Raw genomic sequence first — 228384 nt, 5'->3', positions numbered from 1 at the left:
GTGGAGGCGATCGCCGCCGGGCCGGCGATCCACCGGCACTACCAGCGATTGGCCGGCAACCCGAAGGTGCGCGACACCCAGGCGGTCACCGCGCTGGCCGGAGCCGGCGACGCCTTGGCCTATCGGGCAGTGCATACCGGAGGCCTGGCCGCAGGCGCCGCCGCCGGATCGCTGGCCAACGTGCTGGACCCGCAGAAAATCGTCATTGCCGGCGGGATGGCCGGGGCGGGGAGAATCTGGTGGGAGGGTGTGCGCGAGGGCTTCGCCTCCAGCGCCATCGACCTGGTGCGCGGCACCGCGCTGGAACCTGCCCGTTTGGGAACCGATGCCGCCCTGATCGGGGCGGCCAGCCTATTCTGGCCACAAGACTAAGAGGAGAAAGACATGTTGCTTTCGGCAGCAGCACTTCAAGCCCTGCGCGGACGGCTGATCGTTTCGGCGCAAGCCTATCCGGGGGAGCCGATGCGCCACCCGCAGACCATGGCGCAGGTGGCGGCCTCGGCGGTGATCGGCGGCGCCGGCGCCGTGCGCGTGCAGGGCATCGCGGATATCCAATTCACCCGTTCGGCCGTCGAGGTGCCGGTCATCGGGCTGTTCAAGGACGGCCATGAGGGCGTGTTCATCACCCCCACCATCCACCACGCCTTGGCGGTGGCCAACGCCGGGGCGCACATCGTGGCCCTGGACGGCACCCGCCGCGAACGGCCCGACGGCAAGAGCCTGGAACAAACCATTAACGCGGTCCACGAACGGTCTGCCGCCTTGGTGATGGCCGACTGCGGGTCGCTGGACGACGCGCTGGCTGCCGCGCAGGCCGGGGCCGATCTGATCGGCACCACGCTGGCCGGCTACACCGGGGAACGGGACAAGACCGAGGGACCTGACCTGGAGCTGCTGGAGCAGATCGCAGCAGCGGGCCTGGAGCCGCCATTGATTGCCGAGGGCCGGATCCACACCCCGGCGCAGGCCAAAGCCGCGCTGGATGCCGGCGCGTTCGCCGTGGTGGTGGGCACCGCGATCACCCATCCGGCGAGCATTACCGGATGGTTCGACGCCGCCCTGCGAGGCTAGGCGTTTTCTTCGTGGCTGGTAACTGGCCTACGCTTAAGCGCAGAACCTAATTCCTGCAGAATCGGAGAATCACCCCGTGGACGTCTTTATCAAGGGCCCTTCCAAGCGCGATGTAGCCGGCATGAAAGCGGCCTTCGGCGAGGTGGAAGCCGGAGACGTGATCTCGGTGCTCTACAAGACCGCCCGCTTCGGCAACTTCCTGATCACCGGCGCCGCGCACGCCACGGTGCTCGACGACGTCATGGTCGGCGGGCTGAACGCGGCCGCTGCCAAGAAGAAAGCCAAAGACGCCGACGGCGGCGAAACCATGGCCCGCCAGCCTGATAAGGACGTGCGCGCCTTCCCCGCAGTCTTCGAAGGCGAGTTCGCCCCGGAAGACGTCGAAGTTTCCGAGCTGTCCCACGGCGATTTGGTTGCCGCATCCTTCAGCCAGGAACCCTACGGTGATTTCGTGATTACCGGCGTGGTCACCGAAGCCGAAAATGATCGCGGCTACCTGATGGTCGGTCCGTGGATCCTGCAAACCGCCGACGGGGCGCCGCCGCGGTTGCTGTCGGTTCAGCGCGTGGCGGCCAACGGCACGCACGTGGCCCCGGTGCCTACGCGCCGCGGCCTGGTCGAGGTAGACGGACTGTAGCCAGCAAAGAGTTCAACAGGCCCCGGTGGATGAAATTATTTTTCATTCACCGGGGCCTTCTTTCTACTTCCGGAAAGGAGGCGGGTTCTCACGGTCGTTGCAACACCTTGATCAAACAGGAGTTGCAACGACCGTCAGAACCCGCCTTGTACGACTTGGTCCGGCATTTATCACTCCACGCGTGCACGACTAGGAGAAGGGCAGCACTATCGATGGTGTTTCAGGTCGTATCTGTGGCTCCCATGGTACTGGGGTCAATTTGCCTTGGCGGCGGTATGCCGTCTCAAGCGGGATTCTTATAGACCCAGGCACCGCTAGAACTTACTATGTTAGATAACATCTTCCGGAAGATATAACCGACACAGGTGGGTTGAGATATGAGTACATCTCCCCACCTGCCAAATGTGAAAGTGTACCTTGCGATCAAAACCCATAATTCTGGTGCTCGCGTTTGCCGGATTGTTGCTGTTGTTGGATCTAGCGATGCTGTCTTATCGCGCCATACAGGCTGCCACCCTACAGGAGGCAAACTCACTATATACGAACAGAGCTATCGAGTTGAGCGGTGATCCATCGACAGCAATCGATTACGCTCGGGGCGATGGGTTGGATGTAACCATCTTCCAACCGCTCGCTGACGATGATCATATTCGTGCCGTATTTTCGACAACGGACGTGTCTGGATCTTTACCACTGCACGATATCCGTTGGAATGTATCCGATAGTCGTCCGGGGGCATTAGTAGGGGCCAACCTCCAAGCTGTGGGCGCCGAGATCGTAATACTGGGAAAAGAATATGAAGTTGCTGGTTTATTAGGGGCACGGGACAAGAGCCTGTTAGCCGACGAAATCGTTATTTACGATCCACAGTTGTTTGAGGAGCCAGGTGAGCGTCGATTCGTCGTTGACGGACCAGACGCCGATCGGATTACTGAACGTTTCGAGAATACGCGTGCGATTGAATCAGGTCTCTCCAGGCGAACTAATATTGATTTCATTTCTCCCATCATGAATATGCTTACTGTGGTTTTGCTAATCACTGGGACAGGTATTTTAGGGTATCTAACGCATACCTGGGGTGCAGCGCGTGATTCGGTAGATCGTCTGTGGGGACGCACCCGCGCATTTTTGTTGTCACGACATATTCTCTCGTACACGACAGTCTGGATCGCGGCGGCAATAGTACCGACGCTAATTCTATTTAGTGCGGGTCGAGCTAGCTTATTGTTTCAAGATTTTCTCTACTCGCATGTGCTTCTGACATCTATGTTCATTCTCTCTTTCACGACGTCGTTTGTGGTTAGGAACGGAGGAATGAAATGAACGAGTTCATTTTTGATCTACGTCGAAACTGGCTTGCTATTGCAACAAAAGCTGTTATCGTAGTGCTGTTTTTAACGGGTTTATACAGCACTATCAGTTTCTCAGCGTCAACGCAGAACGCGATTATCAAAAGCTTTAGTGATGGAAACAATCAAGATCTCTACCGTGTGACAGATACTTTTATCGATGCCAATGAGTTCACAGAAATTCGTCAAAGCCCAGAAAAACTAGATCAAATTGGAGAGTTTTACGAGAAACTCAATGAGAGCAAGCTCGTGAACTTATTGTCGTCTTTTAATCAACCTATACCGATTGCTGATTTTAAAGGCAGTGAGTCTTTCGATGCTTGGGCTGGGGGAGACTATGTTAATGGCGGCGTTTACGTCGATCAGCTGACAGGGCGCGAGACACTGGAGGTTCGGTCAATGCAGATGAGTAAGGAAGCGTTTGAATTTTCGCATTTGACGGTCGACGAGGGGCAACTTCCTGATTGGGAGAATATTGACTACAGTTCTGGCCAGATCCCAGTGTTGCTTGGTGCGGACTACAGGGGTATTTACAGTGTCAATGACACACTTGACGGCATGTTCTACATGGAACCGTTCTCACTCAAAGTTGTTGGATTCCTTGAGCCGCACTCTTCGATGTTCTACCAAGACGATATAGACCACTTCCTTGATGACACCATTGTCATCCCGTATCCAAAAACACTACGTGGGATAGCGAAGACGAATCTAGATTTTGGTGGGATATTGTCCTTCGCAATGATCAACAGCGATTTTACTGCGTCGAAAGAAATGTCCAGTAACGATATCCTCAAGCATCTTGACCAGATCGGGCGGGAAACTGGATTCACGAACTATGCACTTATAGGTGTGCCTCAATATTTAACTCAATATTCCCTGATGCGAACAATGCTATTTGATAATGTATGGCTAGTCGCCTTCCTTCAAGTTGCTTTAGGAATAGTTGGCGGACTCGTGTTGTGCGCGCTGAGTTCATTCAATTTCCGTCGTCGGCGTACTGTCCTCAATTTACGGTGGATAATTGGAACTTCTTGTTTGGAGTTGCAGAAGTGGATGGGGATGATTGTGCTCATCGAATGGGCCGCAATCGGACTGTTGTTCCTCACTGTTTATCAAGTTTTACCCAATGAGGGTTCATCAGCCGTCGGCTGGATTATTCTAATTTTTGCCGTTGCTGCTTGTGTTGATATTGCTGCTGCTACCAGGTCGACCAAACTGTACTTTCAAAGAAAGATTGCATAGAGACATGACAAGAATCGAACTTCGAGGCCTATCCAAAGGGTTTCGTGAGGCTAACGGCACACCCCATACACTGTTCCAGAACACGAACTTTGAAGCAGATGAGAACGATGCTTCAATTGCCGTCCTCGGACGCAGTGGTTCGGGAAAAAGTACCTTACTTAAAATTTTGGCCGGTCTTGATACTCATTATATGGGGGAATTTCGCTTTAACGAAGAAATTCTCCAGCATAAGGAATCGAGGATGGCGGCCTTTCGCAAGGCGAATGTCGGCGTAATTACGCAACGCTATGATCTGCTACCTGAGCGGACCGCCTTGCAAAATGTCATGTTGGGACTAGGCGGGAATAAGAACGCCTTCCGCGACCCGGCAGCAGACGCACTCGGTCATGTAGGTCTTAGTAAGTACGAAAATCATAGAGTCGGCAGACTCTCAGGTGGCGAAGCTCAGCGTGTGGCGATTGCCCGCGCAATCGTTAAATCTCCAGCAATTCTAATTGCGGATGAGCCAACCGGGGCGCTCGATGAGCAGACGGAAAATGAAGTGTTGGATCTATTCGACATTCTTCGCGCTCGTGGAAGTTTGCTCGTTATTGCAACCCATAGTGAACGAGTAGCTCAACGTTGCGCCAGGCAGGTAGTTATCACAGGTAAGAAATTAGTTGAAGTCTAGTGTCGATTCTAATCGATAATCCTAGGCTAAAGAACTATTCTGATTAAAAAATTCCTAAAACATCACGGCATTATTCCGATGCATAAAACTAGATTGGTTTATTTGAGATTTCCGTACCTGATTTCTCGCGGTTGAGTCTCTTCTCTGGGCTTATTTCTTGTCAGAGAATTTATCTTCTTGCATCGAAACAAATGCTTTCAGTTCATATTGTGTTATTTTCAAGCTAATTGACGGCTGGAATATTCATATATAACCAGAAATGCAACACTTATGTATCAATCTGAATGCTGCAACGGTGGCGAATGCCTTGCAGGACTTGTCGCTTTGATGATCGCTGGAGCCCTATAGGCACCCCACGGCCCTCGCACAGCCCTACGAAGACCAGGTATGTTGGTTAGCCCTTCGCATTGGACCTAGGCGCGCAGCACCTGGCCGATGATCTCGACGCCCTGGTTGAAGGCTCCAGGGTTCGGGCCGGCAAAGTTCAACCGCAGAAAGCGTCCGGTCGGTTCCGCGGGGAACCAGCTGTCTCCGGCCGAGATGGCCACGCCGCGCATTTCGCAGTCGCGGACCAGCTGCACCAGATTAGTGGCATCCGGCAACCTTGCCCAGAGGTTCAGCCCGCCCAGCGGGACCTGCTCGACATGTGCTTCGGGCAGATGCTGCGCCAGGGCGTCGAGCACCAGATCCCTGCGCGTTGCCAGCTGCTGGCGCACCGAGCGCAAGTGGGTGCGCCACCCGGGCTGGGTGACCACGTCAAGCGCGACGGATTGCAGCGCACCACTGACATACATGGATTGGGCCTGGTTATCGGCCAAGATCCGTTCCCGTGCTGGCCCTCTGGCAATGACGCCGGCAACACGGACCGCCGGGACACGCTTTTGGTCAGGGAGCGCAGATACACCACATGGCCGCTGTCATCTCTGGCGGCCATCGGTGAAGACTCGGCATTGATCCCCAAATCCTTCGCCCAGTCATCTTCCACCAGGAAAGCGCCACGATTCTTCAGGATTTCCAGCACCCGCTGGGAAACTTCGGGCGACCACTGGGCCCCGGAAGGGTTGGCAAAATTCGGGTGGGCGTAGAAGGCGCGGGCCCCGGTTTGCTCGAAAGCGCGATCCAACTGCCCGGTGTCCGGGCCGTGGGGACCGGCGGGAACGGGGACGAGCTGCACGCCGACTTGCGCGGCCGCGAGGATAGCACCCCAGTAGGTGGGCGATTCGATGAGCATCGGCTTGCCGGCCCCAACCAGTGAGCGGAAGATCGAGCCCAGCCCGCTTTGGCTGCCGGGCAGGACGACGACGTCGCTGGCCGCCGGCGCGCTCAGCCCAGGGGCGGTGATGGCGCCGAGCTCGGATGCGAACCAGCTCTGCAGATCAGGCAGCCCCGCGGCCGGGGTGCGCTGGAGCACCGCATCGCTGCGCGCGACCCGCGAGAAGGCGCTGCGCACCAGTCGTTCTGGCAGCAAGTCTCGATCCGGATAGCCCGACTGCAGGGATATGACGTCATTGGGCGTAGCGCGCTGGGCGGAGGCGAGTTCAGGCAGGGGCCGTTGCACAACGCCCAAGGCCGCGGTTTGCCAGGCATGGTCGTGCGCCCTGGCCACCGGGTGGCTGCGAACGAAGGTGCCGATACCCGGACGCGATTCAATGATGCCCTGGCCGGTGAGGATCCGCAGCGCTTTCTGCACGGTGACCGGGCTGACTTCATAATCCGCCACCAGAGTACGGGTGGAGGGCAGCTGGCTCCCGGCGGGGGCTGTCGCAATCCATTCGCGCAGTACCGCAACCAGGCGCTCACTGCTACTGTTAAACATGAAACTAGATAGTACCGCTACTCTCATTTCGCGGCAACCGCTATCCTCGGGCGTTACCGGGCTGATCTGGGGCTTGCTGGGAGTGCTCGCCTTCTCCTTCACCGTGCCCTTCACCCGCATCGCCGTGGAAAGCGGCCATCTGCAACCGCTGTTCGTCGGCGCCGGGCGATCCGTTATCGCCGCAATGCTGGCTGTTGCCGTGCTATGGAGCACCGGCCAGAAACTTCCGACACGGTCGCAATGGTGGCGTCTGCTGGTCGTCGCCGGGGGAGTCATCGCAGGTTTCCCCCTGCTGACATCCTTTGCGATGACCACGGCTCCGGCCAGCCATGGCGCGGTAGTGATCGCCATCCTGCCTGCAGTGACGGCCGCAGCCGCTGTTCTGCGAACCAGGGAACGACCCAGTGCCAGATTCTGGATCGCGGCTGGTTCTGGGGCATTGGCAGCCTTGGCGTTTGCCGCTTTGCAAGGAGGCGGGCTGGGCAGCTTGCACGGGGCCGACTGGTTGCTCTTCGGGGCGGTGCTCGCTTGCGCTATCGGCTACGCCGAAGGCGGACTGCTCTCGCGGGAGCTCGGTTCATGGCAAACGATCTCATGGGCGCTGGTCCTGGCCTCACCGGTAATGATCACCCTCACGACCGTCTCGGCGCTCCAGCAACCGCCCACGGCAACATTCAGCGAGTGGGCGGCATTCGCCTATCTTGGCGTCGTGAGCATGTTCCTCGGCTTCATTGCGTGGTATCGCGGATTGGCCATCGGCCCGATGGCGCAAGTGAGCCAGGTGCAGCTGGCGCAGCCGGTGATGACGATCTGCTGGGCCGGGATGCTGCTGCACGAACAAATCGGTTGGCCCACCGTGGTTGGCGGCTGCGCGGTCATCGCCTGCGCGCTGCTGGCCGTAAGATCGAGGAACCAGCACATGAGACAGGATGGCGCATCATGAAATCATCAACGAAAACTGGCGCAGTGCCAGTCACCGCTTTGACCGGGCTCAGCGCCTTCCCGCTGACCCCAATGAATGATGACCAACTCGATGAACCTGCATTCATCGGATTGGTGCAGCGACTGGTTGCGGCCGGGGTGGATTCAATTACCGTCCTGGGCTCGACCGGTTCGTACATGTACCTGGACCGCGCGGAGCGCGAACGCGTCATCGGGTTGGCGGTGCAGCATGCAACGGGGATCCCGGTGCTGGCTGGAGTCGGCGCCATGCGCACGGCCCACGTCCTGGCGCATATTGACGACGCCAAGGCCGCCGGTGCGGCCGGCGTTCTGCTCGCCCCGGTGGGCTACCAGCGGCTGGACGATGATGAAGTCTTCGCACTGTTCAGGGCGGCGACCGAACGCAGCGACTTACCGGTCGTTGTCTATGACAACCCTGGGACAACGCATTTCACCTTCAGCAACGGGCTTTATGCGCGCATCGCGCAGTTGCCGGGGATCATTTCCATCAAGATTCCGGGGGTTCCGGCCGATCCGGTGGATGCGCTGGCGCATGTCGCGGCGATTCGGGCGGTGCTTCCCGATCACGTAGGCATCGGGGTATCGGGCGATGCGTTCGGGGCAGCCGGACTCATCGCAGGATGCGACGCGTGGTTTACCGCGGTGGGCGGAACGATCCCGGCCCCGATGCTTGGAATTACGCGTGCGGTGCAGGCCGGAGACCATCAGAAGGCGCTAGCGGTTTCCGAGGATCTGCGGCCGTTGTGGGACCTGATGGCGCAATGCGGCGGCAGCTTGCGCGTCAGTGCCGCCATTGCCGAGCACCTGGGCCTGGCAGCACCCAATTGCCTGCCCTTGCCGGTCCAGGGACTTAACCGGGAGCAGCGGGCAAGGGTGGCGCTGGTGCTCGATGGACTGGGGCAGGCAAGTCTCTAGCTGGGTGGCCAGCGGCCCTGTTCGGCCAGTGCGAGGCTTCGATTTCGATTCATGATCGTGAAGCCGGCAGATTCGAAACTGGCCAAGATGCCGGAAAATAGGCCCTCTCTGCCCTTGTAGGTGATTCCGGTATCGGTGGGGCGGGCATGCTCGACCGCGGCAGCAGGCAACTGCCCTGAAATGATCCGCCCGCGGAATGCGGGGCGGATCACGAGACAAATCAGCACCCAGGCGGATTCCGCCCCGCGGTTCCATTCTTCATCCTTGAAGTACTGGCATTGGCACCACTAGGGATCGCACTGCTGGCCGGATTCCAAGTTCCATGGAGTCTTCTTCGCGGGCTGGTTCCGGGCGCGCGGTGGGCGTACCCTGTGGCTAACCAGCGAACTTGGCCATCTTTGCCTGGCCATCTAGGAGCGAAAGGGTGCCTACCACCATGCCGCGAATCATCCGTTTTGACCATATCGGCGTCACCGTTGCAGACCTTGAGCTGGTGACTGGCTTCTTCATCGGCTTGGGCTTGAGTGTCGAGGGCAGGGTCGACGGGATGGAAGGGGAGTTCCTGGAAACCGTGTGCGGGGTCAAGGGCTCGCGCACGAATGTCGTCATGCTCAAGTCCGCGGATTCGGAGGTCGGCATCGAGCTGGCCAGCTTCGAGAAGCCTGCCCATGAACCGGGCAACCCGCACGCCATGGCCAACGAACTGGGACTGCGCTCGATCGCCTTCGAGGTAGATGACCTCCAGGGGATGGTCGCCGGCCTTGAAACCCGGGGCTATGGACTGATCGGCGGCGTCGGGGAATACGAAGGCGCCTGGAAAATGGCTTATGTGCGGGGCCCCGAAGGGCTGACGGTAGCCCTGGCCCAGCGGCTGGGAAACTAGGCGAAGCAGTCGTTAACCAGCAGGTGCCCGGGCCCGGGGGAAATCCCCCTGGTCCGGGCACCTGCTCGTTGGCTCTAGCGCTTGGCCTTCTGCAAGGACTTCTCGCTGATTGGCGCATTGTCGCTGGCGCGCAGCTTGCGGAAGTACTCCATGGCCTCATCCTGGCGCTCGGCTTCGCCGCCCGAGGAGATATCGGCACGCAGGTGGTCCTGGGTGTAGCCGAAGGCTTCCACCAAGTCCTGGGCATGCGGGCGCAGGCGGGCAAGCAGGCGGTTGATGTAGCCGGACAGGGTGCGGGCACGCTGCATCGAGAGCAGGCCGTTGGCCAGGTACCAGCCCAGGTCATCCTCGATCAGGGTTAGCGCGAAGACATCGCGCAACCAGGTCAGCACCTCCTTGGTGGTCGGATCCCCGGTCTTCTCCAATGCCGCGGTGAATGCTTCCCAGCGCAGCAGCTGGCCGTGGTCGCGTGCCGCGGAGATCAGCAGGTCCTGGTTCTCGTTGAATGCGGCGGCAGCCTTGGCCTTGTTCTTCCCGGCACCGCGCAGGGCGTTGGCCACCTCGGCGACCTTGGCGTTGATGCGGTCGGTGAACAGAGCGCGCTGGTTCTCCGGGTCCTTGAAGAAATTGGCGCTCTTGCGCTCATCGGAGATATCCGCGAACGCCTGGCCGACGCTGCGCAGGCCCGAGCGGTGCAGGGCAGTGGTGCCCACCTGCTTGGCCACGTACAGGGCCATGGCCCCGGTATCGAGCTTGCGGAATTCGGCGGCATAGTCGGTGAGCAGGCGCTTGCCCACCAGCTGCAGCAGCACATTGTTGTCTCCCTCGAAGGTCACGTAGACATCGAGGTCTGCATAGAGCTGGGTGAAGCGGTTCTTGGCGATGAACCCGGCTCCGCCGCAGGCTTCGCGGCATTCCTGCAGGGTGTCCAGCGCGTCCCAGGTGCTCAGCGGCTTGAGCGCCGCGGCGAGGGTTTCCAGATCCTGGCGGTCCGTGTCGCTGTCCTCGCGCCCGGAGAAGACCGCGTCGAACTTCTCCAGCAGCCCATCGTGGGCGAAGGAGGCAGCGTAGGTGCGGGCCAGGCGGGTGATCAACCGGCGCTGGTGGCGCTGGTAGTCCAGCAAGGTGGTTTCCTCGGTGTCCGAGGTGGAGTTGAACTGGCGGCGCTGGTTGCCGTAGGTGATCGCGATCTGCAGGGCGATCTTCGAGGCGTTGGTGGCGGCGCCATCAAGCGATACGCGGCCCTGGACCAGGGTGCCGAGCATGGTGAAGAAGCGGCGTCCCGGGGAGGGAATCGGCGAGGAATAGGTGCCGGTTTCATCCACGTTGCCGTAGCGGTTGAGCAGGTTGGTGCGCGGCACGCGGACGTTGGTGAAGTGCAGACGGCCGTTATCGATGCCGTTCAGCCCGCCCTTGAGCCCGTCGTCCTCTCCGCCGATGCCCTCCAGGAAGTTGCCCTGCTCATCGCGGATCGGCACGTAGAAGCAGTGCACGCCGTGGTTGACGCCCTTGGTGACCAGCTGCGCGAAGACGGTGGCGGCCTTGCCGTGCAGGGCGGCGTTGCCCAGGAATTCCTTCCAGGCGGCCTTGAACGGAGTATGGATGACGAACTCATCGGTGGCTTCGTCGTAGGTAGCGGTGGTGGCAACTGCGGCCACATCGGAGCCGTGGCCGATTTCGGTCATGGCGAAGGCGCCGGGGGTGTCCAGGTTCATCGCCCCGGGCAGCCATGCCTTGTGGTGCTCTTCGGTGCCCAGGTGCAGGATCGCCCCGGCAAACAGGCCCCACTGCACGCCGGCCTTGATCTGCAGCGACGGGTCCGCGGCGACCAGTTCCTCGAAGGCGGCGATGGATCCGCCGTGGTCGTTCTTGCCGCCGAATTCGGTGGGGAAGGCGCGCTGGACGGCTTCCTGCTGCACCAGGATGCCCAGCTGGCCCAGAACGCGTTCGCGGTGCTCATCCATGCCCAGCAGCGGGTCGCGCTGCAGCTGCGGGTCCGCGGCGCGGGCGCGAGAGGCCTTGCGGATTTCGGCATAGGGGCCGAAGAGCTGTTCGGACAGGGCGTTGACGTTGATGCGGTTCTCGCTCATGACGTGTCTTTCTATTCGGTGGTGAGTCGGGTTGGGAGTGCACCTGGGTGCTTCAGTTGGTTTTCGGGGTCCGGGTGGAGGCGATGCCATAGGCCAGCCAATTGGTCAGTTCCGCGGCCAGCGACGGCAATGCCGGCTTGTTGGCGGAATCCGGTTGGCGCAGCCACTGTTCGCCGGCCGCGCGGACCATGCCCAGCGCCGCGCGCGGCCACAACTCCAGGGTCGCGGAAGTGGCGCGCTGGTCATAGAGCTTGAGCAGGCGTTCGCTCATCAAGCTGGATGCCTCTTCGAAGAAGGTGCTCAGGGCGCCAGCGGATTCATCGTCGGCGCAGCGCGGGGCCGATGTCACGAAGAAGTACAGGTTCGGGCTGTTGGCTGCCAGCTCCAGGTAGGAGGAAACCATGGCGTGCAGGGCGCTGATTTCGTCTTCCTTGGCCAGGCCTGCGGCGATGACGCGTTCGCGGAAGTCGTTGATGACCATGGCGCTCAGTGCCTGGCGCAGGCCCTCCTTGTCGCCGAAGTACCGGTAGTACACCGGTTTGGAAGTTTTCGCGTGATTGGCGATGTCTTCCATGGAGACCTGCGGGCCGAGCTTGTGCACGGCCTTGCGCGCCAGCTTGAGCAGTTCTTCGTGGCGCGCGGTGCGATGCGCTTGCCAGCGAGCTGCCCGGCCGTCGGTCTCGCGGTCGATTTCCCCAGTGATCTTGTTCACGTAACTCACAGTATCATGTACTCTTGGTTGCAGTAATACTTGTCACACCAGAATATTTGTAGGAGTTCAACGAACATGAGCCAGCCCTCTGTGCGCAATGCCGTGATCATCGGTGGCAACCGCATTCCCTTCGCCCGTTCCAATACCGCCTACGTCAATGCGTCCAACCAGGACATGTTCACTGCAGCACTCGAGGGCCTGGTCGCCCGCTTCGGCCTGCAGGGACAGCGCATCGGCGCCGTCGCCGGCGGCGCGGTGCTCAAGCATTCCAAGAACTTCAACCTGATCCGCGAATCGGTGCTCGGCTCCTCGCTGGATCACGCCACCCCGGCCTATGACGTGCAGATGGCTTGCGCCACCGGCATGGAAGCCATCGGCTCGCTGGCCAACAAGATCAAGCTGGGCCAGCTCGATTCCGCCATCGGCGGCGGCGTGGACACCACCTCCGACGCGCCGATCGCCGTCTCGGATGCGCTGCGCGGCATCCTGATGGAGCTTTCCCGCGCCCGCAGCACCAAGGCCAAGCTCGCCGCGCTGGCCAAGCTGCGCCCAGGCCATCTGGCCCCCGCAGCCCCCGGCACCGGCGAACCGCGCACCGGCCTGTCCATGGGCGACCACCAGGCAATCACCACCAAGAAGTGGGGCATCACCCGCGAGGCCCAGGATGAACTGGCCCTGGCCAGCCACCAGAACTTGGCGGCCGCCTACGACCGCGGCTTCTTCAATGACCTGGTCACCCCGTTCAACGGCCTGTCCAAGGACAACAACCTGCGCGCCGATTCCACCATGGAAAAGCTGGGCAAGCTCAAGCCCGCCTTCGGCAGGAACCTGGGCGATGCGGCGACCATGACCGCCGGAAACTCCACCCCGCTGACCGACGGCGCCTCGGCCGTGCTGCTGGGCAGCGAAGAGTACGCGCAAGCCAACGACCTGCCGATGCTGGCCAATTTCGTGGACTTCGAAGCGGCAGCAGTGGACTTCGTGCACGGTGCCGAGGGCCTGCTGATGGCTCCGGCCTACGCCACCGCCCGGATGCTGGAGCGCAACAACCTCACCTTGCAGGACTTCGATTTCTACGAGATCCACGAGGCCTTCGCAGGCACCGTGCTCTCGACGCTCAAGGCGTGGGAGGACGAGGAATTCTGCCGCGAGAAGCTGGGGCTGGATGCCCCGCTGGGCGCCATCGACCGGTCGAAGCTGAACGTGAACGGCTCCTCGCTGGCCGCAGGGCACCCCTTCGCCGCCACCGGCGGGCGCATCATCGCCAGTACCGCGAAAATGCTGCATGAAAAGGGCTCGGGTCGCGCGCTGATTTCGGTCTGCGCCGCAGGTGGCCAGGGCGTCGTCGCAATTCTGGAGGCTCGCAGCTAATGGCGGACAAGTACATGGAACTGGTTAATTCCGGGATCACCAAGAAGCTGGCCACCCTGCTGGGCTTGCCGCGTCCTCCGCGCTTGCGCCGCTACAGCCCCGATGCGCCACTGCTGCCCGGCCCGGTGCTGGTGCTCGGTGCCTCGTCCAAGGCCCAGGACCTGAGCGACACCCTGGTCGCCTGGGGGCTGGATGTGCGCCGGCACGACGCCGGCGATGCCAAGCTCGGCGGCCTGGTGCTGCTGCTCGATGAACTCGAGCACCCCACCGAGCTGTCGCCGCTGATGCTGGCGGCCGGCCAGGCGTTGCGCAAGCTGCTGCCAGGTGGCCGCGTGGTGGCCTTCTCCCGTCCCGCCAGCGATGACGATGCGCCGGAGCTTTCCGCCGTGTGCCAGGGCATCGACGGCATCGTGCGCTCGATGGGCCGCGAAATGCGCGGTGGAGCCACCGCCAACGGCATCGTGCTTGCCCAAGGCACCAGCGTTGCCAGCCCTAGTGCGCTGGCCGCGCTGCGCTTCTTCTTCTCCGGGCGCAGCGCCTACGTGGACGGCCAGTTCCTTTCTGTGCGCACCAATGATGGCGTGCTGCCTGCCGACTTCGCCAAGCCGCTGGCCGGCAAGGTCGCGGTGGTGACCGGTGCCGCTCGCGGCATCGGCGCGGCCATCGCCAAGACGCTGTCCCGCGACGGCGCGCAGGTGGTTGTGGTGGATATGCCTGCTGCCGGCGAATCGCTAGCCAAGGTCGCCAACTCCATCGGCGCCACCGCCTTGCAGCTGGATGTCACCGCCCAGGATGCCGCCCAGCAGATCATGGACCATGCGATCGGCCGCCATGGCTCGCTGGATCTGGTGATCCACAATGCCGGTATCACCCGGGACAAGCTGCTGGCCAATATGGATGCCGGCCGCTGGGACTCGGTGATTGCCGTGAACATCGCTTCGCAGCTGCGCATGAATGAGGCCTTCCTGGCAGCCAAGCTGCCCGGTTTGCGCATCGTTTCGCTGGCTTCCACCTCCGGCATTGCCGGGAACCGCGGCCAGACCAACTATGCAGCCTCCAAGGGCGGGGTGATCGGCATGGTGCACGCCAGCGCCAAGCTGTTTGCAGAAAATGGCGGCTCCATCGCCGCTGTGGCTCCGGGGTTCATCGAGACCGAGATGACCGCGAAGATCCCGCTGGGTACCCGCACCGTTGCCCGCATGGTTCTGCCTTCGCTGATGCAAGGCGGTCTGCCGGTAGACGTTGCCGAGGCGATTAGCTTCCTCGGGTCCGATGCCGCAGCCGGGTTGAACGGCCAGGTGCTGCGGGTCTGCGGCCAATCGCTGGTAGGTGCCTAGATGGGTGCGCAGATCGTCACCTCGATTCCCTCGATGGCCTCGGTCTATGCCAAGGCCGTGAAGACCCTGAAGCGGAAGCCGAAGAACCCGGTGCTGCCAGAAACCGTCCTGGTCTTCCAGGGTGCCAAGGCCGATCCGGTGAAACTCGCCGAGTTCCGCCAGGCCGTAGGCGCGCCGATGAACGGCGTGCTGCCCAGCCTCTACTTGCACTCGCTGGCTTTCCCGCTGGCTATGTCCTTGATGGTGCAAGATGATTTCCCCTTGCCGCTGCTGGGCATGATCCACCTGTCCAACCAGGTCGATGTGGTTGCGCCGCTGGCTGAGGATGAGGCTTTTGACATCGAGGTGCACAGCGAGAACCTATCGGCCCATCCCCATGGGGCGACCTCCGACTTGGTGATGCGCCTCGTCGTGGACGGGCAGGACCGGGTGCTGCTGCGCAGCACGTTCTTGGCCAAAGGCGTGCGGCTCGAGGGTCGTACACCGGAGAAGAGCGCGCATCCGGCCTTTGCTGCACCGCAGCGTACCGCGAGCTGGAAACTGGATCAGGGAACGGGACGTCGTTGGGCCGCAGTAGCCGGCGACTACAACCCGATTCACCTGTCCGCGCTCAGCGCCAAGGCGTTGGGCATGCCAGCGGCTATTGCCCACGGCATCTACCTGGCAGCCCGGGCATTGGCGGGGATCGAACCAGCCAACGGAACGTACCACTGGAGCATCGAGTTCAAGTCCCCGGTAGTGCTTCCGGCATCGGTTGACCTGGCCTTCCAGCCGCAAGCCGATGGGTACAAGGTCCACGCGTGGAATGCACGCAAGTCCAAGCCCCACTTCGAGCTGGATCTGGTGCGCAGCTAGGCTCCACCGCTAGTGCCTTGGCCTTCAATGGAATTGCCTTGAAGGCCAAGGCACTATTGCGTTCAACGTACTTGGCGCTCGGACTGGGCGACACGGTAGCTGGCCAGGGTGGCCACGGCCGCGCGTTCCCAGGTGAAGAGGGCCGAATGTTCCAGCGCCCCATGTCCGGCAGCGGTAATCTGTTCAGGATCCCGGGCCAGTTCAAGCAGCTTGGCGGCCCAAAGCTGGGCATCAGGCTCGGTCATGAGCCAACCGGATTCGCCGTCATTGACGGCGTAGGCCAACCCTCCCACCGCATTGGCCAACACCGGCGTGCCACAGGCCTGCGCTTCGGCGGCCACCAATCCGAAAGTCTCGGAGAGCGAGGGCACCGCGACGACATCGGCATTGGCGAAGACGAGCGCCAGCTTCTCGGGGGAGAGCGGATCGAAGAACCGGACGACGTCCTCCAAGCCGTGGTGTTGGACTTGCGCTGGCAGGTCGTAGTCCGTTGCCCCGGACAGCGCACCGAACAGCGATGCGGTAATGCGCAGGGCTGGATCCTCGCGACGCGCGATGCCCATGGCTTCGAGCAGAAGATGGGCTCCCTTCAGCGGTTGCATGCGCCCGGCGTAGACCAGGTGCAAGTCATCGTCTCCCAGAGGCCGGCGCAGCTTGTCCTGATCCGGGTGGAAGATGCGGTGGTTGACGCCCGGCAGGACGATGTCGAGCTTGTTCGAGTCCACGGCGTAGAAGCGCTGCAGCTGTTTCGCCTCGACGGGCGTGTTCGCGATGATGCGCGCGCAGTCGGCGAGCAGCTGCTTCTCTGCTTCCTTTCGCTTCCCAGGCTCGGGGAGACCTGATTCGTGTTCCTTGGCCGCGGCCGAGGTGTGCATCGAGACCAGCAAGGGAGCGGACCAGCGCTGCGCCAGTTGCAGCCCCACCATTCCGGAGAGCCAATAGTGCCCGTGGACGACATCGAACTTCATGCCGTGCAAGTGCGTTGCGATTTCCTCCGCGGCCTCGTCGATGATCGCCGGGAGCTGTTCCTTGGCAAGGTTCCGATGGGCAGCGATCTGCACCTGATGCATCCACACGCCCTCGCTGACCTGGAGCGACTCGGATTCGTTGGCGGTGCGCGTGAGCATGTGGACTTCGTGGCCCAGGGCGCCCAGCGCATAGGAAAGGTTCTGGATGTACACGTTCATGCCACCTGCATCGCCGGAGCCCGGCTGCTGCATCGGTGAGGTATGCAGGGAAAGCATGGCTATGCGCATGTTCAGTACTCCAGTAGTGCTGTGCTAGTGACGGAATTTTTCGTTCAAAACTCCGCCTCTGATGCTATCAAGAAGCCAGGTCCAGCATGTTCGCGTTCGCCGACGTCCAGTGATCGACCATCTCCGCTCCGCCGTGGCCATCGGTCTCGCAGATAACCAGTGAGGAAGCTGGCCAGAGCTGGTGAAGTTTCCATGCCGTCATTGACGGTCCGGAAACATCGGCTCGTCCGTGGATCAAAACGGCCGGCAGGTGCCGGATCCCAGCCATATTCTCGATGATCGGCGGCTGGCAGAAACCATCATGGGCCCAGAAATGAGTGGTCAGCCGTGCCATCGAATGCCGGAAGCGGCGGTCATGCCAGCGCGGATCGCGGATTACCTGCTCCGATCCGAGGGAAATGTGGGTATCCTCCCATAGCGCCCATTCGCGGGACGCCGCATCGCGAAGTTCCAGATCGGTGGAGCCGAGCAGTTGCGCGTAGGCCTCGACCAGTCGCAGTTCACCCGCCGCGTAGGCCGGAATGTGGCTGCTGGCGAATCGCGAGAAGCGGTCCCATGCTTCCGGGAAGAGCGCTCCAACAGTTTCGGTGATCCATTGGACTTCTTCACGGCTCGTTGTCGTGACGGCGAAAAGCACCATGCCGACGACGCGTTCGGGATGGGCCTGTGCGTAGGCGAGAGCCAAGGTCGAGCCCCAGGACACGCCATTGATAATCCATTTCTCGATACCCAGCCCGACACGCAGCGTTTCGATATCGGCTATCAGCCGCTGGGTAGTGAATTCTCCGATGTCCGTATCCGCAGCGGCTGCCGAGGGGAGAGAACGTCCGCAACCGCGCTGTTCAAAACCAATGAGGCGAGTACGGGACAGATCCCAGCGGTTCCGGTAGCCGCTCGCGCCGAGTGTTCCTCCTGGTCCACCGTGCAGGTGCAGTGCCGGGATTCCCCCGGGACTGCCGAACTCTTCCCAGTACAGCTGGTGGCCGTCATCAGTTGGCATGAGCCCCTGCTGGGCGGGGACGTTGCCCGGGGAAGAATCAGTCATATAAGCACTTTACGACAGCGCACGTGCAAGCGCGGCGGAGGCATGCGCCGCATCCTCAATCGAGGGCGGGGAGTCGTTCGGATTAAATAAAGAAATCCCCGGTTGACCGAAGTCAACCGGGGATTCTACCTGTGCGCGAAAGGGGACTTGAACCCCTACCCTCTTGCGAGGACTAGCACCTCAAGCTAGCGCGTCTACCTATTCCGCCACCCGCGCAGGTTGTCTGTTGTTCGCGTTGTTATCGCTGGCAACGAAGTAAAACTTTACCACCCCCAGCAGGGGATTTCCAATCGGGAAACTCCTCGCAACTGGAGGGTGAAAACCCCGGAATTCCGCGGGAAAACCGGGATTGAGTAGAGGTTTAAGGCAAAAAATCAGAAAATCAGTGTCGAGCGTCACAGGAATATGATGCGATTTGCCTAGTGAAACGCGGGTTTAGCGGCTCTACTGCGAAGATGGGCCGAGCCTGGCGGACAGCGTTGCCGCATCGAGAACTTCGTTGAAGATCGCGCCACCGGGTTCCAAGCCGCGGCCCGCGGCCAAGTTGGGCAGGAGGACCGGAGAGAAACCCAGGGCGACGGTAAGTTCCGAAACCGTCTGGGCATCCTGCTTGTTATCCGAGGCGACGCCCAAGGCGCGTTGCGCGGATTGCTTGGTTGCCTGATCCGCGTCCATGTCCCAATGGCTGATGTGATTGAGGGCTTTGACCACGCGAGAGCTCTTGAAATGGGTTGCAATGCCTTCGGAGCTGGACAAGCCAGCGTCAAGTGATGTTTCCAGCCAGTCGGGAAGCGGCTCGTCTTCCCAGCGATTGGTCGCATCCACCAGCAAGATGCCAGCCAGGGATGGGACATCAATGTCGTCGAGTTCCTCTTGGGGCACCATGAGCACCACCAAATCGGCATCCTCGGCAATGTCTTCGGCCAGTACGGCGGTGGCATGCGATGCGTACTGTGCCAGGTGGTACTTCATCATCCGTGGCGGCCTGGAACCTGCGATGCGTACGTCGATTCTGGCCGATGCTGCTGCGCGGGCGAGGGCTGTACCGGCTCGTCCCGCTCCGAGGATTCCAATCCGCTTGATGCTCATAACCTCCAGCCTAAACGCGAAAGCCATGGTGGCATGCAATTCATTGCATGCCACCATGGCTTCTGGACCTAGTGAAAGGCCATCAGCTCCAGAGCGGAGCCAGGGACTTGTACAGCTGCTGTACACCCAAGATGATGAACAGTACTGCGGTAATCGCCAACGCGGTGTTGGTATGCCAGCGGTTGGCCCATTCCTTGGGGATGCGCTTGCCATTGAGCAGGCCCAGGAGGGTGACCGCCAGGAATGGCATGAACAGCGCACCGAGGACGCCATAGGCCAGGATCAGGGCAATTGGCTTGTCCAGCAAGAAGAGCACCATTGGCGGGAAGGTCAGCCACAGCACATAGAACTTGAAGTACTTGCCACCGGTCAGCGTATCCGGGTGGTTTGCCGGCTTCTTGCGCATATGGCCCCAGAAGTCGGCGAACATCAGCGAAACGCCATTCCATACGCCGATGATCGACGAGAAGGACGCGGCCCAGAAGCCAATGAGGAAGCCGTTGCCTACGACATCGCCGTATTCGGCTTTCAGCACGTCGCCCAGTTCCAGCAGGCCCTTGTCGCCACCGGAGATGGTCACGCCGGCGGCGCGAACAACTTCCGCGCCAACGATCAGCATGGCCAACACGAAGATGCCGGTCATGACGTAAGCCATGGAGTTGTCGATGCGCATGACCCGCATCCACTTAGGGGTGTACCAGCCTTTCTCGCGCAGCCAGTAGCCGTAAGCGGCCAAGGTGATGGTACCGCCGACGCCGCCAGCCAACGCCAGGGTGTAGACCACGCCGCCTTCCGGGATCATCGGGATCAGGCCCTTGAGCATTTCCGGAATATTTGGCACAGCGATGAAAGCCAAGCCCACCACGGTCACGAACATGATGCCCACCAGTACAGCGGTGATCTTCTCGAAGAAGCTGTACTTTCCGAACCAGACCATCACGAAGCCCAGCAGGCCCATGAGCACTGCCCAGATCTTCAGATCCACTGCCGGCATCAAGGCGGCCAGCGGCAATGCAGCGGAACTCATCGCCGTAGCGCCGTAAACGAAGCCCCAGATGATGATGTAGGGACCGAAGTACCAGGTGGTCCACTTGCCCAGGGTCTTCCAGCCCTCGAAAATGGTTTTGCCAGTTGCCAGGGTGTAGCGGCCGGCGCCTTCAACCAGAACAATCTTCAGGATCACGCCGACAATCACTGCCCAGAGCAGCGCATAGCCGTACTGGCTGCCTGCTACTAGTGTGGCAACCATGTCAGCTGCGCCAACGCCGGTCGCCGCAACGACCAGTCCCGGGCCAATGACTTTCCAGCGCGGCGGGCCGCCACCGTCTAGGTCGGCGCGTTGCGCCTGGATGTTCTCGCTCATTTGATTTTCCTTTTGACACAGTGCGATGCCGCCGCAGAGTCGCATCGGCAGTGACGCGGACCACGGGGGTGTGAGATCGTATTCAATCTTGGTAGTGATCTTTCTTACTGGCAAACTCTCAGTCAAGTACTAACACTTTCTTAGGAATGCAGTGACGTGGAGAACACTGCGTGTTCCGAATTGCTAGAATTGATCAGTTACCCATGGGCGCCGAGCCCGGATCTGAACGTCGAGGATGATGCCGTGCAGCTGTTGATCGCCGAAGACGACCACGCCGTCGCCCGCGCCCTGATCGATGCCGTGAGCGCCGCAGGCCATCAGGCCGAGCATGTCAGCCGCGGTGCTGACGCGCTATTGAAGCACCACAATGCACAGATGATCCTGCTGGATCTGGGCCTGCCGGATATGGATGGACTGGAAGTCCTGCGCAAACTGCGCCAAATCAGTGAAGTCCCCGTGGTCATCCTCTCGGCGCGCAATGACGAGCGGAGCGTTGTCCGGGGACTGCGCCAGGGCGCCGACGATTTCCTGGTCAAGCCCATCGGGCTGGCGGTCCTTCTGGCCCGCATCGATGCGGTGGCCCGCCGCGCCAAGGTCCAATCCAATGACAATGGCGGTGTGCTCATCGCCGGCGGACTGCGTGTGGACACCGGGAAGCACGAAGCAATTCTGAATGGACGGCACCTCCAACTGACCGCCAAGGAATTCGAGCTGCTGGCATTGCTGGCCCAGCATGACGGAGCGGTGGTAACCCGGGAGCAGATTCTTGATCGCTTGTGGGGCGACGCGTTCGTGGCGGTGTCGCGCTCCTTGGATGTGCACCTCACCGGTTTGCGCTCCAAGCTTGCTGCGCCCGGGATGATCGTGAACGTTCGCGGAGTCGGCTACCGGCTAGAGACGCCAAGCCCGTGAGGCTGCGCGTACTGGGGATCCTGGGCACGCTGCTGCTTGCAATCGTCGCCATCGTCAGCGCGATGCTGTTGCAGAGCGTCAGCCGTGATGCCACCGCTGAAGTCCAGTTGAACCGGTTATCGGCATTGAACCGCTTTGTCCAGCTTGCCGCCCATGCTGATCTGGCAAATGACATGTCGCTGCTCCAGCTGGAGATGGACACCTATAGCGACCTCTATGGCGAAGGGCTGCTGATCAATCTGGGCCAGCGGCAACTGGTCTCGGGCAGTATCGATCCTGCGGATCCCGAGGTCGCTGGCACCGTGCGCAATTCAGAGCTGAATCTGGGACTGGTCCAGATCCCGCCGATCGATCCTCTCTCGGATGCCACCGCCTTCCTCTCGCAGCCGTTCGGCAATTCTGCTCAAGTGCTCGGCTCTGTCACGATGCAAGTGAACTTGGAAACTGCACGCGCCAAGGTGCTGGAAAAGTCCAGCCTGCTGTGGCTTGTTGTCATTTCCATTGGCGCTGGACTCCTGCTCTTGGCCGACCGCCTGACCTTCTGGGTGCTCCGTCCGGTGCACCGGCTCAATGATGCCGTCAATGACATTGCGCGGCATCAGGCACCAGTTCTCCTCGAAGAGCAAGGCCCACCGGAACTGCGCCGACTATCGCGGTCGCTGGGCAGCATGGCCCGAACTATGGCCGAGAGCCTGAAGCAGCAGCAGGAGCTCATTGCTGAAACATCCCATCAGCTTCGGAACCCCGTTGCCGCCTTGCGGTTGCGCGTGGATCTTTTGAAGATGCGCATGGGCGACCAAGCGGATCCCGTCGGAGTGCACGCGGTGGAAAACGAACTGCATCGGGTGGAAACCCTGCTGGACGGCGTCATGCGCTTGGCCAGCGCCGAGCATCGGCTAGCCGAGCAAAATGCGGGGGAGTCCTTGCCCGAGACAGCCGTGCACGGCCAACAAGTCGACGTCGGGCAGATGCTCGCCGAGGAAGTCGAACGCCAATCCGAGGTTGCCCGGCAACGGAGAAACCAGCTGGTGCTCGATGGCAGCGCCACCTCGGGGCAGACCGCCATGGTGTGGTGCAACGGATTCGATTTGCAGCAGATGCTCGCGGAACTACTGGAAAACGCCTTCAAGTACGCCCCTGGCAGCAAGATCGTCCTGGGCCTGCGGCTCAACCCGGGAACTGCCAGCATCCAAATACAGGATCACGGAGCCGGCATGAACGCTGCTGAACTCGCGAATGCAGGCGAGCGGTTCTGGCGTGCAGAACGTGTGCGGCACAGTCCGGGAACAGGTTTGGGACTGGCTATCGTGGATCGCTTGGCGCGCGCGAATGCCGGTGAGCTCACGCTTGAATCGGCTCCGGGCGAAGGGCTCAAAGCAACGATCAGCCTGCCCCTGCATGGCAGCAAGCCCGAGGTGCCCGATGAATCCTGAGCCCATGCCGTCCCGGCGGAACTTGCTTCGATATCTCCTGGCAGCCCCAGTCGCCGCCGGACTGCCAGCACTGAATTCCTGCAGCTCGTTGCCCACTGCGCATCGATTGGATATCGCCTCCGGTGAAGACGGGGGCATGTACTTCCAATTTGCCTCCTTGCTCTCCAACGCCTTGGTGGACCACGGCGTCGCCGAGCATTCAGCAGCCCTCAATACCCAGGCCAGCGCCCAGAATCTGGCGATGCTCGCAGAAAACAAGGCCGGGCTGGCTCTTGCCCTGGCCGATACGGTGGACCAGTACCGGAAGGACAGCGCTCCACAAGCGCAGCCGCTGGCCCTGGGCCGCGTGTACCAGAACTATTTCCATTGCATCATCCGCACAGCAGCCGGGATTAGCTCGCTGCAGGATCTGGCAGGACGCACCATCGGCACCGGTGCGCCAGGGTCAGGTACGTGGGTGACCGGCCAGCGCATATTGCGGGCAGCGAAGCTGAAGAATCGCGGGATCGCGCCCAAGGAGCTGCAGTACGGGTACGCGGCAGGGCTGGAGGCGCTGGGCAAGGGAAGCATTGACGCGCTATTCCTTTTCGGCGGCCTGCCTGTTGCTTCGCTGAGCCGGCTCGCTTCAACCATGGACTTGGGCCTGCTCGATGTATCAGCGGTGCTGCCGCAGCTGCGCGAGCGGTACCCGGATCTCTACGACGGGGTAGTCATCCCGGAGGGAACCTACCGCGGAATCAAGGCCGTGGAGACGATCGGGGTTGGCAACCTGTTGATGGCGCGCGCGGACATGCCCGAGGAGCTGGCCGGAGCCGTCGTCAAGCTCCTGGTCGCCCACGCTGATCGGCTGGTGCCAGAATCCAGCGCCGGCATCCAGTTCTTGACCCCCGAAACCTTGGTCAGCACCGGAGGCCAGCCCCTGCACCCGGGCGCGAGGAAGGCCTACCAGGAACTTCACGGCTAGAAATTGCGCACGTGCGCACACGACGGTGAGGGCTTTGCCCACTAGTGTGTATTGCAAAGCACTGCTACGAGAGGATCATTGGCGATGTCCACTGCTGGCGACATTCCACTCATGGAAAATGAAGCCGTAGAGATCTGCAGGAAACTGATTCAGATCGACACGACGAACTATGGAGGCAACAAGGGCGCGGGGGAGCTTGACGCCGCCCGCTATGTCGCTGGGCTGCTCGAGGACGTCGGCCTGGAAGCCACGATCTATGAATCCGCTCCCGGGCGGGCCAACGTGGTCACCCGCATCCCGGGGGCCGATCCGTCATTGCCGGCCCTGGTCGTGCACGGCCACCTGGATGTCGTGCCGGCCATCGCCGAAGACTGGAGCGTGGATCCTTTCGGGGCCCAGATCATCGATGGGATGATCTGGGGACGCGGAGCGGTGGACATGAAGAACATGGACGCGATGATTATCGCCGCCATCCGCCACCTGCAACGCGAGAACATCACCCCGCGGCGCGATCTGGTCATCGCCTTCTTCGCCGATGAGGAAGCTGGCGGGGACTATGGTTCCGGCTGGATGGTGCAGAACCATCCCGAACTCTTCGCCGGGGCGGCCGAGGCCATTAGCGAAGTCGGCGGGTTCTCGGTCGAAATCAACGGCCGCCGGGCCTACATGCTGCAGACTGCGGAAAAGGGCATCGCCTGGCTGAAGCTGGAATCCAAGGGCATGGCCGGCCACGGCTCGCAGCTCAACACCGATAATGCGGTCACCCATCTGGCAGGAGCCGTCCATCGCATCGGTGAGCATCAATGGCCGCTGTCCTACACCAAAACCACTCGCGCATTGCTTGAGCAGGTGGCCGAGCTGTCCGGACTGGACTTCGATGAAGCCGATCCGGCCCCGCTGCTCTCGGCCATGGGCAATGTCTCGCGCTTCGTCGGGGCTACCTTGCAGAACACCGCGAATCCCTCCGCCCTGGAGGCAGGCTACAAGCACAACGTCATTCCCGGGCAGGCCCAAGCGCTGATCGACTGCCGCACCCTGCCCGAGCAGCACGAAGCCACCTTGGAGACCCTGCGTGAACTGGCCGGGGAACACGTTGAGCTGTCCATGGTGCATGAGCAGGAATCCCTGGAGGTGCCCTTCGCCGGTGCGCTGGTGGATTCCATGATCGCGTCGTTGCTGGCTGAAGACCCGGATGCCGTGGTTCTGCCCTATATGCTTTCTGGCGGAACCGATAACAAATGGCTGGCCAAACTGGGGATCACCGGCTACGGATTCGCGCCGCTGCAACTTCCTGCCGAGCTGGATTTCACCGGAATGTTCCATGGCGTCGACGAACGCGTGCCGGTGGACTCCATCAAGTTCGGCGTGCGGGTGCTGCAAAACCTCTTGCAGGAATACTAGAACCAGCGTTGGCCCAGCCAGCACAACAGAATCCAGGAGCAGAATCCTTGACCATCGAATCCATACTGAGCGACGAGCTGCTTGAGCGTTTCCGGGACCGGGCCGCCGGCTATGACGAGTCGAACTCGTTCGCCATCGAAGACTTCAACGAACTGGTGGAACTGGGCTACCTCAAGGCGCTGGTGCCGGCAGAGCGCGGGGGACTGGGGTGGAACTTCGAGACCCTGGCCCTGGCCCAGCGCCGCCTGGCCACCGCGGCACCCGGCACGGCCCTGGCGATCAACATGCACCAGGTATGGGCGGGCGTCGCGTATTTGCTGCAGGCCCGCGGGGACCGGCGCCTGGATATGGTGGCCGATTGGATTGCCGAGGGCGAAGTGATGGCGTTCGGGATTTCGGAGCCCGGCAACGACGCGGTGCTCTTCGACTCGAAGACCAGGGCGAGAACTGCTGCCGATGGCTCGGTGGAGTTCAATGGCGTGAAGATCTTCACCTCGCTGGCGCCGGCGTTCACCCGATTGGGGGTGTTCGGCAAGGATGAGGAATCCGGGGAACTGGTTCACGGCTTCGTCGCCAGGGGCGAGGGCGTGCATTCCATGAACGACTGGAACACCCTGGGCATGCGGGCCAGCCAGTCGCACACCACGAAGCTGGAAAATGCGGTGGCCCCGCGCGAATGGGTGCATAGCCGGCTGCCGGCCGGTCCTAACCAGGACCCGCTGGTCTTCGGCATCTTCGCATCCTTCCTGACCCTGACCGCAAGCGTCTACGTGGGCATCGCAGATCGTGCGGTGACCCTGGCCCAGGAGGCCCTGGGCCAGCGGGTGCACCAGGACGGGACCCGGTATGCGCAGGATGTGCGTGCCCGCGGGCTCTTGGCCGAAGCGGCGATGCGCCTGCTGGCCCTGGATGCCCTGCAACGCTCGGTGGCCGGTGACCTGGAGGCCAAGGCGGATCACCAGAGCGCGTGGTTCCCCAAGCTGGTGACGCTGCGCACCTTGGCCGGGGGCACTGCACGGGAGAACATCCAGGTTGCCGGACAGCTGCTGGGCGGTGGCGGATATTTCCGGGGATCGGAGTTCGAACGGCTCTACCGCGACGTGCAGGCCAGCTGGTACCACCCGTCCAATGCCGCCTCGGCAGCCAATACGGTGGCCTCGTGGCTGGTAGGCCCGCTCGACAGCTGAGGCAAGGACCCGCGATTGCCGTGAGGGCCAATCGCGGGCACGGAGCCATGTGCCCAGTTGCCGGTTCAGGGAGCCAGGGTGCTGCGAATGCGCATCACCCGGCGGCGCAGCCAGTATTTTTGGGCGCCGCCTTCATAGCGGCAGGTGCGCATGAGCTCCCATTTGCCGTTATCGGCGTGCTCCCGCAGGGCGGCGCGGGCGACATGCTTTGGTTCGCCCGGGAAAGAAGTTATGACCAGGTATTCAAAGCGCTGGTCATCGGGATGATGCAGCGGTGGCTTAATTCTTTCTTCGAGCATCCTGCCCCCTATCTAAAGAACGCCGTGCGTTGTAGCCTCATGCTATGAGTACTGAACCGAGTTTTGCACTGCAAGCATTTATTGCACGCCTGGAGCAGCACCTGGCAATTGTGTCGCAGAGCCGCGGTGCTGGCGAGGCATCCGTCGACGCGGCTTTTGGCGCGCTGGCCGATGCCTTCGAAGACTATGAAGACGCCCTCTACGATCAGTATTCCGAGTTATTGCCCTTCACCATACCCTCGGATGATGCGTGAGTACGACCACGGAGTGAATTTTTCCTATTCCGTGTTTCTGAGTCCAGATAGTCGCAATCGGTGAAGTAATGTCGAGGGGTGAATTGGTTTGAAGCAGCTTTCCTAGGATTGATCCAGGGCCTGACCGAGTTCCTCCCGATCTCGTCCTCAGCCCACTTGCGTATCGTTGGCGAACTCCTGCCCAACGCCCAAGACCCCGGAGCGGCATTTACCGCCATTACCCAGCTGGGTACCGAAACCGCAGTGATCGTCTTCTTCTGGCGTGACATCGTGCGGATCATCGGCGCCTGGTGCAAGGCGCTGGCCGGCAAGATCCCGCATTCGGATCCGGATGCCAAGATGGGCTGGCTGATCATTATCGGCTCCCTGCCGATCGCGATCCTGGGCCTGTTGCTGGAAGACTACATCGATACGAACTTCCGTTCGCTGTGGATTGTTGCGACCACACTGGTGGTCTTCGGCCTGATCCTGGCCATCGCCGACCACTACGGCAAGCAGCAGCGCACCTTGGACAAGCTGACCGTCAAGCACGGCATCTTCTACGGTTTCGCCCAGGCCATGGCCTTGATTCCGGGCGTCTCGCGTTCGGGCGGCACCATCACCGCGGGTTTGCTCATGGGGTACACCCGTGAAGCCGCAGCCCGCTACTCGTTCCTGCTGGCGATCCCGGCGGTGTTCGCCTCGGGCCTGTACAAGCTGGTCAAGTCCTTCGACGAACCAGGTGTCTACACCCTGGCGCAGACCGGTGTCGCTACCGTCGTGGCCTTCGTCGTCGGCTTCCTGATTGTGGGCTGGTTCCTGAAGTTCGTTTCCACCCACTCCTACCGCTTCTTCGTCTGGTACCGCATCCTGCTGGGCCTGGCGCTGTTCGTCGCTCTGGGATTGGGCTGGATGGCCGCCTGATCCAGGTTTTCCAAGATGTCCGTGGACTGCTTCACGGGCATCTTGCAGTTAACGGGAATAAACCTCGCCTTGCTTCACTTGGAGTTAAAGGAAGAAATACGTCGCATCTGCGAAAGGATGTCCATAAGTGCACGCGTGGAATAACCCTGAGGTACCTCAGGTGGCTGGTTCAGCACCAACACTGGAACTTTTCAATACCGCCACCGGAGCCCGACAGGCCACTGCGCCAGCGGATGAAGCTATTGCGCCGGCCAGCATGTACGTTTGCGGTATCACCCCCTATGACGCCACCCATATGGGCCACGCCGCCACATATGTCACCTTCGACCTGGTGCAGCGCACCTGGCGCGATGCCGGTCGATCCGTGGCCTACACCCAGAACATCACCGACGTGGACGACCCGCTGCTCGAGCGCGCCGCAGCAACCAACGTCGATTGGCGCGAACTGGCCGAGTCGCAGATCCAGCTCTTCCGCGACGACATGGAAGCCCTGAACGTCATTCCGCCGCAGAACTACATCGGCGCGGTGGAATCCATCCACTGGCTGGTCCCGGTCGTCGAGCAGCTGCTCGATGCGGATCTGGCCTACCGTGTGCCGGCTGGTGCCGATGGGGTGGAAGGCGACGTGTACTTCGACACCCTGGCCGCCCAGAACGATGCCTGGAAACTGGGCGCCGTTTCGAACTACGACCGCGAGACCATGCTCGGCTTCTTCGCCGAACGCGGCGGGGATCCGGATCGTGCCGGCAAGCGCGATGCGCTGGACCCGCTGCTGTGGCGTGCCGCCCGCGAGGGCGAGCCGTCATGGGATGGCGGCAAGCTCGGTTCCGGCCGCCCGGGCTGGCACATCGAATGCTCGGTGATTGCCCGCAAGACCCTGCCGGCCCCCTTCACTGTCCAGGGTGGCGGCTCGGACCTGATCTTCCCGCACCACGAATTCTCCGCGGCCCACGCAGCTGCTGGCGATAACGCGGAACTCGCGCAGACCTACGTGCACACCGGCATGGTGGGCCTGGACGGCGAAAAGATGAGCAAGTCCCTGGGCAACCTGGTGCTGGTTTCCAAACTGCGCGAAGCCGGCGTCGAGCCGGTAGCGATCCGCGCCGTACTGCTCTCCCAGCACTACCGCAGCGACTGGTTCTGGACCGAGCAATTGCTGGCCGCAGCCCAGCAGCGGGTGGCTGCCTGGCGCCAGGCCTTGGCCACCACCAGCAACGAGGACGCAGCCAAGGTAGTGGAAAGCATCCGCAAGCACATGGCCGATGACATCGATGCGCCCTCCGCGCTGGAGGCACTCGACCGGTGGGCGGCGCAGCCGGCCGGCTCGAATGGCGACGGCGCCGAAGCGTTGCGCCACGGCATCGACGCGCTGCTGGGGCTCAAGCTCTAGGCAGCACCGCGCCAAGCATCCCGGGGTCCGGCTTCAGATATCGAAGTCGGACCCCGGGCCGTCTTTGCGGTACTTTCCCCGGCGGCGCAGATAGCGCTCGAATTCCCGGGCAATGGACTCGCCGCTGGCCTCGGGAAGCTCGCTGGTGTCCGTTGCCTGCTCCAGCTGTTCAACGTACTTGGCCACATCCGGATCCGCTGCCGCGAGCTCATCGACCCCGTGCTTCCAGGCCAGCGCATCCTCGCGCAGTTTCTGGTCCGGCACGGAGACCGGGATGACTTCCTCCAGCAGCTCGATGATGGCCAGTTGCACCCGCGGGCTGGGGGACTGCGCAACATAGTGGGAGAGCTGAGCCCACAGCGACAGGCTCGGGATCCCGTACCGTTCGAACTCCACGCCGAGCACCGAGGGGATTCCGGTGGGCCCCTCGTAGGTGGAGGCGCTGATCCTCAGGTGCTCCTGGAACCGCGGATCGTCGCTGGCCAGCGAGGTCGGCACCGGCCGGGTATGCGGCACATCAGCCAGCAAGGCGCCCAGGGTGAGCACGGCATGGGCATTGTGGGATTGGGCCACCTTGATGATCCGCGAGCAGAAGGTCTGCCATTTGAACGTCGGCTCGACACCCAGCACCACCAGCAGGTCGGCGGCCGCCTGGGGCAAATGGATCTTGAAGATCTCGGTGCACGGCCAGTCCACTACGCGCCCGGTCCCGGTGCGCCGGGTCTTGGGCCGGGTGAACTGGTAGTCGTAGAAATCGTCCTCGCCCACGGTGGCCACATGCTCATGGGCGTTGGACTCGAGCAGCAGGCGGACGGCGTCCGTGGCCGCCGAACCGGCGTCGTTCCACCCCTCGAAGGCAGCCAAGACGATGGTGGGGCGAATCTCATGCTGGGTCTTGGCAATATAGCTATTCAGCGTCGGGGCGTGGTATTCCTCGTTCATTGAAGACTCCTTGGCAGCACTCGATGCTCTCGGCGTGGCTCGCCGAAGCGGCTTAGCCCCACTCTTCCATCTAGAATGGACTCATGCCAAGCACCAGTTTTGACTTTGCCGCCGGAACCGAGCCCGCAACCCCGCAAGCTGTCCTGTGGGATATGGACGGTACGCTGATCGACACCGAACCCTATTGGCTGGCTGCCGAAGCTGAGCTGGTGGCTTCCCATGGCGGCTCATGGAGCCATGAACAAGGCCTGGCCCTGGTCGGCAACGCCTTGCCAGATGGCGCCCGGGCCCTGCAGCAGGCCGGGGTCAAGCTGGAGATCCGCGAGATCATCGACTGGCTCTCTGCCCGGGTGGTTGCCGGCATCCGCCGCGAGATCCCCTGGCGGCCAGGAGCCCGCGAATTGCTCGCGGCGTGCAAGCAGGCTGGCATCCCGCAGGCCCTGGTGACCATGTCCGAGCGCAGCATCGTCGATGAACTGATGATCAGCATCCCCGAAGGCACCTTCCAGGCCAGCGTTACCGGTGAAGAGGTCGCCAACGGCAAGCCGCACCCGGAACCTTATCTGGCTGGACTGCAGCTGCTGGGACAGTGCACCGGGAAAGAACTGGAAGCAGCCAGGTGCATTGGTTTCGAGGATTCCGTGCCGGGCATCGCCTCGGCGTCCGCGGCCGGGCTGCATGCGGTGCTGGTCCCCAACGCCACCGACCCGGGAGAAGGCAATTGGCGCCGGATCGACAGCTTGGCATCCGTGGATGTACATGAAATGACTCGATGGTTGGTGCAGGTTAGCGCGTGAGCGACACTCAGGAAAAGTCCCCTGGAATCAAGCTGGGGCGTATCGGGGGCGTCCCGGTCTACCTCTCCAGCTCGTGGTTCATCATCACCGCGGTCATCACCTTCAGCGTTGGCATCCAGCTTTCGCGCGGCGGAATCATCCCGCCGCTGAACGCCTACCTGATGGGCCTGGCCTGCGCGGTGGCTATTGCCGTGGCCGTGCTGATCCATGAGGTCGCGCACGCGATGACCGCGCGCGCCTTCAAGTGGCCCGATGCGCACATCGTGTTGACGCTGATGGGCGGGCACACCCAGTTCGGTTCCTTCAAGGCCAAGCCCGGCGCCTCGCTCTGGGTGGCACTCTCCGGACCGCTGTCGAACTTCCTGCTGGCCGGAATCGGCTGGCTGGTGATCGAGAACGCGGCCATGGGCGTGTACCCGAACCTGCTGCTGGACTTCTTCGTCTATGCCAACCTGCTGCTCGGCGCCTTCAACGCGCTGCCCGGGCTTCCGCTCGATGGCGGGCGGCTGGTCGAATCGATCGTCTGGAAGGCCACCGGATCCCAGTTCAAGGGCACCATCGCCTCGAGCTGGGTGGGCCGGGCAATCGCCGTGGGCCTGGTCTTCTACTTCGTGATCTATCCTCTGGTACGCGGCGAGCAGCCCCAGATCATCACGGTGGTGGTCGGCATCATGGTGGCGATGTTCATGTGGCAAGCCACCACGCAGCTGATTGCGCACTCCAAGATGATGCTGAACCTGCCCACCGTGATCGCCACCGACTTGATGCGCCCGGCTTCGGCCATGGTTTCGCACGCAACCGTAGCCGACGTGCTCTCCCGCCAGAACGCTCGCGGGGGAGAGATCATCCTAGTCGACCCGAAAGGGATGCCGGTCGGGGTCATCGATGCGCAGGCACTGTCCCGGGTGGGCCCGAACCAGGCGGCCCAGGTTCCGGCCTTGGCCGTGTCCCGTGCCCTGGGCCAGGGCGCGATCGTGGCCGAGGATTCCGATGGCCGCGCACTGATCGACTACCTGGCCAGCGTGGACAGCGCCGAATACGCGGTGATCAGCGCCACCGGGCAGGTGGTGGGCCTGCTGCACCAGCGGCAGATCGTCAACGCCGTCACCGGACGCCGCAAGTAAACTCTATACAGACTGAAAAGCACCAAGAAAAGGATCACATCAGTGAGCGAAGCTAAGAGCCAGGCGCCGCACGGCGCGGCAGCCCGTCGCGGCCTCTTCCGTGTCGGCGACCGCGTGCAGCTGACCGACGAGAAACGCCGGATCAACACCATCACCCTGCAGCACGGTGGAGAGTTCCACACGCACAAGGGCGTGCTGCCGCACGAGGCCATCATCGGCCTGCCCGAAGGCTCGGTCATCGAGAATATCGACGGCTTCCGCTACCAGGCCCTGCGCCCGCTGGCCAAGGATTTCGTGCTCTCCATGCCGCGCGGCGCCACCGTGGTCTACCCGAAGGATGCCGCGCAGATCGTGCAGTTCGGCGACATCTTCCCGGGCGCACGCGTCGTCGAAGCCGGCGTCGGTTCCGGCGCGCTGTCCATCTCGCTGCTGCGCGCGGTCGGCGATGAGGGCTTCCTGCACTCCTTCGAGCGACGCGAGGAATTCGCCGATATCGCCCGCGGCAACATCTCCACCGTCTTCGGTGGCGAGCACCCCTCGTGGCAGATCTCCATCGGCGACTTCCAGGACAGGGTCGTCGAGCTGGAAGCACCGGGCAGCATCGACCGCGTGGTCCTGGACATGCTCAGCCCCTGGGAATGCCTGGATGCGGTAGCTACCGTGCTGGCGCCGGGCGGCGTGTGGACCAACTACGTGTCCTCGGTGACCCAGATGTCCCGCGTGGTCGAGGCAATCCGTGCTTCGGGCCAGTTCACCGAGCCAGAGTGCTTCGAAACCCTGGTGCGCGGCTGGCACGTCGACGGCCTGGCTGTCCGCCCGGATCACCGGATGGTGGCGCACACCGCATTCCTGATCACCTGCCGCCGTCTGGCCGATTCCGCCGATGGCATCCCGAAGGCCAAGCGCATCAAGGAGCACTCGTACTCCGATGAGGACCTGAGCGCATGGACGCGCGATCACGCCGAGGGCGAGTGGACCGCTGAAGCACTGGGCGAGCGCGGCTTGTCTGATAAGAAGCTGCGCCGGGCCGCCCGCGATGCCAACCAGTCCGTGCGCGTGCGTGCCGCTGAAGAAGGCGCCGAAGGCGCTGGCGGCGAAGCCTGAGCTGCAACCATATATTGAGACATTGCGTCTCATTATGTGACATTGGGCCCCGAGTGTTCTGCACTCGGGGCCTTCAGTTCCTAGGATGGAAGCAAGACGGTGCGCCAAGCACCGGAAAAAACCTCATCAGGGCGCACGAACCGCCCCGGTGACGTTGGATGTTGGAGGTTGGAACGTGAACGATAATCGCGAGGCAGAACAATTGGCCGAGCGGCTGCAGATGACCGAACGCCAGGTCAACGTGCTGCGCGACAAGAATCGCAACCTCGACAAGCAACTCGCCGGGATCAGCGGCAATAACAAGCGCCTGGTGGCCCTGCTGGAAACCACCCGCGAGCAGATCATCAACCTGAAGTCGGCGCTGGAAAAGGACGGGGACACTCCCTTCAGCCACGGCACCATCGTGGCCAAGCACCCGCGCAAGCACCCCGAACCCGGGCTCGGCATCGAATCCACCGGCGCCCAGTCCGCAGATGTCATCTACTCCGGGCGCAAGATGCGCGTGGCCGTCAGCCCGCTGATGGATTTCGACAAGCTGGTCATCGGCCAGCAGGTGCTGCTCAATGAAGCACTGGTGATCGTCGCGGCCCTGGGATTCGAGGAGACCGGTGAACTGGTCACGGTCAAGGAACTGCTGGAAAATCACCACGCCGTAGTCATGGCCCGTGCCGATGACCAGCGCGTCGTTGAACTCGCTGGCCCGCTGCGCGAGATGCACCTGCGCGTGGGCGACCAGCTGGCCATCGATTCGCGTTCGGGCATGGCGGTATCCCGCGTCCAGCTCACCGACATGCAGTCCCTGGTGCTCGAGGAAGTCCCGGACATTGCCTACTCGGACATTGGCGGGCTGAACTCGCAGATCGAAGCCATCAAGGACTCGGTGGAGCTGCCCTTCACCCACCCTGAGCTGTACCGCGAACACGGGTTGAGCGCGCCAAAGGGGATCCTGCTCTACGGTCCTCCGGGCTGCGGCAAGACCCTGATCGCCAAGGCGGTGGCGCACTCCCTGGCCCAGCGCGTCGTCGAGCGCAAGGAAGGGGCCAGCAACCGCAGCTACTTCCTGAACATCAAGGGTCCGGAGCTGCTGGACAAGTACGTGGGCGAAACCGAGCGGCACATCCGCCTGATCTTCGCCCGCGCCCGGGAGAAGGCGCTGCATGGAGATCCGGTGGTGGTGTTCTTCGACGAGATGGAAGCGCTGTTCCGTACCCGCGGCACCGGTGTCTCCTCGGATGTGGAAACCACCATCGTGCCGCAGCTGCTGGCCGAAATTGACGGCGTCGAGCGCCTGGATAACGTGATTGTCATCGGCGCGTCCAACCGCGAGGACATGATCGACCCGGCGATCCTGCGTCCGGGACGCCTGGATGTCAAGATCAAGATCCGCCGTCCCGATGCCGAGGGCGCCACAGAAATCTTCAGCAAGTACCTGACGACCGAACTGCCGCTGCACGCCGATGAGCTCGATGCCGATGCCGGGGATGCCGGCGCCACCATAGCGCGCATGATCCGCGGAGCCGTCCAGGCAATGTACTCCACCGAGCGGATCAACGAATTCCTCGAAGTCACCTATGTTACCGGTGCCACCGAAGTGCTCTACTTCAAGGACTTCGCCTCGGGCGCGGTCATCCACAACATCGTGGACCGCGCCAAGAAGCATGCCATCAAGGCGCTGATTACGCAGAACGAACGCGGACTGAAAATGGAGTACCTGCTGCGTGCGGTGCGCGAAGAGTTCGCCGAGCACGAAGACATGCCCAACACCACCAACCCCGATGATTGGGCCCGAATTTCCGGCCGCAAGGGCGAGCGGATCAGCAACATCCGTTCCCTGGTCCAGCAGCAGGCCGGCAAATGAGCGCACGTCGGCTGGTCGGCCTGGAAACCGAATACGGAATTATCCGCCCGAACATGCCCAAGGCCAACGCCACGGTGCTTTCGGCGCAGATCGTTGACGCCTACGCGCAATTGGTCGCCGAGCAGGATTCGGCGGCCAAGGCAGCACGCTGGGACTACAGCGACGAATCCCCGCTGCAAGATGCGCGCGGATTCGCCATGGACCGGGCCCAAGCGCATCCGAGCCAGCTGACCGACCTGGAGCCGGGGCTGGACGACGAGGGCATCTGGACCGCCGAATCCATTGCGCTGGATGGCAACGACGCGCATCTGGGTTCAACGCTCTACCAGGAGAAGGAATCCACGGATGTCGTGATGAACATGGTCCTGGGCAACGGCGCACGCCTGTACGTCGACCACGCCCACCCGGAATACTCCAGCCCCGAATCGATGACCCCGCGTGATGCGGTGCTCTGGGACCAAGCCGGCGATGAAGTGATGCGCCGCGCCGCGGCCGCCGCCCAGCGCATGGGCAGCGGGGAACTGCTGCTGTACAAGAACAACACCGATAACAAGTCGGTCTCCTACGGCTCGCATGAGAACTACCTGATGCCGCGCGGCATCGAGTTCTCTTCGATTGTCCGCGGGCTCACCCCGTTCTTTGCCAGCAGGCAGATCTTCTGCGGTGCCGGCCGGGTGGGCCAGGGCATGCTCAACGAGCGCGCCGCCTTCCAGGTCTCCCAGCGTGCCGACTTCTTCGAGGCGGAAGTGGGCCTGGAAACCACGATCAACCGCCCGATCATCAACACCCGCGATGAACCGCACGCGAACTGGGACAAGTACCGCCGCCTGCACGTGATCATCGGGGATGCGAACCTCGGGCAGATCTCCACCCTGCTGCGCGTGGGCACCACCAACTTGGTACTCTCGCTGATCGAAGCGGGGATGGCCCCGCAGCTGGAACTGGTCGAGCCGGTCCTGGCCTTGCAGCAAATCAGCCACGACCCCACCCTGAAGGCCAAGGTGCGGTTGCGCGGCGGGGTCCAGCTCACCGCCATTGAAATCCAGCGCCATTACCTGCATGCGGCAGAAAACTACTGTGCGGCACGCGGCATTGATGATCCGGACACCACCGAGATCCTCAGCCGTTGGGCGCAGATCCTGGAGTTGCTCGAGCGCGACCCGATGGACGCGGCAGACCAGATTGACTGGATCGCCAAATACCAGCTGGTCAACGGCTTCGCCCAGCGCCACCAGCTTGAGCTGTCCGATCCACGCGTGGCGATGCTGGACCTGCAATGGGCTGATTTGCGGACCGACAAGGGCTTGTACTACCGCATGGCCGAACGCGGGGCCATCCAGAGGATCTTCAGCCAGCAGGAGATCAACCAAGCCGTGGCCAGCCCGCCGGAAGATACCCGGGCCTACCTGCGCGGCATGACCCTGCAGCGCTATGCGCCCTACGTGGTCGCAGCGAACTGGGATGCGTTGTCCTTCGCCGTCCCCGGGGCGCGCAAGATCAGCCGCTTCCACATGCCCGAACCGCTGGGCGGAACCCGTGCGCAGGTTGGCGAGCTGTTCGACACGCAGCTGGAGATTGCGGAATTTATCGACGAATTGGCCAGGCGTCGCTAATCGGCGCAGAATAGGTATGAGTCTCGGCGCGTAATTCCGGGATTCACGACGACTTAGGAGAAAACGATGACTCAGGAAAGCTTCTCGGCCCGCCGCAGCACCCAGAACCAGCAGGCCGAAACGGAACAGGTCCAGGTGAACACCACCGGCCAGTCCGCCGGCGTGGATGACCTGCTGGACGAGATCGACTCGGTGCTGGAATCCAACGCTGAAGAGTTCGTCCGCGGATTCGTGCAAAAGGGCGGCCAGTAAGCCCCAACGGGCACACAGCTTTGGAAGTCGTGTTCTGGCCAATGTGGCGGAACCGCAGTTGAGGGGAAGTAGCTTCGCGTGGATCGCAGAATCTTTGGTCTGGAAACCGAATTCGGGCTGAATTATGTCCCGTCGGATGGGCGCCGGCTCACCCCGGAGGATGCCGCACGGCACCTGTTCAAGCCGGTAGTCAGCTGGGGGCGCAGTTCGAATGTGTTCCTGGAGAACGGCTCGCGCCTCTACCTGGATGTGGGCTCGCACCCGGAGTACGCCACCGCGGAATGCGACCAGCTCAAGCAGCTGATCGCCCACGACCGCGCAGGGGAGGCGTTCATGCTGGACCTCGTTGACCAGGCAGAGGACCAGCTGGCCGAGGAAGGCCACGAAGGCCGGATCTACATGTTCAAGAACAATGTGGACTCCGCCGGGAACTCCTATGGCTGCCACGAGAACTACCTGATTCCACGCAAAATCGAGTTCAAGCGCCTCGCTGACATGCTCATCCCTTTCCTCGTCACCCGCCAGCTATTGTGCGGTGCCGGGCATCTGATCACCGATGAAGAGCAGACCAAGTACGTCTTCTCCCAGCGCGCCGATCACATGTGGGAGGGGGTCTCCTCGGCCACAACGCGCTCGCGTCCGATCATCAATACCCGCGATGAGCCGCACGCCGATGCCGAGTACCACCGCCGGCTGCATGTCATAGTGGGCGACTCGTCGATGAGCGAAACCACCCAGCTGCTGAAGATCGGCGCCACCGACCTGGTGCTGCGCCTGATCGAATCCGGCGAAATCTACCACGATCTGCGACTGGAAAACCCGATTCGCTCCATCCGCCAGATCTCCCACGATTTCACTGGCCAGACCGTGGTGCGGCTCATGGGCGGCGACGAACCGACCGCACTGCAGATCCAGTGGATCCTCTTCGAATCCGTCAAGGAATTCATCGCCCGCCACGGCGCGCACCACGACCAGGTGGATACCGTCCTGGAATTGTGGGAACGCACGCTGAACGCAGTGGAAAGCCAGGACTTCTCGCTGATCGACCGGGACATCGACTGGGCGATCAAGCACAAGCTGCTCACGGGCTATGCCCAGAAGAACTCCCTGGAGCTCTCGGCGCCACGGATCGCGCAGCTGAACCTGACTTACCATGACATCGACCCGCAGCGCGGCCTGTTCCACCTGCTCAAGCGCCGCGGCCTGGCCAGCGCAGTCGTCTCCGACGCTGAAATCAATCAGGCTGTGAACAACCCGCCAGCCACGACACGCGCGGCACTGCGAAGCAAATTCATTCGCGCCGCCCGCGCCAATGGGCGACGCTATAGCGCCGATTGGGTCCACATGAAGTATGAGGATGGCCCGGGCGGAATTGTGCTGTGCAAGGACCCGTTCGCAACCACCAATTCACAGATTGACGAGCTCATTGAGCTGATGGGCCAGCAGCTTTAGCTAGCTGGAAACAAGTATTTACACAGCAAAAACCTCTAAGCTGGACGCAGATCATTACGGGCCTTGCCCTGTGCAAGCCCGCAATGCATGACCAGCTAGTCCAACCGGAAAGAAGATTCGTGCGAAAAGTTTTGGCAGTATGCGCCACCGCGTCCATCCTTGCCCTGGCGTCCTGCGGTTCGGGTTCGTCATCCCTGAGCGGCATCGACGTCAAGCCAGCAGAAGATAGCAAGTCCGCACCTGAGGTCAAATTCGATGCGCCGCTCCTGACCGAAAAGTCAGAAGCAGTCACCGTGGTGGAGGGCGAGGGTTCCGACATCAAGGAAGGCGACACCATCCAGATCCAGTCGGGCCTGTACAAGACCATCGACGGCCTGCTGACCAATGAGAACTTCACTGCTGATCCGGCTCCCATGAAGGTTGACGAGACGCTCAAGGAGCAGATGCCCGAGCTCTACGAAACCCTGCTGAAGTCCCAGATTGGCGACTGGATCGCTTACGCAGCCATCGAAGGCGTTCAGCAGCCGGACGGGTCCATCGCCGAACCGGCCGAAGGCTCGCGTGCCGAACGGCTGATCGTGATCAAGATTGCGGACTCCAAGAGCCCTAGCCAGACGATGGGCAAGGAAGAAGTCCAGCAGCTCAAGGACGACGGCAAGCTCCCCACCGTGAAGACCGGCAAGGGCGATCCGCAGATCACCATCCCCAAGGACACCGAAGCCCCGGCAGGCCTGGCAGTGGACGTCCTTGAAGAAGGCGACGGCCCAGCGGTTGGCCAAACGTCCAAGGTCACTGCCCACTACCACGGCGTGCGCTGGGAAGATGGCAAGAAGTTCGACGGCAACTTCGGCAACGAAGAAGGCTTCGAAGCCGATATGGCCGGCGGAGTCATCCAGGGCTGGCTGCAGGGCTTCCAGGGTCTGAAGGAAGGCAGCAAGGTCTTGCTGACTGTCCCAACGGACTTGGCCTACGGCGAAACAGCTGAAGCCCAGGGGCGTCCTGCAGGACCACTGGTCTTCTACGTAGAATTAGACAAGGTAAGCGAAAGCAAGTAACAGAAAGGCCGTGACTATGTCGTTCGGAGAACGCAACTACGACCGCACCAAGCCGGAGATCGATTTCCCGGGCACCGACGCTCCTGAAGAACTGGTCATCACCGACCTGGTCGAGGGAACCGGCGCCGAGGTCACCCCAGGCACCACCGTTGAAGCGCACTATGTAGGCGTTGCCTGGTCCACCGGCGAAGAGTTCGACTCTTCCTGGGGCCGCGGGCAGACCCTCGACTTCCCAGTGGGTGTCGGAATGGTTATCCAGGGCTGGGACCAGGGCCTGCTGGGCATGAAGGTCGGCGGCCGTCGCCGACTGGATATCCCATCGCACCTGGCCTACGGCGAGCGTGGCGCCCCAGGCGCCATTGCGCCTAACGAAGCACTGATTTTCGTTGTGGATCTGATGGGCACCAAGTAATTCCAAGTGCTGGCAATGGCCTCGATTAAATAATCGGGGCCATTGCTGTCCCAGAAGTCATCCTTATCGGCGAAAGTTGGTTAGTCTAGGCACGTGAGCACAAAGCAATCCCCGGGACCCAGCAAGGCAGAACGCCTGACCAGCCTCATCTATGCGCTGGCAACTAAATCACGGAAGTTCAACGCCGACCGCATTGGATCCTATTTGGTGCCAGGCGGTACCAAGGAGACCCGAGAGAAGGCGCTGGATCGCCTCAAGGACGATATCCGCAATGACTTCGGGTTGCAGCTGGACAAAGAAGTAATCGACGATGTTACGTACTACAGCATCGACACGACCGAGTGGTTCTTGCCGCCGGTGGAATTCAGCCCCGCAGAAGCCGGCCTGGTCGCATTGGCCGCGAGCCTTTGGAAAGACACCAAGCTCCAGTCATTGGGGCTCAATGCCGCGGCCCGAGTCACCGGCCATGATGGCGTGGCCTCGCCGGTCGCTCCGTTGGCCGGCTCATTGGTACCACGCCTTTCCATGGATGAACCGAACTTCCGCGAATGCGCCCTGGCGGTCTTCAACCGCAACACGCTCAAGTTCGCCTATACGTCCTCTGGCGGCGCACAGAGCGAACGAATTGTTGATGTGTGGGGGATCGGGCAGCGCTACGGCAACTGGTACTTCACCGGCTATGACCACACGCGGAAAGATACCCGTGTCTTCCGCCTCTCGCGGGTTCAGGGCAAGTTCACGAATTACCGGCATGGCGGCGCTAACGCCGACGGGCAGTACCACGCCCGCCCCCAGGATTTCGACATGACCCAGGTCTTGCAGGATTTCGACCTGCAGAATCCGGGACTGGTGGCAACGGTGCGGCTCTTGGGCGATGAAGCAATCCCGCTGCGCGCCCAGGCAGTAAATGGCCGCAGCGATCAGGATGAGCTGCAGATCGGCTATGCGGATCCGCATTCATTTGCCCAGCAGCTGGCAGCTTATGGTCCGGCCGTGAAAGTCCTGGAACCCTCCGAACTGGTGGCCCAGGTGCGCCGGATTCTGCGCGACGCGCGCAGCTCCCAGACCAGCCAGGGCAACCAGGATGCCTACGCAGAGGTGAAGTTCCGTCCGCATCGCGCCACCGGCCGTGGCACCACCACAACTCAGGTCATGCGAAATATCGACATGATCCAGTATGTGCACGCCCATGGTGCCGTAGAAATCGAAGCGCTGGCAGAACGCTACTCCATGAGCGTTGCCAAGGTTCGTGAAGAGCTGGCCATGATCATGATGTGCGGTGTCCCGTACGGCCAGCATGACGAACTGATCAACGTCAATGACGGCGACGTTGAATCCGATACCGTTACGATCTCCAATGCAGCCCTGCTGGCCGAGCCGCAGAAGCTGGCGCCGCTGGAAGCAGTAGCCGTGCTCGGCGGGCTCAACGCCCTGGCAAGCATTCCCGAGTTCGAGCACCAGCAGGTGCTCGACGCGGCACTGGCCAAGGTGAATTCCGCGGTGGCCCGTTTTGACGGCTGGAGCGGGGCGCTGGGCTTCGCACTGTCCAAGGCGCGCGAGAACGATATTCCGCAGCAGCTGATTCAGGCGATTCGTTCCCAAGACGTCGTGCGCATCGATTATTACTCGGCCCGTTCGCGAACTCACCAGGTTCGCGATGTGGAACCGATCCGGCTCATTGAAGACGGAGCGGTGCAGTACCTGCGGGCTTGGTGCCGAAAGCGCCAGAGCCTATTAACTTTCCGGGTGGACCGGATGTTAAGTGTGGAAACTGCCGGTGAACAATTCGAGCTGGCGGCTCGGCATGAAGACCAGCAAGATGTCCAGATCCGGTATGCCTCCAACGACGATGACTTAGAGGTCATGGTCTATGTAGACGCCGAGATCTTACCGGTTATCGAAGCTTTCCATCCTCTTTCCTGGTCCACGGGAAAGGTCGGTACGGGGTATCTGGCCAACGTCCGGTTCTCGGATCACCAGGTAGCTGCGCCGCTCGTGGCTCGCCATAGCGGTAAACTGACTGTGGTCTCTCCTGACGCTACGCGCGAACAGGTAGTGAACTGGTTGGACGAGGCTATCGCAATGTATGAGGATTAATAGATGCTTCCTTGGTGGTTTTGGGTACTTTTGTGGACTGTGCTCGTTTTGGCGACAATACTTGTTGCGGCACTTGCCGGCTTCCGTTTGTTCAAACGGGGAATGGCGGTCGTCGAGGGCCTGGGCGACGCTGCGGATCACATCAGCGCCGGTTTAAGCCAGGAGGGCACCGTCGTCGAGTACGCTGCGAACCCTCGTCGCTACCCGCACGGAACCGATGCCACGCACGCGGATCCGGAGAAGATCAAAAAGCTTCGCGATAAGGGCAAAGCTGAAAGAATCGAGGCGCGTCGAGTTCGCCGCGTCGCACGTCGCGCACAGCGCGGCCAAGCTCAGAACATGCGCGATCTTGGCTTGTTCTGACGTAGACTTTAGATAGAGAGAAGGGAATCCACATGGGTGGCTTACAGGGATGGCATTTGGTCATCATTATCGTGCTTGCACTGCTGCTTTTCGGCGCTCCAAAGCTTCCAGGCTTGGCTCGCTCGATGGGCCAGTCGCTGCGCATTTTCAAGTCCGAGGTTCGCCAGATGAAGGATGATGATCCTAAATCTGAAACCGTTGATGGCACCATCAATGATCCGAACCCCAACGAAAAGAACAACTCGTAGACCTCTTCAGTGGCAACAAATAAAGACAAGAACCCGCGCAGCAAGAAGAAGCGGGCCAAGGACGCAGAAGGTCGGATGGCTCTCAAAGAGCATCTGATTGAAGCACGGAACCGGTTATTCAAGTCGCTCATCGCGCTGACCTTGGGCACGGTAGCCGGTTTCTTCGTATACGACTGGCTGCTTGCCTTGCTGATCGCGCCTGTGAAAGCTGCCGGCGGCTCGGTAGTGTTCACCGCGGTGATGTCACCCTTCGACATCATGATCAAGGTGGCGCTGTTCGTCGGCCTGATCGTTTCCTCGCCGGTGTGGCTCTACCAGCTGTGGGCATTCATCGTGCCGGGACTGAAAAAGAACGAGCGCCGATTGAGCTACAGCTTCGTAGCAGCCGCGGTTCCGCTGTTCCTTGGCGGCGTGGCGATGGCCTACTTCGTTCTTCCGTTTGCGCTGGAATTCTTCATTAGCCTGTCGCCGGAGAACTCGGATAACCTGCTGAACATTTCCGAGTACCTGCCGTTTATCTTCCGCCTGCTCCTGGCATTCGGCTTGGCCATGCTGGTACCGGTACTGATGGTTGGCCTGAACATGGTTGGCGTCCTGCCAGCCAAGCTCATCTTGAAGAACTGGCGTATCACCGTCTTCCTCATCGCCCTGGTTGCCGCTATGGCAGCACCAGGCGGCGATGCAATCACCATGTTCGCGTTGGCTGGACCGTTGTTCCTCACCTTCGCCGTTGCCACCTTGATCTGCCACTTCAACGACAAGAAGCGCGCAAAGAAGCTGGCGGCACGGGAAGCCGAGAATGAACGCCTAGCAGCTGGTGAAACTTCTGGCATTGAAACCCCTAGCTCGATTGACGAACCTAAATCCCAGCTCTGAACCAGGGCAAGAAAGTGAACGACCACAAGTGACTTCACCCGCGGAACGCTACGCGAATTCCAAGGCACGGCAGGTCGAAAACGGCACTGCACTTCCTGGATTCCGGGCAAGCATCTCCTTCGACCTGGATCCATTCCAGGCCGAAGCTTGCCAGAAGGTCGCAGAAGGGCACAGCGTACTGGTCGCTGCGCCCACCGGCGCCGGAAAAACTGTTGTTGGCGAATACGCCATCTACCAGGCTCTAGGCGAGAACCGCAAGGCTTTCTACACCACGCCCATCAAGGCGCTGAGCAACCAGAAGTATTCGGAACTGGTCAATCGCTATGGAGCGCAGAAGGTCGGGTTGCTGACCGGCGACACCTCCATCAACTCCGAAGCGCAGATCGTCGTCATGACCACCGAAGTGCTGCGCAATATGCTGTACGCGGATTCCCAAACCCTCGACGGCTTGGGCTACGTGATCATGGATGAGGTCCACTACCTCGCCGATAAATTCCGTGGTGCCGTATGGGAAGAAGTCATCATCCATCTGCCGTCCAACGTGCAGATCATTTCACTCTCGGCAACCGTGTCCAACGCCGAGGAATTCGGTGGCTGGCTGGATACCGTCCGGGGCCAGACCGATGTCATCGTCTCCGAGCATCGCCCGGTGCCGCTCTTCCAGCACGTCATGGTCGGCCCTAACGTGGTCGACCTGTTTGCCGAAGACGTAGCCTTCGACAAGGTGGCTGAAGACGATTCAAAGGCCTCGGTCAACCCCGAACTGCGAAAACTCGTACGCTCCCACAGCCCTGGCGGCCGAGTGCAGCGCGGCCGGGGTCGCGGCGGCCGCGGCCCCCAGCGCAGTTCAGGCATGGGGCACCGCATCAACCGTCCAGCGGTTATCGGGAAGCTTGACCGGGCTGCTCTGCTGCCAGCTATCTTCTTCATTTTCTCCCGCAAGGGCTGCGATATGGCCGTGCAGCAGTGCGCCATGGCTGACCTGCGCCTGACGACCAATGAAGAAGCCGCCGAGATCGCGCAAGCGCTGGATGAAGTCGCCTACCGGATCCCCAGCGAAGACCTGGACGTACTGGAATTCTGGTCCTGGCGCGATGGTCTGGTTCGCGGCTTCGCTTCCCACCACGCCGGCCTGCTCCCGATCTTCAAGGAAATCGTTGAAGACCTCTTTGCACGCAACCTGATCAAGGTGGTGTTCGCAACCGAGACCCTGGCACTGGGCGTGAACATGCCAGCACGCTCGGTCGTGCTGGAAAAACTGGTCAAATTCAACGGCGAATCCCACGTGCAGATCTCTTCGGGGGAGTACACCCAGCTCACCGGCCGTGCCGGGCGCCGCGGCATTGACGTCGAAGGCCATTCAATTGTTGTCTGGAACCCCGACCTGGAACCGGAATCCTTGGCAGGACTCGCTTCGAAGCGAACCTATCCGCTGAATTCCTCGTTCCGTCCGACCTACAACATGTCCACCAACTTGCTGGCGCAGTTTGGCCGTGAACAGACTCGTCAAATCCTCGAAACCTCCTTTGCCCAGTACCAGGCGGACCGTTCCGTGGTGGGCATGGCGCGCCAGGTGCGTTCCAAGGAAGAATCCCTGGCCGGCTACGCCAAGTCGATGGAATGCCATCTCGGAGATTTCACCGAGTACCTGAAACTCCAACGAAACCTGGCCCAGGTCGAGAAGAACGCTGCGAAGGACCGCCGCCACGAGCGCCGTTCGGCAGCTGAGCAGTCCCTGCAGGCCGTGATCCGCGGCGACGTGGTGGACCTGCCAGGTGGCCGCCGCTTCGGCCGCGCCGTGGTTGTCGAGCTTGATAAGGCCATGTACAACCCGCGACACACCGTGCTGACCGAAGAAGCGCAGCTTCGCCGGCTCTCGGTGGAAGACCTCAACGGACCAGTGCAGATCATTTCGCGGATCAAGATTCCCAAGGGGTTCAACGGGCGCACACCGAAGGAGCGCCGGGACCTTGCTTCATCCTTGCGCAACGCGATCTACGAGTCGCGTCCTCCACGCCAGGACGCCCAGAGCTTCGATTTCGAAGGCTCGGATTCCTTCGAGCGTGAAATCAACGCACTGCGCCTGGAGCTCAAGGACCATCCTTGCCACGCCTGCTCGGAGAAGGACCAGCACATGCGCTGGGCCGACAGGTACTGGAAGCTGAAGAAGGACACGGACAAGGCTCGTCGCGCCATCCGCGGGCGAACCAATACCATTGCCACGCAGTTCGACAAGGTCTGCAAAGTGCTCGAGCAGTTCGAATACCTCGTGCCTTCCGAGGGCGGCGAAGATTTCGCGCTGACCGACTCGGGCCGCCGCCTGCGCCGCATCTATGGCGACCGAGATCTGCTCACCAGCCAAATCCTGGAGACCGGCAAGCTCACGCAGCTCAATGCGGAAGAACTCTGCGCGGTTGTCGCCAGCCTGGTCTACCAGGCACGCCGCGACGGGGACCGTGCCGATCCGAAAATGCCAACGGGCAAGATCGATGACATCTGGAATAGCACCATCAGGATTTGGGGCGAGCTATCGGACGCTGAAGAGGCCTTGGGCCTTGACCCGACCGCTCCACCGGAATCCGGTTTGATCTGGCCAATGTACAAGTGGGCCCGCGGTTCGAGCCTGAACAGCGCGCTGCGCGGTACCGATCTGGCACCGGGTGACTTCGTGCGCTGGGCCAAGCAGGTCATCGACACATTGGACCAGTTCGCAAAGAATAGCGACCTTCCGCCATTGCTGGTTCGCAATGCCTACAAGGCAGTAGACCAGATCAAGCGCGGTGTAGTGGCCTACTCGAACGTGCTGGACTAGCCAGCAGGTCCAGCCGAAAAACTTATTAGCCAGTGCACGAGAAAAGGGAGACGCTGATGGCAAAAACACTCTACCGAAACGGGTCCATCTACTCAGCGGCCGATCCATTTGCTACCGCAATGGTGGTGGACGGCGACACCATTTCATGGTTGGGCGGCGAGGACGCAGCCGAGCGCCACGCGTCTGCCGTCGACGAAGTGGTCGACCTCAATGGTGGTTTGATTACCCCGGCGTTCGTCGAATCCCACACGCACCTTGCCGCCTTGGGCCGCACCCTTTCGGGAGCCGATTTGGGTGCAGCAACCTCGGCTTCTTCGCTGCTTTCGCTCGTCGCCGAGCAGGCGCAGAAGTCGACCAAGCTGGTCCTGGCTCAGGGGTGGGACAACTCGAACTGGGCTGACCAGCAGCTGCCCGCGGAAACCGACCTGACCAGTGCCGCGGAAGGCCGCGGCTATTACCTGGCGCGTCGCGATGTGCACAGTGCCCTGGTCAATCGGGAACTGCTGGATCTGCTGGACCTGGGCCACCTCGCCGCTGGCATCATTTCTGGTGCGGATCACGACGCCGTGCGTGAAGCACTCACCAATACGCAGAAGGCCGAACAGGAATACCAGCGCCTGGCACTGGAGCACTACGCCTCGCGTGGTTTCGCCAGCGTTGTGGAGATGGCGGCCCCGCATATTGAGGGCCGAGAGGCGCTGGAGCAGTTGCTGGCCATCGACAACCCTGAACTGCCGCAAGTCCATGCCTACTGGGGCGAACTGGTTAGCGATGCAGACATCGCCCAGGAGCTGGTCGCATCCTTCCCAACGGGAAAGGTGCTGGGCTTGGGTGGCGATCTTCGCGTGGATGGTTCGCTAGGCAGCCACACGGCGTACCTGCGCGAAGACTACAGCGATCAGCCGGGCGAACGCGGCACCCTGTATCTGAAGCGTGACGAAATTGCGGCCCACCTGGTCGCTTGCAGTTCCCGGGAGATCCAGGCCTCGTTCCATGTGATCGGAGACGGCGCCCTGGACGAGGTGTTGGCAGGTTTTGACCTGGCTGCTGAGCAGATTGGGGCAGCTAAGCTGCAGATGTGCCGGCACCGTCTGGAGCATGTCGAGATGGTTGATGAAGACTCGCGGGCCCGTTTGCTGCAGTACGCCATCATGGTTTCGATGCAGCCGGTCTTCGACCAGGCGTGGGGCGGCTCGAACGGCATGTACGCGCAGCGCCTGGGGGTGCGCGCAGCATCGATGAACAACCTCTCCGCTATGCTTTCGGCTGGTGTGCCAATGGTGCTTGGCTCTGATGCTCCGGTAACGGAGGTTGATGGCTGGCAGGTTGTTCGCGCCGGCATGAACATGACGAATGCTGAGGCTCGCATTTCGGCTCGTGCGGCCTTCTTGGCTCAAACCCGATCCACCTACCGCGCCATGGGCGAGATGAACCCGTTCGCCGGGCAGCTCGTGATCGGCGCGCCGGCGACTTTTGCAGTGTGGACTGCCTCTGAACTTGCTGTGCAAACTCCGGACGTCCGAATCAGTTCTTGGAGTACCGATGCACGAGCTGGAACTCCGATGCTTCCGGTCGTTGATGAGGAAATTCCGCAGTGCCTGCGTACAGTACGCGCTGGAATCACGCTTTTCAATACCCTTGAGCCAAGCGAATCGGCTTAAAGCGAAACAGATGCTCAATAAGCAGAATGAATTCGCAAAATTTGCCCTGACTAGTGGTGTCTAGGTAAAGAGTGAAGTCATTTGATGGTTGACAGCCTAGGTGGGGTACCCACTAGGCTGGTCTAAGCGCCTCTTCGAGATGCACATGCATTGCGTTGGAAACTACGCAATTTAAACAACGATCCTCAGTGACCTTAGATAACATTCTCTGTGCCTTTCGGCGTGGAGAATAGGGCCGAAGTCACTGAGGATCGTTCGTTAATGCGGTGTCTCCAGCGCGCTGATTGGCAAATGATGACTATACTTTGAGTTTGGATTAACTCTTTTCGACCCGGTGTCCTGCATAAGCCATGCAGTCGACGCCGAGCAGGCAAGAGGCTTTGTGTTGTATACCCAGAAAGGTGCCGCCGCGTGCGCGTCATTACAATCATTCCGACTTACAACGAACTGGAGTCGCTCCCGCTGACCGTAGGACGCTTGCGTACCGCAGTTCCTGACTCGGATGTATTGATCGTTGATGATAACTCGCCTGACGGCACCGGAGAACTTGCAGACAAGATGGCTGCTGAGGACTCGAATATCCACGTATTGCACCGTACCGGCAAGGATGGCCTGGGAGCCGCCTACATTGCAGGTTTCGAATGGGCGTTGGCTCGCGACTACGACGTACTGGTAGAGATGGATGCCGATGGCTCGCATATGCCAGAGCAGCTTCCACGCCTTTTGGAAGCCAGTGCCGCGGGCGCAGATCTCGTAATCGGTTCGCGTTGGGTCAAGGGCGGCGAAGTCGTGAACTGGCCAATGCTGCGCAAGATCATCTCGCGCGGCGGCAGCTTCTACTCGCGCACCATGCTGGGCTTGCCTCTGCGCGACATCACCGCAGGCTACCGCGCCTTCAAGCGCGAAACCCTGGAAGCAATCGATTTTGACGCCGTTGAGTCGCGCGGCTACGGCTTCCAGGTGGACATGACCTTCCGCGTGGCCATGCTGCGCAAGACGATCGTTGAAGTTCCCGTGACCTTCGTAGAGCGCGAACTGGGCGCGTCGAAGATGAGCGGCAACATTGTGTTCGAAGCAATGTGGAATGTCACCCGCTGGGGCTTGGGCGCCCGGTGGAAGAAGCTGACTTCCAAGAAGTAATACCCGTGGTTAAGCGAACTGGCGTGCAACGATGGATCGTTGCACGCCAGTTCGCTTAACCAGGAATCATCATCAGGTCTCGGGCAGGCAGTGAAATACAAACCAGCCCACCGCCCCAAAGGCGGACTGTGCAGGATGAAGATAGCTTCTACGAAGCTGCTTAGGCCGGCGGCGCTGGCCGCGCAATTTCATGCAGGCTCTTTGACGCAGTTGAAAATACTGGGCGTGGTCTTTGAGCCCCATAGCAGACAGGCAAAAGAGTGAGGGCTGGGTTTGATAACCATCGGTCATCAAACCCAGCCCTCAACCAAGCCCCTACGGCCATGCTAAGGCAGCATGGAACCGTGCGTGGGGGAGATTAGGCAGTTTCCCCGCGAGCAGCGCGCAGCTGCTGGAGGCGGTCTGCCAGAGTCTTTTCCAGTTCTTCTTCGGAACGGCGCTCAAGAAGCATGTCCCAGTGGGTACGGACAGGCTTTTCATTGCCCGGTTCTTCGGCCTTGGCTTCGCCGTGGACGAGCTTGGCTTCCTTACCGGTCTTGGTGTGCCAGGTTGCTGGAATTTCAGCTTCGGCAGCAAAGACGACGAAGACGGTCTCGCCCTCTTCGGTACGGTATTCCACACGCTGACGGGCAGCCGGCTCCACACCTGCCTCAGATTCCATGCTCTGTGCACCCAGGCGCATGCCTCGTAGGCTGCGATCGCTCATGTTTTCCCTCCGCGATGATTGAAGAATTCGCTACACGTACCAACGTTTGGCACTCGGAAATAATTCCCTCCGACTAGAGGTGAAGATAATTCTTGGTGCCAAAACATCCATTATACGCGTCTGCGGCGAGGTGCATTGTATGCACCTCGCCGCAGACGGCTAATCGGTTCTAAACCAGCTGTTGCTACAGGTTGCTACCTGGGGCCGATGGCGATTCCGGAGTGGCAGGCTTGCTGCCCGATCCGTTGCCGCCCAGCGCTCCGCCGATGCCCTTGAGTGCTTCGGTCAGTTCGCTTGGAATCACCCACAGGGTATTCGAAGTGCCTTCGGCAAGCTTCGGCAGAGTCTGCAGGTACTGGTAGGCGAGCAACTCATGGTCCGGCTTGCCGGCGTGAATTGCATCGAAGACCTTCTGGATGGCCTGGGACTCGCCGTCAGCGCGCAAGATTGCGGCCTGTGCATCGCCCTCGGCTTCGAGGATGGAAGCCTGGCGTGCGCCTTCGGCAGTAAGGATGGAGGACTGCTTGGTGCCCTCAGCGGTCAGGATGGCAGCACGGCGGTCACGCTCGGCGCGCATCTGCTTCTCCATCGAGTCCTGGATGGACAGCGGTGGATCGATAGCCTTCAGCTCGACACGGGAAACACGGATGCCCCACTTGCCGGTTGCCTCGTCAAGGACACCACGCAGCTGGCCGTTGATCTGGTCGCGGCTAGTCAGGGCCTCTTCCAGATTCAGGCCACCGACGACATTACGAAGCGTAGTGGTGGTCAGCTGTTCTACGGCCTGGATGTAGTTAGCGATTTCATACGTCGCGGCACGCGGCTCGGTGATCTGGAAGTAGACCACGGTATCAATCGAAACTACCAAGTTGTCCTCGGTAATAACTGGCTGCGGCGGGAAGGAAACAACTTGTTCACGCAGGTCCAGCAGCGGCAGCAAGCGATCCACAAAGGGGATCAGGATTGTCAGACCGGGATTTAGGGTTCGGTTGTACTTGCCGAGGCGCTCAACGATGCCAGCACGTGCCTGCGGCACGATGCGCACGCTGCGCAGTAGGACGACAATCACGAAGATTGCCAGAACGACAAGCACAATAGTCAAGCCAAAGCCATCTGAATTCATGGTTCGTACTCTCTTTCCTTGTGCAGTAGTGATGAATTTGGGGGCGTCAGGCTAGCTAGCCGTTAGCAGGGTCAGGGGACTTCGCGGTGAGGTATGCAGTTGCCCCGTCGATACGTGAAACCACGGCATAGGTGCCGGGATTCATGGTCGGAACGCTGGATTCAGCACGGGCGGTCCAGATCTCTCCACGGATCTTGGCCGAACCCGACATGCGCGAGGTCGGCTCGAGAATAAGTGCATCCGCACCGATTAATCGCTCGATATTGGTGCGGAAGCCCTCGGGTGATTTCCGTAAATGTTTGACGGCAATAGGTCGAACCAGGAAGATCATCAACAATGAAATGACGCAGAATACAAGGACCTGCAACCACATGGGTCCACTGAGCAGTGCGACCGCTACACCACCAAGGGCACCTACGCCGAGCATGATGAAGTAGAGATCAAGAGAAAGCATCTCGATGATCGCCAGCAGCAAGAACAGTGCCAGCCAGATCACCCAAGCGTTGCTGATGATCCATTCGGCTGTTGTCATGGCATTCACCTAAATTCTGTTAGGACATTGACCAGTCGTAACTGGTCTTTCCTACATTCTGCCGTAGAAGGCAGATAAAAGGTGTAGTCATTTTGGGGTATCTTCTAGCCCTGCGTGACGAATGCGTGTACTCCAAAGGAAGCTGTTACAGGCTGGGAACCCAACGCCAGCGTCTGCTGATGAAGAATTTCAGGGGAGAGGTGGTGCCCGGACGGACCCATGAATGCAAGGTTATAGAGATCGTCCGCATTCAGGTTCATCCGATATGTCAGATTCTTGGATCCGCGATGATTAAGGCCTTCAGCCGCAAATTTTTCCACCAAGGCGGCTTGCTTGCCCTGTCCTACGGTGAGCATGCCCAGCGGGTCGACGACTTCGTTGAGATGATCTGGTTCGCCGGTCACGACAATGCATAATCCACCAGTACGCAGTACACGTTGGAACTCTGCCGGGTTATGCGGTGCGAAGCAGTTGATCACCACATCGCGTGATCGGTCGGCAGTAGGCAATTTGCGCCAGACATCCCAGACCACAGCGAGCGTGCTTGGAACCTTCGCGGCACGACGCATGGCAAAGCGGGAGATGTCCAGAGCCAAAGCATCAAGTTCAGCAGCAGGAGAGTTCTCTAGAATCTTCCCCAGGTAGTAGCCGGTACCTGCGCCCGCATCCAGCACGTCAAGCGAATGTCCGTCGTGATGATCATTGATCAGCTCGGACAGCGCGCGCGCCAGAGGCTCATAATGTCCCTTTGACTGGAAAGCATCGCGGGCTTGGACCATGGCCGAGGTGTCTTCGAGGAAGTTCGTTCCTTTGCCAGTAAGGAAGTTGAAGTAACCCTGTTTGGCAGCATCAAAACGATGCCCGGCTTCGCAACTCAGGGTTCTATCCCGAGATTCCTCGAAGCCAAGGGGTTGCTCGCAGACCGGGCAAGTAACGTTCGTGGTGCCGGAGAACATTAGAATTTCAGAACCTCTTGTGCCGTTGCAACGTCCATGCTTTCATGGCGCCACAGTTCGGATTCGTTAATCAAGGAGCGGGTAAGTGCTTTGTCGATATAGACAGTGCCCGACAGATGATCAGTTTCGTGCTGGACAATGCGGGCCTGCCAACCGGAGAAGCTTCGAGTTATTTCCTGGCCGTCCCGATCTTTATAAGTGGCGGTGATATCGGCGGCCCGGCTCACTACGCCTTGGAATCCTTCGAAAGACAGGCAACCTTCGTAGAAGACTGCCGCGCGCTCTGTTGATGCCCTATATACGGGGTTGAAGATCTCGAAGTACTCCAGCGGCTCACGCTCTCTGTGCGAGGCAGCTTCCTCCGGAATGGGATAGAGATCTTCGAGCACGGCAATCTGCAGGGGGATACCCACCTGAGGAGCGGCGAGTCCTACGCCAGGGGCGTCGTACATGGTCTGGCGCATTGCTTCAAGGAGTTCTTCGAGCAGTTCCTGCGGAAGCTGCTGCTCGTAGGCCACCGCCTGCTGGCGGAGAACGGGATGTCCCAGCTGGACAATAGGCAGTATGAGGTTCTCATCTGCAGTCTCCAGGACTTCTCGAACGATATTCTCGATGTCCTGTGCGGTGTACTCGGTGTTCATCGGCAAGCGCTAGTCCGTTCGTATTCGTTGAGCTGAAGTTGAGCCAGGCGCGAGGTGAGTCGGGCCTTTTCAGTGTCATGCAGCATGTGTCCAAGATTGCCCAGATTGTCTGCGGCGTACAGATGGACTTCCACGTTCTTGTCGTAGAAGATATCGATAAGATTCGCCAGTCGGCGTTCCTCATCCATTGGCATGGTGGCACTAGCTGGGATGCAGGTTACATGCCAGCGCGAATACCGGCTTGCCAAATCCAGATAGTCGGCAGTGTTGCGGCGAGTTCGGCAGATCTGATCGAAGCTGATCCAGATCTCATCCGCATTCACGTGGACTGGCCCGATTTCGTCGTAGCCGATCTGGATCATCGTATCGTGGACCGGCAGTTCTCCTGGTGCTTCGAAGAGATTTAGCGTGCCTCTCCGATACCCGTCCAAGACCTGCTCGGGATCGGCGGCGAGCTGTCGGTAGTCCACCGAATGATCCAGTGAGAATACAGTGAAGTCCCGTTGGATCCGGTCAATAATTGGCTGAACCAGGTGATGGAAAGTGTCATCGTCAAGCAGCTTCTCCGGCCCGTAGTTCGACGTAGTGACCAGCTGGATCTCGTGTTCCGTGCAATGCCGAATGAGCTTGGCCATGAACATCGCGTCGCCAGGTTCGGTGCAATGGAACTCATCGAAGACCAGCAACTGCAGTCCAGCGAGCTCGCGCTCAAGCCCTTGCGAGAAAATCGCGCCCAGCGGCTGGCCCGGGACACGGTTGACCGGGGAATTTACGCGCTGGAAGAACTCGTGGAAATGGAAGCGCGCTGTCGTGGTTTCAGGCAGCACCGAGACCAAGGTATTGATGATGAGGGTTTTGCCTCGACCAGGAGGGCCATAAATGTAGACGCCAGGGTGCTTTGCCGTCATCGTCGTACGCAAAGTACGTCCTAGAAGGTCGATCAGATCACTCTGAACCGGGTCAACTTCGATACCTTGCAGCTTGAGAGCTTCGCGGATCTGAAGAGCGTACTTATTCCCGTGGGGAATGCGTAGCAACGGATTAGCCATATCTAAATTTTGCCACTGAGCGCAGACGCGGCCAATCTTCTGTGATGCAATCGCCACCATTCCAGCTTGCAGGGATGCCTTGCGGTGCCGAGGCGACGTTAAAGTGCCTAGTCAAGAAGCCTTCGATTTATTTCGAAACGGATGATTTAAATAGGGGAGTGCTCCCAAAGATGGCTACGAGCCTGTTTAGTCTTGTGAATTTTGAGCATACCTATCGCTTTATCTTGATCCGTGGCCATAATGGACACACCCACAGAGCTGGGTTGAAGCAGTTGAATCGAAGCAGGGCGGGCGAAATGCGGAGAGGGAGCGCGTGAGATGACCAGCGAATTCATTGTCCCAACGGCTGAAGACGAGATCGTCTCCAGCGATCTTTTGGACATGTCGGCAACGGTACTCAAAACCTTGTCGGATCCGGCAAGGCTCCAGATGCTCTGGGCGCTGTCCATGGACGATCTTTCCCTGTCCGATTTGGCTCAGTTGATCGGCGTTAGTCCAACGGTTGCCGGCCAATTGCTATCCAAGCTGCGAGCAGCCGGTGTATTGCAAACGAGGAAGTCCGGCCGCCATGTCATCTACTCGATGCATGATGAGCGATCGCGCGAGTTCATTCGGCAGACCCTGGACTTCGCGAGGCACCGGCTGGATTTGCAGGATCAGCGTCAACAAGCTGAGCAGTAAGCGGCCTTCGAAATCCGAGGCGTAAATGGACGAATAAGGCTACTTCCAGCGACATTGCGAATAAGCCGATAATCTACATTATGTAAAGTAATGGAAATCCACGACTCCCCACGCAGGGTCTCACTGCAGCCATTTGTGCTGGCTGCCCCGTCTATCGAAGCAGGCTCCTTTCATGCCCATCATTCGAAAGTTCGCGGACGCTTCGGCGGGATCTGTGGATCTCAGGTGGTCCTTCGGCGTATCGACCGACAGGCTTTGGCACGCAATGATTGATCGTCAGGCATTGCCACTCTGGCTGGGAACTCACGTCGCTGGAAGCCTTGGCGTGGGTTCTACTGTGCAGATCGAGCATGCGGAAAACTACATCTGCGAAAGCCGGATTGAACAGGTCGAGCCAGCATCCGCCCTCGTGATGTCCTGGAAGTTTCCGGAAGAATCTGTGTCGGAGGTTAGTTTGACTCTGCAGTCGAGCCTCTTCGGAGCTGAACTTGCGCTGAGCCACTCCAAACTCAGCGTTGGCGTCTCGAATTACTTGGCGGGATGGGAAACGCATCTCATGTATCTGGAGGCCGTCCTGCTTGGGGCTCCGCGCTCGATGGATCAATTCTGGGACGTTTATCAGGAGGTATTCGAGAACTAGGGCGCTTTCCTCTTGCCACTCCCTTCGATGTTATTCCAAACGATGATCGATCCGGCTAGAGTACACCGCGCCGGGTCAATGCCGACCTCAAATCCGCAGCGGAAGCAAAGTGATGTGTGTGGATCCCGAGATCGGTCGCCCCGACAAGTTTCCCGGCGGAATCGTCGGTAAAGAGGATCTGGTTTGCACACAGGTGCAGAGCATTGATTACGTGCAGAAATGCTCGTCGGTCTGGCTTCGGATAACCGATTTTTGCTGAATTGAATACTCGGGCGACGTGGGTGGCGATTCCTTGCCGCTTAAGTTCGATGTCAATGGTGTCGCTGCCGTTCGTGAGAATGGCGGTGGTGATACCTGCACGTTGTAGATCGTCGAGTAGCTGCAGCACATCGCGACCTACAACGGGCTCTATGCGACCCCATGCGTTGGCGGCTTCCGTGGATCCAATGCTCTTCCCAATCTCCTTGATCCATGTCAAACGAGATATTTTACCTGTAGTGAGTCCTTCCAGGCGAGCAGGGTCGAAAGCCGCCGCGTTCAAAGTGCCCGATGGCAACCCATATTCCATTTCAACGTCAGCAGTGGCGGCCTCGGGAAAGTTGCGGATCACTCCGTCCAAATCGAAAACTACTGCGTGGATCATGGGGCAATCCTGCCAGATGCAGGCGCATTGGGGCATCTGGGGCCAAGTGCATGCGGTGCCTTTCCTGCAGCGAAGGCCTGCCTAGAAATCTAGCAGGTGCTGCGTCAACCGGGAACTCCATGTCCCAGGGCAGGATGTCGGCGGTATCCCGGGAGCCAGATAGGCTAGTACTTGACCGAGTTCCCGGACTACTCCCCTATCTACCTTCAAGGACAGAAAACACCCTATGTCTCCAAGCGCCCTGTACCGTCTAGTTGCCCGCGCTGAAGCTGTCACATGGACGATGCTGATCATCGCATTGATTTTGAAGTACGTCGTCAAGGTTGGTGATTGGCCTGTATCCATTGCCGGCTTCATCCACGGCTTTGTCTTCCTGACTTATGCAACGATGGCTGTGCTCATTGGCATGAATCAGCGCTGGAGGAAGTCGCTGATCATTGGAGCTGCCGCGACCGCCGTCGTCCCATATCTGACCATTCCTTACGACAAGTGGCTGGAACGCAAGGGAAAGCTGGAAGGTACCTGGCGTACCGAAGCAACCGATCATCCAGATGATCGCAAGTGGACCGACGCGACGATGCGTTGGCTTGTTGCCCGCCCGGCGCTGACCACGGTCCTGCTATTCGTCGTTATTGCCGGTATCTTCTCGGCCATGCTTTTCATTGGCCCTCCAGGTGGCGAGCACTAATCATGGATTCTATGAGGAGCAGGCTGCTTTCGCCTGGGCATCACTGAATGCACTTGCTCCTCAATCCAATTTGCCTGGCCCGGTCACTTCCATGTGTTCTTGGCCAGGCAAATTCTGTCTAATCCGGACATAGCAGGGTAAGGCTCGAACTACTTGGTGGTGCGTTGCTTCGGTGCGTAGTGAACCATCACCAACATTCCAATTAGCTCTACCAAGGTCTGGCTAACGACCACGGCAGAAGCTAATTCCAGCTCCGCGGGCAAAGCCAGGGCCAGGGGAAGCACCACCAGAGAATTGCGTGTGACGCCGCTGAAAGTAACTGCCCGCCGCGAGGCGGTGGGCAGCTTGAAGAGTTTCCCCGCGGAGTATCCAAGGACATTCATGATGCAGATAAACAGGGCGAAAACCATAATGGCCAGCCCTAATTGACCCAGGCTTGCGCTCACCGTGAAGATCTGCGAGCCCACCACGCTAAATAGCGTTCCCATCATCAACGGAACCATTAGATAGTCGGCCCAATCCCCGATGGGCTCTGCCCAGGTAAATCGTTTGGCGAGTGCCTGGGTGAGTGCTGCTGCCAGCAGTGGGAGCACGATCAGTCCCAGCAGTGCCCCCAGGAAAGGAGCTGGCACGATCACGTCGATCGCCGAGGGTCCAGCAAATATATAGAGGTATGCCGGCACGAGCAGCATCTGCAAGATCAACAAGAGCGGTGTGGCCGCCAGCAACCGTTGGCTGTCTCCCCCGGCTAAGCCGGTAAAGACGATAACGTAGTCGATGCAGGGCGCTAGCAAGACCAGCAGCACGCCGAAGAGCAGTGCCTGGTCCCCCGCCACTATTCGCGATAGCCCGAAGGCCACGAGCGGCACCACGGCAAAGTTGACCGCGCACAGTGCACCCATGAAGCGAGTGTCCCGGAAGGCCTCCGGAAAACGGGTCAGCGGCATGCCCAGGAAAGTAGCGTAGAGCAGCAATCCAAGGAACGGGTTAACCGAGTTCTCGAGACCCTTGCTTGCGGCAGGCAAGGCCAGGCCGAGAACGCAACCGGCAGTGATCGCGGATAAATAGAGGGCGATCTGTTGCGTTTGCATCCATGCATTGCCAGGCCAGATCTTCATAGGACTAATGCTAGAACAATAGCTGCGGCCACCATGGCCGTGAGCTCATTCGGGCGAGCCTCGACGGCGACGTTCTGTGTCTGAACCGACAACGATCCAGCCAACGCCGAATTACTCACGGACACCGGGGTAAACCTATGATGAGTACATGAAGGATTCTATTCGTAAGTGGCCGCTGTGGATGGCTGTCGACGTTGTTCTCATTGTTCTATTCGCCCTGCTCGGTCGACGTGAACACGAGCATGCCTTGAGCATTGGCGGCATCCTGATGACCGCCCTGCCGTTCTTGGTTGCCTACGTCGTCGTGACCTTGCTGTCCAAGCCTTGGACCACGATCAACAAGCTCTTCCCTGTTGGCGTACTGGTCTGGGTGGTGACCGTAGCAGCGGGCCTTGCGCTTCGCGTTGGCATGGATTCCACTGCGGCACTCCCCTTCATCATTGTCGCGACATTGGTTCTGGGCGCATTCTTGATGGGGCGTCGGCTGGTTACCTCAATGGTGGCTAAGCGGCTAGGTAAATAGCAGGCCGAGCCCGTAGGAACCGGCAGCGACGAGACCGCTGGCGAAAGTCCCCAGAATAAACTGTTCGGCGGCGCGATGGTTTTTCAGTTCAGAGAACCGGCCAAGACCCTTGACCGCCAAGACGACGGCAATGCCTTCTGGCCAACCGGCCCAGAGGCTGCCAACGATGGCCGTGCGCTCCAGGAGTCCGATCCACAGCCCGCCTCGAAGCGGTGAAGGGTCGGACTCCTCCTTTTGGAGCTCGACATCATTCTTCGCAGCAAGCCGGAAAACAAGTTCCGTAAACGGACCGCCGAAACTAATGGCAAAGATGGAACTCAGGACGATCGCGTACACCGGCGAAAGCCCGTTCTGCTCCAACGAAGTTTGAGAAGCAACTGCCAGCAGGGCCGAGAGAATGGCGAACAGGGCAGAGCCCACAACTAGCCAGTCGCGGACACGAGCTCGTTTGCCCATGGCATAGCCAAGGTAGGCAGCTATGCAAGAGACAAACGCCGCCAGGCTCAGACTCCCCCAAGCGATCCAAAGCATTTACTGCTCCTTTAGCATCTTCAGCTGTCGGTTCAGCGATTTGGCAGCTTCATCCATCATTCGGTTCGCCTCAAACCATAGCGCGGCCGACAGACGAGAAGAGACAGCCTGCTGGGTGATTCCTAATTCTTGGGCAATCTGCTGCTGGGTCAGGCCTTCGTCGGCCAGAGTGCCCGCTTCCCATGCCGTGACCCGTCGCTTCGAAACTATGCAGGCAGTCAGCTGGAGCTCGGCTTCCAGACGGGTGGCTTCATGCGACGGTCCATGAACAGCTAGATGCGCATTGGTGTTCTTTGCCCGCTCAACTGCGACACGAGCATATTCAAAGGCAGGCCCCCGGCCGGCACGGGTTTCTTCGGGCAGTGGCGTTTCGACTTGCCCAAAGCCAATGCCGACACTCCAGTCCCCTGAAGCTGCCATCATCACTGCCAAGCGAATTGCTTCGTTGGCGTTATCCAGGACAGCTTGGACTTCATCGCCGGCGGTTCGCTGGAAGGGGCGGACCACTGGAACGGTAGCATTAGCTTGCTTGACTAGAGCCTCCACCTTATCTTCGGTGGAACGGGAACGCCGCTGGTCAATGGTCAACACAATCATGGAACAATTGTAAAACTTTGTATTCGAATCTACAAATTAAAATCATTGTACTATGCGAAGCGGATTGATGGGCCCATGCCTCTCATTCGCTGCTTTTCGACTAGAGTTGATTCCAGATCAGCCGCCTCCTGGCAGGCGATAAGTTAGAACCGAAAGGCACAGTGATGGTCACCGCATTCGTCATGATCCAGACTGCAACGGACAGTATCCCTGAATGCGCTAAGCAGATCTCCGCAATCTCGGGCATCAGCGAAGTCTATTCCGTAGCAGGCGACTGGGACTTGATTGCAATTGCACGAGTCAACAAGCACGAGGACCTTGCCGAAGTCATTGCCAATAAGCTTTCCAAGATTCCAGGCATCCGCGGCACCCAGACCCACATTGCATTCCGCGCATATTCGGAACATGATCTTGAAGCAGCTTTTTCCCTAGGCCTAGGCGACTAAGGACTTTTCAAGAACAAAGCCGGCCTTCGGTTCAGCGATTGTAAAATCGCGAACCAAAGACCGGCTTTGTTGGCATCTGACGGTGCTACGCGCCTACGATCGCCTGGGTCGTTGAGGACCAGGCTTCCAAGGTCGCCTTCGCCGCACCGGAATCGATGGAATGCGCTGCTTTCCCAATCGCCGCCCGCATGCGGTCTTCGAAACTGCCTTCAGCAGTATCGCTGTAAGCCACCATTCCGGCAGCCGCGTTCAGGAGGACCGCATCTCGAACGGGTCCGGGAGTCCCCGAGATGACATCTCGTACAACCCCTGCGTTATGTAGTGCATCTCCACCGCGCAGATCATTAAGCGTCGCACGGGCAAATCCCACGTCCCGGGCATCGAACGTGAACTCGGAGACCGTGCCGTTGCGCACTTCCCAGACGCGGTTAGCTGCAGTGGTGGTTAGTTCATCCAGTCCGTCATCCCCGCGGAAGACCAGCCCACGCACGCCACGGCTTGCAAGAACGCCCGCCATGATTGGTGCCATGACCATGTCGGAGCAGCCGATGGCGGATGCGCTGGGCAATGCGGGATTGGTCAAGGGGCCCATGAAGTTGAAAGCGGTTGGTATGCGCAATTGACGGCGTGCTCCGGCAACGTGGCGCATCGAGGGATGGAAGACGTTGGCGAAGCAGAACGCAATCCCAACCTTGTCGTACACCTCTACAAGGCGCTCGATTGGTACCTCCAGGCGGACGCCCAATGCTTCAAGCACGTCGGCGGAACCCGAGGACGAAGAGGATGCGCGGTTGCCGTGTTTAACTATGCTCACGCCCGCGCCAGCGCACACCAGTGTGGCCATCGTTGAGATGTTGACGGTGTTCTGGCGATCGCCACCGGTCCCAACAATGTCCAAAGTTTGTGCATCGATGGTCAAGGGGCGCGCATTAGCGACCATGGAGTCCACCAAGCCGGTCAATTCGGCCACGGTTTCACCCTTGGATCGCAGTGCAACCAGGAACCCGGCAATCTGAACGTCGCTCGCCTCGCCGGACATGATCTCATTCATTGCCCAAGCGGCCTGTTCGCGGCTGAGATCGCCACCGTTGATCAGGGTGGCCAATAGATCTGGCCACGTCGGGAACTTTTCGTTTACAAGGCTCGTTGACACATGGGAAAGCCTATCCAGACACCGGGGCGCTACCCAATTCATGTCGTTAGATGATGTGGCTCAGGTCGCTAAAAATGCCTAGTTTCTGGGGTTAAATACGAAACACTTTCGTTGCATAAATGATTGTTTCGTGAGACTCGCCGGACGAAGCTCTACGAATTGTAGAAAGAGTTTTCTCTGTACTTCCGCATGTTTCCGCGGATGTTGCCAAGATGTGGCGCAACAAACCTCTGCCAACCCGCTTTTGCATTGGTATCTGAGGGGCATTTAGAGACATAATGTCAGTGTGACAACTGCGACTCATGCCCCAAATACGACGGCGCCACATGCGCCGAACCGCCCAAACATGGTGTCGGTGGGAACGATGGTGTGGCTCTCCAGCGAGCTCATGTTCTTCGCCGCCCTCTTCGCCATGTACTTCAGCCTCCGGGCTGCCGCGCCCGAACTATGGGCGACTGAAACTGCCAAGCTCAACGTACCGTTCGCGCTGGTTAACACCATCATCCTGGTGTCCAGCTCGTTCTCGTGCCAGCTAGGCGTGTTCCGTGCCGAAGAATTCAAGCCTCGCCGTTCCGGTGGGCTTTTCAACTTCAAGGAATGGGGAATGATTGAATGGTTCATTCTTACCTTCATCCTTGGCGCGATCTTCGTTTCGGTTCAGGCCTACGAATACGCTGTCCTCGTTAGCGAGGGCGTGGCATTCGACTCGAACTCCTACGCTTCGGCCTTCTACATTACGACCGGCTTCCACGGCATTCACGTCGCTGGTGGTCTGATTGCATTCTTGCTGATCATTGGTCGTGCGATGCTGGCTAAGAAGTTTGGTCACTTCGAAGCAACCGGCTCCATCGTCGTGTCCTACTACTGGCACTTCGTTGACGTTGTTTGGATCGCCCTGTTCGCGATCATCTACTTCTTGAAGTAGCAACTTAAATTCATTAGTTGCCTCAACAAGAAGTACGGCAACACCACACCAAAGAAACTAAGTGAGGAACCAGCAAGTGAAGGCTCTTTCGAAAAAGCGCCGCCACCCGCTCGCCGCTGTGGCCCTGCTTCTGTTCGGATTGCTGATTACCGGCAGTCTTTACACTGCAGCCGGTAACATCAGCGAAGCGAAGGCAGCTGAGACCACTTCTGCATCGCAGGCCGATGTAGAAGAAGGTCAGAAGCTTTTCGTCGCCAACTGCGCTACTTGCCACGGCATGAATGCCGAAGGCTCAGACTCCGGTCCATCGCTGATCGGCGTTGGCGCGGCTTCTGTTGACTTCCAGGTCGGCACCGGCCGTATGCCGATGCAGATGCAGGGCCCGCAGGCCCAGGTCAAGCCAGTACAGTTCGACGACGAGCAGATCTCCCAGCTGGCAGCGTATGTTGCAAGCCTGGGTGCAGGCCCAGCGATCCCTGATGAGGAATACTTGGATACCACCCAGGGCGACGCCGCCCACGGTGGCACCGTCTTCCGTGTGAACTGCGCAATGTGCCACAACGCGGCTGCTGCCGGTGGCGCGTTGACCCGCGGCAAGTTCGCACCAACCCTGACCGGTGTATCCGAGAAGCACATCTACGAAGCGATGGCTACCGGCCCACAGAACATGCCAGTGTTCAACGACTCGAACATCACCCCAGAAGAGAAGCGTGACGTTATCACCTTCCTGAAGACCATTGAAGCAAATGGTTCCGCTGGCGGTGCAGCCCTGGGCTCCCTGGGTCCAGTTGCTGAAGGCCTGTTCACCTGGACCGCAGGTCTGGGTATCATCATTGCCTTCACCATTTGGTTGACCTCGCGTCCTTCCTAAGGCAAACCCGCGGCCTCGGCCGTAACCATCACTACGTACATAAATTCCTAACAGAAGGATGAGAGAGAAACATGGGCGACCATAGTCACGGCAGTCCCGAAAACTCGGGCACCGTTGCTAAGGCTGACGATGTAGCTCAGGATCGATTCCCAGATCCGGGCTTACCACCCCATCGTCCGCGTCTCGCAGACCGCGATCCGCGCGCAGCCAAGCGACATGAGCGTCAAGTAGCGCTCCTATTTACCATCTCCATCATCGGCACGCTCTTCTTCTTCGTGGCCTACTTCGTCCTGGGCCACCTGGGCGAGATGACCTTCGCTGAACTGCGTGTGCAGAACGCTGCACTGGGACTGGGCACCGCTTTCGCGATGCTCGGTATCGGTGTGGGTATTGTTCACTGGGCCAAGACCCTGATGCCGGATCACGAGCTCATGGAAATGCGCCACGAGATCCGCTCGGAAGAAGATCGCCAGGATGCCGTCGAAATCATCGATACCGTGCTCGAAGAGTCCGGCATCAAGCGTCGTCCGCTGATCCGCAATACCCTGATCGGTGCCATCGCCTTGGCGCCAATCCCAGCAATCTTCATGTTCCGCGACCTGGATCGCACCGGTAACACCGCGAACGAGATGATCGATTCCCTGCGCCACACCATGTGGGACAAGGGCATCCGTCTGACCCGCGACCCATCTGGTACCCCGATCAAGGCTTCGGATGTGCAGATCGGTTCCGCATTCCACGTGATCCCAGAAGGCCTCAACGAGACCGAGCACCCGCTGAACGAAAAGGCCAAGGCCGTCGTTCTGCTGATGCGCATGGATCCAGCAGAAATGCAGATCTCCGAGGGACGCGAAACCTGGAACGTCGACGGCATCGTCGCATACTCCAAGATTTGCACCCACGTGGGTTGCCCGATTGCTCTGTACGAGCAGCACACCCACCACTTGCTGTGCCCTTGCCACCAGTCGACCTTCGACCTGACGCAGGAATGCAAGGTCATCTTCGGCCCAGCTGGCCACGCACTGCCACAGCTGCCAATTACCGTGGACTCCGAGGGCTACCTGGTAGCTCAGAGTGACTTCCACGAACCAGTTGGCCCGTCCTACTGGGAGCGTGGTTAATCATGACGACGACTAACGAATACCAGGCATCGACCGCTACCGGTCGCATCGCCAACTTCGTGGATTCCCGCGTCGGCGCTTCGGGCATGGTCAAGGAATTCGGTCGCAAGATCTTCCCGGACCACTGGTCGTTCATGTTCGGCGAAGTGGCAATGTACACCTTCGTACTGCTGCTGCTCTCGGGCACCTTCCTGACCTTCTTCTTCGATCCGTCCATGGCTCACGTCGTCTACGACGGCTCGTACGTACCGATGAAGGGTATCGGCATGTCGACGGCTATGGCCTCGACCATGGATATCTCCTTCGACGTGCGCGGCGGCCTGTTCATGCGACAGGTACACCACTGGTCGGCATTGCTGTTCGTCGCTTCCCTGTCCGTGCACATGCTGCGCGTATTCTTCACCGGCGCATTCCGTCGCCCACGTGAACTGAACTGGGTTGTCGGCGGCGTGCTGCTGATCATGGGTCTTGCTGCCGGCTTCACCGGCTACTCCCTGCCAGATGATCTGCTGTCCGGTAACGGCCTGCGCATTATCGATGGCGTCATGAAGGCACTGCCGATCGTCGGCACCTACCTGTCGATGTTCTTCTTCGGCGGCGAGTTCCCTGGCGATACCGTGATTCCGCGACTGTACTCGTTGCACATCATGATTGTTCCTGCGGTCATCATCTTGCTGATCGTTGTGCACCTGTTCATGGTCGTGACCCACAAGCACACCCAGTACCCTGGCCCAGGCCGCACCAACGACAACGTTGTTGGCTTCCCGGTTGGTCCGGTATACGCAGCCAAGGCCGGTGGATTCTTCTTCATCGTCTTCGGCATCGTGGCATTCATTGCTGGCCTGTTCCAGATCAACCCGGTATGGAACTACGGTCCATATGACCCATCCCCTGTTTCGGCTGGTACCCAGCCGGACTGGTACATCGGTTTCGTCGATGGCGCGCTGCGCTTGATGCCAGGTTACCTGGGCAACTTCAGCTTCGAATGGATCATTCCATTCCCATGGGGCGATAACACCCTGGTGATGTCGGTACTGCTGCCAGCACTGGTTCCTGCAGGCGCACTGTTCGCCGTGATGTTCGCATGGCCGTGGATCGAACGCTGGATCACCAAGGACAACCGCGAGCACCACCTGCTCGACCGTCCACGCAACGCTCCATTCCGAACCGCAGTGGGCGCTGCCGGCGTAGTCTTCTACTGCGTCATGTGGGCTGCTGCTTCCTCGGACTTGATCGCGACCCACTTCCACGTGTCGCTGAACGATGTCACCTACTGGCTGCGTACGCTGTTCTTCCTGGGCCCAATCTTCGCCTTCTGGTTGACTCGCCGTATCTGCCTGTCGCTGCAGCGCAAGGATCGCGAGATCGTCCTGCACGGCCGCGAAGCTGGCATCATCCAGATGTCGCCTGAGGGCGGCTTCTCGGAGAAGCACGAGGAAGTCGACGTCTACAAGCGTTACCTGCTGACCAACTACGTTGATCGCCAGTACATCCCGGCTCAGCCTGACGCAGCAGGACACGTCTCCGGTTCGGAGAAGCGTCGTGCAGCAATCTCGAAGTTCTTCTTCGAAGATCGCGTCGCCCCGGTAACCCCATCGGAGCTGGAAGCTGCTCATGCAGCCCACGGCCACCATGAGGTTGAGGGTGACACGCAGGACTCGATCGCCAAGTAATAGCGACCTGAGTTAGTCACAAAAGGAGGGACACACCGCAAGGTGTGTCCCTCCTTTCGTTAACCCGGCTTTCCCAGGGGTCCCAGTGAGCCTAGCGCCGGTGAGCGCTCCGAAGACGCATGGTGGACGCCCATCGAAATTCCAGTGGCTTAGAACGCCATCTGGCACTGCCGGGTGCTCAGGGTGGAAAGTCCGTTCCTGCTCCCCTAGCCGCGTATCGAGCTGCGCTCCCCAGTGCGGAGAAGAATTGGCCATCCTGTTTGGCACTTCAGTCAGAAATGCCGTTCGGGGCTGAGTGCTACTGCCGGCCTGCAGTGCAGCCATTCTGGATTGGCTGGAATCGAATGCTGCACGCCAATGCCAGTTGCGACTGGCGCAGCTGCCCGGTGTCGTCCCGGGCCGAACCGGAGCGGAGAGCTGCTCAGTGCATTCGTCTTTCCAGCGAAGGCGCTCAAGACTGGGGACGAGCTCAGTTCCGCAATCACGTTCGCCAAGACTTCGAATGCAGCAGTTCAGACTCCCGTTTTGGCGCTCGGCATGGCCGAGCCGATATCCAGAGCGCTCTTCCAAAGGCTGCTCCCCTGCCAGAAAGAATGCCCGGCAGGCACCATGACCTCCAGTCCTGCTTCAGAATCGTTTGAATTGGATGACGGAATAACTCTGGACGCATCGACCGGATGGCAGAATCACGCTGCAAACAAGACTGTGTGATCTAGGGATATATTGGATCTTCGCTACGGCCTATCGCACCAGTGTGGCTGGTTTCCCACTGGACAGGGCGGCTGGAGTGTCCACTTTTCAACTTCCGTCGACATTCCATGTCCTGCTGCCTTGAAGCGGCTTTGAGCTTGCGCCGCGATCTTCTTCCGTGTGCGGGAGACCTGCTTGCTCCTGCTATAGCTCCATACCGGCGGACCAGGCTGCGGGAGTGCTTATTCAGTAGTTGATGCCCGGAACCATTTTGAACGGCAGATATGGCATCCTTGGGCATGGTTGACGGGTTTGCCTGGTACTTGCCCGTTGAAATCGAAGCAGCCGGCCGCCTGGCCAGGCCTAGAAAGTATCGGTGTAGCGAGGCGTGCGTGTGCCCACTCGCTGCAACGGCACGAAGAGCTTGTAGCGGTCTGAGCGGTAGAGCGAAACCGAGTAGTCGGCTAGCCGATCGCCGATGTAGGCATACCGGGTGATCTGCAGGAGCGGGAAGCCTGGTTCTACGCCCAGGAGCACGGCTTGCCGCTTGCTCGCAGCAGTGCTTTCCACCTGGTCCTCACCCCATTCGAGCAAGATGCCATAGCGCTCGTGCAATGCCTGATAGAGCTTTGACGGCGGCTCGCCATCCACAAAGCCAGGCACGAGATCGGCAGGCATATAGTTCTCGTCCAGGCTCATGGGGGTGCCATCGGCCAGCAGCAGGCGCTTGAACTGGACTACGGCAGTACCCTCCTCCACCATCAGCTGCGAAGCCAAGGTGGCGCTGGCTTTGATCTCCGCGAATTCGAGTACATGGGCATCGGGAACCATGCCGCGGCGCATCATATCTTCGGAGTAGGAATGCAGGCGGACACGAAGGTCCAATTTTTCGGGCACGACGAACGTGCCGATTCCCACCACGCGTTTGAGCACTTGTTCATCCACCAAGGCATCGATGGCTTGGCGGATGGTCTTGCGGGCCACGCCGAAGTGCTCTGCCAGCACGCGTTCGGGCGGAAGCTTGTAGCCGGGTTTGCAGGCCTCGCGCGCATGGGTCTTGAGAATCTCTCGGATTTGCCGGTACTTGCTTTGCCGGCTGGCCGGATCAAGGTGCGCCTGGACATGTGGCTGCGGTGCGTGGCGCATGCTGCTTCTCCTTGATCCAAATATCCTGACGGCCTATCGCCATCGAGGAACCCCTATTAAAAGACTAACGGGACGACAAGCAAAATTGCTTGTCGTCCCGTTAGGGTTACTGCCTAGTGAGCGTGATCGCCACGGCTGTATTCGTAAACCCAGCCGGTCACGCCAACGACGGCCAAACCGGCGCCGATGAAGAAGACCCACCAGCCCACAGCGAGGCCAAGGAAGCCAATCGCTGCAGCCGAAGCCAGGACCAGTGGCCACCAGCTCCATGGGGAGAACATTCCGATATCGCCGGCGTTCTCGTGGATTTCGCCATCCACGCGGTCCTCGGGCCTGTTGCCAACGCGCTTAGCGGTGAATAGCAAGTAGCCACCTACCATCGCGGACAACGCGACCAGCATCAGCAATGCCAGGAATCCGACCCATTCGCTCCAGTTGGTCATGTAACCGTAGACAATCGCTACTGGGGTGAAGAAGAAGACGCCACCCAGGAAAATCCAGGATTCAACTTTCATCGTTACACGTCCTTCTGGTCAGCCGAGCCGAAGATCTTCGCAACCGGAGTTTCGGGGGTTACCCGTCCACTCAGTTCCGGGTGGTGCAGATCCAGTGCCGGACGCTCGGAACGGATGCGAGGGATCGAGTGGAAGTTGTGGCGTGGTGGAGGGCAAGAAGTTGCCCATTCCAGCGATGCGCCGAAGCCCCATGGATCATCTACTTCGACCTTCTTGGCGTTTCGGTGGGTTACCCACACGTTCCAGAAGAATGGAATCATCGACGCACCCAGAATGAATGCGAAGACGGTCGAAACCTGGTTCATGGTGGTGAAGCCATCTTCAGGCATGTAGTCGGCGTAGCGACGTGGCATGCCCATAACGCCCAGCCAGTGCTGGATCAGGAAGGTGCCGTGGAAGCCGATGAACAGCAACCAGAAGTGGATCTTGCCAAGACGCTCGTTGAGCATCTTGCCGGTCCACTTCGGCCACCAGAAGTAGAAGCCAGCGAACATCGCGAACACAACGGTACCGAAGACTACGTAGTGGAAGTGAGCCACAACGAAGTAAGTATCCGATACGTGGAAGTCCAGCGACGGAGCCGACAGGATAATACCGGTCAGACCGCCGAACAGGAAGGTGATCATGAAGCCCATGCTCCAGAGCATTGGGGTTTCGAAGGTGATCGAGCCGCGCCACAGGGTTCCGATCCAGTTGAAGAACTTCACACCGGTTGGAACTGCGATCAGCATGGTCATGAAGCCGAAGAACGGCAGCATTACCGAGCCAGTGACGTACATGTGGTGTGCCCACACGGAAACCGACAGTGCAGCAATCGAGATGGTCGCGAAGACCAGGCCCTTGTAGCCGAAGATCGGCTTGCGGGAGAACACTGGGAAGATCTCGGAGACGATGCCGAAGAACGGCAAAGCAATGATGTAGACCTCAGGGTGCCCGAAGAACCAGAACAGGTGCTGCCATAGTACGGCACCGCCATTCTCTGGGTCGAAGATGTGGGCACCGAAGCGGCGGTCTGCACCCAGTGCGAACAGCGCAGCTGCCAGTGGCGGGAAAGCCATCAGGACCAGCAACGAGGTGATCAAGGTGTTCCACGAGAAGATCGACATGCGCCACATGGTCATGCCAGGTGCACGCAGGCAGATGATCGTGGTGATGAAGTTGACGGCGCCAAGGATGGTACCGAAGCCCGACAGTGCAAGGCCGAAGACCCAGAGGTCTCCGCCGATTCCTGGCGAGAAGGTGGTGTTCGACAGCGGAGCGTAAGCGAACCAACCGAAGCTAGCTGCACCCTGGGGGGTGAGGTAGCCGGCCAGAGCGATCAGCGAGCCCAGCGAGAAGAACCAGAAAGCCAATGCATTCAGACGTGGGAAAGCCACATCCGGGGAACCGATCTGCAGGGGCATCATGACGTTGGCGAAACCTGCGAACAGCGGGGTTGCGAACATCAAGAGCATGACAGTGCCGTGCATGGTGAACAGCTGGTTGTACTGTTCCTTGGTCTGCAGGATCTGCATGCCTGGTTCGAACAGCTCTGCACGAATCAGCAGCGCCATAACGCCACCGACACAGAACAGGATGAACGAGCTGATCAGGTACATGTACCCGATCTTCTTGTGGTCGGTCGAAGTAATGTAGTCGACGAACAGACGACCCTTGGACTTCGGCACTACGGCTGGAGCAATCGACTTCACGTCGTCAGTTGCATATTCAAACGTTGTCATGATTACTCTCCTTCCCCGTGCTCTACTACGACGCCGTTAACAACATCTGGCTTACGGTCGTACTCTTCACCAATGTGTCCATCTTCCATCTTTGCCAGCTGAGCCTTGAACTCGGACTCATTGACAACCTCGACGTTGAAGAGCATCTCGGAGTGGTACTCGCCGCAAAGCTCGGCGCACTTTCCGTCGTAGCTGCCTTCAACCTGTGGAGTCAGGTAGATGTAGTTGGTCTTGCCTGGGATCATGTCCAGCTTCTGCAAGAAGGCTGGTACCCAGAAGGAGTGGATGACATCGCGGCTATTCAGCTCAAGGGTTACCGACTTGCCCGCTGGCAGGTACAAGGTTGGCAGTTCTTCGCGAACGCCTTCCGAGCCATCGGTGTTCAGGTGAGCCTGTTCGCCGGCGTAATACTTCTCGGTGCCCTGGTAGCTGTAGTTGAAGTCCCACGACCATTGCTTGGCTCGGACGTCGACTACGACCTCAGAATCAACAGGGGCGTTGATCTGCTTTTCCAGGGTGTTGTTGAAGCTAAAGAAGACTAGAACAAGGACCAAAGGAATGGCCGTGTAGAAGATCTCCAATGGCAGGTTGTAGCTCAGCTGACGCGGGTAACCCGTATCGTTCTTGCGGCGGCGGTAGGCGATGACGCACCAGAGCATCAATCCCCAGGTCAATACGCCGACGACAATAACAGCGATCCACGAGTTAACCCAGAAATCCTGGATTGCCCCGGTGTGGTTGGTGGTGTCGCGCTCCACGTTTGGGAGCCAACCGCGTTTTGCCTCCGCTGTACATCCCGTCAACAGCAATGCGCCAGTGCCGACTAAAGCCAGTACTTTGGCTTTAGCGGACCCGCGACTGCCGGTTCGGTCTTGCGAACTCACAGACGGCCCTTCCTCTTTGTTGGTGCAGAATGTGGTCTTCATAAGTCACCTCGTGGTTTAAACGAGTTGCACGGTGAGGTGGCTCACGAAGGGAAACATAGTTTTACTACTTAATGTAGAGCTTACCCTCTTTGGGGTCAGAATGCCGAAAAACGCCGCTGTGCTAACGAGAAATTTCTTCAACGTTTGAACAGCGGCGTTTGTTCCCTACGGCCTAGTGGAAGGAATCTCCACAGGCGCAGGAACCCGATGCGGCCGGGTTGTCGATGGTGAAGCCCTGCTTCGAGATGGTGTCCTCGAAATCAATGGACGCGCCAGCGAGGTACGGGACGCTCATCTTGTCAACGATGACCTCAACGCCATCGAAGTTGCGTACCGCGTCGCCGTCGAGCATGCGCTCATCGAAGTAAAGCTGGTAGATAAGGCCCGAGCAGCCACCTGGCTGCACGGCGATGCGGAGACGAAGATCATCCCGGCCTTCCTGTTCCAGAAGCGAGCGAACCTTGTCCGCCGCCACGTCGGAAATCTCTACCTCATGGGTTGGCACCTCAGTTGGATCGCCCTTGGTCTGGTCAACAGATGCAGTCATGATTTTCCTCCCATACTGCTCGATGCGGCACCAAGCTCCAGATTTGTTACTGGAACCGGCACCTCTGTTCTTGCTTCTATCCTACGTCGCTACGCTGAAGAATTCTTCCCCTGCGTCTCTCCGTATGACACGGTTCATAGTCCCTTCGCGTTGATCCTCGCCAGCATGAGGGCTTCAGCCTCAATTGCGTGCTGGAAGTCGCCTAGATGCAGCGACTCGTTGGCCGAGTGCGCACGCGAATCGGGATCCTCGACACCGGTCACCAGGATCTGCGCCTTCGGGAAAACTTCCAGCAAATCTGCGATGAATGGAATTGATCCACCCAGGCCCATATTCACTGGTACAACGCCCCAAGCTTGTTCAAGCGCCCAGCGCGCAGTGTCATTTGCCGAAGCGTCCAGGTTCGCCTTGTAGGCGTTGCCTGCTTCGGTGGCGACAAATTCAACCTCGGCGCCGCGAAGGTCAACGCTTTTGACGTGTGCCTCAAGGGCCTTGAGCGCATCTGCAGGATTCTGCCCTGGGGCCAGGCGCATCGATACCTTGAAACGCGTTGCCGGCAGCAAGGTATTCGACGAGTGGTCGACACTCGGGATATCCATTCCAATCACGCTCAGTGCTGGTTTATTCCACAAGCGGTCGGTGATCTTGCCGGTGCCGGCAAGCTGGAAGGATTCCAGAACGCCGGAGTCCCTGCGGAATTCGGCTTCGTCGAAGTCGACTTCAGCGATGTCGTTGGCAACCAGGCCGGCAACGGCAACAGAACCGTCTTCGTTGTGGAAGCTGGAGATCAACTTGGCGGCGAGGATCGGGCCATCGAGAACTGGTCCGCCAAACATGCCCGAGTGAACTGCATGGTTCAACGAGCGAACGGTGATCTCCGCTGCGCACATGCCGCGCAGCGAGCTGGTCAGTGCTGGGGTTCCAACCGACCAGTTGGACGAGTCGGCAACTACGATCACATCTGCTGCCAACTTGCCCTGATGGGCTTCGAGGAAGTTGCGGAATGATGGGGATCCTGCTTCTTCCTCCCCCTCGAAGAAGTAGGTTACGCCGACGCCGAAATCGCCAATGAGGTCCAGCACGGCGCGCATCGCCGCGATGTGGACCATGATGCCGGCCTTGTCGTCAGCGGCACCGCGGCCGAACAGCCGGTCCCCTACCTTCGTGGCTTCGAATACCGGGGTGTTCCAGTCCGCCGCGTTGCCAGGAGGCTGGACGTCGTGGTGTGCGTACAGGAGCACGGTTGGCTTTCCGGGTGCCGCCTTGCGCTGGGCTACCACGGCAGGCGCGCCCATAGCGCCGTTCTGCGCAGGCTCGCGCAGGATTTCCACGGTCTCCATCCCGGCCGACTTGGCCAATTCGGCCACTGCCGCAGCCGATTTTTCCAGGTTCTGCGGGTCGAAGGATTCCCATGCGATGCTCGGGATCGCGACCAGGGAAGTGAGCTCTTCGAGGATCTTCTCGAAGTTCGTGTCGATGTGGCTTTTTAGCGCGGCAATATCGACGCCGCTTGCAACAGCGTCGAAGGTAGTATTTTCGGTCATGCCTTCAGCCTAGCAATTCCTCGCGTATCGAATGTCACGCCGCTAACTATTTCCGGCTAGAATAGAGGGGTGTTTGGACGTAAGAAGGATGAACCTCAATCCCCCGTAAATGTGGAGTCTGCCCAGCAGGCCCCGGAAACAACCGACGGCCGCAAGACTGGTCCAACGCCCAAGCGCAATGCGCAGCAGGCGAACCGTCAGCGCCCGTTGGTTCCTACCGATCGCAAGGCCGCTAAGGAAGCCCAGCGTCAACAGCGTGTAGAAGCGCAGAATCGTTTGCGCTTAGCCAACGAAACTGGCGATGAACGCTACCTGATGCCACGCGACAAGGGTGAGCAGAAGCGCTACACCCGTAACTTCATTGACTCTCGCTGGATGTTCGGCGAGTTCATGATGTTCATCATCCTGGCCTTCTTGGTTGTCTCGCTGGTGTTCCAGCGCAACCTGCAGATCCAGATGTTTGTGCAGGCAGCCCTCTGGGTTGTTATCGCACTGATCATCATCGAAGCAATTGTGACGACCATCCTCTTGAAGAAGCGCCTGGTCGCCAAGTTCGGCCACATGGAAAAGGGCGTACGCATGTACGCGGCAATGCGTGGAATGCAGTTCCGCAAATTGCGCCTGCCAAAGCCACAGGTCAAGCGCGGCGCAAATATCGACTAGTCGATACCGCTAGACCGCAAAGGGGCAAGCTCGCTGAGCTTGCCCCTTTCTAGTTAATTGCTTGGTTGAATAACAATGTTCAAAATTTGTGGAGCCAACTACAAGGTGATGCAAATTCTGCGATAGGAATATCGTTGCCGCGACGCATTTCTGCCAATCCTGTCCGTGCTCGCAGCATGCGGCCTTGTTGGCTCCGATACAAGGATTCATCCCGGTCGGCAACCGTTATTGCCACCTTCTCCCCTAGCGCGGCTGCCCTTGCCTAGTCTCCTGATCCAAGTTGCGTTCAAAGCTGTTGCAGGCAGGACGTACGCAGAAGATGGGCCCGGTTAACGCGGAATGGCTCCGATTCTTCGAGAATCGGAGCCATTCCGGAGCATTTGGGAAATTCCACTCCAAAGAACTAGAGCATGTGCTCCAGGTCCTTATTGATCGAACGTGCCCAGAACGGACCCTCGTAGAGGAATGCGGTGTAACCCTGTACCAGGTCCGCGCCTGCGTCCAGGCGTTCCTTCACATCCGCGGCATTTTCCACGCCGCCGACGGCGATCAGAGCCATCTCGGCCGGAACAAGTGCACGCAACTGGCGAAGAACTTCAAGCGATCGCTGCTTGAGCGGAGCGCCAGATAGCCCGCCGGCGCCAATCTTTTCAACCTTGGACGCATCGATGGTCAAGTTCTCGCGACCGATGGTCGTATTGGTGGCAATAATGCCGTCGAGTTCAAGTTCCATGGCCAAGCGTGCAACGTCAGCGACATCCTCATCGCTAAGATCGGGAGCAATCTTGACCAGCAAGGGAATATGGCGGCCGGCAACCTTGTCAGCCAACTGGCCGACTTCCGAAAGCAGCGGACGAAGAGAGTCAACGCTCTGGAGCAGGCGCAGACCCGGGGTGTTGGGGCTCGAAACATTGACGACCAGGTAATCTGCGTGGATCGCCAGCTGGCGGGTGGACGCCAGGTAATCCCCTACCGCGTCTTCCAGCTCTACAACCTTGGTCTTGCCGATATTCACGCCGATGACCGGGCGGGTTCCAGCGTAACCAGTCTTGAGCTCTTGGCGAGAACTGGCGACACGGGCAGCGACAGTTTCGGCGCCTTCGTTGTTGAAGCCCATCCGGTTGATTACCGCGCGGTCCTCAACCAAGCGGAAGAGCCGCGGTTGCGGGTTGCCGGACTGGGCCTGTCCGGTGACGGTTCCGATTTCAACATGGCCGAAACCGATATCGCTCAACGCCAGGATTCCGGTGGCGCCCTTGTCGAAGCCAGCAGCCAATCCGAATGGGGATGGGAAGTCGATGCCCATAACGGTGCGCTTCAGCTTGGGTGCCGGAGCGAAGAACTTGCGAGCTGCCTTAGTGAGCCCTGCGCGTTGCGCAATCTTGATCGCGTTGAATGCAAAATGGTGAGCCTGTTCAGGATCCATCTTGGTGAACACGTGCTTGAAGACCAGTGGGTATATGCGCATGGAACCATTTTCCCGTGAAGAACCCGAAACAGACAACTTGAGATGGGTAGTATTCAAGATATGAAGCACTTCGTTGTTCCAGAAAGCAGCAGTTGGCCAGACTTTATGTCTTCAACTAGGCCGGGGCAATGGGTCGAAGATCCCCTCGGGCCTGATTTTGAGCACCAAACCTTGGATTTCGGCGTCGATGCGGAAGGACCGGCCGTCGCGACCTTGGTCCGCTATTGCCCGGCTGGATTCAGGAATCGGCTCGGACGACGAGCCCAGGGAATTGTTCTGAGCGTGCATGGCTGGAGCGATTATTTTTACAACCGCGAACTGGCAGCTTTCTGGCATCACCATGGATACCACTTCTACGCACTTGATCTACGCAGGCATGGACGCAGTCTGAGAGCCGAACATGCTTTGCCTGGTTATGTCGATGACTTGGCGGACTTCGATGAGGAGCTCAATGCGAGCTTGGAACTGCTGCGTAATGAGCATCCTCAATTACCGGTGGTTGCCCAAGGGCACTCGACGGGCGGCTTGATCCTCAGCTTGTGGCTTGCGCGCCAAGCGCCGGGCATTAAAGCTCTGGTCCTGAATGCTCCATGGCTTGAGTTTCAGGGAACGGCCTTCCTGCGCATTCCTTTTCACGGCCTAATGGAAGCGATCACTCGCACGAATCCGCGCAGGAAGCTCAACGGACCAGAATTCGATCATTACTGGCAATCGCTAAGTACTGATAGCCATGGCCAGTGGGACGTTCATCGGCTATGGCGACCACGGATCGCTTTTCCGAACACCGCGGGATGGCTGAAAACGATATTCGATGGCCATGCCCTAGTTGCGAAGGGGCTGAAACTTCAACAGCCGATCTTCGTCCTCACCTCGGATCGCACCCATATCGGCACGAGCTACTCCCCTGACATGCAGCACTGCGATTCGGTACTCGACGTTCAGCAAACGCGCCTGCGGGCGTTGAAACTAGGCAGTTTCGTTACTTTGTCCGAAATTCCGGGCGCAATGCACGATGTGTTCACCTCCGCTGAGCCCGCCAGATCCGCAGCATATCGAGACCTAAGCCTCTGGTTGCGATTGGTGGGAACAGCGCTGAAAACGTCCTAGGCCTGTGGCTTGTCGATAGCTCCGCCGTAACGGCGATCGCGTTTGGCATATTCTTCTACGGCGGTAAAGAGCGTTCGCCGGTCGACATCCGGCCAAAGCTGGTCGAGGAAGACCATCTCTGCGTATGCCGACTGCCACAGCAGGAAGTTGCTTGTGCGTTGCTCGCCACTGGTTCGGAGGAAAAGATCCACATCAGGCAGTTCCGGAGCATGTAGGTATTTGGCGATAGTCTTTTCGCCAACCGAGCTAGCGCGAAGCCTGCCGGCTGCAACATCCTGGGCAATCGCGCTGACAGCGTCGCCTAGTTCTGCGCGCCCGCCGTAGTTCACGCACATGGTCAGCTGGCAACCCAAGTTGTCTTTGGTGAGTTCTTCGGCTTCCTTGAGTTCATTGATAACCGATTTCCAGAGCTTGGGTTCTCGACCCGACCAGCGTATGCGGACGCCCCATGAGTTCAACGTATCGCGTTGGCGGCGCAGAACATCACGTGAGAAGCCCATCAGGAAGCGCACTTCCTCAGGGCTGCGCTTCCAGTTCTCGGTTGAGAACGCGTAGACAGAGACGTACTTGACGCCCAGCTCCACGGCTCCGGCCACCACATCAAGCAAAGCTGCTTCGCCTGCACGGTGCCCCTCGGTACGAGGCAATCCCCGCTGGTTCGCCCAACGTCCATTGCCATCCATGACGATAGCTACGTGTTCAGGGATGAGTTCCTGCGGAATGGCGGGCATCTGCGGATGATCCGGATGCGCATAAGGAGCAACTGGGCCTCGGCGGCCGGTGATCTTAGGAAGCTTCTTCAATTTCTCTCCACAAGACGTAGGGAATTCACGGCACGCTCAAGGTGCCACTGCAAGTAGTTGGCCACGATATCTGCAGCTTGATTGCGCGCTCGAGGTCCTGCTTCTGCCACGGTGGACCAGTCCCCTTCCAGCAGCGCCTGCAGATATTCAATGGTGACGGGATGCGGCGATAACGATCCAGAGGGACGGCATTCGGGGCAGACGACGCCGCCAAGCTGGACGTGGAGCGCTTGATGCGGGCCAGGCTTGCCGCAGCGCACGCAGTCGGTAAAGGACGGCGCCCAACCAGCAACCGAGAGGGCCCGCAAGATGTAGGAGTCCAGCACGGCTCCGGAATCGACTCGCTGCTTGGATAACAGGGCGATCGCACCGTGGAAGAGCTGATATTGCTGGAGGGCCGAATCGCTTTCTGTTTCCAGCAGTTTTTCAGCGATCTCCGACATGGCGTTGGCCACCGTGTAGCTCGGGTAATCCATGACCAGCAATTGGCCGTATGGATTTCGAAGCTGTGCCTGCGAGACGATATCGAGATTGCGGCCCATCACCAGAAGCGCGTCGACTTCCATGAACGGTTCCAGCGTGGCGCCCATCCGCGACGACGTCCGGCGTACGCCCTTAGCCACCGCACGGACAATCCCATTGGGTGTCAGCAGGGTGATGATGCGATCGGCTTCTCCCAGCTTGTGGGTACGCAAAACCAAACCACGGGTGTGGTAGCTCTTGGAAGCGAAACCTGATCTGGACACGGACAATATTCTCCCACTTCAACTCCCAAAGTTCTGAATCCAACGATTCCTATGGGTGTCGATTCGTCCCTGGGCGCGGTAGCTGCAGGAGCAACCCGGCATCTACCGGGCCCGAGGAAAAGGGGTTCAAGGTGTCTCTCGACTTGAATTGAGCGGGAACACCGACAGCGACGCAGTTATCAGGCAGGTCAGTAGCGACCACGGCATTCGCTCCTATATTGCACCGGCTACCTACTTGCACGCCACGCAATACCGTGGCACCGGATCCAATCATGCAGTCGCTGCCGATGACGGTCGTAGCTGGACCGGCAGACCCGGCTGCCGCGATAGTGGCCCCCTGGTAAATCAATGTTCTGGATCCAATTACCGTATTAGGCCCGATAACGACACCAGTGCCGTGATCGATGAGAACGGGACTGCCAATAACAGCAGAGGGATGGATGTCGATTTGCGTCAATGATCGGGCAATGAGCCTGATGATTTTCGACAGACCCCTGGTTGTCTTGCGCTGCCACAGCTGGTGAGTAACCCGATGCATCCAGATCGCGTGCAAGCCCGTTGAAGTAGTTGCCGTGGCCAATAGTCCTTGTGCTGCCGGATCGCCCGCAATGACCGCGCGGATTTCATCCATGAAGCGGGGCAAAGCTCTTCCCTTTCCTCGTCGGCGCTTGCTTGCCAGCCGCCCTGGCAGTATATGGAAGGCAAAACGCCACGGCCAGCGTGGTGAGGCTGGCCGTGGCGTTGAGCTAGCAACAAGGTGGTGCCGCAGACCTACTTGCTGTCGCGGATCGCGCGGTTGACGGCCGAAACTACGGCCTTCAGTGCTGCAATGTTGGTATTGGTGTCCAGGCCAATGCCCCACAGGATGCGATCGCCCACGGCGCATTCGACGAATGCGGCTGCACGGGCGTTGCCACCTTCGCTCATGGCGTGCTCGGAGTAGTCCAGCACGCGCAGATCCACGCCATCATCGTTGAGCAGCTTGACCAGCGCGGAGACCGGACCGTTACCCTGGGCGCTGCGCTCATGGGCCACGCCGTCGATGATCAGCTTGGTATCCAGGCGGAAGCTTCCGTCCTCCGCCGAAGCCGCGGTCGCCGAAGCAATCTGGTAGTAGCCCCAGGGGTTCATGCCCGAATCTTCGCTGACCGGCAGGTACTCATCCTGGAAAACGTCCCAGATGCGCTGCGAGGAGATCTCGCCGCCCTCGGTATCGGTCTTGCGCTGGATGACCCCGGAGAACTCGATCTGCGCGCGGCGCGGCAGGTCCAAGTTGTAGTCGTTCTTCAGCAGGTAAGCAACCCCGCCCTTGCCGGACTGCGAGTTCACGCGGATCACGGCCTCGTAGGAACGGCCGATGTCCTTCGGGTCGATCGGCAGGTAAGGAACAGCCCAGACCAGGTCGTTGATGTCCTTGCCTTCAGCCGAAGCCTTGGCTTCCATCGCTTCCAGGCCCTTCTTGATTGCGTCCTGGTGCGAACCGGAGAAGGCAGTGAAGACCAGATCTCCGCCGTACGGGCTGCGTTCAGCCACTGGCAGCTGGTTGCAGTACTCGACGGTGCGGCGGATGTGGTCCATGTCCGAGAAATCGATCTGCGGGTCGATGCCCTGGCCGAACATGTTCATGCCCAAGGTCACCAGGTCGACGTTGCCGGTGCGTTCGCCGTTGCCGAACAGGCAGCCTTCGATGCGGTCGGCGCCGGCCAGGTAGCCCAGTTCTGCCGCGGCCACTCCGGTGCCGCGGTCGTTGTGCGGGTGCAGCGAGAGAATGATCGAGTCGCGGTTGGCCAGGTTGCGGTGCATCCACTCGATGGAGTCGGCGTACACGTTCGGGGTAGCCATTTCCACCGTGGCCGGCAGGTTCAGGATCATCTTGTTTTCCGGGGTCGCTTCCAGCACCTCGGCTACGGCGTCGGAAATGCGCTTGGCGAAGGCCAGCTCGGTCCCGGTGTAGGACTCTGGCGAGTACTCGTAGGTGATCTTGGTGCCGGTCAGCTGCTCTTCGTACTTCTTGCACAACCGGGCGCCCTGGACGGCGATGTCCACGATGCCGTCTTCGTCCTGGCGGAAGACGACTTCGCGCTGCAGGATCGAGGTGGAGTTGTACAGGTGGACAATGGCCTGCTTGGCGCCTTCCAGCGCTTCGTAGGTGCGCTCGATCAGGTGCTCGCGGGACTGAGTGAGCACCTGGATGGTCACGTCATCGGGAATGCCGCGCTCGATCAGCTGGCGGACAAAGTCGAAGTCGGTCTGCGAAGCCGACGGGAAGCCGACCTCGATTTCCTTGAAGCCCATTTCGACCAGCAGGTCGAACATCTTGTGCTTGCGCTCCGGGCTCATCGGATCGATCAGCGCCTGGTTGCCATCTCGCAGGTCCACCGCGCACCAGCGCGGGGCCTTGGTGATGTACTTGTCGGGCCAGGTGCGATCGGGCAGATTGACCTCGATCTGATCCTGGAATGGAACATACTTGTGGATTGGCATGTTCGAAGATTTCTGCATGTTCTGCATTTCTGTGGGTCCCCTAGACAAAATTAGTGCTTAGTTTGTGGGGCCAGACAAGAGCTACTCCGCGACGAGGGGTCGGCCTGTAGACCACTAGCGGTCCTTTGGATCCTCGCAGCGGCTAAGTAGTAGTAGAAGCTCGAAATGCACGAAATGAGCATAGCACCGCGCTTTGGAGGCAAGTGAAACTTATGTCACTTGCGTGTCACATAGTGGACGTTCGCCTTGCGCAAGGCGGCGGACAGGATGCCCAAGCAGGCGAACAATGGGGCTCATGGAGCTAAGCACCAGGGAGGTCCATGGATGGAGACGATCAGCATCGGCGCTGGAATCCATGGGCTGCGTACCGGTGCTTCTCCCGTGGAAAGGCTGGCCCGGGAGATCCAGAGTGCGGGCCAAGCAGCCGATTAACCAGCTCGTCCCCCAAAACGGGTCTGGTCTTGAGGGACGAGCTACGCATTTTCCAGCGCTGGGGTGCGCAGCCTAGAAGCCGAGGCGTCCAAGCTGCTTCGGGTCGCGCTGCCAATCCTTGGCAACCTTCACGTGCAGGTCCAGGTAGACCTTGGTGCCCAGCAGCTTCTCGATGCCCTGGCGGGCGTTGGTGCCGACCTCGCGCAGGCGCGAACCGCCACGGCCAATGATGATGGCCTTCTGGCTGGAGCGCTCAACGAAGAGCGAGACGTGGATGTCGATCAGCGGATTGCTTTCGCTGCGTCCTTCGCGGGGAACCATCTCTTCGACGACGACGGCCAGCGAGTGCGGCAGTTCGTCGCGCACGCCTTCAAGGGCGGCTTCGCGAATCAGCTCGGAAACCATCTTGGCTTCCGGCTCGTCGGTCAGCTCGCCGTCCGGGTACAGCGGCGGGCCCACTGGCAGGTGCTCTGCCAGCACGTTGGCCACCTCTTCGACCTGGAATTCCTTGACAGCCGAGACCGGAACGATTGCGGCGAAGCCGTTCTCGCCGAAGTTCTGGGTACCCATTTCGGCCACCGCAACCAGCTGCTGCGCGAGCTGTTCGCGGTCCACCAGGTCAGCCTTGGTGACCAGGGCGATGATCGGCTTGCGCTGCAGCTGAGCCAGCTGCGTGGCGATGTAGCGGTCGCCCGGGCCGATCTTCTCATTGGCCGGGATGCAGAAGCCGATCGCGTCCACCTCGGAGAGGGTGTCGGCGACCAGGTCATTCAGGCGCTGGCCGAGCAAGGTGCGCGGACGGTGCAGGCCCGGGGTATCGACCAGGATCAACTGCGCATCCTCGCGGTGCACGATACCGCGGATAGTGTGGCGGGTAGTCTGCGGCTTGGCCGAGGTGATGGCCACCTTCTGGCCCACCAGCGCATTGGTCAGGGTCGACTTGCCGGCATTCGGGCGGCCTACGAAAGAGGTGAAGCCGGAGCGGAAGCCCTCAGGCCATCCGCTGGATGCAAGCAGGTTGTGGTTTTCACTCATGTGAGGAATCCTCGTCGTTCTCAATATGGTCGGATGCATCTGTTTCCAGACGCTCTACATGGATTTTGCCGATACGGTTGCGGCGGCCCGCGAGGGCTACCACGGTCAGGCGCAGGCCGTGCACTTCAGCGGTGGAACCGAGTACCGGCACCGATTCCAAGGCCTTGGAGAGCAGGCCGCCGACGGTGTCGACGTCCTCTTCCTCGATGTGCATGTCGAAGTGGTCGGCAATATCGTCAATGGATGCCGCCGCCACGGCGAAAATCGACCCGTCAGGGTTCTGGATCAATTCGGCCCTCGAACGATCATACTCGTCATCGATTTCGCCAACGATTTCCTCAAGCAGGTCCTCCAGGGTCACCAGGCCCGCGGTGCCGCCGTACTCGTCGATGACGATGGCCAGGTGGATGGATTCCTGCTGCAGTTCCTGCATCAGCTCTGCTGCCGACTTCGATTCGGGAACAAAGCGGACCTTTCGCGCCAATTCGGCCAGGGTCCGGGCCTGCTGCAGACCGTGGATCTCGCGGATCAGGTCCTTGAGGTAGATGATGCCCTGGATATCATCGGTGTCCTCGCCGATCAGCGGGATGCGGGAGAAGCCCGAGGCGATGAACAGGTCCATGGCGCTGTGGAAGGAATGATCCGCATCCAGCACCACCATGTCGGTGCGCGGCACCATCACCGAACGAACGCTGGTCTCCTCCAAGTCGATCACCGAGGAGATCAGTTCGGCCGATTCCTCATCCAGGTCCTCGCCTTCGGAGGCGCGATCCACCAGATCACGCAGTCGTTCCTTGCCCAGGTAGCCGTCGCCATCCACGCCGCCGGGGCTCAGCGCCTTGGCGATGGATGCCAACCACGTGGTGATGGGTCCGAGCACCAGGCGCAGGAAGCGGACCAGGGTGGCGGTGGACTGCACGACGTTCTGGGCGTTGGAACGCCCGTAGCGACGTGGCGACACGCTGACCAGGACGAATCCCAAGGCGGCCATCGCAATAGTGGAGATCATGCCGATCAGCCACACATTCTCGATCCACTGCGAAACGAGCAGGGCTACAGCGACAGCGGAAGCGGTCTCGAACCAGATCCGCCAGAACTTCACTGCCTGGGCGTGGGTTTCTGTTTCATCCAGAATTGCGGACAGCGATTTGGAATTGGACTCGGCGCGCAGGCGTTCAGCAGCGTGCCGGGATAATGCGTAGAAGGCTGAGTCTGCGGCAGTCAGCACGGCCGAGAAGGCCATGAAAACAAGGGCGAGAATCAGCAAAATTATTTCCACGGGGTTATTCCACCGTTTCCTTTGGCGCGGGGCGGCCGGTGTAGCTCTCTAGGAGCTGGCGCTGCAGCGCAAACATCTCTTCCTTTTCTGCTGGCTCCATGTGGTCGAAACCCATGAGGTGCAGCAGGCCGTGGGTGGTCAGCAACAGGATTTCATCGTGGGTGCTGTGGCCCCCGGCCTTGGCCTGCGCTTCGGCGACGGCAGGGCAGATGACGATGTCGCCAAGGATGCCGCTCTCCCCCGGCGCACCGGCAGTTCCTGGGCGCAGCTCATCCATCGGGAAGCTCATCACATCGGTGGGGCCTTCGAGGTCCATCCACTCGACGTGCAGGGCGCTCATGGCATCCTCGTCGATGAAAACGATCGATACTTCGGTTTCCGGATGCAGGAACATTGCCCGCATCACCGATTCTGCCAAGGCGTTGACATCCTTGAGATCGACGTCGTATTCGGTTTCGTTATTTACTTCAATGCTCATTTGCTGCGGCGTCCCCGGTTGTGGTCTTTGCGTCGGGTGTCATCCCAACGGTCGTAAGCAGTAACGATGTCGGCAATCAGACGGTGGCGAACCACATCCGAAGAGTCGAGTCGGCAGATGCTGATGTCGTCGATGCCTTCAAGGACATCGCTGGCCATGCGCAACCCGGAGGTCGCATTGTTGGGCAGATCCACCTGGGTGACATCCCCCGTCACTACCATCTTGGAACCGAATCCCAGGCGGGTCAGGAACATCTTCATCTGTTCACTGGTGGTGTTCTGCGCTTCATCCAGGATCACGAAGGCGTCATTGAGGGTGCGTCCACGCATATAGGCCAGCGGAGCGACCTCAATGGTTCCGGCTTCGAGCAATTGCGGAATGGTTTCCGGATTGATCATGTCGTGCAAGGCATCGTAGAGCGGGCGCAGGTACGGGTCGATCTTCTCGGTCAACGAGCCCGGCAGGAAGCCCAGCTTCTCCCCTGCCTCAACGGCAGGCCGGGTCAGGATGATGCGGTTGACCTGCTTGTCCTGCAAGGCGGCGACGGCCATGGCCATGGCCAGGAAGGTCTTGCCGGTACCGGCTGGGCCAATGCCGAAAGTAATTGTCGAATCCTCTATGGCGTCGACATAGCTCTTCTGGTTCACGGTCTTGGGGCGGATGGAACGTCCGCGCCCCGAGAGGATCTTCAGGCCCAGGACGTCGGTGGGTGCATCCGGATTGCCGGCGCTGAGCATCTTGATGATCTGCTCGATCGTTTCGGCGCTCATGCGCGAGCCGCGAGTGGCCAGCGAACGGGCTTCTTCGGTGACGCGCTGGGCCTTGCGGACTTGCTGCGGTTCACCTACCAGAGCCAGGGATTGGCCGTTGGGGCGGAAGCTCACCTGCGGGTAGGCGCCGGAGAGAATACGCAAGAGCTCGTCATTGGGACCGAGGGTGGCAATCATGAGCTCAGCTGTATCGAAACTGATGGTGAGCGATGCGGATCCGTTCTCCGCTGTCGCCTTATTCTGTTCAACCTGCATGCAGTGCGCGGCGCCCCTTTGCGAGCTTGGTGGTAATCGTGATTTGTCCTGCTTGCCATTCTATCGAGTCGCAGGCCAATCCGGAGAAAATTCAGGTCTCAGCGTAAGCAGTAGAACCTGAAAGTAGTCTTGAATGATGCTAATCGGGGCAAGTGGCGAACATATAGATTTGGTTACGGATTAGTAAGTTGGGCCATTTTTCTGCAGTTAGCCGCTTCTGATATGGCAAGCTTGAGAGCGGTTCCAATACGGCCAGGAGCCACAACAGCTAAAATCACCACGGATTGGTACGCAGTGCAATCAAGGATCTTGCGGAAGATTCCACGCCGATTCGGCGTTTTGGGAATCACTGCCGCTCTCGTCGTCGCCGCAGGATGCGGTCTGACGAATCGCGAGAGCTCCTATGAGATGCCATCGACCGCCGTGGCTGAATCGCTGAACCTGCCGAACGCCACCGACGCTGGCGAGGATGTCGGCATCGCGGCTAGCCTGCCCATCTACTGGCTGGAAAACACCGATACCGGCGTGTTCCTGTACCGCGAGTACATCGAGGACACCCGCCATCAGGAACCCATCGGCGATGCGATCTGGACGCTGCTCTCAGCCGACCCGATGAAGCCGAAACGCTATACCCATTTGAAGCCCACCGATGAAATCGGGGTTTCAATCAATAATGCGAATGTCATCACCTTGGATCTGCCGGCCAAGGTCTTCAGCGCCAATCTCGACCAGGGCCTGTCGGAGCGCGCCATCCAGCAATTGGTCTTCACCGCTACGGCAGCTGCCGCCAGCGCTGGACTGGTCGTGGGCGAGCTTCCCGCAACGGTCCGCATCCTGGTTGACGGCCAGGCAAATGCCACAGTCTTCGACGGTTTCCGGCTCAAGGATGTCTACGAGCGCGATGCGGCGTTCATTGCACCGATCTGGATCATCGATCCGCAGTTCAACAAGACCTTGGCGGATGGCTCGATCAAGATTAACGGCCGAACCACCCAGTTCGACATCGGCACCTTCTACTCCTTGCAGCGCAAGGACGCGGACGGCAAGCTCACGGTGATGACCGCTCAGAAGCAGGTCAACCCCGGGCAGATCAATGCCGACGGCTCATTCACCCTGACCACCGATCTGCGTGCCGGCTCATACCGCCTGACTTTCTGGGGCGTTGAGACCGAATCGGACCATCTGGTCGGCAAGGTCACCAGCGACTTCCGCGTCGAGTAACGCAGCATCCAGCGCTGCAGCCCCCGCCGGAAGCCCTGGACATGAACCTGGGCGCCCGTTGTCCGGGCCAGCTCCTGAACTGGTGGCGGCAGAGCATTCTTGGCCTGCTGGCAGGATTTCCAGTGCCGTTGCCTTCGACAGCGTCCTTATCCGATCGGCTGCCGGATTCGCGTATCCGGCCCGCAGCGACTTCGCGTTCCCCTTCCCGAGGCCTTTTCTCGGCTCGAACCCGTTGCGCCGGCCGGAGACGAAATTGCTCCGCAGATCCCGGCAGGCACATGCCTGCCGGGATCTGCGGAGCAATTCACCTGCTAACCGGAATTCTGGAACCTAGATTTCGCCGATCAAATGGCGGATCAAGACCAGGGCCGCGGGGCCCGCGGTCGAGGCACGCAGCACATGCTGGCCCAGCAGGGCTGGTTGGGCGCCGGCATCGACGAAGGACTGCAGCTCCGTTTCGGAGATGCCTCCTTCTGGCCCGACGATCATGATGATCTCCTGGCCGGTCCGCGCATCGGCGAGCCACGACTGCACACGCCGGGCCACCGATTCCGCGGCCTGCTCGTGCAGAACCAGAACCAGTGCGCCATTTGCGGTATCGGCCGCGATGGCCTTGGCCAGTTCCTTGGAACCCAGCGGGTCCAGCACCTCTGGCTCATAGGCGCGGCGCGACTGCTTCTGCGCCGAGCGCACCTGGGCGCGCCACTTGGCCATGGCCTTGTCGACCTTGGCCGCGTTCCAGCGCACGATCGAGCGGTCAGCCTGCCAGGGGCGTACCGACAGCACGCCCAGTTCCACGCCGGACTCGACAGCTTGCAGGTCGCGATCCCCCTTGGACAGCGCCTGGACCAGGGTGACCGGGTGATCGCTGACCGCTTCCTCGGCACGGCGCAGGACCTTCACGCTCAGCAGGTCCTTGGCGGTGCCGATGACCTCCACAGTCAGGCGCAGCCCCTTGCCATCCAGCAGGTCCAGGTGCTCGCCCGCGGAGACCCGTTTAACGGTGACCGCGTGGTGCGCTTCGGAGCCATCCAGTTCAAGAATGTCCCCGACCGTTGCGTCCCGGCCCTGCTGGGCGTCGATGACGAAGCTGTGGTTGCTCATGCCTAGCGCTGGTTCAGCTTGTCGCGCAGGCGGGAGAACATGCCGCCGCTGTGCTCCACACGGCCGGCCGAGAGTTCTTCGCCACGCAGCTTGGCCAGCTGCTCGAGCAGATCGCGCTGGGCAGCGTCGAGCTTGGTCGGCGTCTCCACCTGCAGGTGCACGATGATGTCCCCGCGCTTGCCTCCGCGCAGGCGCGGCACACCGAGGCCCGGCAGGGTGACGGTGTCGCCATCCTGGGCGCCTGGCTCCACATTGATGGACTGGCCGCCGTCGAAGGTTTCCAGCTTCAGCTCGCAACCCAGTGCGGCGGCGGTCATTGGCAGGCTCATCTTGGCGTGCAGGTCGGTGCCGGCGCGCTCGAAGACCTTATGGCGGCGCACGTCGATCTCGACGAACAGGTTGCCGTTAGGCCCGCCGCCCGGGCCGGCTTCGCCCTGTCCGCGCAGCTGGATGCGGGTGCCGGAGTCGACACCTGCAGGAACGTTCAGCGACTTGGACACATGCTCGCGCACCCGGCCTTCGCCGTTGCACTCCAGGCAGGGGTCCGGGATGGTGGTGCCGAAACCGCGGCAGGCCGCACAGGTTTCCACGGTCATCATCTGGCCCAGGAATGAACGCACTGGACGCTGCACCTGGCCTGCGCCATGGCAGATGTCGCAGGTGACCGGGCTGGTGCCTTCGCGCGTGCACGAACCGTTGCACGTCTTGCAGGTGACAGCGGTTTCCATCTCCAGCGGGTAGACCGTGCCCTTGACCGCGTCTTCCAGGTCGATGGTGATGGTGATCAGCGCGTCGCGGCCCGGCTGGGTGCGTGATGCCGGGCCCTGGGCCTGGCCGCCACCGAAGAACTGCTCGAAGATGTCGCCGAAGCCGCCAAAGCCCTGGCCGCCACCGCCGAAGCCCGGGTGGCCGTTGCCGTTCTCATCGCCGGTGGCGTCGTAGTTGGAGCGCTTGGTCTGGTCGGAAAGGACTTCGTAGGCTCGGGTGACCAGCTTGAACTGTTCTGCAGCGTCATCGCTAGGGTTTACATCCGGGTGCAGCTTACGCGCCAACTTGCGGTAGGCACTCTTGATTTCCTGCGGGGTCGCGTCCTTGGCGACGCCTAGGGTCTCGTAATGCGAGCTCACGTTATTCGCCGTGTCCTTTCCTGAGAATCTTGAAATTCGGTAGTGCCGGGCGGTGCCCAGCGAGGCTAGTTAGCCAAAATCTTCGACAGGTACCGTGCCACCGCACGAACCGAGGCCATGGAGGTTGGATAGTTCATCCGGGTGGGGCCCAGGACCCCGAGCTTGTTGCGCACATCGGTGCCGTAGGTGGTGGCGACCACGGCGGCTTCCGACAGCTGCCCGTAGTGGTGCTCGGTGCCGATGGCCACGGCCACGCCGCGCGAATCGGCTTCCAGCTCGGAGAAGAGCTTGAGCAGCACTACCTGCTCCTCGAGCGCCTCGAGCACCGGGGTTATGCTCAGCGGGAAGTCCCCTTCCACGCGGGCGAGGTTCGCGGTGCCTGCCATGATGATGCGTTGCGCGTTGGCCGCCTGGGCCATTTCTTCCAGCGCACCGATCACCTGGTCCACCAGGGGGTCGGCCTGCTGCGTCGAACTGCGCTCGATGCGGGTGAGCCGGCCGGCAAGTTCGGCAAGCTTCACTCCCCCGAAATTGTTGAGCAGCCACAGCTTCAGGTCGTCCAGCTCATCATCGCTGTAGGAACGCTGGACCGGCATCATGCGCTGATCCACCGCGCCATTGGAAGCGATCATCACCATCAGCACCTGGGCCGAGCCCAGTCCGACCAGATCGAGGTTCTTCAACGAAGCGGTGTCGTAGTGCGGCACCTGGATCATTGCTACCTGGTTGGTCAACCGCGCCAGGAGGCGAACGGTGCTTTTGAGCATCTCGTCCAGGTCCGTGGAGCTGTCCAGGATCTTGTTGATGGCGTCGCGTTCAGCCCGCGACAGCGGCTTGAGCTCGCCGATCTCATCGACGAAGCGGCGGTATCCCTTTTCGGTGGGGATCCGTCCGGAGGAAGTATGCGGAGCGACTATGAGCCCCTCTTCTTCCAGCATAGCCATGTCATTGCGGATCGTCGCGGCGCTGACACCGAGGTTGTGCCGGTCCAGGAGCGCTTTGGAACCCACTGGCTCACGGGATTGGACGTAGTCCTCCACGATGGCACGCAGAACGTCTAGGCGTCGCGGCTCTGTCACAACAGCACCTCCTTGGATTCCCTGTGCCCGGCTTTGGCACTCTAACCTGTCAAGTGCCAAGTCTAATACGTTCAGCAGTTGCTAGCATTGGATTTCGAGCGTATTCGATCACAGCGAAAGGCAGTACGTGACTAATTACTCCTGGGGACCACGGGATCTGAGTGCACCGGCACCGAAAAAACTCCGCCAGGTCCCTGTTGAACGTGGCATGATTCTGGAAGATGCCACCTCAGGATGGGTAGGAGAAGTCATCCGTACCGAGAAATCCGGTGGCATGCGCGTGATCGTGCTCGAGGACCGACACGGCAAGACCCGCTCCTTCCAGGCGGGCTTCGGGTTCTTCCTCGAAGGCGAAGCGGTGCAGATCATTGATCCCGTTGCCAAGGCCGCACCGCCCCAGAAGCTGGTCTCGGCTTCGGGTTCGCGTGCCGTTGCCGGACTGAAGGCCCGGGAAGCCAGGGCAAGCCGCATCTGGGTAGAAGGCAAGCACGACGCTGAGCTGGTTGAAAAAGTTTGGGGCCACGACCTGCGTGTTGAAGGCATCGTCGTTGAACCGCTGCATGGCGTGGACGATCTTGCCGGGGCTATCCGCGACTTCGCCCCCTCCGCGCAGCGCCGCCTGGGAATCCTGGTTGACCACCTGGTTGCCGGAAGCAAGGAATCGCGCATCGTTGCCGAGGCGATGAAGGTCCCCGGTGCAGCGCAAAACGTGCTGATCCTCGGCCACCCGTACGTGGATGTATGGCAGGCGATCAAGCCTGCGACACTGGGCATCAAGGCTTGGCCGGTGATCCCCAAGGGCACCGATTGGAAAACCGGTGTGCTCCGGGCCTTTGGCTGGCCGCACTCCACCGCGGAAGACATCGGCATCGGATGGCAGCGGCTCTTGTCCACGGTGCAGCATTACGGGCAGCTTGAACCACAGCTCTTGGGCCGGATTGAAGAATTGATCGATTTTCTCACGACCGAAGATTACGGTTTCCTAACGATTGACTAATAGTTGGAGATTAGTCTGCGAATCTCCCCGTGCGCCCAGCCGCGGTCGCTATGATAAGAGGAACCACACGTAGCAAGACAAGGAAAAATAGTGACATCACGCCAGACGAAGCCATCGGAGAATTCCCGCTTCGAAGGTTCCAGGACCTCTGCGCTGCCGCTGACTCCTTCAGAAGATCGCCAGTGGGCAATGATGGCCCACTTCGGTGCCATCTTGGGTTGCGTTCCTTCGGCAATCGTCTTTGCCGTATTCCGGGACCGTGGCCCGTTCACTGCACAGGAATCGAAGGAAGCGTTCAATTTCACGTTCCCGCTGACCATTCTCGCCATCGTATTCAATGTGCTCATGGTCTTGCCGGTGATCGGCTGGCTTTTCGCAGTACTCGCCGTGGCCCTCTGGGTCTTCATGACGGTCTCGGGCGCCCTTGCTGCCATCCAGGCCAACAAGGGACGCCCTTACCGCTACCAATTCAATCTGCGGCTGATGAAGTAGCAGCGGTTTCCCAGTCTTAGAAATCGAGCAGTTCACGCACCACGAGGTCGGCCAGGAGCCGGCCTCGCTGCGTTAACACCAATGTGCCGGCGAACGCGGCCTTGGCATCAATCAGCTCGTCGGCGATCAAGCCGACGACTTTCTTGCGTCCGGTTTCATCGAGCTCGTTAATCTTCATGCCCGAACCCAGCCGGGTCAACAGCATCGTGCGCTCAAGCTGCACGGCCTCGGCATCCGGGTATTCGCGGCCGTGGCCCGGCGAGATTCCAGCATCGATCCGTTGCTGATACGCGGCTGGATGCTTCACATTCCACCAGCGCAGCCCGCCAACATGGGAATGCGCGCCGGGGCCTGCGCCCCACCAGTCGCCGCCCTGCCAGTAAGCGATGTTGTGCTGGCAGGCATTCGCCGGGGTCTTCGCCCAGTTGCTGACCTCGTACCAGGAGAAACCGGCCGCGGCAAACATGTCGTCGGCCAACTGGTACTTTTCGGCATGGTCGTCATCATCGATGTTCGGTACCTCGCCACGGCGAATCTGGGCCGCCAGCTTGGTGCCTTCCTCGATGATCAGCGCATACGCCGAAATGTGATCAGGTTCGTAGCTCAACGCGGCTTCGATGCTGGTGCGCCAGTCTGCCAGGCTCTCCCCCGGAGTGCCATAAATCAGATCGACACTGACATCCAGGCCGGCCTCGCGCGCCCACGCAACGGCTTGCGGAACGCGCTTCGGATCATGGGTGCGCTCAAGCACCTTGAGCACGTGGGGCACCGCGGACTGCATGCCGAAGGACACGCGGGTGAACCCGCCGTCGGCCAGCTCCTGCAGGCTTTCGCGGGTCACCGAATCCGGGTTGGCCTCCGTGGTGATTTCCGCACCCGGCTTCAGGCCGAAGTCGTCGCGGATCCGGCCGAGCACCGAGACCAGGTCTCCGGCGGGCAGCAGCGTGGGAGTTCCGCCGCCGAAGAAGACAGTTTCAATTTCGCGGTGCGGTTGGCCCGAACGGTCCATCACCTCGCGGGCGAAGCTGATTTCCTTGCTGACGGTGGCAGCGTAGGTTGCTTGGCTGGAACCGGAGCCCAGCTCCGTGGCGGTGTACGTGTTGAAATCGCAGTAGCCGCAACGGACGGTGCAGAACGGAATATGCACATAAAAGGACATGGTCCGCCCCTGTGCCTCATGCGCGCATGAGGCAGGGAGCAGACCATCGGCCGGAGCCGGATCGCCGTCAGGCAGTACTGAAGGCATTTACTTCTTTTTCGGCTCGTCGGTGGACAGTGCGGCAATGAAGGCTTCCTGCGGAACCTCCACGCGGCCGACCATCTTCATGCGCTTCTTGCCTTCCTTCTGCTTTTCCAGCAGCTTGCGCTTGCGGCTGATATCGCCGCCGTAGCACTTGGCAAGAACGTCCTTGCGGATTGCGCGGATGTTCTCGCGGGCAATGATGCGCGAACCGATCGCGGCCTGGATTGGAACTTCGAACTGCTGGCGAGGAATCAGCTCACGCAGCTTCGAGGTCATCATGGTCCCGTAGTTGTAGGCCTTGTCGCGGTGCGTAATGGCGCTGAAGGCATCCACTTGCTCGCCCTGGAGCAGGATGTCGACCTTGACCAGATCTGCAACCTGCTCGCCGTCGGCCTTCCAGTCCAGCGAAGCATAGCCGCGGGTCTTGGACTTGAGGTGGTCGAAGAAGTCGAACACGATCTCAGCCAGCGGAAGGTGGTAGCGCATTTCGACACGGTCCTCGGAGAGGTAGTCCATGCCGCGCATGGTGCCGCGGCGGGTCTGGCACAGTTCCATGACCGAGCCGATGAATTCGCTCGGCGCCAGGATGGTGGCGGCAACCATTGGCTCGTGGACTTCCAGGATCTTGCCATCCGGGAATTCCGAGGGGTTGGTGACCGTAATCATTTGCTTGTCTTCGCCCATGACCTCGTACACCACGTTCGGCGCCGTGGAAATCAGGTCCAGATTGAATTCGGATTCCAGTCGCTGGCGGGTGATTTCCAGGTGCAGCAGGCCCAGGAAGCCCACGCGGAAGCCGAAGCCCAGGGCCACGGAGGTTTCCGGTTCGTAGGTCAGCGCAGCATCGTTGAGCTGCAGCTTATCCAGCGCATCACGCAGTACCGGGTAGTCGGTGCCGTCCATCGGGTACAGGCCGGAGAAGACCATTGGCTTGGCCTCTTCGTACCCGCCCAGGGACTCGGTGGCCGGCTTGTGGAAGTTGGTGACGGTATCGCCGACCTTGGACTGGCGCACGTCCTTGACACCGGTGATCAGGTAGCCCACTTCGCCAACGCCCAGGCCCTTGGTGGGCTCGGGGTTCGGCGAGGATACGCCGATTTCCAGCAGTTCGTGGGTGGTGCCGGTGGACATCATCTGGATCTTCTCGCGAGGAGACAGATTGCCATCGACAACTCGAACGTAGGTCACCACGCCACGGTAGGTGTCGTATACGGAGTCGAAGATCATTGCGCGAGCCGGAGCCTTGGCATCGCCGACAGGCGGCGGGAGCTGCTTGATGACCTCATCGAGCAGTGCTTCAACACCTTCACCGGTCTTGCCCGAAACCTTCAGCACGTCTTCTGGCTCGCAACCGATCAGGTTGGCCAGCTCGGCAGCGTACTTTTCCGGCTGCGCGTTGGGCAGGTCGATCTTATTGAGCACAGGGATGATCGTCAGATCGCCCTCGATAGCCAAATAGAGGTTGGCCAGGGTCTGCGCCTCGATGCCCTGGGCGGCGTCAACTAGCAGGATCGCGCCTTCGCAGGCGGCCAGCGAACGCGAGACTTCGTAGGTGAAGTCGACGTGCCCGGGGGTATCGATCATGTTCAGTGCATAGGGGGTGCCATCTTCGGCTCCCCACGGCATGCGCACAGCCTGGGACTTGATGGTGATGCCGCGTTCGCGCTCGATGTCCATGCGGTCGAGGTACTGTGCCTTCATGTCGCGGGCAGCGACAACGCCGGTCAGTTGCAACATCCGGTCGGCCAGGGTCGACTTACCGTGGTCGATATGGGCAATGATGCAGAAGTTACGGATGAGCGACGGATCGGTCGCGGCAGGCACCGGAGCGGTGCGGGCCAATGGAGACACCTAAACAGACCTCACTAGCTGACTAAAAGACATAGTTGGATTAGCTTCCATTCTGTCATGATTTCCGCGTCTTCTCATATTTCGACAGCCTGAAACTGATAGTTTGTCGTCCATGGCACTGAATCCAGAGAAGATATTTAGCATCGTCATGCGCGCGCTGAAGGAAATCAGCAAGGTCCGCGCAAATTCGGCAAGCAAGCGCCCGGCCAGCAACCGCGGGGCCAGCGGGTCCCCGAGCACTGCCGGAAGCCGCTCTCGTGCCAACTCCATGCAGGATTCTCCAGCGGGTGCTGGCTACCCGGGTGATTACCGTGGCAAGATTCACTACGAGTACAACCCGGCGAAGGACGGCAACGCCGATCCGGGAGAAATTGTCTGGACTTGGGTTCCCTATGAAGAGGATTATTCGCAGGGCAAGGATCGCCCGGTGCTGATCGTCGGCCGTGATAGTGGCTGGCTGCTGGGGTTGATGCTCACCAGCAAGGACAAGAACAACTCGGATCACCGCGACCGCAACTACATGGACATCGGTACCGGGGACTGGGACCGCGAGCGGCGTCCGAGCGAGGTCAAGCTCGATCGCATTATCCGAGTCGGCGAGCAAGCCGTCCGCCGCGAAGGCGCCATCCTGGATCGCGAACGCTTCTCAAATGTGGTGAACGCCCTAAACGAACGCGCATAAGCACTCGTTGTCAGGCTCCCTATCTGATAAAGTTAATCTTTGTGTGTTGCGCAGGTTGGGCAACACGCCCCCTTCGGGTCGCCATAGGTGCCCCACACCGCTCAGTCGATGGCCTGAAGGATGAACCCTCTACCGACCGTATAAAACGATAAACGAGAGAGTTTATTAAAGTGGCTAACATCAAGTCCCAGAAGAAGCGTATCCTGACCAACGAGAAGGCACGTCTGCGTAACGTAGCTGTCCGTTCCGAGGTCAAGACCGTGATCCGTAACGTCAACGAGGCAGTAGTCTCCGGTGACAAGGAAAAGGCAACCGAGGCACTGCGCCTGGCTGGCAAGAAGATCGACAAGGCTGTAAGCAAGGGTGTTCTGCACAAGAACAACGCTGCTAACCGCAAGTCGGCTATCGCCAAGAAGGTTAACGCCCTCTAAGCCGAGCTTAGACTTCATCAACTCCCCCGCACTCATCGAGTGCGGGGGTTTTGTTTTGCCCGGAACTGCTCATCGAAGCTTCCAGGCAGACACGCGCTGATGGCTAGCCTTCATTAAAGAGCAGTGGGAGCGCGCACGAGTGCATCGTGCCCGCCCCCACCTGGAACCTCAGCGGCTAGCGTCCCGGAGCCTTGCCTGCAATGAACATGATGGCGTGTTCCAGCGCGTAGCCCGGTGAACGGCTGCCGCCCTTGACCATGCGGTCGGTATTCGCTATTTCTTCGACGCACAGGGCAAGATCGCTGCGTTTCCAGCCGCGAGCCTGCTGCTGCGCCTGCTGAACTTGCCACGGCGCCATCCCCAACTCGGATGCCAATGAAGCTGCGGGTTCATTCACGCCGGCGACCTTGGCGATCTGGCGGACCCTCATCGCCAAGGTGGCCACAATGGGAATCGGGTCGGTTCCAGTACCCAGCGCATGGCGCAAAGTGCGAAGCGCCATCTGGGCGTTGCCGGAAATTGCGGCATCGGCCACCTTGAACGCAGTTGCTTCAACCCGGCCGCCGTAGTACCTGTCGACCGTATCCTGGTCAATGGTTCCCGTGGTGTCGGCAATCAGCTGGGAGCAGCTCGATCCAAGCTCTGCCAGCGAGTTGCCTACCGCCGCTACGAGGGCTTTGACCGCGTCATTGGTAATCCGGCGCTTGGCGGCCTTGAATTCGGACTGGACGAAGTCGATCTTCTCGGAGTCCTTTTTCACCGGTTGGCAATTGACGATCAGGGCACCGGCAGCTTTGATTGCGTCAATCAGCTTCTTGCCGCGCGTACCACCCGAGTAATGCATGATGAGCACATTCTCGGGAGCCTGGTCTTTCAGGTAGGCCAGGGCGTCCTTGAGGAAGTACTCGTTCATGTGGGCCAGTTCGTGGACCTCGACCAGATTGGCGCTGGAAAACAGCGAAGAGCTGGTGGCCATGAGTAGCTCTCCAGGCTCGTACTTTGCCGCGTCAAGACGCGTGTGCTGGATATCGTCCCGCTGGGATGCCTGGGAACGCAGCAATTCGAAGGCGCGCGAAGCGAGGTAATCCTCTGAACCGGTCAACAGGATCAGTGGTTGCGGGCGCAGTTCCCGCCATGAGATACCCGGATTTGCTTGGGCGCGTGCCATCGAACTCCTTAGTGCATCGGTCGATATAACGATCCTACCGAACTGGCGTACCCAGGGCGGTACCCAGAACGCCCTGGCTGGTAAATGTGAGCAGTACGGTACCCGATTGGTCGGTGCGAATCACCGTCGCGCCGACCTGCTGCGCCATCTCCAGGGTTTCGGGGTGCGGATGGCCATAGGAATTATCCTTCCCCGCGGAGACCAGCAGGATCTGCGGACGGATCTGCTCGATGATTTCGGTACCGCCGTTGCGTGCCCCATGGTGCGAGGCTTTCAGGATCGCTGCATGCTCTTGCGGATGCAGGCGCAGCAGGCGATCCATGGCTTCGGTTTCCATGTCCCCGGCTGTGAAGAGATCGATGGTTCCGGCCCCGGTGGAAAAGCTGAACCGGATGACCAGCGACGTATCGTTGGGTTCGGCGTATTTCGCGAAGCGCGCCTCGGGGCCCACGACTTCGAAGCCCACCTCCCCTGCAGCCTGTCGCGTACCGGGCTCCAAGGCGCGTGCACCGGGCCATAGTTCAAGGTCGAACCCGGTCGAGACCAGGCGTTCACCAATCTTTACGTGCGAATTCTCCAGCTCGCCCACGGCCCCGAAATGGTCGCTGTGGGTGTGCGTGATGAAGACCTTGCTCAAGGTGCTGATGCCCAGCCGCTCCAGGCACAGCAACAACCCGCTCTCCGGTGGTCCGGTATCGATCAGCCAGCCCTCTGAATCCCCCAGATTGATGACGAAGGCGTCGCCCTGGCCCACATCGCACATGGCAATGCTCCAATGCGGCGCGATATCTTCCCGGTAGAACAGCGTCGCAGGCAGAACGAGCGCTACGGCGAATACCAGGATCGCTCCCAGCACGCTTAGGGACACCTGCCTGACCCGGAGCCTCTCGGTTTCCCGGCCCAGCACCAGCAGGGTGCAAAGCACCAGGGAGAGCATCACTGCCAAGACGATTCCGGGTAGGCCTTCGGGCCACGGCCGGGCGGCACCGGGGAGCCCGGAAACGAAATGGGCCACCTGGCCAATGGCTTCTGCCGGCAGCCCCGGAACCCAGATCAGCACCGATTCCAGCGCTGGCCACGGCGTGCACAGCAGCAGGCAGGCCATGCCGAGCGCAGTAATCAAGGGCAGCAACGGCGCGACCACGAGGTTCGCGGGCAGCGAGTACAGGCTGAAATCCGAATTCAACGCGATGACCACCGGCAGGCAGGTGAACTGTGCCGCGCAGCAAATGGCCGACAGCTGCGCGAACCAGGCCGGGAATATGTGGAGAAGAATTTCGGTCAGGGCCGGGGCGAGCATGATGATTCCCAGGGTCGCCAGCATCGACAGGGCGAAGGCCGGTTCGGCACCCAGCGAGCGATCGATAGCCAGCAAGGCGGTTCCGCTCAGGCACAGTATTCCCAGAGAGCCTTGGCCACGACCCAGCAGCACCGAGATGACCGCAATGCTGCCCATCAGGCTGGCGCGCAGGACACTGGGATCCGGCCCGGCAAACCAGGCGAAGAGCCCGACCACGCCAATCATCAAGATCGCGCTGGGTGCCCGTGGCACCGAAAACAGCCGGAGCAGCACCAGCACAATGGCCCCGATCAGGGCAATGTTCGATCCGCTCACCGCGGTCAGGTGGCTCAACCCGCTGGATCTCATCGCCTCGCTCAACGCTTCGTCCTGTCCGGAACGATCGCCATAGAGCATGCCAGGCAGCAGCGCCTGGGCATTGTCCGGCAGGCCGCGCAGGCCCTGGGTGAACCGTTCCTTGAGGTAATCCGCGGCGGTAGGCTCAACCCAGGAACTCACCTGCGGTTCACTGGCGGCATGCGCCCACCAATCGAAGGCGCCGGCAGCTGCTGCTTCCAAGTCGAGGATGGTCTCGAACTCGCCCGCAGTGGCAGGCACCCCGAAATCAATGGTGAGGAAGACCGGCACCCGGCATGGCACCCATTGGCCGTTGGCCCAGTACCGCTGGATTTCCGCCCGGCCGGCGGCAGCCCCCTGGCCCTGCGCGGTGGCCGGGTCCTCGAAGCGGACCACGGCACGGCGCTGTTGCTCGCCGGCGCCCGGCAGCTGGCACTGGGGGTCGGTGAAGGCCAGGCTGCTGACGGCCACCACCCCCAGGAGCAGGATAATGGGACCGGTAAACCATGGCGCCGCGTAGGCGCGGTCGTGCCGGGGCCGCAATAGCAGGAACAGCAGGATAGCCATCAGCGCGGAAAGTACCCAGAGCAACCAGACTGGGAGGGTGAAGTAGGCGGCGGTCCACGCGCCGCCCAGCAGCCACAGGCCGCGGAAATCGGTGTTCACGGGATCACCAGTTCGCTCAGCTGGCCCAGCAGCGCCGGACCGATGCCCGGTACCGCATCCAGCTCTTCCACGGAGCTGAACGGGCCGTTCTCGGTGCGGAAGTCGATGATCCGGGCTGCCAATGCCGGCCCGATCCCCGGAAGCTCCTGCAGGGTCTGGGAATCGGCACTGTTGAGCGAAATCTTCCCGCCCGCCGTCGCACTCGGTGCCGCGGCTAGTTCCGTGGCCGTCTCGGCGCCCGGAAGGACCACCTGCTGGCCGTCGACCAGCTTGGCCGCCAGGTTCACCATCTGCGCACGTGCGCCTTTGGCCAGCCCGCCGGCGGCGTCCACCGCGTCGGCAATCCGCGAATCCACGGGCAGCTGGTAGACGCCGGGCTTCTTCACCGCGCCGACCACGTGGACCGTGACCTCGGGTGCGGCCAGGCTCGGGGACTGGCGGTCCTCCGGCGCCGAAGCGGACGGGTCGGATACCAGCGGAACTGTTTCAAGCTCCTGGGCGACCGGCGGTGGCGCGAGCAGGATGGAGATCGCAATCCAGGCGAGCACCACGATGACCAGCACCAGCACGGCCACGCGCGAGATCGCGAATCTCAGGCGACCGGGACGTGGCGCGTACTTGCTGAAGAAGTCGTGGCGGCCCATGGGCCACAGTCTGGGCTATGGCGCCGGCGGCCGATCCAGGATGGACTCCGACTGTGGATAGCTGGGGGCGACGCACACGGCGATCACGCCCAGGCCGGTATGCGCGGCCAGCACCGCCGGAAGGGACTCGACCACGACCAGCATGGCGCTGAACGGTGCCAGTTCGGTGGCGATTTCCTCGGCCAGTTCCTCGGCGCCGAAATGCATCACCCCCAGCCGCACCTCGCCACTGGCGTCGCGGGCGTCGCGCAAGGCCAGGGCGACCAGCCGTGCGGTGGCGCGCGCGAAGGAGCGGGGCTTTTCCAGGGCGACGATCGAGCCCTCGGCAATCCCGAGGATCGGCTTGAAATTCAGCAAGCTGCCGACCACGGAGGACAGCGCGCTGATCCGGCCGCCGCGGCGCAGCTGCTCAAGGCTTGGCACCGCGAAGTACACGGTGTTGGCGGTGGCCGTGCCGGCGATCTGCTCGAGCATCTCCAGCGGGGCGCCGGCGGCGCGGGCAGCCAGCACATCGGCCACGGCAAATCCCTGGGGCAGGCACACGGTGCGCGAATCGACCACGGTGATTGGTGCGTCAAAGCTGCGGGCCGCCAAGCGGGCCGCCTCCACGGTGCCCGACAGCGCCCCGGACATGTGGATCGAGATGATCGACTCGCAGCCGGCGTCGAGCAGCTGCCGGTAGGCGCGTTCGAACTCGCCTGGCGCCGGGCGCGAGGTTTTCACCGCCTTGCCCATGGCCAGGCCCATCATCAGCGCCTGCAGGTCTTCGCCGTGCACATGGTTGTCCACGATGATCGGGATCGGCACTTCGATGAAGTCCGGATGCGGCCCGAAATGCCCGGGCAGGCAGGACGCCGAATCGGAGACGACCCCGATGCGGGTACGCGAAAGCCCGCGCGGGGCCAGCCACTTGGGCAGCCAGCCCGCGCGCGAGCTTTTCTGGCGTTCAGTCATGAGCCGAGCTTACGGGGCGGGAACCACGTTCACGAGCTTCGGCGCACGCACGATGACCTTCAGCGGCTCCTTGCCATCGAGCATCCGGATCACCGACTCGTGGGCCAGGGCCTGGGCGCGCAGCTGCTCCTCGGTGATGTCCACCGGAACCTCCAGGCGGGCACGGACCTTGCCCTTGATCTGCACGACCGCGGTGATGGTGTCATCGACCAGCAGCGACTCGTCCACTTCAGGCCAGGCGCTGGTGACCACGGAGGGCGCATAGCCCAGCGCTTCCCACATGTCCTCTGCGGTGTACGGGGCGAACATGCTCAGCAGCTGGGCGGTCACCGTGGCGGCCTCGCGCACTGCCGGGTCCGCTGCCCCGGCACCGGAGTCGATGGTCTTGCGGGTCGCGTTGACCAGCTCCATGGTCTTGGCGATGACCACGTTGAACTTGCCCGAATCCAGCAGCGCGGCGGATTCATGCACGGTGCGGTGGGTGACCTGGCGCAGCGCCTTGTCCCCTGCCGCATAGTCCATGCCGGCCTCGCTGGTGGTGTCCTGGGCGATGCGCCAGGCGCGGGCCAGGAACTTCTGCGAACCCGATGGGGAGACATCGGCCCAGTCCACGTCGTCCTCCGGCGGGGAGGCGAAGACCATGGTCAGGCGTACCGCGTCGACGCCGAACTTGTCCAGCTGCTCGCCCAAATCCACGCCGTTGCCCAGCGACTTGCTCATCGCCTTGCCGCCGTTCAGGACCTGGCCCTGGTTCAGCAGCGCGGAGAACGGCTCGGTCGCGTCGATCAGGCCCAGGTCGTGGATGACCTTGGTGAAGAAGCGCGAGTACAGCAGGTGCAGGATCGCGTGCTCGACCCCGCCGACGTACTGGCCTACCGGCATCCAGTCGCGCACGGCCTTCGGGTCGAAAGGGCCCTGCGTGTACTGCGGGGAGACGAAGCGCAGGAAGTACCAGGAGGAATCCACGAAGGTGTCCATGGTGTCGGTGTCGCGCTTGGCGGCGCCGCCGCACTGCGGGCAGGCCACGTTGACCCATTCCTCGGCGGCGGCCAGCGGGGAGGTGCCCTTCGGGGCCAGTTGCTCGCCGCGCAGGTTATCGGGCAGGCGCACCGGCAGCTGGTCGTCGGGAACCGGGACCTCGCCGCAATCGGCGCAGTGGATGATCGGGATCGGGGTGCCCCAGAAGCGCTGGCGGGACAGCAGCCAGTCGCGCAGGCGGAAGTTGATGGTGTGCTTGCCGGTGCCGGCAGCTTCCACGATCTCAATGGCCTTGGCGATCGCCTCGGTCTTCTCCAAACCGGACAGCTGCCCCGAATTGACCAGCTGGCCTTCGCCCGCGGTGGCGGTGCCGGTTTCGTTCGGGTCTTCCAGACCGGTTTCGACGACCACGCGTACTGGCAGGTCAAAGGCCTTGGCGAAGTCCAGGTCGCGCTGGTCGTGTGCAGGCACGGCCATGATGGCTCCGGTGCCGTAGTCGGCCAGCACGTAGTCCGCCGCCCAGACCGGCACCTTCTCCCCGGAGAGCGGGTTGATCGCGTAGCGGCCGGTGAATACGCCGGTCTTCTCGCGTTCGCTGGACTGGCGCTCGATCTCGGACAGGGCCTTGACCTGCTCCTGGTATTCCTCCAAGGCGGCGCGGTGCTCATCGGTGACCAGTTCGCCAGCCAGCTGCGCGTCGGCGGCGACCACCATGAAGGTAGCACCGTACAAGGTGTCCGGGCGGGTGGTGAAGACCGGGATCTGCAGCGCAGGCTTGTCCTCGTGCGCTTCGATCCCGAAGGTGACCTCGGCCCCTTCGGAACGGCCGATCCAGTTCTTCTGCATCAGCAGCACGCGCTCAGGCCAATGGCCCTTGAGCTGCTCCATGTCCTCAAGCAGGCGGTCAGCGTATTCGGTGATCTTGAAGTACCACTGGTTCAGCGACTTCTTGGTCACCGCAGTGCCGCAACGCTCGCAAGCGCCATTGACGACCTGCTCGTTGGCCAGCACGGTCTGGTCCTTCGGGCACCAGTTCACCGGGTGGTCCTTGCGGTAGGCCAGGCCCTTCTCGTAGAACTTGTTGAACAGCCACTGGGTCCAGCGGTAGTACTCCGGATCCGAGGTGTGCAAGCGGCGATCCCAATCGGCGGAGATCGCGTAGCGCTTGAAGCTGGCGGCCTGGGTATCGATGTTCTTGTAAGTCCACTCGGCAGGGTGGGCATTGCGCTTGATCGCGGCATTCTCTGCGGGCAGGCCGAAGGAGTCCCAGCCGATCGGGTGCATCACGTCATAGCCGCGCAAGCGCCAGTAGCGCGCGACCACATCGCCCATGGCGAAGGCCTCGGCGTGGCCCATGTGCAGATCGCCCGATGGGTAGGGGAACATGTCCAGCACATAGCGGCGTTCGCGGCTGCCATCATCGGCGGGCTTGAACACCTGTAGTTCGTCCCACACCGGAAGCCACTTGGACTCGATGTCCTTGAAGTCGTAGGTCCTGGGTTCGTTCGTCGATGATGTCACGCTGCTCTTCTCACACGCTTTGCGGAAAATTTCCGATAGGAAAAACTTATTCTTGGTTCCAGACACAACAAAAGCCCCCAAATTTCCACTCGGGGGTACGGCCAACGGGCCGTGCTCAGGCTAGGTTGCGCTTCGGATTCATATCGCGATTCTATCGCATATCCCCTGCCCACGCGCGCATCGATGAAGCGCAGGATTGCACACAGCGGCAAACGCGGCGCCACCGCAGTTATCCACATCCCGCAGCTGCCCGCAGGGGCAGGAGCTTCCAGCGCCCGATCATGGAGCCATGAACGCGCCAGCCCTGATCGCCACATTGCGCACCGCATGCCAGGCCCCGATGCACCTCGGACCGGCCTTGTCCGGTGCCATGGTGCTGCGCCTTGGCTACCTGTGCCTGGCCCTGTATGCCGCGCTGGGCAAGCTGGTGCGCGATGCGGGCGACCCGCGCCTGGTCCTGGCGCATCTGCAGCTCACCGAAAGGTTCGCCCAGCAAATCCATTGCGAGCAACACGCCGGCGCACTGCATGCCGAGGCCACCGGCGCACGGGCGCTGGCACTGGACAGCTACGCGGCCCTGCGTTTGCCTGCGGATGACCCCGACGCCATCACCGACGGGCTCTTTGCCGGGGAACCGGACCTTGCCCCGGGGCGCTGCTGCTACAAGGACACCGCCCAGCTGCTGGCCGCATGGCTGGGCATCAGCTACTTCGAAGCCCAACGGCGCATTGCCGACGCGCACCTGCTCATTGGCCGGCGCACCCCCGATGGCGGCATCTGCGCGCCGCGTTTCAAGCATCTGGCCGAACTCTACGGGCAGGGCGCAGCCAACCGCCGGGCCATCGCTTCCGCCGCGCGGCGCCTTGAACGGCTCGAACCGCAGGACACCATCTTTGACGGCGTGCCCGTGCCGCTGCTGGCGCATGGCACCGATGGCCGCAGCCTGGACCAAGCCGCGGCCCACTCCCTGCGGGAGCTGGGCCCCGCCGCCGCGCAGAAGCAGATCAGCACCTCAATCAGGACCTACAAAGAACTGCACGGCAAGCAGCTGCCTCCCAAGCTCGGCATGTTCATCGGCCCGGTGAAAAACGGCGTGCATTTCTTCTCGCTGCGCACCGATGCCACCGACGCGCAACTGGTTCATTCGGTACTCACGCAGGCCGGCAACCCACGAACCAAGGCCGGCCGGGCCGATCGCGATCCCCAGCAGCAGCGCCCGGCGGGTTCGGGATCCAGCGCCAGCGGCGGCCCGCGAGAGGGCCAGGACTCCCAAGCGGACCAGGAGTCCACGGCAGGCCAGAACGCTGGCAACGGAAGTGGAGCCGCACCCGAGCCGCCGTCGTGGCTGCGCAGCGATCAGCCCATGCCGCCGTGGGCCGAAGAGGAACCAGAAGCTCACGATGGCCAGAACCCGGACGGCGGCCGCACCGCAAAGCAGGCAGAGGCCCAAGGCGAACCGCAAGACGGGGCGCAAGACGAGCCGCACCTGCAGGACTCCCCCGCCGGGCAGCCCGATGTGCATCGTCGCCGGCTCAACGCGTTCATGGCGCTGTTGCGCGCACCATTTGCTGGCGGCGAGCGAAAAGTCGTCATCCCGAAGTTCGTGGTCTACCTGTGGCTCGCGGATCTGCAGAACCTGGCGGACGCGCACGGCATGACCGCAAATGGCATCGACATCCCGCCCGGAGAACTCCGGCAGCTGCTCGCCAGGGCGAACATCATCCCGATGGTCCTCGGCGGCAACAGCCAAGTGCTGGATATGGGGCGCAAGATGCGCTACCACAAAGGCCGGATCCGCGAAGCGATCATGGCCCGGGATCGCGGCTGCATCGTGCCCGACTGCACCGCGCCGCCGGATCATGTCGAAACCGACCACTACCAGAAGCCCTGGTCCGAAGGCGGCGAAACCAGTGTCTGGTCCGGGGCGGGAATGTGCACGTCCGATCACCACAAGCGCCATGCCGGACAGCTCGAGGTCATCGATGTCGATGGGCTGCCGCACGTGGTCATGCCTGCACATGTCGATCCGGAGCAAAAGCCCCGCCGCAATACCTATTGGGACGCCCGGCAAGCCGGCGAGTCCCCCGCGCGCCGCAGACCCGCCGCGCAGGAAACCGCGCGTCCAGGCCAGGAAGACACTCCTGAGGCCGCATCGGGCGATTAAGGCGATTGAGCTGCCCCGCGGGTTAAACCGGCAACGCCCGAACCACCCATCCGGGTGATTCGGGCGTTGCCGGTTGCGGCCGGCTCGGAACCGGCCAAGCCACGGTTGCGCTTAGGCCTTGGTATCTTCGTCGACCCAGTCGAAGGTGCGGGTGACAGCCTTTTTCCACAGGCGCAAGCTGCGCTCACGCGTAGCCTCATCCATGGTTGGCTCCCAGCGCTTGTCCTCGGCCCAATTGTCTTCCAGTTCGCCCAGGTCCTTCCAGAAGCCAACGGCCAGGCCAGCAGCGTAGGCTGCACCCAGTGCGGTGGTCTCGGTGACCTTCGGGCGAACCACTGGCACGCCGAGGATGTCAGCCTGGAACTGCATCAGGGCTTCGTTGGCCACCATGCCGCCGTCGACCTTCAGTTCGGTGAGCGGAACCTCTGCGTCGGCGTTGACCGCATCCAGGACTTCGCGAGTCTGGAATGCGGTGGACTCCAGGGCCGCACGGGCGATGTGGTTCTTGTTCGCATAGCGGGTCAAGCCCACGATCGCGCCACGGGCATCCGAGCGCCAATATGGTGCGAACAATCCGGAGAAGGCCGGAACGATGTACACGCCGCCGTTGTCCTCCACCTTTGCTGCCAGTTCCTCGATCTCCGGAGCGGTAGCGATCATGCCGATATTGTCGCGCAGCCACTGGATCAGCGACCCGGCCACGGCAATGGAACCTTCCAAGGCGTACACCGGTGCGTTTTCGCCCAGCTTGTAGGCCATGGTGGTCAGCAGGCCGTTGGTCGAATTCACGATCTCCGTGCCGGTGTTGAAGATCAGGAAGCAACCGGTGCCGTAGGTGTTCTTCGCGGTACCTGCGGTGAAGGCCGCCTGGCCGAAGGTCGCCGCCTGCTGGTCGCCCAGGATGCCTGCAACGGGCACCTCGCGCAGCAGCTGGTTGGTGTGCACGGAGCCGTAGACCTCCGAAGAAGAGCGGATCTGCGGCATCATCGAGCGCGGCACGCCGAAGTCAGCCAGGATCTTCTCGTCCCAGTCCAGGGTCTTGAGGTCCATGAACAGGGTACGTGATGCGTTGGTCACGTCGGTGACGTGCACGCCGCCGTCCACGCCGCCGGTCAGGTTCCACAGCACCCAGCTGTCGGTGGTGCCGAAGAGCAGGTCGCCTGCTTCGGCACGCTCCCGGGCACCTTCGACATTGTCCAGGATCCACTTGATCTTGGTGCCGGAGAAGTAGGTCGCCAGGGGCAGGCCAACGGTCTGCTTGTAGCGTTCCAGGCCGCCATCGGCTGCCAGTTCGTCGACGATGTCCTGGGTACGGGTGTCCTGCCAGACGATCGCGTTGTAGACGGCTTCGCCGGTGTTCTTATCCCACACCACCGCGGTTTCACGCTGGTTGGTGATGCCGACGACCTCGATGTCGTGGCGGGTCAGGTTGGCCTTGGACAGGGCCTGGCCAATCACTTCGCGCACGTTGCTCCAGATTTCGGCTGGATCGTGCTCAACCCATCCGGCAGCCGGGAAGATCTGCTCGTGTTCCTTCTGGCCTACCGAATGCACCTCACCGGCGTGCGTGAAGACAATTGCGCGGGAGCTGGTCGTGCCTTGGTCAATGGCGATGACGAATTTTTCACTCATGATTCACTGCTCTCTTTCTAGAACATTGGCGCGGCGGCAAGTCCGCCAAGGATACCGCCGATGGCTGGACCAGCCAACGGAACCCACGAGTAGGACCAGTCGGAGGAGCCCTTGCCCTTGATCGGCAGGATTGCGTGGGCAATTCGTGGACCGAGGTCGCGGAACGGGTTGATGGCGTAGCCGGTGGCTCCACCCAGGGACAGACCGATGGCAACAACCAGCAGGCCGACAGCCAGCGGGCCAAGCTCGTGAGGAGTGTGCCCCAGTCCGGCGATCACGAACACCAGGACGAAGGTGCCGAAGATTTCCGAGACCAGGTTCCAGCCGTAGGAGCGGATGGCCGGTCCGGTGGCGAAGACGCCCAGCTGCGTGCCCGCGTTCTGCGGATCATCCAGGTGCTTCTTGTAGGACAGCCAGGTGCCCACGGCACCCAGGAAGGCGCCAATGAACTGCGCCGCGAAGTAGAGCAGCGTATTGGCCATGGTCTTGGCGACGCCGGGGGCGTACTCGGCAACGTCCGGGTTGACCAGCAGGCCCAGGGTGACCGCCGGGTTCAGGTGGGCTCCGGAGATCCCAGCTATCCAGACGCCGCAATAGACGCCCAGGCCCCAGCCGAAGCTGATGGCTACCCAGCCCGCGGCGCTGCCGAGAGTGCCTTTCAGGGCGACGTTCGCGCAGACGCCGCCGCCCATCAGCAGGAGAATGAAAGTGCCGGCTAATTCGGCGAGAAACACGTGAGTGGACAACGTTGACCTCTTAGTGGTTTCGAGTGCCAGCGGCGCCTTGCCGCCGGCTTGGATGCAGGTTAGACCAGGGTGACTCCGTGGGCTTCTGCGAGTACCGAGAGCGAATGGTCGATCTCGGCTTGGGTCTGGGACTGGTCCCAACCCATCGGCTCTGCAAGGCAATTAGCTGCCTCGATTACCAAATCCTTCGTGACCAGGCCGCGGAAGGCCAGGTTGGTGCGGCGGATGAAGACATCGATCAACCGGCCCACCTGCTCTTGGTTCGCCATGTAGGCCAACTCCTGGCAGGACAGCTCGTTGGTGTGCTCCAGCATGGTTTCGTTGCCGCCGATGATTTCCAGCAGGGCATCGGCTCCGGTGCCATAGCGCTCGAGCAGCACGCGCAAGCGTTCGCGGCCGGCCTTGGACTCGCGCGCGGCATACCAAGCGGCGAGTTCGCCCTCGTTGGCCGGGAAGTTCTTTCCGCCACCGATGGCTACGCCGGCGGTGGACTTCACTTCACGGGCGCCGAGGAATTCCAGGGCCTTGCCGCCGAGGTTCTCGCTCAGTGCGCGGAAGGTGGTCCACTTGCCGCCGATCAGCGAGAGCATGGTGGTCGCGTCGGTCAGGCGGGTTTCCTTGATCTGGTAATCGCGGGATACGAAGCCTGGCGCGGTGTCGTCATGGCTGGGCAGGGGGCGCACGCCGGAGAACTTGTAGACGATCTGTTCCCTGGTGGCCTTGATGCCCGGGAAGACATGGTGGACCAGCTCGAAGAAGTAGTCGACTTCCTCGTCGGTGCATACCGCTGGCTCGTTCATGTCGTGCTCGAGGTCGGTGGTGCCGACCAGCACGCGGCCGAGCATCGGGTAGATGAGCACGATTCGGCCGTCTTCATGCTCGAAGAAGATTTCGCGGCCTCCGGTAGCGGCGAGCAGTTCCGGGTGATCCAGCACGATGTGCGAACCCTTGGTGCCGCCGGTCCACTTGGTATCGCGGCCCAGGTCCTTGTTGGTCAGATCCACCCACGCGCCGGTGGCGTTGATGATGACATCGGCGTCGAAGTCGAATTCTTCGCCGGAGAGCATATCGCGCAGCTTCGCGGTGCCGCCGTCGACGCCGGCCAGCTCAACGTAGTTGCTGGCGCGGGCCTCGTCGTTGGCGTTCAGGCCTTCACGCAGCACATCCAGGGTCAGCCGCTCGGGGTTGTGCACCGAGGCGTCGAAATAGGTGGCGGTGTACTTGACGTCATCGCGCAGTGCTGGCAGATCCTGGCGGGCAGCCTTGCCGGCCTTGAAGTTATGCCAAGGGGTGTTGCGTCCGCCGATCCCTGCGAACACGTCGTACATGATCAACCCGGCCTTGATCAGCGCCGCCCCGCGTTCGGTTGGCTTGCCCGACTTGTGGGACAGGAAGCGCATCGGTGCGCTGAGGATGCCGGAGAAGGTGGAGAAGATGGGAATGGTGGTCTGCAGCGGCTTCACGTAGTGCGGAGCGATCTCCAGCAGCGAGTTGCGCTCCTGCACCGACTCGTGAACCAGGCGGAACTCGCCGTTCTCCAGATAGCGGATTCCGCCATGGATCATGTGCGAGCTGGCACCCGAAGCGCCCTGGCAGTAATCGCCGCGCTCGATCAGGGCTACATCAATCCCCTGCATGGCCAGGTAGCGGAAGGTCGCTACGCCGTTGATGCCACCGCCAACAACCAGAACCTGCGCCTGCGGACGTTCGCGCAGTTTGGCTAGCTGTTCCCGAATCACGATTTGTGCCCCTTATGTAAATATTGAATGAGTCTGAAGCTAGTCTTGTTACTGAACGGCAAAGCGGTCAAACGAAATGCACAAACGTGCAGAAGTGGTCTGAATCATGATGAAATCCTCGTCCGGGGGCACCTACAAGCGGGCAACGACTGGCACATCTGTGCACAGCACCCCCAAGGCGAAGGATGCGCTGCGCGCCGCCCAGCTGTATTACCTTCAAGATATGAAGATGGAAGTGATCGCCAAGGAGCTGGGCACCTCGCGGTCCACGGTCTCCCGGTTGCTCACCCACGCCAAGCGCACCGGCATGGTTTCGATCAGCATCTCCCCCAGCGCCAACATGTCGGCGCTGCTGGGAAACCAGCTCTCCGAGCACTACGGGATCAGCTTCAACGTCGTACCCACCGATGGCAACATGGATGACTCCGAGCTGCTGGCCCGGGTCTCTGCGCACGCGGCCTACCTGCTCGGCGGCATGGTTTCCTCCTCGATGACGGTGGGTGTTGCCTGGGGATCGACCATGCAGTCGGTGTCCACGGCGCTGGGCTCCCACCCGACCCATGACACGAAGATCGTGCAGCTCAATGGAGCGGCTAATCCGGTGACCAGCGGCGTGCGCTATGCCAGCGACATACTCACGCGTTTCGGCCAAGCCTTCACCGCACGCACCGAGCAGTTCCCGGTCCCGGCCTTCTTCGACCGGGCCTCCACCCGCGACGCAATGTGGGAGGAAACATCGATCCGCCGGGTACTGCAGGTACAGAAAGAGATGAGTCTCGCGGTATTCTCCCTGGGCTCGGCCGGCTCCGCCGTGGCTTCGCAGGTCTACCGCGGCGGCTACCTGACCAAGGCGGAAACCCAAGAGCTCAACGAGATCGGCGTGGTCGGCGACGTGGCCACGGTGTTCTTCGACAAGGACGGGAACAGCTCGAACATTTCGCTTAATGCCCGCTCCACCGGCCCGAACCTCGATGCCCTTCGCAAGGTGCCGACCCGTTTCTGCGTGGTCGCCGGCCGGGGCAAGCTCCAGGCCGTGCGCGGTGCGCTCAAAGGCGGGCTGATCACCGATCTGGTGATCGACGAAGGCACCGCCCTGGCGCTGCTGGACGGGTAGGGTTAAAGCCATGGCCCCACGACAGCAGCTAGTGACCACCCATCATTTGAACGGTGCAGAAATCCGGGTCTACACCCACCCGGCCCAGCAGCCCTCCCGCGGGGTGATCTACGCCGTGCATGGTTTCCGCGGAGACCACCACGGGCTGGCGCGCATCGTCTCGCACCTGGAGCACTACACGGTGATCGTTCCCGATCTTCCCGGCTTTGGCACTTCGACCTCGATGGCGGATCTGCCCCATGACGTCGAGGGGTACGCTGCGGTGCTCAATCAGCTGGCCGAAGAGCTGCAGCTGGAATCCTCCGTGCACCTGCTGGGGCATTCCTTCGGCTCGATCGTGGCCGCCAAGCTGGCCACCGTCCGCGGCTTTGCCTCGCTGGTATTGCTCAACCCGATCTCCGAGCCAGCGTTGGAGTCCGACCAGGCGCTGCTGGCCAAGCTCACCAGCGGCTACTACGAGGTGTGCGCCAAGCTTCCGGCCCGCATCGGCGAACCGCTGCTGCGTTCCAAGCTGTTCAGCGATGCCATGAGCCTGGTGATGACCAAGAGCAGGGACCCGGAAATCCGCCGCTACGTGCGCGAGCAGCACCGCGCCTACTTCGGCGGCTTCCACTCGCGGGCCACCTTGGCCCAGTCGTACCGCGCCTCGGTCAGCGCAACGGTCGGGGACTACTCCCCTGCGCTGAGCTTGCCGACGCTGATGGTCGGCGGCCTGCAAGACGAACTGGGCACCGCGCAGACGCAGGAGGCGCTGCGGGCCAGCTTCGCCAACGCCCAACTGGTCATGCTCGAGAACGTCGGGCATCTGATCCACTACGAGAAGGCTCCCGAAACCGCCGCCGCCATCGATGGCTTCCTGCAGCTGCTGGCAACCGGCCAGGCCGAGGATCCCGCGGCGGGCTCCTAGAGCGCGTCGTCCGGGTCGATAGCGATATTCACGACCGGGTCCTTGGCCGCGGACATGCTCGCGCGCAGGTGGCGCAGGGCCTTGGTCACCGACGGCCCGTCGGCGTAGGAGAAGAAGAGCACGTAGCGGTGCTGGGCCGGGGGCCCGTCTATCACCGTCGGGCCGTGGATTTGCACGCACTGCCGGGTCTGCGGATCCAGGTTCGCGACCAGCCGTTCGGCTCCCAGGCCCGAAATCACCGCGCTGCGCACTGCCGGAGGCAACCCCACCTCGCGGCGCTCGGCCAATTCGCGTTCGGCAAAGCTCGCCGGGTCGTAGCGCACCAGCGCGGCCCCGGCGGGGCTCGGATTGCCGGTGAGCACCACTACCCCGTCGGCACGCGCCATGGAAGCGGCGGTGAACCAGCGGGAGATGACTTCTTCGGGGTTGCGCAGCGAATCGTGGGTCATCATCTTGTCGGCATCGAGCAGCAGCACCGCGGCGTAGCCGGATTCGGCAAATGGTTCGACCCCTGGCGTAGCGACCACCAGCGCCGGTTTGCCGGGAATCTTGTCCACGGGTTTTGCTCCGGTGGAAGAAATAACGCTGACCTTGGGGAAGGCCAGCCCGAGTTCTTCGGCGGTGCGGTCGGCGCCGATGCTGGCGGCCCGGATCCTCGGTGAGGCGCAGTGCACGCACCGGTAGTCGTGGTACTGCTCGCCGCACCAGCGGCAAGCCACATGCGAGCCTTTGCCGGCGATGTGCAGCGGGCCTTGGCAGGCAGTGCAGCGCGCCGGGGTCCGGCAGTCCTGGCAGGCCAGCGCCGGCATGAACCCGGTGCGCGCCACTTGCACCAGCACCGGGCCGGATTCCAGCGCCCTGGTAGCTTCCCGCCAGGCCAGCGAAGGGATGCGGGCCCGGGCGAGCACCGGGTCGCGCTCGAGCTCGAAATCGTTTGTGGTGGCCACAATGCGGGCGGTTTGCGCACGCAACAGGTCGCGGGGAACCTTCAGTTCGGTGGCCCAGCCGGTCGCCACCAGGCGCTGGGCTTCGACCGAGCGCGATGGCGATGCGATCAGCAGGGAGATGCCTGCTTGCTGGCTGCGCAGCAACGCCACCTCGCGGCTGTGCTGGTAGGGTGCGCGCTGTTCGCGGTGCGATTGGTCCGCGTCCTGCCACACGATCATCAGTTCCAGCCCGGGCACGTGGCATAGCGCCGCCGAACGGGTGCCGATGACGATCTGCACATGCCCTCCGATGGCACGCAGGAAGTTGCGGTAGCGCGGAGTCGGCCCGTCGTCGGCCTGCAGCCGCGCATAGGATTCGGCGCCGAAGTGCTCATCGAGATAGCCACCCAGCAGCCGCAGGTCGCGCGCGTCGGGCACGATCAGCAGCACGCGCTTGCCGCGCTCAAGCACCGGACGGGCCGCATCCATCAAGAACCCTGGCCAGGCACCGTGGAAATTCGGCACCCAGGTGGCAACGGCGCGCAGGGTTTCGCCGCTTCCCCAGGCGTCAAGCGCTTGGGCGCCGTGCTCGTAGCGGGAGAGCTGGTTCGGGGCGTCGGGCAGCAACGGCGCGACGGTGGCCAATTCCTCTTTTTCGACCTTGGCCGCGCGGGCGGGCACCGCAAGACGCACCACATCCCACAGGGTTCCGGCATAGCGGGTCGCGATCTCCTGCGCGGCGGCCACGATTTCCGGGTACAGCGCCACCTGGGTGCTGACCAGCTTGGCCAGCGGCCGCAGTTTCATCTCCGGGGCGTGGTCCTCGAGCACCGCGACGATGAATCCGGAGAGCAGCTGCGGCCCGAAGGGCACCTTCACGCGCACCCCCGCCACGGCATCCTGGGCCATCGAGGGAGGAATCTCGTAATCGAAGAAGCGGTCCAGGTGCGGGACGGAAGAATCAATCAGCACCCGGGCAACCCGCTTGAGGCGGGCCGGCTCGGGTGCTGAGATGAGGGCGTCTTGCTGCACGCTCAGGTCCTAGGCGTTGAACCAGCTGCGCAGGGCGTCGACGCGGTCCAGCTTCTCCCAGGTGAAGTCGTTGTCCTCGCGGCCGAAGTGGCCGTGGGCAGCGGTCTTGCGGTAGATCGGGCGCTTCAAGTCCAGGTCTTCGATGATGCCCAGCGGGCGCAGGTCGAATACCTCGTTGATGGCCTTGGTGATCTTGGCCGGATCAACGGTTTCAGTGCCGAAGGTCTCCACGTACAGGCCCACCGGACGGGCCACGCCGATCGCGTAGGCCACCTGGACCTCGGCACGGCGTGCCAGGCCGGCGGCGACCACGTTCTTGGCCACCCAGCGCATCGCGTAGGCGGCCGAGCGGTCGACCTTCGAAGGGTCCTTGCCCGAGAAGGCGCCTCCGCCGTGGCGGGCGAAGCCGCCGTAGGTGTCCACGATGATCTTGCGGCCGGTCAGCCCGGCATCGCCGACCGGGCCGCCGATGATGAACGGGCCCGATGGGTTCAGGATGATCTTGGTGTTCGAGATGTCCAGTCCCGAACGCTCCAGGATCGGGGTGACAACCTCTTCGTGCAGGTCGGCCTTCAGGGTCGCCAGCTCGTATTCGGCGGCGTGCTGGCTGGAGACGACCACGGTGTCCACGGAGACCGGCTTGTCGCCGTCGTAGCCGATGGTGACCTGGGTCTTGCCATCCGGGCGCAGCAGCGGCATGCGGCCGTTCTTGCGGACCTGGGTCAGGCGCTCGGACAGGCGGTGCGCCAGGAAAATCGGGGTCGGCATCAGCGAGTCGGTCTCATCCGAGGCGTAGCCGAACATTAGGCCCTGGTCGCCGGCGCCCTGCATGTCGCGGGGATCCTTGGCCGTTCCTTCGCGCGACTCCAGCGAGTTGAAGACGCCATCGTGGATCTCCTGGGACTGCTGGCCGATCGACACGGACACTCCGCAGCGCGCACCGTCGAAGCCGTTGGCCGAGGAGTCGTAGCCGATGTCCAGGATGGTCTTGCGGACGATCTCCGGGATCTCCACGTAGCCATTGGTGGTCACCTCGCCGGCAACGTGCACCAGCCCGGTGGTGGTCAGGGTCTCGACGGCGACCTTCGAGTCCGGATCCTGCGCCAGCATGGCGTCGAGGATCGCGTCGGAAATCTGGTCGCAAATCTTGTCCGGGTGGCCCTCGGTCACGGATTCCGAGGTGAAAAGACGAAGTTCAGGGGTTGTTGAAGTCACCGTATAACTCTATCTGGTCTCTGAGACCGGTAAGCAGATCTGGTACGTTTCGTGAACAAGCACCGTATGGCGCCACTCACTTTGTTACAGCTGCATGACTTTTTGTTGCATTCGAAATCTGTTCGATGACCACGCGGGCCACCTCGAGCTTGCTGCCCGAGGCCTGCACCGGGTCGGCGCCATCGGCGAAAAGAACCTGGATGCTATTGGTTTCCTGCCCGAAGGTCAGGGATGCGCCCACCTCGTTGACCACGAGCATTTCGCAACCCTTGCGATTCAGCTTGGCCTGGCCGTACTCCAGCACGGTCCCCTGCTCGTCGCCGGTCTCGGCGGCAAAACCGACAATGAACGGCGGCAAGTGCGGATTCTGTCCGCGCGCGGCGACCAGCTCGGCGAGGATGTCCGGGTTGCGTACCAGTTCGATGACCGGCGCCGAATGCTCATCGCGCTTCTTGATCTTCGAGTTCTCGATTCTTGCCGGGCGGAAATCGGCGACCGCGGCATTCATGATCAGCACGTCTTGGCCCTCGGCGCAGTCGAAGACCGCCTCGCGCAGCTCCAGTGCGCTGGAGGCGTGCACCAGCCGCACGCCATGCGGCGCGGGCACTTCCAGATGGGTGGCGATCAGCGTGACCTCGGCCCCGGCATCACGGGCGGCCTGTGCCAGCGCGACACCCTGGCGGCCCGAGGAGCGGTTACCCAGGAAGCGCACCGGGTCCAGCGGTTCACGGGTGCCGCCGGCGGTGATCAGCACCTTGGCTCCGGCCAGCACCGGTTCGGCGAGCAGGTCCTGGATTGCGGCGAAAATTTCATCGGGTTCTGGAAGCCGGCCCGGCCCCGAGTCCTTGCCGGTCAGCCGCCCGGAGGCGGGTTCGATCACCCGCACGCCGCGATCCCGCAGGGTCTGCACATTCGCGGCAGTAGCCGGATGCTGCCACATTTCGGTGTGCATGGCCGGGGCCATCACCACCGGCGCCCGCGTGGCCAGCAGGGTTCCGGTGAGCAGGTCGTCAGCCAATCCCGCAGCGGCCTTGGCTAAGACGTCCGCGGTGGCCGGCACAACCATCACCAGATCGGCCTGCTGGCCCAGGCGCACGTGATTGACCGAATCCACCGCGTCGAACACGTTCGAGGTGACAGGATTTCCGGACAAGGCCTCCCAGGTGGCGTTGCCCACGAAGTTGGCGACGTTCCGGGTGGGGATCACGTCGACGTGGTGCCCGGCTTCGCGCAGCAAGCGCAGCAGGAGTACGGACTTGTAGGCGGCGATACCAGCGGAAACGCCTAGGACAATTCGCTTCACGAAGTACTTCCTCGAGGATTCGGTGCGGCAATGAGGTGGGTGCGGGAGAAAAAGGAGCTTAACGAAAAAGAAGGCGCCCGCTCAGGGGCGCCGACTTTTCGATTAGTCTTCGATGACCTCGGCTGCGGTTACCTTCAGCAGGTTATCGTCCAGCTCGCGCAAGGCGATGGTCAGCGGCTTCTCGTTCAGCTTGGTTTCCACCAGTGGGCCTACGTACTCGAACAGGCCTTCGTTCAGCTGCGCGTAGTAGGCGTTGATCTGGCGTGCACGCTTGGCCGAGTTCAGCACAATGGCGTACTTCGAGTCGTTGGTCTCAAGCAACGAGTCGATCGATGGGTTAATGATTCCCTCTGGGTTGGACACAGGACTCCCTATTTGTCGTTCTTTAGCCCCATGAGGGCTACAAGCTCTTCGGCGGCACGTGCGACATCGTCGTTGACGATGGTCACGTCGAATTCAGATTCCGCTGCAAGTTCTAGTTTAGCGGTTTCTAGGCGGCGCTGCTGTTCCTCGGCCGTTTCAGTGCCGCGTCCCACAAGGCGGCGCACCAATTCCTCCCATGATGGCGGTGCCAAGAAGACGAATTTTGCCTCGGGCATCGACTCCTTGACCTGCCTCGCACCTTGCAGATCGATTTCCAGCAGAACCTTCTTGCCATCTGCCACTGCATCTTCAACCGTCGATCGAATCGTGCCGTAGCTGTTCTGGCCATGGACAACAGCCCATTCCAGCATCTGGCCTTCCTCGACCAGGGATTGGAAACGTTCGGGGCCCACGAAGAAGTAGTGGACTCCATCCTGCTCCCCTGGCCGGGCGTTGCGGGTCGTTGCGGACACCGAAAGCCAGACATCTGGATAGTTATCGCGGATGTAGGTAGAGACGGTGCCCTTGCCTACTGCCGTGGGGCCGGCTAGAACAGTTACCGACGCAGCGGTCATTGACTACACTTTCGTTTTTGGCGGGCTTTGCTTGAAGTGCTCGGTGATTGCGGTGCGCTGCTTGCGTCCCAGTCCGCGCAGACGGCGGGAAGGGGAAATGCCAAGTCGCTCCAGCAAATTTGCCGCGCGTACTTCACCTACGCCCGGTACCGATTCCAGAAGGTCCATGACACGCATGCGTCCCACGGCTTCATCTTCGTATACCAAGTCTAGTACCTCGGTGATGGAAATTTTGCCGGCACTGAACTCGGCCTTGATTTCTGCACGACGAGTGCGTGCGGCGAGTGCCTTGGCGCGGGCGCGGATACGATCTTCGTCAGAGAGTTCTCGCAGTACCATCGTTCAGCCATCCTTCAGTTGTAGTGGACTAAGGCTTATGTTGAGAAACATAGCGAGCTAACGCTGCTTTTGCAAGACTAAACGCGTTGTGGCTACTAGAAACTCTAATAGCCACAACGCGCCTATGTCACTTATTCGAATTTTTTGCTAGCGAGCTGCCAGCAATTCGTCCCTAACCCGCAGGGCTTTTTCCCTGAGAGCGGCCTTATTCGGCCCCTCTTTGAGGATGTCCCTGCTGCTCGTGCCCAGTACCTGGCCGTAGCTTGAGGCGAATGACTTGGCAATATCCGCTGCCGTGGCACCCTGGGCGCCGAGCCCTGGTGTGAGCAGCGGAGCCTTGGAAGCTGCCAGATCGATTCCGAGCTTGGACGGTGCATCCCCGATGGTCGCACCGACAACCAGCCCGACATGTCCTAAATCTCCTGCGTATGCATTATCCGCAGTGACTTGGTCAATAATTGATTTAGCAACCGAGTTTTCCCCGCCTACGTGCTGTACCGATGGCCCCTCGGGGTTGGAAGTCAGTCCGAGAACGAACACTCCCCTGCCGGTTCCAGCAGCCAAATCCAATGCCGGACGCAGCGATTCATAACCCAGGTACGGGCTCAAAGTCACAGCATCTGCAGCCAGCGGAGAAGCATCATCGAGCCATGCGCTCGCATACGCTGCCATGGTCGAACCGATATCCCCGCGCTTGGCGTCGGCCAGCGTGAGCAGTCCAGCGGACTTCGCAGCACTCAAGGTTTCTTCCAATGCGGCAAATCCCTTGGACCCGAAACGCTCGTACAGAGCCACCTGGGGCTTGAGGATTGCCGCCGCACCGGCCATCGCTTCCACGACGGTCAGTGAGAAAGATCGCACGCCCTCGGCCGTATTCTCCAGCCCCCAGGCTTCCAGCAGCACCGGGTGGGGATCGATCCCCACGCACAGCGGGCCGGAAGCCTGCATGGCTGAACGAAGCCGCTGACCGAATGGGATCGGCTCAGGCATTGCGCGCTGCGTTCAGGTTGGCGTCGTGCACCTGCAAGCTGGTGACATCCCACTCGTACTCGCGCAGGGCATCGATCGCCTGGACCGAAGCGTTGAACTCCGCCACGGTGGTGATGACCGGGGTGCCGACAGACGTCGCGGCGGCGCGGATTTCGTAGCCATCGCCACGTGCATCCGAGCCCGACGGGGTGTTCAGGATCAGGCCGATCTGGCCGGCTACGATCAAATCGACAATGGACTCCCCGCCTTCGTGCAGCTTGCCGACCACCTGGGTCGGGATGCCGTTGCGGCGCAGCACTTCCGCGGTGCCGCCGGTGGAGATGATCTCGAAGCCCTGGTCAGCAAGGTGCTTGACCGGCAGGACGATCGAGCGCTTGTCGCGGTTGGTGACCGAGACGAAGACCTTGCCGCCGGTTGGCAGCGGGTTGTTCGCTGCGGCCTGCGACTTGGCGAAAGCGGTGTCGAAGTACTTGTCGATGCCCATGACTTCGCCGGTGGAACGCATTTCTGGGCCGAGCAGCGAGTCGACGACCTTGCCCTCCGGGGTGCGGAAGCGGGCGAACGGCATGACTGCTTCCTTGACGGCGATCGCCGCCGATTCAGGCAGGTGCGCGCCATCGCCGGATGCTGGCAGGTAACTGCCGCGCATTTCGGCCAGGGTACGGCCCACGCCGATCAGCGCGGCGACCTTGGACAGCTGCACGCCGGTAGCCTTCGAGGTGAATGGCACGGTGCGCGATGCACGCGGATTCGCTTCGATCACGTACAGGATGTCGCTGGCCAGGGCGAACTGGATGTTGATCAGGCCACGCACGCCCACGCCTTCGGCGATCGCACGGGTTGCCGCGGCAACGCGGTCGCGCACGTCGGCGCCCAGGGTGATCGGAGGCAGGGTGCAGGCCGAGTCCCCGGAGTGGATGCCGGCTTCCTCGATGTGCTCCATGATGCCGCCGACGTACAGGTCGGTGCCGTCGAACAGGGCGTCGACATCGATCTCGATGGCGTCTTCCAGGAAGCGGTCCACCAGTACCGGGTGGTCCACGGTGATTTCGGTCGCGTTGGTGATGTAGCGCTCGAGGTTGGCCTCGTCGTACACGATCTCCATGCCGCGTCCGCCCAGCACGTAGGAAGGGCGAACCAGTACCGGGTAGCCGATGGAGTCGGCGATGGTCTTGGCATCGGCGAAGGACACCGCGGTGCCGTTCTTCGGCGCTACCAGCCCGGCGTTATCCAGTACCTGCTGGAAGGCGCCGCGGTGCTCGGCCAGGTCGATGGCCTCGGGCGAGGTGCCCAGGATCGGCACGCCGGCAGCCTTCAGCTCGGCGGCGAGCTTCAGCGGAGTCTGGCCGCCAAGCTGGACGAACACGCCCAGCACGCCGCCGGTTTCCTCTTCAGCGTGGATGACCTCCAGGACATCTTCCAAGGTCAGCGGCTCGAAGTAGAGGCGGTCGGAGATGTCGTAATCGGTGGAGACGGTCTCGGGGTTGCAGTTGACCATGACGGTCTCGTAGCCCTCGGCGCGCAGCGCCATCACCGCGTGGACGCAGGAGTAGTCGAACTCGATGCCCTGGCCGATGCGGTTCGGGCCCGAGCCCAGGATGATGACCGACTTCTTCTCGTGGCGCGCCAGCTCGGTCTCTTCGTCGTACGAGGAGTACATGTACGGGGTGAAGGCCTCGAATTCGGCGGCGCAGGTGTCCACGGTCTTGTAGACCGGGCGCACGCCCAGGGCATGGCGGATGCCGCGGATGACCGATTCGGCCTTGCCGGTGAGCTGGGCGAGCTGGACATCGGAGAAGCCGTGGCGCTTGGCTTCGCGCAGCACGTGCTCCGGCAGGTGCTTGTTCGCGGCCACCAGCTGCGCGACCTCGTTGATCAGCTGCAGCTGGTCCAGGTACCAAGGGTCGATCGCAGTGGTCTCGAACAGCTTCTCGAGGGACACGCCGGAGAACAGCAGGCGCTGGACCAGCGACAGGCGCTCGGTCGAACCCTTGACGATCGAGGCCAGCACGGCCTCGTGCTCGGATTCCGGGATCGGCTCGAAGGACAGCTCGGAGCCCTTCTGCTCCAGGGAGCGCAGCGCCTTTTGCAGCGCTTCGGTGAAGTTGCGGCCCAGGGCCATCGCTTCGCCGACCGATTTCATGGTGGTGGTCAGGGTCTTGTCCGCTGCCGGGAACTTCTCGAAGGCGAAGCGCGGGACCTTCACGACCACGTAGTCCAGGGCCGGTTCGAAGGAAGCCGGGGTCTTCTGGGTGATGTCGTTCGGGATCTCATCCAGGGTGTAGCCCACGGCCAGCTTGGTGGCGATCTTCGCGATCGCGAAGCCGGTGGCCTTGGAAGCCAGTGCCGAGGAGCGCGAGACGCGCGGGTTCATCTCGATGACCACGACGCGGCCGGTGTCAGGCTCGATGGCGAACTGGATGTTGCAGCCGCCGGTGTCCACGCCGACTTCGCGGATGACCGCGATCGAGATGTCGCGCAGCTTCTGGTATTCGCGGTCGGTCAGGGTCATGGCCGGGGCGACGGTGATCGAGTCGCCGGTGTGCACGCCGACCGGATCGAAGTTCTCGATGGAGCAAACGACCACGACGTTGTCGTTCTTGTCGCGCATCATCTCCAGCTCGTATTCCTTCCAGCCCAGGATGGACTCCTCAAGGAGCACCTCGGTGGTTGGCGAGTACTGCAGGCCGGCGCCCGCGATGCGGCGCAGGTCCTCCGGGTTGTAGGCCATGCCCGAACCCAAGCCGCCCATGGTGAACGACGGGCGCACGACTACCGGGTAGTTCAGCTCCTCGACGGCGGCAAAGGCCTCGTCCAGGGTGTGCACGATGACCGAGCGGGCCGATTCGGCGCCGCAGCGCTCCACGACGCCCTTGAACTTCTCGCGGTCCTCGCCCAGCTCGATGGCTTCGATGTTCGCGCCGATCAGCTCGACGTCGTACTTCTCCAAGGCACCGGACTTGTCCAGGGCGATGGCGGTGTTCAGCGCGGTCTGGCCGCCCAGGGTCGGCAGGATCGCATCCGGGCGTTCCTTGGCGATGATTTTCTCGACGACCTCGGGGGTGATCGGCTCCACGTAGGTGGCGTCGGCGAATTCCGGGTCGGTCATGATGGTGGCCGGGTTGGAGTTGACCAGGATGACCCGCAGGCCTTCCTCCTTGAGCACACGCAGTGCCTGGGTGCCGGAGTAGTCGAACTCAGCGGCCTGGCCGATGACGATCGGACCCGAACCGATAACGAGAACTGATTTCAGATCGGTGCGCTTAGGCATTACTTGCTGTCCTTTTCTGCGGCGGAATCCAACGCGGTCATGAAGCGGTCAAAGAGGTAGGCGGCATCGTGGGGGCCGGATGCTGCCTCTGGGTGGTACTGCACGGAAAAGGCCGGGATGTCCAGGCAGCTCAGGCCTTCGACCACGTGGTCGTTCAGCGAATAGTGCGAGACTTCGACCTTGCCGAAGCGTTCGACCGGAGCGGTGACGGCGCCCTCGATGGGCGCGTCGACGGCGAAGCCGTGGTTCTGGCTGGTGATTTCCACGCGGCCGGTGGCCTTGTCCATCACCGGCTGGTTGATTCCGCGGTGGCCGAAGCGCAGCTTGTAGGTGTCGAAGCCCAGCGCGCGGCCCAGGATCTGGTTGCCGAAGCAGATGCCGAAGTACGGGATGCCGGCATCGAGCACCGAACGGACTAGTTCCACCTGGGCGGTGGCGGTGGCAGGGTCGCCGGGGCCGTTGGAGAAGAACACGCCGTTAGCGCCGGTGGCCTTGATATCTTCCAGGGTGGCGTTGTACGGCAGCACGTGCACGCGCAGGCCGCGCTCGGCCAGGCGGTGCGGGGTCATCGACTTCATGCCCAGGTCGATCGCGGCCACGGTGTGCTTGGCCTCGCCATCGTAGCCGTGGTCCGCTGGCTCGACGATGTAGGCGGCGTCCACCGAAACCTCGGCGGAGATGTTGCGGCCGGCCATCGACGGCTGCGCCTTGACCAGGGCCACCAGCTCGGCGTCGGTCTTCGCGGCGTCATCGCCGGAGAAGATGCCGGACTTCATCGCGCCGGCGTCGCGCAGGTGGCGGGTCAGCGCGCGGGTGTCCACGCCCTGGATGCCCACGATGCCGTACTCGACCAGATCTGCATCAAGGGTGCGCTCGCTGCGCCAGTTGCTTGGCCGGCGGGCGGCGTCGCGCACCACGTAGCCGGCAGCCCACATGCGGGTGGATTCCGGATCTTGCGAGTTCACGCCGGTGTTGCCGATGTGCGGGAAGGTCTGCACGATGATCTGGTGCGCGTAGGACGGGTCAGTCAGGGTTTCCTGGTAGCCGGTCATGCCGGTGGTGAACACTGCTTCACCCAGGGTGGTGCCCACGGCGCCATAGCTGCGCCCGCGGAAGATGCGGCCATCTTCAAGTACCAACACGGCTGGTAGGTTGCTCAGGGAATTCACTTATTTGTCTCCTGCTCGGCTTACGTCGTTGTGCGACGCCAGCAACTGATAGATCTTTGGGGTGTCCTCGTGGTAGCGGGGACGGAATCCGGTGTCGAAGGTGAAGCCGTCCTTGTTCCAGGTGATGACGATCAGGCCGTTCTTCTCCACGACCTTGCCGATCATCCCGTTGCTGCGCTTCACGTCCTCGTAGTGCTCCCACGGGATGTGCACGTCGCGCGCTCCGGAACGGATCAGGTGCAGCCCTTCGCGTCCCAGTTCCAAGGTGGCGTTGGTGCGCACCCCGAGCTCATGGACCGCGATGCGGGCCAGCCAGTCGTCGAACCGGGTGGTGACCACGTACATGCCTGCGAAATGGTGCTCCACCTCATCGGCGAAGTCCTCGAAGGGCTCGGGAATCGCTGACTGCCGGGCCTTGAGGTTCCGCCAGCCGAAAAGGATCAGGCCCACGCCTGCGACGATCGCGACAATCGTCCAGATCAACGGGGTCAGGGCTCCCTCAGGCATTGGCCGTCCTCGGGGTAGCCAGCTGGCCATCGAGCACGGTGGCATGGCCGTGGAAGAAGGTGGCGCGCACCGATCCTGGCAGCTCCATGCCGGCGAACGGCGAGTTGCGCCCCTTGGTGGCCATGGCGGCCGGGTCGACGATCCAGCGGGCTGCCGGATCGACCAGCACCAGGTTGGCAGGCTCGCCGATGGCGATCGGTCGGCCCTGGTCGGCAACGCGGCCGATCTGCGCGGGCACCTGCGAGGTAATGCGGGCCACGCCCGCCCAGCCCATCAGCCCGGTGTCCACCAGCGTGTGCTGCACGATGGACAGCGCGGTCTCCAGGCCGGTCATGCCCATGGCGGCCGCGCCCCACTCGCAGTCCTTGGCCTCGGAGGGGTGCGGGGCGTGGTCGGTGCCGATCACGTCGATGGTGCCGTCGGCAACGCCCGCGCGCAGCGCCATCACGTCTTCTTCGCGGCGCAGCGGCGGGTTGACCTTGAAGACCGGGTCGTAGGTGCGGACCTTCTCATCGGTGAGCAGCAGGTGGTGCGGGGTGACCTCCGCGGTGACCTGGATGCCGCGGGCCTTGGCCCAGCGGATGATCTCCACCGAGCCGGCCGTGGACACGTGGCACACGTGCAGGCGGGCGCCGACGTGCTCGGCCAAGAGCACATCGCGGGCGATGATCGATTCCTCGGCGACCGCTGGCCAGCCGGGCATGCCCAGGATGGCGGAGACTTCGCCCTCGTTCATCTGGGCGCCTTCGGTCAGGCGCGGTTCCTGGGCGTGCTGGGCGATGACCCCGTCAAAGGCCTTCACGTATTCCAGGGCGCGGCGCATCAGCAGCGGGTCCCAGACGCAGATGCCGTCATCGGAGAACATCTTCACCTGGGCACGGGAGTCGGCCATTGCGCCGATTTCGCTCAGCTGCTTGCCGGCCAACCCGACGGTCACCGCGCCGACCGGGCGGACATCCACCCAGCCTGCCTTGCGGCCCAATTCGTAGACCTGCTCGACGACGCCGGCGGTATCGGCTACCGGGGTGGAGTTGGCCATGGCGTGCACGGCGGTGTAGCCGCCGCGGGCCGCTGCCTGCGAACCGGTTTCCACGGTTTCGGCGTCTTCGCGGCCTGGTTCGCGCAGGTGCGTGTGGGTGTCGACGAGCCCGGGCAGGAGCACGAGATTCCGCGCGTCGATGACCTGGGCATCACCGGCGGCAGCAATGCTGCCCAGCTGGGCGATCTTGCCGTCGGCAATCAGCACGTCGACCGGTTCGCCGCCGAGGATGGAGGCCTGCTGGATCAAGTAGTTCATGGGTTCTTCCTTCAGATCAGGTCGCCGGAGAGGAGCATGTAGAGGCTGGCCATGCGCACGGCCACGCCATTGGTGACCTGGTCGAGCACGGTGGAGCGCGGCGAATCCGCGGCAGCCGAGGAGATTTCCAGGCCGCGGTTCATCGGGCCCGGGTGCATGATCAGGGTTTCGGCGCCCGAGGCGTCCAATTGCGCCAGGCGCGCATCGTCCAGTCCCCAGTAGCGCGAGTATTCGCGGGGGTTCGGGAAGTAGGCGGCGTTCATCCGCTCGCCCTGCACGCGCAGCATCATCAGCGCGTCAACGCCCGAGGCGATCACTGCGTCCAGGTCGTAGCTGATGGCGCAGGGCCAGGAGCCGGCGCCGAAAGGCAGCAGGGTCGGAGGGGCCACCATCGTCACTTCGGCACCGAGGGTGTTCAGCAGCCACAGGTTGGAGCGGGCCACGCGCGAATGCAGGATATCCCCGACGATCGCGACCTTCAGTCCGTCCAGGCCGCGGCCTGCCGGGCTGGTGCCATCGCGCAATGCCACCTGGCGGCGCAGGGTGAATGCGTCCAGCAGCGCCTGGGTGGGATGCTCGTGCGTGCCGTCGCCTGCATTGACGATGGGCAGGCCAATCCAGTCCGTGGCCGCTAGCCGGGCCGGGGCGCCGGAATCCGGGTGGCGGATGACCACTGCGTCGGCGCCAATGGCCAACAGGGTCTGGGCGGTATCCTTCAGGGACTCGCCCTTGGAAACGCTCGAGCCCTTGGCCGAGAAATTGATGACGTCCGCGCTCAATCGCTTGGCGGCGGCCTCGAAGGAAATCCGGGTGCGGGTGGAGTCCTCGAAGAAGAGGTTCACCACGGTGCGACCGCGCAGGGCCGGAAGCTTCTTGATGGCACGGGTCGAGGACTCGCGCATCTCTTCGGCAATATCAAGGATGGCGATGGCTTCTTCGCGGGTCAGGTCCGCGGTGGATAGCAGGTGTTTCACGCGGCGCCCTCGATCACGACTTCGTTTTTCCCATCGATTTCCGCCAGGTGCACGCGCACCTTTTCGCTTTTCGCTGTCGGCAGGTTCTTGCCCACATGATCGGCGCGGATCGGCAGTTCCCGATGCCCGCGGTCAACCAGGACGGCCAGCCGCACGATGCGGGGGCGGCCCCAGTCTGCCAGGGCATCCAGGGCGGCGCGGATGGTGCGTCCGGAGTACAGGACGTCGTCAACCAGGACCACGACCTTGCCTTCGATGCCGCCTGCTGGCAGGCGCGTCGGCGACGGGGTGCGGGTAGTGGAGTGGCGCAGATCATCACGGTACATGGTGATGTCGAGCTGGCCTACCAGGGATGCCGGGTCCAGGTTGCCCGGGGCGGTAGCCGCGATTCGCGCTGCCAGCCGCTGTGCCAGCGGGAAACCCCGGCTGGGAATGCCTAGGAGCACCAGGTCGTCGGTGCCCTTATTGGCCTCGATGATCTCGAAGGCTACGCGAGTGAGTACACGTTCGATGTCGTCGCCGGTTAATACCGTGCGGGCAGCATCTGGCACTGAATTTTCATTCATGCTGTGCACCTCTCCCTTCTCCGCCTCACGGGACGGGATTTAAAGGAATATTGCTAACTCAAATTATCACGAGCGGGAGCTGATTCCCTAGCGGAAACCTATGCATGACACTGAATAGGGCATGGGATCGGTCACAGCGATCGGCCGGCGGCTTCGTGCGTCCGGCAGAACCACGCAGATCCCTGCGCTTGGCCTTGGCCCCGCGCGCAGATGTGTTGCGATCGACACACCCGCGAAGTGGCGTGGGCCCGGGATTCCTCGTGCATGATCGGCCCGCACGCCCGGGCAAGGCATTCGCGCAGCAGATCTGCAGGCCCGCTATGCCGCGCGTACTGCTCGTGCAGGATTTGCGCCGCTCCGTCGAACTCGGATCCCGGCGGACCCGAGTTCCTGCCCGCCGGATCAGCCCGGGATATCCAGGTCCCAGTTCCGCTCCGCTTCACCTAGATGGTGCGGCAGGACAAGCAGTCCGAGCGTGGAAAGCAGAACCGAACGCGTGGACAGCAGCAAACCATCCAGCCCCCGGCATTCGAGCCCGTGGACAGCAGGTCGCCGTGCAGGTCGCCGTGCAGGTAGCCCGCTCCGCCTGCTTCGCCGTGATCCTGCCCGGGGCCGAGCCGCGACAGGCAACGGCTTAACGCAAAAAAGCCCGGGCCGGAACCCCATGAAAGGGGTTCCGGCCCGGGCTCGGAATGATGAGGATCGAATTAGTCGACCAGGGTGTCCTTGACGCTCTGGATGCGACCCAAAACGCCATTGACGAACTCCGGCGATTCATCGGTGGACAATTCCCGGACGTTCACCACGGCTTCAGCCACGGCTACTGCATCGGGAACGTCATCGTTGTAAAGCAGCTCCCACACACCGATGCGCAGTGCGCTGCGGTCAACCGCTGGCATGCGCTCGATGGTCCAGTCCTTGACGTAGCTCTCGAGAACTTCGTCAATGCGGTCCAGGTGTGCGGTAACGCCTTCGATGATCGTCAGCGAGTACTCGTTGAGTACGATATCCGAGTTTTCCCGTCGTGCGATGGCTACGGCCAGCGGATTGACATCGCGGGCTTCGGCTTCGAACAGGAACTCAAGAGCTCGGCGACGGGCTTTGGCGCGGGCTCTCACTAGTTGACACGACCCAGGTAGTCGCCGGTGCGGGTGTCGACCTTGACCTTGGTGTTCTGCTCAACGAACAGCGGAACCTGGATTTCCTTGCCGGTTTCCAGGGTTGCCGGCTTGGTGCCAGCCGACGAGCGGTCGCCCTGCAGGCCTGGCTCGGTGTAGGTGATTTCCAGGATGACCGAAGCTGGCAGTTCCAGGTACAGCGGGCTGCCATCGTACATGGCGATGGTCAGTTCCTGGTTCTCCAGCAGGAAGCCTGCTGCATCGCCAACGGTGGTGCCGGACACGGTGATCTGGTCGTAATCTTCCAGGTTCATGAAGACGTAGTCTTCGCCATCCTGGTAGAGGTACTGGTAGTCGCGGCGGTCAACGGTGGCCAGCTCGATCTTGGTGCCAGCGTTGTAGGTCTTGTCCAAGACCTTCCCGGACATGACGTTGCGCATCTTGGTGCGAACGAATGCGCCGCCCTTGCCTGGCTTGACGTGCTGGAAGTCAATGATGGTCCAAAGCTGGCCATCGATCTTGATGACCTGTCCATTCTTGATGTCAGTTGTATCCGCCACGGTTCCTCAATCCTCTATTTTCGCCAGCTAGCGCCGGCATTATCAAAAATCCATCTCCAAGTTTACCCTACGCACCATGCGGTACAAAGGGTTTCACACGGTGGCGCGCATTACTGCGCGGCGCGCTCCTCGGCAATTTGCATGCAGGTGCTTGCGGCGTTGACCAGGTACGCATCGTCGTCCAGCGCGATGCGCAGATCCAGGGCCTTGCGGAAACGGGTTGCCGCCGCCTTGAAATCGCCCTTCGCGAAGAAGGACAGGCCAGCGTGGTGGTGGATCAGCGGCTCGTATGCGGTGCCGGCGAATTCCTCGGCCAGCTTGCGCAGGCGGTTGATCGCGCGATCGAAGTCGCCCTGCATGCGGGTCAGCTCGGTGTCCAGCACGCGCAGGTGGGCGTTGGTTGGATCCACGAAACGCGATTCAGCGATCAGCTCGCCGGCTTTCACCAGCTCGCCACGCGCCAGCAGCACCATGACCTGGTCGGTAGGGGAACCGACCAGCAGCTGCTGCTCGGCCGCGGCCTCGTCGGCGATGTAGGGCTTCAGCGTTTGGGGGTCGATCAGCACGCCCTCTACGGCGGTGCCGACACCTTCGCGGTTTACCGATGCGACGTCAATGGCGTATGCGGTGTAGTCGACCATGTAGTTACTCCCCGATTTCCTGGTAGGCGGCGAAGAGCAGCGAGTTATCGGGGACTTCGTAGATGCGCGGCTTGCCGATTTCTTCCAGCACGACGAAGCGCAGCTGGCTGCCGCGGGCCTTCTTGTCGCGCTTCATGCCATCGAGCAGTGCAGCCCAGCGGTCATTGCGGTAGGTGGTCGGCAGGCCAAGGGACTTGAGGATCGCGACGTGGCGATCGGCCACCGCGTCGGAGGTGTACCCTACCGAGCGGCCCAATTCGGCGGCGAAGGCCAGCCCGATGGACACGGCGGCACCATGGCGCATCTGGTAGCGTTCGGACAGCTCGATGGCGTGGGCCAGGGTGTGGCCGTAGTTCAGGAATTCGCGGTCGCCGGCTTCCTTCAGGTCGCGGGAAACCACGTCGACCTTCACCGCGATGGTGCGCTCGACCAGTTCGCGCAAGCGGTCGCTGGCCGGGTCGATGGCATCGGCCGGATCTTCTTCGATCAGTTCCAGGATGCGCTCGTCGGCGATGAATCCGCACTTGACGATCTCGGCCATGCCGGTCACCAGCTCGTTTTTCGGCAAAGTGGCCAGCGCGTCCAGATCGGCGAGCACGCCTGCTGGCGGGTGGAAGGCGCCAACCAGGTTCTTGCCTTCGGCGGTGTTGATCCCGGTCTTGCCGCCCACGGCAGCGTCGACCATGGCCAGCAGCGAGGTAGGGATATGGATGACCTTCACGCCGCGCAGCCAGGTGGCTGCGACAAAACCTGCGACGTCGGTGACGGCGCCGCCGCCCACGGAGATCACGGCATCGGAACGGGTGAAATCGTTCTTGCCCAGCACTTCCCAGCAGAAGGACGCGACCTGGATGTGCTTGCCTTCTTCGGCGTCCGGAATCTCTGCGGTCAATGCTTCCAGGCCGGCCTTCGCCAGCTCGTCGCGCACGACGTCGCCGGTGGCGCGCAGGGCCCGCGGGTGGATGACCAGGACCTTCTTGACCGCGGGGCCAAGCAGTTCGGGCAAGTGGCCCAGCAGGCCGTTGCCGACCATGACAGGGTATGACTCCCCTGGGGTGCTTCCGGTGACCTTCAGAGTGGTCGGTGCGATAGGCATCAGTCTAGTTCCTCCTGATGGTGGTGATTTTTCTAGCGTACGCGTGCGTTCGGCCAGAAGTTGCATCTCGTGAGGCTAATCACAGGGCGTCCAGCTGCGGCAAAAGCTCGTCGATAATTTGCGGAACGGACTTTCCATCCACCAGAACGTGCACGTCAGCGAGCATTTCGTAGATGGGGCGGCGTTTTTCGTAAACGGAGATCCAGCTGTTGAGGGCTTGGTCACCAGCCAGCAGCGGGCGGTGCCCGTCGCCCTTGATGCGCTCGGCGGCGGCCTGTTCACCCAGCTCCAGGTAGATCACCGTCCCGCGCGAAAGCAGCTGCTGGTTCTCTTCGCGCAGCACTGCGCCTCCCCCGGTGGCGACCACGCCGGTGCGCAGCCGGCACAGCGCCTGGACTTCCAGGTCGCGGAAATGCGCTTCGCCGTGCTCGGCGAAGATCTGCGCGATGGTTCCATGGTGGGCGACGATGGCCGCGTCCGAATCCGCAAAGCTCGTAGAAAGGGCCGTGGCCAGTGACTTGCCCACGGTGGACTTGCCACTGGCCATCGGACCAATGAGGTAGATCATTGAAGCGCGCTTCCTAGACGCCGGTCGAACCCAGGTTGCCCGGGATGTTCGCCAGGTAGGACTCGATATTGCGCTTGGTTTCGGCCACCGAGTCGCCGCCGAACTTCTCCAGCAGGGACTGGGCGAGCACCAGGGCGACCATTGCTTCTGCCACGACGCCGGCTGCCGGCACCGCACAGACATCCGAACGCTGGTGGTGCGCGGTGGTGTCCTCGCCGGTGGCGGTGTCCACGGTGCGCAGGGCCCGGGGCACGGTGGCGATCGGCTTCATGCCGGCGCGCACGCGCAGCACCTCGCCAATGCTCATGCCGCCCTCGATGCCGCCGGCGCGGTTCGAGTTGCGCTTGATGCTGCCGTCTTCGGCGTGCACGATCTCGTCGTGGGCGGCCGAGCCGCGGCGGGCGGCCGTGGCGAAGCCGTCGCCGACCTCCACGCCCTTGATTGCCTGGATGCCCATCAGGGCCGCGGCCAGGCGCGCGTCCAGGCGACGGTCCCAGTGCACGTAGGAGCCGATGCCCGGAGGCAGGTTGTAGGCCAGGACCTCGACGACGCCGCCCAGGGTCTCCCCTGCCTTGTGCGCGTCATCGACTTCGGCGACCATCGCCTCGCTGGTTTCCTGGTGGAAGCAGCGCAGCGGGTCGTTATCCAGCGCCGCAACGTCGGTGGCCGTGGGAAGCGGCGCATCGGCTGGAGCAGCCACGGAGCCGACGGCGGTGGTGTGCGAAACGAGCTGGATGCCCAAGTCGTTCAGGAAACGGGAAGCCACGGTGCCCAAGGCGACACGGGCCGCGGTTTCGCGGGCGCTGGCGCGCTCCAGGATCGGGCGGGCGTCCTCGAAGCCGTACTTCTGCATGCCGGTGAAATCGGCGTGCCCCGGACGCGGCCGGGTCAGTGGCGCATTGCGCGCCATCGAGGCCAGTTCATCCAGGTCCACCGGATCAGCGTTCATCACGCGTTCCCACTTGGGCCATTCGGTGTTGCCGATTTCAATGGCTACCGGGCCGCCCTGGGTCTTGCCATGGCGGACACCGCCAAGGAAGGTGACCTGGTCCTTTTCAAACTTCATGCGCGCGCCGCGGCCATAGCCGAGGCGTCGGCGCGCCAGTGCCTCTCGCACTGCTTCGCTATCCACCGATACTCCGGCGGGTAGTCCTTCGAGAATTCCAACAAGTGCCGGGCCATGCGATTCGCCCGCGGTCAACCAACGCAACATGTCATCTATTTTGCCATGGCACGAACTGATTACTGGTGTCGGGCCAGACCCAAAGAGTCATACATCGCATTTGTGACGTCCATGCGACGCGATTCCTCCCATGCACCGGCGCTGAAGAGCCGCACTTGTTCCACCGCCTGGTGCACCAGCATGTGCAGCCCGCTGATCACGGTTCCCTGCCAAGACCGGGCCAAGGCCGAAGGCCACGGATCGTAGGCGACATCCAGCAGGATTCCGGTGCCTGCGCCGATCGCCGGCACCCAGTCATCGGCCGCGTGCGGCGGCAGGGTGGAGAAGACCAGCGGAATCTCGTTGAGCGTGGTGGCCAGCTCCTGGCCGATGCCCGAAATCTCGTGGACGGACGTTTCCATCCCGAGCTCGCGGGCCAATTCGACAGCGCGGGTGGCACGGGAGGCTGCGCGCACCACCAGCGTCAGCTGCCGGGCGCCGATTTCTGCGGCGGCCTCGATGGCGGCCAGCGCGGTGTTGCCCGAACCCAGGACCATCGCTTGCGCGCTGCGGGCGAGCCCGAAATCCGCCAGGGCCTGGACCAGGCCGTCGATGTCGGTGTTTTCCCCGTAGAGGGTGCCGTCTTCGCGGACCACCACGGTGTTCAGCGCACCAAGGCGTTGCACGCGGACGGACAGCTCATCCATCTGCGGCACGAACGCATCCTTCAGCGGCATGGTGACCGAGCAGCCCGCCCAGTTTCCTGCGCGCAGCTCGGCCGCGTGCCCGGCAGCATCCCCCGGTTCCAGATCGATCGCGCTGTAGCTGATCGGCACGCCGAGCAGCTGGTAGGCGGCGCGGTGCAGCACCGGCGACTTGGAGTGGCTGATGGGGTGGCCGAGAACGGCTGCCTGCTTCATGGCTTCATGGACTTTCTGCTTGTGGCTGCCCGCACAGCGGCAGCAGTGCGGCTGGCAAGCACGGGAATCCGCGCTAGCAGACTCCTGGATTCTGGTTGCACCAGGCGCGGAATTCTGCCTGGTTCTGCCGGTGCTCAGCGTAGGTCGAGGCGAATTTGGTTTCACCGGTTTCGATGTTGACCGTCACCCAGTAGTAGTAGCCGTTGCTTTCCGGATGGGCAGCAGCCTCGATCGCGGAATTCGCCGGCGAGCCCAAGGGGGTTGGCGGCAGGCCGGTGTGCACATAGGTGTTGTACTTGTTCGACGCGTCCTGCTTCTCCTGGGCGCTGAACTGCAGCGAGTAGCGGTCCAGCCCGTAGATCACCGAGGAGTCGACCTGCAGCAGCCCGTGGGTTTCGCGGTTGCCCGGGTCCAGGCGGTTCTCGATCGCGCCGGCGACCGTGGCGTAGTCCGGGGTGCGTGCCTCGGCCTGCAGGATCGAGGCGACCTTCAGGGTGCGGTAGCCCTCTTCGAGGTCGGTGATGCCGGCCTGCTCCAAGGAAGCCTTGGTGGCCTTGACCAGTTCGCCCAGGACTTCTTCGGCGTCGGCGTTCAGCGGGAAGCGGTACTCCCCCGGGTGCAGCCAGCCTTCGAGGCTCGGCACCGAGGCAGGCAGGCCGAATTGCTGCGGCTTCTTGGCCAGCGCCTGCAGGTCCTTTTCCGCCAGTCCCGAGCCCTTGGCAATCTCCTTGATCGCCGCGTCCAGGCGCATATTGGCCTTCAGCCCGATGTAGAAGACCTTGTCCGGACGCTGGTTCACGAGGATATCTGCCGCGTCGGCCGCTGGCATCTGCTTCTTGAGCAGGTAGGTGCCGGGGTGGATCAGCTTGCTCTGCGCTTCGGAGTCCGCGACGGCGTCGGTGAACAGGCCGTCGCTGGAGACGACATCGAGCTCCTCGAGCTTGCGCGAAATGATCTTCAAGCCCCAGCCATCTTCCACGGTGAATTCCACCGCGGCGCCGCCTGGGCCTGGATAGTCGTCCGGGTTGAACTGCTTGAGCACGGACTTGACGAAGTAGACCGAGCCGGCGACCACCAGTGCGAAGATCAGCACGGTGGCCAGCATGACCAGGTTGCGCTTGCGCTTGGTGCGCTTGCGCCGCTGGGCCTTGCCGGCGGCGGCGGCCTGGGCAGCTTGGTCATCGTGGGGATCGCTGCTGAGCACCGCGGCCTGCTGCGCGGCTTCGGGCTCTTCCGGGTAGTGCTCCTGGGCGGCATCCTCGTGCCCGGCAAATGCTGGCGCATCGGAGGCGGCGGCTGCCTGGGCGGGGAGGAACCTGGTGTCGGTTCCTTCCCCGTCCGGGGATTCCTGGTCTGCGGGCTCCTGCCAGCTGTCCTCGGCCGCCGCCAGCGATTGGCGGTAATGCCCGGTGCCGGTCAGTTCCGGTTCTGAGGGTTGTTCGATCGGCAAGCCAGTGCCGGCGGCAAAGCGTTCGTATAGCGCGCGATGCGTTTCGCGTTGCCGTTCATGGCGGGCTTCTTCTCGCATCAACTCTCATCTCTCGGGTCTTTGTGGTGCCCTAGCGGTTGTGGGCTAGCGCAGCACAATCCGGCTGGCTTGTACGCGCACATTGTTGCGTCGCATTTCCAGTACTTGCTGCAAGATCTCAGTGGCCGCGACCTGGTCGACCACCTTGCGGTGATCTTCCATCTTCTTGCCCGAGGCGTGCAACGAGCGATGCGCGTTCACGGTGCTCAGGCGTTCGTCGACCATGAAAACCTCAAGCTCGATATTAGCGCTTGCAGCTTCCTGGGCCAAGGCAATCGCGTAGTCACGTGCCATTTTAGTGGATTCGGTCGCATTGCCAGCCAGTGATTTCGGCTCCCCGATGAATACCTCGGTGACGCCGCGATCGGCAATGATGCGCAGAAGCATCCGCAGATCCGAGTTCTTCTTCGCATCCCGGCGCAGGGTCATCACCGGAGTGGCGAGGATTCCGGAGGGATCAGATGCGGCGACGCCGACGCGGGCCAGGCCCACGTCGACGCCGAGAGCGGCATTAGCCATTGGCCAGTGCCGCCTGGATTGCAGCCAGTGCGTCATCGATCTTCGATGCGTCCTGGCCACCGCCCTGTGCCATATCGTCCTTGCCGCCGCCTCCGCCGCCGAGCACGCCGGTAGCGGTGCGCACCAGCGCGCCGGCCTTGAAGCCGTTGGCGCGGGCCTCGTCGTTGGTCACAGCCAGCACCAGCGGGCGGCCGTTGGCCACGCCGATCAGCACGATGACTGCGGCTTCGGAACCCAGCTTGGCGCGCAGGTCCAGTGCCATGGTGCGCAGGGCGTCAGCCGAGTCGATCTGCCCGGCGTTGTGGGCCAGCAGTCGGGTGCTGCCGATGGTGGCGACCTTCTGCAGCAGCGCTGCGGACTGGGCCAGCATGGCCTGGCTCTTGAGCTCGGCGATCTGCTTCTCGGCGGCCTTCAGCTTGGCAACGGTGTCGTTGACACGCTCGGACACCTGGCTGGATGGAACGCGGAACAGGCCCGAGAGCTCGGAAACCAGGGCGCGCTCGGCGGCTCCGTGGCGGAAGGCTTCCATGCCGACCAGGGCCTCGACGCGGCGATTGCCCGAACCGACCGAAGCCTCCGAGAGCAAGGTCAGCTGGCCGATGCGCGCGGTGGTGTCCACGTGGGTACCGCCGCACAGCTCGCGCGACCAGTCGCCGTTCATCTCGACCACGCGCACGTCGTTGGAGTACTTCTCCCCGAACAGGCTCATGGCGCCCAGCTTCTTCGCCTCGGACAGCGCCATCTCATTGGTGACGACCTGGTAGTTCGAGGCGATGGCCAGGTTCACTACCTCCTCGACTTCGCTGCGTGCCGCGGCGGAGAGCGCCTCGGCCCAGGAGAAGTCGAAGCGCAGGTAGCCGGCCTTGTTGAAGGAACCGGCCTGGGTGGCCGTTGGGCCAAGCAGCTCGCGCAGCGCGGCGTGCACCAGGTGGGTGGCGGAGTGCGCCTGCTCGCCGGAGCGGCGGCGCACCGCGTCGACCTGGGTGCGAACCAGTGCTTCGGCTGGCAATTCGCCTTCGCGCACGATGACCTTGTGCACGTTCAGGCCCTTGACCGGGGCCTGCACGTCGGTGACTTCCAGCACGAAGCCGTCGCCGGTGATCAGGCCGCTGTCGCCTGCCTGGCCGCCGGACTCGGCATAGAACGGGGTTTCGTTGAGCACCAGGTCGATTTCCTGGCCCTGCTCGGCGAATGGCACAACCTGGCCATCGCGGATGATGCCGCGGATGGAGGATTCGCCTTCGAGGGTGTCATAGCCGGTGAAGTGCACGTTGCCGGCCTCGGCCAGCTGGGTGTACACCGACAGGTCGGCGTGGCCGGCCTTCTTGGCCTTGGCGTCCTTCTGGGCGCGGGTGCGCTGCTCGTTCATCAGTTCGCGGAAACGCGACTCGTCAACGGACAGGCCAGCTTCGGCGGCGATCTCCAAGGTGAGGTCGATCGGGAAGCCGAAGGTGTCGTGCAGGGTGAAGGCGTCATCGCCCGAGAGGTTCTTGCCTTCCTCCTTGGCGTGGCCCAGTGCCTCGTCCAGGCGGGTGGTGCCCGAAGCGATGGTGCGGCGGAAAGCGCGCTCTTCGGCGTAGGCGATGCGGGCAATGCGCTCGAAATCGGCCTCCACCTCGGGGTAGACGCCCTTCATGGCGTCGCGCGATACCGGGAGCAGCTCAGGGAGCACCTCGGTGTCCACGCCCATCAGGCGCATTGCGCGCACGGCGCGGCGGATCAGCCGGCGCAGCACATAGCCGCGGCCTTCATTGCCCGGGGTGACCTGGTCGGAGATCAGCATCAGCGAGGAGCGGATGTGGTCAGCGATCATGCGCAGGCGCACGTCGGTGGCGTGGTTCGGGTCGGCTGGATCCTCGGTGGAGGTGTAGGTGACGCCGGCAAGCTCGGCGGCCTTGTCGAGCACCGGACGGACCTGGTCGGTCTCGTACATGTTCTCGACGCCCTGCAGGATCATGGCTAGTCGTTCCAGGCCCAGGCCGGTATCGATGTTGCGCTTGGGCAGTTCGCCGGCCACATCGAAGTCGGTCTTGGAACGTACCGCGGAGAGTCGGTACTGCATGAACACGAGGTTCCAGATTTCCACGTAGCGGGTCTCGTCGACCGCTGGGCCGCCCTCGACACCGTAGGCGGGGCCGCGGTCGTAGTAGATCTCGGAGCATGGACCGCCGGGGCCGGGCTGGCCGGTATTCCAGTAGTTGTCTTCCTTGCCGGTGCCTACAACGCGCTCGGTAGGCATGCCGATCTCTTCTTCCCAGATGCGGCGGGCTTCAAGGTCCTTCTCGTCTCCGTCTTCGTAGACGGTGACCCACAGGCGTTCCTTGTCCAGGCCGTAGCCTCCGTCTTCGACGGAGCTGGTCAGCAGCTCCCAGGCGAAGTGGATGGCTTCGTTCTTGAAGTAGTCGCCGAAGGAGAAGTTGCCGCACATCTGGAAGAAGGTGCCGTGACGCGCGGTCTTGCCCACTTCTTCGATATCGCCGGTGCGGATGCACTTCTGCACGGAGGTCGCACGGGAGTACGGGGGCTCTTCGCGCGCGGTGAGGTAAGGGATGAACGGGACCATGCCGGCCACCGTGAACAACAGCGAAGGGTCGGCCGAGACCAGCGAGGCACTAGGTACCGCCGTATGGCCCTTCGAGACGAAAAAGTCGACCCAACGACGGGCAATTTCCTGCGTTTTCATCGTGTTACGGATGATCCCTTCACTTAGCGGCGTCCACGCCCAAGGCGGAACGTAATTCTTCTTCGCGGGAGCTCATTCCTTGGCGGAAGGCTTCCCAATATTCCGAGGCGCGGTCGGTGTACTTGCCGACCTGGCGGTTTAGCGCCGCCCCGGATGAAACTTCAGCGTATTTCTTGGACGCGAGCACGCCAACGCCCACTCCAATCGAAACCCACAAGAGCTTTTTCATTCTAGTCTCCTTGGCGGCCACCAGTTGGCCGTATCCTATTCAGCGCGCCGATACGTGTTCGATCAAACAGCGTTGCTTGCTTAGCGGCTGCGGCGAGCCTTGCCGCTTGGCTTGGTGTTCATCGCGACCTTCACGCCTTCGGTGAACGCGGCAACCTTGATCAGCGGTTTGCCAACGGTGGCTGCTACCAGCGAGGACAGCGCGGACACATTGGCGGTGGTGTCAGAAACGTTGCTGGTGATGGCATCGACCTTCTTGAGCTGGTCGTTGGTGGTCGCCACGGTGTTGGCGACTTCGCCGATCAGCGGAGTGGTTCCCTCGGCCAGGTCCTTGATCGATTTGCGCAGCTCGTCGAACACCTTGCCCAACTTCATGATCGGCACTGCCAGCAGCACAACTAGTACAACAAACGCGCCGGCGGCGATGAGCCCTGCAATATCCGAACCCGACATGTGCTTCCTCTTCTGCTTTGGGTTTTTGGTGCCAGTCCACCTTATCGAAGTCAGAGCCCAGATAGGTAGTTAAGCGACAAGCCCGCAACCGTTTCCGGTTGCGGGCTTGGAACTAGCGCACGGATTTAGCGTGCGTAGTACTCGACCACGAGGTTCTCTTCGCAGGTCACTGGGATTTCGGTGCGCTCTGGGGTGCGCACGAAGGTAGCCTGGAGGGCTTCCAGCTTTACGTCCAGGTAAGCAGGAGCGGCTGGCAGCACCTTCGAGTGCTCACCTGCTGCAGCCATCTGGAATGGAACCATCTTCTCGCTCTTCTCGTGTACGTGGATCAGCTGACCCGGCTGTACCTTGAAGGACGGACGGTCTACACGCTGGCCGTTGACCAGGATGTGGCGGTGAACAACCATCTGGCGGGCCTGCTGGATGGTGCGGGCGAAGCCTGCACGCAGAACCAGGGCATCCAGACGGGACTCGAGCAGAGCCAGCAGGTTACCGCCGGTTTCGCCGCCGAGGCGCTTAGCTTCCTTGAAGGCGCTCAGCATCTGAGCTTCGCGGATGCCGTACTGGGCACGCAAACGCTGCTTTTCGCGCAGACGTACTGCGTAGTCGCTGTCCTGCTTCTTACGGGCGCGGCCGTGCTGGCCTGGACCGTATGGACGGCGCTCCATGTACTTTTCAGCTTTTGGAGTCAATGCAAGGCCGAGCGCACGCGAAAGGCGTACGGTGCGGCGGGCACGGGCGTTAGCCATAATGTGTCCCTTTCGATTAGCGACGGTATCTACTGGCCTCCAGGTGGGAGAGTGTGTGGGCGTCGCGTCCCTGCTTCACTTCAACCCTGCCTCCACGCTCGATGACTCGAATGCGGGACAAGGCTTGCCAGCCAAAGATCAAGTTTACACGAAACGGCAGCAGCTTTCGCTGAGGCTTAGCGCACAATCAGCGCTTGCCCTTGGAGCGCTGCGGATCCTTGCCCCGGATGATTTCACGCAAACGGGACAGGCGGGACCCTATGGTTTTTTCCGCACCGTTATTGGTCGGCGTGTAGTAGTCGGTGCCCACCAGATCATCGGGCAGGTACTGCTGGGTTGCGATGGAGTGCGGAGCATCATGGGCGTAGATGTAGCCCACGCCATGGCCCAGCTGCTTGGCGCCGGGATAGTGCGCGTCACGCAGGTGGTCGGGAACCAGCGATCCCTTGCCTTCGGATACGTCGGCCAGGGCGGCGTTGATCGCATTGTACGAGGCGTTGGACTTCGGGGCCGTAGCCAGATGAACCGTTGCCTGCCCGAGCATGATCCGTGCTTCCGGCATGCCGGTGAGCTGCACCGATTGAGCGGCAGCTACGGCAACGGGAAGTGCGGTGGGATCGGCCATGCCGATATCCTCCGAGGCCGAGATCATCAGGCGGCGGGCGATGAACCGGGGGTCCTCCCCCGCAGAGAGCATGCGCGCCAGGTAATGCAGGGCCGCGTCCACGTCAGAGCCACGAACGGACTTGATGAACGCGGAGATGATGTCGTAGTGCTGGTCGCCATCCTTGTCGTAGCGCTGGACCGCCTGGTCCATGGCCAGCTGCACATGGTCGTCCGTAATCAGCACCGGTGGATCGATGCCGGCGCCCGCGGCGTTCCAAGCCACCGCGCCGGCTGCTTCCAGCACGGTCAGGGAGCGGCGGGCATCGCCCTGGGCCAGGCGGACAATGGCGTCGCGCTGCTCCTCCTTGAGGACCACCTGGCCGTCGAAACCCCGCTCGTCGGCCACAGCGCGCTCAAGCAAAGTGGACAGGTCGCCGTCGGTCAGCGGACGCAAGGTCAGCAGCAACGAGCGCGAAAGCAGCGGCGAGATCACCGAGAAGGAGGGATTTTCCGTCGTCGCAGCTACCAGGACGACGACACGGTTTTCCACGCCGGGCAGCAGTGCGTCCTGCTGGGCTTTGTTGAAGCGGTGGATCTCGTCGAGGAAGAGCACGGTGGTAATCCCGCGCAGATCGCGGTCATCCTTGGCCTGTTCGATGACTCGCCGGACATCTTTGACACCGGCGGTGATGGCCGAAAGTTCCACGAATTTGCGGTCGGTGGCGCGGGCGATCACGTGGGCGATGGTGGTTTTGCCAATTCCCGGAGGGCCATAGAGGATCACACTGGCAGGTCCAGCCAACCCGGTTTCAGGGTTTTCGGCCAGCTGCCGCAAGGGTGAACCCGGGCCTAGCAGGTGTTGTTGGCCGACGAGCTCATCCAAGGTCTTCGGGCGCATGCGCACCGCCAGTGGCGGACGGGGCCGGTTGACTTGGGGCTCACGCGCATCGCGTGGCTCATCGGACAGGGAATCGAACAAATCGCTCACCCCCTAAGCCTACCGATATTCTGGAAGCCCCACCGTCTTTTGAAAGGTCCGCCATATGCGCGCTGTCGTCCAGGTCGCTTCCACCGCCCATGTTGAGGTTGAAGGGCAGATTACCGGCCAGCTCGACTCCCCCGGTTTGGTGATCCTACTTGGGGTGACCCATGAGGATGATCAGGCGATCGCACGCAAGGTGGCCGAAAAGATCTGGCAGCTGCGGATCATGGAGGATGAAACCTCCGCAGCCGGGGTGAATGCACCACTGCTAGTGATCAGCCAGTTCACCCTGTACGGTTCGGTGCGCAAGGGCCGTCGCCCATCCTGGTCCAATGCGGCGCCCGGTCCTATCAGCGAACCGCTGTACGACTACTTCGTGGAGCACCTGCGCGAATTGGGTGCGAGCGTTCAGACCGGTGTATTTGGCGCGATGATGAATGTCTCGCTGACCAATACCGGACCGTTCACGATGATCGTAGACTCGGCAGACCTCCCCTAGCGGCCGGTGCTTTGTACCAGTTGGGTCAGTTGTTCGAAGCTGGCTCGTTGCTCGGCTAGTGCTACCCGTCCGGTGGCGGAGAGTTCGTAGACCTTCCGGCCCGGGCCACCTTGGCCTTCTTCCCAGCGGGTTTCAACAAAACCCGAGGCCTCGAGTTTGGCCAATGCGGGGTAGAGCGTGGCTCCCTTGATCGGCCCGAAACCGCGTTCCTGCAGGGATTTCGCCAGTGCATAACCGTGGGCCTGGCCAGCCGAGAGTTCGGCGAGTAAGAGCATCGGCAACATGGCGCGTTGCCAGCTACCCGGAAAGCCTTCGGGCTTAGTCATCGTCGCGCTCCTGCAGTGCCCGGGCATTGGCTGCTCGTTCCTTGAGCTTCTCTTGGACGTAGGCCTTGCGGTCAGCCGGACGCAGCTCGTAAACGCTCACCGCGGCAAACACCAGCACTGCGACCCCAAAGAAAATATCCCCGCCATTTCGCGCTGGATCCATCAGGCCAGCGACCGCGCCGACCGCGAATAAAGCGACTACGGTCAAGGTGGCCATGCGGCGTAGAAGCCAACGACGCTTGAGCGCCTTTTCGGTGTTCACTGCCAGCCCAATCACGAATTCATTGGGCGTTCCGAATTCAAGGTTTGGGTCAGCTTTTTCGCCTCGGGTCGCCGCATCATCGAGATGTTCTCGCGCAGTACTCAGCGACTCGTTGGCTTCCTTGTGACTCATGCCGTAGCGTCCGCGCAGCAGTCTGGTGGTTTCCGCGAACCACTCGTCGGTGCCGAGAAGGATTTGTTGCCCGCCAGCGGCTTTCTGCGCTTTATAGGCAGGCATCAGATAGAAGCAAGCAACCACCAGCCCTGCGCCAAGAATTGGAGCTAACCAATTTGGCAGGGGCAGCAGATTATTGCTTCCTCCTATCTGCACGATTAGAGCGGCAGCTCCAACCGACACGAGGATACCTACCGGTCCCAGTATCCAGGACAGGCCGAATTTCCCCTTCAATCGGTTAAACCACCACAGGTATCCCGATAGTGCGATCCCTGCCCCGGCAGTTAGAGCAGAAAGCTGCCAGTAGTGCCACGAACTCGAGGTCCACCCATCGCGGAACCCGATCCAGATTCCAAATCCAGTGCACAGCAGGCCAATAAGCATCCCAACAACCGCCAATAGCGCAGTACTTGATTCGACGGGAAGTTCCGCGTCCGCGCGCTGCTCTGGCGTCAATAGACATTGAGCCCGCGTCTCACCATATTCGCCCGAATGGCCAAAGAGTTCCTCGGCCCGCTGCCCGCTATCGCGAACCATGCTCAGGGTGCGATCCAGTTCGAGCGCCACCTGCGCATTGGTGAGGTCGTTCCACACCATTGAAGCGAAAAAGGTTTTAGCCCATTCCTGGTCCGCTTCTGGGTAACGTTCGATGATATCGTGTGGTTCTTCTGCTGGCACGTATCGCTCCAAAGTGGTCGTGAGAACTGGTTCTGCAAACTAAGTCAAAAACAAACCTAGTATTAAAAATACTCATAGTCCACCAAAAGAGCTAATTCCAGGTTAAAAAGAAGCCGGATGGAACGCATTCAAGCGTTCCATCCGGCGTTACGAAGCTGCGTGAACCTACTTGGCTTCGGCCTTGGCTTCGGTCTCTTCGGCCTTCTTCTTCTCAGGCTTGAAGTCGATGCCGGCTTCCTTGCGCTGCTGCGGGGTGATTGGCGCAGGAGCCGCGGTCAGCGGATCGAAACCGCCACCGGTCTTCGGGAAGGCGATGACGTCGCGGATGGACTCCGAGTTGGTCAGCAGCTGCAGCACGCGGTCCCAACCCAGGGCGATGCCGCCATGCGGTGGCGCGCCGTACTTGAAGCCCTCGAGCAGGAAGCCGAACTGGGTGTCAGCCTGCTCCTGGGTTACGCCCATGAGCTTGAAGACGCGTTCCTGGACGTCGCGCTGGTGGATACGGATCGAACCGCCTCCGATTTCGTTGCCGTTGCAGACAATGTCGTAGGCGTAGGACAGGGCCGATGCAGGATCGGTGTCGAAGGTGTCCATGAACTCCGGCTTGGGGCTGGTGAACGCGTGGTGCACAGCAGTCCAAGCGCCAGCGCCCACGGCTACGTCGCCCGAGGCGACAGCGTCGGAGGCAGCTTCGAACATCGGTGCGTCGACGATCCAGACGAAGGCCCAGTCGCCTTCCTTGATCAGTCCGGTGCGGTGGCCGATCTCGACACGGACCGAACCGAGCAGTGCGCGGGATTCGTTCTTCTTGCCGGCGGAGAAGAAGATGCAGTCTCCGGCGGCTGCGCCGGTAGCTGCGGCCAGTCCGGCCTTCTCTTCGTCGGACAGGTTCTTGGCCACTGGGCCAGCCAGCTCGCCATCTTCCTTGATCAGCACGTAGGCAAGGCCCTTGGCACCGCGCTGCTTGGCGAATTCCTGCCAGGCATCCAGGGTGCGGCGCGGCTGCGATGCGCCGCCAGGCATGACCACGGCGCCGACGTACTCGGACTGGAAGACCTTGAAGGAGGTGTTCGCGAAGTACTCGGTCATTTCGGTCAGTTCCAGGCCGAAGCGCAGGTCCGGCTTGTCCGAACCGTACTTGGCCATGGCCTCCGAGTACGCCATGCGGCGGATCGGGGTCGGGACCTGCACGTCGATCAGGTTCCACAGTTCGGTGACCAGCTTTTCGCCGAGCTCGATGATGTCATCTTCCTCGACGAACGATGCTTCGATGTCCAGCTGGGTGAACTCCGGCTGGCGGTCCGCGCGGAAGTCCTCATCGCGGTAGCAGCGGGCGATCTGGTAGTACTTCTCGAAGCCGCCGACCTGCAGCAGCTGCTTGAACAGCTGCGGGGACTGGGGCAAGGCGTACCAGCTGCCCGGGGTCAGTCGGGCCGGCACGACGAAGTCGCGGGCGCCTTCCGGGGTGGAGCGGGTCAGCGTCGGGGTTTCGATCTCGATGTAGCCCTGGTCGTGCAGCAGGTTGCGTGCCACGCGGTTGGCCTCGGAGCGCAGGCGGATGTTGCGGGCCGGGGTCGGGCGGCGCAGGTCCAGGTAGCGGTGGCGCAGGCGCGCTTCCTCGCCGACCTCGACGTGCTCGTCGACCTGGAATGGCAGCGGGGCCGCGGTGTTCAGCACGGTCACGGTCTCAGCGATGACCTCGATCTGCCCGGTAGGCAGATTCGGGTTCTCGTTGCCCTCCGGGCGGCGCTCGACGGTGCCGAGAATCTGCAGCACGAACTCATTGCGCAGCGGATGGAAGTCCTCTTCATCGCGCACGACGACCTGGGCCACGCCCGAAGCATCACGCAAATCCAGGAAGGCGACACCACCGTGGTCGCGGCGACGCGCGACCCAACCGGTGAGTGTGACCTGCTGTCCAATGTGCTCGGCGTTCAAGACGCCCAGCTGATGAGTGCGTAGCACTACGATCCTTTCGGTCGGTTGGGAAAGTTTCTTCCCATGAAGTTTAGTGCACCGTGATTGGTGCGCGGGCGGGCGATGGAGCCCGAGAACTAGCTGATGGCGATCTTCAGGTCCGCTTCGGCCGGCATCCAGGTGGACGGATCCGCGGCGACCTGCTCGCCGGAACGGATGTCCTTGACCTCGTGGGCGCCATCGGCATGGGTGAACCAGACGAACGGAATCCCGCGTCGATCAGCGAATTTGATCTGCTTGCCGAACTTCTCCGCGCTGGCTGCTACCTCGCAGGCGATGCCGCGCTCGCGCAGCTGCGAGGCTACATCCTGCGCTTCGTGCCAGGACTCGTCGTTGGCCAAGGTGACATATACCACCGAAGGCACCGAACGGCTTGCGGTCACGGACTCTTCTGCAAGGATGCGCGAGACCAGGCGGGTGACGCCGATGGACAAGCCCACACCCGGGTAGTTCTTCTTGCCCTTGGAAGCCAGCGATTCGTAGCGCCCGCCCGAGCAGATCGAACCCAGGGATTCGTGGCCCACCAGCACGGTTTCGTACACGGTGCCGGTGTAGTAGTCCAGCCCGCGGGCGATGGACAAATCGGCCATGACCTTGCCCGGTGCGCGCTTGGATGCGGCATCGATGACCTGCGAGAGCTCATCCAAGCCGGTATCCAGCAGTTCGTGGCTGACGCCCAGTGCGCGGACCTGCTCCACGAAGGACGTGTCCATGGTGCGGATCTTGGCCAGGGCCAGGGCGGCGGCGGCCTGCTGCGCGGTGGCGCCGACTTCTTCGACCAGGATCTTGGCGACGGCATCATCGCCGATCTTTTCCAGCTTGTCGATGGCGCGCAGGACTGCATCCGGATCTTCCAGGCCCAGGCCGCGGTAGAAGCCCTCGGCCAGCTTGCGGTTATTCACCCGCAGGCGGAAATCACCGATCGGCAGGGCGGAAAGCGCGTCGGCAATGGTCAGCGCCAGCTCCACGTCGTAGCTGAAGGGCAAGGTGCCATCGCCCACGACATCGATGTCGGCCTGGGTGAATTCGCGGAAGCGGCCATCCTGCGGGCGTTCGCCACGCCAGACCTTCTGCATCTGGTAGCGGCGGAAGGGGAAGGCCAGGTGGCCTGCGTTCTCCACCACGTAGCGTGCGAAAGGCACGGTGAGGTCGAAGTGCAGGGCCAACGCGTTGGGATCGTTCTTCTCATCCTCCGCGGCCAGCCGTGACAGTCCGTAGACTTCCTTGTCGATTTCGCCCTTGCGCAGAAGTTGCGCTCGGGTTTCCACCGCACGGGTCTCGATGTTGGCGAATCCATGCAGTTCGAAGACGTGGCGCAAGGTATCGAGCACATGCTGTTCAACTGCCCGTTCGGCGGGAAGCCATTCCGGGAAACCTGATAGTGAGGCCTTGCGTGCCATGAAACTCCTTAGTGCAAATTGGGCTACCTACCCATCTTATAGCCCGAAACCCGAGAAACCTGTGCACGTCGGCTTACTAAGAAGCGGAGGTCACAGGTAGAGTTGGCTAAAGCAAGTGCTCGTAAAGTGAAAGAGTTTCAGCGGTGACCACCAGTCAGCAATCCGACGACAGCCAGAAGACCCCATTGCCACAGGCCCAGAAGCCTGCCGCAAAGCCGGTTGTAGCGCCAAGCGTCGCACATACCACTCCCCTCGACGAAGCGGCAAAGTTCGCCCGTGTGACCGAGGACGGCCACGTCTTCGTGATCATTGACGGCGCCGAATTCCCAGTGGGCCAATACCCCGACGCAACGCAGGACGAAGCCCTGGGCTACTTCGTGCGCAAATACGACGACGCGCTCTCGCAGCTGATGCTCCTGGAGCAGCGCGTCGTTGCCAAGGCCCCGGCCGGCGAGCTCAGCAAGGCTGTGCAGGCGCTCTCGGCCACCGTTGCCGAACGCCATATGGTCGGCGACATCCCGGCGCTGGAAACGCGCCTCGAGAATGCCCGCGTAGCCGTCGAGGCATTGACCAGCGAACAGCGCAAGGCCAACGACGAAGCTCGCGCGGAACAGCTCGCTGCCCGCGAAGCCATCGTCGAACAGGCTGAAGAGCTGGCCGGCAAGCGCCCGGAGCAGATCCAGTGGAAGACCGCTTCGGCGGCGATGAACGAGCTGTTCGACGCCTGGAAGGGTTCGCAGCGTTCCTCGGTGCGCCTGCCACGGTCCACCGAAGATGCGCTGTGGAAGCGATTCCGCTCCGCCCGCACCACCTTCGACCGCCATCGCCGGGCCTACTTCTCGCAGCTGGATTCGACCAACGCGGCCGCCAAGGAAGTGAAGGAAGAGCTGATCGCTCGCGCCGAGGTGCTGCAGGGATCCACCGACTGGACCGCTACCGCCGCCGAGTACCGCAAGCTCATGGACGAGTGGAAGAAGTCGCGCCGTGCCTCGCGCAAGGACGACGACCAGCTCTGGAGCCGCTTCCGCGCCGCCCAGGATGTCTTCTTCCAGGCCCGCGCCGCGGCCAACGCCAAGATCGATGACGAGTACTCCCAGAACCTCGTGGTGAAGGAAGCCCTGCTGGAAGAAGCGCGCGCGCTGCTTCCCATCAAGGATCTGGCTGTTGCCAAGAACAAGCTGGATTCGATCCGCACCCGTTGGGAAGCTGCCGGCAAGGTGCCGCGCAACGACCTGCAGCGCATTGAATCGGCCCTGCGCCAGGTCGAGGACGCGGTCAAGGGTGCCGAGGACGAACAGTGGCGCCGTTCCAACCCGGAGACCAAGGCCCGCTCCAACTCGATGCTCTCGCAGCTGCAGGACACCATCTCCGCCTTGGAAGATGATCTGGCAGCAGCACAGGCCAAGGGCAACGCCAAGCAGATCGCGACAGCCCAGGAAGCCCTGGATGCACGCCGCATGTGGCTGAGCACCTTGGAGAAGTCGGCTGCCGACTTCCAGTAAGTAATCCACAGATCGCTTGCACACCGCCAACGCGGCGGCGCGAACTGGTTCAGTAGCTCTATGGAAACGAGAAATTCCCCAGCTACCGGACCTCGCGCCGCCGCGTTGCGCATTCCCGGGGACCTGTGGATCGCTGGTGAGATGTTCACCCGCAACGAGCTGCACGCCATGGCCCACAACGGCCTGCTGATCGAGGTCCTCGGTGATTATTTTTTGCCCAGCAGCATCCGAGTCAACGCGTCGGTGCGGGCACGGATTGCAGGTTTCGCCTGTGGCCGCGAGCTGGCCCGCGATGCGGTGCTAGCTCGCCAAACTGCAGCCTGGATCCATGGGCTCTTGCCGTCAGTGTCCACATTGTGCATCTACACCAAGAGCTACCATCGGCCGTTCTACCCCGGGCACGGGCTGAGGGCGGAATTCGCCCAAATGCAGGTGCCGGATACGGACATGGTGTTCCGCAGCCGCATCAGGGTGGCCACCGCATTGCGCAGCGCCTGCGACTGCGCGAAATACGATCCATTGCCCATTGCCAGCCGCGTACTGGGCACAGTCGCGGCGCTGGCAGATCCCTACCTGACTTTGGACGCCATCAAACAAGCCCTGGCATCTGAGGTTCCCTCACCCGAGCGCTCCCGAGCCCTGCGCCTGGTCCAGTCCTTCTCCGATACGGCGCAAGCGGCCTAGGTTGCCGCCGCGGGGTGCACCGCGCTATTAGCGGCGGGACCCTGCGGTGGTGCGGTAGACATCGTAGACGCCATCGATGCGGCGTACTTGGTTCAGCACGTGGCTCAGGAACTTGGGATCGCCCATTTCGAAGGAGAAACGGGAGATTGCCACACGGTCCTTGCTTGTCTGCACACTGGCCGAAAGGATGTTCAAGTGGCTTTCGGAGAGTATCCGGGTGACGTCGGAGAGCAGCGACTTGCGGTCCAATGCTTCGACCTGGATCTCCACCAGGAACACGCCATGGTGCTTGGTGGCCCACGTGACATTGACCAGTCGATCCGGCTGCTCGGCGAGCTGCGTCAGATTCAGGCAGTCGGTGCGGTGCACCGAGACTCCGGCGCCACGGGTTACGAAACCCTGGATTTCATCTGGCGGCACCGGGGTGCAGCAACGCGCCAGCTTCACCAGCACATCCCCCAGGCCCTCGACGATCACGCCGGCGTCGTTGCCCGTAGCCGGGCTGGGAGCCATTGGGCGGACTACCGCTTCCTCATCGACCTGTTCGGCTTCTGGAGGGCCAATCAGGGCCGTTAAATGCTCAATGACGTTCTGTGCACTGGTATGGCCGTCGCCCACGGACTGGTACAGGGCCGAAATGTCCGTGTGGTGCAGTTCATTGGCTACCGCCGTGAGCAGGTCGTGAGTCATCAATTTCTGCAATGGCAGCTGGTTGCGACGCAGTTCCTTGGTCAGCAGCTCCTTGCCCTTTTCGATGGCCTCCTCGCGGCGTTCCTTGGAGAAGTAACCGCGGATCTTTGCCTTGGCACGAGGCGAGCGGACAAAGTTCTGCCAATCCTGGGATGGGCCAGCGCCTTCGGCCTTCGAGGTGAAGACCTCCACCACATCGCCCTGCTTGAGCTCGGTATGCAGTGGGACGAGCTTGCCATTGACGCGGGAGCCGATGGTGCGGTGGCCGACGTCGGTGTGGATCGAGTAGGCGAAATCCACCGGTGTGGCACCAACCGGCAAAGACATGATGTCGCCCTTGGGGGTGAACACATAGACTTCAGCGGAGCTGATCGTGTAGCGAAGGCCGTCCAGGAACTCCTCGGAGTCGGCGGTATCCGCCTGCCACTCCATCAAGGAACGCAGCCAATCCATATTCTGTTCCGGCGAAAGCATGGAGTTATCGGTCTGCCCATGCTTGTACTGGAAGTGCGCTGCTACACCGTATTCGGCGCGTACGTGCATATCGTGGGTGCGGATCTGGATCTCTACCGGCTTGCCTTCAGGACCCATCACCGTGGTGTGCAGCGACTGGTAGAGGTTCAGCTTCGGGATCGCAATGTAGTCCTTGAAGCGGTTAGGCAGTGGATTCCACTCCGCATGCACGACGCCCAGGGCGCCGTAGCAGTCCTTGACGGTATCCACCAGGATGCGCACGCCCATGAGGTCATGGATATCGTCGAAGTCCTTGCCGCGCACGATCATCTTCTGGTAGATCGAGTAGTAGTGCTTGGGCCGGCCGGACACCGAGGCATGGATGGCGACATCGCCGAGATCGCCCGAAAGGGTCTGGCGGATCGAGGAGAGGTACTTTTCACGTTCCGGAGTGCGATCGCCCACCATGCGGACGATCTCCTGGTAGACCTTCGGGTGCAAGGCAGCGAAGGACAGGTCCTCCAGCTCCCACTTGACGGTGTTCATGCCCAGACGGTGTGCCAGCGGTGCGAAGATCTCCAGGGTTTCCTTCGCCTTGCGCGAGGAAGATTCCGGGGATACGTAGCGCCAGGTACGGGCATTGTGCAGGCGGTCGGCCAGCTTGATCAGCAGCACGCGGATGTCGCGGGACATGGCCACGACCATTTTGCGCACGGTCTCTGCCGGGGCCGCATCGCCATAGGTGACCTTGTCCAGCTTGGTCACGCCATCGACCAGCATGGCGATTTCCTCGGAGAATTCCTTCTTAACCGACTCCAGGGAGTAATCGGTGTCTTCAACGGTGTCGTGCAGCAAGGCGGCGGCAAGAATCGAGCCGGTCATCCCCATCTCCGCCAGGATCGTGGCGACGGCGACCGGGTGCGTTATGTACGGGTCGCCGCTCTTGCGCTTCTGGCCTTCATGGTACTTTTCGGCGACCTCGTAGGCGTGGACCAGCAGGTCCAAATCCGCCTTCGGATGCTTGGACTTGACCGTGCGCAATAGCGGTTCAAGGGTCGGCGATGTGCTCGGGGTGCTCCCCCGGCCAGCAAAGCGCACCAAACGAGAGATAGAGCGTCGTTTCGAATTGTTCAGGTTAGGCGTATTCGCCATGCCCCGCTCCTTCCCGTTGCCGTTGGATTCTTTCCCGAGCCTGCGTGAAGCCCGACGGAATCCAACGGTAGTTCCGGGCCACCAGATCACTGGTAGCCGTGCACTGAAAAAACACCTTCTTTAGTTCAAACGTTATAGCACGTTCGGGCGGTGACAACTAATTACGCATCTTCCCGCTTAAGCGAATTGGTGCCCCCAGCAAATGCTGGGAGCACCAAATTCAGATCTTCGGATCGGTTTAGGCAGCAGCCATCTTCTTATCGTGCGCTACCACGTCGTCGTCCTTGTGGCGGAGCCAATGGAACATTGGCGCCTGCACGAACAAGGTCGACAGGGCCGAGACGATGATACCGACGAACAGCGCCAAGGACAGGTCCTTGAGCGTACCGGCACCCAGCAGGTAGGAACCGATGAATAGGATCGCGGCCACTGGAAGCACGGCAACGACCGAGGTGTTGATCGAGCGAACCAGGGTCTGGTTCACAGCGAGGTTCACCAGCTGCTCGAAGGTGCGCTTGGACTGCTGGGTGTAGTCCTTGGTGTTTTCGCGGACCTTGTCGAAAACCACCACGGTGTCATACAGCGAGTAGCTCAGAATGGTCAGGAAGCCGATGATCGCGCTGGGCGTGATTTCGAAACCGGACAGCGAGTAGATGCCCGCAGTCACGATCACCACGGTAATCAGTCCGACGATCGCTGCCAGCGACATCTTCCAGGTTCGGAAGTAGGCAGCCATCAGCAAGCCCACCAGGACCACGAAGACTACCAAGCCAACCAGTGCCTGGCGCGAAACGTCTTCACCCCAGGTTGGGCCGATGAAGTTACTGGTAACTTCATCGCTGGAGACGCCGTAGTTCTCCGCGAGCTGGCCGGCGATGGCCAAGGTCTGGTCATCGCTCAAACGCTCAGTCTGCACGCGCATGGTGCCCGGAGCAATGTTGGTGACCGTTGCCTCGGAACCCGAAGCCACCGAGCTAACAGTTTTTTCACCAATCGAGATATCAGTGTTCTGCACATCCGAAACGGTGAATTCAGAACCACCGCGGAAGTCGATGCCCAGGTTGAAGCCGCCCTTGACCACTGGAAGCAGGATCGACAGCATCACCAGAATACCGGCGATCAGGAACCACAACCGGTACTTGGAGGTGAACGGGTAGGAACGCTTGCCGGTGTAGAGCTCGTTGCCCCAAGTGACTAGCTTATTCATTGTTCTCCTCCTGGGCCTTGGCCTGCGTGCTGGCTGGCTGTTCGGCCTGTGCACGGCGACGCTCGGCAATCGTCATGCGCTTGGCGGCCTCAGCCGAGGCCTTCGCATTCTTCTTGCCGCGGTTTGCCACAACGTTTTCATCGAAGCGGCGAACCTTGCCTGCACCTTGGTACAGCGGCTTGACGCCAAGCAACGATGGATCCATGCCCGAGAGCGGGTGGCCGTTGGCGAAGAACTTGGTGCGTGCCAGCAGGACCAAGGTTGGATGGGTCAGTCCGTACACGACCACGAGGTCAACGATTGCGGTCAGGCCCAAGGTGAAGGCGAAGCCTCGCACGTTGCCCACGGCAACGATGTAGAGCACTACTGCAGCCAACACGTTCACGGCCTTGGAAGCCAGAATGGTGCGCTTGGCACGCTTCCAGCCGATATCCACGGCGCTTGCCAATGGCCGGCCTTCGCGCAACTCATCTCGAACACGCTCGAAGTACACGATGAACGAGTCCGCGATCAGGCCGATCGCCACGATCAAGCCAGCCACGCCCGCCAGCGACAGGCGGTAGTTCATGCCCCAGCCAAGCAGGACCAGGCAGAGGTAGGTCAGCACACCGGCGACGAGCAGCGAAGCGATGGTCACCAAGCCCAGGGCGCGGTACTGGAACAGCGAGTAGACGAATACCAGGACCAGGCCGATAACACCGGCAATGAGGCCCGCGGTCAGCTGGTCAGCACCCAGCGTTGCAGAAACCTGGCGCTCTGACTGGATGTCGAAGCTGATTGGCAGTGCGCCGTACTTCAGCTGCTCGGCCAGCGCCTGCGAGGTGTCCTGGGTGAAGCCACCGGAAATCTGCGGACGGCCATCGGAGATCACCGCATTGGTGGTTGGCGCCGAAATGGTTTCGCCATCAAGCACGATGGAGAACTGGTTCTGCGAACCCTGCAGGGCAATCAGACGCTGCGTGGTATCGGCGAAGATCTTGGTGCCCTCGGCATCGAATTCGATGACGACGACCCATTCGCCGGTGACCGAACCATTGACGCCGCGAGCGAGCTGCGCATATGCGTCCTTGATCTTGTCGCCGGAGATTTCCTGTGGGCCAAGGATGTACTTGACGCCCATGTCCGTATCGCAGGAGATCATTGGCTTGGCCGGGTCCGCAGCGTCGCCGCCACGGTCCTTGAGCTCGGTTTCGCAGTCGTAGCCTTCAAACTCCTGGAAGAGCTCTGCGGTGATCCAGTTGGTGTCCGATGGGTTCTCTGGCTTGCCCTCGGGCTTTGGCAGGTCTTCCTTGGGAGTGCGATCTTCCTCAGGAGTGGCTGCGTAGCTGCCGGTGATCAGCACCGGGCGGAACTCCATGTTGGCCGAGGCCTGGATCAAATCGCGAGTGGTCTGGTCCGGGGTGCCGGGCATCGAGACCACAACGTTGCGACCGGACTGGGTGGTGATTTCCGATTCGGTAACACCGGAACCGTCCACACGCTGGCGGATGATCTCCACAGCTTGGTCCAGTTGTTCTTGGTTGATTGCTTCGTCGCCCTGGACCCGAGGGGCCAGGATCATCTCGGTACCGCCTTCGAGGTCGAGGGCGAGCTTCGGTCCCCATCCGGTTTTACCGTTCGCTGCACCGGCTACCAACACGCCGGTTGCGATGATGAAGACGATCAGCAACCATAGCAACGCTTTGCGCGCCTGCTTAACAGGTCTGATTGATGACATCTATTGTGCTTTCTGGTTTGGGTGGCTTAGCCTTCAGGCCACCGCTATGCTGCCCGGGACTTAGGCGTTGCGCTCGTCCTTGCCCTCATCGTTCAGGCGACGCAGGGACTCTTCCGGGGTTTCGGTGGTGCTGGTGGATTCTGCAGCGCCGTCGGCCACGGCCGGGGTTGCTGCATCCTTGTCCAGGAAGGTGGCAATGGCCTGGCGGTGCAGGTTCAGCACTACGCCCGGTGCGACCTCGACCTGGACGCGATCCTCTGCGTCAACGCCGACGACGGTGCCGAAGATACCCGAGTTGGTCATCACCTTGGCGCCTGGCACGGTGTTGTTCTTCAGCTTCTCCTGCTGGGCGGACTGCTTCTTGCGGCCACGGAACATCATGAAGATCAGCACTGCGAACAGCGCGACCATAAGGATCAGCGAAGGGTTGAAGCCGCCACCAGCGGCCTGAGCGATTACGAGGGGATTCACGTATTTACCTGCTAACGAATTGTTGCGATTTGATCTGAAGTTCTGGGATGCTGTTGCGGCTATTTCTGGCGTAATACAGCAAAGACGCCCCACCTCGCCCCGAAACGGGCATAGGTCGGGCGTCTTTAGTCTAATGCGTCACGGTGAACCGGCAGACCATTTACGCGGGCAGTGAAGTAATGCTTGCCTAATCCTCATCGTTTTCATAGCTTTGCGCACTGGCGAAGATGGCATCCTTTGGCATCGCCAAGCCCAAATGCGCCCAGGCTCCGGGCATGGCAATACGACCGCGCGGGGTCCGGCCCATCAGCCCTTCACGCACCAGGTATGGCTCTGCGACAGTTTCGACGGTTTCGGTTTCTTCACCCACGGCGATGGCCAGGGTCGATAGCCCCACCGGTCCCCCGCCGAATTTGGTGCACAAGGCTTCGAGCACACCCCGGTCCAGGCGATCAAGGCCACGTGCATCGACCTCGTACATGTCCAAGGCGGCCTCGGCCGCTTGGGCATCGATCTCTTCGAGCTTATGCACCAGCGCCCAGTCACGCACGCGGCGCAGCAGGCGGTTGGCGATACGGGGCGTACCGCGGGAGCGTCCGGCGATCTCGGTGAACGCGGCCGAAGTGACGCTCAGATCAAGCATCATGGCCGAACGGCGCAAAACCAGTTCAAGCTCCTTGACCGCGTAGAACTCCAGATGGCCAGTGAAGCCGAAGCGGTCACGCAACGGGCCGGGCAATAGTCCGGCGCGCGTGGTTGCGCCAACGAGAGTGAAGGGCGGAAGCTCCAGTGGAATGGCCGTGGCGCCGGCGCCCTTTCCGACGATGATATCTACGCGGAAGTCTTCCATGGCCATGTAGAGCATTTCCTCGGCCGGCCGGGACATGCGGTGGATTTCATCGAGGAACAGCACCTCGCCTTCGGTCAGCGAGGAGAGGATCGCGGCCAAGTCACCGGCATGCTGGATCGCTGGGCCGGAGGAAATGCGCAATGGCGCGTTCATCTCGGCGGCGATAATCATCGACAAGGTGGTCTTGCCCAGGCCCGGCGGGCCAGAAAGCAGAACGTGGTCCGCGGTGCGTTCGCGGATTTTCGCTGCTTCAAGCACCAGCGAGAGCTGCTGGCGCACTCGGGACTGGCCCACGAAGTCGTCGAGGTTCCGCGGGCGCAGGGCCGCTTCGATTACCCGTTCCTCGGGTTCGCTGCCGGCGTTCGTGAGCCCGGTGGAGTCATTCATGATCAGTTGATCCTCTCGCAGACCGCTTAGGCGCGGGTTCCGCTGGACATGCTGCGCAGTGCAGCACGCAAGATTTCTGCGACGTTGCCGGTGGCAACGACATCTGGATCAGCCTTGGACAGCGATTTCAGGGTGCTGGTTGCATCCTTTTCGCTCCAGCCCAGGCCGGTCAGCGCCTCGATCACCTGCGGTTCCCAGACGCTCGCGTTGCCGCCGCCGGAAACCGGAGCCACTGGCGCGCCAGTCGGGATCAGCTTGCCGTTCAGTTCCAGCACGATGCGGCTCGCGCCCTTGGGGCCAATGCCCGATACCTTGGTGAAAGCGGCGGTGTCCTTGGTGTTCGCCGCGATGCGGACTTCCTCCGGAGAGTGCACCGCCAAGATGGCCAAGCCGGTGCGTGGCCCGATGCCCGATACGGAAACCAGGACCTCGAAGACATCGCGTTCCTCAGCGGTAGCGAAGCCGAAGAGGGTCATCGAATCCTCGCGGACCACCATGGAGGTGAATACCGTAGCCTCGCGTCCTGCCTGCAGGGTAGACAGCGTCCCGGGGGTGGCATTGACCAGCATCCCGAAGCCGTTAACGTCAATTACCGCGGTATTCAGGGCTACCGCCTGCACGGTGCCGGTCAATGAGCTGATCATGCCACTCCTTGGGATATATGTTCGATCGAACCCAGTTTATCGAAGATACCTACGAATATCGATCCGCCGCGTTCCCCGGTGGGTCGAGGCCGCTGCCGTGCTGGCCGGCTAGCGGCGCACTGCACGGCGCTTGGCCGACGCCTCAGCGGCAATCCACGCCTGCTGCGCACCGGTCAGCTGCGACGAACCACCGGCATTAGCCGCGGAGGCCGAGGCATTCGAGCCGGTGGCCGCACCGCGCCAACCGTGGGTAATCGCCAAGGCCACCGCATCAGCGGCGTCGGCAGGCTTAGGCGGTTCATCGAGCCGGCAGATCTTGGCAACCATCTTGCCGATCGCCGCCTTGGTGGCCTGTCCCGAACCGGTAACCGCCGCCTTGACCTCGGTCGGCGTGTGCAGGGCCACGGGTATTCCGCGTCGCGCTGCCGCGGTGATGACAACACCGGTGACCTGCGCGGTGCCGATGACCGTGGAGACGTTCGCCGAAGCGAACACGCGTTCCAAGGCGAGCACATCGGGCTGATGCAGATCCAACCATTCGTCGATGGCGTTGGCGATCTTCAAGAGCCGGGCATCGAGCGGAGTGCCCGGAGGGGTGCCGGCGACGGTGACGTCCACCAGCGAAACTTGCCTGTTTGCAGCGACGTCGACCACGGCAAGACCGCAACGGGTCAGGCCGGGATCGACGCCAACAACACGTAAGGCCAAGCCTTACTGCTCTTCGTCCAGCGCGGCGCGAACCTCGTCGGACAGATCAGCGTTGGTGTAGATGCCCTGGACATCATCCAGTTCTTCCAGCGCGTCGTAGAGCTTGAGGAACTTGCGAGCTCCTTCAACGTCCAGGTCGACCTTCATCGATGGAATGAATTCCATTTCGTCGGACTCGTAGGCGATGTCCGCTTCATCCAGCGCAGCGGCCACAGCGCGCAGGTCCGAAGGGTCGCAGACGATGGCGAAGTTCTCGTCCTCGTCCATGATCTCGTCGGCACCGGCGTCCAGCACGACCATCAGCAGGTCGTCTTCGGTCAGCTCGCCCTTGGGCAGGCGGACAACGCCCTGGCGGTTGAACAGGTAGGCGACCGAACCCGGGTCGGCGATGGTGCCGCCGTTGCGGGTGATGCCCACGCGCACTTCGGAGGCTGCACGGTTCTTGTTGTCGGTCAGGCACTCGATCAGCAGGGCCGAGCCCTGCGGGCCGCGTGCTTCATAGATGATCTCGGTGTAGTCGACGACCTCACCGGTCAGGCCAGCGCCGCGCTTGACTGCGCGGTCGATGTTGTTGATCGGCACGGAGTTCTTCTTGGCCTTGCTGACAGCAAGTTCCAGCGCCGGGTTGCCGGCCATGTCGGCGCCGCCGGCACGGGCGGCAACTTCAATGCCCTTGATGAATTTTGCGAAGGCCTTGGCGCGCTTGGCGTCGATCGCAGCCTTCTTGTGCTTGGTAGTTGCCCATTTGGAGTGGCCTGACATGCTTTAAGCGTCTCCTCGCGTGAGATTGATGAAAAATTGGTGGATAGCAGTGCTGCCGGTGACTTCCGGGTGAAAGCTGGTTGCCAACAATTTTCCCTGGCGTACTGCAACAATTCTACCCTGTTCGCGATCCAACCCCGCTTGAACGGTGCTGATCACTTGCACGTCCGGGCCAATTTGCACGGCTTCCGGGGCGCGGATGAACACCGCTTCGAGATTTTGCCCGTTGAAGTCCAGCTGGTGCTCGAATGAGTCGACCTGGCGCCCGAAAGCGTTGCGCTTCACCGTCATGTCGATGCCGCCGAAGCTTTGCTGAACCGCGCCATCTCGCGAGATTGCAGGGTTCTCGATGCGATCGGCCAGCATGATCATTCCGGCACAGGAGCCGTAGACTGGCATGCCTTCTGCGATGCGCTCCTTGATGGGACCAGCTAGCCCGTAGTTGCGGGAAAGCCGGTCAATCACCGAGGACTCGCCGCCGGGAATCACCAGCGCGTCAACCTGCTCCAAATCGGCGACGGTGCGCACCATGTGCGCGCGCTGCCCGAGCCGCTCCAAAGAGGCCAGATGTTCGCGGAAATCCCCTTGCAGAGCGAGGACGCCTATTTTCGGCATGGTTCTAACCTTCATGGTGTTCAGTGGTTGGCAGCACGAAAAATGCGCCGAAACAACGTTAAACCCATGGACGCCGTGCGCCAGTTTTGTTTCCCGGTGTGTCGCGGATTCTTCGACGCCGCCTCCCGGCAAGTGGTGGAACTTGGTAGGTTCAAGGACATGATTGCTGATATTTCTTCCCTCGAACTTGCCGGCGGCGTGAGCATGCCCTCGATCGGTTTGGGCACGTGGCCCATGCGTGGATACGAGGCGGCAGCAGCGGTGCTGTCCGCCCTCGACGTGGGCTACCGCCGCATTGATACAGCGGAGAACTACGAGAATGAGGACGCCGTGGGCAAGGCCCTGGCACAGAGCCGGCTTCATCGCGATGAAATTTTCGTCACCACCAAGTTCAACAAGCAATGGCATTCGGCCCAAGGCGTGCGCCAGGCGTTGGAGAACTCCCTGGACCGCTTGGGCCTTGAGCACGTGGACCTGTTCTTGATCCACTGGCCTAACCCCCAGCAGAACACCTACGTTGAAGCCTTCACGGAGCTGGGCAAATTGGTCGACGAGGGCAAGATCCGGGCTGCCGGGGTCTCGAACTTCAAGCCCTACCAGTTGCAGAACGTCCTGGACGCGGGGCTCGTCCCGGCGCTGAACCAGATCCAGGTTGACCCTGAGCGGCAAAGCCTCGAATGGCAAGGTTTCAACACCGAGCATGGCGTTCGCACCGAAGCCTATTCCCCATTGGGACGCAAGAAATCCGAATTCCTTTCACATCCCGCCCTGGCCCGGATCGCCCAGGCGCACGGGAAGAGCAGCGCGCAAGTCACCCTGCGCTGGCATGTCCAGTCCGGGCGAGCAGCGGCACCGAAATCGGCAGATCAGCGGCGGCAGAGCGAGAACCTGGACATTTTCGATTTCCAGCTCACCCAGTCGGAAATGGCCGCCATCAATGCCATGGATACTGGTGCTGGCCCCTTCACTGATTCAGATGAGTTCGGGCACTAAATCCCCTCAAAACCTGCATCCGGCAGAAACGGAGAACCCAAGCGTGCTTCATGGCTACCAGCGCCCAGATATCGAAGTGGCGGATTACTTCGACGAGCACGGTGCGCTGATCCCCTATGGCCAGCGCTGGGATGAGCAGCCTCCAGCGGAGAGCTATTCGCTGACCTCCCATGTGCAATGCTTTGCCCCGGTGCCGCAGGTAGCCCAGGCGTTGCTGGATTGCCTGCGCGAGCAGTTCGAGGTGCGTTGCTTCGAAGATCCCGGGCTGGCCAGGCAAATGCGGATTCAACCGGGCCATGTGGTGCGCTCTGTTCGCGTATTTCCGATGGATTCGCGCTGCGCGCCACTGGGCATGGTCTTCACCACGTTTCCCGCGGTGCACCTGGAGCTCGGCGCGTTGTACCGCGCGACATTTCCGCCGTGCGGCTGCGATGGATGCGACGAAGTTGTCCCAGAAATCCTTGAGGAACTCGAGATCCAGGTGAGTGCCGCCGCGTCCGGAGGATTCGGCGAGTTCCTGGATCGAGGCATGGACCGCCTCGTGCACTGTTTCGACGTTGACCGGACAGGATTCGGCGAGCAGTCCCGCGGCCTTGAAGACATATCGCCGGCACGGCTAGCCAGAGCACGCGCAATTCTTCCCTCAAGCCGCGTGTGGGCACCTTGGCCATTGCGCTAGGTCAGTCCAGCGTCCACTCTCGAAGTCCGTCGTCGAATGCGCCATAGGCATTCACTGTGGCCTCGCTGCGCTTCAAGGAGGCTTTTGCTTCATCTTCCCGTATGCATCCAGCAGCATCGAAGACTTGGCACCAGGCCACAGGTTCATTTGAGAGCTGGTGCGGTACCCACCGCAATTCGCTGACATCCCATTCGCCGGGCGCTCCCTGGGTAAACGTTGCCTTTACGCTGATGCCTTCGCGGTTGAGAATGGTTGGTGTGGCGTGTTTTGCCACGGAATTGCCCAAACCGTAGACGATCCAGGTTCCGTCGTGCTTCTCAATGGGCAATACCGAGTGGGTGTGGTGCATGTAGATGAAATCGAAGACACCGGACTCTGCCAAGGCTCGACCGAGCCTTTTCTGGGACGCTGTCGGTTCGGTGCTGTATTCAGCCCCATCGTGCACGGCAGCCACGACGATGTCCGCTCCCGCCTTGCGCGTTGCCTTGCCCCTGGCGATCAGTTGCTGCGCATCCACCCCGGTATCGACTTGCCAGTCAGCTTCTTCCGGCAAGCCATTGAGCGAATAGGTGCTGGTTACTACACCGAGCTTCACGCCTTCCATGTCCAGGATCGATGGCTTCTCGGATTCTTTTTCACTGCGGTAGGAGCCGGTCGCGAAAAGCCCATTCGCTTCCAGAGCGTCCAGCGTTCGCTCTACTCCGGCCGTCCCGGCATCTACCGTGTGATTGGTGGCAGTGGTGCATCCGTCGTAGCCAATAGCGCCGAGGTCGGCCAGGATTCGATCTGGGACCGTGAACCGCGGATACCCCGAATACGGAGGGATGCCAATCGGTGTTTCCAGATTGCATAGCGCCACATCTGCGTCCTGGACATAGGGTGCCAGGCCCGCAAGCAAGGGGCTGAAATCGTAGTCGCCGCCGTTGCCCGTTTCCGCTCCAGCCGCTTGCTTCGCTTCATCCAATAGCTGCGGATGCAGCAGTACATCGCCGGTAACCATCAGCGATAGCTCTTCGGGCGCCGAAGGTGCGGCCGGGGCATCCGCTATGGCTGAACTCGGAGCCGGTTCCGGCGAGGCAGGAACGCTGGCCTGGACGGAAGGCTGCGGGGTTGTTGGTTCTGCGTGATCGCTTGGGACTGCAGAGCAACCGCCAATCAGCAATGCGGCCAGCAGCGTTGAGCTCAGCGGAAGAAATGCAGGCAGTGCACGTTGGGGCATGCATCGAGCCTAGCTCAGCTGGGCATCTGGGGTGTAAATGCAAGCTAAATCACGTTTTCCATGAAAACCTAGGCCTATGCAAAACCCGCTTCTGACTCCCAGTACCAGGCCCTACCAATGGCCAGCCTTCGACCAGCTCACCGCTGAGCATTACCTGGAGGCAGTCCGGCTCGGCGCAGCCGAACAGCGTGAGGAGCTGCAGCGCATCATCGACGATGCCCAGGCTCCCACTTTTGAGAACACTTTCTTGGCGCTGGAAGCCAGCGGGCAGACCCTGCGCCGTGCGCTCATGACGTATTTCTCGGTGATTTCCGCCCACGGCACCGAAGATTTGCGGGCGATTCAGTCGGAGATTTCTTCGATCTGGACTAGGCAAGAAGATGAGATTTACCTAAACCAAACCTTGTACTTGCGTCTACAATCTTTGAATTATGAGGGTCTCCAGGGTGAAGATGCCCGTCTAGCCGAGCAAACGCTGAAGAATTTCCAGTTGGCCGGCGCAGGCTTGGGCGACGCCGAAAAGGACCAGTTGAAGGCACAGAACGCCAAACTCGCTGAGCTTTCCACGCAGTTCGCTGACCTCGTCCTGGAAAATCAGAATGCCCGCGCTGTGCACTTCGACGATGCTGAGGAACTCGCAGGTCTTTCCAGCCAAGCGATCGAGTCCGCTGCGCAAGCCGCCAAGCAAGCAGGCCACGCATCGGGATACTTGCTGACGCTGGTTTCGCCTACCCAGCAACCGGTCCTGGAGTCGCTCGCGTCAAGCCAGTCCCGCCGCAAGGTGTTCAATGCCTCGATCAGCCGTGGCACCGAGGAAAACGCGACCATCCATGTGGCCGCCGAAATGGCACAGCTTCGCGCTGAACGCGCCGCTCTGCTCGGATTCGCCAACCATGCAGAAACCGTGCTCGCCCAGGCCACTGCACCTTCCACCGCTGCGGTGGAAGAACGGCTGGCCGAGCTAACCAAGGCCGCCACCGCAAATGCCCGCCAGGAAGCCCAGGTGCTGGGCAAGATCGCCGGTGCCGAAATCAACGCGTGGGATTGGAAATACTTCTCCAACCAGGTCTTGCGTGAGGAGTACTCGGTGGATTCCGAGGCACTGCGCAACTACTTCGAATTAGACCGGGTCCTGGTCGATGGGGTCTTCGCGACCGCTACCAAGCTGTTTGGCATTACCTTCAGCGAGCGGTTCGACCTTCCCGCCTACCACCAGGATGTTCGCGTCTTCGAAGTTTTCGACGCCGATGGCAAGCCGCTGGCGCTCTACACCGGCGACTACCTGACCAGGAATACCAAGAAGGGCGGTGCATGGATGACCAGCCTGCGCGATGCCGCTTCGTTCCTGGACGAGCGGCCAATCGTCACCAACACCTTGAACATCACCCCGCCTGCGCCGGGTGATCCGGTTCTGCTGTCCATGGATGAGGCAAATACGCTGTTTCACGAGTTCGGCCATGCGCTGCACGGGATGTTCTCCAGCGGAAAGTACGCTTCGCTTTCTGGCACCTCGGTCCCCCGCGATTTCGTGGAGTTCCCATCGCAGGTCAACGAGATGTGGATGCTCCACGAGGATGTCGTATCCGGTTATGCTATCCACCACCAGAGCGGCGAAGTATTGGACGATGCGCTGATCGAGAAGATCCGCGCGGCTTCGCTATGGGGCCAGGGTTTTGCAACCACTGAGTACCTTGCCGCCAGTGTCCTTGATTGGGCCTGGCACACCATCAGCGCCGGGACTGTTATCGAGGATCCGCTGCAGTTCGAACAGGACGTGCTTCAGGGCGCCGGCTTCGACTCCGCAATGATTCCGCCTCGCTACCGCACCGGTTATTTCCAGCACATTTTCGCCAATGGATACTCCGCTGGCTACTACTCCTACATCTGGAGTGAGGTGCTCGATGCCGACACTGTGCAGTGGTTCGAGGAAAATGGGGGCTTAATGCGCGAAAATGGTAATCGGTTCCGTGAGGAACTGCTTTCGCGCGGAAATACGCGCGATCCCCTTGAGTCCTACGAATTATTCCGCGGCCGCACCGCATTGGTTGAACCGTTGTTGCGCCGTCGAGGATTGGTGAACGCAGAATAATGACCACTATTGCCTCCGCACAGGAAGCACTAAGCCACTGGCATCAGGCACTTGCAGTCGCCACCGGCGGCAAGATCTTTACCACCCACGGATGCTCATGGGCATGGCAGCCAGTACGCAAGCGGCTGATCCTGCTGTTCCCCGAACAGCCAGAACAGGCGGGCCTGCGTCCGGCGCTAGCCGAAGGCCATCGGCTCGGCGCCCGGCGCGTGGAAGCTTGGGTTAACTCAGGCGCCCACGCAGATGAGCTGAGGGCGACCGGTTTCTCCGATAATGCCCAGGTTTCCTGGCATGCTGGCCCATTGGCCATTCCAATGGATCGTTGGACCGGCAAGATCCGTTTGGGCAATAACGTGCCTGAGGCCACGGGAGCTGATGCGGCCGAGCTGAACGTGACGAACCTTTGGCGCGAGACCAGCACCCAGCTCTCCAGCGGGCATCCGGCATTGCGCCGCGTCGAGCATGCCTTGGCTCGTACCGACGAGGGAGAGATCGTGGGCCGGGGCTTTGCCCAGCAGGGCCTGAACGGCCAGCTCATGGTGCATTCCTTGGCCGTAGGCAAGGAACATCGCCGCCATGGCGTTGGCACTGCCTTGCTTCATGGCCTGTCGCGATCAATGATCAATCCGCTGTCGCCGCCAGACGATGAGGTACCTCAGGAGCTATTGGCAGCGGCGACTCCGTCTAGTGCCGATTTCTTCAGTGCGAACGGCCTGAAGCTGCTGGGACGAGGACGCCATATGGTTCTGCGCTCCTGGAACCAGTAGCCAGCCACTGATAACGAGAAAGCTCAGCCGGTCACGGGGCGTTCCGTGACCGGCTGGGCTTTTTCGAATGGCCTTACCGCGATTTGTTGACTCGATAGACAAGCCGGGCGAAAGGTCCGGCTTGCCGCGCTTCAACCAGTTCGAGGCTCTCGCTGGAAATAGTTCGTGGCAATACGGGCGCACCCGACGATAGCGCGGCCGGGGCGATAGTCAATGCCAAGACATCGAGGGCATCGGCATCCAGGAATTGCCCCAGCAGTTCACCGCCGCCAAGTACCCAAACATTCTTCTCCCCTGCGCTGTCACGAATTGCCGGCAAGAACTGCGCAACTGGCCCGTTCAGCAGCTGCACATCAGCCCCTTCTGGAATGGGCAACTCCCTCGAAGTGAAGACATAGGTCTTGACCCCCGGATAGTATTCATGCCACTTTTGCGGATTTTCCATGAGCTGTTCATTCTCGATCATCCACATATAGGTGTTCGCGCCTTCGACATGCACACCAACGTTTTCAGGCAATAGTTCCGGATCAGGCTCTTGGGACCCCGGAACATCAAAGAGCCATTGCAGGCTATGGTTCTCGTCGGCCAAGTATCCATTGAGACTGACCGCGGCATCGAAGATAATCTCGCTCATGGCACATAGTCTGCCACAGGAAAATTGCTCACGGCTCCGGGTGCACTTCGCTACCGGCATGCCTGCTCCAGGGCTGCACCACCAGCAGGTCGCCATCGATGTCCCACCGGCTCTGGTCGAGCAGTAAGTGATCGGGGTGCGCCGAGATACTCGCGATTCCAGGCAGCGGACCTGGTTGGGCGGGGCCGGAGACGGATTGCTGCTCGTAAACGCACCACCTGGAATCAGTTGATTCATGCTGGCTGGAAAGAACACTTGGAGGCAAAGGCTAGATCGCAGTCTCGTTCCGTATCGGGCCCCTGCATCACTACCGGCAGCACAGAAGCAGCGAGGCCGAAGAAATGGACTGATCTGTCCACTTCTTCGGCCTCGTCATCAGCTACTCAGCGCAGTTCCTACCAGCCGCGCTCCGAAAGGCGGTGAGGCACTGGCACGTCGGCGACGTTGATGCCGACCATTGCTTCGCCCAGACCGCGGGAGATCTTAGCCAGCTCGTCCGGGTTGTCGAAGAAGGTGGTTGCCTTCACGATGGCCTCGGCGCGCTGCACTGGGTTGCCGGACTTGAAGATACCCGAGCCGACGAACACGCCGTCGGCGCCCAGCTGCATCATCATCGCAGCGTCGGCCGGGGTGGCGATGCCGCCAGCGGTGAACAGCACTACCGGCAGCTTGCCGGTCTGCGCGATTTCCTTGACCAGCTCATACGGTGCCTGCAGCTCCTTAGCGGCCACGTACAGCTCATCTTCCGGCAATGCGGCCAGCTTGGCGATCTCTGCACGGATCTTGCGCATGTGCCCGGTGGCGTTCGAAACATCGCCGGTGCCGGCTTCGCCCTTCGAGCGGATCATTGCGGCACCTTCGTTGATTCGGCGCAATGCCTCACCGAGGTTGGTGGCACCGCAAACGAATGGAACGGTAAAAGGCCACTTATCGATGTGGTTCTCGTAGTCTGCTGGCGAAAGGACCTCGGACTCGTCGATGTAGTCGACGCCGAGGGACTGCAGGATCTGCGCCTCGACAAAGTGGCCGATGCGCGCCTTGGCCATTACCGGGATGGAGACCTCGGCGATGATGCCGTCGATCATGTCCGGGTCGCTCATGCGCGAGACGCCGCCCTGGGCACGGATGTCCGCAGGAACGCGCTCCAGAGCCATGACGGCCACGGCACCTGCATCTTCAGCGATGCGTGCCTGCTCTGGGGTGACTACGTCCATGATGACGCCGCCCTTGAGCATTTCGGCCATGCCGCGCTTGACGCGGTCCGAACCGACGACGGAGTTCTGGTTGTTCGTAGACATGGTGAGGAGGGGTTCCTTTCGACACTGCGGTGACTCGTTTTTGCCCCAGAATTTCGGGGATATAAGCGAGGTGGTACGCCAGTAATCGTAGGATCGCTTTGCTTTATTACCTCGCGTGTTGCGTCATAATTGGCAGATAGTAGATTTATCCACCAGTTACGAGTTAGTGCGTAACATTGGCAATCTCTACTAAACAACTAGTCAGAGTGCTTTTTGCCGGTGAATATTTGGCGTGACGCTATTGCATCCGACACTTGATATTTTGCTGGTTGACCGTAGCCTTCAGGATTAGCTGCTTCAATGCGCGCCACTTCCTCAGACATAAATTGCACCAGCGGAACGTCGCCGTTGATATCTTCGGCTACGGAGCGCAATTGCTGCGCATATGCCAGCAATCGCGGAGTGAAGTGTTTGGTGTAGGAGGGGTCCGGGTCGCTGGCACGCTGATGGACGGATTCAAAATTTTTGGCAAGGTCCTCGATTGCCGGTTTAACTGACTCCATCACCTGCACCAATGCCCGGTCCGCCGCTTGCGAGATCGCAACTAGGCTCAATTGGTAGTGGTGCTCGGTGGCCACAGCCGCCGCGAGCCGTTCCAGCGGATCCAGGGTATCGAGCCAACCGCGCAGGAACCTGTCGCAGTTTGCATCATGCTCGTAGCTCAGGTCTTCAAGCAGCTGATCAATCATGCCGATTGAGTAGCGGGCTGCACCTTGGATGGCGAAACGCATTTCATGCTCGGATCCACTAATAATCCAGTCGCGGATTTCTTCGATGGTGCCGATTGGTTCAGGGGACCTGGGAATATTCAACGATGCTCATTTCAGGAAGAAGTTTCTCCAACATGCCGCAACAGTCTATTTGGTCTTGCATTGCAGCAGGCCAACATCGTGGCTTTTGCATTAAATGACGTTGGGCCCGACAGAACATTTCCATGTTCTGCCGGGCCCAAGTACCAGCTATTGCCTAGTTCGGGGTTTCGCTGTCCCACGCTTCGGCAATGGCACTGCGAACCTCGGACAAGGTCTGCGGGATCGCCTTGGTCTGCGCGATGATAGGGAAGAAGTTCCCATCCCCGTTCCAGCGCGGCACGATGTGCTGATGCAGGTGCGCGGCGATGCCTGCTCCCCCGGCTTCGCCCTGGTTCATGCCCAGGTTGAAACCGGCGGGGTTGGAGACCTTGCGCAGCACGCGCATTGACTGCTGCGCCAACGCTGCCATTTCGGCCGTTTCCTCCACCGTGATATCGGTGTAGTTGGGCACATGGCGGTACGGGCACACGAGCAGGTGGCCCGGGTTGTACGGGAACAGATTCAGGATCACGTAGCAGGTTTTGCCACGGTGCACGATCAGCGCTTCTTCGTCGGTACGCCCAGGACCGGCGCAGAATGGGCAACTGGCCTCATCCTTGACCTGGTCCTGTCCGCCCTTGATATAAGCCATCCGGTAGGGAGTCCACAGGCGCTGGAACGAATCCGGCACTCCGGCGAGTTCAAAGTCGTCGGTGACGGACCGGTCTGCTTGTTCCTGCATGCTTGGTGGACTCCCTATCCGAACTAGTTGTTGTTGTCGCGGCTCTTGATGGCTTCAACGATGCGGGCTACCGCATCGTCGACTGGAACCTGGTTCTCCTGGCTGCCATCGCGGAAGCGGAAGGACACGGCGTTTGCATCGGCATCTTCGCCACCGGCGATGAGCACGAATGGAACCTTGTCCTTGGACGCGTTGCGGATCTTCTTCGGGAAGCGATCCGTCGAGTCATCCAGTTCCACGCGGACACCCTGCGCCTTGAGCTTGGCAACAACTTCACCGAGGTAGTCGTTGAAAGCCTCGGCCACTGGGATCGCGCGAACCTGTACCGGCGAGAGCCATGCGGGGAAGGCACCTGCGTAGTGCTCGGTGAGCACGCCCAGGAAGCGCTCGATGGAACCGAACTTCGCAGCGTGGATCATCACTGGTTCCTGGCGGGAACCGTCGGCAGCCTGGTACTCCAAACCGAAGCGCGCTGGCTGGTTGAAGTCGTACTGCACGGTGCCCATCTGCCAGGTACGGCCGATGGCATCCTTGGCCTGGACCGAGATCTTCGGACCGTAGAATGCGGCTCCGCCTGGGTCGGCAACCAGTTCGACGCCGGATTCGGTGGCGACGCGCTCCAGCACGGCGGTAGCTTCATCCCACTGCTCATCCGAGCCGATGAACTTGTCCGACTCCGGATCACGGGTGGACAGCTCCAGGTAGAAGTCGTCCATGCCGAAGTCGCGCAACAGCGAGAGCATGAAGTTCAGCAGGTGCTCAACCTCGGCCGGTGCCTGCTCCTTGGTGACGTAGGAGTGGCTGTCATCCTGGGAGAAACCTCGCACGCGGGTCAGGCCGTGGACCACGCCGGACTTCTCGTAGCGGTAGACGTGGCCGAATTCGAATAGGCGCAGCGGCAATTCACGGTATGAACGTCCGCGGCCGCGGAAGATCAGGTTGTGCATCGGGCAGTTCATGGCCTTCAGGCGGTATTCCTGGCCCTGCTTGGTGATGTTGCCATCTTCATCGCGCTCTTCATCGATGTGCAGCGCCGGGAACATGGTGTCCGCGTAGTACGGCAGGTGGCCCGAGGTGTGGAACAGCCCATCCTTGGAGATGTGCGGGGTGCCCACGTACTGGAAGCCTTCTTCGACGTGGCGGTCGCGCACGTAGTCTTCCATTTCGCGCTTGATGATGCCGCCCTTGGGGTGGAACACCGGCAGGCCCGAGCCCAGCTCATCGGGGAACGAGAACAGGTCCAGTTCGGCACCGAGCTTGCGGTGGTCGCGGCGCTCGGCTTCGGCCAGGCGCTCCTGGTAGGCCTTCAGGTCGTCCTTGGTTGGCCATGCGGTGCCGTAGATGCGCTGCAGCTGCTTGTTCTTCTCGCTGCCCAGCCAGTAGGCGGCAGCCGAGCGGGTCAGCGCGTAGGCGTTCTTGATCAGCTTGGTGTTCGGCAGGTGCGGTCCGCGGCACAGGTCCTTCCAGACAGTGTCGCCGGACTTGCGGTCCACGTTGTCGTAGATGGTGGTTTCGCCAGCGGCCACCTCAACGGTGACGCCTTCGCCGGAAGTGTCGGCGGAGTCGGCCTTGGCCAACAGCTCGCACTTGTATGGCTCGTTGGCCATTTCAGCCTTGGCTTCCTCCGGGGAAACTTCGCGGCGGACAAAGAGCTGGTTCTGGTTGATGATCTTCTGCATCATCTTTTCCAGCTGCTTCAAGTCTTCTGGGGTGAATGGGTCCTCGACATCGAAGTCGAAGTAGAAACCGTCGGTGATGTAGGGGCCGATTCCCAGCTTGGAGTCCGGGCGCAGCTGCTGCACAGCCTGGGCCATCACGTGGGCAGTCGAGTGGCGCAGCACCTCCAATCCTTCTGGATCATTGATGGTTACGCGGGTGACAGTGGTTCCGGCTTCCAGTTCGCGGGCCAGGTCGCGCAATACGCCATCGACGTGCATGACAACCACGTCTTTATCGTTGGCAAAATGCTGCAGACCGGTCGTTCCCGCGTCCACCTGTACCTGCTCGCCGTCAATGGTGAGAGTCAGCTGCTCGCTCATGAGATCGGGTTCTACCTTTCAATCTGTGATGGCTTCATAGCTTGTGGCATACCTTGGCCACAGCCAGCCAGAATCCAGTTTAGTTCAGGACCCCACCTCAGCGTGCGTTTACCTCGGGTTTTACGAAGATTGATCGCCCTCTTGTGACTCGTTCAACAGCGAATCTGCGTTGAACAGGCTCATGACATGCCAGATTTCACGATCGCCCGCGGGCTGCGAACTGGTGACTTTGCCGTTTTTCAGATCCTCGCGGAAAGCCGGAATCACTTCTTCCATGCGGCGCATGAGTTCGTCGCATTCATCTTGGGTAAGCATCAGGTTGCTCGTTTGCATCTGCGCTTTAATCTCCCCGGGCTCTTCGCCGCGATAGTGCCTTTCTGCATGCCGAAGCGTCGCTTGCAAGCGGCGTTGCTCGTCATGGACCACTTGGCTGAGGTAGGCATCCATGGCCGTCCCGGTCTGGTCCTCCGGGCGCTCTCCCACTTTGCCGGTCGTATAGCCGCGAGCCGCAGGTTTCCATACGCGGTCACGCCTATCGCGCGCCAGTTCCGGAACTTCAACGATCATGTCGGCTTTGGCCAGCTCACGCAGATGGAAACTGACCTTGTTCGCGGGTACGCCAAGAGCCTGCGCGAGGTCTGCCGCGCGTGCGGTTTCCATTGCCGAAAGCGCGTCAAGGATTTGCCGACGCAAGGGGTTTGCGATGGCCTTGAGCATGGGGGTGGTGAATGTGACCGGTGGCTCATGGTTGCTCATAAGCACAGCATAGCAATCCCACAAATAAAGTTGCGCAAATTCTATTGCGCAACTTTATTTGCGAATCTATAGTTGGTGCCATGACCAGCATCCAGGCCAACGATCCATCAGGCACCACAGCGATTATCACGGAGCCTTTGCCGCCTTTGCGCGTGCAGCGCAACTACCGGATGTGGCTGCTGGCGGACTCAACGGCTTTGCTGTCGGGCAGTATTTACGGGTTCATCTTTCCTTTGATCTTGCTGTCCGCTACGGGGTCCCCGGTTTTGGCCGGAACCCTGGCCGCAGTGGGAATGGCAGCACGGGCGGGCGTAATTTTGGCCGGCGGAGCCATGGCGGATCGTACCGACAAGGCTCGGATGATTCTCATAGGAAGTTTCGCCGGTGCTGCAATCACGGCAGCCATGGCCCTGGGCAGCAGCGTCGGTTCACTGCCGGTTGCCTCCTTATGCCTTGCCCACATCCTTATGGAACTGCGCGGCGGGTACTTTGGGTCGACAACTAATGCCGCCCTAAAGGATCTTGTACACCCCAAACAGCTCGGCCGTGCGATGGCGGCGAATCAAGGCCGCGACTCGGTGCTGATGCTCGGCTCCGCTCCCCTGGGCGGCGTGCTTCTGGGATTAGGCGGTGGCATTGCCCTGCTCATCGTCAGTGTCCTGAATCTGATCGCTGCGGCCAGTGGATTTGCACTGCGTCGTCCATTGCGGGCAGCCAAGCTATCTGGGCAAGATTCCAATGGCACCAGCAATGATTCCGAAGAGAAAGTGGCCCACGGAATTCTGGCAGGCATGCACTGGTGCTTTTCCCGGCCACAGCTGCGCGCTCTGCTGATTTTGATTACGGTCGTCAACATCGGCGTCAACGGGCTGATGACAACGCTGATCTACGGACTTCAACAGCGTTCCGAAGAACCCTGGGTTATCGGGTTAACTTCTACCTTCATGGGCGCTGGAATGCTGCTCGGATCGTTGGTCGCAACGAAGCTCATCGATAAATTCCGCAGTGGTTTACTGACCTGCACCTGTCTCACCATTTTGGGTGTAGCCATGCTGCTCATCGGGTTTAATACGAACCTGCTCTGGATGGGGACCATGCTGATGATCAGCTTCCTCAGCGTTCCAGCTCTCAACGCTGCGGTGGGTGGATACTTCATGGCCTCCATTCCGAAGCAAATGTCTGGGCGCGCTAATTCCCTAATCACCTTTATGGCACTGGCCGCTTTGCCCTTATCTCCGCTGCTTACCGGATTTGGTCTGGAATCGGTCGGCATGGGACCAACGCTGATATTTTTCGGGGCATTCGTTTCCTTAGCAGCAGTCTTGGCCTGGCTCTCACCGCAGGTACGGCGCATACCCCGTCCTGAGCATTGGATGGCGGCATCGCCCGAACTCACCAGCGCATCCGCCCCTCAACAATCCCCCGCCCCAGCGGCCTCCACCGAATAGGAGTATCCAAAGTGAATTCCGATCCCACGTCGCCCAGCGATTTCCGGCTCAAGCGATCAGCCCGGAAGCGAATCTTCAGCAGCGAAAAAAGATACCGCCATGCTTCTGCATTGACGCACCAAGCCGACGATGCAATTGCCCAGGCGAGGTATCAAGCGCTGCGCAACGAGCAATGGATCTATCTATAAGGAGGCAGGAAAAGTCTTGGAAGATCCGCAAACCCATGGCTTTCATTTTCAACCCCTCCTACCCTAGTAATATGAACAAACCGGCCCCACCTGTCATCAGTGCCATTACCCTCGGAGTGCGCGATGTCGGTGCTTCCACGAAGTTCTACACCGAGGGCCTGGGGTTTGAGCTGGTCCAGCCAGCTCACCCGGAAATCGCTTTTGTCCGTGCCGGCTATGGCTTGATGCTCGCCCTCTGGGATGTGAAGCAGATGCCCAGCGAGTACGGCGACGTCGGGCACAGCCAGCTGGCGCCACCGATCTCACTGGGACACAACGTGCACTCTGACGCAGAAGTGGACCGACACTACCGGCGAGCGCTGGATGCGGGAGCGACTTCTGTCACCGAACCGACGGTGCAGCCGTGGGGCGGCAAGAGTGCCTGTGTGGCTGATCCGGATGGCTTCCGCTGGGATTTTGTGCACAACCCGTCATTTGTCGTCGACGCCGATGGGCATGTTTCCTCGGTTTGAGAATTATCAGTTTTCAGTGATCTTCCTTGATGGTTCCCGTTCAGGCCAGGGTTCATAGGTGCTAATTTGCCCAGGCTCATCACTAGTGCCTGCAAAGCAGCAGGCCTTCGCTGCGAAATGGTCGATGGCGTCCGTGACGCTGAGGAATGGAATAGCCAGCGCCCCAAAGGGCTCTTCGTACCAAAGTTGGACGCATGCTCCGTTGCGTACTTCGATTTCTGCGTCCATGCCCTTGAAGAGGACTTTGGCTCCACGAATGAGCGCATCTTCGGCCTCCCAGGACGTATCTTCATCGAAGTAGATGAAGTCGTAGTCACGAATTCCTCTTTGCGGATCTTTGCCTTCGAGCACGTTCCAAACTGTTTGGGATAGTGCACCTGCAGTGAGCCACCAATCATCTGCGCTTACGCCCGTTCTCCCCTCACATCAGGTATCTCTCCCATTGGACCCGATGTATCTGTTAGGTAAACCCTGTCAGCGAACTAACTCGTCAGGCCCCTCTCTGGTCCAGGCCTTCAGCTTCCATCCGTTTGGCAAGTTCCCTGACATTTTCGATCTTGCGTGCTCCCTCGCCGAGGTTTGGCCGATAGCTTGGTTGCGGCCGGGTGAGCTCCGCGAGGTAGCCTGCAGCAGGCAGGGTCTCCGGCTGATGCAGGTCCCAGGCGTTCAGCGCTTGGAGGGAGATGCCGCGCGGTCCGGTACGGCGTGTGACCCCGTGGATGAGCAGCATGCGTGTGGAGAAGAGCAAGGGCGCTGTGCGCTGCTGCGTGTCATCGAAGAAGGTGGCGTCGATGCAGCCAGTCCCATCATCCACGGAAATGAAGACCACACGCTTGCCTCCGCGCATGGGAGGAGTCTGAGTGGCCACCCGTACCCCGGCGACCAGAACTTCGGTTCCGTTGCGCAGGTGCAGCAGCTCGGCTGCCTGCGTAATGGGCAGGTGCGCCAGCCGTTGGCGGTACGAGGTGATCAGATGCTCGCTGGCGTCCAGATGCATGAGGTCCAATTCGGTACGTACTACTTCCGCGGGATCCAGTGCTTTGCCGGTCTGGTCGATATATTCGATCTGCCCCAGATCCAGGGCAAGTTGTCCGGGTCCCGGCCGGTATTTGGCCGGAAGGGAGCTGTGCGCCATGGATTGCGTGTGGGCGATCGTGTTGGCACGGGAGGTCCCGGACAATAGGGAATCGAACACTCCGAGCGCTGCAAGGTTCTGGTAGGTGCGTCGCGAGAGTCCTGCGCGGGCGCGGACATCGGCGAGGTGCTCATAGGGCTGGCCTGCGACCAGGCGTTGCACTTCGCGTTCGCTCATCTGGTGGATATCGCGGAAGGCCAGGCGGATTCCATAGCGCCCAGGGCGCAGCGAGCTGGGTGCGCGGGGCACCACAGGAACCTTCACTGGAGCGGATTCGAATATTCGTTCGACTCGGTAGTGCCCGGTGGATCGGTTGATATCCAGCGGGAGGATGGGAACGCCCATTCTGCGTGCTTCGGAGACCAGCAGCCGCTTGGGGTACATGCCCGGGTCGTGCTCCCAGATCCCGGCAAGGAAAGCTTCGGGGTGGTGCGCCTTGAGCCAGGCCGAGTGGTAGGTAGGTACGGCAAAGGCAGCCCCGTGAGCCTTGCAGAAGCCGAAGGAGCCGAAGCCGGAGAGCACCTCCCAGACTTGGTCAATGGTTTCCTGGCTATAACCGCGTTTGGCCGCCTCGGCGCGCACATACTTCTCTACGGCTGGTTCCTTCTCCGGGTTGCCCAGCAGGCGCCGGTAGACATCGGCCATGCCCAATCCGCATCCGGTGAGCACATCAAGCATGCGCAGCACCTGTTCATGGAAGACGGTCACCCCGTGGGTTTCGGCGAGCGCCGGAATCAGATCCTCGTGCAGGTATTGGGCAGGGGCGAATCCGTGGCGGTGCTCCAGGTAGGGCTTGACCATATTCGACTGCATGGGACCCGGGCGGAACAGGGAAATATCGATGATCAGGTCGTTGAATTCGCGGGGCGCGAGCTTGCCGATCAGTTCGCGCTGCCCCGGGGATTCGATCTGGAAGCAGCCCAGCGTATGGGTGGAGCGGATCAATTCGAAAGTGGGTTCGTCATCCAGTGGCACCCTGGACAGGTCTATCGCTCCGGTAGCGGAGATATAGCTGTCGTCGGCGTGCCCTCCGGCGCGGGCGGCCGCTTGCTTATCCGGGTGCATGCGGGCGATCTCCTCGAGCGTGTAGGCGATGGCCGATTGCATGCGCACACCGAGCACGTCGAGCTTGATCAAGCCCATCAGGTCCATGTCATGCTTGTCGAACTGGCTCATCTGCAGTCCGATGCCCGAGGGCTGGACCGGGGTGCGGTCCAGCAGGCTCGCGTCGGAGAGGATCACCCCGCAGGGGTGCATGGAGATATGCCGGGGCAGCCGGTCCAGGCGCTCGGTAGCGTCGATGAGGATATCGAGCTGGGTGTCATCGGTAATGCGTTCTGCCAATGCGGCCAGCTCCGGCTTCTCGGTGAGCGCTTCGCGGAAAGAGGATGCGGAGAAGCGCCAGAGCTGCTTCGCGATCTCATCCACCTGCTCCTGCTCTACCCCGAGGGCGGCTCCTGCATCACGGACCGCGCCGCGCGCACGGTAGGCGTTCTGCATGCTCATCAGGCTGACGCGCTCTTCCCCGAAGCTGGAGAAGATCTCGCGGTAGATCTCGTGGCGGCGTGCGGATTCCACGTCGATGTCGATATCCGGCAGGGTGGTGCGGGTATCGGAGAGGAAGCGTTCGAACACCAGGTCGTGGGCCAGCGGGTTCACCTGGCTGATGCCCAGCAGGTAGTTCACCAGCGAGGAAGCACCGGAGCCGCGGGCGGCCACGCGGATTCCCATGCCGGTGATCAGCTTGACGGTTTCGGCGACGGTCAGGAAATACCCGGCGAAGTCCAGCCGGTCGATCACCCCAAGTTCCAGAGCCAGCTGTCTTTCAATGAGGCTGGGATTGGCGTGCGGCAAGAGCCCAGGCACCGCTGCATGGACTCGCTCGGTGAGTTCTTGCATGGCCGGACGGTGCAGGCCGATGATCTTCGCTTCGGGGATCACCGGCTGCTTCCATCCAAGATCGGCTACCGGGTCCGCCGCTGCCCATTCGGCGAGCGCTTCAGTTTCCCGCAAAAGCTGCTGCGCCCAGCTCCTTTCTGTGGCTTGGCCGATCTCCTTGGCCAGCTGGCGCATCTGGGGCGGGGTTTTCAGCCACCCTTGGCCATTGGGTTGGCAGGAGTCCAGGTTCTTCAGGCTATGCAGGGCGCGCGCCGAGTCCAGGATGTCTGCGGTAACCGCTCCATCGGGGTCCACGTAGCGCACGGCGTTGGTGAGCACGGCCCTGATCCCCCGCTCCTGGGCGTAGCGCAGCAAGCGGGCTGCTTCACCGAGGCTGTAGCGCGATCCAGGGCTGGAGAGGTGCGTGGTGATTTCCACTCGCAGCATCTTTCCCAGCCGCTTCTTCCAGCTGGCAAGCAGTGCCCGGGCTTGGGCGTAGCTTCCCTTGAGGATTGCGCGGGCCACGTCTGATTCGCCGCCGAGCAGGATCATCAGGTTCCCGGCAGCACCCAGGTGTGCCAGCTGCTCGGTTTTCAGCCCCGGAACCCCGTGCGCAGTGCTGTGCGCGAGGGTGATGGCTCGGCACAGCGCCGCATACCCTGCGCCATTGCAGCGCCCACGGGCCAGCAGGACAATCCGCCCTTGGGTTTCTCCGTGGTTATCGAGCACGGCAAGGTTCACCCCGAGAATCGGGTGCAGCCCTTCTGCCATGCAGGCCGCCACATGCTTGACCGTTCCATAGAGCCCATCCCGGTCAGTCAGTGCGAGCATCTGGGCACCCTGCGCTTTGGCCGCTTGGGCCAGCCGCTTTGGGTGCGAGACTCCGTAGTGGGCGCTATAGGAAGAACTGACGTTCAGGTGGGTGAAGCTCATGGAGGTCCTTCGAATATATGTTCCCCTGCAGGGGAATTAGGCGCTGCGGGCCAGCGACTCATGCACACGCACCAGACGCCACCGTTCGGTTTGCGCATCAAAACTCACATCAACGCTGTGCACTTGCCGGGATCCGCGCACCGCGACCAGTTGCAGGCGCCACATCTCATAGTCGGCAATCCCCGCACCGGCTCCGCGAGGAATCCGCAGGTTTTCATCCCACCATTTGCGGCGTTCGAACCAGCGCTGAGGCTCGGCCACCAAGCGATAGTCCTGCCCTTGCCAGCTCACGCGCAACGGCATTCCATCAGCTGCACGAGTAACCTCGATCGACTCGGTGAACATCCCCACGTGTGCACTCCTTACTTAGTAGAACCATTCTATTCGAACACGTGTTCGAATGACAGTTACACTAGTCAGCGCGACCGACAGTTTGGGTTAGCCAAGTGCAGCGGATCTCAGCGCCGACGGACTGGTTGAATAAGCCCTGCGAAAGGCAGCGCTGAGCGCAAAGGGTGAAGAATATCCGACATCACGGGCAATCTGCGACAGCGGTGCATCGCTGGCGAGCAGCGCATCATGAGCCAATCCCAGACGCAATTTGGTGAGGTACCCCATGGGTGCGGTGCCCATGGCCTGGCGGAAGGCTGGCGAAAAAGCCGAACGGGACATCGCAGCTGTTCTGGCCAGCCCCTCCACGCTCCACGCTCGAGCTGGTTGCGCCCACATCGCCCCCACCGCCAACCCAATGCCTGGCGCCGCCGAGCGAAGCGCCCTGGTTCCCGGCAAGTGCTGCAAGGCGCAGATCGCCAGAATGTCCAGCAGCCGGTCCAATACCACCTGCTGGGCGGGACCCGCACTTTCGGCTTCGGTCGCCAGCAGTTCAGCCCATCGCCACGCCGCGTCGTCATCGATAACTGCCAGATCGGTACCCTCGCAGACAAGATCAGCGACAGCGCTGGTCGTAGTGAAGGTGCCAACCAGTAGCTGGTCGGGGCCATTAGGCGAATTGCCCCATGCACGCACCCCATGGCGCAACTCTTGGACCATGGCTCGGCCCGATGGCCCCAGGCATTGCTGGCCCGGGGCAATGGCATAGTTGCCAGGCGCCGCGGCCTGAAGGGTCTGGGCGCTGGCCGAGCGAACCTCATAGGAGGCTGATCCGCAAATGACGACCAGTTCGCCTTGCTGCGCCACCACGGACTTTTGTCCTCGTTGCACACTGCAGGATCCCGAGCGCACCGCCAAAATCGTCAGCGGGCAATGATCGCGAACAGCAACACTCCACTGGCCCTCCATGCACATGCGGAGAATGAAGGCTTCACGAGCCCGTGGGCCAGAAGGGAAAAATGCATCGGGTCTCACGCCACCACTCTGGACGACTGCGTATGCATTGTCGAGCCTTGAGCATTCAAAATCCTGCCCAACATCTGTTGAATGAAATCATGAACCTGACGTTGCTTACTATTTTCCTGCCGCTGCTGACAATTGCCACCGGCTTGATCATTGCCGGATTCTACGTTTCCTTCACCCTCGTGGTCTTCCCTGCGCTAGCGCGAATGGATGATCGCTCCGCAAGCACGTTCATGGTCCACGTGAACAGATACGCCCAACGGCCCCCAGTCCTGAGCTTGTTCTTCCTCGGCTTGCTCGCCAGCGCTGGATGCCTTGCCCTCTCCATCGTCCACGAGAATATCCGCATATCGATCGGAGCGGCACTGGTGCTTAGCGGTGCCCTGCTCACTATCGGGGTCAATGTTCCGCTCAATCGGCGACTGGAGCAGAATTCGTTGGCTTGGGCGAAATATGAGCCACGGTGGATCAGGGCCAATGCCGCGCGAGCACTGGGTTCCAGCCTAGGCGCTGTCCTCCTGCTCAGCGGTGTTTGAGCTGGATGCAGCACTCCTGCCCCGTCACATCCATTCCGGGGGCAACCCGTGATCAACCTGCACAAATTGGCTCTGCGCGAAACTGCCTGCGTCATTGTGTCTCGAATGCTCGATTAGCACCTGAGACACCGATAGCATCGAGAGAGCACTAGCCAATCGTTCCAGGAGCTAAATCCCATGTCCCATAAGGTCAAAGCCGTTATTTCCCGCGTCAAGGACGCACCCGTAGAGGTCGTAGACATCATCGTTCCGGATCCGGGTCCCGGAGAAGTAGTTGTCGATGTGCTCACCACCGGTGTCTGCCACACCGACCTGCACTACAAGCTCGGCGGAATTGGCGACGAGTACCCGTACCTGCTGGGCCACGAGTCCACCGCAGTAGTCAGCCAGATCGGCGAGAACGTCACCAACGTCAAGGTCGGCGACCGCGTGATCCTGAACTGGCGTGCAGTCTGCGGCCAGTGCCGCGCTTGCGCCAAGGGCGAGCCGAAGTACTGCTTCAACACCTTCAATGCCACCCAGAAGATGACCCTGGAAGATGGCACCGAGCTTTCCCCAGCGCTGGGCATCGGGTCCTTCGCCGAAAAGACCCTGGTCCACTCCGGCCAGTGCACCATCGTGGATGAAGAAGCCGACCCGGCCGCAGTAGGCCTGCTCGGTTGCGGTGTCATGGCCGGCATCGGGGCAGCGATCAATACCGGCGAGATCAAGCGCGGCGAGTCCGTCGCAGTGATCGGTTGCGGTGGCGTGGGCGCTGCTGCCATCGCCGGCGCGCAGCTGGCCGGCGCAACCACCATCATCGCGGTGGACGTGAACCCGGACAAGCTGGAAGGCGCCAAGAAGTTCGGCGCCACCCACACCGTGGATTCCTCCAAGGTCGACGCCGTGGAAGCCATCCAGGCGCTGACCGGCGGCTTCGGCGCCGACGTCGTCATCGACGCGGTGGGCCGCCCGGAAACCTACAAGCAGGCCTTCTACGCCCGCGATCTTGCTGGCCGCGTCGTATTGGTAGGCGTGCCAACTCCGGAGATGAAGCTCGAGCTGCCGCTGCTCGATGTCTTCGGCCGCGGCGGCTCGCTGAAGAGCTCGTGGTACGGCGACTGCCTGCCGAGCCACGACTTCCCGATGCTCGTCGAGCAGTACAAGCTCGGCCGCCTGGATCTGGATGCCTTTGTCACCGAACGCATCACGATCGATGAAATCGAAGACGCGTTCACCAAGATGCATGAAGGCACCGTGCTTCGTTCGGTGGTGGAGCTCTAGTGGCCGCCCGCATCGAGAACGTCGTCACTTCCGGCACCTTCTCCCTGGATGGCGGGACGTGGGATGTCGATAACAACGTCTGGATCGTCGGCGATGATTCCGAGGTGATGGTCATCGACCCGGCACATGATGTAGCCAAGATCCGCGAAGCTGTGGGCGATCGAGAAGTCATGGCCGTGCTGCTTACCCACGGGCACGATGACCACATCCGTGCGGCTGGCGAATTCGCCGACGCCGTGGATGCACCGCTGTTCTTGAACCCGGAAGACCGCATGCTCTGGGAAGCTGTCTACCCCGAGCGCGATGTGGACGCAGAAATCAGCGAAGGCGATTCATTCACCATCGCCGGCACCACGCTGACCGCCCTGCACACCCCGGGGCACTCTCCGGGCTCAACCTGCTTCTACGCTGAAGACCTCGGTGTACTGTTCAGCGGTGACACCCTGTTCAACGGCGGCCCGGGGGCTACCGGTCGCAGCTACTCCAGCTTCGAGACGATCGTCGAGTCGATCCGCACCAAGCTGCTGGTCCTGCCAGCTGAAACCGTGGTCAATACCGGCCACGGCGATGCCACCTCCATCGGTGCAGAAGCGCCGAACCTGGATGAATGGATCAAGCGCGGTCACTAAGCACCACGCATCGAGCGGCAGCAGGCCTTTAGAGCCGGCTGCCGCTCGTGTTTAAAGTTGATGCGCAAAACATCTGGTGATGGCAAGATTAAATACATGCCTTCAGATAAACGCTACAAGTCCGCCACTGCCTTATTCCTGGGCGCAGCAGTATTCATCATCGTCGGCATCGTCGTGCTGTGGTGGGACAGTCAACAAGAAGTAGTTTTCTACTCTGGATCCTATGTACCGCTGGTCGAAGACTCTGAAACCTACTTCGGCCCGGGTCCCGCCGAAGTTCTCGGTTGGGTGCTGGCTTTGCTCGGCGTTGGCGCGCTGGGGGTTGCCGGCGGCTTATCGCTTCGCCAGCTCGCTCGGTTCAAGGCCTGGTTCCTGATCGCCGGGCTGTTGTTGGCAGCAGGTGGCATCGGAGCACTGCTATGGGACTACAACCAGGTTCGAACCTTCGGCTGGTTCGCCTATGCTCCGCTGAGCGAAGCAGCATTCGTTCCTGACAGCGCAGCCCACGTCATGGGCGAGCTGGGACTTGTGGCAGGAACCCTGCTGGCCAGCAGCTACCTGGGGTTCCGGCTCGGGTCCAAGCCCAGCGGCTCAGCCATCCGCGGCTAAAACAGCGAGTTGCTGTGCGCCGCAATCAGCTCCGGCGAATTATTGCGCACATTGCCAACAGCGGTATCGACCTCATGCATGGTCCATTGGGAAGCCACATCGAAAGCTTCGGCGCGAATCTGCTCGATCAGCCCTTCACCGTCTTCCTCGGCAGGGTTCATCCACCGGCCCATCATCTCCTTGCCCAACGGAATGGGCAGGCGATCATGCAGGCCCGCAAGTTCGCCGAGCACCCCGGGCTCTTCCGCCGAAGGTGAATCCATGGTCATGATCGAGGTGGAAAGAATCCAGGACCCGTCCTGGTCCTTCCACCATTCGTAGAGGCCGGCGAAGAAGATCAGCTTTCCATCCTCGCGATGCACGTAGAAGGGGCGCTTTTTGCTGCCTTCCTTTTTCCATTCGTAATACCCTTCCACCGGGACGACGGCACGGCGCTTCTTCACCGCCGAACGGAAGGTCGGCTTGGTGCTGGCCGTCTCGCTGCGCGCATTGAAGGCGCGCACCCCGACCGCCAGCTCCTTGGCCCATCCTGGCACCAGCCCCCACCGTGCTACATGGATCTGGCGGTGCAGCTCATCGTCGATCAGCCGCTCGAGCACAACCGGCACGTCGGTAGTCGGAGCAACGTTCCAGGACTGGCGCAGTTCCAGATTGGCGTCCGCTTCCGCCTCGGCCTCTGCCACCAGATCGCCGATGGCTTTGGCCATCACATATCGTCCGCACATCGCCTACCCCTTAGAACCGGCATCAAGGAAAATCTGCTCCCCAGTCTAGCGAGCGGAGCAAAAGAATCCAGCGAACTTTTTCTACCGCTCCGGGAACAAAGTAAACATCATTGCCGTTACACCATGTATGAGCAACGAATTGAACCTTGACCAGTACGTTCCCGCTGCCGGCGGAGTCACCATGTTCACCACCAGCTGGTGCGGCTACTGCCGCAACCTCAAGCGCCTGATGGACCAGAAGGGTGTCGCATACACCGAGGTGAATATCGAAGAAGTCGAAGGCACCGCAGAGATCGTCGAGGCGTTCAACAACGGCAACCAAACCGTGCCAACCCTGATCTTCCCGGACGGCACCGCAGCCACCAACCCGCGCATTGACGAGGTTGTTGAGCGAGTCGGCGCCTAGATCCGGCCGCGAACCAAAATCGGCACCCGCATCGGGTGCCGATTCTTTTTTAAGCTGTGCTAGATGCCTTGCAGCGTGGCGTGCTCGCTATATTCGTCGAGCAGCGCTGAAATAAATGCTTCGGTGGTGACAGCGGCGAGCAGATCATTAGCCGCGCCTACCGTCGTGGGATCCATTGGAATGCCCATTGCTTGGTAGACCCCATCGAGGACTTGCCGCAACGGCGCGGAATCCTCGACAACAAAGACCGAAGAGAACAGCCATGCCCCGGAAACCACACGCTGAGCTGTGCCTGCCAGCTTCACTGGATAGTTGCGCGGCGATTTCCCATCAGAGAGGCCATGCACCGAATGATCTCCCGGGCAATACTCCCCCGGGATTGGCCCGACTTGCGCATTCACGCCAAGGCGCTGGAAAGCGTTGGCATACACCCGCGCGAAGACCTCGAAGCGATTCTGCTGGCGCATCACCGCCTCGGCTTCGGGCTCAATATGATCAACGATCAATGTACCCCGGTGATACGCGGCGGCCCGGCCTCCAGCTTTGCGCACCAAAGGAGCAAAGCCTTGCTGCTGCGCTACGTCACGAGCCGCCTCATAGCCCTCTAGCCGCACATCGCGCTGGCCGAAGGCCAGGGTCGGGTCCGGACGATAGAGCCGTAGCAGCGCGCCGCTTTCGCCAGATTGGACGCTGCGCAGCAGTTGCACTCCACGTTCTAGGTCAGCAGCCGGGTCTCCGGTAGGATTTTCGATTTCCACAGATAACGGCGCATCTGACTGGGGGTTCCACAAACTCATAAATCTGAGTCTAATTCAGCAATTCGCTCCAGGCGGAGTAGATGTCACAGCATCCGATTGCCGATGGCCGAGGTTTCTGGGCCATAATAAAAGGCGTGCCAAATTCTTCTACCCCTGTCATCCTGATCGGCGGACCGTCCGGCTCCGGCAAGTCCTATCTCGCGTCGAAATTCGGCCGACCCCACCTGCCGCTTGACGAGTTCTACCGCCAGATCAGCGAAGACGGGAATCCCGTTGATTTCCCCCGTACCGATTACGGCGAAATCGATTGGGACAATTCGGCTACCTGGAATCAGGAAGCCGCACTGCAGGCTATCGATGATTTGCTCCACCACGGTACCACTCTGGTCCCCAACTACTCGATCACGACCTCGAGCTACAACGGGCATCGTGAAATCGCTTGCGCAGACGGGCCGATTGTCGCCGAAGGCATCTTCCTCTACGAAATCCTTGATCCGCTGCGCGCCAAGGGCATTAACGTCCAAGCGTATTACGTCGACGAACCTGCATTGGTAACTGCTCTTCGACGGTTCGTGCGCGATGTAGCACAGCGCCGGAAACCGGTCCTGTTCTTGGTCAAGCGCGGCTATGCACTTTTCCGGGCCCACGGTGCAGACCGGGAAAAGTACCGCCAGCGCCAGTTCACGCTGAAGTCCAAGCCAGAGCTCAAGAAGCTGCTGGCCAAGCTTTCAACCGGCGCATCGAGCTAGCGCGAACGGACCGTCAGGATCTGTTCAGCACGGCCGAAAGGGCCTGCTTCATCGTGCAATACCGTTGAGGTCAGGCCGATGCCGTCTGTGCCGAAGCTCTGCTGGACATCCAGGCCCAGCCACTTGCCCTCGGGCTTGCGGTACATGTGGATCTGCAGATCCACGTTCGGGTAGATCCAGGTTCCTTCACCCGGATCCACGCGCGGCACCACACCGTTTGCCGTGTCGATCATTCCCACCAAGCTGGACAACGCTGTGGCGTCTCCTGTGTCGACGAGGTCATAAGGAGTACGCAGCCACGCAAAACCTCGACCCGGCCGCAGCTCATCATTGGCGCGCATCTCGATGGATTTGATGTAGCCGCCGGGCCACTGCTCACTGATTTCGCGCACCGCGCAGGCCTCTGGGCCTGGGATTTCCTTGTCTTCAACCCCTGCAACAGCACTGGTGTCACCCGTAATCACCCGCCACGCGCGCGCAACGATGCTGGTGCGGCCCTTGGCCGTCATTTCGGCCTCGATCAATTCGATCGTCCGGCCGGGACGGACCATTCGCGTTGAGATCTCGAATTCTCCGGCGTGAATAAGGCCATGGATCTCATAGCTGATCCGTGCGATGCGCATGTCTTCACGAGGCTGGAAATTTTCCAAGGCGTAGGCCAAGATTCCAGAGGCGGGACCCATGTGCTGCTCATGGGGATTCCACGCACCTTGGGAATGCCACGACGAGCGATAGCGGCCTTCACCGAGTGCTTCGAAATAGAAATCGCCATCAGCTAGGACCTGTTCAAGCTCCTCGTTGAGCTGGTGCGTCATCGTTGCCCTCCTGGCATCGCAGTGTTCAATACTCTGCCCTCAGGTTATCCAAGAGTAATTGAAATCACTAAACTAGCTGGCTGTGTCGTGCTCATGGGCTCGTTGGCCTGCATTATCCATGATTCCGAGCACCTCGGCAATGCCATTGACCGCCCACAGGGCATGAGGAGTCATTGTGTCGAACTGCGCAGATTGCCCCGCCTTCACGTGATAGGTGCGATCTCCTAGCTTTAGCTGGATTTCTCCGAGGAGCACTGTGAACCATTCCTTGCCCGGATGAATACGCAGCTCGGTGGGAGCAGGCGCCTGCGAAGGGTCGAAACGCATTTTCGACACATTCACCCCGTTAACTGCGTCATCGGTGGACAGCTTCCACATGGTTATCCCGGGCATCGAAATCGGCTCCGGGCGGATAATAATCTCGGCTTCAGAGGTCGATACGAACTCATCCAAGCTGGTATTCAGTGCCTTGGCTATTGGAACCAGCTGGTCAAGAGCAATACGCCGGCCTCCCGTTTCAATCCTGCTGAGCGTGGAAACGCTCAGGGAAGCCTTGCTCGCCAACGATTCCAACGACCAGCCGAGGTTCTGCCGCAACGTTCTTATGCGCTGGCGGATAACTTGGTCAACTTCGAATTCTTGCGTCATGCGCAAAACGGTACACCCCACAGCGCAAAACGTCGATACCGTGGACACAACATCACAAATAGCAGGGAGAGGAATCATGGAACATTTCGAAGCGATCATTATCGGCGGCGGCAGTGCCGGGCTCGCGGCCGCAGTCGCATTGGGCCGCTCACGGCGCACTGTCCTGGTCATCGACGAGGGAAATCCGCGGAACGCGGCAGCGCAGCATGCCCACAACGTTCTGGGAAACGAAGGCATCAACCCGCTGGACCTCCTGGCCCGCGGACGGCAGGAAGCGATTAGCTATGGCGCGCGGATCATCGAAGGCGAGGTGGAGAACCTCACCGGTTCACTGGACACCGGATTCAACGTCTCAGCTGAAGGGAATACCTTTAGCGCCGAACGAATCGTGCTGGCAACGGGCCTCATTGATGATTTGCCGTCGATTCCGGGGCTGGCCCAAGCATGGGGTGATACCGCGATCCATTGCGCATACTGCCACGGCTGGGAAGTGCGTGACCAGGAGATCCTGGTACTCGGAATCGGCCCCATGAGCACGCACCAAGCAATGATGTTCAGCCGGCTCAGCTCGAAGATCACCTTCGTCAACCACACCCCGGATGCATTGAACGATGAAAATCGCGCGACACTTGCCGCATTGGGAATACCGGTGGTTGAGCAGCCAGTGAAAGCAATCGATTTCGACACCCAGGGGACTCTGGATTCAGTCACGCTGGCAGACGGCCAGAAGATCAGCGCTCAAGCTCTGGTAGTTGCAAGCCGAATGAACGCACAAGCCTCGCTCTATCTCAAGCTCGGCGGACAGCTTGCCGAGCACCCGCTTGGCACCTTCATCCAGGTCAATGAAATGGGTGCCACAGCCCTGCCAGGGGTTTATGCGGCAGGGAATGCCAGCAACCTAGGCGCGATGGTCATGGCAGCAGCCGCAGCCGGAACGATCGCCGGAGCAGCCATAAATGCGGATCTGCTCGGAAATCAGCTAGCTAAGGTCCAGGCGCAAGCGAATCCGTAACTGCTGGCTCTACCCCTTCGGGCACCGGCCCAAACGGGGTAGAGCCAGGGCCGCAGGGTGAGCATGAAAATAGCCCGCATCAATTTTCCGGAAAAATAATATTTACTAAAACACTAGTCAACAGGCAAATAACGAATGTCGATGCAACGATTTGCATTGCCAAAACGCCCAAGTATCACGCATCACGCCCCACGGACCAACGATCAATGGTACGCTTGTTTTGTTACCTCAACGGTTGCAGGTGTGAGTCCCCGCCAGTAATTGTTAGCAGTAGGATTTGTAGCACAGCCAACAAATCGTCTGTGCTTTACAAATCGGTTCATCGATCTTCAGATCGAATGAGCTCCTATCGAAACGAATTCTTCATCTTCTCTTCTTCACTGCAGATAAAACATCTCGACGACTCCGTACGTCACTTTTCTGTGGATTCCTTGTTCTACTCCGCTAGCGTGGGGTCATTACCCGTTAGCAGCCTGGAATCCGACGATGTTTAAGCAAGTGCAGCGACCCCCGTTTTGGCCGATACCGGCAAAATCAGTATTCGATTCTCCGTATCGACGGCAGGCGAATCGTTCTCGGCAGCTCTGCGCGAGGTAACCCCTAAATTTTCCGATTCGGAACTTCGGATCGGCAACCAGGCCACATCGTGGCCAATCAATAAATAAGGATATAACACTATGGCCACTGGCACCGTGAAATGGTTCAACGCTGAAAAGGGCTTCGGCTTCATCGCTCCTTCGGATGGATCGGCTGACGTCTTCGCACACTACAGCGCAATCCAGAGCTTCGGTTTCCGTAGCCTCGAAGAGGGCCAGACTGTTGAGTACACCCTGGAAGCTGGTCCAAAGGGCCCACAGGCAACCAACATCCAGGCTCGCTAAGAGACTTTCTTCAAAGGTGTAGTTCCCCGCAAGGTTGGAACTGCACCTTTGTTGCTTTTAACCGGTTCTTAGCTGCAGGCTTCGACCGGAGGTCGTTCGCGAAGAACCCCAACGCCAAGCAATCTACCTGGCAGTTCCGTCTGCTTCGGGGGCAAGCGGAAAGCAGCAGCTATCGGCATCGGTAGCCGGAATTCAGCTCGGAATTCGACTATCAACTGCACGGGCTAGTAGATTGCGGAAACTCCACTGTGGCGCCACGGCAATGAATCGAAAAGGGAGCTGCATTCGCGACAGGTTAGGAACGGTTGCCGGCGATCCGTTGGAGACCGGACTACTTGCCTGGGTAACTTTGCTGAACCCGATTCTAAGAATTCGCCCACCAGTCCCAGTTCATCGAGCACGTGCAAAGTTGACGGACAGATGGTGCCACCGCGAAAGTCCCTGAGGAACTCACGGTGCTTTTCATGAACCGCTACTGGCACACCGCTGCGAGCAGCATTAAACCGGCGGCCATTCCAGCCGGCCCTCCCCCAACTTTGATTCACTGCCTTCTGCCTGCCATGAATATGCTCTCCTTCATTTGAAGTGCCTATTACCGAATTGGATTTGCACCCTACTCGTGAACAGTTCCAGCGCTATTAGACTTCATATTCACAGCGATCATGAACATCGCGAAAATCAACAGCACCACGGCCAGTCCGCGGAACCCTACAGCTGCCAAAATTGGGCCAGCGGTGAGACCGCCAAGCACACCAGCCAGATTCATGCAGAGGTCCGACGTGCCCTGCAACTTCGGACGTTCGGCAAGGCCAACTGATCCAGTAATCATCGTTGCGCCTGCAACCGTCGACGCCGACCAACCGAGGCCTAGACTAAGCAACGCCAAAGTTGTCACGGTATGGTTCTCTGCATTGCTCCATACCAAGATGCTTGCGGTAACTAGCAACGCCTGCCCGGTAAAGATGACCGTTCGTGGACCTAGCATATCTGTGAGCCAGCCAAAGACTGGTGAGAGCGCATACATCCCCGCAACATGGACCGAAATGGTGATCCCGATGAGCGTGAGGCTTGCCCCTTGATGCTGCATGTGAATTGGAGTCATCGACATCATGGACACCATATAAAGATGAGTCAAGGCGACGGTAAGCACGGCATACCTGGCAGCAGAAGTGTTTCTTAGGATGCTCCAGCCGCGGCGGCGAAGCTGAACCTCGCTCGCTTGGGCAGCCGCCTGACGCTGTGCGATCTGCAACGGATCGGGACGCAAGCCCAGCCAATAAACAAGAACCCCTACCAGCTGGGCGCACATCGCAATAAGAAAGCCACCGGTAAACGGTGGAAGGCTAATGAACTGCGCTAGCTCTTCTCCAGGTTCAAATAAATTCGGGCCGATGACTGCACCCGCAGTTGTTGACCACACAACCAGGGAAAGGTCACGGCCTCGTGTAGCCGTGGTGGACAAGTCGGTGGCGGCGAATCGAGATTGGAGGTTCATTGCCGAACCTGTTCCCAGAACCAGCATTCCAAGCAGCAGCAACGGCCAGTATCTCAGAAAAGCTGCGGCAATGATGACGACAACACCGCTGGCTGCCAGCAATGCGCCGGTCGACAGCGAAATACGCCGGCCGAACTTCTGGGCAAGCAATGCCAAAGGCAACGCCATGATGGCAGCACCTAAAGTATTCATGGTCGCGGCCATGCCAGCCAATGCATCGAGTCCGGAAATGCTTACGATCAGCAGCGACCCCAAAGTCAGGGTTGCGCCACCGCCTAGACCTCCAAGAATTTGTCCCGCAGCGAGGACGGAAATCGACTTGCGTCGAATCCGCTGAATCTGCTGGTCATCCAATGAACGCTGTTCATCCGAAGTGGATTCGATCTGCACATTGACTCCCCCGCATTTATAGCTACCTGTACTGTCTAAGTATCTACTATTTATCTCCGAGCGTTGAGTGCGCCGCTGTGCATGACTATGGACCCACCGAAGCTGGGCTATAGCCGGAGTGGTCGCATCCCCATGAATTTCCAATTCAATGGGCTAGGTAACTCACCTTGATTGCGGATCCGCATCTTTCGACGCTCGAATAATACTGGCGTATCGCTCTGCCGGGTCAGCAGGCAGTCCCACTTTAAGTTCACGGTTCACATCAACAGCGAACACCTCTGCGGCTCCGGATTGGAGTCCATCTCGCGGTCTTCAGACCCCAGTTTGGCTGAGCCGTCGGCGAAGGCGCAAAATTTCGGACCCGTATGTGAGATCGGTCCTTTCGAATAGGGCAACGGCGGCGCATGCTTCTGTGGAAGCATACCGAGATTGCTATTACGCCTACTCAAGTTACTCGTTTTCACGAATCGCTGCCGTAGGCAGCTTACCTTTCGCTGCCTCAAGACCACTGCCTCCAAAGCTCAAAATACGTGCCTTGTCCGGCGCAGTCTCGATCGTTTCCATGACGTGCACCGCGAAGAGCGCCACTTGAGCTTCAAATGGTTCCATTTGAGGCCAGAACTCTTCGCCACCAGGTTGAGCCGCGTGATTGAGCACTTCTTCGAAAGTGCAGTCGAATGCGTATAGCTCTTGGGAGTCGGCATACCGCAAGAATACGTATCCATCTTCAGCAGGAGGCACAATAAAGACCTCGCCAAGCCCCGATAATTGGTGTTTCAATCGCTCCAGTTTGCCTGGCAAGCTAGGCATTTGGACCCCCATTTTGCTTTGGCAGAGAACCATAATGATGCAGCGATCTGATTATTCGACCGCCGTGCTGAGGTCTCTCTCTTCTGCTTTTGTGGCCGAAGGAGTTTTTGCCTTAAGAGGCTGGACTCGCGTGGATGCTAGTCAAACCCCGTTGCTCACGATACCTGCGAAATCTCGCCATTTCGCGTTCATCTGCGGTTGCGGGCCAGGTTGCTTCCGCCCAAGCCATAATTCCCCGCGATCTGGCGGTTGTCCTTGTCTCGATGGGGATACTGCGAGAACGAACTCCAGATTTCATAACCGCTGCTCACCGCGCAAACGGGACATTTGTCCACGCACCGGGTTCGCACGTGATAACCATTGGCGTTTCCAACACCACAGGCTCCCCAAGATCTTGCTCGGTCCACCGCTGACGTACCGTTAGCCCAGCCGGATTCGTCAACTTCGGAACAGCTTAAATGCCAGCAGGCCCGGACTCTGCATGAGTCCGGTCCTGCTGGCCATCACCAATTAGGCTGAAGATTTTCTAGATTAGAAATCCCAGTCTTCGTCTTCGGTGTTCACTGCCTTGCCGATCACGTACGACGAACCGGAGCCGGAGAAGAAGTCGTGGTTCTCATCAGCGTTCGGGCTCAACGCAGCCAAAATCGCTGGCGACACGTCGGTCACGGTCGATGGGAACATCGCCTCATAGCCCAGGTTCATCAGCGCCTTGTTGGCGTTGTAGTGCAAGAACTTCTTGACGTCCTCGGACAGGCCTACCGGATCATAGAGATCGTGGGTGTACTGGACTTCATTTTCGTACAGTTCATACATCAGCTCGAAGGTGTAGTCCTTCAGCTCCTGCTTGCGCTCCTCGGTCTCGTTTTCTAGACCCTTCTGGAACTTGTATCCGATGTAGTAACCGTGAACAGCTTCGTCGCGGATGATCAGGCGGATCAGGTCTGCAGTGTTGGTCAGCTTCGCATGCGAGGACCAGTGCATTGGCAGGTAGAAGCCCGAGTAGAACAAGAACGATTCGAGCAGGGTCGAAGCAATCTTGCGCTTCAGTGGATCTTCGCCGTGGTAGTAGCTCTCAATGATCTGAGCCTTCTTCTGCAGGTTCACATTTTCAGTGGACCAGCGGAAGGCTTCGTCGATTTCCTTGGTCGATGCCAAGGTCGAGAAGATCGAGGAGTAGCTCTTTGCGTGTACCGATTCCATGAAGGCAATGTTGGTGTACACGGCTTCTTCGTGTGGGGTGATCGCATCTGGAATCAGCGAAACAGCGCCAACGGTGCCCTGCAAGGTATCAAGCAGGGTCAGACCGGTGAAGACGCGCATGGTCAGCAGCTTCTCGTCTTCGGTCAGGGTTCCCCACGACTGGATGTCGTTGGACAGCGGCACCTTCTCCGGCAGCCAGAAGTTATTGACGAGGCGGTTCCAGACCTCTACGTCCTTGTCGTCCTGGATACGGTTCCAGTTGATTGCCTCAACCTTGTTGGTGAGCTGAATCTTCTCGGTCATTGCCCCTCATCGAAAAGCTAAATCGTATTAAGAACTTTGCTTACAACTCTACCGTTCTTTCGAACGCCGCCTGTACAGCAAGGCCCCAAGTTATTGTCAGATCGCTGACACGATCTGAGGTCGTTTTGATATGCAACAGCTGCCGTTGGACGAAACCATGCGGCAGCTGTTGCGTGATGCCATTGCCCGGCTAACCGGTCAATGGATCAAGGTCTTACAGTGCGCAGGAAACGCAGCCTTCAACCTCGGTGCCTTCCAGCGCAAGCTGGCGAAGGCGGATGTAGTACAGGCTCTTGATGCCCTTGCGCCATGCGTAGATCTGGGCCTTGTTGATGTCACGGGTGGTGACAGTGTCCTTGAAGAACAAGGTCAGCGACAGGCCCTGGTCTACGTGCTGGGTTGCGGCAGCGTAGGTGTCAATGATCTTCTCGTAGCCGATTTCGTAAGCGTCTTCGTAGAAGTCGATGTTCTCGTTGTTCATGTAAGGAGCCGGGTAGTAAACGCGGCCGATCTTACCTTCCTTGCGGATCTCGATCTTCGCTGCGACCGGGTGGATCGAGGAAGTCGAGTTGTTGATGTACGAGATCGAACCGGTGGGAGGAACTGCCTGCAAGTTCTGGTTGTAGATGCCGTGCTCCATGACAGAAGCCTTCAGCGCCTTCCAGTCTTCCTGGGTAGGAATCTGCATGCCGTCGAACAGTTCGCGCACGCGCTCGGTAGCTGGAACCCATTCCTGCTCGGTGTACTTGTCGAAGAATTCACCCGAGGCGTACTTCGAGTTCTCGAAGTTATCGAAGGTCTCGCCGCGCTCCATGGCGATCTTGTTCGATGCAGTCAGTGCATGGAACAGGATCGTGTAGAAGTAGATATTCGTGAAGTCGATGCCTTCTTCGGAGCCGTAGTAGATGTGCTCGCGGGCCAGGAAGCCGTGCAGGTTCATCTGGCCCAGGCCGATGGCGTGCGACTTGCTGTTGCCGTCAGCAATCGAAGGAACCGAGGCGATGTAGGACATGTCCGAGACTGCGCTCAGGGCACGGATGGCGATGTCTACCGAGGTAGCCAGATCCTTGCCGTCCATGGCCTTGGCGATGTTCATCGAACCGAGGTTGCAGGAGATGTCCTTGCCGACGGTCTTGTAGCTCAGGTCGTCAGAGAACTCCGAAGCGGAGGAAACCTGGAGGATTTCCGAGCACAGGTTCGACATGGTGATGCGGCCGGCAATCGGGTTGGCCTTGTTCACGGTGTCTTCGAACATGATGTACGGGTAACCGGACTCGAACTGGATCTCGGCCAGGGTCTGGAAGAACTCGCGGGCGCTGATCTTCGTCTTCTTGATCCGAGCGTCGTCTACCATCTCGTAGTACTTCTCGGTGACGGAGATTTCGCTGAACGGTACGCCATAGACGCGCTCGACGTCGTACGGGCTGAACAGGTACATATCTTCGTTCTTGCGAGCCAGCTCGAAGGTGACATCCGGAATAACAACACCCAAGGACAGGGTCTTGATGCGGATCTTCTCATCAGCGTTTTCGCGCTTGGTGTCCAAGAAGCGGTAGATGTCCGGGTGGTGTGCGTTCAGGTAAACGGCACCTGCACCCTGGCGTGCACCGAGCTGGTTTGCATAGGAGAAGGAATCTTCAAGAAGCTTCATCACCGGGATGACGCCGGAAGACTGGTTCTCGATCTGCTTGATCGGCGCACCGTGCTCACGCAGGTTGGTCAGCGACAGGGCAACGCCACCTCCGCGCTTGGACAGCTGAAGCGACGAGTTGACTGCGCGGGCAATCGATTCCATGTTGTCTTCGATGCGCAGCAGGAAGCAGGAGACGAGTTCGCCACGCTGTGCTTTGCCGGCGTTCAGGAAAGTTGGGGTGGCAGGCTGGAAGCGGCCTTCAATGATTTCATCGACCAGGTGCATGGCCAGCTTTTCATCGCCACGTGCCAGGTGCAGGGCAACCATGCATACGCGGTCTTCGTAGCGTTCCAGGTAGCGCTTGCCATCGAAGGTCTTCAGCGTGTACGAGGTGTAGAACTTGAAGGCGCCCAAGAAGGTTTCGAAACGGAACTTCTTGCCGAAGGCGTGCTTGAACAAATCCCGGATGAAGTTCATCGAGTACTGATCGAGGGTTTCACGCTCGTAGTACTCGTGCTTGACCAGATATTCAAGCTTCTCATCGAGGTCATGGAAGAACACGGTGTTGTTGTTCACGTGGTCCAAGAAGTACTGGCGAGCCGCGTAGCGGTCCACCTCAAACTGGATCTTTCCATCTGGTCCGTAAAGGTTCAGCATGGCGTTGAGGTCGTTGTAGCTCAAGCCCTGGAACTGGGCTGGGAGCTCCTTTGAGCTATTCATCGTTGCTGCCGGTTCTGCGACGCTGGTGTCCAAAAGGTTTCAAGCCCTTCTTTGACGTTGAGAACGTCTTCTGAGGTTCCCATAATTTCGAATGTGTAAAGCACGGGTACGTTGCATTTCTCGGCAATGCGTTTTGCCGCAATGCAGTAGTACTCGCCAAAGTTTGTATTCCCTGCACCGATCACGCCGCGAAGATTCACGCGGTTCGCTTCATGCCGCAGGAACTTCATGATCTGCGGCATGATCGAGCGCTTGCCACGCTCTCCGCCATAAGTGGGTATGAGCAGCACGTATGGTGCAGTTGAGATCAGCTGCGGTTCGGTCGCATAGACCGGAATCCGTGCGGCATCCATCTCAAGTTTGTCCACGAAACGCTTGGTGTTCTCCGAAACAGATGAAAAATAGATCAGTTTCGAATCGGTGAGTTCCAGCGGTTCCTGGGCCTCAGCATGTTGCCTATCGGCAAGCGCTGCAGGTGACATTGCTTTTCGCCTCCACTACAAGCTAGCGGATGGAATTCTTGATTAGTTGGCTGGAGCCAGCAGCTCGATCTTGTCTGGGCGGAAGCCCGACCAGTGATCGTCATCGGTGATTACGACAGGTGCCTGCATGTAGCCCAAGCCACGAACGTGCTCCAAGGCTGCCGCATCCTGAGAGATGTCTACCTTGTTGTACTCGACACCCTTCTTATCCAGCGCGCGGTACGTAGCGTTGCACTGAACGCAGGAAGGCTTCGTGTAAACCGTGATGGCCATGTCCCTGATCCCCTTTAAAAAGTCTTTGTTTCGGCTAAGATCCCGGATTTTCGGAAAAGTCCTAGCCATCCTCTCGGATGCCTCAAAACCACTGTTTCGAGGTGCTTCTGGTGCGAGCCGCACCGACGGGTTCAATACTACATCTTGTGTTTGGCGGGTCAAGCGGCCACAACATGATGTATTACAAGTATGTCATTCATCCACGGCAACGTCCACAGGAACTGTGGATATTAACCCCCGTTTAAACCGCGATTTCTCGCGGACTCGAGACCTTTGTCCACAGGTTGGCAGAAGTCCGCTGTGGGTTAAAAATTCTTCTTGTGAGATGTTCGTCGGCGTGTTCTGCACCCTCCATGTAGTTCGGGGTACACGGTGTGCACCACTACATGTAGTGTCGCCCCTGGCACCCACAGTTTGGCCGACGCACGACCGGCTGTGGAGAACGCGCAGCAAGGGCAGCTGGCGATTTGCCAGCTGCCCTTGCAACGAAGCTCAGTGGCGACGCAGAAGCGTCTTAGGCCGGGTAGGTGCGGGCACCGAAGATTCCCTGGCCTACACGCACGACGGTGGCCCCCTCGGCGATGGCCAGCTCGTAGTCTCCGCTCATGCCCATGGACAGGTGCTGGAAGCTTTCAGGAGCATCCTGCTGCAATTGGTCACGGGTTTCGCGCAGCAACGCAAAGCTGCCACGGATAGATGCTTCGTCCTTGGTATTTGCGGCCATGGTCATCAAGCCCACTGGCGTCAACCGATCCAGCGGCGCCAACCCGCCAAGCAAGTCCGCTGCCCCAGCAGCTTCGATGCCTGATTTGCTTTCCTCGCCGGAGGTATTGACCTGGATGAAGACCTCAAGCGTCCGATCCTCTGCCTCCAAACGGCGTTGCAGGGTCTGTGCCAGTTTCAGCGAGTCCAAGGCATGGAACTCATCAGCGAACTTCGCCACGAACTTCGCCTTGTTGGTCTGCAAGGGACCGATAATCGCATAACGCAGGTGCGGGAAATCCTCGCAGAAGTGCTCGTACTTGCCTTGGGCCTCTTGGACCTTATTTTCCCCCAGCGTGTCCACACCGGCAGCAATGGCCAATGCCAAGCGCTCGAAATCGATGGTTTTGGTGACCGGCAGCAGCCGAACCGAGCCAGCGTCGCGGCCGGCAGCCAGCTCCGCCGCGGCGATCTTCTGGTTGACAGCAGCCAGGTTGCGGGTGAAATCCTCGATGGTGGCCGCGTGGGTAGCGGCAGGTTGCGAAGCCAAAGCGCCAACTTTCTTGATGTCACAAACGTGTTGCTGGTGCCAAGGGCACCAGCAACAAGCATAGGCATAAAAGGACTAGAACAATTGCCGCCAATTGGTTTTAGCCAGATTCAGCAGCTCGTCGCCACGCCCGGAGAGCACGGTGCGTATGGCATACAAGGCAAATCCCTTGGCTTGTTCCAACTTGATTTCCGGTGGCATCGACATCTCCTGGCGGTCGGTCACCACATCCAGCAGCGCAGGACCGTCATGGGCCAGGAATTCTTGCACCGTGGCTTCAAGCTGCGCCGAATCATCTACCCGGTAGCCCTTGAGCCCCGAGGCGGTAGCCACGGCCCCGAAGTCGGGGTTGTGCAGATCGGTGGCGTAGGTGACGAACCCGGCGGCCTTCATTTCCAGTTCCACGAAATTCAGCGAGGAGTTGTTGAACACCACGATCTTGATCGGCAGCTTGTTCTGCGTGGCGGTCAGCAGCTCACCGAGCATCATGGCCAATCCGCCGTCCCCGGCGAAGGCGATAACCTGGCGCTGCCGGTCAATTGCCTGGGCGCCCAGGGCATGGCACAGTGCGTTGGCCATGGAACCGTGGTTGAAGGAGCCGAGCACCCGTCGCTTGCCGGTCATGGTCAGGTAGCGGGCTGCCCAAATCACCGGAGATCCCACATCGGCGGTGAAAATCGCATCCTCATCTGCGTGCTGGTCGATCAGCCGGGCCAGATACTGCGGATGGATTGCAGCACCCGGCTTGGAGGGCGTGGCGAGCTCGTCGAGCTTCGTACGGGTCTTGCGGTAATGCTCCACCGCTGTCTCCAGGTGCTTGCGGTGGGTCTGCACCGGCAGCAGCGCATCCAGAGCCGCCGCGGTGTCCTTCACGGTGCCCACCAGCGGGATGTCCACCCGGGTGCGCTTGCCGATCTGCTCGCCGCGGATATCCACCTGGATGATGGTCGCGTCCTGCGGGTAGAACTGCTGGTAGGGGAAGTCGGTGCCCAGCATCAGGAGCACATCGCATTCGGCAATCGCCTTGGCGCCCGAAGCGAAACCCAGCAGGCCCGTCATGCCCACATCGAAGGGATTGTCGTACTCGATATGCTCCTTGCCTCGCATCGCATGCACGATCGGCGCCCCGAGCTTGCCAGCCAGCGCGATCACCTCGTCATGGGCTCCTGCCACGCCCGCACCAGCCAGAATGGTGACCTTGCGCGAGCCTTCGAGGATCTCCGCGGTGCGCTCGAGCTCGTCTTCATTGGGCAGCACCCGCGGGTTGGTCTTGGTGATTTCCTGGGTGGGCGTGCGTTCCATCTCCGCCAACGCGACATCGCCGGAAATCACCAGTACTGCCACGCCGCGCTTCTCGATGGCCTCGCGCATCGCAATGCGCAGCATGCGCGGCATCTGCTTGGGATCGGAAACCTGTTCGGCATAGACCGAGCAGCCACGGAAGACTTCCACCGGGTGGGTCTCCTGGAAGTAGTTGGAACCGATCTCCTCGGTAGGGATGTGCGCTGCAATCGCCAGCACCGGCACGCGCGAGCGGTTCGCGTCGTACAGCCCGTTGATCAGGTGCAGGTTCCCCGGTCCGCAAGAGCCGACGCATACCGTCAGCTCTCCGGTGATTCCGGCTTCGGCCGCCGCGGCAAAGGCAGCGGCTTCCTCATGGCGGTGGTGGACCCATTCGATCCGCCCGTTCTCCCGCAATGAATCGGTCAAGCCGTTCAGGGAATCCCCCGGAAGGCCGTAAATCCGGCGCACTCCCTGGGTATCGAGCTGTTCAATCAGGTGGTCGGCTACGGTAGGCAAAACATTCCTCCTGCACACAATTTTCCAGTGGGTCTATTCTTCACCCTACTGCGCCAGCCACCTTGTGTCATGGGTTTTTGACGCTACCGCAGGTTCCTCCCAACACACCGGCAGGTGGCGCACGCAACGAGCGCTGCCTACCGGGCAACGCCGGCTACCCCGCACCGGTCCACCCAGGTCCACCGCGCCTTCTTTCCCGGCATCCCGGGGCCTGTGGGCGAAGCGCGCCGCGGCGGATCATCGATGGGAGCCAGCCGTGGTATCCAACAGCATGCGCCGGCTCAGCAGCATGGCCAAGGGAGCGGCCGCCGCCAATGCCCAGGCCGCGTAGAGCACCCGCGCAATCACGGTGCTGCCGACGCCGAAAATCAGGAAACCCTGGATGAAGACAAGGCAGAGCAGCGCCATGGGATGCGACGCGGTCCAAGCCAACACGACCCAACCGGCCAGCAGCAGCGGTCCTCCGGAGAAGAGCACCAGGCCCGGTCGCCGATCCGATAGCCGCCCTGCGCTGGTTACGCCGAGGAAGGATCCGAGCCCGAACAGGACCAGCGCGGCCCAAACCCATCCCTCGGCCACGCCGGCGGTGATAGCCGCAACCGGCGCGATGAAGGTGAACGCCGCGAAGGTGCCCCCGTTGACCAGCGCTCCCAGTGCCATGGCCAGGATGAGCGGCCGCGTGGCCAACTGGCTCAGTTCGGCACGCACCGCGTCACCGCCCGGTGGACCGGGGCGTTGCCCGCCATTGGATAGGCTGGAAGCTGCAGCAGAGAACTTCAAGGAGAGACGATGCCCGAACCGCGCCGCATGGCCAATACCACCGAGCTGGCCGCCGGAGAAACCAACGGAGCGATCTGGAAGCTGGAACCCGGGCAGCGCGACCTCGACGCCAACGTGATCTCGCTGGCCCCGTCCGGAGAGATCGGGGAGCACCAGGGCCCGGAGCTGGACGTGGTGCTGCACGTCTTCGCCGGCTCCGGGGTGCTGCATACCGCCAGCGGATCCATCGAGCTGGCCATCGGCGACATCATCTATCTGCCCGCCCGCTCCCAACGGCGCTTCGTGGCCGGCGAAGCGGGCCTGGGCTACTTCTCGGTGCACCAGCGCAAGAAGCGGGCCGGGCTCATGCCCGCCCTGCGTGGCAGCTAGCTCCAGGCCCCGGTCTGGATGAAGCGCTCCAGCTGCGCGGCGTAGGGCTCCAGGTCCAGGCCCTGCTCGGCCACCCACTGCTCGTTGTAGTAGGTGTTCGCGTAGCGCTCGCCGGAGTCGCAGATCAGCGTCACCACCGAGCCCTGCTCGCCGCGTTCGAGCATCTGGGCGATGATCCCGAACGCCGCGTAGAGGTTGGTCCCGGTGGAGCCGCCGGCAAAGTAGCGGGTCTTGGCGCGCAGGAAATGCATGGCTGCCAGCGAGGCGGCGTCGGGCACCTGCACCATCTGGTCGATTACCCCGGGCACGAAGCTCGGTTCCACGCTGGGCCGGCCGATCCCCTCGATGCGCGATCCCTGCCCCGTCGCGTAGCCCATGTCCCCGGTGCGCCATCCCCCGTAGAAGGAGGAGCCTTCCGGATCGCCCACGCAGATCCTGGTTTCGTGCCGCTTGTAGCGCGCATAGCGCCCGAAGGTGGCGCTGGTGCCGCCGGTCCCGGCACCGACCACGATCCAGCTGGGGATCGGGTGGGTTTCGGCGGCCATCTGCGCGTACACCGACTCGGCAATGTTATTGTTCCCGCGCCAATCCGTCGCCCGCTCGGCATAGGTGAACTGGTCCAGGTAGTAGCCGCCGGTTTCGGCCGCCAGCGCGCGGGCCGCCTCATCGACCTGGCCGGCCGCGTCCACCAGGTGGCAGCGCCCGCCGTAGAACTCGATCAGCTCGATCTTCTCGCCGCTGGTGGATTTGGGCACCACCGCGATGAAGTCCAGCCCCAGCATCCGCGCGAAGTAGGCTTCGGAAACGGCCGTGGATCCGCTGGAGGCCTCCACCAGCGTGGTGCCTTCGCCGATCTTCCCGTTGACCAGCCCGTAGAGGATCAGCGAGCGTGCCAGCCGGTGCTTGAGCGAACCGGTGGGGTGCACCGACTCGTCCTTCAAATAGAGCTCGATCCCCCAGTGGGCGGGAAGTTCGAAGCGATGCAGGTGGGTGTCGGCGCTGCGGTTCGCGTCCGCGTCGAGCAGGGAAATGGCACGGCGTACCCAAAGATCTGTCATGGCTCCACTCTAACCGTGGCGAACGGTTTTAACCCTTGGCGGCGTGGTACCTTCGGAATCGTGAAAAGAAGGCTGGTTACCGGCGGTTATGCCGCCATCATCCTGCTCGGCTTGGGCTGGGCGGCGTGGGCGGTGCTTTCCGCCGCCGGGCTGGAAACACTCGCCGGCGGGTGGATGGGGCAGGACGCCACCGTCACCTCGGTGCCGCGCATCGGGCAGCTGCCCTGGTTCGGGCTGATGGCCGCAGTGGCGTTCTACGCGATCTGGCAATGCCTGCCGCAAGAACGCACCGGGTTCCATCGGCGGCTGCGCCCCTGGGTGCTCGGCGCGGTGCTGTGCAATGCGCTGTGGGTGGCGTTCTTGGAGCGCGACCGCATCGGCACTTCGCTGGTGTTCGGCCTGCTCCTGCTGGCATTGCTGATCCGCATCGTGGTGATGATCGGCAAGACCCCTGCCCTGCAGCAAGTGGACCGGTGGATTACCCGCGCCAGTTTCGGGCTGTTCACCGGGTGGCTTTCGGTGATCGTGCTGGCCGAAACTGTCGCCTTCGCCGCCCTGTCCGGGGCCGACGCCAGCTCCCTGATGTTCAAGGGCGCCTGCGCCCTGTCGGTGCTGCTCCTGGCGCTGTTCCTCAGCGCGGTGAGCTTCAAGAATCCCATGGGGATCTACCTGAACGCCGGCGCGCTATGGGTGATCGGCTGGATCATCGTGGACCGCTACACCGGCCACGCCACCTCTCCCGGGTTTGCCACGGTGCTTTCGATCGCGGCGATACTGATGCTGCTGTGCCTGCTCAGCGCGCTGCGGACCCGCATTCGCAAGCTGCGCCCGCCCGCAGCCTCCCAGTAAATTCCCAGTTCGCAGTCAGCGCAACGGCGCGGCCTTGAGTGCCCACCCCCGGCTGGCTAGGCTGGGAGCTGAGACCTCAAGGTCCACCAGACTCAAGGTCCATCAGAGAGGAACAACATGTCGAAGACTGCCAAGAGCTTGAAGCAAGTTGAAAAGTCGCTGGCGAAACTCGCCAAGGCTGCCAAGGAAGAGCTGCCGAAGGAAATCCGTGGCGGCTGGAACGAGGCCGTCTCCGGTGTCAACACCGAAGCCATCAGCAAGGCCGGCGCCAACCTGATCGAGAATGTCGGCGGGAATTCCAAGGCCGCCAAGCGTGCCCGCGCCTCGGTGGAGAGCGCTGTGCAGGCCGCGCAGAAGAACCTCGCCGCCCAGGACAAGAAGTCCGGCAATGGCGGCAAGTTCCTGGTCATCTCGCTGATCATCGCCGTCGTGGCCGCGGTCGTGATTTCGCAGAAGAAGAACTAGCTGTCAATACCGAAGGCGTGGCACCTGCATAGGTGCCACGCCTTCGCTGTTTTCCCGGTTCCTTCCGCTCGGCCTACTTCGCCCGGGCCCGTGCGGTCTTGAGGGCCGCCGCGGCGCCGAGCAGCGCGATCACTGCACCCACCGGAATCAGCCAGAAGCTGTTCGCACCAGTATCGGCGAGGTGTTCGCTGGCTTCCGGCTGGGCTGGATCCGCGGCCTGCGGCGCCTGGGACTGGCCAGCTTCCCGGGTCGGATCCGGGACCTGCGAAGGATCGTGCGATTCCCCGCTCGGCTGCGGCGAGGGGTTCCGGGTTGGTTCCGCGGCTAGCTCTTCGCCCTGGTCTTCACCCTGTTCTTCGCCTGGCGCGTCGCTTGGTGCCTGGCCGGCCAGCTCGAAGACCTCTTCCACCGCACCGAGGTTCGCGAAGACGGTCTCGCCGGTGGCCTCATCCACCGCATCGTTATCGGTCACCATGTAGAGGTGGCCATCGGCTACGGCCAGCCCCTCCAGCTTTTCCTGGGTCCATCCGTTGGTTTCCTGCAGGGCAGGCAACGCATCGGCCGCCAGCTTCTTCTCGACCAGCGGCACCTCTCCGGCTACGGCTTGCGGAAGCCGGAACTGGTAGATCGCCTTGTGCTTGGCGTTCGGACCTACCTGGTTATCGCGTTCGATCACCGCATAGGAGCCATCGGGCAGGGCGGTGATTTCCGACAGGCCATTCCATGCACCTTCGGCAGCCGCGTCCAGCCGGTAGCCGTACCAGCTGAATTCCCCGGTGGATGGCAGGTACTTGCCCAGGCGGACGAAGTCCTCGCCGGGCAGTTCGCGCTGCACGGCGAACACTACTTCTTCCTGTTTCCCGGAGCCGGTCGCGGCAATGCCTTCCAGCCCGTGCTTGCCCAGCCCCGCCAGTGCAGGCAGCGCGACTTCTTCTTGCACCGCACCGGCCGCGTCGATGCGCACCAGCAGGTTTTCCGCCCCGGTGGCCCCTTCATGGGCGGCCCAGAAACCGCCCTCCGCGCGGGCGGCAATGCCTTCCAGGTCCAGTTCGGTACTGGCCGAGGTCACCGCCATCGACGATTCCACGGTGGCCGGGGTGCCGGCGCCCAGGGTGTAGATGCGCGGCTGGTACGCGTTGTCGCTGACCGCGAAGAGCTGCGAAGCATCGGCCGGGTTGGCCGACAGGCCGCTGAGCGCACCGAAAGGCACCGGATCGGCGGCATCCGAGGACAGCTGCGGGAACTGCGGCGCGGCGGCACCGAAGGAGTACAGGGACACCGCCGAGCGCACCTGGCCCTCATCGGTTTCCGAGGCGATGGCCAGCAGGTTGCGCCCGGGGATCGGCAAGATCCCTTCCGGGCCGTTGGTAGTCGGCAAGCTTTGCAGATAGCGCGGGCTGGATGGCTCGGACAGGTCGTACACGGCCACGAAGTTCCCGCGTTCGGCCGCGATGAATCCGTAGTCCACGCCGCCGAATTCGGCGATGGCCAGCCCTTCGGGCTCAACGCCCTTCTTCCCTGCGCGCTGCTCCGGGAACAAGCCCTGGGATAGCGCGAGGTGCTCGAAGCTATTGCCGGCATCCCACACCACGTCGCCGGTGGCGGAATCGAAGATCGTGAATCCGCGGCTGCCGCCCTTCCAGTCGCCCTCATTGGCCGTGGCCAGATAGCGGTCCTGGATCCAGCCGATGGCATCGGGCTCGCGCGGCACGCCCTTCAGCTCCCCGCTGGGATCGAGCACGCCGTCCTTTTCGGTGTCGATCCCCGCCAGATCCACGGTCCCGGTGCTGAAGGCGCCGGTAATCCCGCCCGAGGCCAGGTCCACCAGCACCACGCCGTTGTTTTCCTGGAGGGTTGCCGCCAGCTGGTTCTTCTCGTTGATCGTGACGTACTCGGGCTCGGGGTCTTGCGGGGTGTCGAGACCGGCCGCGGCCAGCAGCGGCAGCGCAATCGGTTCGGTGCGGGAACCGGAGGTGAGCGGGACTTCGCGCAGCTTCCAGCCGGCCGGGTCCGCGCCTTGCAGGTCCATGATGGCGATCGGTCCGGCCGGGGCTTGCGGCAGCGCGCCTTCGCCAGCGTCCTCGTCGCGTTCATTCTCGATGGCGATGCCCGCGTAGGCACCGTCGGCAGACAGCGCGATGGAATCGGGCTGGCCTGGCAGCGCAAAACTGTGCACCAGCGTGCGGTCGGCAATCCGCACCACATCCACCCGCCCCGAGGGGTCGCTGTAGCTGGCCGAGGTGTTCACCACCACGAACACGTAGTCGCCGTAGGCGGCCACGCTGGTGGGCTCGTCCTCGGCGCTGCCCAGCTGGTGCAGGCCCAGCAGGCCCAGGCCCTTCGGCGCGGCAGGGTTGGAAATGTCCAGAAAGCCGACGCTGCGCGAGAGCGCATCGGAGTAGATCAGCGTGTTGCCGTCCGCCGATACGGTGGAGATTTCTGCGGCGGTCTGGGCCGCGGCGCCCTCGGGATGGTTCTGGTAGACCGGGTAGGTGGCCTCGCGTTCGAAGTACTCCCCCGGGTCCGCGGCGGCGGCTAGCGGCGACAGGCTCGCGGCGATGACGGCGGCGGCCAGGATTCCCGGGGCCTTCTTGGATATGCGGTGCACGTAGTTCTCCCCCCTGCTGGTTGCGGATGACTCCCCAAGAGTTCCAGCACCACCTAGCCAGAAAGTGAATGTTCGGCAACTGGCAGCCAACCAGCAGGTGTCGGGCGTTCTCCCGCTCACATTTAGTCGAAATGGCGCAACTAAAAGCGGAGAGTGAAGCTGTACCCCAAGGAGAATCATGGAACTGCAACGCATCACCGTTCTGGGCACTGGCGTGCTCGGCGCACAAATCATCTTCCAAACCGCCTACCACGGCTTGCCCGTCATCGGCTACGACATCAGCGAGCAAGCGCTGGCCGCCGCAAACCAGCGGCTGGATGCCCTGGTTGCGCAGTACGCCCAGTACTTCGGGAACCCGCAGAAGGCCCAATCCGCCCGCGAGTCCATCGAACTGACCAGCGATCTGGCCGACGCGGTGCGGGAGGCCGACCTAGTCATCGAGGCGGTGCCCGAGAATCTGGAGATCAAGGCGCAGACCTACCGGAAGCTGGCCGTGCTGGCCCCCGAACAGGCCATATTCGCCACCAATTCATCGACCCTGCTGCCCTCGGATATCGCCGAGTTCACTGGCCGCCCCGGACAATTCCTCGCCCTGCACTATGCCAACCGCATCTGGTCCAACAACACCGGCGAAGTCATGGGCACACCAGCAACCACCCCCGAAGCCTACGAAGCAGTGGTCGATTTCGCCGAGCGTACCGGGCTGGTCGCGATCCGGGTGCTCAAGGAGCAGCCGGGCTACGTGCTGAACTCGCTGCTGGTCCCCTTCCTGCAGTCCGCCAGCCACCTGCTGGTCAACGGGGTCGCCGATGCGCAGACCATCGACAAGACCTGGAAGCTGGGCACCGGAGCGCCGCATGGTCCGTTCGAGATCTACGACATCGTGGGGCTGAACACCGCCTACAACATTTCCCGTGCAGGCGATGCAACCAGCCAGAAGTTCGCCGAGCTGCTCAAGACCCAGTACATCGATCAGGGCAAGCTCGGCGCAGCGGCCGGCGAAGGGTTCTACAAGTACAACTAGCCGCCGCGGGGCGCGCCCTCATCCCAGTCGGCCAGCGGCGGAAGGCTCTTCGGATCCGCTACTTCCAGTCCCACCACGATCCAGTTGTGGTCGAAATCCGTGCCTTCGGGAACATGCAGGGTATCGACCACCGGGACAGGGCCACCTGCCAGTCCCCCGGCCTTCGCCGCACGTTCATGATCCCGGTACTGGATGCGCACCACCCGGGCGGCGACTGCTGCCACGGGCACCCCCGTGCCATCGAAGGTGCCGTGGTCATCGAGCTCGAAGGAAATTTCCCCGCGCCCATTGCGCACCTGGGCCAGCTGCCAGCGCACATGATCTCCTACCGAAAACGCTGAATGGCAGCAGGCATGGAGCGCTCCGTAAATTTCTACTGTGATCTGCATGTTCGGCAATCTACCCGATAGGATTGCCGGGTGGCCCATATAGACGTGACAGACATCCAGTATTTCCTTTCCGACGGCACCCAGCTTCTGGGCGGCGCGGCCTTCAAGGTCACCGCCGGCTCCAAGACCGCGCTGATCGGACCCAACGGCACCGGCAAGACAACCCTGTTCAAGATCATCGCAGGAGACCTGAAGGCCGACGAAGGCTCCATCAACCGCACCGGCACCCTGGGCATCATGCGCCAGTTCGTCGGGCAGGTGCGCGACGACTCCACGGTAAAGGACCTGCTGCTGTCCACCGCCGCACCGGCTTTGGCCCAGGCCGCCGCCAAGGTCGCCGAGTACGAGGCCAAAATGCTCACCAGCGAGGACGAGAAAGTCCACATGCGCTACGCCGAGGCGATCATCGAGTGGGGCGACGCCGGCGGTTACGAGCTGGAAACCACCTGGGACAAGGTCTGCATGGCCGCCTTGGGCATCGGGTTCGACAAGGCCGGGGACCGGCTGGCGCGCACCCTGTCCGGCGGCGAGCAGAAGCGCCTGGTCCTCGAAGCGCTCTTCGAAGGCAACGACGAACTGCTGCTGCTCGACGAGCCGGATAACTACCTTGACGTGCCCGGCAAGCGCTGGCTGGAAGAGATCATGTCGCGCTCCAACAAGACCGTGCTGTTCATCAGCCACGACCGCGAGCTGCTGGACAACGCCGCCACCCGCATCGTGACCCTGGAACCGGGCCACGGCGGGGCCACCGCCTGGGTGCACGGCGGCGCGTTCGGCTCCTATGTGGAAGCCCGCAAGGAGCGCAACGAGCGCTTCGAGGAGCTGCGCAAGCGCTGGGACGAGGAGCACGCCAAGCTCAAGGAACTGGTCAACATGTACAAGACCAAGGCCGCGTTCCGTTCCGACATGGCCAACCGCTACCAGGCGGCCACCACCCGGCTGGAGAAGTTCCTGGAGGCCGGCCCGCCGCAGGCGATCCCGCTGGAGCAGAACGTGCAGATGCGGCTGAAGGGCGGGCGCACCGCCAAGCGCGCGGTCGTGGCCGAAAAGCTCGAGCTGACCGGGCTGATGAAGCCCTTCAATATCGAAATCTGGTTCGGCGACCGGGTGGGCGTGCTGGGTTCGAACGGCTCGGGCAAGTCGCACTTCCTGCGCCTGCTGGCCTCCGGCGGATCCGACCCGGAGCGCGAGCACCTGCCGGTCTCCGATGTGGTGATCGCCCCGGTGGCGCATGCCGGCACGGTGAAGCTGGGAGCGCGCATCCGCCCGGGCTACTTCGCCCAGACCCACAGCCGCCCGGACCTGTTTGGCCGCACCCTGCTCGAAATCCTGCACCGCGGCGACGAGCACCGCTCCGGAATGCCGCGCGAGGCGGCGGCCGGAGCGCTGGATGGCTACGGGCTGGCAGCGCAGTCCGAGCAGAAGTTCGAATCGCTCTCCGGAGGCCAGCAGGCGCGCTTCCAGATCCTGCTGCTGCAGCTCTCGGGGGCAACCCTGCTGCTGCTCGATGAGCCGACCGACAACCTGGACCTGCACTCGGGCGAAGCCCTGGAGCGTGCCATCGACGCGTTCGAGGGCACGGTGCTGGCGGTGACCCACGACCGCTGGTTCGCCCGCGGCTTCGACCGCTTCCTGGTCTTCGGCTCCGACGGCACCGTCTACGAGTCCGACGAGCCGGTCTGGGACGAGGCCCGGGTGCAGCGCAAGCGCTAATCCCAGGGAACTGCCCGCGGGTATGGGTCCGGCACAATATGATGCCAAGCCCGTGCCTTCAGTTGCGCCTTCTGCGTTCTGCGGCGCGTTTGCACGCGGGACTAATGCTCGGGGTGCAGGTGAGAATGCGGGGCGTCCATCTGGTGCAGCAGCTGATGCACGCCGGGGTGCACCAGCTCCCAGCGGCGGTACTTTCCATCCCGCTGCACCTGAACTACCCCGGCCTTGCGCAACGTGGCCAACGACTGGGTCACGGTGTTTGCGCCCAGCTGCGCGGCATCGGCCAGCTGGGTGACCGAGGACAGCGGCGCGGCGTGCATGGCAATCAGTATTTTCATGCGGGTGGCATCCGCGCACAGGGCGAACACGTCGATCCAGTCCTGCAGCGATTCCTGCACTTCCTCCAGGGCGTTGGCGCCCACCTGGCCGCGCTCGGACTCAGGCATGCCGCCCCCGCGAAATAGTGGTTGGCAAAATCACCACGCAACCCCTCATCTGTGTGATCAAACACCTGTAGTCTGTGAACATCTACCCCACGCACCGCTCGGAAGGACCTCGTTCGTGCACAGCTACGTCCGGCGCGCCGCACTGATGCTCCCCATCCTACTGGCCACCGCAGGCTGCCAGGCCGCCGTCCCCAGCGACGACGTGCTGCTGCTGACCCCTGCGCTGCCCGAAACCCTGAATCCGCTGGCAGGTTTCGACAACAACGGTACGGGCAAGATCAACGAATCGCTGTATACCCTGGACGGGGAAACTGGCAGCCTGCCGAATTTGGTGCCGCTGCTGGCCGAGGGCGAACCGCAGATCAGCGCCGACGGGCTGCGCTGGAGCATTGCGCTGCAGCCCGGCATCAGCTTCAGCGACGGCAGCGGCTTCGACGCCGGGGATGTGGCCGCCAGCTACCGGGCCATCCTGGACCCCGCCAGTGCCTCGCCCATCGCCGGCGTGCTGGAAAACCTCGATACGGTGCGTGCCGTGGACGAGCACACCGTCGAATTCACGCTCAAGGAGCCCCAGGTCTCCTTCAAGACCGCACTGCTGATCGGCATCGCCCCCGAAGAACTGATCGCCGACGGGCCGGTGAGCAATTCCAGCCTGAACCGCACCCCGGTGGGTACCGGCCCCTACACGGTGCAGAAAATCGATTCCGCCCAGCTGGTGCTGGGTGCCAATCCCGACTACCGTTCCGGCGCCCCCGACGTGGCCCGGGTGGTCTACGAGCAGTCAGCCGACGACAACGCCCGCTCGCAGGCACTGGCAGGCGGCGGCTACACCGGCACCGTGCTGCCTCCGCGGCTAGCGGCCAGCTTCGCGGATCGCGACGGGTTCGAGGTGGTCACCGCAACCAGCGCGGACTGGCGCGGCATCTCGCTGCCCGCCGACCACCCGTTCACCGCCGATCCTTCCGTGCGCCTGGCGCTGAACCTGCTGGTGGACCGCCAAGCGCTGATCGACGGGGTGCTGGCGGGCTCCGGGCGCCCTGCCTACACCTTCGTCCCGGCCCAGTACGGCAAGGCCTACAACTCTGACGCCGTGTTCGCCCACGACCCCCAGCGGGCCGAGCAGCTGCTGGAGCAGTCGGGGTGGACGCTGGACGGCTCGATGCGCTCCAAGGACGGCCAGGACGCCGCATTCACGATCATGTACAACCCGGGCGACACGCTGCGACGGGACCTGTCCCTGGCCTTGGCCGCCCAGCTCAAGGAGCACGGCATCACCGCCGAGGTCGTGCCCGCCACCTTCGACGAAGCCGAGCCGCGCATCGGCACGGACGCGCTGATGCTGGGCGGCGGCGACACCCCTTACGATGTGGACACCCAGCTCTACAAGATGCTGCATTCAAGCTACCCGGAGGACGGCGCCTACTACGACAACCCCAGCCGCTACGCGGACGCGGCGATGGACCGGCTGCTGCACATCGGCCGGACCAGCACCGACCCAACGGCCCGCGACCAGGCCTACCGCAAGGTCCAGGAACTTTACGTCAAGCAGCCATCGATGCTGCTGCTGGCCTTCACCGACCACAACTACGTGCAGCGCAGCGACGTCCATGAGACGTGGAACACCGCCGGCACCCTGCTCGAACCCCATGACCACGGCACCGCATGGGGCCCGTGGGTGAAAATCGGCCAGTGGACCGGCAAATGAGCCTGACCGTCCTGCGCCCGCGAGGCGTGCCGCGGCTGCCAAGAGCCGGGCTGCTGGTGCTCCGCCGGATGCTGCTGGCCATCCCGCTGACCGCGGGGCTGACCGCAGTGGTGTTCTTCTTGGCTTCCGTCGCCCCGTTCAATCCGCTGGCTGCCTATCTGGGCAGCCGCTACGAGCACACCGGCGCCGCCGAACGCGCGGCCCTGCGCGCCGAGCTGGGCCTGGACGACTCCTGGTTCGGTGCCTGGCTCGGCTGGCTGGGCTCGGCGGTGCACGGCGAGCTGGGCACCTCGCGCATGCTGGCCCGGCCGGTCACCGAGGTGCTCGCCGAGCGCGTGCCCTATACCCTGCTGCTGATGCTTGCCGGGCTGCTGCTTGCCGTGGTGCTCGCGGTACTGCTGGCCTGTGCCGCTGGTCTGTGCCGCGGCGGGTTGGCCGACCGCGCCACCACCTGGATCGCCCAGCTGGCCCAGGCCATCCCGCCCTTCGTGCTGGCGCTGGTGTTCATCGCTGTGTTCTCGCTGCGGCTCGGGCTTCCCACCGGCGGCGTGGCGCCTCCAGGGCAGGAGCCGACCGCCGGGTCGCTGGCCGTGCATCTGCTGCTGCCGGCCACGGTGATGGCCATCAGCCTGCTGCCCTGGCTGGTGCTGAACCTGCGGGCCTCCATGTTCGATCTGCTGGACTCGGATGCGGTTCTCGCGGCTCGGGGACGCGGCGAGGGAGCCGGACGGATCTTGGTGCTCGAGGTGCTGCCCGGCGCCCTGCTGCCCTTCATCACGGTGATCGGCTCCCGCCTGGGCGAACTGATCACCGGAGCGCTGCTGGTTGAAACGGTGTTCGGCTGGCCCGGGATTGCCTCGGCGGTGATCGATTCCGCGGTGTCCGCGGACTTCGCGCTGCTGGCCGCGGTGACCGCCTGCTCGGCGCTGGCCGTGTTCCTGGGCAATGCCCTGGCCGACGCCGGCTACCTGCTGCTTGATCCGCGGGTGGGCGATGTCTAGCATCATCCGTGATTCCCGCTTGCTGCCGCTGGGCATCATCCTGCTGGCCGTGGTTTATGCGGTGCTCGTTCCGTTCTTCTCCCCCGAGGCGGTGGAGAACATCGACCTGGCCGCGGTGTACCTGCCGCCGGGGGCCGAGCATTTCTTCGGCACCGATCAGCTCGGGCGCGACGTGTGGGTGCGGGCCGCGGCCGCGCTGCGGCTGTCGATGCTGCTCGCCGTCGCATCGGCGCTGTCCTCCACGCTGCTGGGGGTGCTGGCCGGAACCCTGTCCGCCACCGCCGGCGGGCTGGTGGACCGGATCATCACCCGGCTGGTAGACAGCGTCAGCGCGATCCCGCACCTGCTGCTGGGTGTGGTGATCCTGGCGCTGTGGCCCGGGCAGGGGTGGGCGATCATCCTGTCCATCGCGCTGACCCACTGGACCCAGGTGGCGCGTATCGTTAGGGCCAGGCTGTTGGCCGAACGGGAGGCCGGATACGTCAAGCTCAGCCGGGCCTCCGGCGCCCGGCCGCTGGCGCTGTGGTGCACGCACCTGATTCCCGCGGTGCTCCCGCAGGCGGGCATCGCCGTGGTCCTGCAGCTGCCCCATGCCATCTGGCACGAATCCGCGCTGTCCTTCCTAGGCGTGGGGCTGCCGCCACAATCCGCGTCGCTGGGTTTGCTGCTGGAGGACGCCCGCACAGGCATCCTGGTCGGCGCTTGGTGGATGCTGGTGTTCCCGGCCGCGCTGCTGGTGCTGCTCAGCTGGTCCTTTGCCGCCCTGGCGCACCCACAGCCGCAACGCCGCCGCTCCGCGCGGCGCCTCGATTCTCTCGCTCCGCGACGAAAGGGCGGTGCCGCAGAAAAAGCCGCTGGGCATCCGCTTCCACGGGGCGCAGGCTTGGTCTTGCGGGGATTGTCGGTATGGAGCAAGGATGATTCCCCAGAACGCTCCGTGCTGCTGGATAACGTCAGCTTCACTGCCGCCGCCGGAGCGGTCAACGTGGTCATGGGTGCCTCGGGCGCAGGAAAGACCATGCTGCTGCGCGCCGCCGCCGGGCTACTGCCTCAATCGCTGGAATCCACCGGCAGCGTCCTCGTGCCGGGAACCGCTGGCGGGCGCTGCCATGCCCCCAAGCTGGGTGAAGATCTGGTTTTCATTCCCGGGTCGGCGGCCACGGCGCTGAACCCGGTGCTCAGCGTGGGCACCGCCTTGCGCCGCGTACGCCGGAGCCACGGCCTGGACAGCTCACCGGCCGCGCTGGCGGCGGTGTTCAAGGACTTCGAACTGGTTCCCGAACTGCTCCATCGCTACCCGCACGAGCTGTCCGGAGGCCAGGCCCAGCGTGTAGTGCTGGCCCTGGGCTTGGCATCCCGCGCCAGTTGCGTTGTGCTGGACGAGCCCACCAGCGCCCTGGATGCGGATACCGCGGCGGCCATCGCTCGGATCCTGCGCCGCTTGGCGGACACCGGGTGCACCATCGTTATGGTCACCCACGACGCTGAACTGGCCGCGGAACTCGCCGACACGCTGACCGTGGTCAGTGATGGGCAAGTGCTCGCATCCGCTTCCGGCGACGGGCAGGTCATCCCGGAATTGGAGGATAGCACCCCATGAGCCTTGAATTGTCTGCGGTGAGCCACCGCTATGCCAAGAACGTCCCCAGAATCCTGGATCAACTGGACCTGGAGGTCACGTCCGGCTCGGTGATCGGTCTGGTCGGGCCCTCGGGTGCCGGGAAGTCCACCCTGCTGGCCATCGCCTCGCTGATGCTGGCCCCGACAGAGGGCAAGCTGCGCATCGACGGCCAAGCGGTACCTGCCCGAGGGCACGTCCCGGCCGAACTGCGCCAGCGCATCGGCATCCTGCCGCAAAACCCGCGCAGCTTCGCGAACCCCCGGCTCACCCTGGGCGCGATCATGGCCGAGCCGTTAGCCCTGCGCGACGGGCTGGCGTTCCCCCGTCCGGGCCGCTATCGCCGCGAGCTGGAGGAACTGGCCCGGGAGGCGAGCCTTGAACCGGCGCTGCTGGAGCGGAAGCCCGGGCAGGTTTCCGACGGGCAGCTGCAACGAGCCCTGCTGGGCAGGGCGTTGGCCCTGGACCCGGCGCTGCTGGTGTGCGACGAGCCGACGTCAGCCCTGGATCCCGGCACCACTGCGCAGATCTTCACGGTGCTGGGCGAGCGGGCTCGAGCCGGGGCGGCGGTGCTCATCGCCTCCCACGACAATGCCTCGCTGGCCGAGCACTGCGATTCGATCCACCAGCTGTCGGCGCTGCGGCGCCCAGACCAAGGGGCACTACTTGGACTCCCCGCCCAAATGCCAAGCGATGATGTCGAGCGCAGGTAGCGGTGTAATCGGCACGTCGGGCTCCACCAACTGGGGAATTTCCAGCCAGAATTCGTGGTGGCCCTGCAGATCAGCCTGCACCTCTGGCAGCCAAGCCAGAATGAAAACGCGGTCGGAGCGCTTGTTGTCCCCTAGCATCCGTTCCTGATGCAGCCTGCGCACCTGGCGGCCAAAGAGTGGAATCAGCTCGGGATTTTGCGATGCACCACCATGGCCAGTTTATCGGATTGACTTGTGGGGTCCGGGGCTAGTCAAGGACACCAAAATGATCAGCAATAGCGTCAAGCTGCGGTTGGCCTGCGTCGCTCAGCGCTCCGGACAGGCACAGGTACGGCATTTATTGGCGAATTGTGCCGGCGCACCGCCGCCCTGTGACCTCGCCGGGATGCGAAACGGCCGCCGGGATCCCCTGCGGGAGGAACGTCGGCGGCCGTTGGATCAATTCCGGAACAGGCTAGTACTTGCGCAGGTTCACCGGCTGCTGTCCGCGCAGCTCGATGCGCAGCTGGTTCACGAGGGCGTGCAGCACCGCATTCGCCGATTCCGTGGAGCCTCCCAAGGTGCGTACCGCAAGACCGGGCACCGGGGCCTGGGAAATGCCCACAGAAATTCCGTCGCGCTGCTGCCCGGCGATCTCGTAGGCCAGTTCGCGCAGGCGAGCGACCATTGCCGCGTCGATGCGCGGGTCGATGGCCAGCAGCATGCCCACGTGGGTGGATTCCTGCAAGTACAGCAGCGAGTCGATGGAATCCTTGCCCGGCTTCACCCACAGGTTATCCAGCGCCCCGAGCCGCCCGTCCAGGTGGACCTCGGTGCGCAGGCGCAGCTGCTCGTAGCTGAACCGGCTGCCGTCCGGGCTCCAGCCCGGGGTGAGGACCTCGCACAGCACCAGCGAGGCATCGGCGGCCATGTGCACCTCGGTGCGCTGGAAGTAGCTGGCGTCCTTATAGGCGATCAGCTGGTCCGGCAGGTATTCGAGCACCGCGCCGGGTTCCAGCCTGATGCGCATGTCCTGCTGCGCCGGGCCCTGCGGGGTGCGGTAGACCTTGGTGGCGGACTGGGTGGTCAGCAGCAGGCTGCTGCCCTCGGCAACACGGATCTCGATGCCGTACTTGTCGGCGCCCAGGTAGCCGCCGCCGGGGTTCACGATGGTGTAGCAGACCTGGGCGGTGTCATCGAGGTAATGCGGGCGCAGCACGCGCAGCGCCCCCTGGTGGTATTGCCGCAGCGCGATGTCCTTCCCGGCCCGCGAGCCGACGTGCAGCCGCAGCTCGCCGACCAGGCCATCCGGGAACGGACTGGGCTCCAGCCCGGAGCCCAAGCCCGGGCTCGAAGCGGCCACTACGCCAGGTCCGTCATCAGCACGTCGTGCTTCAGCCACGCGATGACCTTCTCCAGCCCCTCGTCGGTCTTCAGGTTGGTGAAGCAGAAGGGCTTGTCCCCGCGGAACTGCTTGGAATCCGACTCCATCACCGACAAATCCGCGCCCACGTACGGGGCCAGGTCGGTCTTGTTGATGATGAACAGGTCGGACTTGATCATGCCCTGCCCGGCCTTGCGCGGGATCTTCTCGCCCTGGGCCACGTCGATGATGTAGATGGAGAAGTCCACCAGCTCCGGGGAGAACGTGGCCGAGAGGTTGTCCCCGCCGGATTCGACGAAGATCACCTGCAGGTCAGGGTGCTTGGCTTTCAGCTCCTCGATGGCCGCGGCGTTCATCGAGGTGTCCTCGCGGATCGCGGTATGCGGGCAGCCGCCGGTTTCGATGCCGACGATCCGATCCAGCGGCAGCACGCCGTTGGCGGCCAGGATCTTGGCGTCCTCGATGGTGTAGATGTCGTTGGTGATCGCCGCCATGGAGATCTCGTGCTCCAGGGCCCGGGTGATGCGTTCAATCAGCTGGGTCTTGCCGGCACCGACTGGTCCGCCGATGCCAATCTTGATGGGTTCCATGGTATTTCCTCGAATCTGTTGGGGCCGCAGGTGCGCGGCGGGGTCAGGACATGAACATGCGGGCGCGCTGGTGCTCGTGGCGCATCTGGGCGATTTCCAGCCCGGGCGCCGCGGCGCCCAGATCCATCTCCTCCAGGGTGAAGATCGCCGCGACGGCGTCCGCCACCGGTTCGTGCATCGCCCGGATCACCCGCTGGCCGGCGTCCTGGCCCAGCGGGATGGCGCGGATCGCATTCTGCGTCAGGCTGGTCACCGTGGAGAACAAGTAGCTGCCCAGCGCGTCGGCCACCGGGGCGCCGGCCCCGCGGGCACCCAGGGCGAAGGCGATGGCCGGGTGCCCGGCGCACTGCCCGCTGCGCACGCTGCGCGCATAGGCCGCCACGTCCGCGGTGGGGAACGCCGAGTTGGCCACGGCGAGCATCCGCGCGCCCATCTTGGTGGCTGCCTCGCGCAGCTGGCGGGGCAGGGCCGAGGCATGGATCAGCGCGTCGAGCTGCGCGATCCGCTCCTGGTCCGGCGCCTCATAGGCCAGGCGCAGCAGCAGCCCGTCGGTATAGGCCAGGGCCTGGGACAGGAACTGGTGCAGCCACGTCGCGAAGCTGGCCTCGTCGTGCACCTGCCCGGACTCCAGGTAGCTCTCCATGCCGAAGGAGTGGCTGAACGCGCCGGTGGGCAGTGCCGAGTCCGATAGCTGGAGCAGCGTGAGCAGGTGCGGGGCGCTAGTGGGTGTGCTCGGCATGGCGGAAGGGCACGGGCATAACCCGTTCCTGGCGCTGGTAGGGCGCGTCGTGGTGCTTGAGGAAGTCCTCGACGGTGTGGTCGTACTGCACCACCATCACCTCGGCGCAATACTCCGAGTCGGCGCCGAAGAACTGCGCCTGCAGGTGCCGGTTGCCCAGCGAGTGGGCGATCACGCCCATCTCCAGCACCGTGCGCGGGGCGATGACCAGCACGTCGGTGGGCAGCACCGACACGCTGATCACTTCGGTCTCCGAGAGGAACAGGATGTCCCCGTCACGCAGATCCGGGCCCGGGGCCAGGCGCAGGCCCAGCTCCCGCCCGTGGTCGGTCTTCACGCGCTGGATGCGCTTGACCAGCTCGGCGCTGGGCAGCACGACCTTTTCGTGGTGCCGCCCGGCCAGCTGCTCGGGCTGCTCGTGGAGGTTGCCCACGAGTTCGTCGATAATCATCTATCTCCTTGGTGGTTGGCGGGCCGGCTAGAACAGGAAGTAGCGCTGGGCCATGGGCAGCTCGTCCGAGGGCTCGCAGGTGGCCAGTTCCCCGTCGACGAATACCTCGTAGGTCTGCGCATCCACCTGGATATCCGGGGTGGCTCCGTTGTGCTTCAAATCGGACTTCACCAAATCGCGGATGCCGTGGCAGGGGCGGATCACCTTGCGCAGGCGCAGGCGTTCCGGGATGCCCTCTTCGATCGCTGCCTTGGACAGGAAGGTGATCGAGGAGGCGTGGACCGCGCTGCCCAGGGCACCGAAGTTCAGCCGCAGCGTGCGCGGCTGCGGGGTCGGGATCGAGCCGTTGGAATCGCCCATCAGCGACTGGACGATCAGCCCGCCCTTGATCACCATTTCCGGCTTGACGCCGAAGAAGGCCGGATCCCAAAGTACCAGGTCGGCAAATTTGCCTTCCTCGACGCTGCCGATGGAGTCAGCGATGCCGTGGGCGATGGCCGGGTTGATGGTGTACTTGGCGACATAGCGCTTCAGCCGCTGGTTATCGCCGATCTCCGGGTCGCCTTCCAGCTTGCCGCGCTGGCGCTTCATCGCGTCGGCCACCTGCCAGGTGCGCAGCACCACTTCGCCCACGCGGCCCATGGCCTGCGAGTCAGAGGAGGTGATGGAGAAGACCCCCATGTCGTGCAGCACGTCCTCGGCGGCGATGGTCTCCGCGCGGATGCGCGAGTCGGCGAAGGCCACGTCCTCGGGGATGTCCGGGTTCAGGTGGTGGGCCACCATGAGCATGTCCAGGTGCTCGTCCACGGTGTTCGTGGCGAACGGCAGGGTCGGGTTGGTCGACGCCGGCATCACATTGGGCAGCGCGGCCATGCGGATGATGTCCGGCGCGTGCCCGCCGCCGGCGCCTTCGGTGTGGAAGGTGTGGATCACCCGGCCGGCGATCGCTTCGATGGTGTCCTCCACGAAGCCGCATTCGTTCAGCGTGTCGGCGTGGATGGCCACCTGGATGTCGAATTCGTCGGCGACCTTCAGCGAGTTGTCGATGGACGAGGTGGTCGCACCCCAGTCCTCGTGGATCTTCAGCCCGATCGCGCCGGCGCGGATCTGCTCGGCCAGCGGTGCGCGGTCGCTGGCGTGCCCCTTGCCCAGCAGCCCGATGTTGATCGGCAGGTTCTCCACCGCCTGCAGCATCCTGGCGATGTGCCAGGGGCCCGGGGTGAGGCTGGTTGCCTTGGACGCGTCCGAGGGCCCGGCGCCGCCGCCGATCAGCGTGGTAGTGCCGTTGGCCAAGGCGACTGGCACCTGGTCCGGGGAAACGAAGTGGATGTGCGTGTCGATCGCTCCGGCGGTGAGGATCTTGTGCTCCCCGGCGATCACGTCGGTGGACGCGCCGATGACGATATCCACCCCGTCGGAGATGTCCGGGTTGCCGGCCTTGCCGATCTTGAAGATATGCCCGTCGCGCAGGGCGACATCGGCCTTGTAGATGCCGGTGTAGTCCAGCACCACCACATTGGTGATCACCGTGTCGGGCACATCCTGGTCGCGGGTGACGCGGCCGTTCTGCCCCATGCCGTCGCGGATGACCTTGCCGCCGCCGAAGACCACTTCTTCGCCGTAGGTGGTGTAGTCGTGCTCGATCTCGGCCAGCAGCTCGGTATCCGCCAAGCGGATGGCATCCCCCGTGGTCGGCCCGTACATTTCCGAGTACTGCTTGCGGGTCAGCTCGAAGCCCATGCCTAGTTCTCCTCCTCTTCGTCGGCGGCCGAGGACTTGCCGGCGTTTTCCGCCTCTGCTGCAAGCCGTGCCTCATGCGGCTGCGGCGGGAGATTCTCGTCGACCGGGTCCACGCCGAAGGTGGTGCCCAGCCCGGAGGCCGCATCGCCCTGGTTGGGAAGGTCGATGCTGTAGTCTTCGACGACCTCGGCCTCGCGCTCGGCATCGATGCCTGCGGTGCCGCCGATCGCTTCCGTTTCAACGGCCGGGACCGGCAGGCCCAGCGGCCCGTTGATCCGGTCCTGGAAGCCGTGCACCTCGCGGGCTCCGGAGAATTCGACCAGGTGGACGGTGCGTGCATCGCCCGGCTCGAAGCGCACTGCGGTGCCGGCGGGAATATCGAGCCGGAATCCGCGCGCGGCCACTCGATCGAACTCCAGCTGCGAATTGACTTCGGCGAAATGGTAATGCGAGCCGACCTGCACCGGCCGGTCCCCGCGGTTCACCAGGTTCAGGATGCGGGTTTGCTGCTGTGCATTGCAGGCGATGGGTTCATCGCGCAGGATGTATTCTCCCGGGATCATGATCTGTGCCTTTCTGCGCAGAGGGAACTAGCGAATGGGGTTGTGGACGGTGACCAGCTTGGTCCCGTCGAGGAAGGTCGCTTCGACCTGGACTTGGTCCACCATTTCCGCAATGCCATCCATGACGTCTTCGCGGCGGAGGATCGTGGTCCCGTAGCTCATCAATTCAGCCACGGTCCGTCCGTCGCGGGCCCCTTCGATCAATTCGTAGGTGATGACCGCGACGGCCTCCGGGAAGTTCAGCTTCAGTCCACGCGCCTGTCGTCGGCGTGCCAGATCGGCGGCGACGACGATCATCAGCTTCTCTTGCTCCCTCGGCGTTAAATGCATCGACAATTCCCCGTTCAAGAGTGTTTAAGAGTGTCCACCAAGATCGCTGAATTCCGGCCAGAAAACGCCGTAACAGCTGTGGATATGGCTAGAATAGCAGACCTTCGGAAAAGGTTTTTTCGACCCGGAATCCATCCATAAAACAACCATTGACAAAATTTATCCACCCAAGTCAAAGAAGTTTTCACGGAAAACAACCCGAACCTCTCCAGCGCGTCGAAAAGCCACGACTTTCCATTCCAGCACAATGCAACGTTCCCCGGGGATTTAATTCCGGATTCCCTGCCTGTTTCCAGCCATGGCTCCGGCAGGAAACTGCTCCCGCTCGGTCCTCCAGGGCGACCGGGAGCAGTTTCCATGCACCGGGCCCGATGCGTCATTCCACGAGCTTGCCTGCCTGCGATACCTCGGTGATCAGCGCGGCCACTTCCGCAGGCACTTCGGGGATCGGCTCACGGGTGATGCCCTCAGGCGACCAGATGAGGTTCACCTGCAGCTGCGGATCGGTGTGCGGATAGTCACTGCGGTTATGGCAGCCGCGGGTTTCCCGGCGCTCCAGCGCCGACTCCAAGGTGGCGCGCGCGGCCAGAGCCGAGGACTTCAGGTCGAAGGCGTGGCACAGGTCCTGGTAGCCGGCGATGTCCGGGTGGATGCCCACCCGCGCCATCCGCGCTTCGACCTCTGCCAGTTTCTCCAGCCCCAGCTTCAGCCCCGCCTCCTCGCGCACGACTCCGGCGTGCTGGGTCATGATGTCGCGGATCGCCCGCTGCAGGGACCGGACATTTTCCTGCCCATCGGCGGCCAGCAGCCGGTCCACTTCCCCGCGCGCCTTCTCGATGGCCGCCTGCGAACGCGGCTGGGAAGTGAGCGCACGCGAATACCGGGCAGCTCCCTGCCCGACGATCCGGCCGAAGACCAGCAGCTCGATCAGCGAGTTGCCGCCCAGCCGGTTGGCCCCGTGCAGGCCCGAGGAGGCTTCACCGATCGCGTACAGGCCGGGGACCGCCGTCTCATGGGTGAGCGGGTCCACCTGCACCCCGCCCATGGAATAGTGCGCCGTCGGGGCGATCTCGATCTTCTGCTCGGTAATGTCCAGCATCTGCTCCTCGAGCAGCGTCTGGTAGACCCGGGGCAGCCGTTCCATGATGGTGGCGCGGGGCAGGTGCGAGACATCCAGCCAGACCCCGCCCTTGGCGGTGCCGCGCCCGGCGGCGATCTCGGTGTAGGCGGCCAGGGCGACCCGGTCGCGGGTGGACAATTCCATGCGCTGGGGATCGTAGCGCTCCATGAAGCGTTCGCCCAGGGCGTTGGTCAGGATCCCGCCTTCGCCGCGGGCCGCCTCGGAGACCAGAGTCCCGGCCACCGATTCGGGTTCGATGATGCCCGAGGGGTGGAATTGTACGAGCTCGGCATCGCGCAGCCGGGCACCGGCCTCCACGGCCAGGCGGAAGGCGTCGCCGGTGTTCTCGTCGCGCCGCGAGCTGCTGCGCCGCCAGATGCGGGTGTGGCCGCCGGCGGCCAGGATGACCGCGTCGGCATGGATCAGGTACCCGGTGCCGTCGTTGACGTCGAAGCCGTAGGCGCCGAAGATCCGCCCCTCGGCGACCAGCAGCTCGGTGATATAGACCGAGTCCAGGATCGGGACCTGCAGCTGCTGCGCACGGCGGACCAGGGTGCGCTGGATTTCCAGCCCGGTGTAGTCCCCGGCGAAGGCGGTGCGCCGGAATTTGTGGGCACCGAAGAAGCGCTGGGAGATCCGGCCGTCGGTTTCGCGGGCGAAGTTCATGCCGTAGCGTTCCAGGTCCTCGATGCCGCGGGCCGCGCCTTGGGCGACCACCTGCACGGTGCGCGGATCGGCCAGGTAGTAGCTTTCCTTGATGGTGTCCGCCGCGTGCTGCTGCCAGCTGTCCTCGGCGTCCATCGTGCCCAGTGCGGCGTTGATGCCGCCGGCGGCCAGCGCGGTGTGCGCGTCGTGGCGCGGGCGCTTGCCCACGGCCAGCACGTCGGTGCCCGATTCTGCCAGCTCGATGGCCGCGCGCAAGCCTGAACCACCGGTGCCGATGACCAGTACGGAGGTGGATATCTGCTGTTCGTTTCTCATGGTTTCCAGCATCGCCCCGCGCCCAGAATACGTCCAATGAATTATTGGCATGATGTTGATAGCAGTAGGCTATGCACCATGAACCTAGAGCAATTGCGCGGCTTCACCGCCATCGCCGAAGTGGGGCACTTCACCCGGGCCGCCGAGCAGCTGCACCTGGCCCAGCCATCGCTCAGCCGGCAGATCGCCACGCTGGAACAGGAACTGGGCTCCGAGCTGTTCCACCGGGCCCGCGGCAACATCACGCTTACCGCCGCCGGGCAGGCATTGCTGCCCCGTGCGCGCCGGATGCTGGCCGACGAGGAGTCCATCCGCACCGAAATGGCCGACCTGGCCGGGCTGCATCGCGGGCGGGTGCGCCTGGGCGCCCCGCCTACCCTGTGCGTGTCGCTGGTCGCCGAGGCGCTGTCCATCTTCCGCACCTACTACCCCGGGGTGCAACTGCAGATTTTCGAAGCGGGCTCGCACAAGCTGCTGGAGCAGCTGGACGGCGGCGCACTGGATCTGGCGCTCATCGTGACCTCGGAGCATGCGGTGAACGACAACCATCTGGAGAACCTGCCGCTGCTCGAAGAGGAATTGGTGGTCATCGACGCACTGGAGCACCCGCACCTAGCTGGCCAGGAGCTTGATTTGCGCGCGTTGGCTCCGGTGCCCCAGCTGGCCTTCTCGCACAGCTACGATCTGCGCGCCAGCACCGCCCTGGCCTACAAGAACGCCGGCCTGGTGCCCAATATCGTCGTGGAAGGCGGGGAGATGGACGCGGTGCTGCGCTTCGTGCAGCGCGGGCTCGGAGTCGCCGTGGTTCCGGCGACGGTGGCGCTGGACGCTCCGGGAGTGCGCTCCATTGCCTTGCGCGAACCGCTGGCCCGCACCATCGGGCTGGCGCACCGGCGCGATGTCTCATTGACCCGAGCCGCCGCGGCCATGGCGCAGCTGCTGGCCGAAACCGCGCAGCAGCTGGCCGCCGGCCACGGGCAAATCAACTCCCTAGCTTGATCCCCAGGTGGCTGGCCATCGCCTCGGCGAGCAGGCTCAGCTGCAGCGCACTGATCCGTGCCCCGCGCAACCCGTCGACCCCCTCAACCTGGGCGAAGTCCAGCCCCTGCAGGTCGACCTCGCGCAATTGCGCCCCGGCAGCGGTAATTTGCCCGGCCCGCGAATCGACGAAGCCCAGGCGCTGGATCTGCCCGCCCAGGTCGATCTCCTCGAATTGGCAATTGACGAAGAGCACATCGCGCACCGTTGCACCGCGCAAATTCAGCCAGCCGAATTTGCAGTTCTCGAATACCACGCCATCGAGCTGGGCCTCGGCGAAATCCGCAGACCCGAAGCGGCTGTGGGTCACCCGCACATCGTTGAGGAACGCACCAGCGGCTTGCAGGGCGGGAGCCCCGGATTGGTCCAGTTCGCACTGGATTAGCCGGGCATTGCGCAAGGCCTCGATCTGCACGGAGCTGAAACGGCATTCCTCCAGCCGCGCGCCATCGGCCGCCAGCGGCTCATCGAAATCCCTGAAGTGCAGCAGTTCAACGTAGTCGTCGCCCAGATCCCCACGGTAGCCAGGGGCCAGTTCGGGCAGGGTGAAGCGTCGGATTCTCGGTGCCAATGCGCGTCCTTAAAGTGCTTGCTTCGCAGCCAGGTTCCCGGCCACGTCATCCAGTGCCGCATCCAGGTGCGGCCAGCGGAACTCGTACCCGGTCCCCTGCAGCACCCCGGGCAGCGCCCAGCGGGACTTGAGCAGCATTTCCGGTTCCACGCGCAGCACGAACATGGCCGGCTCCAGCATCCAACGATACGCGGGCAGCCCGAATTTCGCGCCGGTGGCGCGGCGCAGCGAGGCCATCAGCGCCCGGTTGGCAACCGGGTTCGGCGAGCTGAGGTTGACCGGGCCGGTGATTTCGCGGTGGTCGATGATATGCCCGATCGCGCCGATCGCATCATCGACATGGATCCAGCTGAAGCGCTGGTTCCCGCGCGTGCGGTGCCAGCCGCTGCGTTCGGCTCCGCTCGGATCCGGGCCGATGCCGCGGTAGCGCCGATGCGCCGGCCACCAGCTATCATGCTGCGCCCCGCCCAGCCCGAGCCGTGCAACGGCAAGCAGCTTGCGCGTGGCCGGGCCGTCGCCGAGCACGATGGCCATGCGCAGGGCGACCCGGCGCGTGGGCAGCTCGCCGCGGAAGAACTCGCGTTCCCAGTTGCGCGCCACATCCACCGAGAACCCTTCGCCGATCCGGCCGTCCTCGGTGTTCGGCGCGTCCATGCTGTGCCGGTAGATGGTCGCGGTGGACGCGTTCAGCCAAAGCGCCGGCGGATCAGCTGCCTGGGACACTGCCTCGTGCAGCGCGCGGGTCGTGTCCACGCGCGAGGCGAGGATCTCGTTGCGCGCCGCTTCGTGATAGCGGCAGCCGACATTCTTCCCGGCCAGATTGACCAGCAGTTCTGCACCATCGATGAGTGCCGCCAGCGCCGGGCCATCGCCCCACTGCGCATCCGCTGTACGGCCGCGGCCGATGACCGCCACCTGGTATCCAGCCCCGCGCAGCTGCGCGATCAGCCGTTCGCCAATGAACCCGCTGGCTCCTGCCACTACCGCCCGCCGTGCAGCGCTCTGCATCGTTCCCCGCTCAGAAGTCGTTGATCACCAGTTTCTTCATCTTCAGCATATGCTCGAATGCGCCGGGTCGCTCCATCAGCTCGCCCATGTTCGAGGGCACGATCTGCCAGCTCACCCCGAATTTGTCGGTCAGCCAGCCGCAGGCCTCGGCTTCAGGCACCGCGGACAGCGCCTCCCAGACGCGGTCGATCTCCGCCTGGCCATCGCATGGCCATTCCAGCGAGACGCCGGGAGTGAAGGTGAAGTCCTGCGGCACGGCCGAATCCATGGCCGCAACGCAATCCTCGCCGAGCGTGAATTGGGCGTACATCAGCGCTTCAGCGGTAGCGGCTTCGGTCGGCTCCCCGTACGGGAAGGCGCTGTCCAGTTTCGCGCCGAGCACCTGGCTGTAGTACTCGATGGCCTCGACCGCGCGGTTCTGGGCCGCACCGCCGAACATCAGCGCAGGAAAGACCGAGGCGCGCGGCTCAACGGGCTCATCGGACTCCATCAGCTGCCAGGAGACACCGTACTTGTCGTTCACCCAGCCGTAGCGCGCGCTGAACGGGTAGGTGTCCAGCGGCATCAGCGCCGTGCCGCCCTCCAGCAGCGCGGCCCAGGTGGCATCGAGGGACTCGCGCTGGCCGGCGTTGAAGACCACGATGATCGAGATCGCCGGATTGGGCATGAATTCCTGGCCCGCGTTGATCAGCGTGATCTTGGTTCCCCGCACCCACAGCGAAACGGTCAGCGCCTTGCCGGCGAAGGGTTCCTGGAATTCCAGCAGGCCCTCGGTGGGATAGCGCGATTCGACTTCGGTTTTTGCCTCCGGCAGGGCGCGGGCATAGAATTCCCCCGCTTCCTCTGCAGTGCCTTGCATCCATAAATTGACGGTGAGCTTTTGCATGACGGTCCTCCTAGCTGGGCGATGCTCCAAAGCTACCCCGCAGGGCCCTCCAGCAACAGATGGGCCAGCGAACTTTCAGCCCCGATTCATCTGCTCGTCCCGCGTTGTTCGCCCGGTGAACTCGTCCATCGAGCGGTATACGCCGATAACCTTGCCGGCCACGAAATCCCAGGCCGGCCGCGGCAGCACGCCGCGCAGCAGCTGGCCCAGCTTGCTGGTCCACGGCATCAGCACCAGCGGCGTGCCGGCAAGCATCGCCCGCCACGCCCGGTCCACCACGACTTCCGGCTCCAGGATCGGGGTCAGCAGCATCGGCTTGGCGCCCGCGAACATGCCGGTGCTGATATAGGTCGGGCAAATGGTGCTCACGGCGATCTGGTCGTTGCCTTCCAGCTCCAGCCGCAGCGAATCGCTGAAGGACAGGGCCGCAGCCTTGGAGGCCGCGTAGACGCTCATATTCGGGTTGGACACCAGCGCGGCCGCCGAGGCGATGGTCAGCACCCGGCCCTTGCCCCGTCGGCCCAGCTGCGGAAGCAGGGCGTGGGTCAAGTACATCGGGGCGAGCGCGTTCACCTGCATGGCCGCGGTGATCTGCGCGGTGCTGTGCTTCGCGAAGGAGGTGCCGGTGACCACCCCGGCGTTGTTGACCAGCACGTCGATTCCCCCGCCCTCCACCGCCGTGGCGGCGTAGCGCTGGATTTGGCTCTGGTCGGCAAGGTCCACCACATGGGTCTCGACAGTGCCGCCGAGCTGGCGCAGCTCCTCGGCAGCCGCGTCGAGCTTGGCCGCGTCGATGTCCCAGATGACCACCCGTGCCGCGCCCTCGAGGCAAGCCTGCCTGGCGAAAAGCAAACCCATGCCCTGCGCGGCCCCGGTGACAAGGACGTGCAAACCGGCTACCGACTGGAGAGGTGTCTTGCCCATCAGTGAACTCCTTGAGGATCAGTATGGCAACAGCCTAGCCTGTGGCGCGGATTACACTTGGCTCATTTTCATCGAGCGCGCCCAGCAAACACCGCTAGCCTTGGATCATTGGACCGACTCGTCGAAAGGACGACCGTGCGCATTGACCGCCTGGACGCGGATTTGATCGAACTGCTCACCGAATCGCCGATGCTTCCGGTGATGGAGTGCGCCCGGCGCTTGGGTGTTGCCCGCGGCACGATCAGCAGCCGGCTGGCCCGGCTCCACGAGGCCGGCGTCATCCAGGGCATCGTCCCGCGGGTCAAGCCTGCGGGGTTCGGGTACACGCTGGTCGCGTTCTGCCAGGTGGAGATCATCCAGCGCTACGGGCACGATCCGGTCGCGAGCGCATTGGAGGAATCCATCCCGGAAATCCTCGACATGTACACCGTGACCGGCAGTTCGGACTTGCAGCTGCGCGTTGTGGCCCGGACCCCCGAGGACCTGCAGGCGATTTTCAACCGCATCAACAAGGTGCCGGGTGTGGCAAGGACCTCATCCTCCTTCGCCCTGCACGAGCATTTCCAGGGAAGGACACTGCCACTGGTCGCAGCGTGCGCTAGGGCCGAGGCAGAAGTGGAAAACACTGGGCAGATTGACTAGTAAAATGGGTTGATTGGCGGCGATTGCTATGCAGCCTGCATAGAAACAGGGTTTGCGATTGCGCCGGCAGATTCATTCAACCTACAGTCGATGCTTGTGAATCGCGACACGCGAGGATATGAGCAGGGCCACCGCTGACCACGCACCACGGCTTTGTCATACGAACGATTGCCAACCTCGTGCAGCTCTGGCAGTCAGAGAGGAAACTCATGACCCTTCACCAGCGCCCCTCCTTGCAGGAAGTGCCCGCTTACAAGCAGGGCAAGCCCGCAGCCGCTGGAGCCTCCAAGCTCTCATCCAACGAATCCCCGCATAGCCCGCTGCCCTCGGTGCTGTCCAGCATCCAGGAGGGCCTGGCCACGATCCACCGCTACCCGAGCATCGCGGCGCCCGAATTGACCGGCGCCCTCAGCTCGCAGTTCGGCGTCCCGGCGGAGCACATCACCCTGGGCGCGGGCTCGGTCGAGGTCGCGGCCCAGATCATCCATGCGGTTGCCGCCGAGGGCGACGAAGTCATCTACGCGTGGCGCTCCTTCGAGGCGTATCCTTCGCTGGTGCGGATCGCCGGCGCCACCCCGGTCGAGGTGCCCCTGGATGCCGATAGCCGCCACGATCTGCCCGCCATGCTGGCCGCGATCACCGATAAGACCCGATTGGTCTTCATCTGCAACCCGAACAACCCGACCGGCACGGTGGTGGAGGCCCGCGCGCTGGATGAGTTCATCAATGCCGTGCCGCGCAACGTGTTGGTCGTCGTCGACGAAGCCTACGTGCACTTCGACCGCTCGGCCGTGCGGGCCGATGGCATCGAGCTGTTCCGCAAGTACCCGCATGTGGCCGTGCTGCACACCTTCTCCAAGGCCTACGGCCTGGCTGGCCTGCGCGTCGGATACGCCATCAGCCCGCTGGAAGTTGCCGGGAACCTGCGCAAGGTGGCCGTGCCATTTGGCGTCTCCGACTTGGCACAGCGCGCGGCGGTGGCCTCGCTGGCCGCCATCGGCGAGCTGTCGCTGCGCATCGAGGAAGTCGTCACCCAGCGCGAGCGGATGTACGAGGGCCTGGCCGCTGCCGGGTACCCGGTCGTGAAGTCGCAGGCGAACTTCGTCTGGGTGGATGCCGGAGAGGCGACCGAAGAGCTTGAAGCCAAGCTCGCCGCCGGCGGTGTGGTGGTTCGCGCCTTCCCCGGAGACGGGTTGAGGATTTCCTCCGGTACCGCACACGACGTCGATCGCGTGCTCGCGGCCCTGCCCGTCCAGGAGGCCACCGCGTGAGCGCAGTCAAAGCCCCCGAGCAGCTGCATACCGGGCTGACCCGGCGCCAGATCTCCATGATGGGCCTGGGCGGCGCGATCGGCGCTGGCCTGTTCGTCGGCTCCGGCCAGGCCATTTCCATCGCTGGTCCGGCAGTGCTGGTCTCCTACCTGATCGCTGGAACCGTGATCATCGTGATCATGGCCATGCTCGCGGAGATGGTAGCCGCCAATCCGTCCTCCGGCGCGTTCTCCACCTTCGCTGGCCAAGCCATGGGGCGCAGCGCAGGGTCCACCCTGGGCTGGCTCTACTGGATCCAGCTGGTCGTGGTGATCGCGGCCGAGGCAACCGGGGCCGCGGCTATTACTGCCGGCTGGGTTCCGGCCTTCCCGCAGTGGGCATGGGTGCTCGGCTTCGTGGTGGTCCTGACCGGAGCGAATCTGCTCGGCGTAAGGAATTACGGCCGTTTCGAATACTGGTTTGCCGTGATCAAGGTGGCTGCGATCATCGCGTTCCTGGTCTTCGGCGCCTTGGTGCTGACCCGGGTGATCCCGACGCCGGAACCAGTTGGCTTCGCCAATCTGGCCGCCCATGGCGGCTTCGCCCCCGGTGGCATGGCCGGCATCGCCGCCGCAGTCCTGATCGTCATCTTCTCCTTCGGCGGTACCGAGGTGGTGTCCATCGCGGCCGCCGAGTCCAAGGACCCGGCCGGCAACATCAAGCGCGTGGTCAAGTCCGTGATGATGCGTATCCTGTTCTTCTACCTCGGCTCGATCCTGGTCATTGTCGCCCTGGTGCCCTGGAATGATCCGGCGATCGTGGACGGCCCATTTGCGGCTGCACTGGATGTCATGCACATTCCAGGCGTGGGCTTCTTGATGAACGCCGTGGTCGTGGTCGCCTTGCTTTCGGCGATGAACGCGAATATCTACGGTTCCTCGCGCATGCTGTACTCGCTGGGCCAGCGCAAGCTCGCCCCGAGCGCCGTCACCCACGTGACCGGCAAGGGCGTGCCGTCGAAGGCCGTGATCGCCTCCGTGGCCTTCTCCTTCCTGGCCGTGGGCCTGAACTGGATCTGGCCCGAGGCTGTGATGCCGATCTTGCTGAACGTGGTGGGTTCGACCATCATCTTCATCTGGGCGTTCATTGCCGTGACGCAGCTGATCCTGCGTCGCCGCGCGGACCGCGATGGCGGGCATCTGCCGTTGCGGCTGTGGGGTTTCCCGGGCCTGTCGATCGCTACGATCATCGTCCTTGCGGCGATTGTCGCCATCGCGATGACTGATCCCGCGGCGCGCACCCAGCTGCTGCTCACCGGCGGGCTGACCGCCGTGATCTGGGTGATCTCCAAGATCGCGCTGCGCGATAAGCGCGAGGAACCGGCGGACGCCTAGCTCCCGGAAGCCTAGGTCCAGCGATTGCTGGACCTAGGCTTTTCTTTTGGCCATTTCGGTGATCCAGATGGGAGCGAATGGTGAAATGCACCCGGCGGAGGTCGGGTAGTCCGCCAGCACCTGCAAGGTCTCGCCGATGGCCAGGGCACGTCGGCGCAAATGCTCATGCTCGATGCCGATGTGCGCCAGGGTCGTATTCATCGCCCACTGCAGGCGATCCGGTGCGGCGCTCATTCGGGCTTCGATCGTGTCAAGCAGCTGTTCCAGGTCCAGCAGTTCCGGGGCCTTGACTACCTGGTGGGCAGTCAGCTCCCAGCCGGCAGCCAGCTGTACCGGGTCGCTCTGGCTCATGAGCAGCAGGCGGAGCTCCTCGAGCAGCTTGGATTTCTTGACGATGTAGCTCAGGAACCATGCTTGGACCTTGGGAGTGCTGGCGTCTTGGCTCCACACCTGCAGCTGTTCCAAGGTAAAGCTCCGTGGTTTGGCGATCAGCAGCGCGACCAGCCGGGTTGCGGTTTCGCCGGTGGCCCAGAGTTCCTCGGCAAGCTCCTGGTTGCTCTTCAACGACTTGGCCAAGGCGCGGAGCTTGCCTAGATTCACGCCGAAATCATCGCCGTGCTTCTCATTGACCGCGCGGTACTTGGGGTCTTCGAGCTCGGCCAGTGCCTGTTGCACTTGGGCAACTGTGCTCTGGGGTGCCAGTTCCATCTATTTTCCTCTCGCTAGTTAGGCTCAACGGGTTGGCGCAGGATCGTGCGAAGCTTTTCCGGTGCCACCCTACGAGGGTCGCCGAGGTAGATCTCGTGGTGCCTGCCAGTCATGCGCAATCCCTGGCCGGGTATGAATTCGTGGTGCATCGGGGCCAGGATTTCGGCTTCTGCATCGTAGGGGCCAATGTGCAGCGTCTGCACGCATTGGCCTTCAGCAAGCGACTGGAACCGGATGCGCCCAGGGCAAGGCAACGGCTTCTTCGCCTGGGCGGTTTCCAGAGCCGTCGCGTAGTCGTCCTCGTTGATCCACGCCGGGACCATCAGCATCATGGTCCAGCTCCACTGTTCCTTGTCTCTCCGTTCGGTAAAGACCGCCATGTCCTCGGCCCACCACAAGCCTTCCAGCGGCGGGACGACATAGTCCTTGCCCTGCGCCTTGCTCGCGAATTTGAGTTTGTAGGCCACCGGATACAAGGTTTGCAGGGCTTGCTGGTACAAGTTGCTGGTATTCGGGTCACCTGATCCATCGAACATCAGGTAGTGCATCGCTGGCAGCTGCAGGACACGGAACTGCCCGGCCACGGACCGATAGCTGTCCAGCGACTTCTTGAAGTCGATTTTCGCCGTCAATGTCTCCCCTGGAATCTTTCCGCTCAGAACCACTTGCGCCATTTGAATACACCATATAGTGCGACAGCAAATCCCAGCATGAGGCCGGCCGCAATCGGGTAGCCGAAGGTCCAATGCAGTTCTGGCATGTTCTCGAAGTTCATCCCGTAAATCGCTGCAATCAAGGTCGGGGCGAAGAGGATCGCTGCCCAACCGGAAATCTTCTTCATGTCCTCGTTTTGGCGCTGGGCTACGAGGGTGGAATTGACGCTCAAGATCTGCGATAGCGCATCCCGGTATTCCACGGCTTGGGTATGCGCGCGGGTGAGGTGGTCAGTGACATCCTGCAGGTAGGTTTCCAGCTCAGCGGGCACCGGGTACTTCTTGAACCCGTCGTCGAGCGATTGCACGACCTCCAGCAATGACGCGGTCGCATGCTGCATGTCGATCACTTCTTGGCTGAGGCGATAAATGCGTTCGGTGACTGCGGCATCGCCACTGAAGACTTGCCGTTCGATCTGCTCCTTGTCGATCCCCAGGCCGTGGAGCACGGGGGCGTATCCATCAACAATCGCATCAAGTATCCGGTACAGCACTGCTTCGGCGCCCAACCGGAGCAGCTCCGGGTCTTTGAGCAGCACCTGGTCCTTGCGAAGCTTGCCGTTCCTGATTGACTCGACGAATTCCTCGCCGTCTGTACCGTCGATCCACCGGTGGTCCTGGCAGAGCACCGCCACAGCGCCTTTGCGCATCAGGATGTGGAACTCGGACAGCTCGACTTCTTCGGATTCATCGAGGTACAACGCTGAGCGAACTACCAGCAGGAGCACCTCGCCGTAGCGTTCGAGTTTAGGCCGCTGGCGGGCGTGCACGAGGTCTTCGGCCAGCACTGGATGCAGTTCCCACGCCTCGGTGAGATCGTGGATGTCAGCTTCATCTGGTGTGGGATACAAGGACAAAGCAATGCGCTGATCACCAGTCTGGCCGAACGCCAGCGCATCGGCCGCGCTCGTGCCTTCCGGAGCGGATTCCACGTTGCCATCATCAATATAGCGAACAGCCATCGAGGTATGCGACGAATTCTGGGTACCGAAAAATGGTCGGGAATTCGCAGCCCGGCGTTGAACACGTGACATATTGCTCCTGAATGATCTTCGTTCATTCAAGTATCGCAACTCCGGCGAGAATATCGGCGCTGAAACGGTCCTCCGCTTGTCGGCGGCTGAATCTTGCTAGGGGGATCTCAAGGTTCGACGATTTCTACGTCCAGCTCCCCCGCGCGCCACTTCGCTGTCGTTTCATCCGCCAACGCTTCAGCTTCCAATGCCTCTGCGGGAGTCATGAAATACGTATTGATCCGCAATTTCTGTTCCGGATCCAATTCTGGTGAAAGCAATACCATCGGCCTGCTCTCCGGAATCTTCACCGCGTGGAACAACCCGCAATGCCGGGCAGTGTGGTGTATCAGGCAATTCAACCCGGCAGACTTGATATCCGTTCGTCCACCCTTTTCCCACGCGTCCAGATGATCAATTTCGCACCGTTCTACGGGCATGCTGCATCCAGGATAGGAACAGCCCCGGTAGGCGGCTCGGATCGCACGGCGCTGGGACTTCGAATACAGTCGTTGCGTCCGGCCTAAATCGAGGGGCAGGCTCTGGCCATTGAGCACTACCGGATACACTCCGGCATTGCACAGCGCAGTTCTGACTTCACCAGCAGACAAGGACATCCCACTGCTGGTGACCGCGAAGTCTTGTGCTTGCTCTTGCATCTTGTCCCAATTCAGAATGATGCTCACCTGCGGTGCGACCAACCCAGCACGTTGACCCGGCGGGTCACTGGTGCTCGTCCTGTC

Annotated in this window: 217 protein-coding genes, 1 tRNA gene and 3 pseudogenes (2 of these 221 only partly in view); 86 read left to right on the top strand and 135 right to left on the bottom strand. The window is 61.7% G+C overall.

Features of this window, described 5'->3' with window-relative positions:
• The 6 genes from ACIOJF_RS05410 to ACIOJF_RS05385 all read left to right on the top strand — a co-directional run.
• Positions 1-372, top strand: partial view of an ROK family protein gene (locus ACIOJF_RS05410; protein WP_402741321.1) — the 3' end only. It extends 564 nt beyond the left edge of the window; 372 of the gene's 936 nt are visible here — the last part of the coding sequence; its start codon lies off the left edge, out of view; its stop codon occupies positions 370-372.
• Positions 373-384: 12 nt separating this feature from the next.
• Positions 385-1071 (top strand): N-acetylmannosamine-6-phosphate 2-epimerase, encoded by a 687-nt coding sequence (locus ACIOJF_RS05405; RefSeq protein ID WP_402741320.1) that lies wholly within the window; start codon positions 385-387, stop codon positions 1069-1071.
• Positions 1072-1147: 76 nt separating this feature from the next.
• Entirely contained in the window at positions 1148-1708 is a 561-nt protein-coding gene (locus ACIOJF_RS05400) for a hypothetical protein (protein WP_105661251.1), read from the top strand.
• Positions 1709-2149: 441 nt separating this feature from the next.
• Complete coding sequence (locus tag ACIOJF_RS05395) at positions 2150-3031, top strand: hypothetical protein (protein ID WP_402741319.1); 882 nt, start codon at positions 2150-2152, stop codon at positions 3029-3031.
• Positions 3028-4299 (top strand): hypothetical protein, encoded by a 1272-nt coding sequence (locus tag ACIOJF_RS05390; RefSeq protein ID WP_402741318.1) that lies wholly within the window; start codon positions 3028-3030, stop codon positions 4297-4299. Before ACIOJF_RS05395 ends, ACIOJF_RS05390 begins: the two co-directional genes overlap by 4 nt.
• Before the next feature lie 4 nt (positions 4300-4303).
• On the top strand, positions 4304-4969 hold the full coding sequence (locus tag ACIOJF_RS05385; protein WP_402741317.1) for an ABC transporter ATP-binding protein: 666 nt from the start codon (positions 4304-4306) through the stop codon (positions 4967-4969).
• Between the two features lie 413 nt (positions 4970-5382).
• On the opposite strand, the pseudogene ACIOJF_RS05380 reads toward ACIOJF_RS05385, so the two are convergent.
• A pseudogene (locus ACIOJF_RS05380) lies at positions 5383-6785 on the bottom strand (PLP-dependent aminotransferase family protein).
• Between ACIOJF_RS05380 and ACIOJF_RS05375 the strand changes: the two are divergent.
• Both ACIOJF_RS05375 and ACIOJF_RS05370 read left to right on the top strand, forming a co-directional pair.
• On the top strand, positions 6784-7728 hold the full coding sequence (locus ACIOJF_RS05375; protein ID WP_133833391.1) for a DMT family transporter: 945 nt from the start codon (positions 6784-6786) through the stop codon (positions 7726-7728). The pseudogene ACIOJF_RS05380 and the gene ACIOJF_RS05375 overlap by 2 nt on opposite strands.
• Complete coding sequence (locus ACIOJF_RS05370) at positions 7725-8663, top strand: dihydrodipicolinate synthase family protein (protein WP_105661257.1); 939 nt, start codon at positions 7725-7727, stop codon at positions 8661-8663. The genes ACIOJF_RS05375 and ACIOJF_RS05370 overlap by 4 nt, the downstream gene beginning before the upstream one ends.
• Here the strand turns inward: ACIOJF_RS05370 and ACIOJF_RS05365 are convergent.
• Complete coding sequence (locus ACIOJF_RS05365) at positions 8660-8875, bottom strand: hypothetical protein (RefSeq protein ID WP_105661258.1); 216 nt, start codon at positions 8873-8875, stop codon at positions 8660-8662. The genes ACIOJF_RS05370 and ACIOJF_RS05365 overlap by 4 nt on opposite strands.
• Before the next feature lie 212 nt (positions 8876-9087).
• Here ACIOJF_RS05365 and ACIOJF_RS05360 point away from each other — a divergent pair, with 212 nt between their 5' ends.
• Positions 9088-9546 carry a VOC family protein gene (locus ACIOJF_RS05360; protein ID WP_332504360.1) on the top strand — a complete coding sequence of 153 codons (459 nt, stop codon included), beginning with the start codon at positions 9088-9090 and terminating at the stop codon, positions 9544-9546.
• Between the two features lie 74 nt (positions 9547-9620).
• Here the strand turns inward: ACIOJF_RS05360 and ACIOJF_RS05355 are convergent, their stop codons facing one another.
• Positions 9621-11636: an acyl-CoA dehydrogenase gene (locus tag ACIOJF_RS05355; RefSeq protein ID WP_402741316.1), complete on the bottom strand. Its 2016-nt coding sequence runs from the start codon at positions 11634-11636 to the stop codon at positions 9621-9623.
• 52 nt (positions 11637-11688) lie between these two features.
• Positions 11689-12348, bottom strand: a complete 660-nt coding sequence (locus ACIOJF_RS05350) for a TetR/AcrR family transcriptional regulator (protein WP_105661260.1) — start codon at positions 12346-12348, stop codon at positions 11689-11691.
• 75 nt (positions 12349-12423) lie between these two features.
• Here ACIOJF_RS05350 and ACIOJF_RS05345 point away from each other — a divergent pair, with 75 nt between their 5' ends.
• Genes ACIOJF_RS05345 through ACIOJF_RS05335 form a run of 3 tightly spaced genes read left to right on the top strand, consistent with a single transcriptional unit; the run spans position 12424 to position 15911 of the window.
• On the top strand, positions 12424-13719 hold the full coding sequence (locus ACIOJF_RS05345; RefSeq protein WP_402741315.1) for an acetyl-CoA C-acetyltransferase: 1296 nt from the start codon (positions 12424-12426) through the stop codon (positions 13717-13719).
• Positions 13719-15056 (top strand): 3-oxoacyl-ACP reductase, encoded by a 1338-nt coding sequence (locus ACIOJF_RS05340; protein ID WP_105661262.1) that lies wholly within the window; start codon positions 13719-13721, stop codon positions 15054-15056. Before ACIOJF_RS05345 ends, ACIOJF_RS05340 begins: the two co-directional genes overlap by 1 nt.
• Positions 15057-15911, top strand: a complete 855-nt coding sequence (locus ACIOJF_RS05335) for a MaoC/PaaZ C-terminal domain-containing protein (RefSeq protein ID WP_105661263.1) — start codon at positions 15057-15059, stop codon at positions 15909-15911.
• Between the two features lie 62 nt (positions 15912-15973).
• Here ACIOJF_RS05335 and ACIOJF_RS05330 read toward each other — a convergent pair whose 3' ends face one another.
• The 5 genes from ACIOJF_RS05330 to ACIOJF_RS05310 form a co-directional block, all read right to left on the bottom strand.
• Complete coding sequence (locus ACIOJF_RS05330; RefSeq protein ID WP_105661264.1) at positions 15974-17167, bottom strand: glycosyltransferase; 1194 nt, start codon at positions 17165-17167, stop codon at positions 15974-15976.
• A gap of 67 nt (positions 17168-17234) precedes the next feature.
• Positions 17235-18212 (bottom strand): alpha/beta fold hydrolase, encoded by a 978-nt coding sequence (locus ACIOJF_RS05325; RefSeq protein WP_105661265.1) that lies wholly within the window; start codon positions 18210-18212, stop codon positions 17235-17237.
• 132 nt (positions 18213-18344) lie between these two features.
• Positions 18345-18428: transfer RNA gene (locus ACIOJF_RS05320), tRNA-Leu, on the bottom strand.
• A 228-nt stretch (positions 18429-18656) separates the two neighbouring features.
• On the bottom strand, positions 18657-19301 hold the full coding sequence (locus ACIOJF_RS05315) for an NADPH-dependent F420 reductase (RefSeq protein WP_105661562.1): 645 nt from the start codon (positions 19299-19301) through the stop codon (positions 18657-18659).
• A gap of 82 nt (positions 19302-19383) precedes the next feature.
• The gene (locus tag ACIOJF_RS05310) at positions 19384-20664 is read right to left on the bottom strand and encodes an Nramp family divalent metal transporter (RefSeq protein ID WP_105661266.1); all 1281 of its coding nucleotides are present in this window, start codon (positions 20662-20664) and stop codon (positions 19384-19386) included.
• A 243-nt stretch (positions 20665-20907) separates the two neighbouring features.
• On the opposite strand from ACIOJF_RS05310, the gene ACIOJF_RS05305 reads away from it, so the two are divergent.
• The 5 genes from ACIOJF_RS05305 (at position 20908) to ACIOJF_RS05285 (ending at position 26561) form a co-directional block, all read left to right on the top strand.
• Positions 20908-21576 carry a response regulator transcription factor gene (locus ACIOJF_RS05305; RefSeq protein ID WP_105661563.1) on the top strand — a complete coding sequence of 223 codons (669 nt, stop codon included), beginning with the start codon at positions 20908-20910 and terminating at the stop codon, positions 21574-21576.
• Complete coding sequence (locus ACIOJF_RS05300; protein ID WP_402741314.1) at positions 21573-23009, top strand: ATP-binding protein; 1437 nt, start codon at positions 21573-21575, stop codon at positions 23007-23009. Before ACIOJF_RS05305 ends, ACIOJF_RS05300 begins: the two co-directional genes overlap by 4 nt.
• A 4-nt stretch (positions 23010-23013) precedes the next feature.
• The gene (locus ACIOJF_RS05295) at positions 23014-23973 is read left to right on the top strand and encodes a TAXI family TRAP transporter solute-binding subunit (RefSeq protein WP_219844343.1); all 960 of its coding nucleotides are present in this window, start codon (positions 23014-23016) and stop codon (positions 23971-23973) included.
• Positions 23974-24057: 84 nt separating this feature from the next.
• Entirely contained in the window at positions 24058-25374 is a 1317-nt protein-coding gene (locus ACIOJF_RS05290; protein ID WP_181148864.1) for a M20/M25/M40 family metallo-hydrolase, read from the top strand.
• A gap of 47 nt (positions 25375-25421) precedes the next feature.
• Positions 25422-26561: an acyl-CoA dehydrogenase family protein gene (locus ACIOJF_RS05285; RefSeq protein ID WP_105657868.1), complete on the top strand. Its 1140-nt coding sequence runs from the start codon at positions 25422-25424 to the stop codon at positions 26559-26561.
• A gap of 65 nt (positions 26562-26626) precedes the next feature.
• Here the strand turns inward: ACIOJF_RS05285 and ACIOJF_RS05280 are convergent, their stop codons facing one another.
• Positions 26627-26860 carry a DUF5703 family protein gene (locus tag ACIOJF_RS05280; protein ID WP_105657828.1) on the bottom strand — a complete coding sequence of 78 codons (234 nt, stop codon included), beginning with the start codon at positions 26858-26860 and terminating at the stop codon, positions 26627-26629.
• Between the two features lie 44 nt (positions 26861-26904).
• Here ACIOJF_RS05280 and ACIOJF_RS05275 point away from each other — a divergent pair, with 44 nt between their 5' ends.
• The 3 genes from ACIOJF_RS05275 to mshC all read left to right on the top strand — a co-directional run bounded on the left by ACIOJF_RS05275 (position 26905) and on the right by mshC (position 29407).
• A complete protein-coding gene (locus ACIOJF_RS05275; RefSeq protein WP_105657829.1) occupies positions 26905-27114 on the top strand; it encodes a hypothetical protein in 210 nt (69 codons plus the stop codon).
• Between the two features lie 78 nt (positions 27115-27192).
• Positions 27193-28017 (top strand): undecaprenyl-diphosphate phosphatase, encoded by an 825-nt coding sequence (locus tag ACIOJF_RS05270; RefSeq protein ID WP_105657830.1) that lies wholly within the window; start codon positions 27193-27195, stop codon positions 28015-28017.
• A gap of 127 nt (positions 28018-28144) precedes the next feature.
• A complete protein-coding gene (gene mshC / locus ACIOJF_RS05265) occupies positions 28145-29407 on the top strand; it encodes a cysteine--1-D-myo-inosityl 2-amino-2-deoxy-alpha-D-glucopyranoside ligase (RefSeq protein WP_402741313.1) in 1263 nt (420 codons plus the stop codon).
• A 33-nt stretch (positions 29408-29440) separates the two neighbouring features.
• Here mshC and ACIOJF_RS05260 read toward each other — a convergent pair whose 3' ends face one another.
• The gene (locus tag ACIOJF_RS05260) at positions 29441-30349 is read right to left on the bottom strand and encodes a PAC2 family protein (RefSeq protein ID WP_402741312.1); all 909 of its coding nucleotides are present in this window, start codon (positions 30347-30349) and stop codon (positions 29441-29443) included.
• Between the two features lie 83 nt (positions 30350-30432).
• On the opposite strand from ACIOJF_RS05260, the gene ACIOJF_RS05255 reads away from it, so the two are divergent.
• The 16 genes from ACIOJF_RS05255 (at position 30433) to ACIOJF_RS05180 (ending at position 49213) form a co-directional block, all read left to right on the top strand.
• Positions 30433-31146, top strand: a complete 714-nt coding sequence (locus ACIOJF_RS05255; RefSeq protein WP_332486260.1) for an HAD family phosphatase — start codon at positions 30433-30435, stop codon at positions 31144-31146.
• Positions 31143-32270: a site-2 protease family protein gene (locus ACIOJF_RS05250; protein ID WP_105657834.1), complete on the top strand. Its 1128-nt coding sequence runs from the start codon at positions 31143-31145 to the stop codon at positions 32268-32270. The genes ACIOJF_RS05255 and ACIOJF_RS05250 overlap by 4 nt, the downstream gene beginning before the upstream one ends.
• A gap of 42 nt (positions 32271-32312) precedes the next feature.
• A complete protein-coding gene (locus ACIOJF_RS05245; RefSeq protein WP_402741311.1) occupies positions 32313-33374 on the top strand; it encodes a tRNA (adenine-N1)-methyltransferase in 1062 nt (353 codons plus the stop codon).
• Positions 33375-33594: 220 nt separating this feature from the next.
• Positions 33595-35232, top strand: coding sequence for a proteasome ATPase (gene arc / locus ACIOJF_RS05240; protein WP_166650701.1), 1638 nt, complete (start codon positions 33595-33597; stop codon positions 35230-35232).
• Positions 35229-36845, top strand: a complete 1617-nt coding sequence (dop, locus tag ACIOJF_RS05235) for a depupylase/deamidase Dop (RefSeq protein ID WP_105657837.1) — start codon at positions 35229-35231, stop codon at positions 36843-36845. The genes arc and dop overlap by 4 nt, the downstream gene beginning before the upstream one ends.
• Positions 36846-36911: 66 nt before the next feature.
• Positions 36912-37097: a ubiquitin-like protein Pup gene (locus ACIOJF_RS05230; protein WP_105657838.1), complete on the top strand. Its 186-nt coding sequence runs from the start codon at positions 36912-36914 to the stop codon at positions 37095-37097.
• A gap of 78 nt (positions 37098-37175) precedes the next feature.
• Positions 37176-38549 (top strand): Pup--protein ligase, encoded by a 1374-nt coding sequence (gene pafA / locus ACIOJF_RS05225; RefSeq protein ID WP_105657839.1) that lies wholly within the window; start codon positions 37176-37178, stop codon positions 38547-38549.
• A gap of 119 nt (positions 38550-38668) precedes the next feature.
• Complete coding sequence (locus ACIOJF_RS05220; RefSeq protein WP_181148865.1) at positions 38669-39604, top strand: FKBP-type peptidyl-prolyl cis-trans isomerase; 936 nt, start codon at positions 38669-38671, stop codon at positions 39602-39604.
• Positions 39605-39620: 16 nt separating this feature from the next.
• Positions 39621-40016 carry an FKBP-type peptidyl-prolyl cis-trans isomerase gene (locus ACIOJF_RS05215; RefSeq protein ID WP_013348985.1) on the top strand — a complete coding sequence of 132 codons (396 nt, stop codon included), beginning with the start codon at positions 39621-39623 and terminating at the stop codon, positions 40014-40016.
• 93 nt (positions 40017-40109) lie between these two features.
• On the top strand, positions 40110-42113 hold the full coding sequence (locus tag ACIOJF_RS05210; RefSeq protein WP_105657841.1) for a YafY family protein: 2004 nt from the start codon (positions 40110-40112) through the stop codon (positions 42111-42113).
• A gap of 102 nt (positions 42114-42215) precedes the next feature.
• Complete coding sequence (locus ACIOJF_RS05205) at positions 42216-42476, top strand: hypothetical protein (protein WP_133833372.1); 261 nt, start codon at positions 42216-42218, stop codon at positions 42474-42476.
• Positions 42477-42508: 32 nt separating this feature from the next.
• The gene (tatA, locus tag ACIOJF_RS05200) at positions 42509-42724 is read left to right on the top strand and encodes a Sec-independent protein translocase subunit TatA (protein WP_105657843.1); all 216 of its coding nucleotides are present in this window, start codon (positions 42509-42511) and stop codon (positions 42722-42724) included.
• Between the two features lie 9 nt (positions 42725-42733).
• Positions 42734-43600 (top strand): twin-arginine translocase subunit TatC, encoded by an 867-nt coding sequence (gene tatC, locus ACIOJF_RS05195; protein WP_105657844.1) that lies wholly within the window; start codon positions 42734-42736, stop codon positions 43598-43600.
• A 28-nt stretch (positions 43601-43628) separates the two neighbouring features.
• Positions 43629-46412 carry an RNA helicase gene (locus ACIOJF_RS05190; RefSeq protein ID WP_105657845.1) on the top strand — a complete coding sequence of 928 codons (2784 nt, stop codon included), beginning with the start codon at positions 43629-43631 and terminating at the stop codon, positions 46410-46412.
• Between the two features lie 56 nt (positions 46413-46468).
• Complete coding sequence (locus ACIOJF_RS05185; protein ID WP_105657846.1) at positions 46469-48073, top strand: amidohydrolase; 1605 nt, start codon at positions 46469-46471, stop codon at positions 48071-48073.
• A gap of 411 nt (positions 48074-48484) precedes the next feature.
• Complete coding sequence (locus tag ACIOJF_RS05180; protein WP_105657847.1) at positions 48485-49213, top strand: polyprenol monophosphomannose synthase; 729 nt, start codon at positions 48485-48487, stop codon at positions 49211-49213.
• Positions 49214-49571: 358 nt separating this feature from the next.
• Here ACIOJF_RS05180 and ACIOJF_RS05175 read toward each other — a convergent pair whose 3' ends face one another.
• From ACIOJF_RS05175 to zapE, 6 genes are all read right to left on the bottom strand, one after another.
• On the bottom strand, positions 49572-49919 hold the full coding sequence (locus ACIOJF_RS05175; protein WP_105657848.1) for an RNA polymerase-binding protein RbpA: 348 nt from the start codon (positions 49917-49919) through the stop codon (positions 49572-49574).
• 184 nt (positions 49920-50103) lie between these two features.
• On the bottom strand, positions 50104-51042 hold the full coding sequence (locus ACIOJF_RS05170) for an SPFH domain-containing protein (RefSeq protein WP_105657849.1): 939 nt from the start codon (positions 51040-51042) through the stop codon (positions 50104-50106).
• Between the two features lie 55 nt (positions 51043-51097).
• Positions 51098-51574: an NfeD family protein gene (locus ACIOJF_RS05165; RefSeq protein WP_105657869.1), complete on the bottom strand. Its 477-nt coding sequence runs from the start codon at positions 51572-51574 to the stop codon at positions 51098-51100.
• Positions 51575-51678: 104 nt separating this feature from the next.
• Positions 51679-52530 carry a putative RNA methyltransferase gene (locus ACIOJF_RS05160; RefSeq protein ID WP_133833368.1) on the bottom strand — a complete coding sequence of 284 codons (852 nt, stop codon included), beginning with the start codon at positions 52528-52530 and terminating at the stop codon, positions 51679-51681.
• On the bottom strand, positions 52530-53171 hold the full coding sequence (gene def, locus ACIOJF_RS05155; protein WP_402741310.1) for a peptide deformylase: 642 nt from the start codon (positions 53169-53171) through the stop codon (positions 52530-52532). Before def ends, ACIOJF_RS05160 begins: the two co-directional genes overlap by 1 nt.
• The gene (gene zapE, locus ACIOJF_RS05150; RefSeq protein WP_181148991.1) at positions 53168-54220 is read right to left on the bottom strand and encodes an AFG1/ZapE family ATPase; all 1053 of its coding nucleotides are present in this window, start codon (positions 54218-54220) and stop codon (positions 53168-53170) included. Before zapE ends, def begins: the two co-directional genes overlap by 4 nt.
• A 318-nt stretch (positions 54221-54538) precedes the next feature.
• On the opposite strand from zapE, the gene ACIOJF_RS05145 reads away from it, so the two are divergent.
• Both ACIOJF_RS05145 and ACIOJF_RS05140 read left to right on the top strand, forming a co-directional pair.
• Complete coding sequence (locus ACIOJF_RS05145; protein WP_105659237.1) at positions 54539-54901, top strand: helix-turn-helix transcriptional regulator; 363 nt, start codon at positions 54539-54541, stop codon at positions 54899-54901.
• A 172-nt stretch (positions 54902-55073) separates the two neighbouring features.
• Positions 55074-55541, top strand: coding sequence for an SRPBCC domain-containing protein (locus ACIOJF_RS05140; protein ID WP_105661270.1), 468 nt, complete (start codon positions 55074-55076; stop codon positions 55539-55541).
• Between the two features lie 55 nt (positions 55542-55596).
• Here the strand turns inward: ACIOJF_RS05140 and ACIOJF_RS05135 are convergent, their stop codons facing one another.
• Positions 55597-56184 (bottom strand): HAD family hydrolase, encoded by a 588-nt coding sequence (locus ACIOJF_RS05135; RefSeq protein WP_402741309.1) that lies wholly within the window; start codon positions 56182-56184, stop codon positions 55597-55599.
• Positions 56185-56410: 226 nt separating this feature from the next.
• Between ACIOJF_RS05135 and ACIOJF_RS05130 the strand changes: the two genes are divergently transcribed.
• Positions 56411-56872 (top strand): DUF3817 domain-containing protein, encoded by a 462-nt coding sequence (locus ACIOJF_RS05130; protein ID WP_105661272.1) that lies wholly within the window; start codon positions 56411-56413, stop codon positions 56870-56872.
• Positions 56873-57021: 149 nt separating this feature from the next.
• Here ACIOJF_RS05130 and ACIOJF_RS05125 read toward each other — a convergent pair whose 3' ends face one another.
• Positions 57022-57990: an arsenic resistance protein gene (locus tag ACIOJF_RS05125; protein WP_402741308.1), complete on the bottom strand. Its 969-nt coding sequence runs from the start codon at positions 57988-57990 to the stop codon at positions 57022-57024.
• A gap of 148 nt (positions 57991-58138) precedes the next feature.
• Between ACIOJF_RS05125 and ACIOJF_RS05120 the strand changes: the two genes are divergently transcribed.
• Positions 58139-58513 carry a DUF3054 domain-containing protein gene (locus ACIOJF_RS05120; RefSeq protein WP_105658356.1) on the top strand — a complete coding sequence of 125 codons (375 nt, stop codon included), beginning with the start codon at positions 58139-58141 and terminating at the stop codon, positions 58511-58513.
• Here ACIOJF_RS05120 and ACIOJF_RS05115 read toward each other — a convergent pair.
• Both ACIOJF_RS05115 and ACIOJF_RS05110 read right to left on the bottom strand, forming a co-directional pair.
• Positions 58502-59044: a hypothetical protein gene (locus tag ACIOJF_RS05115; RefSeq protein ID WP_208294227.1), complete on the bottom strand. Its 543-nt coding sequence runs from the start codon at positions 59042-59044 to the stop codon at positions 58502-58504. The two genes, ACIOJF_RS05120 and ACIOJF_RS05115, sit on opposite strands and share 12 nt — an antisense overlap.
• Positions 59045-59641 (bottom strand): sigma factor-like helix-turn-helix DNA-binding protein, encoded by a 597-nt coding sequence (locus ACIOJF_RS05110; RefSeq protein WP_105658355.1) that lies wholly within the window; start codon positions 59639-59641, stop codon positions 59045-59047.
• Between the two features lie 164 nt (positions 59642-59805).
• Between ACIOJF_RS05110 and ACIOJF_RS05105 the strand changes: the two genes are divergently transcribed.
• Complete coding sequence (locus ACIOJF_RS05105) at positions 59806-60087, top strand: Lrp/AsnC family transcriptional regulator (protein ID WP_105658354.1); 282 nt, start codon at positions 59806-59808, stop codon at positions 60085-60087.
• Positions 60088-60172: 85 nt separating this feature from the next.
• On the opposite strand, the gene trpD is transcribed toward ACIOJF_RS05105, so the two are convergent.
• On the bottom strand, positions 60173-61240 hold the full coding sequence (gene trpD, locus ACIOJF_RS05100; RefSeq protein ID WP_332486218.1) for an anthranilate phosphoribosyltransferase: 1068 nt from the start codon (positions 61238-61240) through the stop codon (positions 60173-60175).
• Between the two features lie 286 nt (positions 61241-61526).
• Here trpD and ACIOJF_RS05095 point away from each other — a divergent pair, with 286 nt between their 5' ends.
• The 4 genes from ACIOJF_RS05095 (at position 61527) to ACIOJF_RS05080 (ending at position 65830) form a co-directional block, all read left to right on the top strand.
• Entirely contained in the window at positions 61527-62165 is a 639-nt protein-coding gene (locus ACIOJF_RS05095) for a heme-copper oxidase subunit III (RefSeq protein ID WP_105658353.1), read from the top strand.
• A 76-nt stretch (positions 62166-62241) separates the two neighbouring features.
• Positions 62242-63036 (top strand): cytochrome c, encoded by a 795-nt coding sequence (locus ACIOJF_RS05090; protein WP_105658352.1) that lies wholly within the window; start codon positions 62242-62244, stop codon positions 63034-63036.
• Positions 63037-63107: 71 nt separating this feature from the next.
• Complete coding sequence (locus ACIOJF_RS05085; RefSeq protein WP_105658351.1) at positions 63108-64157, top strand: ubiquinol-cytochrome c reductase iron-sulfur subunit; 1050 nt, start codon at positions 63108-63110, stop codon at positions 64155-64157.
• Between the two features lie 2 nt (positions 64158-64159).
• Positions 64160-65830, top strand: coding sequence for a ubiquinol-cytochrome c reductase cytochrome b subunit (locus tag ACIOJF_RS05080; RefSeq protein ID WP_105658350.1), 1671 nt, complete (start codon positions 64160-64162; stop codon positions 65828-65830).
• Positions 65831-66883: 1053 nt separating this feature from the next.
• Here ACIOJF_RS05080 and ACIOJF_RS05075 read toward each other — a convergent pair.
• The 6 genes from ACIOJF_RS05075 to ACIOJF_RS05050 all read right to left on the bottom strand — a co-directional run bounded on the left by ACIOJF_RS05075 (position 66884) and on the right by ACIOJF_RS05050 (position 72919).
• The gene (locus ACIOJF_RS05075) at positions 66884-67666 is read right to left on the bottom strand and encodes a GntR family transcriptional regulator (protein ID WP_105658348.1); all 783 of its coding nucleotides are present in this window, start codon (positions 67664-67666) and stop codon (positions 66884-66886) included.
• A 113-nt stretch (positions 67667-67779) separates the two neighbouring features.
• Complete coding sequence (locus ACIOJF_RS05070) at positions 67780-68181, bottom strand: cytochrome c oxidase subunit 4 (protein ID WP_105658347.1); 402 nt, start codon at positions 68179-68181, stop codon at positions 67780-67782.
• 2 nt (positions 68182-68183) lie between these two features.
• Positions 68184-69902, bottom strand: coding sequence for a cytochrome c oxidase subunit I (gene ctaD, locus ACIOJF_RS05065; protein ID WP_105658346.1), 1719 nt, complete (start codon positions 69900-69902; stop codon positions 68184-68186).
• 2 nt (positions 69903-69904) lie between these two features.
• Entirely contained in the window at positions 69905-70828 is a 924-nt protein-coding gene (gene coxB, locus ACIOJF_RS05060) for a cytochrome c oxidase subunit II (protein ID WP_286134304.1), read from the bottom strand.
• Between the two features lie 172 nt (positions 70829-71000).
• Complete coding sequence (locus tag ACIOJF_RS05055; protein WP_105658344.1) at positions 71001-71375, bottom strand: iron-sulfur cluster assembly accessory protein; 375 nt, start codon at positions 71373-71375, stop codon at positions 71001-71003.
• Positions 71376-71509: 134 nt separating this feature from the next.
• On the bottom strand, positions 71510-72919 hold the full coding sequence (locus ACIOJF_RS05050; RefSeq protein WP_332498534.1) for a M20/M25/M40 family metallo-hydrolase: 1410 nt from the start codon (positions 72917-72919) through the stop codon (positions 71510-71512).
• A gap of 69 nt (positions 72920-72988) precedes the next feature.
• Between ACIOJF_RS05050 and ACIOJF_RS05045 the strand changes: the two genes are divergently transcribed.
• Positions 72989-73582 carry a DUF3043 domain-containing protein gene (locus tag ACIOJF_RS05045; RefSeq protein WP_105658342.1) on the top strand — a complete coding sequence of 198 codons (594 nt, stop codon included), beginning with the start codon at positions 72989-72991 and terminating at the stop codon, positions 73580-73582.
• Positions 73583-73985: 403 nt separating this feature from the next.
• Here ACIOJF_RS05045 and ACIOJF_RS05040 read toward each other — a convergent pair whose 3' ends face one another.
• Complete coding sequence (locus ACIOJF_RS05040) at positions 73986-75050, bottom strand: quinone-dependent dihydroorotate dehydrogenase (protein WP_332504283.1); 1065 nt, start codon at positions 75048-75050, stop codon at positions 73986-73988.
• 60 nt (positions 75051-75110) lie between these two features.
• On the opposite strand from ACIOJF_RS05040, the gene ACIOJF_RS05035 reads away from it, so the two are divergent.
• The gene (locus tag ACIOJF_RS05035; RefSeq protein ID WP_181148993.1) at positions 75111-76157 is read left to right on the top strand and encodes an alpha/beta hydrolase; all 1047 of its coding nucleotides are present in this window, start codon (positions 75111-75113) and stop codon (positions 76155-76157) included.
• On the opposite strand, the gene ACIOJF_RS05030 is transcribed toward ACIOJF_RS05035, so the two are convergent.
• From ACIOJF_RS05030 to ACIOJF_RS04995, 8 genes are all read right to left on the bottom strand, one after another.
• On the bottom strand, positions 76154-76960 hold the full coding sequence (locus ACIOJF_RS05030; RefSeq protein WP_133833358.1) for an isoprenyl transferase: 807 nt from the start codon (positions 76958-76960) through the stop codon (positions 76154-76156). The two genes, ACIOJF_RS05035 and ACIOJF_RS05030, sit on opposite strands and share 4 nt — an antisense overlap.
• Positions 76957-77706: a DNA repair protein RecO gene (gene recO / locus ACIOJF_RS05025; protein WP_402741307.1), complete on the bottom strand. Its 750-nt coding sequence runs from the start codon at positions 77704-77706 to the stop codon at positions 76957-76959. Before recO ends, ACIOJF_RS05030 begins: the two co-directional genes overlap by 4 nt.
• A 49-nt stretch (positions 77707-77755) precedes the next feature.
• On the bottom strand, positions 77756-78244 hold the full coding sequence (locus tag ACIOJF_RS05020) for a serine O-acetyltransferase (RefSeq protein ID WP_402741373.1): 489 nt from the start codon (positions 78242-78244) through the stop codon (positions 77756-77758).
• Positions 78245-78477: 233 nt separating this feature from the next.
• Entirely contained in the window at positions 78478-80217 is a 1740-nt protein-coding gene (gene leuA / locus ACIOJF_RS05015) for a 2-isopropylmalate synthase (RefSeq protein ID WP_402741306.1), read from the bottom strand.
• 477 nt (positions 80218-80694) lie between these two features.
• Positions 80695-81657 carry a GTPase Era gene (gene era / locus ACIOJF_RS05010; protein ID WP_105658337.1) on the bottom strand — a complete coding sequence of 321 codons (963 nt, stop codon included), beginning with the start codon at positions 81655-81657 and terminating at the stop codon, positions 80695-80697.
• Positions 81650-82936, bottom strand: a complete 1287-nt coding sequence (locus tag ACIOJF_RS05005) for a hemolysin family protein (protein ID WP_105658336.1) — start codon at positions 82934-82936, stop codon at positions 81650-81652. Before ACIOJF_RS05005 ends, era begins: the two co-directional genes overlap by 8 nt.
• 4 nt (positions 82937-82940) lie before the next feature.
• The gene (ybeY, locus tag ACIOJF_RS05000) at positions 82941-83414 is read right to left on the bottom strand and encodes an rRNA maturation RNase YbeY (RefSeq protein WP_105658335.1); all 474 of its coding nucleotides are present in this window, start codon (positions 83412-83414) and stop codon (positions 82941-82943) included.
• Entirely contained in the window at positions 83411-84439 is a 1029-nt protein-coding gene (locus ACIOJF_RS04995; RefSeq protein ID WP_105658334.1) for a PhoH family protein, read from the bottom strand. The genes ybeY and ACIOJF_RS04995 overlap by 4 nt, the downstream gene beginning before the upstream one ends.
• A gap of 309 nt (positions 84440-84748) precedes the next feature.
• Between ACIOJF_RS04995 and ACIOJF_RS04990 the strand changes: the two genes are divergently transcribed.
• Positions 84749-85660: a GerMN domain-containing protein gene (locus tag ACIOJF_RS04990; protein WP_332728102.1), complete on the top strand. Its 912-nt coding sequence runs from the start codon at positions 84749-84751 to the stop codon at positions 85658-85660.
• Between the two features lie 330 nt (positions 85661-85990).
• On the opposite strand, the gene ACIOJF_RS04985 is transcribed toward ACIOJF_RS04990, so the two are convergent.
• The 3 genes from ACIOJF_RS04985 to hrcA form a co-directional block, all read right to left on the bottom strand.
• Positions 85991-86764, bottom strand: a complete 774-nt coding sequence (locus ACIOJF_RS04985; protein WP_332731228.1) for a 16S rRNA (uracil(1498)-N(3))-methyltransferase — start codon at positions 86762-86764, stop codon at positions 85991-85993.
• A gap of 2 nt (positions 86765-86766) precedes the next feature.
• Positions 86767-87891 (bottom strand): molecular chaperone DnaJ, encoded by a 1125-nt coding sequence (gene dnaJ / locus ACIOJF_RS04980; RefSeq protein ID WP_105658331.1) that lies wholly within the window; start codon positions 87889-87891, stop codon positions 86767-86769.
• Between the two features lie 65 nt (positions 87892-87956).
• Positions 87957-88970 carry a heat-inducible transcriptional repressor HrcA gene (gene hrcA, locus ACIOJF_RS04975; protein ID WP_402741305.1) on the bottom strand — a complete coding sequence of 338 codons (1014 nt, stop codon included), beginning with the start codon at positions 88968-88970 and terminating at the stop codon, positions 87957-87959.
• A gap of 127 nt (positions 88971-89097) precedes the next feature.
• Here hrcA and ACIOJF_RS04970 point away from each other — a divergent pair, with 127 nt between their 5' ends.
• Together ACIOJF_RS04970 and ACIOJF_RS04965 are read left to right on the top strand one after the other, a co-directional pair.
• Complete coding sequence (locus ACIOJF_RS04970) at positions 89098-89967, top strand: DUF3097 domain-containing protein (protein ID WP_105658329.1); 870 nt, start codon at positions 89098-89100, stop codon at positions 89965-89967.
• 90 nt (positions 89968-90057) lie between these two features.
• Positions 90058-90459: a DUF4870 domain-containing protein gene (locus ACIOJF_RS04965; RefSeq protein ID WP_105658328.1), complete on the top strand. Its 402-nt coding sequence runs from the start codon at positions 90058-90060 to the stop codon at positions 90457-90459.
• Positions 90460-90475: 16 nt separating this feature from the next.
• Here ACIOJF_RS04965 and hemW read toward each other — a convergent pair whose 3' ends face one another.
• Together hemW and lepA are read right to left on the bottom strand one after the other, a co-directional pair.
• Positions 90476-91705: a radical SAM family heme chaperone HemW gene (hemW, locus tag ACIOJF_RS04960; RefSeq protein ID WP_402741304.1), complete on the bottom strand. Its 1230-nt coding sequence runs from the start codon at positions 91703-91705 to the stop codon at positions 90476-90478.
• Complete coding sequence (gene lepA, locus ACIOJF_RS04955) at positions 91706-93553, bottom strand: translation elongation factor 4 (RefSeq protein ID WP_105658326.1); 1848 nt, start codon at positions 93551-93553, stop codon at positions 91706-91708.
• A 112-nt stretch (positions 93554-93665) separates the two neighbouring features.
• Between lepA and ACIOJF_RS04950 the strand changes: the two genes are divergently transcribed.
• Both ACIOJF_RS04950 and rpsT read left to right on the top strand, forming a co-directional pair.
• Positions 93666-94235: a type II toxin-antitoxin system PemK/MazF family toxin gene (locus ACIOJF_RS04950; RefSeq protein ID WP_105658325.1), complete on the top strand. Its 570-nt coding sequence runs from the start codon at positions 93666-93668 to the stop codon at positions 94233-94235.
• A gap of 170 nt (positions 94236-94405) precedes the next feature.
• The gene (rpsT, locus tag ACIOJF_RS04945; protein WP_105658324.1) at positions 94406-94666 is read left to right on the top strand and encodes a 30S ribosomal protein S20; all 261 of its coding nucleotides are present in this window, start codon (positions 94406-94408) and stop codon (positions 94664-94666) included.
• A gap of 175 nt (positions 94667-94841) precedes the next feature.
• On the opposite strand, the gene holA is transcribed toward rpsT, so the two are convergent.
• The 5 genes from holA to leuS are packed head-to-tail and all read right to left on the bottom strand — an operon-like array spanning position 94842 to position 102233.
• Positions 94842-95834 (bottom strand): DNA polymerase III subunit delta, encoded by a 993-nt coding sequence (gene holA, locus ACIOJF_RS04940; RefSeq protein ID WP_400342383.1) that lies wholly within the window; start codon positions 95832-95834, stop codon positions 94842-94844.
• A gap of 34 nt (positions 95835-95868) precedes the next feature.
• Positions 95869-98136 (bottom strand): ComEC/Rec2 family competence protein, encoded by a 2268-nt coding sequence (locus ACIOJF_RS04935; protein ID WP_402741303.1) that lies wholly within the window; start codon positions 98134-98136, stop codon positions 95869-95871.
• The gene (locus ACIOJF_RS04930) at positions 98133-98780 is read right to left on the bottom strand and encodes a helix-hairpin-helix domain-containing protein (protein ID WP_402741302.1); all 648 of its coding nucleotides are present in this window, start codon (positions 98778-98780) and stop codon (positions 98133-98135) included. Before ACIOJF_RS04930 ends, ACIOJF_RS04935 begins: the two co-directional genes overlap by 4 nt.
• Positions 98781-98795: 15 nt before the next feature.
• Positions 98796-99734 (bottom strand): DegV family protein, encoded by a 939-nt coding sequence (locus ACIOJF_RS04925; RefSeq protein ID WP_402741301.1) that lies wholly within the window; start codon positions 99732-99734, stop codon positions 98796-98798.
• 9 nt (positions 99735-99743) lie between these two features.
• The gene (leuS, locus tag ACIOJF_RS04920; protein WP_402741300.1) at positions 99744-102233 is read right to left on the bottom strand and encodes a leucine--tRNA ligase; all 2490 of its coding nucleotides are present in this window, start codon (positions 102231-102233) and stop codon (positions 99744-99746) included.
• Positions 102234-102522: 289 nt separating this feature from the next.
• Here leuS and ACIOJF_RS04915 point away from each other — a divergent pair, with 289 nt between their 5' ends.
• Positions 102523-104397, top strand: a complete 1875-nt coding sequence (locus ACIOJF_RS04915) for a hypothetical protein (protein ID WP_402741299.1) — start codon at positions 102523-102525, stop codon at positions 104395-104397.
• Between the two features lie 111 nt (positions 104398-104508).
• Here ACIOJF_RS04915 and glpK read toward each other — a convergent pair whose 3' ends face one another.
• From glpK to ACIOJF_RS04900, 3 genes are read right to left on the bottom strand one after another with little or no spacing between them, the layout of a single operon-like run.
• Entirely contained in the window at positions 104509-106029 is a 1521-nt protein-coding gene (gene glpK / locus ACIOJF_RS04910) for a glycerol kinase GlpK (protein ID WP_105658318.1), read from the bottom strand.
• A gap of 17 nt (positions 106030-106046) precedes the next feature.
• Positions 106047-106775 carry an MIP/aquaporin family protein gene (locus ACIOJF_RS04905; RefSeq protein ID WP_105658317.1) on the bottom strand — a complete coding sequence of 243 codons (729 nt, stop codon included), beginning with the start codon at positions 106773-106775 and terminating at the stop codon, positions 106047-106049.
• A gap of 59 nt (positions 106776-106834) precedes the next feature.
• The gene (locus ACIOJF_RS04900; RefSeq protein ID WP_105658316.1) at positions 106835-108514 is read right to left on the bottom strand and encodes a glycerol-3-phosphate dehydrogenase/oxidase; all 1680 of its coding nucleotides are present in this window, start codon (positions 108512-108514) and stop codon (positions 106835-106837) included.
• Between the two features lie 106 nt (positions 108515-108620).
• Here ACIOJF_RS04900 and ACIOJF_RS04895 point away from each other — a divergent pair, with 106 nt between their 5' ends.
• Positions 108621-109628 carry a sugar-binding domain-containing protein gene (locus tag ACIOJF_RS04895; protein ID WP_332486174.1) on the top strand — a complete coding sequence of 336 codons (1008 nt, stop codon included), beginning with the start codon at positions 108621-108623 and terminating at the stop codon, positions 109626-109628.
• A gap of 10 nt (positions 109629-109638) precedes the next feature.
• Positions 109639-110535, top strand: coding sequence for an alpha/beta fold hydrolase (locus ACIOJF_RS04890; protein WP_105658314.1), 897 nt, complete (start codon positions 109639-109641; stop codon positions 110533-110535).
• Here the strand turns inward: ACIOJF_RS04890 and ACIOJF_RS04885 are convergent.
• The 27 genes from ACIOJF_RS04885 to ACIOJF_RS04755 all read right to left on the bottom strand — a co-directional run bounded on the left by ACIOJF_RS04885 (position 110532) and on the right by ACIOJF_RS04755 (position 138881).
• The gene (locus ACIOJF_RS04885; RefSeq protein WP_402741298.1) at positions 110532-112493 is read right to left on the bottom strand and encodes a primosomal protein PriA; all 1962 of its coding nucleotides are present in this window, start codon (positions 112491-112493) and stop codon (positions 110532-110534) included. The genes ACIOJF_RS04890 and ACIOJF_RS04885 overlap by 4 nt on opposite strands.
• 9 nt (positions 112494-112502) lie before the next feature.
• Positions 112503-113708 (bottom strand): methionine adenosyltransferase, encoded by a 1206-nt coding sequence (metK, locus tag ACIOJF_RS04880; RefSeq protein ID WP_332486171.1) that lies wholly within the window; start codon positions 113706-113708, stop codon positions 112503-112505.
• Between the two features lie 76 nt (positions 113709-113784).
• Positions 113785-115011 (bottom strand): bifunctional phosphopantothenoylcysteine decarboxylase/phosphopantothenate--cysteine ligase CoaBC, encoded by a 1227-nt coding sequence (coaBC, locus tag ACIOJF_RS04875; protein ID WP_402741297.1) that lies wholly within the window; start codon positions 115009-115011, stop codon positions 113785-113787.
• 102 nt (positions 115012-115113) lie between these two features.
• A complete protein-coding gene (rpoZ, locus tag ACIOJF_RS04870; protein WP_286134300.1) occupies positions 115114-115374 on the bottom strand; it encodes a DNA-directed RNA polymerase subunit omega in 261 nt (86 codons plus the stop codon).
• An 8-nt stretch (positions 115375-115382) separates the two neighbouring features.
• On the bottom strand, positions 115383-115949 hold the full coding sequence (gmk, locus tag ACIOJF_RS04865) for a guanylate kinase (protein ID WP_105658309.1): 567 nt from the start codon (positions 115947-115949) through the stop codon (positions 115383-115385).
• 3 nt (positions 115950-115952) lie between these two features.
• On the bottom strand, positions 115953-116288 hold the full coding sequence (gene mihF, locus ACIOJF_RS04860) for an integration host factor, actinobacterial type (RefSeq protein WP_013349055.1): 336 nt from the start codon (positions 116286-116288) through the stop codon (positions 115953-115955).
• 147 nt (positions 116289-116435) lie between these two features.
• Positions 116436-117278 (bottom strand): orotidine-5'-phosphate decarboxylase, encoded by an 843-nt coding sequence (gene pyrF / locus ACIOJF_RS04855; RefSeq protein ID WP_402741296.1) that lies wholly within the window; start codon positions 117276-117278, stop codon positions 116436-116438.
• Positions 117271-120549, bottom strand: coding sequence for a carbamoyl-phosphate synthase large subunit (gene carB / locus ACIOJF_RS04850; RefSeq protein ID WP_105661291.1), 3279 nt, complete (start codon positions 120547-120549; stop codon positions 117271-117273). The genes pyrF and carB overlap by 8 nt, the downstream gene beginning before the upstream one ends.
• Entirely contained in the window at positions 120549-121718 is a 1170-nt protein-coding gene (gene carA / locus ACIOJF_RS04845; protein ID WP_105658306.1) for a glutamine-hydrolyzing carbamoyl-phosphate synthase small subunit, read from the bottom strand. Before carA ends, carB begins: the two co-directional genes overlap by 1 nt.
• A complete protein-coding gene (locus tag ACIOJF_RS04840) occupies positions 121719-122225 on the bottom strand; it encodes a hypothetical protein (RefSeq protein WP_105658305.1) in 507 nt (168 codons plus the stop codon).
• Positions 122218-123522 (bottom strand): dihydroorotase, encoded by a 1305-nt coding sequence (locus tag ACIOJF_RS04835; protein WP_105661292.1) that lies wholly within the window; start codon positions 123520-123522, stop codon positions 122218-122220. The genes ACIOJF_RS04840 and ACIOJF_RS04835 overlap by 8 nt, the downstream gene beginning before the upstream one ends.
• Before the next feature lie 11 nt (positions 123523-123533).
• Positions 123534-124496: an aspartate carbamoyltransferase catalytic subunit gene (locus ACIOJF_RS04830; RefSeq protein WP_105658303.1), complete on the bottom strand. Its 963-nt coding sequence runs from the start codon at positions 124494-124496 to the stop codon at positions 123534-123536.
• The gene (pyrR, locus tag ACIOJF_RS04825; RefSeq protein WP_105658359.1) at positions 124493-125062 is read right to left on the bottom strand and encodes a bifunctional pyr operon transcriptional regulator/uracil phosphoribosyltransferase PyrR; all 570 of its coding nucleotides are present in this window, start codon (positions 125060-125062) and stop codon (positions 124493-124495) included. The genes ACIOJF_RS04830 and pyrR overlap by 4 nt, the downstream gene beginning before the upstream one ends.
• 707 nt (positions 125063-125769) lie before the next feature.
• The gene (nusB, locus tag ACIOJF_RS04820; protein WP_105658302.1) at positions 125770-126180 is read right to left on the bottom strand and encodes a transcription antitermination factor NusB; all 411 of its coding nucleotides are present in this window, start codon (positions 126178-126180) and stop codon (positions 125770-125772) included.
• Positions 126180-126740 (bottom strand): elongation factor P, encoded by a 561-nt coding sequence (gene efp / locus ACIOJF_RS04815; protein WP_013349066.1) that lies wholly within the window; start codon positions 126738-126740, stop codon positions 126180-126182. Before efp ends, nusB begins: the two co-directional genes overlap by 1 nt.
• Before the next feature lie 110 nt (positions 126741-126850).
• A complete protein-coding gene (locus tag ACIOJF_RS04810; protein WP_105658301.1) occupies positions 126851-127381 on the bottom strand; it encodes a tol-pal system YbgF family protein in 531 nt (176 codons plus the stop codon).
• A 4-nt stretch (positions 127382-127385) separates the two neighbouring features.
• Positions 127386-128477, bottom strand: coding sequence for a 3-dehydroquinate synthase (gene aroB / locus ACIOJF_RS04805; protein WP_105658300.1), 1092 nt, complete (start codon positions 128475-128477; stop codon positions 127386-127388).
• Positions 128478-128556: 79 nt separating this feature from the next.
• Positions 128557-129045 carry a shikimate kinase gene (locus tag ACIOJF_RS04800; protein ID WP_105658299.1) on the bottom strand — a complete coding sequence of 163 codons (489 nt, stop codon included), beginning with the start codon at positions 129043-129045 and terminating at the stop codon, positions 128557-128559.
• A gap of 13 nt (positions 129046-129058) precedes the next feature.
• A complete protein-coding gene (gene aroC / locus ACIOJF_RS04795; RefSeq protein WP_332486132.1) occupies positions 129059-130258 on the bottom strand; it encodes a chorismate synthase in 1200 nt (399 codons plus the stop codon).
• A gap of 29 nt (positions 130259-130287) precedes the next feature.
• On the bottom strand, positions 130288-131127 hold the full coding sequence (locus ACIOJF_RS04790; RefSeq protein ID WP_402741295.1) for a shikimate dehydrogenase family protein: 840 nt from the start codon (positions 131125-131127) through the stop codon (positions 130288-130290).
• A 73-nt stretch (positions 131128-131200) separates the two neighbouring features.
• Entirely contained in the window at positions 131201-132655 is a 1455-nt protein-coding gene (gene mltG / locus ACIOJF_RS04785; protein WP_402741294.1) for an endolytic transglycosylase MltG, read from the bottom strand.
• A gap of 45 nt (positions 132656-132700) precedes the next feature.
• Positions 132701-133174, bottom strand: a complete 474-nt coding sequence (gene ruvX, locus ACIOJF_RS04780) for a Holliday junction resolvase RuvX (RefSeq protein ID WP_219844133.1) — start codon at positions 133172-133174, stop codon at positions 132701-132703.
• On the bottom strand, positions 133167-135857 hold the full coding sequence (gene alaS / locus ACIOJF_RS04775; protein WP_388022102.1) for an alanine--tRNA ligase: 2691 nt from the start codon (positions 135855-135857) through the stop codon (positions 133167-133169). Before alaS ends, ruvX begins: the two co-directional genes overlap by 8 nt.
• A gap of 19 nt (positions 135858-135876) precedes the next feature.
• Entirely contained in the window at positions 135877-136086 is a 210-nt protein-coding gene (locus ACIOJF_RS04770) for a hypothetical protein (protein WP_105658293.1), read from the bottom strand.
• 80 nt (positions 136087-136166) lie between these two features.
• Entirely contained in the window at positions 136167-136538 is a 372-nt protein-coding gene (locus tag ACIOJF_RS04765; protein ID WP_402741293.1) for a DUF948 domain-containing protein, read from the bottom strand.
• A gap of 125 nt (positions 136539-136663) precedes the next feature.
• The gene (gene rpsD, locus ACIOJF_RS04760; RefSeq protein ID WP_105658291.1) at positions 136664-137290 is read right to left on the bottom strand and encodes a 30S ribosomal protein S4; all 627 of its coding nucleotides are present in this window, start codon (positions 137288-137290) and stop codon (positions 136664-136666) included.
• Positions 137291-137474: 184 nt separating this feature from the next.
• Positions 137475-138881 carry a replication-associated recombination protein A gene (locus ACIOJF_RS04755; protein ID WP_402734815.1) on the bottom strand — a complete coding sequence of 469 codons (1407 nt, stop codon included), beginning with the start codon at positions 138879-138881 and terminating at the stop codon, positions 137475-137477.
• 55 nt (positions 138882-138936) lie between these two features.
• On the opposite strand from ACIOJF_RS04755, the gene dtd reads away from it, so the two are divergent.
• Positions 138937-139374 (top strand): D-aminoacyl-tRNA deacylase, encoded by a 438-nt coding sequence (gene dtd, locus ACIOJF_RS04750; RefSeq protein WP_105658289.1) that lies wholly within the window; start codon positions 138937-138939, stop codon positions 139372-139374.
• Here the strand turns inward: dtd and ACIOJF_RS04745 are convergent.
• The 4 genes from ACIOJF_RS04745 to hisS all read right to left on the bottom strand — a co-directional run bounded on the left by ACIOJF_RS04745 (position 139371) and on the right by hisS (position 144191).
• Positions 139371-139700 (bottom strand): PadR family transcriptional regulator, encoded by a 330-nt coding sequence (locus ACIOJF_RS04745; RefSeq protein ID WP_105658288.1) that lies wholly within the window; start codon positions 139698-139700, stop codon positions 139371-139373. The two genes, dtd and ACIOJF_RS04745, sit on opposite strands and share 4 nt — an antisense overlap.
• Positions 139693-140814 (bottom strand): hypothetical protein, encoded by a 1122-nt coding sequence (locus ACIOJF_RS04740; protein WP_146112312.1) that lies wholly within the window; start codon positions 140812-140814, stop codon positions 139693-139695. The genes ACIOJF_RS04745 and ACIOJF_RS04740 overlap by 8 nt, the downstream gene beginning before the upstream one ends.
• A gap of 165 nt (positions 140815-140979) precedes the next feature.
• On the bottom strand, positions 140980-142779 hold the full coding sequence (gene aspS, locus ACIOJF_RS04735) for an aspartate--tRNA ligase (RefSeq protein ID WP_134780094.1): 1800 nt from the start codon (positions 142777-142779) through the stop codon (positions 140980-140982).
• A gap of 89 nt (positions 142780-142868) precedes the next feature.
• On the bottom strand, positions 142869-144191 hold the full coding sequence (gene hisS / locus ACIOJF_RS04730; protein ID WP_133833328.1) for a histidine--tRNA ligase: 1323 nt from the start codon (positions 144189-144191) through the stop codon (positions 142869-142871).
• 143 nt (positions 144192-144334) lie between these two features.
• Here hisS and ACIOJF_RS04725 point away from each other — a divergent pair, with 143 nt between their 5' ends.
• Both ACIOJF_RS04725 and ACIOJF_RS04720 read left to right on the top strand, forming a co-directional pair.
• Positions 144335-145693 (top strand): DUF349 domain-containing protein, encoded by a 1359-nt coding sequence (locus tag ACIOJF_RS04725; protein ID WP_402741292.1) that lies wholly within the window; start codon positions 144335-144337, stop codon positions 145691-145693.
• A 60-nt stretch (positions 145694-145753) separates the two neighbouring features.
• Positions 145754-146377 carry a hypothetical protein gene (locus tag ACIOJF_RS04720; protein ID WP_133833326.1) on the top strand — a complete coding sequence of 208 codons (624 nt, stop codon included), beginning with the start codon at positions 145754-145756 and terminating at the stop codon, positions 146375-146377.
• Positions 146378-146404: 27 nt separating this feature from the next.
• Here the strand turns inward: ACIOJF_RS04720 and ACIOJF_RS04715 are convergent, their stop codons facing one another.
• The 9 genes from ACIOJF_RS04715 to pdxT all read right to left on the bottom strand — a co-directional run bounded on the left by ACIOJF_RS04715 (position 146405) and on the right by pdxT (position 156048).
• Entirely contained in the window at positions 146405-148672 is a 2268-nt protein-coding gene (locus ACIOJF_RS04715; RefSeq protein ID WP_105658282.1) for a bifunctional (p)ppGpp synthetase/guanosine-3',5'-bis(diphosphate) 3'-pyrophosphohydrolase, read from the bottom strand.
• Between the two features lie 238 nt (positions 148673-148910).
• A complete protein-coding gene (secF, locus tag ACIOJF_RS04710) occupies positions 148911-149879 on the bottom strand; it encodes a protein translocase subunit SecF (protein ID WP_105658281.1) in 969 nt (322 codons plus the stop codon).
• Complete coding sequence (gene secD, locus ACIOJF_RS04705; RefSeq protein WP_105661368.1) at positions 149872-151596, bottom strand: protein translocase subunit SecD; 1725 nt, start codon at positions 151594-151596, stop codon at positions 149872-149874. Before secD ends, secF begins: the two co-directional genes overlap by 8 nt.
• A 60-nt stretch (positions 151597-151656) precedes the next feature.
• Entirely contained in the window at positions 151657-152067 is a 411-nt protein-coding gene (gene yajC, locus ACIOJF_RS04700) for a preprotein translocase subunit YajC (RefSeq protein WP_105661369.1), read from the bottom strand.
• A gap of 187 nt (positions 152068-152254) precedes the next feature.
• Complete coding sequence (gene ruvB, locus ACIOJF_RS04695; protein WP_105661370.1) at positions 152255-153304, bottom strand: Holliday junction branch migration DNA helicase RuvB; 1050 nt, start codon at positions 153302-153304, stop codon at positions 152255-152257.
• A 26-nt stretch (positions 153305-153330) separates the two neighbouring features.
• Positions 153331-153948 carry a Holliday junction branch migration protein RuvA gene (gene ruvA, locus ACIOJF_RS04690; protein WP_105661371.1) on the bottom strand — a complete coding sequence of 206 codons (618 nt, stop codon included), beginning with the start codon at positions 153946-153948 and terminating at the stop codon, positions 153331-153333.
• 108 nt (positions 153949-154056) lie between these two features.
• The gene (gene ruvC / locus ACIOJF_RS04685) at positions 154057-154656 is read right to left on the bottom strand and encodes a crossover junction endodeoxyribonuclease RuvC (protein ID WP_105658276.1); all 600 of its coding nucleotides are present in this window, start codon (positions 154654-154656) and stop codon (positions 154057-154059) included.
• A 3-nt stretch (positions 154657-154659) separates the two neighbouring features.
• Positions 154660-155418, bottom strand: a complete 759-nt coding sequence (locus ACIOJF_RS04680; protein ID WP_105658275.1) for a YebC/PmpR family DNA-binding transcriptional regulator — start codon at positions 155416-155418, stop codon at positions 154660-154662.
• 3 nt (positions 155419-155421) lie between these two features.
• Positions 155422-156048, bottom strand: coding sequence for a pyridoxal 5'-phosphate synthase glutaminase subunit PdxT (pdxT, locus tag ACIOJF_RS04675; RefSeq protein WP_402741372.1), 627 nt, complete (start codon positions 156046-156048; stop codon positions 155422-155424).
• A 144-nt stretch (positions 156049-156192) separates the two neighbouring features.
• Here pdxT and ACIOJF_RS04670 point away from each other — a divergent pair, with 144 nt between their 5' ends.
• Entirely contained in the window at positions 156193-157026 is an 834-nt protein-coding gene (locus ACIOJF_RS04670) for an aldo/keto reductase (RefSeq protein ID WP_402741291.1), read from the top strand.
• Positions 157010-157705 carry a DUF6226 family protein gene (locus ACIOJF_RS04665; RefSeq protein WP_402741290.1) on the top strand — a complete coding sequence of 232 codons (696 nt, stop codon included), beginning with the start codon at positions 157010-157012 and terminating at the stop codon, positions 157703-157705. Before ACIOJF_RS04670 ends, ACIOJF_RS04665 begins: the two co-directional genes overlap by 17 nt.
• Before the next feature lies 1 nt (position 157706).
• Here the strand turns inward: ACIOJF_RS04665 and ACIOJF_RS04660 are convergent, their stop codons facing one another.
• Positions 157707-158924 carry a CapA family protein gene (locus ACIOJF_RS04660; RefSeq protein WP_402741289.1) on the bottom strand — a complete coding sequence of 406 codons (1218 nt, stop codon included), beginning with the start codon at positions 158922-158924 and terminating at the stop codon, positions 157707-157709.
• A gap of 76 nt (positions 158925-159000) precedes the next feature.
• Between ACIOJF_RS04660 and ACIOJF_RS04655 the strand changes: the two genes are divergently transcribed.
• Together ACIOJF_RS04655 and ACIOJF_RS04650 are read left to right on the top strand one after the other, a co-directional pair.
• The gene (locus ACIOJF_RS04655) at positions 159001-161013 is read left to right on the top strand and encodes a M3 family metallopeptidase (protein ID WP_402741288.1); all 2013 of its coding nucleotides are present in this window, start codon (positions 159001-159003) and stop codon (positions 161011-161013) included.
• Positions 161013-161780 carry a GNAT family N-acetyltransferase gene (locus ACIOJF_RS04650; protein WP_105661377.1) on the top strand — a complete coding sequence of 256 codons (768 nt, stop codon included), beginning with the start codon at positions 161013-161015 and terminating at the stop codon, positions 161778-161780. Before ACIOJF_RS04655 ends, ACIOJF_RS04650 begins: the two co-directional genes overlap by 1 nt.
• A gap of 73 nt (positions 161781-161853) precedes the next feature.
• On the opposite strand, the gene ACIOJF_RS04645 is transcribed toward ACIOJF_RS04650, so the two are convergent.
• Positions 161854-162414, bottom strand: coding sequence for a dihydrofolate reductase family protein (locus ACIOJF_RS04645; RefSeq protein ID WP_105661378.1), 561 nt, complete (start codon positions 162412-162414; stop codon positions 161854-161856).
• On the opposite strand from ACIOJF_RS04645, the gene ACIOJF_RS04640 reads away from it, so the two are divergent.
• Entirely contained in the window at positions 162413-162541 is a 129-nt protein-coding gene (locus tag ACIOJF_RS04640; protein WP_286134298.1) for a hypothetical protein, read from the top strand. The two genes, ACIOJF_RS04645 and ACIOJF_RS04640, sit on opposite strands and share 2 nt — an antisense overlap.
• 268 nt (positions 162542-162809) lie before the next feature.
• Here the strand turns inward: ACIOJF_RS04640 and pdxS are convergent, their stop codons facing one another.
• From pdxS to ACIOJF_RS04615, 5 genes are all read right to left on the bottom strand, one after another.
• Positions 162810-163712 (bottom strand): pyridoxal 5'-phosphate synthase lyase subunit PdxS, encoded by a 903-nt coding sequence (gene pdxS, locus ACIOJF_RS04635; protein ID WP_105658267.1) that lies wholly within the window; start codon positions 163710-163712, stop codon positions 162810-162812.
• A 197-nt stretch (positions 163713-163909) separates the two neighbouring features.
• Positions 163910-164524, bottom strand: coding sequence for a hypothetical protein (locus ACIOJF_RS04630; RefSeq protein ID WP_105658266.1), 615 nt, complete (start codon positions 164522-164524; stop codon positions 163910-163912).
• 154 nt (positions 164525-164678) lie between these two features.
• A complete protein-coding gene (locus tag ACIOJF_RS04625; protein ID WP_105661379.1) occupies positions 164679-165245 on the bottom strand; it encodes an HIT domain-containing protein in 567 nt (188 codons plus the stop codon).
• Positions 165246-165268: 23 nt separating this feature from the next.
• Entirely contained in the window at positions 165269-167284 is a 2016-nt protein-coding gene (gene thrS, locus ACIOJF_RS04620) for a threonine--tRNA ligase (RefSeq protein ID WP_105658264.1), read from the bottom strand.
• Positions 167285-167404: 120 nt separating this feature from the next.
• Positions 167405-168040, bottom strand: a complete 636-nt coding sequence (locus ACIOJF_RS04615) for a helix-turn-helix domain-containing protein (RefSeq protein WP_105658263.1) — start codon at positions 168038-168040, stop codon at positions 167405-167407.
• 80 nt (positions 168041-168120) lie between these two features.
• Here ACIOJF_RS04615 and ACIOJF_RS04610 point away from each other — a divergent pair, with 80 nt between their 5' ends.
• Positions 168121-169488 carry an MFS transporter gene (locus tag ACIOJF_RS04610; protein ID WP_402741287.1) on the top strand — a complete coding sequence of 456 codons (1368 nt, stop codon included), beginning with the start codon at positions 168121-168123 and terminating at the stop codon, positions 169486-169488.
• Between the two features lie 259 nt (positions 169489-169747).
• Positions 169748-170188, top strand: a complete 441-nt coding sequence (locus tag ACIOJF_RS04605) for a VOC family protein (protein ID WP_105658261.1) — start codon at positions 169748-169750, stop codon at positions 170186-170188.
• Positions 170189-170194: 6 nt separating this feature from the next.
• Here the strand turns inward: ACIOJF_RS04605 and ACIOJF_RS04600 are convergent.
• From ACIOJF_RS04600 to ACIOJF_RS04585, 4 genes and pseudogenes are all read right to left on the bottom strand, one after another.
• A pseudogene (locus ACIOJF_RS04600) lies at positions 170195-170575 on the bottom strand (nucleotidyltransferase family protein); the annotation flags it as partial.
• Between the two features lie 103 nt (positions 170576-170678).
• Positions 170679-174134 (bottom strand): DNA polymerase III subunit alpha, encoded by a 3456-nt coding sequence (locus tag ACIOJF_RS04595; protein WP_402741286.1) that lies wholly within the window; start codon positions 174132-174134, stop codon positions 170679-170681.
• 36 nt (positions 174135-174170) lie between these two features.
• Positions 174171-174479, bottom strand: coding sequence for a DUF6504 family protein (locus ACIOJF_RS04590; protein ID WP_286172116.1), 309 nt, complete (start codon positions 174477-174479; stop codon positions 174171-174173).
• A 93-nt stretch (positions 174480-174572) separates the two neighbouring features.
• The gene (locus tag ACIOJF_RS04585; protein WP_402741285.1) at positions 174573-175499 is read right to left on the bottom strand and encodes an AraC family transcriptional regulator; all 927 of its coding nucleotides are present in this window, start codon (positions 175497-175499) and stop codon (positions 174573-174575) included.
• 80 nt (positions 175500-175579) lie between these two features.
• Here ACIOJF_RS04585 and ACIOJF_RS04580 point away from each other — a divergent pair, with 80 nt between their 5' ends.
• The 4 genes from ACIOJF_RS04580 to ACIOJF_RS04565 all read left to right on the top strand — a co-directional run bounded on the left by ACIOJF_RS04580 (position 175580) and on the right by ACIOJF_RS04565 (position 178524).
• Entirely contained in the window at positions 175580-176023 is a 444-nt protein-coding gene (locus ACIOJF_RS04580; RefSeq protein WP_402741284.1) for a hypothetical protein, read from the top strand.
• Positions 176024-176200: 177 nt separating this feature from the next.
• Positions 176201-177286 (top strand): S-(hydroxymethyl)mycothiol dehydrogenase, encoded by a 1086-nt coding sequence (locus ACIOJF_RS04575; RefSeq protein WP_105658256.1) that lies wholly within the window; start codon positions 176201-176203, stop codon positions 177284-177286.
• The gene (locus ACIOJF_RS04570) at positions 177286-177915 is read left to right on the top strand and encodes an MBL fold metallo-hydrolase (RefSeq protein ID WP_105658255.1); all 630 of its coding nucleotides are present in this window, start codon (positions 177286-177288) and stop codon (positions 177913-177915) included. The genes ACIOJF_RS04575 and ACIOJF_RS04570 overlap by 1 nt, the downstream gene beginning before the upstream one ends.
• Positions 177916-178011: 96 nt before the next feature.
• Entirely contained in the window at positions 178012-178524 is a 513-nt protein-coding gene (locus tag ACIOJF_RS04565) for a hypothetical protein (RefSeq protein WP_105661388.1), read from the top strand.
• Here ACIOJF_RS04565 and ACIOJF_RS04560 read toward each other — a convergent pair.
• Positions 178521-179249: an SOS response-associated peptidase gene (locus tag ACIOJF_RS04560; RefSeq protein WP_332489397.1), complete on the bottom strand. Its 729-nt coding sequence runs from the start codon at positions 179247-179249 to the stop codon at positions 178521-178523. The two genes, ACIOJF_RS04565 and ACIOJF_RS04560, sit on opposite strands and share 4 nt — an antisense overlap.
• A 127-nt stretch (positions 179250-179376) precedes the next feature.
• On the opposite strand from ACIOJF_RS04560, the gene ACIOJF_RS04555 reads away from it, so the two are divergent.
• On the top strand, positions 179377-179655 hold the full coding sequence (locus ACIOJF_RS04555; RefSeq protein ID WP_105661390.1) for a glutaredoxin domain-containing protein: 279 nt from the start codon (positions 179377-179379) through the stop codon (positions 179653-179655).
• A 59-nt stretch (positions 179656-179714) separates the two neighbouring features.
• Here the strand turns inward: ACIOJF_RS04555 and ACIOJF_RS04550 are convergent, their stop codons facing one another.
• Positions 179715-180452 carry a biotin/lipoate A/B protein ligase family protein gene (locus ACIOJF_RS04550; protein WP_402741283.1) on the bottom strand — a complete coding sequence of 246 codons (738 nt, stop codon included), beginning with the start codon at positions 180450-180452 and terminating at the stop codon, positions 179715-179717.
• Between the two features lie 95 nt (positions 180453-180547).
• Here ACIOJF_RS04550 and ACIOJF_RS04545 point away from each other — a divergent pair, with 95 nt between their 5' ends.
• Positions 180548-181162 carry a uridine kinase gene (locus tag ACIOJF_RS04545; RefSeq protein ID WP_105661392.1) on the top strand — a complete coding sequence of 205 codons (615 nt, stop codon included), beginning with the start codon at positions 180548-180550 and terminating at the stop codon, positions 181160-181162.
• Here ACIOJF_RS04545 and ACIOJF_RS04540 read toward each other — a convergent pair.
• A complete protein-coding gene (locus ACIOJF_RS04540) occupies positions 181159-181977 on the bottom strand; it encodes a thioesterase family protein (RefSeq protein ID WP_332595148.1) in 819 nt (272 codons plus the stop codon). The two genes, ACIOJF_RS04545 and ACIOJF_RS04540, sit on opposite strands and share 4 nt — an antisense overlap.
• Before the next feature lie 72 nt (positions 181978-182049).
• The gene (locus tag ACIOJF_RS04535; protein ID WP_402696127.1) at positions 182050-182703 is read right to left on the bottom strand and encodes a helix-turn-helix domain-containing protein; all 654 of its coding nucleotides are present in this window, start codon (positions 182701-182703) and stop codon (positions 182050-182052) included.
• On the opposite strand from ACIOJF_RS04535, the gene ACIOJF_RS04530 reads away from it, so the two are divergent.
• Both ACIOJF_RS04530 and ACIOJF_RS04525 read left to right on the top strand, forming a co-directional pair.
• Positions 182702-183637 carry an NAD(P)/FAD-dependent oxidoreductase gene (locus ACIOJF_RS04530; protein ID WP_402696126.1) on the top strand — a complete coding sequence of 312 codons (936 nt, stop codon included), beginning with the start codon at positions 182702-182704 and terminating at the stop codon, positions 183635-183637. The genes ACIOJF_RS04535 and ACIOJF_RS04530 overlap by 2 nt on opposite strands.
• A gap of 677 nt (positions 183638-184314) precedes the next feature.
• Positions 184315-184518, top strand: a complete 204-nt coding sequence (locus ACIOJF_RS04525) for a cold-shock protein (protein ID WP_013349123.1) — start codon at positions 184315-184317, stop codon at positions 184516-184518.
• Positions 184519-185131: 613 nt separating this feature from the next.
• Here the strand turns inward: ACIOJF_RS04525 and ACIOJF_RS04520 are convergent.
• The 9 genes and pseudogenes from ACIOJF_RS04520 to ACIOJF_RS04480 all read right to left on the bottom strand — a co-directional run.
• A complete protein-coding gene (locus tag ACIOJF_RS04520; protein ID WP_402741282.1) occupies positions 185132-186403 on the bottom strand; it encodes an MFS transporter in 1272 nt (423 codons plus the stop codon).
• A gap of 450 nt (positions 186404-186853) precedes the next feature.
• A complete protein-coding gene (locus tag ACIOJF_RS04515; RefSeq protein ID WP_388022151.1) occupies positions 186854-187213 on the bottom strand; it encodes a hypothetical protein in 360 nt (119 codons plus the stop codon).
• A 531-nt stretch (positions 187214-187744) separates the two neighbouring features.
• On the bottom strand, positions 187745-188719 hold the full coding sequence (gene nrdF, locus ACIOJF_RS04510; RefSeq protein WP_105658533.1) for a class 1b ribonucleoside-diphosphate reductase subunit beta: 975 nt from the start codon (positions 188717-188719) through the stop codon (positions 187745-187747).
• Between the two features lie 214 nt (positions 188720-188933).
• Positions 188934-191072 (bottom strand): class 1b ribonucleoside-diphosphate reductase subunit alpha, encoded by a 2139-nt coding sequence (nrdE, locus tag ACIOJF_RS04505; RefSeq protein ID WP_105661397.1) that lies wholly within the window; start codon positions 191070-191072, stop codon positions 188934-188936.
• Positions 191069-191554 (bottom strand): class Ib ribonucleoside-diphosphate reductase assembly flavoprotein NrdI, encoded by a 486-nt coding sequence (nrdI, locus tag ACIOJF_RS04500; RefSeq protein WP_105661398.1) that lies wholly within the window; start codon positions 191552-191554, stop codon positions 191069-191071. Before nrdI ends, nrdE begins: the two co-directional genes overlap by 4 nt.
• Before the next feature lie 42 nt (positions 191555-191596).
• Complete coding sequence (gene nrdH / locus ACIOJF_RS04495) at positions 191597-191827, bottom strand: glutaredoxin-like protein NrdH (RefSeq protein WP_013349130.1); 231 nt, start codon at positions 191825-191827, stop codon at positions 191597-191599.
• Between the two features lie 514 nt (positions 191828-192341).
• A complete protein-coding gene (locus tag ACIOJF_RS04490) occupies positions 192342-193079 on the bottom strand; it encodes a YggS family pyridoxal phosphate-dependent enzyme (protein WP_402741281.1) in 738 nt (245 codons plus the stop codon).
• A 75-nt stretch (positions 193080-193154) separates the two neighbouring features.
• Positions 193155-194879 carry a ubiquinone-dependent pyruvate dehydrogenase gene (gene poxB / locus ACIOJF_RS04485; protein WP_402741280.1) on the bottom strand — a complete coding sequence of 575 codons (1725 nt, stop codon included), beginning with the start codon at positions 194877-194879 and terminating at the stop codon, positions 193155-193157.
• Between the two features lie 321 nt (positions 194880-195200).
• Positions 195201-195584: pseudogene (locus ACIOJF_RS04480) on the bottom strand (Cmx/CmrA family chloramphenicol efflux MFS transporter); the annotation flags it as partial.
• A gap of 84 nt (positions 195585-195668) precedes the next feature.
• Between ACIOJF_RS04480 and ACIOJF_RS04475 the strand changes: the two are divergent.
• A complete protein-coding gene (locus ACIOJF_RS04475) occupies positions 195669-196028 on the top strand; it encodes a cupin domain-containing protein (RefSeq protein ID WP_332488756.1) in 360 nt (119 codons plus the stop codon).
• On the opposite strand, the gene ACIOJF_RS04470 is transcribed toward ACIOJF_RS04475, so the two are convergent.
• On the bottom strand, positions 196025-197086 hold the full coding sequence (locus tag ACIOJF_RS04470; protein ID WP_388022155.1) for a PLP-dependent cysteine synthase family protein: 1062 nt from the start codon (positions 197084-197086) through the stop codon (positions 196025-196027). The two genes, ACIOJF_RS04475 and ACIOJF_RS04470, sit on opposite strands and share 4 nt — an antisense overlap.
• Before the next feature lie 60 nt (positions 197087-197146).
• On the opposite strand from ACIOJF_RS04470, the gene ACIOJF_RS04465 reads away from it, so the two are divergent.
• Both ACIOJF_RS04465 and ACIOJF_RS04460 read left to right on the top strand, forming a co-directional pair.
• Positions 197147-197935, top strand: coding sequence for a hypothetical protein (locus tag ACIOJF_RS04465; protein WP_105661401.1), 789 nt, complete (start codon positions 197147-197149; stop codon positions 197933-197935).
• 117 nt (positions 197936-198052) lie between these two features.
• The gene (locus ACIOJF_RS04460) at positions 198053-198400 is read left to right on the top strand and encodes a hypothetical protein (protein ID WP_105658525.1); all 348 of its coding nucleotides are present in this window, start codon (positions 198053-198055) and stop codon (positions 198398-198400) included.
• Between the two features lie 73 nt (positions 198401-198473).
• Here ACIOJF_RS04460 and ACIOJF_RS04455 read toward each other — a convergent pair whose 3' ends face one another.
• On the bottom strand, positions 198474-201008 hold the full coding sequence (locus tag ACIOJF_RS04455) for an esterase-like activity of phytase family protein (protein ID WP_402741279.1): 2535 nt from the start codon (positions 201006-201008) through the stop codon (positions 198474-198476).
• A 178-nt stretch (positions 201009-201186) separates the two neighbouring features.
• On the opposite strand from ACIOJF_RS04455, the gene ACIOJF_RS04450 reads away from it, so the two are divergent.
• Positions 201187-202032, top strand: coding sequence for a 3-hydroxyacyl-CoA dehydrogenase (locus ACIOJF_RS04450; protein ID WP_219844345.1), 846 nt, complete (start codon positions 201187-201189; stop codon positions 202030-202032).
• Here ACIOJF_RS04450 and ACIOJF_RS04445 read toward each other — a convergent pair.
• Positions 202029-202421 carry a hypothetical protein gene (locus ACIOJF_RS04445; RefSeq protein ID WP_402741278.1) on the bottom strand — a complete coding sequence of 131 codons (393 nt, stop codon included), beginning with the start codon at positions 202419-202421 and terminating at the stop codon, positions 202029-202031. The genes ACIOJF_RS04450 and ACIOJF_RS04445 overlap by 4 nt on opposite strands.
• A 30-nt stretch (positions 202422-202451) precedes the next feature.
• On the opposite strand from ACIOJF_RS04445, the gene ACIOJF_RS04440 reads away from it, so the two are divergent.
• Positions 202452-204134, top strand: coding sequence for an ABC-F family ATP-binding cassette domain-containing protein (locus ACIOJF_RS04440; RefSeq protein WP_402741277.1), 1683 nt, complete (start codon positions 202452-202454; stop codon positions 204132-204134).
• 101 nt (positions 204135-204235) lie between these two features.
• Here the strand turns inward: ACIOJF_RS04440 and ACIOJF_RS04435 are convergent, their stop codons facing one another.
• Positions 204236-204580, bottom strand: a complete 345-nt coding sequence (locus ACIOJF_RS04435; protein ID WP_105658520.1) for a helix-turn-helix transcriptional regulator — start codon at positions 204578-204580, stop codon at positions 204236-204238.
• A gap of 115 nt (positions 204581-204695) precedes the next feature.
• Here ACIOJF_RS04435 and ACIOJF_RS04430 point away from each other — a divergent pair, with 115 nt between their 5' ends.
• The 4 genes from ACIOJF_RS04430 to ACIOJF_RS04415 are packed head-to-tail and all read left to right on the top strand — an operon-like array spanning position 204696 to position 209617.
• Positions 204696-206285 (top strand): ABC transporter substrate-binding protein, encoded by a 1590-nt coding sequence (locus tag ACIOJF_RS04430; protein ID WP_402741276.1) that lies wholly within the window; start codon positions 204696-204698, stop codon positions 206283-206285.
• Positions 206282-207286, top strand: a complete 1005-nt coding sequence (locus ACIOJF_RS04425; protein WP_105661406.1) for an ABC transporter permease — start codon at positions 206282-206284, stop codon at positions 207284-207286. The genes ACIOJF_RS04430 and ACIOJF_RS04425 overlap by 4 nt, the downstream gene beginning before the upstream one ends.
• Positions 207279-208886 (top strand): ABC transporter permease subunit, encoded by a 1608-nt coding sequence (locus tag ACIOJF_RS04420; protein WP_402741275.1) that lies wholly within the window; start codon positions 207279-207281, stop codon positions 208884-208886. Before ACIOJF_RS04425 ends, ACIOJF_RS04420 begins: the two co-directional genes overlap by 8 nt.
• A complete protein-coding gene (locus tag ACIOJF_RS04415) occupies positions 208883-209617 on the top strand; it encodes an ATP-binding cassette domain-containing protein (RefSeq protein ID WP_332488776.1) in 735 nt (244 codons plus the stop codon). Before ACIOJF_RS04420 ends, ACIOJF_RS04415 begins: the two co-directional genes overlap by 4 nt.
• On the opposite strand, the gene ACIOJF_RS04410 is transcribed toward ACIOJF_RS04415, so the two are convergent.
• The 9 genes from ACIOJF_RS04410 to ACIOJF_RS04370 form a co-directional block, all read right to left on the bottom strand.
• On the bottom strand, positions 209567-209755 hold the full coding sequence (locus ACIOJF_RS04410) for a hypothetical protein (protein WP_105658516.1): 189 nt from the start codon (positions 209753-209755) through the stop codon (positions 209567-209569). The two genes, ACIOJF_RS04415 and ACIOJF_RS04410, sit on opposite strands and share 51 nt — an antisense overlap.
• Before the next feature lie 316 nt (positions 209756-210071).
• Positions 210072-210998: an urease accessory protein UreD gene (locus ACIOJF_RS04405; RefSeq protein ID WP_286134328.1), complete on the bottom strand. Its 927-nt coding sequence runs from the start codon at positions 210996-210998 to the stop codon at positions 210072-210074.
• Entirely contained in the window at positions 210959-211570 is a 612-nt protein-coding gene (gene ureG / locus ACIOJF_RS04400) for an urease accessory protein UreG (protein ID WP_105658515.1), read from the bottom strand. Before ureG ends, ACIOJF_RS04405 begins: the two co-directional genes overlap by 40 nt.
• Positions 211571-211613: 43 nt before the next feature.
• Positions 211614-212309, bottom strand: coding sequence for an urease accessory protein UreF (locus ACIOJF_RS04395; RefSeq protein ID WP_105658514.1), 696 nt, complete (start codon positions 212307-212309; stop codon positions 211614-211616).
• Positions 212290-212760 carry an urease accessory protein UreE gene (ureE, locus tag ACIOJF_RS04390; protein WP_105661409.1) on the bottom strand — a complete coding sequence of 157 codons (471 nt, stop codon included), beginning with the start codon at positions 212758-212760 and terminating at the stop codon, positions 212290-212292. Before ureE ends, ACIOJF_RS04395 begins: the two co-directional genes overlap by 20 nt.
• 27 nt (positions 212761-212787) lie before the next feature.
• The gene (gene ureC / locus ACIOJF_RS04385) at positions 212788-214500 is read right to left on the bottom strand and encodes an urease subunit alpha (protein WP_402741274.1); all 1713 of its coding nucleotides are present in this window, start codon (positions 214498-214500) and stop codon (positions 212788-212790) included.
• 2 nt (positions 214501-214502) lie between these two features.
• Complete coding sequence (locus ACIOJF_RS04380; RefSeq protein WP_105661411.1) at positions 214503-215063, bottom strand: urease subunit beta; 561 nt, start codon at positions 215061-215063, stop codon at positions 214503-214505.
• A gap of 27 nt (positions 215064-215090) precedes the next feature.
• Positions 215091-215393 carry an urease subunit gamma gene (locus ACIOJF_RS04375; protein WP_105658537.1) on the bottom strand — a complete coding sequence of 101 codons (303 nt, stop codon included), beginning with the start codon at positions 215391-215393 and terminating at the stop codon, positions 215091-215093.
• A gap of 376 nt (positions 215394-215769) precedes the next feature.
• A complete protein-coding gene (locus ACIOJF_RS04370; protein ID WP_105658536.1) occupies positions 215770-217494 on the bottom strand; it encodes an FAD-dependent oxidoreductase in 1725 nt (574 codons plus the stop codon).
• Between the two features lie 78 nt (positions 217495-217572).
• Between ACIOJF_RS04370 and ACIOJF_RS04365 the strand changes: the two genes are divergently transcribed.
• Positions 217573-218493: a LysR family transcriptional regulator gene (locus ACIOJF_RS04365; protein ID WP_105661412.1), complete on the top strand. Its 921-nt coding sequence runs from the start codon at positions 217573-217575 to the stop codon at positions 218491-218493.
• Here the strand turns inward: ACIOJF_RS04365 and ACIOJF_RS04360 are convergent.
• From ACIOJF_RS04360 to ACIOJF_RS04345, 4 genes are all read right to left on the bottom strand, one after another.
• Complete coding sequence (locus tag ACIOJF_RS04360) at positions 218477-219103, bottom strand: pentapeptide repeat-containing protein (protein ID WP_105661413.1); 627 nt, start codon at positions 219101-219103, stop codon at positions 218477-218479. The genes ACIOJF_RS04365 and ACIOJF_RS04360 overlap by 17 nt on opposite strands.
• A gap of 9 nt (positions 219104-219112) precedes the next feature.
• Positions 219113-220111, bottom strand: a complete 999-nt coding sequence (locus tag ACIOJF_RS04355; RefSeq protein WP_105661414.1) for an epimerase — start codon at positions 220109-220111, stop codon at positions 219113-219115.
• A 10-nt stretch (positions 220112-220121) separates the two neighbouring features.
• Positions 220122-220997 (bottom strand): VOC family protein, encoded by an 876-nt coding sequence (locus ACIOJF_RS04350; protein ID WP_105661415.1) that lies wholly within the window; start codon positions 220995-220997, stop codon positions 220122-220124.
• Between the two features lie 75 nt (positions 220998-221072).
• On the bottom strand, positions 221073-221921 hold the full coding sequence (locus ACIOJF_RS04345) for an SDR family oxidoreductase (protein WP_105661416.1): 849 nt from the start codon (positions 221919-221921) through the stop codon (positions 221073-221075).
• A 135-nt stretch (positions 221922-222056) separates the two neighbouring features.
• On the opposite strand from ACIOJF_RS04345, the gene ACIOJF_RS04340 reads away from it, so the two are divergent.
• The 3 genes from ACIOJF_RS04340 to ACIOJF_RS04330 all read left to right on the top strand — a co-directional run bounded on the left by ACIOJF_RS04340 (position 222057) and on the right by ACIOJF_RS04330 (position 225207).
• Positions 222057-222563, top strand: a complete 507-nt coding sequence (locus ACIOJF_RS04340) for an Lrp/AsnC family transcriptional regulator (protein ID WP_133833499.1) — start codon at positions 222057-222059, stop codon at positions 222561-222563.
• Positions 222564-222772: 209 nt separating this feature from the next.
• On the top strand, positions 222773-223834 hold the full coding sequence (gene hisC / locus ACIOJF_RS04335) for a histidinol-phosphate transaminase (RefSeq protein ID WP_105661417.1): 1062 nt from the start codon (positions 222773-222775) through the stop codon (positions 223832-223834).
• Positions 223831-225207 (top strand): amino acid permease, encoded by a 1377-nt coding sequence (locus tag ACIOJF_RS04330; protein WP_105658504.1) that lies wholly within the window; start codon positions 223831-223833, stop codon positions 225205-225207. Before hisC ends, ACIOJF_RS04330 begins: the two co-directional genes overlap by 4 nt.
• Before the next feature lie 33 nt (positions 225208-225240).
• On the opposite strand, the gene ACIOJF_RS04325 is transcribed toward ACIOJF_RS04330, so the two are convergent.
• From ACIOJF_RS04325 to ACIOJF_RS04310, 4 genes are all read right to left on the bottom strand, one after another.
• Complete coding sequence (locus tag ACIOJF_RS04325) at positions 225241-225915, bottom strand: DNA alkylation repair protein (RefSeq protein WP_105661418.1); 675 nt, start codon at positions 225913-225915, stop codon at positions 225241-225243.
• Between the two features lie 14 nt (positions 225916-225929).
• Positions 225930-226589 (bottom strand): GyrI-like domain-containing protein, encoded by a 660-nt coding sequence (locus ACIOJF_RS04320; protein ID WP_105661419.1) that lies wholly within the window; start codon positions 226587-226589, stop codon positions 225930-225932.
• Positions 226571-227590, bottom strand: a complete 1020-nt coding sequence (locus ACIOJF_RS04315) for a magnesium and cobalt transport protein CorA (RefSeq protein ID WP_353616140.1) — start codon at positions 227588-227590, stop codon at positions 226571-226573. The genes ACIOJF_RS04320 and ACIOJF_RS04315 overlap by 19 nt, the downstream gene beginning before the upstream one ends.
• A 179-nt stretch (positions 227591-227769) precedes the next feature.
• Positions 227770-228384 carry the final stretch of an HNH endonuclease signature motif containing protein gene (locus ACIOJF_RS04310; protein WP_105661571.1) on the bottom strand. 1122 nt of this gene lie beyond the right edge of the window, so only the last 615 of its 1737 coding nucleotides appear in the window; the start codon falls outside the window, past its right edge; its stop codon occupies positions 227770-227772.

Source organism: Glutamicibacter sp. NPDC087831, from assembly GCF_044742845.1.
In the GTDB taxonomy this organism is placed as follows: Bacteria; Actinomycetota; Actinomycetes; order Actinomycetales; family Micrococcaceae; genus Glutamicibacter.
Note: the sequence above shows the minus strand (reverse complement) of the source record. Positions and strands in the feature narration are given on the sequence as shown.

Coding starts and splice junctions, on each gene's coding strand:
- leuA (WP_402741306.1), bottom strand. CDS start 80,217: ATGCAGAACATGCAGAAATCTTCGAACATGCCAATCCACAAGTATGTT.
- ACIOJF_RS05310 (WP_105661266.1), bottom strand. CDS start 20,664: ATGAGCGAGAACATCCAGGCGCAACGCGCCGACCTAGACGGTGGCGGC.
- ACIOJF_RS04720 (WP_133833326.1), top strand. CDS start 145,754: ATGGAAACGAGAAATTCCCCAGCTACCGGACCTCGCGCCGCCGCGTTG.
- ureE (WP_105661409.1), bottom strand. CDS start 212,760: ATGATTATCGACGAACTCGTGGGCAACCTCCACGAGCAGCCCGAGCAG.
- ACIOJF_RS04425 (WP_105661406.1), top strand. CDS start 206,282: ATGAGCCTGACCGTCCTGCGCCCGCGAGGCGTGCCGCGGCTGCCAAGA.
- ACIOJF_RS04370 (WP_105658536.1), bottom strand. CDS start 217,494: ATGAGAAACGAACAGCAGATATCCACCTCCGTACTGGTCATCGGCACC.
- ACIOJF_RS04810 (WP_105658301.1), bottom strand. CDS start 127,381: ATGGTCGACTACACCGCATACGCCATTGACGTCGCATCGGTAAACCGC.
- ACIOJF_RS04605 (WP_105658261.1), top strand. CDS start 169,748: ATGAACAAACCGGCCCCACCTGTCATCAGTGCCATTACCCTCGGAGTG.
- ACIOJF_RS04800 (WP_105658299.1), bottom strand. CDS start 129,045: ATGATCTACCTCATTGGTCCGATGGCCAGTGGCAAGTCCACCGTGGGC.
- ACIOJF_RS04950 (WP_105658325.1), top strand. CDS start 93,666: ATGGCACTGAATCCAGAGAAGATATTTAGCATCGTCATGCGCGCGCTG.
- ACIOJF_RS04460 (WP_105658525.1), top strand. CDS start 198,053: ATGTCGAAGACTGCCAAGAGCTTGAAGCAAGTTGAAAAGTCGCTGGCG.
- ACIOJF_RS04395 (WP_105658514.1), bottom strand. CDS start 212,309: ATGCCGAGCACACCCACTAGCGCCCCGCACCTGCTCACGCTGCTCCAG.
- ACIOJF_RS04315 (WP_353616140.1), bottom strand. CDS start 227,590: ATGGCTGTTCGCTATATTGATGATGGCAACGTGGAATCCGCTCCGGAA.
- pyrR (WP_105658359.1), bottom strand. CDS start 125,062: ATGAATGAAAATTCAGTGCCAGATGCTGCCCGCACGGTATTAACCGGC.
- gmk (WP_105658309.1), bottom strand. CDS start 115,949: ATGACCGCTGCGTCGGTAACTGTTCTAGCCGGCCCCACGGCAGTAGGC.
- ACIOJF_RS04470 (WP_388022155.1), bottom strand. CDS start 197,086: ATGACAGATCTTTGGGTACGCCGTGCCATTTCCCTGCTCGACGCGGAC.
- ACIOJF_RS04670 (WP_402741291.1), top strand. CDS start 156,193: ATGATTGCTGATATTTCTTCCCTCGAACTTGCCGGCGGCGTGAGCATG.
- ACIOJF_RS05215 (WP_013348985.1), top strand. CDS start 39,621: ATGTCGTTCGGAGAACGCAACTACGACCGCACCAAGCCGGAGATCGAT.
- ACIOJF_RS04410 (WP_105658516.1), bottom strand. CDS start 209,755: ATGCTAGGGGACAACAAGCGCTCCGACCGCGTTTTCATTCTGGCTTGG.
- dop (WP_105657837.1), top strand. CDS start 35,229: ATGAGCGCACGTCGGCTGGTCGGCCTGGAAACCGAATACGGAATTATC.
- ACIOJF_RS05085 (WP_105658351.1), top strand. CDS start 63,108: ATGGGCGACCATAGTCACGGCAGTCCCGAAAACTCGGGCACCGTTGCT.
- zapE (WP_181148991.1), bottom strand. CDS start 54,220: ATGGCTAATCCGTTGCTACGCATTCCCCACGGGAATAAGTACGCTCTT.
- tatA (WP_105657843.1), top strand. CDS start 42,509: ATGGGTGGCTTACAGGGATGGCATTTGGTCATCATTATCGTGCTTGCA.
- ACIOJF_RS05280 (WP_105657828.1), bottom strand. CDS start 26,860: ATGCTCGAAGAAAGAATTAAGCCACCGCTGCATCATCCCGATGACCAG.
- ACIOJF_RS04590 (WP_286172116.1), bottom strand. CDS start 174,479: ATGTTCACCGAGTCGATCGAGGTTACTCGTGCAGCTGATGGAATGCCG.
- ACIOJF_RS04615 (WP_105658263.1), bottom strand. CDS start 168,040: ATGAGCAACCATGAGCCACCGGTCACATTCACCACCCCCATGCTCAAG.
- ACIOJF_RS04790 (WP_402741295.1), bottom strand. CDS start 131,127: ATGAAGCAGGCAGCCGTTCTCGGCCACCCCATCAGCCACTCCAAGTCG.
- ACIOJF_RS04350 (WP_105661415.1), bottom strand. CDS start 220,997: ATGCAAAAGCTCACCGTCAATTTATGGATGCAAGGCACTGCAGAGGAA.
- ACIOJF_RS05120 (WP_105658356.1), top strand. CDS start 58,139: ATGAAGGATTCTATTCGTAAGTGGCCGCTGTGGATGGCTGTCGACGTT.
- ACIOJF_RS05055 (WP_105658344.1), bottom strand. CDS start 71,375: ATGACTGCATCTGTTGACCAGACCAAGGGCGATCCAACTGAGGTGCCA.
- ACIOJF_RS04375 (WP_105658537.1), bottom strand. CDS start 215,393: ATGCATTTAACGCCGAGGGAGCAAGAGAAGCTGATGATCGTCGTCGCC.
- ACIOJF_RS04345 (WP_105661416.1), bottom strand. CDS start 221,921: ATGGGCAAGACACCTCTCCAGTCGGTAGCCGGTTTGCACGTCCTTGTC.
- pdxT (WP_402741372.1), bottom strand. CDS start 156,048: ATGAAGGTTAGAACCATGCCGAAAATAGGCGTCCTCGCTCTGCAAGGG.
- ACIOJF_RS05020 (WP_402741373.1), bottom strand. CDS start 78,244: ATGCATCGGGTTACTCACCAGCTGTGGCAGCGCAAGACAACCAGGGGT.
- ACIOJF_RS04840 (WP_105658305.1), bottom strand. CDS start 122,225: ATGCCTGAGGGAGCCCTGACCCCGTTGATCTGGACGATTGTCGCGATC.
- ACIOJF_RS04835 (WP_105661292.1), bottom strand. CDS start 123,522: ATGAACTACTTGATCCAGCAGGCCTCCATCCTCGGCGGCGAACCGGTC.
- ACIOJF_RS05385 (WP_402741317.1), top strand. CDS start 4,304: ATGACAAGAATCGAACTTCGAGGCCTATCCAAAGGGTTTCGTGAGGCT.
- ACIOJF_RS04445 (WP_402741278.1), bottom strand. CDS start 202,421: ATGCAGATCACAGTAGAAATTTACGGAGCGCTCCATGCCTGCTGCCAT.
- ACIOJF_RS04515 (WP_388022151.1), bottom strand. CDS start 187,213: ATGCCTAGCTTGCCAGGCAAACTGGAGCGATTGAAACACCAATTATCG.
- ACIOJF_RS04595 (WP_402741286.1), bottom strand. CDS start 174,134: ATGAGCTTCACCCACCTGAACGTCAGTTCTTCCTATAGCGCCCACTAC.
- ACIOJF_RS05295 (WP_219844343.1), top strand. CDS start 23,014: ATGCCGTCCCGGCGGAACTTGCTTCGATATCTCCTGGCAGCCCCAGTC.
- ACIOJF_RS05145 (WP_105659237.1), top strand. CDS start 54,539: ATGACCAGCGAATTCATTGTCCCAACGGCTGAAGACGAGATCGTCTCC.
- ACIOJF_RS05185 (WP_105657846.1), top strand. CDS start 46,469: ATGGCAAAAACACTCTACCGAAACGGGTCCATCTACTCAGCGGCCGAT.
- ACIOJF_RS05140 (WP_105661270.1), top strand. CDS start 55,074: ATGCCCATCATTCGAAAGTTCGCGGACGCTTCGGCGGGATCTGTGGAT.
- def (WP_402741310.1), bottom strand. CDS start 53,171: ATGAACACCGAGTACACCGCACAGGACATCGAGAATATCGTTCGAGAA.
- ruvX (WP_219844133.1), bottom strand. CDS start 133,174: ATGGCTAATGCCGCTCTCGGCGTCGACGTGGGCCTGGCCCGCGTCGGC.
- ACIOJF_RS05260 (WP_402741312.1), bottom strand. CDS start 30,349: ATGAACGAGGAATACCACGCCCCGACGCTGAATAGCTATATTGCCAAG.
- thrS (WP_105658264.1), bottom strand. CDS start 167,284: ATGAGCGAGCAGCTGACTCTCACCATTGACGGCGAGCAGGTACAGGTG.
- ACIOJF_RS05355 (WP_402741316.1), bottom strand. CDS start 11,636: ATGAGCGAGAACCGCATCAACGTCAACGCCCTGTCCGAACAGCTCTTC.
- ruvA (WP_105661371.1), bottom strand. CDS start 153,948: ATGATCAGCTCATTGACCGGCACCGTGCAGGCGGTAGCCCTGAATACC.
- ACIOJF_RS04680 (WP_105658275.1), bottom strand. CDS start 155,418: ATGTCAGGCCACTCCAAATGGGCAACTACCAAGCACAAGAAGGCTGCG.
- ACIOJF_RS05275 (WP_105657829.1), top strand. CDS start 26,905: ATGAGTACTGAACCGAGTTTTGCACTGCAAGCATTTATTGCACGCCTG.
- ACIOJF_RS04610 (WP_402741287.1), top strand. CDS start 168,121: ATGACCAGCATCCAGGCCAACGATCCATCAGGCACCACAGCGATTATC.
- ACIOJF_RS04575 (WP_105658256.1), top strand. CDS start 176,201: ATGTCCCATAAGGTCAAAGCCGTTATTTCCCGCGTCAAGGACGCACCC.
- ACIOJF_RS05330 (WP_105661264.1), bottom strand. CDS start 17,167: ATGCGCATAGCCATGCTTTCCCTGCATACCTCACCGATGCAGCAGCCG.
- ACIOJF_RS05110 (WP_105658355.1), bottom strand. CDS start 59,641: ATGATTGTGTTGACCATTGACCAGCGGCGTTCCCGTTCCACCGAAGAT.
- ACIOJF_RS05115 (WP_208294227.1), bottom strand. CDS start 59,044: ATGCTTTGGATCGCTTGGGGGAGTCTGAGCCTGGCGGCGTTTGTCTCT.
- ctaD (WP_105658346.1), bottom strand. CDS start 69,902: ATGACAACGTTTGAATATGCAACTGACGACGTGAAGTCGATTGCTCCA.
- ACIOJF_RS05335 (WP_105661263.1), top strand. CDS start 15,057: ATGGGTGCGCAGATCGTCACCTCGATTCCCTCGATGGCCTCGGTCTAT.
- ACIOJF_RS04320 (WP_105661419.1), bottom strand. CDS start 226,589: ATGGCGCAAGTGGTTCTGAGCGGAAAGATTCCAGGGGAGACATTGACG.
- ureG (WP_105658515.1), bottom strand. CDS start 211,570: ATGGAACCCATCAAGATTGGCATCGGCGGACCAGTCGGTGCCGGCAAG.
- ACIOJF_RS04580 (WP_402741284.1), top strand. CDS start 175,580: ATGAACCTGACGTTGCTTACTATTTTCCTGCCGCTGCTGACAATTGCC.
- coxB (WP_286134304.1), bottom strand. CDS start 70,828: ATGAAGACCACATTCTGCACCAACAAAGAGGAAGGGCCGTCTGTGAGT.
- hisS (WP_133833328.1), bottom strand. CDS start 144,191: ATGGCACGCAAGGCCTCACTATCAGGTTTCCCGGAATGGCTTCCCGCC.
- ACIOJF_RS05070 (WP_105658347.1), bottom strand. CDS start 68,181: ATGAAAGTTGAATCCTGGATTTTCCTGGGTGGCGTCTTCTTCTTCACC.
- ACIOJF_RS05170 (WP_105657849.1), bottom strand. CDS start 51,042: ATGAATTCAGATGGCTTTGGCTTGACTATTGTGCTTGTCGTTCTGGCA.
- ACIOJF_RS04475 (WP_332488756.1), top strand. CDS start 195,669: ATGCCCGAACCGCGCCGCATGGCCAATACCACCGAGCTGGCCGCCGGA.
- ACIOJF_RS05105 (WP_105658354.1), top strand. CDS start 59,806: ATGGTCACCGCATTCGTCATGATCCAGACTGCAACGGACAGTATCCCT.
- ACIOJF_RS04535 (WP_402696127.1), bottom strand. CDS start 182,703: ATGATTCCTCTCCCTGCTATTTGTGATGTTGTGTCCACGGTATCGACG.
- ACIOJF_RS05390 (WP_402741318.1), top strand. CDS start 3,028: ATGAACGAGTTCATTTTTGATCTACGTCGAAACTGGCTTGCTATTGCA.
- ACIOJF_RS04640 (WP_286134298.1), top strand. CDS start 162,413: ATGGCACATAGTCTGCCACAGGAAAATTGCTCACGGCTCCGGGTGCAC.
- ACIOJF_RS05290 (WP_181148864.1), top strand. CDS start 24,058: ATGTCCACTGCTGGCGACATTCCACTCATGGAAAATGAAGCCGTAGAG.
- ACIOJF_RS04655 (WP_402741288.1), top strand. CDS start 159,001: ATGCAAAACCCGCTTCTGACTCCCAGTACCAGGCCCTACCAATGGCCA.
- pyrF (WP_402741296.1), bottom strand. CDS start 117,278: ATGCCTGAGCCGATCCCATTCGGTCAGCGGCTTCGTTCAGCCATGCAG.
- ACIOJF_RS04525 (WP_013349123.1), top strand. CDS start 184,315: ATGGCCACTGGCACCGTGAAATGGTTCAACGCTGAAAAGGGCTTCGGC.
- ACIOJF_RS04625 (WP_105661379.1), bottom strand. CDS start 165,245: ATGCAGGAACAAGCAGACCGGTCCGTCACCGACGACTTTGAACTCGCC.
- ACIOJF_RS05205 (WP_133833372.1), top strand. CDS start 42,216: ATGGCGGTCGTCGAGGGCCTGGGCGACGCTGCGGATCACATCAGCGCC.
- ACIOJF_RS05035 (WP_181148993.1), top strand. CDS start 75,111: ATGAAGCACTTCGTTGTTCCAGAAAGCAGCAGTTGGCCAGACTTTATG.
- ACIOJF_RS04560 (WP_332489397.1), bottom strand. CDS start 179,249: ATGTGCGGACGATATGTGATGGCCAAAGCCATCGGCGATCTGGTGGCA.
- ACIOJF_RS04650 (WP_105661377.1), top strand. CDS start 161,013: ATGACCACTATTGCCTCCGCACAGGAAGCACTAAGCCACTGGCATCAG.
- ACIOJF_RS04555 (WP_105661390.1), top strand. CDS start 179,377: ATGAGCAACGAATTGAACCTTGACCAGTACGTTCCCGCTGCCGGCGGA.
- ruvB (WP_105661370.1), bottom strand. CDS start 153,304: ATGAATGACTCCACCGGGCTCACGAACGCCGGCAGCGAACCCGAGGAA.
- alaS (WP_388022102.1), bottom strand. CDS start 135,857: ATGAAAACGCAGGAAATTGCCCGTCGTTGGGTCGACTTTTTCGTCTCG.
- ACIOJF_RS04450 (WP_219844345.1), top strand. CDS start 201,187: ATGGAACTGCAACGCATCACCGTTCTGGGCACTGGCGTGCTCGGCGCA.
- ACIOJF_RS05130 (WP_105661272.1), top strand. CDS start 56,411: ATGTCTCCAAGCGCCCTGTACCGTCTAGTTGCCCGCGCTGAAGCTGTC.
- nrdF (WP_105658533.1), bottom strand. CDS start 188,719: ATGACCGAGAAGATTCAGCTCACCAACAAGGTTGAGGCAATCAACTGG.
- ACIOJF_RS04925 (WP_402741301.1), bottom strand. CDS start 99,734: ATGACTGAACGCCAGAAAAGCTCGCGCGCGGGCTGGCTGCCCAAGTGG.
- hisC (WP_105661417.1), top strand. CDS start 222,773: ATGACCCTTCACCAGCGCCCCTCCTTGCAGGAAGTGCCCGCTTACAAG.
- pdxS (WP_105658267.1), bottom strand. CDS start 163,712: ATGTCTACGAACAACCAGAACTCCGTCGTCGGTTCGGACCGCGTCAAG.
- ACIOJF_RS04420 (WP_402741275.1), top strand. CDS start 207,279: ATGTCTAGCATCATCCGTGATTCCCGCTTGCTGCCGCTGGGCATCATC.
- ACIOJF_RS04415 (WP_332488776.1), top strand. CDS start 208,883: ATGAGCCTTGAATTGTCTGCGGTGAGCCACCGCTATGCCAAGAACGTC.
- ACIOJF_RS04565 (WP_105661388.1), top strand. CDS start 178,012: ATGCCTTCAGATAAACGCTACAAGTCCGCCACTGCCTTATTCCTGGGC.
- nrdE (WP_105661397.1), bottom strand. CDS start 191,072: ATGAATAGCTCAAAGGAGCTCCCAGCCCAGTTCCAGGGCTTGAGCTAC.
- dtd (WP_105658289.1), top strand. CDS start 138,937: ATGCGCGCTGTCGTCCAGGTCGCTTCCACCGCCCATGTTGAGGTTGAA.
- ACIOJF_RS04325 (WP_105661418.1), bottom strand. CDS start 225,915: ATGGAACTGGCACCCCAGAGCACAGTTGCCCAAGTGCAACAGGCACTG.
- ACIOJF_RS05315 (WP_105661562.1), bottom strand. CDS start 19,301: ATGAGCATCAAGCGGATTGGAATCCTCGGAGCGGGACGAGCCGGTACA.
- ACIOJF_RS04530 (WP_402696126.1), top strand. CDS start 182,702: ATGGAACATTTCGAAGCGATCATTATCGGCGGCGGCAGTGCCGGGCTC.
- ACIOJF_RS04930 (WP_402741302.1), bottom strand. CDS start 98,780: ATGGGCCGCCACGACTTCTTCAGCAAGTACGCGCCACGTCCCGGTCGC.
- secD (WP_105661368.1), bottom strand. CDS start 151,596: ATGTCATCAATCAGACCTGTTAAGCAGGCGCGCAAAGCGTTGCTATGG.
- ACIOJF_RS05135 (WP_402741309.1), bottom strand. CDS start 56,184: ATGATCCACGCAGTAGTTTTCGATTTGGACGGAGTGATCCGCAACTTT.
- era (WP_105658337.1), bottom strand. CDS start 81,657: ATGAGTGAAAACCACAACCTGCTTGCATCCAGCGGATGGCCTGAGGGC.
- ACIOJF_RS05370 (WP_105661257.1), top strand. CDS start 7,725: ATGAAATCATCAACGAAAACTGGCGCAGTGCCAGTCACCGCTTTGACC.
- ACIOJF_RS04895 (WP_332486174.1), top strand. CDS start 108,621: ATGATGAAATCCTCGTCCGGGGGCACCTACAAGCGGGCAACGACTGGC.
- ACIOJF_RS05405 (WP_402741320.1), top strand. CDS start 385: ATGTTGCTTTCGGCAGCAGCACTTCAAGCCCTGCGCGGACGGCTGATC.
- ACIOJF_RS04770 (WP_105658293.1), bottom strand. CDS start 136,086: ATGAAAAAGCTCTTGTGGGTTTCGATTGGAGTGGGCGTTGGCGTGCTC.
- arc (WP_166650701.1), top strand. CDS start 33,595: ATGACCGAACGCCAGGTCAACGTGCTGCGCGACAAGAATCGCAACCTC.
- ACIOJF_RS05165 (WP_105657869.1), bottom strand. CDS start 51,574: ATGACAACAGCCGAATGGATCATCAGCAACGCTTGGGTGATCTGGCTG.
- ACIOJF_RS04890 (WP_105658314.1), top strand. CDS start 109,639: ATGGCCCCACGACAGCAGCTAGTGACCACCCATCATTTGAACGGTGCA.
- nrdH (WP_013349130.1), bottom strand. CDS start 191,827: ATGGCCATCACGGTTTACACGAAGCCTTCCTGCGTTCAGTGCAACGCT.
- ACIOJF_RS05230 (WP_105657838.1), top strand. CDS start 36,912: ATGACTCAGGAAAGCTTCTCGGCCCGCCGCAGCACCCAGAACCAGCAG.
- ACIOJF_RS05345 (WP_402741315.1), top strand. CDS start 12,424: ATGAGCCAGCCCTCTGTGCGCAATGCCGTGATCATCGGTGGCAACCGC.
- aroB (WP_105658300.1), bottom strand. CDS start 128,477: ATGCCTATCGCACCGACCACTCTGAAGGTCACCGGAAGCACCCCAGGG.
- ACIOJF_RS04435 (WP_105658520.1), bottom strand. CDS start 204,580: ATGCCTGAGTCCGAGCGCGGCCAGGTGGGCGCCAACGCCCTGGAGGAA.
- ACIOJF_RS04540 (WP_332595148.1), bottom strand. CDS start 181,977: ATGACGCACCAGCTCAACGAGGAGCTTGAACAGGTCCTAGCTGATGGC.
- ACIOJF_RS05255 (WP_332486260.1), top strand. CDS start 30,433: ATGCCAAGCACCAGTTTTGACTTTGCCGCCGGAACCGAGCCCGCAACC.
- ACIOJF_RS05040 (WP_332504283.1), bottom strand. CDS start 75,050: ATGCGCATATACCCACTGGTCTTCAAGCACGTGTTCACCAAGATGGAT.
- ybeY (WP_105658335.1), bottom strand. CDS start 83,414: ATGAGCATTGAAGTAAATAACGAAACCGAATACGACGTCGATCTCAAG.
- ACIOJF_RS05325 (WP_105661265.1), bottom strand. CDS start 18,212: ATGACTGATTCTTCCCCGGGCAACGTCCCCGCCCAGCAGGGGCTCATG.
- ACIOJF_RS04765 (WP_402741293.1), bottom strand. CDS start 136,538: ATGTCGGGTTCGGATATTGCAGGGCTCATCGCCGCCGGCGCGTTTGTT.
- ACIOJF_RS05050 (WP_332498534.1), bottom strand. CDS start 72,919: ATGACCGAAAATACTACCTTCGACGCTGTTGCAAGCGGCGTCGATATT.
- ACIOJF_RS05160 (WP_133833368.1), bottom strand. CDS start 52,530: ATGTTCTCCGGCACCACGAACGTTACTTGCCCGGTCTGCGAGCAACCC.
- ACIOJF_RS04645 (WP_105661378.1), bottom strand. CDS start 162,414: ATGAGCGAGATTATCTTCGATGCCGCGGTCAGTCTCAATGGATACTTG.
- ACIOJF_RS04365 (WP_105661412.1), top strand. CDS start 217,573: ATGAACCTAGAGCAATTGCGCGGCTTCACCGCCATCGCCGAAGTGGGG.
- holA (WP_400342383.1), bottom strand. CDS start 95,834: ATGGCACGCGCCCAAGCAAATCCGGGTATCTCATGGCGGGAACTGCGC.
- ACIOJF_RS05075 (WP_105658348.1), bottom strand. CDS start 67,666: ATGCGCCACGCACCGCAGCCACATGTCCAGGCGCACCTTGATCCGGCC.
- hemW (WP_402741304.1), bottom strand. CDS start 91,705: ATGCCTTCAGTACTGCCTGACGGCGATCCGGCTCCGGCCGATGGTCTG.
- ACIOJF_RS04550 (WP_402741283.1), bottom strand. CDS start 180,452: ATGAGTTTGTGGAACCCCCAGTCAGATGCGCCGTTATCTGTGGAAATC.
- ACIOJF_RS04985 (WP_332731228.1), bottom strand. CDS start 86,764: ATGAGCAACCACAGCTTCGTCATCGACGCCCAGCAGGGCCGGGACGCA.
- ACIOJF_RS05125 (WP_402741308.1), bottom strand. CDS start 57,990: ATGAAGATCTGGCCTGGCAATGCATGGATGCAAACGCAACAGATCGCC.
- ACIOJF_RS04995 (WP_105658334.1), bottom strand. CDS start 84,439: ATGCAGGTTGAACAGAATAAGGCGACAGCGGAGAACGGATCCGCATCG.
- ACIOJF_RS04915 (WP_402741299.1), top strand. CDS start 102,523: ATGAACGCGCCAGCCCTGATCGCCACATTGCGCACCGCATGCCAGGCC.
- ACIOJF_RS05340 (WP_105661262.1), top strand. CDS start 13,719: ATGGCGGACAAGTACATGGAACTGGTTAATTCCGGGATCACCAAGAAG.
- mltG (WP_402741294.1), bottom strand. CDS start 132,655: ATGCGAGAAGAAGCCCGCCATGAACGGCAACGCGAAACGCATCGCGCG.
- ACIOJF_RS05175 (WP_105657848.1), bottom strand. CDS start 49,919: ATGAGCGATCGCAGCCTACGAGGCATGCGCCTGGGTGCACAGAGCATG.
- secF (WP_105658281.1), bottom strand. CDS start 149,879: ATGAATAAGCTAGTCACTTGGGGCAACGAGCTCTACACCGGCAAGCGT.
- ACIOJF_RS04745 (WP_105658288.1), bottom strand. CDS start 139,700: ATGACTAAGCCCGAAGGCTTTCCGGGTAGCTGGCAACGCGCCATGTTG.
- glpK (WP_105658318.1), bottom strand. CDS start 106,029: ATGAGTGAAAAATTCGTCATCGCCATTGACCAAGGCACGACCAGCTCC.
- carB (WP_105661291.1), bottom strand. CDS start 120,549: ATGCCTAAGCGCACCGATCTGAAATCAGTTCTCGTTATCGGTTCGGGT.
- ureC (WP_402741274.1), bottom strand. CDS start 214,500: ATGGGCTTCGAGCTGACCCGCAAGCAGTACTCGGAAATGTACGGGCCG.
- ACIOJF_RS04715 (WP_105658282.1), bottom strand. CDS start 148,672: ATGGCGAATACGCCTAACCTGAACAATTCGAAACGACGCTCTATCTCT.
- ACIOJF_RS04380 (WP_105661411.1), bottom strand. CDS start 215,063: ATGATCCCGGGAGAATACATCCTGCGCGATGAACCCATCGCCTGCAAT.
- ACIOJF_RS04355 (WP_105661414.1), bottom strand. CDS start 220,111: ATGCAGAGCGCTGCACGGCGGGCGGTAGTGGCAGGAGCCAGCGGGTTC.
- ACIOJF_RS05375 (WP_133833391.1), top strand. CDS start 6,784: ATGAAACTAGATAGTACCGCTACTCTCATTTCGCGGCAACCGCTATCC.
- aroC (WP_332486132.1), bottom strand. CDS start 130,258: ATGTTGCGTTGGTTGACCGCGGGCGAATCGCATGGCCCGGCACTTGTT.
- nrdI (WP_105661398.1), bottom strand. CDS start 191,554: ATGTCACCTGCAGCGCTTGCCGATAGGCAACATGCTGAGGCCCAGGAA.
- ACIOJF_RS04665 (WP_402741290.1), top strand. CDS start 157,010: ATGAGTTCGGGCACTAAATCCCCTCAAAACCTGCATCCGGCAGAAACG.
- mihF (WP_013349055.1), bottom strand. CDS start 116,288: ATGGTACTGCGAGAACTCTCTGACGAAGATCGTATCCGCGCCCGCGCC.
- ACIOJF_RS04660 (WP_402741289.1), bottom strand. CDS start 158,924: ATGCCCCAACGTGCACTGCCTGCATTTCTTCCGCTGAGCTCAACGCTG.
- ACIOJF_RS05080 (WP_105658350.1), top strand. CDS start 64,160: ATGACGACGACTAACGAATACCAGGCATCGACCGCTACCGGTCGCATC.